At 44.5% G+C, this 230,686-nt stretch carries 191 protein-coding genes and 1 pseudogene; 119 read left to right on the top strand and 73 right to left on the bottom strand.

The genetic code is table 11. The features are described 5' to 3' along the window. Positions 1–109: 109 nt before the first annotated feature. The 3 genes and pseudogenes from GZK95_RS19635 to GZK95_RS22320 all read left to right on the top strand — a co-directional run. Positions 110–544, top strand: a complete 435-nt coding sequence (locus GZK95_RS19635; RefSeq protein ID WP_075715582.1) for a hypothetical protein — start codon at positions 110–112, stop codon at positions 542–544. Between the two features lie 170 nt (positions 545–714). Further along, positions 715–1,140: a DUF2059 domain-containing protein gene (locus GZK95_RS19630; RefSeq protein ID WP_075715583.1), complete on the top strand. Its 426-nt coding sequence runs from the start codon at positions 715–717 to the stop codon at positions 1,138–1,140. Between the two features lie 35 nt (positions 1,141–1,175). After that, positions 1,176–1,536, top strand: a pseudogene (locus tag GZK95_RS22320) (IS66 family transposase); the annotation flags it as partial. Positions 1,537–1,672: 136 nt separating this feature from the next. Here GZK95_RS22320 and uhpC read toward each other — a convergent pair. The 4 genes from uhpC to uhpT form a co-directional block, all read right to left on the bottom strand. After that, on the bottom strand, positions 1,673–3,013 hold the full coding sequence (uhpC, locus tag GZK95_RS19620; RefSeq protein WP_075715585.1) for an MFS transporter family glucose-6-phosphate receptor UhpC: 1,341 nt from the start codon (positions 3,011–3,013) through the stop codon (positions 1,673–1,675). Positions 3,014–3,018: 5 nt separating this feature from the next. Beyond that, on the bottom strand, positions 3,019–4,518 hold the full coding sequence (gene uhpB, locus GZK95_RS19615) for a signal transduction histidine-protein kinase/phosphatase UhpB (RefSeq protein ID WP_075715586.1): 1,500 nt from the start codon (positions 4,516–4,518) through the stop codon (positions 3,019–3,021). Beyond that, the gene (gene uhpA / locus GZK95_RS19610) at positions 4,518–5,126 is read right to left on the bottom strand and encodes a transcriptional regulator UhpA (protein ID WP_075648847.1); all 609 of its coding nucleotides are present in this window, start codon (positions 5,124–5,126) and stop codon (positions 4,518–4,520) included. The genes uhpB and uhpA overlap by 1 nt, the downstream gene beginning before the upstream one ends. A gap of 184 nt (positions 5,127–5,310) precedes the next feature. Then, the gene (uhpT, locus tag GZK95_RS19605) at positions 5,311–6,708 is read right to left on the bottom strand and encodes a hexose-6-phosphate:phosphate antiporter (RefSeq protein ID WP_075710366.1); all 1,398 of its coding nucleotides are present in this window, start codon (positions 6,706–6,708) and stop codon (positions 5,311–5,313) included. 555 nt (positions 6,709–7,263) lie between these two features. On the opposite strand from uhpT, the gene GZK95_RS19600 reads away from it, so the two are divergent. From GZK95_RS19600 to GZK95_RS19590, 3 genes are all read left to right on the top strand, one after another. Then, complete coding sequence (locus tag GZK95_RS19600) at positions 7,264–8,895, top strand: methyl-accepting chemotaxis protein (protein WP_075715587.1); 1,632 nt, start codon at positions 7,264–7,266, stop codon at positions 8,893–8,895. A 71-nt stretch (positions 8,896–8,966) separates the two neighbouring features. After that, positions 8,967–9,458, top strand: coding sequence for a DUF523 domain-containing protein (locus GZK95_RS19595; protein ID WP_075715588.1), 492 nt, complete (start codon positions 8,967–8,969; stop codon positions 9,456–9,458). 224 nt (positions 9,459–9,682) lie between these two features. Then, positions 9,683–10,888 (top strand): MIX and LysM peptidoglycan-binding domain-containing protein, encoded by a 1,206-nt coding sequence (locus tag GZK95_RS19590; protein ID WP_161987237.1) that lies wholly within the window; start codon positions 9,683–9,685, stop codon positions 10,886–10,888. 57 nt (positions 10,889–10,945) lie between these two features. Here GZK95_RS19590 and GZK95_RS19585 read toward each other — a convergent pair whose 3' ends face one another. After that, on the bottom strand, positions 10,946–11,167 hold the full coding sequence (locus tag GZK95_RS19585) for a hypothetical protein (protein WP_075710358.1): 222 nt from the start codon (positions 11,165–11,167) through the stop codon (positions 10,946–10,948). Between the two features lie 523 nt (positions 11,168–11,690). Here GZK95_RS19585 and GZK95_RS19580 point away from each other — a divergent pair. From GZK95_RS19580 to GZK95_RS19560, 5 genes are all read left to right on the top strand, one after another. Continuing rightward, positions 11,691–12,899 (top strand): NupC/NupG family nucleoside CNT transporter, encoded by a 1,209-nt coding sequence (locus GZK95_RS19580; protein WP_075715590.1) that lies wholly within the window; start codon positions 11,691–11,693, stop codon positions 12,897–12,899. Positions 12,900–13,088: 189 nt separating this feature from the next. Continuing rightward, complete coding sequence (pepT, locus tag GZK95_RS19575) at positions 13,089–14,318, top strand: peptidase T (protein ID WP_075715591.1); 1,230 nt, start codon at positions 13,089–13,091, stop codon at positions 14,316–14,318. A gap of 52 nt (positions 14,319–14,370) precedes the next feature. Continuing rightward, on the top strand, positions 14,371–14,838 hold the full coding sequence (locus tag GZK95_RS19570) for a DM13 domain-containing protein (protein ID WP_075710352.1): 468 nt from the start codon (positions 14,371–14,373) through the stop codon (positions 14,836–14,838). 52 nt (positions 14,839–14,890) lie between these two features. After that, a complete protein-coding gene (locus GZK95_RS19565; protein WP_075715592.1) occupies positions 14,891–15,739 on the top strand; it encodes a mechanosensitive ion channel family protein in 849 nt (282 codons plus the stop codon). A gap of 286 nt (positions 15,740–16,025) precedes the next feature. After that, positions 16,026–18,062, top strand: a complete 2,037-nt coding sequence (locus tag GZK95_RS19560; protein WP_075715603.1) for an EAL domain-containing protein — start codon at positions 16,026–16,028, stop codon at positions 18,060–18,062. A gap of 84 nt (positions 18,063–18,146) precedes the next feature. On the opposite strand, the gene arsB is transcribed toward GZK95_RS19560, so the two are convergent. Beyond that, complete coding sequence (gene arsB / locus GZK95_RS19555; RefSeq protein ID WP_075710348.1) at positions 18,147–19,214, bottom strand: ACR3 family arsenite efflux transporter; 1,068 nt, start codon at positions 19,212–19,214, stop codon at positions 18,147–18,149. An 84-nt stretch (positions 19,215–19,298) separates the two neighbouring features. Then, positions 19,299–19,637: an ArsR/SmtB family transcription factor gene (locus GZK95_RS19550; protein ID WP_075710346.1), complete on the bottom strand. Its 339-nt coding sequence runs from the start codon at positions 19,635–19,637 to the stop codon at positions 19,299–19,301. A gap of 255 nt (positions 19,638–19,892) precedes the next feature. On the opposite strand from GZK95_RS19550, the gene GZK95_RS19545 reads away from it, so the two are divergent. Next, positions 19,893–20,534 carry a CatB-related O-acetyltransferase gene (locus GZK95_RS19545; RefSeq protein ID WP_075715593.1) on the top strand — a complete coding sequence of 214 codons (642 nt, stop codon included), beginning with the start codon at positions 19,893–19,895 and terminating at the stop codon, positions 20,532–20,534. 51 nt (positions 20,535–20,585) lie between these two features. Here GZK95_RS19545 and GZK95_RS19540 read toward each other — a convergent pair whose 3' ends face one another. Both GZK95_RS19540 and GZK95_RS19535 read right to left on the bottom strand, forming a co-directional pair. Further along, entirely contained in the window at positions 20,586–21,206 is a 621-nt protein-coding gene (locus GZK95_RS19540) for an esterase/lipase family protein (protein WP_075710340.1), read from the bottom strand. A gap of 232 nt (positions 21,207–21,438) precedes the next feature. After that, positions 21,439–23,130: an L-lactate permease gene (locus tag GZK95_RS19535; protein ID WP_075715594.1), complete on the bottom strand. Its 1,692-nt coding sequence runs from the start codon at positions 23,128–23,130 to the stop codon at positions 21,439–21,441. Positions 23,131–23,291: 161 nt separating this feature from the next. Here GZK95_RS19535 and GZK95_RS19530 point away from each other — a divergent pair, with 161 nt between their 5' ends. Next, entirely contained in the window at positions 23,292–24,191 is a 900-nt protein-coding gene (locus tag GZK95_RS19530; RefSeq protein ID WP_075715595.1) for a LysR family transcriptional regulator, read from the top strand. Positions 24,192–24,236: 45 nt separating this feature from the next. On the opposite strand, the gene GZK95_RS19525 is transcribed toward GZK95_RS19530, so the two are convergent. Together GZK95_RS19525 and GZK95_RS19520 are read right to left on the bottom strand one after the other, a co-directional pair. After that, positions 24,237–25,862 carry an ABC transporter ATP-binding protein gene (locus GZK95_RS19525; protein ID WP_075715596.1) on the bottom strand — a complete coding sequence of 542 codons (1,626 nt, stop codon included), beginning with the start codon at positions 25,860–25,862 and terminating at the stop codon, positions 24,237–24,239. A gap of 12 nt (positions 25,863–25,874) precedes the next feature. Next, positions 25,875–26,369: a hypothetical protein gene (locus GZK95_RS19520; RefSeq protein WP_075715597.1), complete on the bottom strand. Its 495-nt coding sequence runs from the start codon at positions 26,367–26,369 to the stop codon at positions 25,875–25,877. 290 nt (positions 26,370–26,659) lie between these two features. On the opposite strand from GZK95_RS19520, the gene GZK95_RS19515 reads away from it, so the two are divergent. Beyond that, positions 26,660–29,020, top strand: a complete 2,361-nt coding sequence (locus GZK95_RS19515) for a Lon protease family protein (RefSeq protein ID WP_075715598.1) — start codon at positions 26,660–26,662, stop codon at positions 29,018–29,020. An 82-nt stretch (positions 29,021–29,102) separates the two neighbouring features. On the opposite strand, the gene GZK95_RS19510 is transcribed toward GZK95_RS19515, so the two are convergent. Beyond that, positions 29,103–30,095 (bottom strand): 2-hydroxyacid dehydrogenase, encoded by a 993-nt coding sequence (locus GZK95_RS19510; RefSeq protein WP_075715599.1) that lies wholly within the window; start codon positions 30,093–30,095, stop codon positions 29,103–29,105. A gap of 209 nt (positions 30,096–30,304) precedes the next feature. On the opposite strand from GZK95_RS19510, the gene GZK95_RS19505 reads away from it, so the two are divergent. The 5 genes from GZK95_RS19505 (at position 30,305) to GZK95_RS19485 (ending at position 36,529) form a co-directional block, all read left to right on the top strand. Then, entirely contained in the window at positions 30,305–30,823 is a 519-nt protein-coding gene (locus GZK95_RS19505; RefSeq protein WP_075710326.1) for an NUDIX hydrolase, read from the top strand. Positions 30,824–30,983: 160 nt separating this feature from the next. Next, entirely contained in the window at positions 30,984–32,801 is a 1,818-nt protein-coding gene (locus tag GZK95_RS19500) for an extracellular solute-binding protein (protein ID WP_075715600.1), read from the top strand. A 10-nt stretch (positions 32,802–32,811) separates the two neighbouring features. Then, positions 32,812–33,900, top strand: a complete 1,089-nt coding sequence (locus tag GZK95_RS19495) for a microcin C ABC transporter permease YejB (RefSeq protein ID WP_151148825.1) — start codon at positions 32,812–32,814, stop codon at positions 33,898–33,900. Continuing rightward, complete coding sequence (locus GZK95_RS19490; RefSeq protein WP_075710319.1) at positions 33,900–34,940, top strand: ABC transporter permease; 1,041 nt, start codon at positions 33,900–33,902, stop codon at positions 34,938–34,940. Before GZK95_RS19495 ends, GZK95_RS19490 begins: the two co-directional genes overlap by 1 nt. 2 nt (positions 34,941–34,942) lie before the next feature. Continuing rightward, positions 34,943–36,529, top strand: a complete 1,587-nt coding sequence (locus GZK95_RS19485) for an ABC transporter ATP-binding protein (protein ID WP_075715602.1) — start codon at positions 34,943–34,945, stop codon at positions 36,527–36,529. Position 36,530: 1 nt separating this feature from the next. Here GZK95_RS19485 and GZK95_RS19480 read toward each other — a convergent pair whose 3' ends face one another. Next, on the bottom strand, positions 36,531–38,309 hold the full coding sequence (locus tag GZK95_RS19480; protein WP_083626284.1) for an EAL domain-containing protein: 1,779 nt from the start codon (positions 38,307–38,309) through the stop codon (positions 36,531–36,533). Between the two features lie 287 nt (positions 38,310–38,596). Here GZK95_RS19480 and GZK95_RS19475 point away from each other — a divergent pair, with 287 nt between their 5' ends. The 5 genes from GZK95_RS19475 to vctC all read left to right on the top strand — a co-directional run bounded on the left by GZK95_RS19475 (position 38,597) and on the right by vctC (position 42,910). Then, positions 38,597–39,082: an RNA-binding S4 domain-containing protein gene (locus GZK95_RS19475; RefSeq protein ID WP_075715249.1), complete on the top strand. Its 486-nt coding sequence runs from the start codon at positions 38,597–38,599 to the stop codon at positions 39,080–39,082. Between the two features lie 215 nt (positions 39,083–39,297). Then, the gene (locus tag GZK95_RS19470; RefSeq protein WP_075715251.1) at positions 39,298–40,203 is read left to right on the top strand and encodes a siderophore ABC transporter substrate-binding protein; all 906 of its coding nucleotides are present in this window, start codon (positions 39,298–39,300) and stop codon (positions 40,201–40,203) included. A 68-nt stretch (positions 40,204–40,271) separates the two neighbouring features. Further along, positions 40,272–41,207 (top strand): iron chelate uptake ABC transporter permease subunit VctD, encoded by a 936-nt coding sequence (vctD, locus tag GZK95_RS19465; RefSeq protein WP_075710309.1) that lies wholly within the window; start codon positions 40,272–40,274, stop codon positions 41,205–41,207. Beyond that, positions 41,197–42,147 (top strand): iron chelate uptake ABC transporter permease subunit VctG, encoded by a 951-nt coding sequence (gene vctG, locus GZK95_RS19460; protein ID WP_075715253.1) that lies wholly within the window; start codon positions 41,197–41,199, stop codon positions 42,145–42,147. Before vctD ends, vctG begins: the two co-directional genes overlap by 11 nt. Positions 42,148–42,154: 7 nt before the next feature. Then, entirely contained in the window at positions 42,155–42,910 is a 756-nt protein-coding gene (vctC, locus tag GZK95_RS19455) for an iron chelate ABC transporter ATP-binding protein VctC (protein WP_075710305.1), read from the top strand. A gap of 48 nt (positions 42,911–42,958) precedes the next feature. On the opposite strand, the gene cueR is transcribed toward vctC, so the two are convergent. Beyond that, positions 42,959–43,345, bottom strand: coding sequence for a Cu(I)-responsive transcriptional regulator (cueR, locus tag GZK95_RS19450; RefSeq protein WP_075710303.1), 387 nt, complete (start codon positions 43,343–43,345; stop codon positions 42,959–42,961). 455 nt (positions 43,346–43,800) lie between these two features. On the opposite strand from cueR, the gene GZK95_RS19445 reads away from it, so the two are divergent. Beyond that, entirely contained in the window at positions 43,801–44,994 is a 1,194-nt protein-coding gene (locus tag GZK95_RS19445; protein ID WP_075710301.1) for an acetate/propionate family kinase, read from the top strand. Between the two features lie 129 nt (positions 44,995–45,123). Here GZK95_RS19445 and GZK95_RS19440 read toward each other — a convergent pair whose 3' ends face one another. Continuing rightward, entirely contained in the window at positions 45,124–46,233 is a 1,110-nt protein-coding gene (locus GZK95_RS19440) for a diguanylate cyclase (RefSeq protein ID WP_075715254.1), read from the bottom strand. A gap of 551 nt (positions 46,234–46,784) precedes the next feature. Here GZK95_RS19440 and ectA point away from each other — a divergent pair. The 6 genes from ectA (at position 46,785) to GZK95_RS19410 (ending at position 53,448) form a co-directional block, all read left to right on the top strand. Further along, entirely contained in the window at positions 46,785–47,318 is a 534-nt protein-coding gene (ectA, locus tag GZK95_RS19435; protein ID WP_075715255.1) for a diaminobutyrate acetyltransferase, read from the top strand. A 35-nt stretch (positions 47,319–47,353) separates the two neighbouring features. Beyond that, positions 47,354–48,622: a diaminobutyrate--2-oxoglutarate transaminase gene (ectB, locus tag GZK95_RS19430; RefSeq protein ID WP_075710293.1), complete on the top strand. Its 1,269-nt coding sequence runs from the start codon at positions 47,354–47,356 to the stop codon at positions 48,620–48,622. Between the two features lie 13 nt (positions 48,623–48,635). Continuing rightward, positions 48,636–49,022 (top strand): ectoine synthase, encoded by a 387-nt coding sequence (locus GZK95_RS19425; RefSeq protein ID WP_075710291.1) that lies wholly within the window; start codon positions 48,636–48,638, stop codon positions 49,020–49,022. A gap of 93 nt (positions 49,023–49,115) precedes the next feature. Continuing rightward, on the top strand, positions 49,116–50,537 hold the full coding sequence (locus GZK95_RS19420; RefSeq protein ID WP_075715256.1) for an aspartate kinase: 1,422 nt from the start codon (positions 49,116–49,118) through the stop codon (positions 50,535–50,537). 279 nt (positions 50,538–50,816) lie between these two features. Continuing rightward, positions 50,817–52,349: a putative basic amino acid antiporter YfcC gene (yfcC, locus tag GZK95_RS19415; protein ID WP_075710287.1), complete on the top strand. Its 1,533-nt coding sequence runs from the start codon at positions 50,817–50,819 to the stop codon at positions 52,347–52,349. Between the two features lie 103 nt (positions 52,350–52,452). Continuing rightward, positions 52,453–53,448 (top strand): succinylglutamate desuccinylase/aspartoacylase family protein, encoded by a 996-nt coding sequence (locus GZK95_RS19410; protein ID WP_075710285.1) that lies wholly within the window; start codon positions 52,453–52,455, stop codon positions 53,446–53,448. 71 nt (positions 53,449–53,519) lie between these two features. Here GZK95_RS19410 and GZK95_RS19405 read toward each other — a convergent pair whose 3' ends face one another. Together GZK95_RS19405 and GZK95_RS19400 are read right to left on the bottom strand one after the other, a co-directional pair. Continuing rightward, a complete protein-coding gene (locus tag GZK95_RS19405) occupies positions 53,520–54,299 on the bottom strand; it encodes a slipin family protein (RefSeq protein WP_075715257.1) in 780 nt (259 codons plus the stop codon). A 9-nt stretch (positions 54,300–54,308) separates the two neighbouring features. Then, positions 54,309–55,673 (bottom strand): NfeD family protein, encoded by a 1,365-nt coding sequence (locus GZK95_RS19400; RefSeq protein WP_075715258.1) that lies wholly within the window; start codon positions 55,671–55,673, stop codon positions 54,309–54,311. 489 nt (positions 55,674–56,162) lie between these two features. On the opposite strand from GZK95_RS19400, the gene GZK95_RS19395 reads away from it, so the two are divergent. The 3 genes from GZK95_RS19395 to GZK95_RS19385 all read left to right on the top strand — a co-directional run bounded on the left by GZK95_RS19395 (position 56,163) and on the right by GZK95_RS19385 (position 58,333). Beyond that, a complete protein-coding gene (locus GZK95_RS19395; protein WP_075715259.1) occupies positions 56,163–56,681 on the top strand; it encodes a GNAT family N-acetyltransferase in 519 nt (172 codons plus the stop codon). A gap of 18 nt (positions 56,682–56,699) precedes the next feature. After that, positions 56,700–57,149 carry a GNAT family N-acetyltransferase gene (locus tag GZK95_RS19390; protein ID WP_075715260.1) on the top strand — a complete coding sequence of 150 codons (450 nt, stop codon included), beginning with the start codon at positions 56,700–56,702 and terminating at the stop codon, positions 57,147–57,149. Between the two features lie 176 nt (positions 57,150–57,325). Then, positions 57,326–58,333, top strand: a complete 1,008-nt coding sequence (locus tag GZK95_RS19385) for a tetratricopeptide repeat protein (protein ID WP_075715261.1) — start codon at positions 57,326–57,328, stop codon at positions 58,331–58,333. A 29-nt stretch (positions 58,334–58,362) separates the two neighbouring features. Here the strand turns inward: GZK95_RS19385 and GZK95_RS22500 are convergent, their stop codons facing one another. The 3 genes from GZK95_RS22500 to GZK95_RS19370 are packed head-to-tail and all read right to left on the bottom strand — an operon-like array spanning position 58,363 to position 60,865. Beyond that, complete coding sequence (locus tag GZK95_RS22500; RefSeq protein WP_075715262.1) at positions 58,363–58,467, bottom strand: DUF2474 family protein; 105 nt, start codon at positions 58,465–58,467, stop codon at positions 58,363–58,365. Then, the gene (cydB, locus tag GZK95_RS19375) at positions 58,467–59,465 is read right to left on the bottom strand and encodes a cytochrome d ubiquinol oxidase subunit II (RefSeq protein ID WP_075715263.1); all 999 of its coding nucleotides are present in this window, start codon (positions 59,463–59,465) and stop codon (positions 58,467–58,469) included. Before cydB ends, GZK95_RS22500 begins: the two co-directional genes overlap by 1 nt. 11 nt (positions 59,466–59,476) lie before the next feature. Next, positions 59,477–60,865 (bottom strand): cytochrome ubiquinol oxidase subunit I, encoded by a 1,389-nt coding sequence (locus GZK95_RS19370; protein WP_075715264.1) that lies wholly within the window; start codon positions 60,863–60,865, stop codon positions 59,477–59,479. Between the two features lie 144 nt (positions 60,866–61,009). Here GZK95_RS19370 and GZK95_RS19365 point away from each other — a divergent pair, with 144 nt between their 5' ends. Then, positions 61,010–62,251, top strand: coding sequence for an NADH:ubiquinone reductase (Na(+)-transporting) subunit B (locus GZK95_RS19365; RefSeq protein WP_151148823.1), 1,242 nt, complete (start codon positions 61,010–61,012; stop codon positions 62,249–62,251). Continuing rightward, positions 62,169–62,402, top strand: a complete 234-nt coding sequence (locus GZK95_RS19360) for a DUF2256 domain-containing protein (protein WP_404817648.1) — start codon at positions 62,169–62,171, stop codon at positions 62,400–62,402. Before GZK95_RS19365 ends, GZK95_RS19360 begins: the two co-directional genes overlap by 83 nt. Here the strand turns inward: GZK95_RS19360 and GZK95_RS19355 are convergent. Then, positions 62,389–63,093, bottom strand: coding sequence for an SDR family oxidoreductase (locus tag GZK95_RS19355; RefSeq protein ID WP_075715266.1), 705 nt, complete (start codon positions 63,091–63,093; stop codon positions 62,389–62,391). The genes GZK95_RS19360 and GZK95_RS19355 overlap by 14 nt on opposite strands. A 555-nt stretch (positions 63,094–63,648) precedes the next feature. On the opposite strand from GZK95_RS19355, the gene GZK95_RS19350 reads away from it, so the two are divergent. Together GZK95_RS19350 and GZK95_RS19345 are read left to right on the top strand one after the other, a co-directional pair. Continuing rightward, the gene (locus GZK95_RS19350) at positions 63,649–64,647 is read left to right on the top strand and encodes a DUF2860 family protein (protein WP_075715272.1); all 999 of its coding nucleotides are present in this window, start codon (positions 63,649–63,651) and stop codon (positions 64,645–64,647) included. A gap of 94 nt (positions 64,648–64,741) precedes the next feature. Beyond that, on the top strand, positions 64,742–65,776 hold the full coding sequence (locus GZK95_RS19345) for a helix-turn-helix domain-containing protein (RefSeq protein WP_075710259.1): 1,035 nt from the start codon (positions 64,742–64,744) through the stop codon (positions 65,774–65,776). Between the two features lie 111 nt (positions 65,777–65,887). Here the strand turns inward: GZK95_RS19345 and GZK95_RS19340 are convergent, their stop codons facing one another. Continuing rightward, the gene (locus tag GZK95_RS19340; RefSeq protein ID WP_075715267.1) at positions 65,888–66,211 is read right to left on the bottom strand and encodes a hypothetical protein; all 324 of its coding nucleotides are present in this window, start codon (positions 66,209–66,211) and stop codon (positions 65,888–65,890) included. A gap of 21 nt (positions 66,212–66,232) precedes the next feature. Further along, positions 66,233–66,901: an NAD(P)H-dependent oxidoreductase gene (locus tag GZK95_RS19335; RefSeq protein ID WP_075715268.1), complete on the bottom strand. Its 669-nt coding sequence runs from the start codon at positions 66,899–66,901 to the stop codon at positions 66,233–66,235. 122 nt (positions 66,902–67,023) lie between these two features. Here GZK95_RS19335 and GZK95_RS19330 point away from each other — a divergent pair, with 122 nt between their 5' ends. After that, on the top strand, positions 67,024–67,929 hold the full coding sequence (locus GZK95_RS19330) for a LysR family transcriptional regulator (protein ID WP_075715269.1): 906 nt from the start codon (positions 67,024–67,026) through the stop codon (positions 67,927–67,929). 166 nt (positions 67,930–68,095) lie between these two features. Here GZK95_RS19330 and katG read toward each other — a convergent pair whose 3' ends face one another. After that, positions 68,096–70,276: a catalase/peroxidase HPI gene (katG, locus tag GZK95_RS19325; protein WP_075715270.1), complete on the bottom strand. Its 2,181-nt coding sequence runs from the start codon at positions 70,274–70,276 to the stop codon at positions 68,096–68,098. 391 nt (positions 70,277–70,667) lie between these two features. Here katG and GZK95_RS19320 point away from each other — a divergent pair, with 391 nt between their 5' ends. The 16 genes from GZK95_RS19320 (at position 70,668) to GZK95_RS19245 (ending at position 99,597) form a co-directional block, all read left to right on the top strand. Next, on the top strand, positions 70,668–85,448 hold the full coding sequence (locus GZK95_RS19320) for a retention module-containing protein (protein ID WP_075715271.1): 14,781 nt from the start codon (positions 70,668–70,670) through the stop codon (positions 85,446–85,448). A gap of 529 nt (positions 85,449–85,977) precedes the next feature. Next, positions 85,978–86,196 carry a Flp family type IVb pilin gene (locus GZK95_RS19315; protein ID WP_075710247.1) on the top strand — a complete coding sequence of 73 codons (219 nt, stop codon included), beginning with the start codon at positions 85,978–85,980 and terminating at the stop codon, positions 86,194–86,196. Between the two features lie 4 nt (positions 86,197–86,200). Next, entirely contained in the window at positions 86,201–86,638 is a 438-nt protein-coding gene (locus GZK95_RS19310; protein WP_075710245.1) for a prepilin peptidase, read from the top strand. Positions 86,639–86,647: 9 nt separating this feature from the next. Next, a complete protein-coding gene (gene cpaB, locus GZK95_RS19305; RefSeq protein ID WP_075713610.1) occupies positions 86,648–87,448 on the top strand; it encodes a Flp pilus assembly protein CpaB in 801 nt (266 codons plus the stop codon). Between the two features lie 19 nt (positions 87,449–87,467). Beyond that, entirely contained in the window at positions 87,468–88,799 is a 1,332-nt protein-coding gene (locus GZK95_RS19300) for a type II and III secretion system protein family protein (RefSeq protein WP_075713613.1), read from the top strand. Then, positions 88,796–89,287: a hypothetical protein gene (locus tag GZK95_RS19295; RefSeq protein ID WP_075713615.1), complete on the top strand. Its 492-nt coding sequence runs from the start codon at positions 88,796–88,798 to the stop codon at positions 89,285–89,287. The genes GZK95_RS19300 and GZK95_RS19295 overlap by 4 nt, the downstream gene beginning before the upstream one ends. Positions 89,288–89,307: 20 nt before the next feature. Next, positions 89,308–90,534 carry an AAA family ATPase gene (locus GZK95_RS19290; protein WP_075710236.1) on the top strand — a complete coding sequence of 409 codons (1,227 nt, stop codon included), beginning with the start codon at positions 89,308–89,310 and terminating at the stop codon, positions 90,532–90,534. 14 nt (positions 90,535–90,548) lie between these two features. Then, positions 90,549–91,835, top strand: a complete 1,287-nt coding sequence (locus GZK95_RS19285; protein ID WP_075713617.1) for a CpaF family protein — start codon at positions 90,549–90,551, stop codon at positions 91,833–91,835. A gap of 2 nt (positions 91,836–91,837) precedes the next feature. Beyond that, positions 91,838–92,761, top strand: a complete 924-nt coding sequence (locus tag GZK95_RS19280) for a type II secretion system F family protein (protein ID WP_075713619.1) — start codon at positions 91,838–91,840, stop codon at positions 92,759–92,761. After that, entirely contained in the window at positions 92,758–93,633 is an 876-nt protein-coding gene (locus GZK95_RS19275; protein ID WP_161987236.1) for a type II secretion system F family protein, read from the top strand. The genes GZK95_RS19280 and GZK95_RS19275 overlap by 4 nt, the downstream gene beginning before the upstream one ends. Next, positions 93,630–95,087, top strand: a complete 1,458-nt coding sequence (locus GZK95_RS19270) for a tetratricopeptide repeat protein (RefSeq protein WP_151148821.1) — start codon at positions 93,630–93,632, stop codon at positions 95,085–95,087. The genes GZK95_RS19275 and GZK95_RS19270 overlap by 4 nt, the downstream gene beginning before the upstream one ends. After that, the gene (locus GZK95_RS19265; RefSeq protein WP_318630697.1) at positions 95,084–95,614 is read left to right on the top strand and encodes a TadE/TadG family type IV pilus assembly protein; all 531 of its coding nucleotides are present in this window, start codon (positions 95,084–95,086) and stop codon (positions 95,612–95,614) included. The genes GZK95_RS19270 and GZK95_RS19265 overlap by 4 nt, the downstream gene beginning before the upstream one ends. After that, a complete protein-coding gene (gene tadF / locus GZK95_RS19260; protein ID WP_075710224.1) occupies positions 95,589–96,149 on the top strand; it encodes a tight adherence pilus pseudopilin TadF in 561 nt (186 codons plus the stop codon). Before GZK95_RS19265 ends, tadF begins: the two co-directional genes overlap by 26 nt. A gap of 2 nt (positions 96,150–96,151) precedes the next feature. Then, entirely contained in the window at positions 96,152–97,528 is a 1,377-nt protein-coding gene (locus GZK95_RS19255) for a TadE/TadG family type IV pilus assembly protein (protein ID WP_075710222.1), read from the top strand. Positions 97,529–97,542: 14 nt separating this feature from the next. Continuing rightward, positions 97,543–98,160 carry an OmpA family protein gene (locus tag GZK95_RS19250; protein ID WP_075710220.1) on the top strand — a complete coding sequence of 206 codons (618 nt, stop codon included), beginning with the start codon at positions 97,543–97,545 and terminating at the stop codon, positions 98,158–98,160. Between the two features lie 153 nt (positions 98,161–98,313). Then, a complete protein-coding gene (locus GZK95_RS19245) occupies positions 98,314–99,597 on the top strand; it encodes a DEAD/DEAH box helicase (protein ID WP_075715774.1) in 1,284 nt (427 codons plus the stop codon). An 80-nt stretch (positions 99,598–99,677) separates the two neighbouring features. On the opposite strand, the gene GZK95_RS19240 is transcribed toward GZK95_RS19245, so the two are convergent. Beyond that, positions 99,678–100,199, bottom strand: coding sequence for a DUF2058 domain-containing protein (locus GZK95_RS19240; RefSeq protein ID WP_075715775.1), 522 nt, complete (start codon positions 100,197–100,199; stop codon positions 99,678–99,680). A gap of 86 nt (positions 100,200–100,285) precedes the next feature. Then, the gene (locus GZK95_RS19235) at positions 100,286–101,125 is read right to left on the bottom strand and encodes a GGDEF domain-containing protein (RefSeq protein WP_075710214.1); all 840 of its coding nucleotides are present in this window, start codon (positions 101,123–101,125) and stop codon (positions 100,286–100,288) included. Positions 101,126–101,470: 345 nt separating this feature from the next. On the opposite strand from GZK95_RS19235, the gene GZK95_RS19230 reads away from it, so the two are divergent. The 6 genes from GZK95_RS19230 to GZK95_RS19205 all read left to right on the top strand — a co-directional run bounded on the left by GZK95_RS19230 (position 101,471) and on the right by GZK95_RS19205 (position 106,808). Continuing rightward, complete coding sequence (locus GZK95_RS19230; RefSeq protein WP_075715776.1) at positions 101,471–101,713, top strand: hypothetical protein; 243 nt, start codon at positions 101,471–101,473, stop codon at positions 101,711–101,713. Between the two features lie 169 nt (positions 101,714–101,882). Then, a complete protein-coding gene (locus GZK95_RS19225; protein ID WP_075715777.1) occupies positions 101,883–102,146 on the top strand; it encodes a hypothetical protein in 264 nt (87 codons plus the stop codon). A gap of 295 nt (positions 102,147–102,441) precedes the next feature. After that, positions 102,442–103,356, top strand: coding sequence for a cation transporter (locus GZK95_RS19220; protein WP_075715778.1), 915 nt, complete (start codon positions 102,442–102,444; stop codon positions 103,354–103,356). A 152-nt stretch (positions 103,357–103,508) separates the two neighbouring features. Beyond that, positions 103,509–104,201: a hypothetical protein gene (locus tag GZK95_RS19215; protein ID WP_075715779.1), complete on the top strand. Its 693-nt coding sequence runs from the start codon at positions 103,509–103,511 to the stop codon at positions 104,199–104,201. Between the two features lie 497 nt (positions 104,202–104,698). Continuing rightward, on the top strand, positions 104,699–105,961 hold the full coding sequence (gene agp, locus GZK95_RS19210) for a bifunctional glucose-1-phosphatase/inositol phosphatase (protein WP_075715780.1): 1,263 nt from the start codon (positions 104,699–104,701) through the stop codon (positions 105,959–105,961). 190 nt (positions 105,962–106,151) lie between these two features. Beyond that, positions 106,152–106,808 carry a response regulator transcription factor gene (locus GZK95_RS19205; protein WP_075715781.1) on the top strand — a complete coding sequence of 219 codons (657 nt, stop codon included), beginning with the start codon at positions 106,152–106,154 and terminating at the stop codon, positions 106,806–106,808. Between the two features lie 105 nt (positions 106,809–106,913). Here the strand turns inward: GZK95_RS19205 and GZK95_RS19200 are convergent, their stop codons facing one another. From GZK95_RS19200 to exaC, 3 genes are all read right to left on the bottom strand, one after another. Beyond that, positions 106,914–109,481 (bottom strand): hybrid sensor histidine kinase/response regulator, encoded by a 2,568-nt coding sequence (locus GZK95_RS19200; RefSeq protein WP_075715782.1) that lies wholly within the window; start codon positions 109,479–109,481, stop codon positions 106,914–106,916. After that, a complete protein-coding gene (nosP, locus tag GZK95_RS19195) occupies positions 109,474–110,619 on the bottom strand; it encodes a nitric oxide-sensing protein NosP (protein WP_075715783.1) in 1,146 nt (381 codons plus the stop codon). The genes GZK95_RS19200 and nosP overlap by 8 nt, the downstream gene beginning before the upstream one ends. Before the next feature lie 268 nt (positions 110,620–110,887). Then, positions 110,888–112,408, bottom strand: a complete 1,521-nt coding sequence (gene exaC / locus GZK95_RS19190; protein ID WP_075715784.1) for an acetaldehyde dehydrogenase ExaC — start codon at positions 112,406–112,408, stop codon at positions 110,888–110,890. Positions 112,409–112,763: 355 nt separating this feature from the next. Between exaC and GZK95_RS19185 the strand changes: the two genes are divergently transcribed. After that, positions 112,764–113,798: an acyltransferase family protein gene (locus GZK95_RS19185; protein WP_075715785.1), complete on the top strand. Its 1,035-nt coding sequence runs from the start codon at positions 112,764–112,766 to the stop codon at positions 113,796–113,798. Positions 113,799–113,871: 73 nt separating this feature from the next. On the opposite strand, the gene GZK95_RS19180 is transcribed toward GZK95_RS19185, so the two are convergent. Continuing rightward, entirely contained in the window at positions 113,872–114,264 is a 393-nt protein-coding gene (locus GZK95_RS19180; protein ID WP_075715786.1) for a VOC family protein, read from the bottom strand. A 372-nt stretch (positions 114,265–114,636) separates the two neighbouring features. On the opposite strand from GZK95_RS19180, the gene GZK95_RS19175 reads away from it, so the two are divergent. The 7 genes from GZK95_RS19175 (at position 114,637) to citC (ending at position 121,374) form a co-directional block, all read left to right on the top strand. Continuing rightward, complete coding sequence (locus GZK95_RS19175) at positions 114,637–115,419, top strand: PilZ domain-containing protein (protein ID WP_075715787.1); 783 nt, start codon at positions 114,637–114,639, stop codon at positions 115,417–115,419. A 110-nt stretch (positions 115,420–115,529) separates the two neighbouring features. Beyond that, positions 115,530–116,120 (top strand): hypothetical protein, encoded by a 591-nt coding sequence (locus tag GZK95_RS19170; protein WP_161987235.1) that lies wholly within the window; start codon positions 115,530–115,532, stop codon positions 116,118–116,120. 156 nt (positions 116,121–116,276) lie between these two features. Continuing rightward, positions 116,277–116,654 (top strand): hypothetical protein, encoded by a 378-nt coding sequence (locus tag GZK95_RS19165; protein WP_075710161.1) that lies wholly within the window; start codon positions 116,277–116,279, stop codon positions 116,652–116,654. A 341-nt stretch (positions 116,655–116,995) separates the two neighbouring features. After that, positions 116,996–117,985, top strand: a complete 990-nt coding sequence (locus GZK95_RS19160; protein WP_075710159.1) for a Bug family tripartite tricarboxylate transporter substrate binding protein — start codon at positions 116,996–116,998, stop codon at positions 117,983–117,985. Positions 117,986–118,072: 87 nt separating this feature from the next. Beyond that, positions 118,073–118,567, top strand: a complete 495-nt coding sequence (locus tag GZK95_RS19155) for a tripartite tricarboxylate transporter TctB family protein (protein WP_075710157.1) — start codon at positions 118,073–118,075, stop codon at positions 118,565–118,567. Positions 118,568–118,576: 9 nt separating this feature from the next. After that, on the top strand, positions 118,577–120,088 hold the full coding sequence (locus GZK95_RS19150; protein ID WP_075715789.1) for a tripartite tricarboxylate transporter permease: 1,512 nt from the start codon (positions 118,577–118,579) through the stop codon (positions 120,086–120,088). Positions 120,089–120,285: 197 nt separating this feature from the next. Then, a complete protein-coding gene (citC, locus tag GZK95_RS19145) occupies positions 120,286–121,374 on the top strand; it encodes a [citrate (pro-3S)-lyase] ligase (RefSeq protein ID WP_075715790.1) in 1,089 nt (362 codons plus the stop codon). A 66-nt stretch (positions 121,375–121,440) separates the two neighbouring features. On the opposite strand, the gene GZK95_RS19140 is transcribed toward citC, so the two are convergent. After that, positions 121,441–121,932: a citrate lyase holo-[acyl-carrier protein] synthase gene (locus GZK95_RS19140; protein ID WP_075715791.1), complete on the bottom strand. Its 492-nt coding sequence runs from the start codon at positions 121,930–121,932 to the stop codon at positions 121,441–121,443. Positions 121,933–122,265: 333 nt separating this feature from the next. Between GZK95_RS19140 and GZK95_RS19135 the strand changes: the two genes are divergently transcribed. The 11 genes from GZK95_RS19135 to GZK95_RS19085 all read left to right on the top strand — a co-directional run bounded on the left by GZK95_RS19135 (position 122,266) and on the right by GZK95_RS19085 (position 133,232). Next, positions 122,266–122,514 carry an OadG family protein gene (locus GZK95_RS19135; protein WP_075715792.1) on the top strand — a complete coding sequence of 83 codons (249 nt, stop codon included), beginning with the start codon at positions 122,266–122,268 and terminating at the stop codon, positions 122,512–122,514. A gap of 13 nt (positions 122,515–122,527) precedes the next feature. Continuing rightward, on the top strand, positions 122,528–124,315 hold the full coding sequence (oadA, locus tag GZK95_RS19130) for a sodium-extruding oxaloacetate decarboxylase subunit alpha (protein WP_075715793.1): 1,788 nt from the start codon (positions 122,528–122,530) through the stop codon (positions 124,313–124,315). A gap of 9 nt (positions 124,316–124,324) precedes the next feature. Further along, entirely contained in the window at positions 124,325–125,629 is a 1,305-nt protein-coding gene (locus GZK95_RS19125; RefSeq protein WP_151148820.1) for a sodium ion-translocating decarboxylase subunit beta, read from the top strand. Positions 125,630–125,731: 102 nt separating this feature from the next. After that, a complete protein-coding gene (locus GZK95_RS19120; protein WP_075713891.1) occupies positions 125,732–127,378 on the top strand; it encodes an ATP-binding protein in 1,647 nt (548 codons plus the stop codon). Beyond that, positions 127,362–128,051, top strand: a complete 690-nt coding sequence (locus tag GZK95_RS19115) for a response regulator (protein WP_171972093.1) — start codon at positions 127,362–127,364, stop codon at positions 128,049–128,051. Before GZK95_RS19120 ends, GZK95_RS19115 begins: the two co-directional genes overlap by 17 nt. Before the next feature lie 228 nt (positions 128,052–128,279). Further along, complete coding sequence (gene citD / locus GZK95_RS19110) at positions 128,280–128,582, top strand: citrate lyase acyl carrier protein (RefSeq protein ID WP_075710139.1); 303 nt, start codon at positions 128,280–128,282, stop codon at positions 128,580–128,582. Further along, positions 128,579–129,457, top strand: coding sequence for a citrate (pro-3S)-lyase subunit beta (gene citE / locus GZK95_RS19105; protein WP_225623958.1), 879 nt, complete (start codon positions 128,579–128,581; stop codon positions 129,455–129,457). Before citD ends, citE begins: the two co-directional genes overlap by 4 nt. Positions 129,458–129,466: 9 nt before the next feature. Beyond that, the gene (gene citF, locus GZK95_RS19100) at positions 129,467–130,975 is read left to right on the top strand and encodes a citrate lyase subunit alpha (RefSeq protein ID WP_075710135.1); all 1,509 of its coding nucleotides are present in this window, start codon (positions 129,467–129,469) and stop codon (positions 130,973–130,975) included. 3 nt (positions 130,976–130,978) lie between these two features. After that, the gene (gene citX, locus GZK95_RS19095; protein WP_075714016.1) at positions 130,979–131,509 is read left to right on the top strand and encodes a citrate lyase holo-[acyl-carrier protein] synthase; all 531 of its coding nucleotides are present in this window, start codon (positions 130,979–130,981) and stop codon (positions 131,507–131,509) included. Continuing rightward, positions 131,487–132,437 (top strand): triphosphoribosyl-dephospho-CoA synthase CitG, encoded by a 951-nt coding sequence (gene citG, locus GZK95_RS19090; protein ID WP_075710131.1) that lies wholly within the window; start codon positions 131,487–131,489, stop codon positions 132,435–132,437. The genes citX and citG overlap by 23 nt, the downstream gene beginning before the upstream one ends. A 21-nt stretch (positions 132,438–132,458) precedes the next feature. Then, entirely contained in the window at positions 132,459–133,232 is a 774-nt protein-coding gene (locus tag GZK95_RS19085) for a DUF5718 family protein (protein ID WP_075714018.1), read from the top strand. A gap of 85 nt (positions 133,233–133,317) precedes the next feature. On the opposite strand, the gene GZK95_RS19080 is transcribed toward GZK95_RS19085, so the two are convergent. The 5 genes from GZK95_RS19080 to GZK95_RS19060 form a co-directional block, all read right to left on the bottom strand. Further along, positions 133,318–133,593, bottom strand: a complete 276-nt coding sequence (locus GZK95_RS19080; protein ID WP_075710127.1) for a hypothetical protein — start codon at positions 133,591–133,593, stop codon at positions 133,318–133,320. A 233-nt stretch (positions 133,594–133,826) separates the two neighbouring features. Further along, the gene (locus GZK95_RS19075) at positions 133,827–134,162 is read right to left on the bottom strand and encodes a zinc ribbon domain-containing protein YjdM (RefSeq protein ID WP_075714020.1); all 336 of its coding nucleotides are present in this window, start codon (positions 134,160–134,162) and stop codon (positions 133,827–133,829) included. A gap of 115 nt (positions 134,163–134,277) precedes the next feature. Continuing rightward, entirely contained in the window at positions 134,278–135,330 is a 1,053-nt protein-coding gene (locus tag GZK95_RS19070) for a sulfate ABC transporter permease (RefSeq protein ID WP_075713750.1), read from the bottom strand. 1 nt (position 135,331) lies between these two features. Further along, on the bottom strand, positions 135,332–135,811 hold the full coding sequence (locus GZK95_RS19065) for a hypothetical protein (protein ID WP_075710121.1): 480 nt from the start codon (positions 135,809–135,811) through the stop codon (positions 135,332–135,334). 17 nt (positions 135,812–135,828) lie between these two features. Continuing rightward, positions 135,829–138,915 (bottom strand): response regulator, encoded by a 3,087-nt coding sequence (locus GZK95_RS19060; protein WP_075713748.1) that lies wholly within the window; start codon positions 138,913–138,915, stop codon positions 135,829–135,831. A gap of 312 nt (positions 138,916–139,227) precedes the next feature. On the opposite strand from GZK95_RS19060, the gene GZK95_RS19055 reads away from it, so the two are divergent. Next, complete coding sequence (locus GZK95_RS19055; protein ID WP_075710117.1) at positions 139,228–139,467, top strand: YdcH family protein; 240 nt, start codon at positions 139,228–139,230, stop codon at positions 139,465–139,467. A 51-nt stretch (positions 139,468–139,518) separates the two neighbouring features. Here GZK95_RS19055 and tkt read toward each other — a convergent pair whose 3' ends face one another. Beyond that, entirely contained in the window at positions 139,519–141,510 is a 1,992-nt protein-coding gene (gene tkt / locus GZK95_RS19050; RefSeq protein WP_151148819.1) for a transketolase, read from the bottom strand. Between the two features lie 78 nt (positions 141,511–141,588). Further along, positions 141,589–142,539 (bottom strand): transaldolase, encoded by a 951-nt coding sequence (tal, locus tag GZK95_RS19045; RefSeq protein WP_075707051.1) that lies wholly within the window; start codon positions 142,537–142,539, stop codon positions 141,589–141,591. Between the two features lie 503 nt (positions 142,540–143,042). Here tal and GZK95_RS19040 point away from each other — a divergent pair. Further along, a complete protein-coding gene (locus tag GZK95_RS19040; protein ID WP_075707053.1) occupies positions 143,043–144,035 on the top strand; it encodes a sugar-binding transcriptional regulator in 993 nt (330 codons plus the stop codon). 4 nt (positions 144,036–144,039) lie between these two features. Here GZK95_RS19040 and GZK95_RS19035 read toward each other — a convergent pair whose 3' ends face one another. From GZK95_RS19035 to moeA, 4 genes are all read right to left on the bottom strand, one after another. Then, complete coding sequence (locus GZK95_RS19035; protein ID WP_075715672.1) at positions 144,040–144,867, bottom strand: sulfurtransferase; 828 nt, start codon at positions 144,865–144,867, stop codon at positions 144,040–144,042. A gap of 68 nt (positions 144,868–144,935) precedes the next feature. Further along, on the bottom strand, positions 144,936–145,262 hold the full coding sequence (locus tag GZK95_RS22315) for a hypothetical protein (RefSeq protein ID WP_225623957.1): 327 nt from the start codon (positions 145,260–145,262) through the stop codon (positions 144,936–144,938). A gap of 33 nt (positions 145,263–145,295) precedes the next feature. Further along, on the bottom strand, positions 145,296–146,045 hold the full coding sequence (gene moeB, locus GZK95_RS19025; RefSeq protein ID WP_075715673.1) for a molybdopterin-synthase adenylyltransferase MoeB: 750 nt from the start codon (positions 146,043–146,045) through the stop codon (positions 145,296–145,298). 8 nt (positions 146,046–146,053) lie between these two features. Further along, positions 146,054–147,289 carry a molybdopterin molybdotransferase MoeA gene (moeA, locus tag GZK95_RS19020; RefSeq protein WP_075715674.1) on the bottom strand — a complete coding sequence of 412 codons (1,236 nt, stop codon included), beginning with the start codon at positions 147,287–147,289 and terminating at the stop codon, positions 146,054–146,056. 181 nt (positions 147,290–147,470) lie between these two features. Between moeA and folE the strand changes: the two genes are divergently transcribed. Then, on the top strand, positions 147,471–148,124 hold the full coding sequence (folE, locus tag GZK95_RS19015) for a GTP cyclohydrolase I FolE (protein WP_075707061.1): 654 nt from the start codon (positions 147,471–147,473) through the stop codon (positions 148,122–148,124). A 213-nt stretch (positions 148,125–148,337) separates the two neighbouring features. Beyond that, the gene (dbpA, locus tag GZK95_RS19010; RefSeq protein ID WP_075715675.1) at positions 148,338–149,714 is read left to right on the top strand and encodes an ATP-dependent RNA helicase DbpA; all 1,377 of its coding nucleotides are present in this window, start codon (positions 148,338–148,340) and stop codon (positions 149,712–149,714) included. A gap of 76 nt (positions 149,715–149,790) precedes the next feature. Here dbpA and dld read toward each other — a convergent pair whose 3' ends face one another. Together dld and GZK95_RS19000 are read right to left on the bottom strand one after the other, a co-directional pair. Beyond that, positions 149,791–151,497, bottom strand: coding sequence for a D-lactate dehydrogenase (dld, locus tag GZK95_RS19005; RefSeq protein WP_075707065.1), 1,707 nt, complete (start codon positions 151,495–151,497; stop codon positions 149,791–149,793). A 317-nt stretch (positions 151,498–151,814) separates the two neighbouring features. Then, positions 151,815–152,939 (bottom strand): fatty acid desaturase, encoded by a 1,125-nt coding sequence (locus tag GZK95_RS19000; protein ID WP_075715676.1) that lies wholly within the window; start codon positions 152,937–152,939, stop codon positions 151,815–151,817. A gap of 177 nt (positions 152,940–153,116) precedes the next feature. Here GZK95_RS19000 and GZK95_RS18995 point away from each other — a divergent pair, with 177 nt between their 5' ends. The 4 genes from GZK95_RS18995 to GZK95_RS18980 all read left to right on the top strand — a co-directional run bounded on the left by GZK95_RS18995 (position 153,117) and on the right by GZK95_RS18980 (position 158,613). After that, the gene (locus GZK95_RS18995; protein WP_075715677.1) at positions 153,117–153,671 is read left to right on the top strand and encodes a GNAT family N-acetyltransferase; all 555 of its coding nucleotides are present in this window, start codon (positions 153,117–153,119) and stop codon (positions 153,669–153,671) included. Between the two features lie 109 nt (positions 153,672–153,780). Next, positions 153,781–154,905, top strand: a complete 1,125-nt coding sequence (locus GZK95_RS18990; protein WP_075707071.1) for an efflux RND transporter periplasmic adaptor subunit — start codon at positions 153,781–153,783, stop codon at positions 154,903–154,905. Between the two features lie 10 nt (positions 154,906–154,915). Beyond that, the gene (locus GZK95_RS18985) at positions 154,916–158,068 is read left to right on the top strand and encodes an efflux RND transporter permease subunit (RefSeq protein ID WP_075715678.1); all 3,153 of its coding nucleotides are present in this window, start codon (positions 154,916–154,918) and stop codon (positions 158,066–158,068) included. 182 nt (positions 158,069–158,250) lie between these two features. Continuing rightward, positions 158,251–158,613 (top strand): HopJ type III effector protein, encoded by a 363-nt coding sequence (locus GZK95_RS18980; RefSeq protein ID WP_075715679.1) that lies wholly within the window; start codon positions 158,251–158,253, stop codon positions 158,611–158,613. A gap of 54 nt (positions 158,614–158,667) precedes the next feature. Here the strand turns inward: GZK95_RS18980 and emrD are convergent, their stop codons facing one another. The 3 genes from emrD to GZK95_RS18965 form a co-directional block, all read right to left on the bottom strand. Then, complete coding sequence (emrD, locus tag GZK95_RS18975; RefSeq protein WP_075715680.1) at positions 158,668–159,873, bottom strand: multidrug efflux MFS transporter EmrD; 1,206 nt, start codon at positions 159,871–159,873, stop codon at positions 158,668–158,670. A gap of 184 nt (positions 159,874–160,057) precedes the next feature. Beyond that, entirely contained in the window at positions 160,058–160,366 is a 309-nt protein-coding gene (locus GZK95_RS18970; protein WP_075715681.1) for a cysteine-rich CWC family protein, read from the bottom strand. 81 nt (positions 160,367–160,447) lie between these two features. Continuing rightward, the gene (locus GZK95_RS18965) at positions 160,448–160,924 is read right to left on the bottom strand and encodes a MarR family winged helix-turn-helix transcriptional regulator (RefSeq protein ID WP_075710956.1); all 477 of its coding nucleotides are present in this window, start codon (positions 160,922–160,924) and stop codon (positions 160,448–160,450) included. A 332-nt stretch (positions 160,925–161,256) separates the two neighbouring features. Between GZK95_RS18965 and GZK95_RS18960 the strand changes: the two genes are divergently transcribed. Then, entirely contained in the window at positions 161,257–162,834 is a 1,578-nt protein-coding gene (locus GZK95_RS18960) for a BCCT family transporter (protein WP_161987234.1), read from the top strand. A 47-nt stretch (positions 162,835–162,881) separates the two neighbouring features. Here the strand turns inward: GZK95_RS18960 and GZK95_RS18955 are convergent, their stop codons facing one another. Continuing rightward, positions 162,882–164,768, bottom strand: coding sequence for a putative nucleotidyltransferase substrate binding domain-containing protein (locus GZK95_RS18955; RefSeq protein WP_075715683.1), 1,887 nt, complete (start codon positions 164,766–164,768; stop codon positions 162,882–162,884). Between the two features lie 103 nt (positions 164,769–164,871). Next, positions 164,872–166,068 carry an aromatic amino acid transport family protein gene (locus GZK95_RS18950; protein WP_075715684.1) on the bottom strand — a complete coding sequence of 399 codons (1,197 nt, stop codon included), beginning with the start codon at positions 166,066–166,068 and terminating at the stop codon, positions 164,872–164,874. A 532-nt stretch (positions 166,069–166,600) separates the two neighbouring features. Between GZK95_RS18950 and GZK95_RS18945 the strand changes: the two genes are divergently transcribed. Both GZK95_RS18945 and GZK95_RS18940 read left to right on the top strand, forming a co-directional pair. Further along, the gene (locus GZK95_RS18945) at positions 166,601–167,203 is read left to right on the top strand and encodes an acyl carrier protein phosphodiesterase (RefSeq protein WP_075715685.1); all 603 of its coding nucleotides are present in this window, start codon (positions 166,601–166,603) and stop codon (positions 167,201–167,203) included. 52 nt (positions 167,204–167,255) lie between these two features. After that, complete coding sequence (locus GZK95_RS18940) at positions 167,256–168,515, top strand: DEAD/DEAH box helicase (protein ID WP_075715686.1); 1,260 nt, start codon at positions 167,256–167,258, stop codon at positions 168,513–168,515. 53 nt (positions 168,516–168,568) lie between these two features. Here GZK95_RS18940 and GZK95_RS18935 read toward each other — a convergent pair whose 3' ends face one another. Next, positions 168,569–169,276, bottom strand: coding sequence for a TetR/AcrR family transcriptional regulator (locus tag GZK95_RS18935; RefSeq protein ID WP_075710944.1), 708 nt, complete (start codon positions 169,274–169,276; stop codon positions 168,569–168,571). Positions 169,277–169,427: 151 nt separating this feature from the next. Here GZK95_RS18935 and GZK95_RS18930 point away from each other — a divergent pair, with 151 nt between their 5' ends. The 10 genes from GZK95_RS18930 to GZK95_RS18885 all read left to right on the top strand — a co-directional run bounded on the left by GZK95_RS18930 (position 169,428) and on the right by GZK95_RS18885 (position 184,570). After that, the gene (locus GZK95_RS18930) at positions 169,428–170,504 is read left to right on the top strand and encodes an efflux RND transporter periplasmic adaptor subunit (protein ID WP_075715687.1); all 1,077 of its coding nucleotides are present in this window, start codon (positions 169,428–169,430) and stop codon (positions 170,502–170,504) included. A 1-nt stretch (position 170,505) separates the two neighbouring features. Beyond that, positions 170,506–171,561: an efflux RND transporter periplasmic adaptor subunit gene (locus GZK95_RS18925; protein WP_075715688.1), complete on the top strand. Its 1,056-nt coding sequence runs from the start codon at positions 170,506–170,508 to the stop codon at positions 171,559–171,561. Then, on the top strand, positions 171,558–174,617 hold the full coding sequence (locus tag GZK95_RS18920) for an efflux RND transporter permease subunit (RefSeq protein WP_075715689.1): 3,060 nt from the start codon (positions 171,558–171,560) through the stop codon (positions 174,615–174,617). Before GZK95_RS18925 ends, GZK95_RS18920 begins: the two co-directional genes overlap by 4 nt. A 645-nt stretch (positions 174,618–175,262) precedes the next feature. Beyond that, positions 175,263–176,003, top strand: a complete 741-nt coding sequence (locus GZK95_RS18915) for an SDR family oxidoreductase (RefSeq protein ID WP_075710936.1) — start codon at positions 175,263–175,265, stop codon at positions 176,001–176,003. A 10-nt stretch (positions 176,004–176,013) separates the two neighbouring features. After that, positions 176,014–177,228: an acetyl-CoA C-acetyltransferase gene (locus GZK95_RS18910; RefSeq protein ID WP_075715062.1), complete on the top strand. Its 1,215-nt coding sequence runs from the start codon at positions 176,014–176,016 to the stop codon at positions 177,226–177,228. Positions 177,229–177,253: 25 nt separating this feature from the next. After that, on the top strand, positions 177,254–177,601 hold the full coding sequence (locus GZK95_RS18905) for a phasin family protein (RefSeq protein ID WP_075710932.1): 348 nt from the start codon (positions 177,254–177,256) through the stop codon (positions 177,599–177,601). A 59-nt stretch (positions 177,602–177,660) separates the two neighbouring features. Next, entirely contained in the window at positions 177,661–179,451 is a 1,791-nt protein-coding gene (phaC, locus tag GZK95_RS18900) for a class I poly(R)-hydroxyalkanoic acid synthase (RefSeq protein ID WP_075715064.1), read from the top strand. A 273-nt stretch (positions 179,452–179,724) separates the two neighbouring features. Then, on the top strand, positions 179,725–180,237 hold the full coding sequence (locus GZK95_RS18895; RefSeq protein WP_075715066.1) for a lipocalin family protein: 513 nt from the start codon (positions 179,725–179,727) through the stop codon (positions 180,235–180,237). Between the two features lie 299 nt (positions 180,238–180,536). Further along, positions 180,537–181,598, top strand: coding sequence for a S41 family peptidase (locus tag GZK95_RS18890; RefSeq protein ID WP_161987233.1), 1,062 nt, complete (start codon positions 180,537–180,539; stop codon positions 181,596–181,598). A gap of 461 nt (positions 181,599–182,059) precedes the next feature. Then, positions 182,060–184,570, top strand: coding sequence for a sensor domain-containing phosphodiesterase (locus GZK95_RS18885; protein WP_075715068.1), 2,511 nt, complete (start codon positions 182,060–182,062; stop codon positions 184,568–184,570). Between the two features lie 47 nt (positions 184,571–184,617). Here the strand turns inward: GZK95_RS18885 and GZK95_RS18880 are convergent, their stop codons facing one another. Continuing rightward, positions 184,618–186,321 carry an FAD-dependent oxidoreductase gene (locus GZK95_RS18880; protein WP_075715070.1) on the bottom strand — a complete coding sequence of 568 codons (1,704 nt, stop codon included), beginning with the start codon at positions 186,319–186,321 and terminating at the stop codon, positions 184,618–184,620. A 193-nt stretch (positions 186,322–186,514) separates the two neighbouring features. Between GZK95_RS18880 and GZK95_RS18875 the strand changes: the two genes are divergently transcribed. From GZK95_RS18875 to GZK95_RS18865, 3 genes are read left to right on the top strand one after another with little or no spacing between them, the layout of a single operon-like run. After that, a complete protein-coding gene (locus GZK95_RS18875) occupies positions 186,515–186,823 on the top strand; it encodes an ArsR/SmtB family transcription factor (protein WP_075715073.1) in 309 nt (102 codons plus the stop codon). Between the two features lie 10 nt (positions 186,824–186,833). Beyond that, positions 186,834–187,253 carry a YeeE/YedE family protein gene (locus tag GZK95_RS18870; RefSeq protein WP_075715076.1) on the top strand — a complete coding sequence of 140 codons (420 nt, stop codon included), beginning with the start codon at positions 186,834–186,836 and terminating at the stop codon, positions 187,251–187,253. A gap of 10 nt (positions 187,254–187,263) precedes the next feature. After that, complete coding sequence (locus tag GZK95_RS18865) at positions 187,264–187,683, top strand: YeeE/YedE family protein (protein ID WP_075715078.1); 420 nt, start codon at positions 187,264–187,266, stop codon at positions 187,681–187,683. Between the two features lie 39 nt (positions 187,684–187,722). Here the strand turns inward: GZK95_RS18865 and GZK95_RS18860 are convergent, their stop codons facing one another. Further along, entirely contained in the window at positions 187,723–188,613 is an 891-nt protein-coding gene (locus GZK95_RS18860; RefSeq protein WP_171972106.1) for an endonuclease/exonuclease/phosphatase family protein, read from the bottom strand. 304 nt (positions 188,614–188,917) lie between these two features. On the opposite strand from GZK95_RS18860, the gene nrdD reads away from it, so the two are divergent. The 5 genes from nrdD (at position 188,918) to GZK95_RS18835 (ending at position 194,369) form a co-directional block, all read left to right on the top strand. After that, positions 188,918–191,038 carry an anaerobic ribonucleoside-triphosphate reductase gene (nrdD, locus tag GZK95_RS18855; protein WP_075710912.1) on the top strand — a complete coding sequence of 707 codons (2,121 nt, stop codon included), beginning with the start codon at positions 188,918–188,920 and terminating at the stop codon, positions 191,036–191,038. 64 nt (positions 191,039–191,102) lie between these two features. Then, positions 191,103–191,570 (top strand): anaerobic ribonucleoside-triphosphate reductase-activating protein, encoded by a 468-nt coding sequence (gene nrdG / locus GZK95_RS18850; RefSeq protein WP_075715082.1) that lies wholly within the window; start codon positions 191,103–191,105, stop codon positions 191,568–191,570. Between the two features lie 135 nt (positions 191,571–191,705). Further along, positions 191,706–192,308, top strand: a complete 603-nt coding sequence (locus tag GZK95_RS18845; RefSeq protein ID WP_151148818.1) for a GNAT family protein — start codon at positions 191,706–191,708, stop codon at positions 192,306–192,308. A gap of 182 nt (positions 192,309–192,490) precedes the next feature. Beyond that, positions 192,491–193,672, top strand: coding sequence for an amino acid aminotransferase (locus GZK95_RS18840; protein WP_075715086.1), 1,182 nt, complete (start codon positions 192,491–192,493; stop codon positions 193,670–193,672). A gap of 52 nt (positions 193,673–193,724) precedes the next feature. Then, positions 193,725–194,369 (top strand): ATP-dependent zinc protease family protein, encoded by a 645-nt coding sequence (locus GZK95_RS18835; RefSeq protein ID WP_075710904.1) that lies wholly within the window; start codon positions 193,725–193,727, stop codon positions 194,367–194,369. A gap of 46 nt (positions 194,370–194,415) precedes the next feature. Here the strand turns inward: GZK95_RS18835 and GZK95_RS18830 are convergent, their stop codons facing one another. After that, positions 194,416–194,889: an FKBP-type peptidyl-prolyl cis-trans isomerase gene (locus GZK95_RS18830; RefSeq protein WP_075715088.1), complete on the bottom strand. Its 474-nt coding sequence runs from the start codon at positions 194,887–194,889 to the stop codon at positions 194,416–194,418. A gap of 17 nt (positions 194,890–194,906) precedes the next feature. Beyond that, on the bottom strand, positions 194,907–195,524 hold the full coding sequence (locus GZK95_RS18825; protein WP_075710900.1) for a thiol:disulfide interchange protein DsbA/DsbL: 618 nt from the start codon (positions 195,522–195,524) through the stop codon (positions 194,907–194,909). Between the two features lie 220 nt (positions 195,525–195,744). Between GZK95_RS18825 and GZK95_RS18820 the strand changes: the two genes are divergently transcribed. Both GZK95_RS18820 and glpK read left to right on the top strand, forming a co-directional pair. Beyond that, a complete protein-coding gene (locus GZK95_RS18820) occupies positions 195,745–196,365 on the top strand; it encodes an OmpA family protein (protein ID WP_075715090.1) in 621 nt (206 codons plus the stop codon). A gap of 132 nt (positions 196,366–196,497) precedes the next feature. Further along, a complete protein-coding gene (glpK, locus tag GZK95_RS18815) occupies positions 196,498–198,000 on the top strand; it encodes a glycerol kinase GlpK (protein WP_139315064.1) in 1,503 nt (500 codons plus the stop codon). Between the two features lie 52 nt (positions 198,001–198,052). Here the strand turns inward: glpK and elbB are convergent, their stop codons facing one another. The 4 genes from elbB to GZK95_RS18800 form a co-directional block, all read right to left on the bottom strand. After that, on the bottom strand, positions 198,053–198,703 hold the full coding sequence (elbB, locus tag GZK95_RS18810) for an isoprenoid biosynthesis glyoxalase ElbB (protein ID WP_075715094.1): 651 nt from the start codon (positions 198,701–198,703) through the stop codon (positions 198,053–198,055). 89 nt (positions 198,704–198,792) lie between these two features. After that, positions 198,793–198,951 carry a hypothetical protein gene (locus GZK95_RS22150; RefSeq protein WP_170296243.1) on the bottom strand — a complete coding sequence of 53 codons (159 nt, stop codon included), beginning with the start codon at positions 198,949–198,951 and terminating at the stop codon, positions 198,793–198,795. 154 nt (positions 198,952–199,105) lie between these two features. Further along, positions 199,106–199,357, bottom strand: coding sequence for a YgjV family protein (locus GZK95_RS18805; RefSeq protein ID WP_075710892.1), 252 nt, complete (start codon positions 199,355–199,357; stop codon positions 199,106–199,108). A gap of 274 nt (positions 199,358–199,631) precedes the next feature. Then, entirely contained in the window at positions 199,632–199,952 is a 321-nt protein-coding gene (locus GZK95_RS18800; RefSeq protein WP_075710890.1) for a DUF496 family protein, read from the bottom strand. A gap of 189 nt (positions 199,953–200,141) precedes the next feature. Between GZK95_RS18800 and GZK95_RS18795 the strand changes: the two genes are divergently transcribed. The 5 genes from GZK95_RS18795 to luxQ all read left to right on the top strand — a co-directional run bounded on the left by GZK95_RS18795 (position 200,142) and on the right by luxQ (position 205,130). Further along, positions 200,142–200,336 carry a hypothetical protein gene (locus tag GZK95_RS18795; protein WP_075710888.1) on the top strand — a complete coding sequence of 65 codons (195 nt, stop codon included), beginning with the start codon at positions 200,142–200,144 and terminating at the stop codon, positions 200,334–200,336. A gap of 29 nt (positions 200,337–200,365) precedes the next feature. Continuing rightward, entirely contained in the window at positions 200,366–201,022 is a 657-nt protein-coding gene (locus tag GZK95_RS18790; RefSeq protein ID WP_075715096.1) for a YceH family protein, read from the top strand. Beyond that, positions 201,009–201,332, top strand: a complete 324-nt coding sequence (locus GZK95_RS18785; protein WP_075715098.1) for a GIY-YIG nuclease family protein — start codon at positions 201,009–201,011, stop codon at positions 201,330–201,332. Before GZK95_RS18790 ends, GZK95_RS18785 begins: the two co-directional genes overlap by 14 nt. A gap of 109 nt (positions 201,333–201,441) precedes the next feature. Continuing rightward, complete coding sequence (locus tag GZK95_RS18780; RefSeq protein WP_075715240.1) at positions 201,442–202,548, top strand: autoinducer 2-binding periplasmic protein LuxP; 1,107 nt, start codon at positions 201,442–201,444, stop codon at positions 202,546–202,548. Then, entirely contained in the window at positions 202,548–205,130 is a 2,583-nt protein-coding gene (gene luxQ, locus GZK95_RS18775; protein ID WP_075715100.1) for a quorum-sensing autoinducer 2 sensor kinase/phosphatase LuxQ, read from the top strand. The genes GZK95_RS18780 and luxQ overlap by 1 nt, the downstream gene beginning before the upstream one ends. Here the strand turns inward: luxQ and GZK95_RS18770 are convergent. The 4 genes from GZK95_RS18770 to yccS all read right to left on the bottom strand — a co-directional run bounded on the left by GZK95_RS18770 (position 205,095) and on the right by yccS (position 209,935). Beyond that, positions 205,095–205,754 (bottom strand): PilZ domain-containing protein, encoded by a 660-nt coding sequence (locus GZK95_RS18770; RefSeq protein WP_075710880.1) that lies wholly within the window; start codon positions 205,752–205,754, stop codon positions 205,095–205,097. The two genes, luxQ and GZK95_RS18770, sit on opposite strands and share 36 nt — an antisense overlap. 100 nt (positions 205,755–205,854) lie before the next feature. Next, a complete protein-coding gene (gene glpD, locus GZK95_RS18765; RefSeq protein WP_075715102.1) occupies positions 205,855–207,342 on the bottom strand; it encodes a glycerol-3-phosphate dehydrogenase in 1,488 nt (495 codons plus the stop codon). A 91-nt stretch (positions 207,343–207,433) separates the two neighbouring features. Continuing rightward, positions 207,434–207,649, bottom strand: a complete 216-nt coding sequence (locus GZK95_RS18760) for a hypothetical protein (RefSeq protein ID WP_075710876.1) — start codon at positions 207,647–207,649, stop codon at positions 207,434–207,436. 117 nt (positions 207,650–207,766) lie between these two features. Beyond that, positions 207,767–209,935 carry a YccS family putative transporter gene (yccS, locus tag GZK95_RS18755; protein ID WP_075715104.1) on the bottom strand — a complete coding sequence of 723 codons (2,169 nt, stop codon included), beginning with the start codon at positions 209,933–209,935 and terminating at the stop codon, positions 207,767–207,769. A gap of 254 nt (positions 209,936–210,189) precedes the next feature. On the opposite strand from yccS, the gene helD reads away from it, so the two are divergent. Continuing rightward, entirely contained in the window at positions 210,190–212,256 is a 2,067-nt protein-coding gene (helD, locus tag GZK95_RS18750) for a DNA helicase IV (protein ID WP_075715107.1), read from the top strand. A gap of 53 nt (positions 212,257–212,309) precedes the next feature. Here the strand turns inward: helD and GZK95_RS18745 are convergent, their stop codons facing one another. Together GZK95_RS18745 and torT are read right to left on the bottom strand one after the other, a co-directional pair. After that, positions 212,310–212,765 carry a methylglyoxal synthase gene (locus tag GZK95_RS18745; protein ID WP_075710870.1) on the bottom strand — a complete coding sequence of 152 codons (456 nt, stop codon included), beginning with the start codon at positions 212,763–212,765 and terminating at the stop codon, positions 212,310–212,312. Between the two features lie 9 nt (positions 212,766–212,774). Further along, entirely contained in the window at positions 212,775–213,779 is a 1,005-nt protein-coding gene (torT, locus tag GZK95_RS18740; protein WP_075715109.1) for a TMAO reductase system periplasmic protein TorT, read from the bottom strand. A gap of 80 nt (positions 213,780–213,859) precedes the next feature. On the opposite strand from torT, the gene torS reads away from it, so the two are divergent. Then, on the top strand, positions 213,860–216,745 hold the full coding sequence (torS, locus tag GZK95_RS18735) for a TMAO reductase system sensor histidine kinase/response regulator TorS (protein WP_075715111.1): 2,886 nt from the start codon (positions 213,860–213,862) through the stop codon (positions 216,743–216,745). A gap of 24 nt (positions 216,746–216,769) precedes the next feature. Here the strand turns inward: torS and GZK95_RS18730 are convergent, their stop codons facing one another. The 6 genes from GZK95_RS18730 to fruB form a co-directional block, all read right to left on the bottom strand. After that, positions 216,770–217,399 carry a lysoplasmalogenase gene (locus GZK95_RS18730; protein WP_075710864.1) on the bottom strand — a complete coding sequence of 210 codons (630 nt, stop codon included), beginning with the start codon at positions 217,397–217,399 and terminating at the stop codon, positions 216,770–216,772. 301 nt (positions 217,400–217,700) lie between these two features. Further along, positions 217,701–218,849 carry an iron-containing alcohol dehydrogenase gene (locus GZK95_RS18725; RefSeq protein WP_075715242.1) on the bottom strand — a complete coding sequence of 383 codons (1,149 nt, stop codon included), beginning with the start codon at positions 218,847–218,849 and terminating at the stop codon, positions 217,701–217,703. 345 nt (positions 218,850–219,194) lie between these two features. Then, positions 219,195–220,412 carry a glucose-1-phosphate adenylyltransferase gene (glgC, locus tag GZK95_RS18720; protein ID WP_075715113.1) on the bottom strand — a complete coding sequence of 406 codons (1,218 nt, stop codon included), beginning with the start codon at positions 220,410–220,412 and terminating at the stop codon, positions 219,195–219,197. 345 nt (positions 220,413–220,757) lie between these two features. Next, on the bottom strand, positions 220,758–222,482 hold the full coding sequence (fruA, locus tag GZK95_RS18715; RefSeq protein ID WP_075715115.1) for a PTS fructose transporter subunit IIBC: 1,725 nt from the start codon (positions 222,480–222,482) through the stop codon (positions 220,758–220,760). A gap of 32 nt (positions 222,483–222,514) precedes the next feature. After that, entirely contained in the window at positions 222,515–223,465 is a 951-nt protein-coding gene (pfkB, locus tag GZK95_RS18710) for a 1-phosphofructokinase (RefSeq protein WP_075715117.1), read from the bottom strand. A 2-nt stretch (positions 223,466–223,467) separates the two neighbouring features. After that, a complete protein-coding gene (fruB, locus tag GZK95_RS18705; RefSeq protein ID WP_075715119.1) occupies positions 223,468–224,604 on the bottom strand; it encodes a fused PTS fructose transporter subunit IIA/HPr protein in 1,137 nt (378 codons plus the stop codon). A 224-nt stretch (positions 224,605–224,828) separates the two neighbouring features. Between fruB and cra the strand changes: the two genes are divergently transcribed. Further along, on the top strand, positions 224,829–225,806 hold the full coding sequence (gene cra, locus GZK95_RS18700; RefSeq protein ID WP_075715121.1) for a catabolite repressor/activator: 978 nt from the start codon (positions 224,829–224,831) through the stop codon (positions 225,804–225,806). Positions 225,807–225,870: 64 nt separating this feature from the next. On the opposite strand, the gene GZK95_RS18695 is transcribed toward cra, so the two are convergent. The 3 genes from GZK95_RS18695 to GZK95_RS18685 form a co-directional block, all read right to left on the bottom strand. After that, positions 225,871–227,751, bottom strand: coding sequence for a methyl-accepting chemotaxis protein (locus tag GZK95_RS18695; RefSeq protein WP_075710852.1), 1,881 nt, complete (start codon positions 227,749–227,751; stop codon positions 225,871–225,873). Positions 227,752–228,073: 322 nt separating this feature from the next. Next, positions 228,074–229,954, bottom strand: coding sequence for a methyl-accepting chemotaxis protein (locus GZK95_RS18690; protein ID WP_075715123.1), 1,881 nt, complete (start codon positions 229,952–229,954; stop codon positions 228,074–228,076). A gap of 177 nt (positions 229,955–230,131) precedes the next feature. Then, entirely contained in the window at positions 230,132–230,650 is a 519-nt protein-coding gene (locus tag GZK95_RS18685; RefSeq protein ID WP_075710848.1) for a hypothetical protein, read from the bottom strand. Positions 230,651–230,686 lie beyond the last annotated feature (36 nt).

Here is a 230,686-nt window from a genome sequence, read left to right as displayed (position 1 = left end):
AAATATAAGCAAAATTGAGACAGAACGTTATATTCAATATATGCGCATTGGACAAAATAACACTTGGGTATAAAGTATCTTTTTAATTAGTATTTATTCAGGTTATAAAATGAAACGTTTCACTTTTACTGGGTTATTAGTTTTATCGCTATCTGGCTGTAACGATAGCCAAACGACAGCAATTGAAACTTATTTAGCAACTACTGACGAAATGTTAAACCATGGTTGGACGATTAGTCGAATCGTGACACCGAAAAAGAACTCCGGTACCAAAGGACTTAGTGCTGTTTTCCAGATGGGTAAACAAGACCAGTCTACCTTGAACTTACGTTACACTCTGGTGAAACGCAGTGGCAACTACTACCCAGAAAGGGACAAAATGGAAGCCAGTTATGCTGAGTGGATGAGTGAGTTATGTCCAGATGAGTCAACAAAAGCAGGCAAAGAGTTCTGGGCGAAGTACACTTCAGAATCTTTGTACCTATCTTTTGAGACCGAGGATCTCCCTGCTGGTTTTGCGCAAGTCACCTGTAAAAAAGGGTAACCGTTCACCCATTTCTTACGACTGAGCAGACCGATTGTTTCCCGCTGATTATATACCATCTTTAACCCAATGATTGGCGATCAGTAACTATGCGAGAGCTACTCGGTATTAAGCTATCTACTTCAGCAGATGGTGATGTAAATTTTTCTTACACATGTTAAGGAGGGCAAGTGAAAGTTGGTCTTTTATGTTTTTGCTTGCTATTGGCTTCTTTACCTTTGCAAGCAGAGGAGAGAAGCAAGATGGAAAATGAGATTTCTCAAATTCTGGGCTTTGAGCAAACAGTGGCGCACTACTTTGTGGAATACAAAAAACAGCTTTTCAAACTATATCCCAAATTGACAGAGGAGTATGTCGAATCAAATTATGGCTCAGTTTTTAAGTATGGTAAAAAGAGATATATGAATGCATATATAAAAGGCTTGTCAGTTTATACTGATGAAGAACTCAAGCAACTTATTGAGTTCTATAAGTCTGATAAGGGAAAGTGGATCGTCAAGAAGAATTTAGAATCAAATATCATTGTTCTTGATGATTTAGCACTTGCTTCTGACGATTTTAATAAGGTGTTTATCGAGAAACTTGAATCCAAGTAAGGAAAGATAGCGACAACAGCTTTATTCCCTTAGACGTTGATGAACGCTACCACTGGTTGATTACCTCATCCATACTTGAGTCGAGTCCACTAGGGAGAGTCATCAAGTATGTTGCTAGTCAATGGCTTAAATTCATCCGCTACCTTGATGATGGCCACTTATCTATCGATAACAATCTCGCTGACCATGCAATAAAACCGCTAGTTATTTTCAGGAAAACTGGCTTTTCGCCAATACTCAAATGGTGCTGACGCCAGCGCAATTCTTTACGGCGGTATAGAGGCCGTAGTGGCGGATGATCTTATCCTCTACGACTATATGGGAAAATCGATACAGGAGTTGGCAAAGCCTGAACCAGATGTCGGCTCACTCCTCCCATGGGACTTCAAACATTAGTTACTACGGTCCGTCGGGTACATCCTGTATACCGCTAACGCAATCAATTCTCCAGTTTTAAGCCCGGTGTGCGTGACCGTGATTAACCCGATTTTATATTTGGTCTTGCCGTGAAGTTGCATCTCCAATGAGAGGTCTACAACCTAAGCTTGGGAGCGAGCGGTTTTCTCGTAGGCTGAGCCTGCAAGAATGGTAATAACAGCAAGCCAATAACGGCTGCGCATACCGAGATAGTGATGAAAAATCCAGTCCAACCGTACTCTTCAAGAATCAATGCTAATGGGTAGCCAGAAAGTGCGGCACCCATGTAGGCGAAAAGACCAACAAAGCCAGTGGCAGCGCCTGCGGAATCTTTGTGGGAACACTCCGCAGCAGCCATGCCAATCAACATTTGTGGGCCAAATACGAAGAAGCCAACAGAGAACAACCCCGCAGCTTGGAACGCAAAATTGGTTAACGGCATCAACCACAGAGCAGCGACAGACAAGAAAATGCCAGTTGCGAATAAGAGGTTCATTGGACCTCGGTTACCACCGAATAATTTGTCTGAGCCCCAACCAGCTACGAGAGAGCCAACAAAACCACCGATTTCAAACATCGACAGTGCCGCGTTGGCATTGATTAGGCTGTAGTGGTGTTGTTCTGTTAGGTACAAGTTACCCCAGTCATTGATTGCTGTACGCACGATGTAAACCAGTACGTAGCTAAATGCGAGCAACCATATAAACTTGTTGTTGAACACGTATTGCTTGAGGATTTCTTTGTAGCTCAGTCCTTGTCCATGGTTCTCTTGGGCAAGTTCCAATGCATCGTTACGCCATTGACCAACAGTCGGCAGACCTTGAGTTGTTGGTTTATCTCGTAAGCGCCAACAAACTACAACACCAAGAATCACGCCGATAATGCCAGGCACAATAAAGCCTTCACGCCAGCTGTAATGGATGGTAAGAAAACCAACAAGTAGCGGGATCAAAGCACCACCAACGTTATGGGCTGTGTTCCAAATAGCCCACAAGAAGCCACGCTCTGAGCGTGAATACCAAGTGGTAAGCAGCTTAGAGCAAGAAGGCCAACCCCAGCCTTGAAACCAAGCGTTCATTACCCATAGTGCGGCGAGTGCAATTAAAGAGCTAGAGAAGCCAAACGCGATATTGATCAACCCCGTCGTGATTAAGCCGACACCCATGAAAAAGCGAGGATTAGAACGGTCAGAAATGGTGCCTGAAATAAACTTTGATAAACCGTAGGTGATGTAGAAAAGCGTACCAATCATACCGATATCTGCTTTATCTAAACCGAGATCGGCAATCATCGCTGGTGCAGCATAGTTGAATGTTTTGCGGGTAAAGTAAAAGCCCGCATAGCCCAGATACATACCTAACATGATATGCAGACGCCAATATCGATAGCGTTCATCCACTTGCTCTTTGCTAAGGGGAGCTTGGTTGTAGCTCGGAGACTGAAATAATCCAAACATGCTCGTTATACCTTAGGTAATGTGATGGCGATTTGAGTGCCTTCCACGTGATCGCTCAAAGAGTAGATATACATTTTTCCACCAAGCGCTTGCACGCGTTCTTGCATGCCGCGCACGCCCATGCCTGTCATGCAGTCTTCGGTTTTAAAACCAATGCCATTGTCAGCGATGTTTAATGAAATGTTCTCTTCAATAGACAGCTCGATAACGATAGACGTCGCATTTGCGTACTTGGCAGCGTTGTTTAACGCTTCTTGGCACAGGCGGAATAGGGTGACTTTTAATGTGTCGCCCAGAGACTCATAGTCACCTTGCCAATCAATGACAACGTGGGTGCCATGATTGTCGAACTCCATTTCACGTGTTAACTGGTGAACGGATTCTTTCAAATCCAAATCATCGAGCATTTTCGGGCGTAGTTTGCTCAGCAAGTGTTTAGTGGTGTCGTAAACATTGAGCGACAAATGTTCGATCATATCGGCGCAGCGCGTGTTCATTTCTGCATTATCTACACGCTTAATGATGCTCGCTTGAGTACGAATTGCTGTGATGTTTTGACCAATCTCATCGTGAAGCTCTCTTGCTACGTCACGACGTACCGACTCCTCCGCTTGAATAAGCTGGCGAGACAAGGTTTGGTTTCTGGATAACTCGCCCCGAAGTTTTTGGTTGAGATCTTTTTGTTTTTGCACCGCTAAACCAAGCATAATGCCTGTTAAAGTTTGTGCCGAAAGGGACAACAGAAGGTCAGTGATCTCTAGGTTTGATACACCGCTCCGCGCAGCAATTAGGGCGATACTGTTTAACATGGTCGCAAGCAGTGCGCCTTGCCAACCGTAGCGCAGCGCAAGCACTATGATTGGGATTGCCATACAGAAAGGCGCAAATCGAGCGAGTTCATCCGGCAAGCTGGTTTGAACCAAAATGCTCGCAACCAATAGCAAACTATAAAGCAGGATATGACGAACTTTGAATTGGACTTCATTCGCTAACAAGTTCGAGGTCAGTGGCGACCAAGGGCTTTGGAAGAGATAATTCCAAAGTAGGTAGCACATTGGCAGAACCAACAATCCGCCAGCAATGCTTGCCAGCCATACCATGTAGACAGATTGAACATGATAGCCAACCGCAAGCACGTTAATGCAAGACGTGACGAGCAATACGACAGCCATAACCACCAAGCGTTGGTTTTGATCGCCTTTGTAATAGCGTTTAGCAAAGTAAACCACTGGAATACTTAATACGCTAGCAACTAACACCATCAACCATTGTGGTTGTTCTAGAAGCAGAGCGAGTGCAACGGTCAATCCCCACTCGGCAAGATAAATTGTTGTCCAATACTTTGTGCGCGTGTGCAGTGTTAACCCCAAACGCAATGCGAAGGGGAACAGCAAGATCGCGAGCTCCGCATCGTTAACAAAGTAATAAGCGATCACCCACAGACAGAACCACGAGCATCCAGTCGTGAATAAGCCGCAAATAGAGGTGATGGTGTTGCTACGCATTAAAACGACTCTTGCGTAAACAGTTTGGCAAGTTCAACGTTGTTTTTTACGCCAAGCTTATCCATTGCGTTTGCACGATGAACGTGAACCGTTTTATGGCTTAGGCCAAGCTCAGCAGCAATGGATTTCACATCTAAACCGCGAGTCAGCAATTGGCATACTTCATTTTCGCGACGAGTGAGGTGAGTCAGCATGGTGGTTTTATCACTTGGCGTCGCTAATTTCAAAGCGATATCCGGCGTTAGGTAACAACCTCCAGATGCACTGGTTTTAACCGCTTGAATCAACTCATCTGGACTACAACGTTTACTCAAATAACCTTTCGCCCCCAGTTTGAGTGATTTTTCAACCATCGCTGGTGAGTCATGCACACTGAGCATGACACAAGCAATACCTGAAGGAATATCGGAGAGTAGGGTAAGCCCACTTTCGTCTGCCATCGAGATATCTAAGATCACCACATCAGGCTTGCACGCAGGTAATCCTACTCGAGCTTCTGCTACCGAGCTAAATTCACCTACAACATTCATGTCTGTTTCTAGGCTCAGCAGTTGAGCAAATCCAGAACGAACAATGACATGGTCATCAACAAGCGCTACGTTAATCATCTTAAATACCAAACTTCAGCAATACACAAACGAAAATGAGCTCAATACCAATTGGCGCGTAATAGGAGACAATCCTTTGGCACCTTTTGATATAGAGAGCTCAATAAGAACCGACAATGATACTAAATTGACCGAGTTAATTTAATGATCTCGCGCGCTTTGACTGGCAAAGCGCGCGAGTTGGTTAAGCTTGGTTTTCTGTAAGTTCAAGCTTCTTCTTGTTTTGACGAATCTTTTTCTCTTCCGCGATAGCAACGAAAGCAAGCAAAACAATACAAACCATGGCGGAGGTATCTAGGGCTGCGAACGTGCCTTTCCAACCAGTTAGGCCGAAGATTGGCGTACCGTCTGCAATCATACCTAGACCCAGCTTGGCGAAGCTGTCACCAATTAGGTAAGCGAATGTGCCTTTTACACCATCAGCCACACTGATTGCTTTTTTAGGAACAAAGCCAACTGCGGCAACACCGATAAGAAGTTGAGGACCAAACACTAGGAAGCCAAGAACAAATAGCGACGCTAGGTACATGAATTCGCTTGTTGCGTGTTGGTAGAACTCAAGTGATACGATGATCAAGCCCAAAGAAACACAAGCCACTAGCGCACGGCGACCGTTGGCAAGGTCAGACAGGTAACCCCACATCAGCGTGCCGACTAGCGCGCCAACTTCGAACAGGGTAAAGCCAGAGATTGCTGCTTCTTTTGATAGCCCCAGTTCTTGGTAAGCGTAAACCGTTGACCATTGGTCGATACCGATACGCACGATGTAGAGGAAGATGTTTGCGAAGCAAAGTAGCCAGATCACTTTGTTTTTTAGAACGTATTCAACAAAGATCTCTTTCTTAGTCATTTGATTTTCTTCAGCCGCTTCATCTTCTTCGCTAACTGGTTCATCAAATAGTTCTTCTACTTTACCTAGACCGTATGCTTCTGGAGAGTCACTACCAAAACGCATACCGATAAAACCGACGATGATCGCGATGATAGAAGGGAATACGAACATGCCGATAACGTGACCGTCAAACAGGTAGTTGGCACCGAATAGAGCCACACCTGCAGCACCTGCACCACCTACGTTGTGCGACATGTTCCAAAGGCCTAGGTAAGAACCACGCTTGTTACGCGGTGTCCACTTGGTGATGGTTGAGTAACTAGAAGGGCCACCAGTACTCTGGAAGAAGCCACTTAATCCGTAGAATGCCACCATCAAGAATAAACTTGCGCTGCCGCCACCCATACTGAAGCTGAAACCAAGCATTGCCAGACCAGAAAGGATAAGCATGAAAGGAAGGAATTGCTTGGTGTTCTTACCATCGGCGTAGTAGGAAACTACGGTTTTACCGATACCGTAAGTAATCGAGAAACCCAGACCGATCAAACCTAGGTCTGTCATCGACAAGCCGTAAGTTGAGATCATGTCGTTTTGCGCGACGTTGAAGTTTTTACGAATTAGGTACATGGTCAAATAGCCAATAAATACCACTAGGTAAGATTGGATAAATGGTTTGAACCACATTTTTCTACGCACTTCGACAGGAAGGTCGAGGGTAGGCTTCCGGACTTGTTCAAGGAATTTTAACATCGTGAACTCTCTTGTATTAGTGTGGTGCACTTGCGTGCTCGCTTTCTTTTATCTGCCGGCGATGTTAGAGAGTCCTCTTTTAAACCACATGAGAGGAGGGCTTAGTTCAATTAGGGCGAATTCCTAGAAAACTACGAATGCACGAGAAAGCGTGAAAATCATCACATTCTTTGGGAGGTGCCTGGCAGCGAAGAGCATATTTTTGAATCGAGTTCCGTTAAGTGGGGAAAGTAATGTGTGAGTGTAGCGGTGATGCTAGCATATTCGATTCGAATTTGAGCTGATAGCTCGCATCTATGCTCTGGATTTTTTTCTTACTAATTCCCATTAGTAAACTGCTAAAATATCGAGCAAAAACCACCATATGACTTGCCCAAATATGGGTGTTAAATCGACGCAATTGATTAATAAATCTCGAGTTGAGTCAGATATGACTCAACTATAAAAATCAATGTGAAAAAGACGAATAGGCAGTCACACTCCGTCTCTGTATATCAATGATCAACAAGGTTACGCTAGTCACTCGTCGTTTCCGTGATGTAATAAGGTCTATTGATGATCCAGTTATCTATTTCTAAAAAGATGCTGCTACCAATGATGGTAATTCTTACCAGTGTGGTGGCGAGTTCCGCCGTTTCATATTCACAAAGTAGCAAACAAGCTTATCTTAATGCTCAGTTAAACAGTGTTGTGCAGCCCTCAATTGATAGTTTGCAAGACGCATATCGAGATCTATACCAAGTTATGGTTGCCGCTAATGGTGTCGCCCAAGCGAAAACCCAAGTAGAAGTTAAGTATCATCAAGATGAGTTTGCCGACAATGCGTATAAAGCTGAGCCAAGAATGGCAAAGCTTGGAACCCTATTTGAACACAACATATTACCCGCTCCACAGCGTGCAGACCTGAATACCCTTTTAAGTGCTACTCGTTCATGGATTACTTTGTATGAACCAATGATTGAGCAACCAGACATGGCCGCTCGTTATTATGAAAGCAATGCTGCGGAGTTCAGCCGACAGTTTAAGGTGATTCGTAAACAGCTAAAAACGCTGAGTAATTCAATTGATGTGCAACAGTTGGTACTTAAGCAGCAAGTCGAGGAATCAATTGCGACGAATGAGCGCGTTGTGATTGTTTCAATGATAGTGACGCTACTGACCGTTTTAATCACTATTTGGACAACAATGAGGTTTGTGGTGCGCCCGATCAATCGCATTGAAACCGCCATGGCAGACATTGCGCAAGGTGAGGGGGACTTATCACGAAGATTAGAAGTGGTGAGCCGTGATGAACTGGGTTCGTTAGCTAATTCGTTCAATGCATTTGTTGCCAAAATTCAGCAAACAGTGACGCATGTTATGGGATCTTCTGACAAAGTGAAAAACGTGGCGAATGGTTTAAAACAAGCCACTGCCAGTACGACCGAGTTTAGCAAATCTCAGCATAGAGAAAGTGAGGTGGTCGCAACCGCCGTGAACGAAATGCAAGCAACAAGTCATAATGTTAGCCAACATGCGAATGAGGCAGCTCAGTTCAGCCATCAAGCCAGTAGTGAAACAGATACCGTTCACCTAACGATAGCACAAGCGCTTGAATCAATAGACGAGCTGTCTGTACAAATTAGCCAGGCGAGTGAGGTGGTTAACTTGTTGGATGCAGATGTGAGTAATATCGCTTCTGTACTGGATGTTATCCGTGATATTGCGGATCAGACCAACTTGTTGGCTTTAAATGCGGCAATTGAAGCGGCACGTGCAGGTGAGCAAGGTAGAGGCTTTGCTGTCGTAGCTGACGAAGTGCGCTCTTTAGCGGGGCGAACTCAGCAAAGTACGGGTGAAATCCAGACTATGATAGAACGGCTACAAGCAGGAGCGAAAAGTGCAGTGGGTGCGATGCAATCGAGCCAAACCAGTAGTCAAAAAACAATTACTATCGCGAACTCGGCCTCTCAATCGCTAGATGTCATTCGCGATTCCATAGAGAAAATCAACCAAATGAACACTGAGATCGCGGCGGCTGCAACGCAGCAATCGGCAGTGAGTGAAGAAATTAATCAAAACATTCAGCAGATCGCGTCAAATAGTAGTGAAATGGTGCAAATGCTGAATCATGCCGATGAACTGTGCGGACAGCTAGGTGCCGAAAGTGATGAACTCAACAGACAGGTTGACGAGTTCAAAGTGTAAAAGTAAAAAGGTCACGGTTGTGACCTTTTTTAGTTTTGTGCTGGGTGTTTTCGCATATAAAGGAGTGTGGTGTGGAAAAAGTTTTGGTGAGTTCGTGCTTGGTTGGAAATAAAGTGCGGTACAACGCGAGTTGCTTGTCGATTCCTGAGTTTGATTTGAACTGGCTTCAGTCAACATTTGATTTGGTGGTTTTTTGTCCCGAAGTTTCGGCAGGTCTACCTACTCCGAGAGCTCCTGCTGAAATTATCGCAGGAAAAGGGGAAGACGTACTTAGAGGATCCTCGAAAGTTTTAGGAAATGATGGCGTGAATGTGACGACACAATTTGTTGTCGGCGCGAAGAATGCGTTAGATCTCTGTCAGCGACAGCAAATCAAGTATGCGGTCTTCGCTGAGGGCAGTCCCTCATGTGGTAGTTCCAATATTTATGATGGAACATTTAGTGGAACCAAGGTTAAAGGGGCAGGGGTGACAACTGCATTATTAGAGAGTAAGGGCATCAAGGTGTTTAGTCAGCATACCGTAGACCAACTACGAAGTATGTTAGACATGTCCTTAAGCTAAAACGAGGTATTGCAGTAAGGGGAGTTTCAATAATTGGTAATGACTTCACGTCTCCTTAATGCCTTACTACTCGTATCTAAGCTGAGTTTTCAAACGAGTTCCTTGGCTATCCAACTGAAATCTGTCCAATAAGTAATACCTATGCCATTTATTGCACTAACCTGTGTCTTCTTGATAGCGGCTTGGGTAAAATGCGCCGTGATGATTTCTCAGGGAGTGAGTTTGTGGTGTATACGGTAGTCAAGCGAGTTGGATTGACGAAGCAGAAGTTGGCGAAAGCAAGAGCCTCATTAGACAACAGTAATCCGGTTAAACCCATACCGGTGAAGTCTCGCCCAGATCTCCGATTTGAATACACTTATGAAATTGCCTGCTCTGATGAGTCATTTAGGCAAAGTGTCGGCTGTCATTTCGAGTTAGCCAAAACCGAGCAAGAGGCTTTGATTGGTGACTGGCAGGTGCAGCGTTCGGCAAATGGCACTCAATACACGGTTTTTAGTGCCGTAGATGAGCCGAAAAAGATAGTCGCAAAAGTTGCAATGAGAGTCATGGGAATTAGCTTGCCGCAGAGTGTGAAGTTACATCCGATTGGTGCGGGCATTGTGAATGAAGCATTTATACCCGTAACGCCATCAGTCCAGCTTGGTGAGCGGCTTGGTCTGCCTACGGAAGGGTATTATTATCATTTTTTCAATGGGCGCTTGATTCAAGAGTACAAACTACTTGGCGATGGAAAATGGCTTTTCTATGCTACGCGTTCCACTCATGAGCAACTCAATGATGAGCAAGGCTGCAATCGCCATCAGAGCGCGATTCTAGTGTACTGGAAAATTGGTGGCGTTGAGGCGAAAGGGCAACACTTAGTCTATCTAAAACAGCAGATTACTCGCAAAGAACTCGACTCACTAAATGATGAGTGGTTAGCAAAACATGGCGTTTTACTCGAGGTTAAAGAGTTACTGAATGCGTCAAAGCAAACCGAGTCCAAGTTAGCCAATCGGCAAGTTGTTCAACAAGTAGTTGAGAAAAAATCATCGAAGGTTCATACGGTTATTGCTGATATAAATACGCATCAACGCGAATCTTGGCCTGAAATTGCTCAGCAATATGGTTTGTCTGCCAAGCAGTTATTAGATTTGAATCCTCGTTATCACTCGAACCCAATGGGGCTAAAAGTCGGAGATAGGTTGACGGTTCAGTTGCCAACGCCGAACCAGACCGTTGGCGCTGTTTTGTGTGAAGCGCCGTTGCAAAAGCCTAGCAAATACAACCAAGCCAGCCATGCCTTTTATGCTTGTGGTGGTACTTTCCAAGGGACATCCATTAAACCGATCACCAGCCGTGGTGTGTTGAATAGTGAACTTACGGTGGTCAACCTTTCCCATGCATCCCCACTCGATATTGACGATTTCCATACCAAGTATCGGTGAGAGAAAGGTGCTTGGGGATGGCGTGAAATTAGCCATGCCTCGATAATTTGAATCGGCTTAAACGTACTCGTCTATATGGTGCATCTTACGGACGACATTTTCGCCTTGAAAGGTTTTCACTACCACGCCATCTTCGTTGCGAATCTGAATTTGGTTGTGTTGATTAAGAGATGCGTTTAAGTGATTGCCCTGAGTTTTTAAGCTCTGATCAATAAACTTAGTGGCCGCTTTTAAGTTGTGCTGAATATGAGGTTGGTAAATGGCATTGTCGAGTCGCATAAGCTCACCATTATTGTTTAAGTTCCCCTTAATTTGTGCTGATTAATTTATCACCACTACATGTGTGCGTCTAGCATGATGTTTGACCATCAGGTGACGAGAAACATATTTTTGATAAAAAAAGACCCCGCGATTAAGCGGGGGGAAGAAGGTTGTTGTACTTATTTGGTGCCAAACTGACGTATGTTGTTAGTGCGAGGAAAGTTTTTACTTGTTTAAGCGTAGAAACAAAGTCTATTGCCAGCGAACTTTTCTTGCCGTTTTTTGGTGTTAATTTCGCGGAACGTGATCCTTATTCAATAATTTGCACAAATGGCGACAAAACCAACAAACGATTGCGTGATTAAAATGTGTTCGCTTGAACGATTGCGTAAAAATATGTGATGAATCTCGCAATCTAATCGCTATACTTGCCGCCCGGTTATGGGCAAAAACCCTACCAATACAAGCCGTCACATGGACGAGTGAATGACCCCAAGGACAGGACCAGCTGTTAATTCAATGCTTGTAAAGGTGATCTTTAGTGAATGTGATTTTTGGTTTAATCGGTGTCATCGTCCTTATTGGATGCGCAGTACTGTTGTCGGAAAGCCGTAAGGCAATCAATTGGAAAACAGTATCGCGAGCGATGCTATTGCAGGTTGGCTTCGCCGCCTTAGTTCTTTATTTCCCTTGGGGACAAGTTGCGCTAGCCAGTATGAGCGGTGGTGTTGCAAGTCTTCTTTCTTTTGCCGATGAAGGCATCAAGTTCTTGTTTGGCGACCTTGCCAATACGGGTTTCATTTTCGCTGTCCGCGTCCTTCCTATTATTATCTTTTTCAGTGCGGTCATTTCAGCGCTTTACTATTTAGGTATCATGCAACGCGTTATCGAGTTTATCGGTGGCGGTATTCAAAAGTTCTTAGGCACAAGCAAAGCAGAGTCACTGGTTGCAACGGGCAATATCTTCCTATCTCAAGGTGAATCACCATTGCTTGTTCGCCCTTTCCTGTCTCGTATGACACGTTCAGAACTATTTGCGGTTATGGCTGGTGGTATGGCATCGGTAGCAGGTAGTGTGCTAGGTGGCTATGCTGGTCTGGGTGTAGAGCTGAAATACCTAATTGCAGCGAGTTTTATGGCGGCGCCAGGCAGCTTGATGATGGCAAAGATCATTGTTCCTGAACGTGACACGCCAGTTGATCAAACAGACATCGAAATGGATAAAGCTCAAGACTCGAACGTTATTGATGCTTTGGCGAGCGGTGCGATGAATGGCATGAAAGTGGCTGTCGCGGTTGGTACAATGCTGATCGCGTTTGTATCTGTCATTGCGATGGTTAACACTGGTCTGGAAAATATCGGTGAACTGGTCGGCTTTAGTGGTATTACCTTACAAGGTGTGTTTGGTTACTTATTTGCGCCGTTAGCGTGGGTGGTTGGTATTCCATCTAACGAAGTCTTGATGGCAGGTTCATACATCGGTCAAAAAGTGGTGATGAATGAGTTTGTTGCCTTTATTGATTTTGTTGAGCACAAGCAACTGCTTTCTGAACACTCCCAAGTGATTGTGACGTTTGCGCTATGTGGCTTTGCGAATATCGGTTCGATTGCGATTCAGCTTGGTTCTATTGGTGTTATCGCGCCTGAGCGTCGTTCTGAAGTGGCAAACTTAGGTTTAAAAGCGGTTGCAGCTGGTACGCTAGCGAACCTAATGAGTGCTTGTTTAGCGGGTATTTTCATTTTGTTGTAAAAGCTAAAAAGATTGCATTATTAAAGCGCCATTTTATATGGCGCTTTTTTTGTATATATCACATTAAGGTCAAAAATCAACAAAACCAACTGATTAAATTAGAAAACTATTGTTTAAATCATTGCATTGAGGAATTGTCGCAATAATATTGACTGTATTCTACCCAAGTGACCTTGAGATGTTTTGATTATGGATAATTTGGTTAATCGTTTCCTTCGTTACGTAACGTTTGATACGCAATCTAACCCCGCAAATGCGCTTTGCCCAAGTAGTAAAGGGCAGTTTACTTTCGCTTATCAGTTGCAAAAAGAGCTGACAGAACTCGGTTTGAGTGATGTGACTCTGGATGACAACGGCTATTTAATGGCTCGTTTGCCAAGCAACGTAGATTACTCAGTCCCAGCCATTGGTTTTATTGCGCATATGGATACCGCACCTGATGCGTCTGGCGCGAACGTTAAGCCGCAACTGATTGAGAATTATCAGGGTGGCGATATTGCCCTAGGCCTTGGCGATGAGGTGCTGTCTCCGGTGCAATATCCGGATCTTAACCAGTTACACGGACACAATATCATCACCACTGACGGCACGACGTTACTGGGCGCAGATAACAAAGCCGGCATTGCTGAGATTATGACTGCCATGGCGACCTTACTTGCTAACCCAGAGATTCCTCACGGTGATATTTGCATCGGCTTCACGCCGGATGAAGAGATTGGACGTGGTGCTAATCTGTTTAACGTCGAAAAGTTTGGCGCACAGTGGGCTTACACGATAGACGGTGGTCCGGTTGGGGAGTTGGAATACGAAAACTTTAACGCCTCTAATGCTGACGTCATTTTCTACGGCACAAACGTACACCCAGGTACCGCCAAAGATAAGATGGTTAACTCTATGAACATCGCTGCGCGTTTCCAAACGATGATGCCAGCAGATGAAACCCCTGAGTGCACTGAAGGCTACCAAGGCTTCTATCATCTTAAGTCTGCGGAAATGTCGGTAGCTCGCAGTGAGCTTGGTTATATCATTCGTGATTTTGACCGTGACGGATTAGCTCAGCGCAAAGCGTGTATGCAAAGCATTACTGATCAGTTAAATTCAGAACTTGAGCGCGGACGTGTTGAACTGAAAATGACCGACAGCTACTTCAATATGAAGGAGATGGTAGAGCCGCATCCACATATTATTGAATTGGCGAAGCAAGCGATGATTGAGTGTGATGTGGAGCCGATGATCAAGCCTATCCGTGGTGGTACTGATGGTGCGAGGTTGTCATTTATGGGGCTACCATGTCCAAACATCTTTACTGGTGGCTATAACTTCCATGGTATTCATGAGTTCATTACTGTCGAAGGAATGAACCATGCTGTTAACGTTATTGTGAAGTTGTCAGAAAAAACAGCATTAGAATACCGTTAGTCTGTTTATTGCTCTACGATTTAGGTAAGTGCCTCAAATCTAGGAGCTTCTTATGCGAATCTTATTGTTACTAGGTTCTCATCTTATATTTGCCGTAATGGGTTTTGCGTTAGGTATTTACGCATTACCCATTTTGACACAGCCTACATCCCCAGCGGTCGAAGAGATTCAAGATATCTCTGCGCATGCACTGTTTAACGCGACGTTTGAGCGTGACAGACAAGACAGTGACTTTCTACATTGGGGGGAGGGGACGGTGTCAATTAGCGATACGCAAATTGTTTTTATGGGCGAACTCGCGCCCGGTCCCGACTACAAACTGTATCTTTCTCCGTTATTTATCGAAACAGAAGCGGCATTTAACCAATACAAAGACACCATGATTCAGATCGGTGATGTGAAAACGTTTGACCGTTTTAGTTTGAATTTACCGCCAGAGGTTAATGTTTCTGAGTACAACACGGTGATAGTATGGTGCGAGAGTTTTGGGGAGTTTATTACCTCAGCACGTTATAACTAAATAAGCATTGAATGAGTGAATGCACAAATTAAACCGTATACAGGAGTAACACGTGGAGAAAGTAAAAGTAGTAATCGATTTTCTTCTCACGCATAAATTAGTCTTTTCCGTTCTGATCATAGCCCTTATCTCTTTAATACGGCGCTTTACGCTGTCGAAAATTCGCGGGGATGTAGCGTTTGTCTCTGAGGAGCAGCGCAATTGGATGTCTCGCACCAAGAATGGTTCCTTTACCATTATGGTTATTCTGCTGTTTATTCTTTGGCAGTCAGAGATCAATGAGTTTGCCTTGTCTCTCACCGCGATTGCAGTCGCAGTGGTGGTCGCGAGTAAAGAGATCATTCTCTGTTTCACCGGTTCTATTCAACGTGCCAGTTCGCGTTCATTTCGTATTGGCGACTGGATAGAAGTTGGCAAACTGTGCGGCGAAGTGATAGAGCACAATATGATGGCAACGGTGATCCAAGAAATAGACCTGTATCATGGTCAATATCATTTCACCGGTAAGACAGCGACGCTGCCTAACAGTATGTTCTTTACCTATCCAGTTAAGAACCTCAATTTTATGAAGCGCTTTGTCTATCACGACTTTTCCATTGTGGTGAGAGATTTTGTCAACTTGTATCCAATGTTGCCTGAGTTGACCTTGAAAATTGATGAACACTGCCTCGGTTTTATCGAAGTTGCCCGTCGTTATAACTCGATCATTGAGCGCCATGCTGGTGTCGATCTACCCGGCTCAGAGCCACATATTCATATCAATAGCACTCCAACGGGGGAGCAAAATATTCACGTGATGATTTTCTGCCCAACAGATCAAGCAAACCATATCGAGCAACTCATCCGTGAAGATTTTATGCAACTCTATGAGCTACGTTTCCCTCGCAAAATAGATGAGTAAAAACAGAGATTTAATTGATGTGTATCGCACTATTTATAATCACTGCTAATTAATCGTGAAGATTAAAAATCCCAATGGAAGTTTGATTCCATTGGGAGTACTTTGCGCCTGCTTGCTTATATATCACACGATGTTCTATGAAATAAGTGGATAACCAATAATTAGTCAGTTTGGCGCTGTTGATAGATCAACCACCCTTAATCGAGGGCGACATAACAAGGAAAGAATGAAGCGGCATTTCTATTTGCATGGCTTGCATAACGCAAATAATCAGAAAGAGCCCGAAATGAACGTTAAAACACTGTATCGTTTTATTGAACGTACATCTGAGAACCATTACATCAATGGCTTGTGTAATGTGTTCCTAATGCTGTTACCAATCAGCCTTATCTCAGCATTTTGTATGCTGCTGGGTAATGGGCTATCGGTTATTGGTCAGTCATATCTCGCAAACAAAATCCTGTTCTCCAGCACGCTGATTTGGAAACTCTTTCCAATTCTGCTGGTGGTCTATTACTCGCAGTTTTTGGCGACACTGCACAAGACTTCGCGAACCAACGTTATTACACCATCCCTGCTTATTTACGTGATTCTTGGTCACGAGTGGGGGATGTTGCACCCAGGTACGATTATCCCAACTAACTATCCGCTTGCGATCATCATCCCTTTGTTAGTCAGCAAGACAACACAAGTGCTAGAGCGCAAAAAGCTGTTTATGGAGAGTGAGTTACCCAACGTCGTTGATCAGACGATAAACTTAGTGGGTGCGTGTATCTTTATGGTGGTTCTTTATGCGGGAGCTGGCTTTCTATTTAAAGGTTGGATTCAATCATTCGCTGACTTTGCTCGTTTAGTGCCAAGCTTAGATGAGTACTCGCTGAGTGACGCTCTGCTATACGAACTGGCTCGAAACCTATTCTGGGCGATTGGCGTTAATGGGCACATTATCTTTTCGCCGCTCAAAAGTGAGCTGTATGAGTTCACGGTACAAAGTTTTGATTTGTACCACAACTTTGGTACACAACTGCCGATTCTCACCAGCAACTTCTATGACGTGTATGCGGGAATTGGGGGGGCAGGCAATACACTGAGCTTAGTGCTTTGCATGCTGTTTTTTACCCAAAATAAAGGCTACCGAACACTGGCTATCGCGACGTTGATTCTTAGTATTTTTAACATTAATGAGCCGATACTGTTTGGTTTACCAATCATCTTTAACCCAGTTTTGGTGATCCCATTTTTGATCACACCACTTGCCAGTTTGACTGTGGCCTATATTGCCACTTCGTTAGGATGGGTCGCGCCTGTTTCGACATTTATCAGTTGGATGACGCCAGCGTTTTTCAGTGGCTATCTAGCTACAGGCCATGATCTTGCAGCATCAGTTTTGCAATTGGTAATTATCTTGATGGGTATCGTTATCTATCTGCCGTTCTTTAAACAAATGGATAAAGTGGCAGGGTCAAATGCGATTTTCACCAAAGGGCTATCTGACAACTTGTTTAACTATCGAGATCTGGGCAATAGTCGTTCGGTTATGGGTGTATTGCCACAAATGAGTGCAAACTTGGCGGCGCAGCGCCAAATTAGCAAGTTGCAGAAAACTGGCGAGTTTGTTCTGTTTTATCAACCGCAATACGATATGAGCAAAGAGTGTGTGAACTCGTTGGAGGTGTTAATTCGACATAAAGGTTATGATGGGAAAATTACGCCACCGTGGTTTTTGCCTTCTTTTGCCAAGCTAGGATTGACCTCAGAGCTGGATCTTTGGGTTGTCAAGCAAGCACTGGATGAAGTGGCACCATTGGCGATTAATCCCGATTTCAAAGTGTCGATTAATATTTCACCAGATACATTTTTGATCGATAATTTTGCCAGTATCGTGGTGAATTTGATTCAAAAGAGTAACTTGTCGTTTAACCAGGTTGAGTTTGAAATTACCGAAGACTTATTGATCCAAGATGAAAAGCGCACTTGGGCGGTGCTGCAAGAACTACGACATAGAGGCATTCGGATTGCCTTAGATGATTTCGGTGCGGGTTACTCATCGATTGGTTATCTGAGTAAGTACGAGTTTGATAAGGTGAAAATAGACCGCTCACTTGTGCTTAATCTTAAGCAGAAAAATGGCAAAGAAATGTTTAGCCTAACCAGTCAATTGGTCAGAACAACAGGGGCAGAAATTGTTGTTGAAGGCGTGGAGACGCAAGAAGAAGTCGATTTCATGCAGCAGCAGGGCATCAATCTTATCCAAGGCTTTTACTTTTATAAGCCAATGCCTTTCCATGAAGTGCAGAGCGCAGCAATGTTCTGCCAATCATAGATCTAACGTAAAAAGAAAGAGGGCAGTTTGCCCTCTTGCTTCGTTTGAACGCTATATTGCTAATTTGTACAACTCAGGGCGAGCTTACGCATTAACCCATTTTGGATAACGCTGTTTGAGTCTCAACGCGACGTTAACCAGCGCAATCAGCACCGGAACTTCAATCAGTGGCCCGATTACTCCTGCAAATGCTTGATCCGAGTTCAAGCCGAATACCGCGATAGAGACGGCAATCGCAAGTTCAAAGTTATTACCCGTCGCGGTAAATGCTATCGACGCATTTTTGTCATACTCGATACCCATGTACTTACCAACATAAAAGCTCGTAAAGAACATGACGACAAAGTAGATAGTCAGTGGTATTGCTACTCGGACCACATCCATTGGCAGCTCTAGGATCATTTCACCCTTAAGACTAAACATAAGAACGATAGTGGCAAGCAATGCGACTAATGTAATTGGTGAAATCGCCGGAATAAATTGCTCGTTATACCAAGTCTCACCTTTTGCTTTTACCAATAATTTTCGGCTTAGAAAACCTGCTAGAAATGGAATTCCTAAGTAAATAAGTACGCTTTCGGCAATATCGAGCATAGAAATATCAACCGCAAATCCTTGGTAACCGAACAATGGCGGTAATACCGTGATAAACAGCCATGCCATAAAGCTATAGGTAACGATTTGAAATGCACTGTTGATTGCGACAAGAGCAGCACCATACTCTTTGTTTCCGCCGCCGATATCGTTCCACACGAGAACCATAGCAATACAACGAGCAAGGCCAATCAGAATAATACCCACCATATAACCAGGGTGGTCGCCCAAAAAGGTGAGTGCGAGAACGAACATTAAAATCGGACCTACAATCCAGTTCATAAACAGCGATAGTTTTATGGCTTGTTTATCCTGCTTAACTTTACCTAATAGGCTGTAGTCAACTTTGGCTAATGGTGGATACATCATCAAAATTAAGCCGATTGCTAATGGAACGTTGGTTGAACCCACTGACATCGCTTCATTCCATTGAGCAATTTCTGGGAAAAGGGCGCCAAGCGCGACTCCGACCGCCATCGCAATAAAAATCCACAGCGTTAAATAGCGATCAAGAAAGCCCATCTTGGGTCTTTTAATTGGCTGAGTTGTAGTATTCATAGTTTCTCTTCGTTAATCGTCGAATGACGATATAATTAAGCAAAAAATTTTGAGGGGAGTTCTCTCCCCTGAACTATCGATAGACTAACCTGTGATCTGTTCAAACATGCTAATAAATTGCTTGGCTGCTTGAGGCGCAATGCGATAACAAGTTTTTGGTGGATTAGGCTCCGCGGTAATGAATCCAGCCGCTTTTAAAATGCGCAGATGCTCAGACACCGTTGATTGGGCTAAACCCAATTGAGAAACCAGATCGCCATTTAAACAGCCACCCATACTTTCCAACACGAGCAATGTTTTGAGAATACGCACTCTGGCTGGGTGTGCCAACGCTTTTGCCTGAGCGGCAAATTGTTGCTCCAGTTCGAGTTCTGCTGGTGTTGCCTCTAAAACCGTTGAGTTTAGCGTACTACATTGGGTCATAAATCAAGAGATAGTTAATCGTCGAATAACGATATGATAGAGGTGAGAGAGTTATGGATCAAGCTCTATTTTCAATCGTTCCTTGTTGCTCAAGCGTTTCCTCTTTATTTACTAGGGTTGTGTTATGATCGTGAAGATAAATTGGAGACTACTATGCGATCTATCCCTTTGTTAAAACAGCCTCGAATCCACTGACGAACCATCGATAACGATTAGGTTTACAGTTTGATTTTCTACAATAGTAAGAGGTCCAAAATGCCAAAAAAGCATTGGTCAAAATTTCAGTTGCTGCATGAAGTGGTCAGCAATCCGAATATCATTATCAAAGGTTCGCACAGTTATTACAGCGATTGTTGGGACAACGGTTTTGAACAATCAGTCGTTAGGTATCTGCATGGTGATGAAGTTAGTCGCCAGTGGGAACCGCGCTGGGAAATCGATAAGCTCTATATAGGCGACTACGTTTGCATTGGCGCCGAGGCGGTTATCTTAATGGGCGGTAATCATACCCATCGAGTCGATTGGTTTTGCTTGTATCCGTTTATGGATTACATCGAAGAAGCGTATCAAGGCAAAGGGGATACCTATATTGGTGACGGTGCGTGGGTCGGTATGCGTGCGATGATCATGCCGGGTGTTTCAATAGACGAAGGGGCTGTGATTGCGGCGAACAGTGTCGTTACCAAGGATGTTGAACCCTATAGTATCGTTGCTGGCTCACCAGCGAAAGTTGTGCGATACCGCTTTGACTCAGTAACTATCGAACAGTTACTAGCATTGAAGATTTATCAATGGCCGGAAGAGAAGTTTGAGAGCTTAAAACGTCACTTATGCACTTCAGACATAACGGCGCTAAGAGAAGCTATCGCCGCCTATGAGCAAGGTTTAAAGTCATAGCCGCGATATAGTAACTAGCTGCCGTTAGCTGACGGCAGTTAGTCATCCACGTTAAGCGGCTTCAAAGCAATTGTGTTGGATAAAATAGTCAATTTGTTTTGGAACAAAGGAGTTATAAATCAGACTGGTATGGGAACTGGGCGTGCAGATATGATCGGCCATGCCATCAATCTTCGTTTCATCAACCGTGACCGTACCATCTGAGAGGATGCGACTATCCATCATGAGTAATGCGCGCGCACCAACGGGGAGGGTGCCCGCAATACAACCTAACTTCTGTGGGAATTGCCACTGATCATCATGAAGATTGAGTCCGTGCTGTGGTGAGTTACCCAGCATCCTATCAATACCAAGTTGCTGCATACGGGCAACAATTGAAGCCCCTTTAATTGGACTACCAATGGCGATGACATGACTGATGGTCTCGGTACTTGGTTTTCTTTCAGCTAGATAGGCTTTAATAATCAACCCTCCAAGGCTGTGGCCAACTAAGATGTTTGGCTGCTCCGCGCTTAGAACTTGATCGATCTTTTTAAATACTCGAGATTTATCGATAGCAACGGTGTTGTAGGTAATCACTTGTGTGTCATAACCGAATTTGCGCAGCTTATGGCTTAGTGGCTGCATTACTAAACCATGCATATATAGACCGTGCAAAATAATGATTTTCATCGCTACCTCAAATACATCAGTACGTTACAAATAAAGAGTACAACGACAGAGGAAGAGGAATCAACCACAGTTGAAGGGAGGCGTGGTTAAGTTCAACAGAGTGAGTATTTGGCGCTGATGCTCGTGAGGGAACAACCATATAGGGGTTGGTTGTCGTCTTGTCGGACAGTGTGAGCACCAGTGCCAAATTTGGGGGAGTGGGGTTGTGTTATAAGAGCCAACCCCAAGAAGATTATTTCATCAAGACATCGGTAAATTGGAAGCCATAAATCAGGATAAGGCCGATAATTCCCGTCATGACTAGGTAGTAGAATGTCGGGATGACGGTTTTACGCAGTGTTGCACCTTCGCGTCCCAATAAGCCAACGGTTGCCGAAGCCGCGACCACATTGTGAATAGCAATCATATTACCTGCCGCAGCGCCTACCGCTTGTAGAGCAACGACGACAACACTTGATATGGTCAAGGTCTGCGCCACTTCAAACTGGAATTGGCTGAACATCATGTTGGAAACCGTGTTTGATCCTGCGATAAACGCGCCGAGTGCCCCAACGGTTGCACTGAGTGCTGGGAATGCGGTTCCCACAATACCAGCAGCAAAGTTAGCAGTAGTGACGGGCATACTCGCCAAGTCGGCACCGTTAACACCAGAGTTGATAAAGATACGTACCATTGGGATAGTAAACAGCAACACAAAACCTGCACCGATCAGGGTTTTACTCGATTCTGTAAATGCCGCACCGAGCGGTTTGATACTTTTGGCTTGCAGTAAAACTGCGACTAATGCAACGAACACCAAGATACCACCCGGTAGGTAAAGAGGTTGAATCGCGGTACTCACCCCAGTTTCACCGAGGATATTACCAAACGAAATGCTCACGCTGGTTAGCATAGCCTTAAACTCAGTACTAACACGGCTTGCCACGAGTACGACAGCCAGCAATACGTATGGTAACCATGCAAGTACCAGGCTCATTGGTTTCGATTGATCATCTTTGAGGTCAATTTTTAGCGACCCCAACCATTCAGCTGGCCATTTATCTTCCGATTCAAAGTCCCATTTGGTTTTTGGTACCAAAAATCCTTTTTTGGCGGCAGAGACGACAATCGCTAAGCCACAAAGACCACCGATCAAAGATGGGAACTCTGCACCAAGGAACACGCCAGTTAGTGCATATGGCACGGTGAACGCGACGCCTGCAAACAAAGCAAACGGCAGGATATCGAGTCCTTCGCGCCAGCTCTTGTTCTTACCAAAGAAGCGCGTAAGCATCATCGCCATCAGCACAGGGATCAGTGTGCCAACAATAGCGTGGATAATGGCGACGCTAGATGTGATCTGCTGTAGATAAACAGACCATGACGAACCATTCTCAATCAGGACGTTGCCAATCCCGTGCGTGTCGAGACCTTTGTTGACACCCACAATGATAGGAGTGCCTACTGCACCAAATGATACCGGTGTTGATTGGATCATCATCCCCATCAATACCGCAGCTAGAGCTGGAAAACCAATGGCAACAAGTAGAGGTGCGGCAATCGCGGCCGGCGTGCCAAAACCAGAAGCGCCCTCAATAAATGAACCAAAGCACCAAGCAATAATGATTGCTTGTACGCGACGGTCTTCTGAGATGTCTGTGAAGCCATTACGGATGGTGGTGATCGCTCCGGTGTGTTTGAGAGTGTTAAGTAAGAAGATGGCGCCAAACACAATCCAGAGGACGGAGACAGTAATACCTAAGCCTTGAAAGATAGATGCAAACACGCGGGTCGGTGACATATCCCAGAACACCAAAGCGATAATGACGGTTAATCCAAAGGCGATAGGCATCGCACGTTTTGCTGGCCAATTAAGACCAACCAGTAGTATCGCAGCCACCACGATTGGTGAAAATGCGACTAGGGCAAGTAGGGTTTCATTCATGAGGTACTTCCTTTCTCGGGCCGAATGATTAAATGCTGACGATTAATTTTGTAGTTAGATTTATTGTGATTTGACTGTTAATCGAGTGTGAATATTACGCTTTATTTTTTGTTGATATAGGGAGATAATGAAAATAATTAGTTCCAAAAATGGTGTAATAGATGCGTGCTGATGATTTGATTTTGTTTTCTCAGGTGTTTGAATTGGGGAGCTTTAGCAAAGCTGCAGAACAAAATAACCTTACAAATTCGGTAGTTAGCAAGAGAATTGCACGGCTTGAAGAGCAAGCTGGTGTTCAATTGCTATATCGGACCACGCGCAAGTTAACCTTGACTGAAGCTGGGCGAGCGTTGTTACAAGGTGCTAAAAATGTGAAGCAAGCCACGCAAGAAGCGGCTGACTCGGTATCCGGCTTTGGTGAGAAAGTCAGCGGTCATATCAAAATGTCAGTGCCAACGATCTCCGGCGATTTGTTGCTAGCTGACGCTGTGGCGGAGTTTTGCAATATTCACCTCGGTTTGACGGTTGACATGTCGCTCGACAATCGCTTTGTTGATTTAGTTGATGGTGGCTATGATTTGGTTATCCGCACCGGCTATCTAGAAGACTCAAGCCTTATTGCGCGCCATATGCTGGACTCGCAATGGGTTGTGTGTGCTTCTCCTGCGTATATCAGTAAGTTTGGACGACCACAGACCCCTAACGATCTGCTTAACCACAATTGCCTGCAATATGCTTATCAAACGACAGGTGCGAGTGAATGGGAGTTTAAAGGTGCAAAGCGCAACACGATTTTGCGAGTCTCAGGAAACTTCTCCACTGATAACGCGACGGCATTGCGTAAAGCCGCGTTAGGAGGGCATGGTATCGCTTATGTACCACGCTGTCTGGTGTATCATGATTTAAATGGCGGAGAGCTGGTGGATCTTTTCCCCGAGCAGGTGGGTAAGAGGTTAGGAATATATGCTGTTTATCCCTTTACGCGTCAGCCTCCTAAAAAGGTTAAGCTGTTAATTGAGCATATTAAAGAGCGCTACCTACAAATAGCCCACTATTTCTAGTGGGCAGGTTATAAATAAGTTTTGGTTTTGTGCTGGGCTTTAAGCTTAAGCGACTAAGTTTTCGTTTTCTTCAATATCAAACGATGCGCTGATAAGCTTTTTGGTGTACTCGTGTTGAGGATGGTTAAATATCTCCTCAGCACTGCCTTGCTCCATAACTTCACCTTTCTGCATTACAAGTACTCGATCAGATAAGGCTTTCACCACACTCAGATCATGGCTGATAAACAAGAAGCCAATATTGTGTTTGAGCTGTATCTCTTTAAGTAGATCAATCACGGTCAGTTGTACTGATCGGTCAAGTGCCGAAGTCGGTTCATCAAGTAGAATAAAAGAGGGCTCTAAGATTAAGGCGCGCGCAATCGCAATCCGTTGTCTTTGCCCACCAGAAAACTCATGGGGATAGCGATTGATTGCACTCGGATCTAAGCGGACTTCTTCCAAGGCTTTCTTCGCTCGCATGAGTCGTTCTGATTTGCTCATTTGCGGTTGATGCACGGTGAGACCTTCGGTAATGATCTCGCCAACGGTCATACGTGGTGAAAGTGAGCCGTAAGGGTCTTGAAACACCATTTGAATGTCTTTTTTTAGCGCGTGACGTTGTTTGCTGCTGAGATTTCTAAAGTTCTGTCCGCGATAAGTAATCGAGCCTTCGCTTGGTAGCAAGCCGATGATGGCGCGACCAAGAGTCGATTTTCCTGAACCAGACTCACCCACAATACCCAAGGTTTCACCTTGTTTAAGCTGCAGTGAGATCCCTTTCACTGCTTCAAAGTAGACGCTTTTACTCGCGATAAAATGTGGTTTAACCAAAAACTTAACCCGAATATCTTCCACTGCTAGCAGTTGATCAGCGTTTGCATCAACCGCTTGTTTACTGCCTTTAGGTATGGAGTTAATCAGCATCTGGGTATAGCTGTGTTTGGGAGCGGCGAAAATTTGTTGGCAGTCACCACTTTCAACCACTTCGCCTTTGCACATCACAATCACTCGATCTGCAAGGTGTTTGACGACCCCAAGGTCATGGGTAATAAACAAAATAGCCATTCCCATTTTGGCTTGAATCTCCTTGATCAGATTCAGTACCTCAGCTTGGACAGTGACATCAAGTGCAGTGGTGGGTTCGTCAGCAATCAATATTTCAGGTTCATTGATTAACGCCATGGCAATCATAATTCTCTGCAACTGACCGCCGGAAAATTCGTGAGGATATTTTTTGTATGCGGTGTTTGGGTCTGGTAAGTGAACCAGTTCAAACAGCTCGAGCACTCGGAGTTTTGCGCGATACGCGGTGATCTTATGGTGACATTTTATCGCTTCTGCAACTTGTTCACCCACACGCATATAGGGGTTGAGAGAAGTCATTGGCTCTTGAAAGATCATGCCAATTCGATTGCCACGAATTTTACGCATTCGTTTCTCATCAAGCTGAGTTAACTCATGGCCTTCAAAGTTGATTTTAGCGTTAGGGTCGACAATGGCATTGGCAGGGAGCAAACGCATCACAGCGTTGGTGGACACGGACTTCCCGCTGCCAGACTCACCAACAATGGCTAATGTTTCGCCTTTATAAAGTTCAAAATTAACATCTTGTACAGCATCGACTATACCGTCATTGGTGGTAAAGCTGACCGAGAGTTGCGAAACAGTAAGAAGGGGAGATTGTGACATTGTACTTCCTTATCAATTCATCACATGAGTTCGAGTAAGTGTTTGTTGCGAACATTTGAGGGTGTCGAAGTAGTGTTGAGCTTTCTGCAATAGCTCAAACTCGAACATCCAGCTCGCATTGCGCTGTGACGAGCAAAATGCACCAATGTGTCTGAGCAAATCGTCACTGGCTTTGGTGATTAGGTGTTCGGTTGCGCGAACCAAGTCATTTTGTTCAATCGAAAGGAACTGCAGCAGAGCATGGGCGTGATTCAAGCAATCAAATGCCGCTTGGTATTGGCCCATTTTGTTGAGGATCTGTGATTGAGAAACCGCCGCGTCACGATAACCGGTGACTAAGCAAACAAACTGACAGGGTTTAGTCGCCGAATTATTCGCTGACTCTTGAATATGGGTCGGCATGTTTGAAAGTACCAGATCATAGAGGTATTGCGCTTCTGGCCAGTGCCCTTGCTCCAATAACTGCTCTGCTTTTAAGTAGTGGTTCCAGCATTGCTTTAGATCCATCTCTGAGATTTCCTCGATAACAACAAATGATACATTTAAAGTGAACTGACAGTATTTAAATGCAAACGCATATCAATTGCAAATAATTATCATTAATGCGCATTGCGGTTATTATTTGAGCTGTTGAACCCGATTACAGCCTAAGTCACTAAAACGTAAATAAAATTAAACTAGACTTGTTATATCTAAGTAACGTCTCGTGGTTTTATTATTGATGTTTATCATCGTTGAGTCGTTCATACGTAGACATTATTTGGATATCGTTCAGGCGCAGCATTAAGGGAATATAGATGGCGATTGAAAAGCTATTAGCAAGTCAACTGTACCACGCTACAGAGCTGGATCAGCTTCCTAGCAAATCAACCAAAGATTTACCGCCAATTGATGAAATTGTTGGACAAGAACGCGCGCAGAAGGCGGTTGAGTTTGCCATGTCAATCAAAGAGAAGGGCTACAACATCTACGCAATTGGGCAAAATGGTTTAGGCAAACGCACCATGATCTTGCGTTACTTAAACCGCCATAAGAGTGATGTGTCAGAGCTTTATGATTGGTGTTATGTCTCCGATTTCTCAAATAACCGCACCCCAAAAGTACTAAAACTGCCTTGCGGTGTGGGTAAAACATTCAAGCATGACATTGAAAAAATGATCGCCAAGCTAGTCGTTGCGATGCCGCTGGCGTTTGATAATGAGTTGTATATTACTCGCGCAGAGAAGCTCAAAGCGCAACTGGCTCAAAAGCAAGCAATCGAACTGGAGTCGATCAGTAAAGAAGCCAAAGAGAAGCAGATCAGCTTGACGATCACCACTCAAGGTGACTATCAATTCGTTGCAATGGATGGAGAAGAGTTGCATACAGAAGAGAGTTTTGACCAGCTCTCAGTAAAAGAGCAAGAGCGCTTTAGTTCGACGATCGATGATCTAGAAGTGAAACTTCGCACCATGGTTAGGGAGCTCACGGAGTGGGAAGAGACGTTTAGTGAGAAGATAAAGAAACTCAATGATGACGTCACCTTAGATGTGATTGCTCACTTTATCAAACAGCTAAAAGAGGATTACTCTCAATATCCAGAGATTAAGCATTATCTGTCTGAATTGAAGAAAGATATTGTCGAGAATGCCGATATTTTCTTAGAGCAAGGCAATGAACAAGCAGAAATTGCTGCGGCTTCTTTAGATAAAAAACTACCGCGTCGATACAAGGTCAACATTTTGGTCAATCGTAACGGCTGCGAATTCCCAGTGATTGTTGAAGAAAACCCCAACTATCATAGCTTGTTTGGCTACATTGAAACGGCTACTTATAAAGGTACGGTGTTTACCGACTTCTCACTGATTCGCGCAGGTAGTTTACATAAAGCCAATGGCGGTGTGTTGCTAATGGATGCACAAAAAGTGCTTGAGCAACCATACGTCTGGGATGGATTAAAGCGCGCTCTGCGCTCTCGGCAGTTGAGCTTCACCTCATTAGAAAAAGAGTTAACCCTGACAGGCGCAGTATCACTCGACCCTGAGCCGATTCCATTGGATGTTAAGATCATCTTGTTTGGTGACTATCGTACATACCAGTTACTTCAACACTATGATCCAGAGTTTAGCGAGTTATTCCGTGTAACCGCGGACTTTGAAGATGAAATGAAGCGCACACCGGACTCGGAAATGCACTATGCACGGTTTATTTCTAGTGTGGTGCATGACAACAATATGCTCCATTGTGACCGAAAGGCGATCGCCCGTATTGTTGAGCACAGTTCGCGTCTGGCTGGTGATCAGAACAAGCTCTCACTCCACTCTGCCAACATTGCGAATTTACTGCGTGAGTCCAACTACGTTGCGAAGCAAGCCAACGCAAATATGATTCGCTCTAGCCATGTTGAAGAGGCATTGTCGAATCAAGAGCTTCGTGTTAGCCGTTTGAAAGACGCAGTGATGGAAGGCTTTATCAATGGTACAACCTTGATTCACACCCAAGGAAGCGCGATTGGGCAAGTCAATGCGCTATCGGTGCTGAGTACCAGTGAGTATATGTTTGGCGCACCAAACCGTATTACCGCCACAACCTGTTACGGTGACGGTGATGTCATTGACATTGAACGCAGTGTTGATTTGGGCGGCAGCATTCACTCAAAAGGCGTTATGATACTGACAGCGTACCTGTCTTCGGTATTTGGCAAAACCGCCAAAGTACCATTAACCACCACAATTACCTTTGAGCAGTCGTATGGTGGTGTGGATGGAGATAGCGCCAGTATGGCGGAGTTCTGTGCGGTGGTCTCGGCATTTTCTAAGCAGCCCAATCGACAAGATATCGCGATTACCGGTTCGATGAACCAGTTTGGTGAATCGCAACCTATTGGGGGCGTGAACGAAAAAATAGAAGGCTTTTTTGATGTGTGTGGCATCAAAGGTCGCTCTAACCAACAAGGGGTGATCATCCCACGTTCAAACATGCATAACTTGATGTTACGACCTGATATTGTCAAAGCGGTTGAGCGTGGTGAATTTAATATATGGGCGATCGACCATGTGACTGAAGCGATAGAGATCTTTACTGGCAAACCGGCCGGAACACCAAGCGATGAAGGTAGTTATCCGATCGATACAATTTACGGAATAGCCCAAGCCAAGTTAAATGCTCTGCGTAAATAATTAAGAAAGGCTCTGATTTCAGAGCCTTTTTCTTTGGTACTTCTCGTTTAAGTAAGCGCAGTGATTGCTAAATTACGCTGGCTTAAATCACTTCATTACCACTCACTTGGTTCTGACTAAATGCTTTGATATTGCTTAACGTTGTTTGGGCAATATTCGCCAATGCATCACTGGTTAAAAATGCTTGGTGTCCAGTGAACAGTACGTTGTGACAGGCTGACAACCGACGGAATACGTCATCAACGACGATGTCATTAGATTTGTCTTGGAAGAAGAGATCTTTTTCATTGTCGTAGACGTCTAGGCCCAATGAGCCGATTCGCCCTTGCTTCAAGGCTTCGATTGCCGCTGCAGAATCGAGCAGTTCACCTCGAGATGTATTAATGATCATCACACCATCTTTCATTTTATCGAACGCTTCTTGATTCAGCAGGTGATAGTTCTCTGGTGTCATCGGGCAGTGTAGCGTGATGATATCACTTGATTTCAGTAACGTGTCCTTATCGCAGTAAGTGACACCTAACTCAATCGCTTGGGGATTTTCATATGGGTCGAAACACAAAATATTCATACCAAGCCCATTTAGAATTCGCATGGTCGCAAGGCCAATTTTACCACTACCGAAAACCCCAACGGTTTTGCCGTGAAAGTTAAAACCGACCAAACCTTCAAGGGAAAAGTTAGCATCTCGGGTACGTTGATAAGCTTTATGAAAACGGCGGTTTAAACACATCATCATACCCACAGTATGTTCAGCGACGGCTTCTGGTGAATAAGCAGGTACTCGCACAACTTGAAGTCCCAGTTGCTTCGCTGCGGCAAGGTCAACCCGGTCATAACCGGCACAACGCATCGCAATGAGCTTAACGCCATTTTCTGCCAGTTCTTTAAGCACTGGCGCGGATAAGTCATCATTGACGAAGGCGCATACGACTTCACAACCTTGTGCCATACGTGCAGTTTTTTGCTTAAGGCGAAAATCATGGAAATGGAGATTAAAGCCAAACTCACGATTGATATCGCTAAATGACTTTTCGTCATAGGACTTACTACTAAACATGGCTACATTGAGCATAAATTACCTCATATCCAATTAGATTCAGGGCCAAGGCTCGAGTTATTAGAGGGCATGATATTCCAAGCCGTCTGGGCATATACCAATCATTAATAGCGCGTTTCGCTAGTGAAATAAACCATGAAATTTGTGTGTGCGAAAATCACGTTTTAGTTATAAACCTTGCTATGTTAGCATCCTGCATCTGAATTATTTCTTGTAGTAGTGCAATGCGACATCTAAAAACAACGATTCATCCTGATATAGAGCATTTAGACGATAAAACAGTATTTCAACGTAAAGCAGCCCGTGCGATAGTCGTTGATGGGGAAGATATTCTTCTACTTTACACAGAACGTTACCATGATTACACCATCCCTGGTGGCGGTATCGATGAAGGTGAAGATGTGATCGCCGGTTTGGTGCGTGAACTTCAAGAAGAGACGGGTGCGCAAAATATCCATAGCATCAAACCGTTCGGGATTTTTGAAGAGTTTCGTCCTTGGTACAAGGACGATGCGGATGTGATGCATATGACATCGTATTGCTACACCTGCAAGATTGACCGTCAGTTAGGTCAAACGGCTTACGAAGATTATGAAATAAAGAATGGTATGAAGCCGGTCTGGTTAAATATTCATGAAGCAATTGCGCACAATGAAAAGACGATGGCAGAGAGCCCGAAGAAAGGAATGAGCATTGAGCGCGAGACGTTTCTGCTTCAACTTGTCGCCAAAGAAATGCTGTAATGCAAAGCTGCTTGGTCATAGTGGAGTGTTGATAGACTCTCTATGACCTTGGATAGGCTACAAAGAGTAACAAAATAGGTAAGTATGATTTAGGTTGGAATAGAAATTTCAGTATATACTTACTCAAGTAATTGAATTATAAAACGCTAAGGGAGTAGCCATGGGGAAGTTTCAACGCCTAGTAATAGGAAGCGTACTGACGCTTGTTAGTTCAACAGCCTTTGCCGCTGTAATTGAAAGCACCTCTCTCGTCGGTTTCGGCACCGCAAAATATCCTGATAATTTCACCCATTTTGATTACGTTAATCCTCAAGCTCCGAAGTTCGGTAAAATCACTTACGGCGTGGTAGGGACATACGATAATTTTAATCGTTTTGCTTCCCGAGGCGTGGCAGCGCGTGGTACCGGAGAGTTGTACGATACGCTGATGTTTAGCCCAAGCGATGAAATCGACGCGTATTACCCATTGATCGCAGAAAAAGTTCGCTATTCTGATGACTATACTTGGCTAGAAATTGATATTAATCCTAACGCACGTTTTCATGATGGAGTGCCGATTACTGCCCATGATGTCGCATTTACCTTTGATAAATTTATGTCGGAAGGGGTGCCTCAGTACCGTGTGTACTATGAAGATATCAAGTCAGTAACTGCCAAGAGCGATTTAGTTGTACGTATCGAAATGGCAAAACCAAATCGCGAAAAGCTGTTCAGTTTCGCCCAGTCGACCCGAGTTTTACCCAAACACTTCTGGCAAGATAAAAACTTCTCTGAGCCATTATCCCAGCCTCCGGTCGGAAGCTCAGCCTATAAAATTTCTGACTTTAAGTCGGGGCAAAGTGTCACCTACTCACTGATTGAAGATTACTGGGCGAAAGATTTGCCCGTCAACGTGGGGCGTTACAACTTCCAGCAGGTTCAGTACGACTATTATCGCGATGACACCGTAATGCTTGAAGCATTTAAAGCTGGTGAGTTTGATTTTCGTTTAGAAACCTCGGCGAAGTTTTGGGCGAATTCATACACAGGTCAGAACTTTGATAAAGGCTTTATCGTTAAGCAAGAAATTCCGCATCATAAGCCAGAGAGCACGGCCGCTTTTGTGTTTAACACTCAGCGAGAGGTGTTCAAAGATGCCAAAGTACGTGAAGCACTCAATTACGCAATGGATTTTGAATGGATGAATGCCAATATGTTTTATGGGCAGTATTCACGTACGCGTAGTTTCTTCCAAAATACCGATTATGAGGCGGCAGGCTTACCCTCCGAGCAAGAGCTTGAGATTTTAAATGCTTATAAAGATCAGATCCCCGCGCGAGTATTTACTCAAGAATATCAGCCGCCAGTGACCGATGGTTCTGGAAGGATTCGCAGCCAAATGCGAATTGCTTTTAAGTTACTTAAAGAAGCGGGCTGGGAGCTAAGAAACAAAGTGATGACGAATGTTCAAACGGGTGAGCCGTTGACGTTTGAGTTTCTTTTGTACAGCCCGACGACAGAGCGGATTGCGATTCCGATGCAGAAGAACTTAAAGCGGATGGGAATTGACATGAAGATTCGCTCGATTGATACGACCCAGTTTATTAAACGACTGCGTGATCGCGATTTCGATATGGTGTCTTGGCCATTTTCTGCGAACCCATACCCAAGTCCTAACTTGTTGATTGCGTGGAACTCCAAATATATTGATTCCTCTTACAACACTGCAGGCGTTGAATCGCCAGTAGTCGATGCCCTCACTGAGCAAATTCTTCAAGCTCAACAAGAGCCGGAAAAATTGCTGGCGTTAGGGCGAGCGTTAGATCGCGTGTTGCAGTGGAATTTCTACATTATCCCTCAATGGCATATCAGTACCTATCGTGTCGCGATGTGGGATAAGTTTGAACGTCCGGATGTGATGCCCAAGTATGATTTAGGGATTGATACTTGGTGGATCTCACAAGATAAGAGCAAATTACTGCCAGAAAAACGCCGTTAAAGAGGGATAAATGGCTGCTTATATATTTCGTCGCTTGTTGTTGGTGATCCCCACTTTGTGGGCAATTATCACCATCAATTTCTTCATTATTCAAATTGCCCCGGGTGGTCCGGTGGAACAGGCTATTGCACAAATAGAGGGGCAATCGTCTGGGATTATGGAACGTTTTGCTGGTGGCGGTAGCGAAGTTGACCTTGATCTTTCTGATCAAGCATCAGCGACGGGCTATAAAGGGTCACGAGGTCTTGACCCCGAAGTGGTTGAAGAGATTAAAAAGCAGTTTGGTTTTGATAAACCATTACATCAACGTTACTTTGATATGCTTAAGAACTACGTCACCTTTAATTTTGGCGAGAGCCTTTTTAAAGGGGGGAATGTGATTGACTTGATCGTTGAGCGTTTGCCAGTTTCTATTTCTCTAGGGCTATGGAGTACGCTCATTATTTATCTGATCTCCATTCCTCTTGGCATTATGAAGGCGATTCATCACGGCTCTCGATTTGATATTTGGTCAAGTGCGCTAGTGATTGTTGGCTATGCCATTCCCGGTTTCTTATTTGCCATTATCCTGATTATTTTGTTTGCCAGTGGCAATTACTTTAGTTGGTTTCCTTTGCGAGGGTTGGTTTCAAGTAATTTTGATCAAATGACTTGGTATCAACAGATTTTGGACTACTTTTGGCACTTAGCTTTGCCTATTTTTGCCATGGTGATTGGCGGTTTTGCGACGTTAAGTATGTTAACCAAAAACTCCTTTCTCGATGAAATCAATAAACAATATGTGGTGACAGCGAGAGCCAAAGGCTTAGATGAGCGCAGCATTTTGTACCGTCATGTCTTTCGTAATGCGATGCTGATAATTATTGCCGGTTTCCCGAGTGCGTTTATCAGTATTTTCTTTACCGGATCAATGTTAATTGAGGTGATGTTCTCGTTAGAAGGGATTGGTTTACTTGGTTTTGAATCGACCATTCAGCGTGACTACCCCGTAGTGTTTAGTTCACTCTATATTATGACGTTACTTGGGCTTGTTCTCAGTATTATCTCTGATTTAACCTATACTTGGGTTGACCCTCGTATTGATTTTGAGGCGCGCTGATGGCTAACAAAACAAAGATGCGTAACCCACTTAATCAAGCCCGTTGGAACCGTTTTCGAGCAAATAAGCGTGGTCTAATCTCGCTTTGGGTGTTCAGTATTCTTTTTATTCTCAGTTTGTTTGCTGAGTTTATCGCCAATGATAAACCTTTGTTGGTTCACTATGACCAGCAATGGTATGTACCTATCTTTAATCAATATGCCGAGACAGAGTTTGGCGGTGAGTTTGAAACAGAAGCCGATTACACCGACCCTTACGTGATAGAACTGATTGAAGAGCAGGGCAGTATTGTATGGCCACTGATTCGCTTTAGCTACGACACCATCAATTACAATGTTGTGAGCTCTGTGCCATCCGCACCCGACGCGGTGAACTGGTTGGGCACCGATGATAAAGGGCGCGATGTCATGGCGCGTATCATCTATGGGTTTCGTATTTCGGTGCTGTTTGGTTTTGTGCTGACAATTGTTTCGAGCGTTATCGGAGTTATTGTCGGCGCGACTCAAGGTTATTATGGTGGATGGCTTGACCTGTTCGGGCAGCGCTTTATAGAAGTCTGGTCGGGTATGCCGACACTCTTCCTACTGATTATTTTATCAAGCTTCGTCGAGCCAAACTTTTGGTGGCTGCTCGGCATCATGGTGCTGTTTAGTTGGATGAGTTTAGTGGGGATTGTGCGAGCAGAGTTTTTACGGTGCCGTAACTTTGATTATGTGCGTGCCGCGCAAGCGATGGGGGTTAGTGATAACCGGATTATGCTACGCCATATGTTACCTAACGCGATGGTTGCCTCTTTGACTATGATGCCGTTTATCCTCTCTGGATCCGTGACCACTCTAACGTCGTTGGATTTTCTTGGTTTTGGCTTACCAGCCGGATCTCCGTCTCTTGGGGAACTGCTCGCTCAAGGTAAAGCTAATTTGCAAGCACCTTGGCTGGGTATCTCTGCCTTTGCTGTATTGTCTGTGATGCTCACTCTGCTCGTGTTTATTGGCGAAGCGGTTCGTGATGCATTCGATCCGCATCAACAGGGAAGATAATCATGACTGAGAAAATTTTAACGATTGATTCGCTGTCGGTGGGGTTTGGTCGAGCAACTCAAGTAGAGCAAGTGACCTATGGTGTGTCACTGTCAATCCAGCGTGGTGAGACACTGGCGCTTGTCGGTGAGAGTGGCTCTGGTAAGTCAGTTACGGCGAACTCTATCTTAAAGCTCTTACCCAAAGGCTCTTCACATTACTTAGGCGGAAAAATCGAATTTGATGGGATTGATATTCTCTCATGCTCAGAGCGCCAGTTACGCGGTATTCGTGGCGCTCGTATCGGCATGATCTTCCAAGAGCCGATGGTCTCTCTCAACCCGCTTCATCGAATTGGCAAGCAGTTGGTTGAAATTGTCGGCATCCATCGCGGTATTCGCCAAGGCAAAGCTAAAGCGCTTGCTATTGAATGGTTAGGCAAAGTAGGCATTCGCCAACCAGAAGCCAAGATAGACGCGTATCCTCACGAGTTATCTGGTGGTGAGAGGCAGAGAGTGATGATTGCGATGGCGCTTATCAATGAACCGGAACTGCTAATTGCGGATGAGCCAACCACAGCATTGGATGTGTCTGTTCAAGCACAAATACTCGATTTGTTGAAATCCCTGCAACAAGAGTTAGGCATGGCAATGCTGTTCATCACTCATGATCTGAGTATTGTTCGCCGCATTGCAGACCGCGTTGCGGTAATGTGCGAAGGGGAACTGCTCGAAGTCGGAGAGTGCCAACAAATATTCACTCAGCCATCTCATCCTTACACTAAGCAACTGATTGATTCTGATCCAAAAGGCTTACCTGTCGAAGTAGAGTCAACCGCACCATCCTTGCTCACTGTAGAGCAGTTGAGAGTGTGGTTCCCAATTACTGGTGGCTTATTCAAACGGGTGGTTTCCCATGTGAAAGCAGTGACTGATATGGGCTTTGAACTAAAGCGTGGGCACTCTATTGGTTTGGTTGGTGAGAGTGGTTCAGGCAAATCGACGACAGGGATGGCCATTTTGCGTTTGGTCACCTCGGACGGCTCTATTCGTTATCAAGGTAATGAGTTGCAAGGCCTCGATCGCAAAGCAATGCTGCCGTATCGCAGTAAAATGCAGGTGGTTTTTCAGGACCCATTCTCAGCACTTAACCCGCGAATGTCGGTTGCACAAGTGATTGGAGAGGGTTTGCATGTTCATACAGATATGAGTGAGCAAGCGATAGATGACGTTATTGTTCAAGCGATGAAAGAAGTGGACTTAGATCCGCAAACCCGTTTTCGTTATCCGAATGAGTTCTCAGGCGGTCAACGGCAGCGCATTGCGATAGCGCGGGCGCTCGTGCTCAAACCAGAATTTATCTTACTTGATGAACCAACGTCATCGCTGGATAGAACGGTACAAGCACAAATTCTTGAGTTGCTTAAATCACTGCAGGCTAAGTACGGTTTAACCTATTTGTTTATTCGTCACGATCTTCATGTGGTGAAGTCATTATGTCACTACACTATCGTGATGCGTAATGGCGAAATTGTCGAGCAAGGAGAAACTCAACAGCTGTTTAGCCAGCCGCAAGCGTCTTACACTCAAGAGCTGGTGGCGTTATCTTAGGCTAGACCTGAGTTGTGAAGCATGCGCTGGCAATCGATAAAGGTTTACCGAACCAGTAGCCTTGCAAATAGTTGACGCCAATCTCAGTGAAACGGTGCTGCATGTTGGCGCACTCAACGCCCTCGATAACGACATCGACATGGTACGATTGACACAACTGGGTAATAAACTTGAGATATTCCAATGTCGCAGGGTTTTCTAACGCACGCCACGCCATGGCTTTGTCGACTTTGATTTGCTTAAGTGGTAAATCAAAGAAACTGTTTAGCGAACTGTAGCCTGAACCAAAGTCATCTAACGAGAGGCAAAAACCCAGTTCGTTGAGACGGTAAAGTTGCGAAACGGCACTCTTATTACCATCTAGAATCACGGTTTCAGTTAACTCTAGAATAATTTGCTGTGGCGCTATTTGATACTTATCTGCGATGGATATTGCTTGTTCAGGAAACTGACTATTCAGCAATTGCAACACAGATACGTTGATGTTGATGCGTATCTTGCGATTATGTAGCTCTTCATATCGCTGAACAAAGCGACAAGCCTGATCGAATACAAAATAGCCAAGATCGACAATTAGGCCTTTCTTTTCTGCAATAGGGATAAATTCATCGGGAAAAATCTGACCAAGGTGCTCATCTTTCCAGCGAACCAAGGTTTCAAAGCTGGTAATTTGTAGAGCTTGAGCATCAACAATAGGCTGAAACTTTACCGATAGCTTGTCATTCTTAATCGCCCATGAGAGCTCTCGTTCAATATAAAAATGACGATTCACTTTTTGTTGCGTTTTCTCATGGTAGATCGCCAACTTACTTTGCTGTTTCAAACGCGCAAATTGACAAGTGCGAGACGCAACTTTGATGATCTCTTCACTGGGTTGGTTTGGATAGAAGTTGGGATAGATACCGACACTAATATCATTACCCCAGAGAGACCCACTGGCGACAATTGATTCTTTATAAGTTTGCAGTATGCGTCGCCCAAGTACCTCTAGATGTTGCGCGCTGTATGAGCCTTCAACCAGTATGACAAAATCATCTGAGCGGATTCGATAGATATCGATAAAATGATCAGGCAGCGCCTGCAGAGCCTCGAGCAAATGTGCCATCAGATCTTTTAAGGTTTGCGTGCCATAGAGTGAAAGATAATTGCGAATATCTTCAAGATGGACGTAAATCAATGAGTAATTCTGCTTACTGTTGTCACTGATTTCTTCAATATCAATCGCCAACTTTTGTGCATTGGATAAGCCCGAGGCATTATCTTGGTACGCCGCTTTGTGCAAATGACTTTCCATTTGCTTGGTTGTTGAGATGTCGCGGTGATAGCCAATCATAAATCGTCGGCCATCTATGTGCTTGGTGATACCTTTGGCCTCGATCCAAACGTAGTTTCCCAGGTTATCCATGACACGATATTGTACACTGACAAGTTCATCTTCGACGAATTGATGCTGAGCCATGCGCTCGGTGATGTTTTTACGATCACATGGATGCACTTTAGCTAACCAACGTGCTAAGTCGATTTTGCCCGTATTAATGCCATAGTTTTGATAGAAAGAGGGATTGTAGAAGAAAACCTCTCGGTTCATCGTCATGTAGAACAAACCGTCTTTAAGTACACTAAATAGATATTTAAAGTGGCTATTCATCAGTATATCGAGCTGAAGACCGGAAAGCGGCTGTGCTGCGTTCAGAGCAGAACTGTCATGATAGGGCACCGGCAGAATATCGTTTATATCGTACTGACGTTGTGGGTGGCGATTGGTACTACATTTAGACATTTAAAAAACCAATACTATAGCTTTAGTTAGGATCTATCTGCGATTAGGCATTAACTTACAATACATAAGTGTCTAGTTTTACATCAATTAAGCGAGATATGCTATCTAATTATGTTTAAAACACGCCATCTATTTGCTAAATGAATAAATAAGTTATTTTATTAATTATTTGTCTGTTAATTATTAATATATATCACTTTATTATCTTCAAGGTTTTCTCAGCGTAAACTGCTTGAGTGAAACGCAAATCCAAGGCAGACTCGACGTTTTCAATTTGAGGTGAGATCATGTCGGACTACAACCAATCTCAAGAATGGGATGATCAAGGTGAAGAGATAGAAATAGAAGCGATCGGTATTGATGTCTCTTCACAACCAATCGAGCTCTATAAAGTATTTAAGATTGCCAACTTAGTTGGTGGTGGTGGTGAAGCTAAACACCTAATTGCCGAAGGCTATGTTGCGGTTAACGGTGAGCTTGAAACGCGCAAAAGACGCAAAATGTACGATGGCGATTTTTTTGAGTTCAACCAAGAGTATTACGTTGTCGTCTGTGATGCTCCAGTGACTGAGTCTGAAGTGGTAGAACGCCAACCAGAGCCGAAACCGGCGAAAAAGGCACAGCAAAAGCCAGCCGCTAAAAAGAACAAATCGACCAGTAAAGCAAATAAGTCGGCGAAATCCAAAAAAGCCGCTAAAGGCGCCGATTCAGTGGCAGACAAACAACCGAAGAAAAAGAATGAAAATGGTCGTGGTAGCATCGACTTCTTTTAGTTCATCAGGGTTAACCTAACGATCTGTTCCAAGCACCGATGACCCACATCGGTGTTTTTTTATGCTCAGTTTGTCCTCGAGCGCGCAACCATTCTGTGCCACTTTCTTATCTCTATTCTCAATTTCTGTTTACGAATGTAAAAAACGTAAATGCGAGATGACTTCAATTTAAATCTAAATGATAATGCATTGCATTAGTAATTGTGGAGTCAGGTATGAAAGCATCGGTTTTGGCATTGATGACGGGGTTAGCAGCATTTTCTGTACAGGCAGAAATGATTGAAATCAAACATCAGCAGGGAACAACAAAAGTAGAAACAAACCCAGAAAGAGTCGTGGTGATTGGTTTAGGCGCCTTAGACGCTGCCGTTACTTTGGGGGTTGAACCTGTCGCTGTATCGACAGTTAGCATGTTTCCAGATTACCTAGCTCAGTACCGAGACTATAAGTTTGTTTCTGCAGGCAGCTTATCTGAGCCTGACTTTGAAACGATCTACATGCAAAAGCCTGACTTGATTATTGTTGGTTCACGCGCGGCCAAACAATATGGCGAGTTGTCGAAAATTGCCCCAACCATCGTATTTGCCGCAGATGATAAAAAAGGCTACTGGCAAAGTACGCAGCAGCAGTGGCGCAATCTAGGTCAAGTGTTCGAAAAACAAGAGTTGGTTGAGCATAAAATCGCCCAGCTGGACACCGAGTTTAAAGCGATTCGCGATTACAACCAAAACCACAATGTGGATGCTCTAACGGTGATGAGCTCGGGTGGCAATATTACTGCGTTTGGCCCTGATTCTCGTTTCTCATCAATCTATCAAGATTTCGGTTTCCAACAGACGGCAAAAAACATTAAAGCGAAGACTCATGGTGATTTAGTTTCGTATGAGTTTATCCGCGAAGTAAACCCACAGACCTTGCTGATTATTGATAAAGACCGTTTGACGAACAAAGGTAAGAGTACTGTAGAACGAGATTTTGAAAATGATTTAGTCAAAGCGACTAAAGCTTATCAGAACAATCAAATGGCTTACTTAGATATTAGTGCTTGGTACTTAGCCATTTCAGGAATTCAAGCAACAGAACAGATGATCAGTGATGTTAAGTCATCAATGGCGCAATAAAGAATAAGTTCGGTTTTTTTGCCCAAGCAACGAACGTTGTTTGGGCTTTTTGACGTTAGAGGCATGTTTTGAAGAAGTTACTCCCAATACTGATTTTACTCAGTATCGGCTCGCTATTTGTTGGTGTAAGCGATTTAAGCCTAGCAGCGCTAATCGCAGGTGACGCGAACAGTTGGCACTTAATGTTTACCAGTCGTATACCGAGGCTGATTGCTGTGCTTCTTGCGGGGGCAGGCTTAAGCATCGCCGGTTTGATTATGCAGCAGATCAGTCAAAACCGATTTGCCGCACCTTCGACTTCGGGCACCATTGAATGCGCGATGCTCGGTTATATTCTGAGTTTAGTTCTCTTCGGAGCGCAGCAAATTTGGCTGATTTTCTTAATATCCGTATTGGGAACCTTGTTGTTCGTCCAGTTTATCAATCGTATTCAATTTAAAAACGCCATCTTTGTTCCTTTGATCGGCATTATTTTTGGCAATGTGGTCGACTCGTTAGCGACGTTTATTGCCTATAAGTATGACGCGCTACAAAACCTTTCTGGCTGGACGGTTGCTAATTTCGCCAACTTATTACAGGGTGACTATGAGTTGCTCTACATCGCCATTCCGATTGCCATTTTTAGCTATCTGTATGCCACTCGTATTTCTGCGGTTGGGCTTGGCAAAGACTTCGCGACAAACTTGGGGCTTAACTATCAACAAGTGATCGTAATTGGCGTGATGCTCGTGTCTATTATGGCAGCTAGTGTTGTAATGATTGTTGGGCAACTGCCTTTCCTTGGCCTTATCGTTCCAAACCTTGTCAGTCAATTTTTTGGAGATAACTTACGCCGGAATATTCCGTTAACCGCGGTACTTGGTGCGTTAATCGTACTTTGCTGCGATTTAGCTGGGCGTGTGATTATCTTCCCGTATGAAATACCTATTTCGATGATTATTAGTATCTTAGGTGGCAGTGTGTTTGTGTTCTTTATTCTGCGAGGGCAAAAGAATGCAGGATAGAACCAAATTAATGCTGCTAGGCGTAGTTGCGAGCGTATTCGCCGCACTCTTTATTGGCGTAGGCTTGAACGCAGATAACTATCAGTACTTTCTTTCTCGCCGCGTGCCTAAGGTGATGGCGATGATTTTGGCTGGTGTGGCAATCGGGCAGTCTGCGCTTGCATTCCAAACCATCACCAATAACCGAATTCTCACCCCAAGCATTATGGGATTTGACGCGCTGTATATGTTCACTCAGACAATTGTGGTTGTCGCATTTGGTGGACTAAGTAGTTACGTCTTGAACGACTACCTGAATTTCTCTCTTTCGGTTGTCGTGATGTTGGCATTTTCGATGCTACTGTTTAGTTTTTATTTTAAGAGCAATACGCCGAACTTAATGGTGCTATTGCTGTTGGGTGTCATTTTAGGTCAGCTATTTGGCAGTATTTCGTCGTTTTTGACCATGGTGATGGACCCGAACGACTTTGCCGCGTTACAGCAAAGTATGTTTGCTAGCTTCAACAATATAAAGGTTGAGTTGGTTTACCTGTGTGCGCCGTTACTTATTTTGATTAGCGCATGCCTGTTTAAGCTAAATCGTATATTGGATGTCTTTTGGCTCGACAAAGATAATGCGACCAGCCTTGGCATTGATGTAAAGAAAGTCACCATGCAAGTGTTAGTGCTCTCTGCTTGTTTAATTGCCATTTCAACCGCCTTAGTCGGCCCTATCATGTTCTTCGGCCTTTTAGTGACAAACTTAGCTAGAGAAATGCTGCGCAGTTATCAGCATCGAGTCTTGCTACTCGGGGTTTCGCTTATTTCAGTGGCCTCTCTATTGGCGGGGCAATGGGTGGTTGAGAATGTGTTTGGCTTTTCGACCACGCTGAGTGTGGTGATTAATTTTATCGGCGGCATCTATTTCTTATCCATGCTGCTTAGAAACAAAATCGTTTAGGATCAATATGATAAAACTAGAGAAATTGACCAAGCTTTTTGGTCAAACTGCTGTGGTAAAACAAGCGAGTGCCGAGTTTGAAAAAGGCAAGGTGACTTCAATTATTGGTCCAAATGGCGCTGGAAAAAGTACGCTGCTGTCGATGGCAAGTCGTTTAGTGAGCAAAGACGAGGGGCAAGTCTATATTGACTGTAAAGAAATTGCAGAGTGGGATACTAAAGAGTTAGCAAAGCGACTGGCAGTGTTGCGTCAAGCAAACTCGATCACGATGCGTTTTACCGTGAGAGAAATGATTGCGTTTGGTCGTTTCCCATACAGCCAAGGTAAGCTTACATCCTCGGATCAAGATGTGATCAATCAGGCAATTGAGTACCTAGATCTGGTGGCAATTCAGGACAAATACTTAGATGAGTTGAGTGGGGGGCAGCGTCAGTTGGCGTTTATTGCCATGGTAATTGCTCAGGACACGGATTATGTATTCCTTGATGAGCCACTAAACAACCTCGATATTAAACATTCACTTCAGATCATGCGAAACGTAGGGCGTTTAGCGCGGGAGATGAACAAAGCCGTTGTGGTGGTGATTCACGATATCAACTTTGCGGCGTGCTATTCCGACAAAATTATCGCACTCAAGAAAGGTAAAGTTGTCGCGCAAGGGGATGTTGCAAGTGTCATCCAAGCAGACGTGTTAGAAAGTATTTATGAAACGCCATTCAATATTATTGAAATGGATGGCAAGCGAATGTGTACTTACTACTAACCTCTGAGACAAAGCCTTCCTTGACGAAGGCTTTATTTTTGTCTGCTGCTACTTGGTGAGATCTTCAATAATCGGACATTGGCTATTAGAGTCGCCAGGACAGGCATGAATCCATTGCTTAAGCTGACGTTCAATTTCTTGTAGTTGCTTGATCTTGATTTCAACCTCATGCAATTTTTCTTGTGCTTTCGCCTTCACTTCGCTGCTTTTACGTTCTGGATTGTGGGCGAGTTGGACGAATTCTTTACATTCTGCCAACGAGAAACCTGCGTTCTTAGCGCGTGATACAAGATTGAGTTCTTGGAGGTGCTGCGTCGAATACTCTCGATAGCCTGAAGCGCTTCGATGAGGAGGGGTAATAATCCCTTTATCTTCGTAGAGACGAATCGACTTGCTAGAAAGACCTGTCAGTGTCGCAATTTCACCAATGTTCATTTGTTCATTCTCACTATAAACCTATCGATATCTTAACCATCTGAGCCAAATTTGCCTATGTTTGAAAGAGGATTGGGTCAGAAACATTAAAATTTTTTAGAATATGGCATCTAAGTTGGAGATTTTTGCTATCAATTGCGTTATGTAACGCGTTGAAAAGACTTCAACAACAACACATATTTTGTGCAACGCTTTATGTTTCGCGGGCTGCAGAGTAACATCTAGAGGGATAAAGAAAAGAGAAACGAATCTTCATTATCTTGATAGAGTTACCATTTTGATTAATTTCCCGCCATGAAAAAAATCGAATATTGCTTTAGATCAACAAACAAACGTTTCTCTTGGTCTAAAAATTAAAACAAAGTTGAAAGATTCAAAAAAAATTTGAATAATTAAACTCAATACACAATGGAGCGAAAGCTTCGATAATAAGTATGAAACAGGATACGTACCACATGTCTAATTCGTTTGTATTGGTGATTAACTCAGGTAGTTCTTCATTAAAATTTGCTGTAATCGATTCGCAAACTGGCGACGCGATTGTTAGCGGTTTAGGTGAGTGCTTTGGATTGCCGGAAGCAGTCATAAGCTGGAAGTACAATGGTGAGAAAACCGAAGAGGCAATCTCTGCTCCCGACAATCATCACCAACATGCGATTAACCGCATTGTGGACCTAATTGAATCTCTAGGATTCACTTCGGATTTGGTTGCTGTGGGTCACCGCATCGTACACGGCGGCGAGAAGTTCACTTCTACCGTTCGCATCGACGATAAAGTACTAACTGAAATCGAGAGCCTTTCTGATCTAGCACCGCTCCACAACCCTGCAGGCGCGAAAGGTATTAAAGCAGCTATGGTAGCTTTCCCAAGCCTACCTCAGTTTGCTGTTTTCGACACAGCATTCCACCAATCAATGCCTAAGAAGGCGTTTACTGGTGCAATCTCTAATGAGCTTTACACTGACTATGGCATCCGTCGTTACGGTTTCCACGGTACTAGCCACTACTTTGTAAGCCGTGAAGCTGCGAAGATGCTTAACAAACCAGTAGAAGAAGCAAGCTTCATTTCTGTTCACCTTGGCAACGGCGCATCAGTATGTGCAATTGAAAACGGTGAGTCAGTGGATACCTCTATGGGCTTTACTCCGCTTTCTGGTCTAATGATGGGCACACGTTGTGGTGACTTAGACCCAGGCATCATTGAGTTCTTGTTGAAGAAAGGCTGGAGCCAAGAGCAAGTGTTTGACGCACTTAACAAGAAATCTGGTTTCCTAGGTGTATCTGGTCTAACTTCTGACGCTCGCGGCGTACTAGAGGCAATGGAAAATGGCCATGAAGGCGCAAAACTTGCGTTTGAAGTGTTTACTTACCGTGTTGCGAAATACATTGGTTCTTACCTAATCCCACTAAGCAAGCTGGATGCAGTTATCTTTACTGGTGGTATCGGTGAGAACGCACTTCCAATTCGTCGCGAAATCTTGAAGAACCTTAAACTTCTAGGTTTTGTTGAAGATGAAAAGGGCAACGAAGACGCACGCTTCGGCAATGCTGGTGTAATTGGTAAATCAGAAATGCTTAATGCAATTGCTGTTGTTATTCCAACAAACGAAGAGTTCGTTATTGCTCAGCAGTCAGTAGAACTGCTATAAAAATCTACTCATTTTTGGGAAATAAGTCGAAGCCCTTTCCGTATGGAAAGGGCTTTTCTTTTATTACCAAACTAAAAAAGCCCGATGTTAATCGGGCTGAGCTTTGTATATCTGCGGCTGTAAGGCGTTTTAAGCGCATTGCTCCTTAGAGTATGACTCAATGATCGCTTGATCTTTTCCTTGGCTCTTAGCGCGATACAGAGCTCTATCTGCCGTTTGAATAAGTTCGATATAGTTGCTCCCTTCAATTGAAGAGACAATGACCCCGCCAATACTGACTGTTAGCATATTTTCCAACTGACTATGAGGGTGGGAAATCTTAAGCGTACGGATGTCGCGCAAGATTTCTTCAGCGATTTGAGTCAGTTTTTCTTTGCTTATTCCGACAAACGCGAGCGTAAACTCTTCACCGCCATAGCGTGCAAAAATAAAATTACTCTCAGTGACAGTTTGTTGTAAATGCCTAGCGACAGATTGCAAACATTGGTCACCTTCCAAATGTCCGAGTTTATCGTTGATTGACTTAAAATTGTCGATATCAAGCATAAGAATAGAGAGCGATAAGTGGCGACTTATCTCATCTTTATATATGTCATCGAGATATCTCTTTAGGGCGCGCCTATTTGCAATCTGTGTTAATGGGTCGATGAATACCAGTTGCTCTAACTTAGAGGTCAAATATTTTAACTCGCGATTCTTAATCTCTAGTTCATTGTTTGCAGCGATAAGCTGACCTTGATATTTACGCCTAACAATACTTTGGGAAACAATAAACCCAAGCATCTTGAGTATATTAACTTGGGAGGGTTTGAGTGGTAGTGAAGTGAGTAAGTTATCACATGCAATCCAACCAATAGCTTCATTGCCATCCCAAAGCGTTACGTATCCATTCCAACCCATGCCAACGTTGGCAAAATTGTGTAATAAAGAGGTGTGGTGTTGAAAACTGATAAAGGTACGTTCCTGAATCATTTTGGACGCGAAAACATGTTCTTCGATGGTGGATGTAAACCAACTTTCATCCACAACATTACCTTCTATATCTGTACCGTAGGTACCTTGGACGCTGTCGGGACCTGTGATCAGAAATATAGCGATTCGGTCTATATTTAAATTCTTGATCGACTGTTCTACAGCAATTCGATACATGTCTGAGTTTGATTTTGCTCGTCCTAACAAATAAGAGATTTCATGTAAAACATCTATCTCTTTGTTATAACGAGTATGACGCGTACTCATAAGAGCCAACCTAAATTAACAAAATTATTATTTTATAAAATTAATCAGCTACGTTAGGGATAATATAGCGCTAATAGGTTAGAGGAAATTGGTATTATTGCGACATGCTTTGCTAATATATTAGTTAAAAATGTGCTTTGGTTCACTGTTATCTAGAATTAATAATTAGTTTTATCATCAAAGCTGGAATCATTGTTTTTGCTATTGTTGATGTAAACGATTGCTGTTTGTTTTATAAATCGGACTTAATGAATTCAATATGTGGAAATCGTCATTGACGCGAGAATCGAGAAGTTAAAAATGTAAATCGCTAACGAATTTTACCTTTCACAACCACTTGCCCGGTAAGTTTGACGTTAACTTACCAACCTTTTAGCTCGTTATTACTCAGTAATATCCAATTTATGTTAGAACTCTAATGAATGTTGCGTAAGATTATGAGATCTTTGTCACATAAAGTGTGGTTATCTAAGCAATGGGTTGATCTTTGTCGCTGATAAATGCTCATAATAAGATGAATTTTGATTAGAGCTCTAAGGAAAGTTTCTAACATGATTACATCAGAACCTTATTTGGCTGCAGAGGATGGTGCGACCAAATTAAGTGGAAAGTGGCTTTTTCGTCAGCCCAAAATTACCGACGGTGACGATATTTTTAGTTTGATTGCGGCTTGTCCGCCACTGGATATCAACTCCTCTTACTGCAACTTTCTCCAAGCGACTCATTTTAGTTCGACCTGTATCCTCGTTGAACAAAATGGTCAAGTCGCCGGTTTTATTTCTGCTTATACCAAGCCAACCGAAGAGGATGTCCTGTTTGTGTGGCAAGTCGCCGTTGCTCCTGACTTTCGTGGTCATGGACTGGCTCTCAAGATGCTCAAAACTTTGTTAAAAAGAGATAGCCTGCAACATATATCTGCGATTGAAACAACGATTACCAAAGCGAACCATGCGTCGTGGGCTCTTTTCAAGAGATTCGATGCGCAGCAAGGTGGGTTTGGTAAGACTAGCATCTTTTTGGAGCAAGACGCTCATTTCAACGGTAAGCACGATACTGAATACCTTTATCGTATTCCCACCAAGTGATTCCCCCAAATTTATAGGATAGACACGGTCTTAATATGGACATTTTTAACAAGCAAGAATCAAAAGTTCGTTCGTACTCGAATAGTTTTCCCGTGGTTTTCAAAAAAGCTCAAGGTTGTTGGCTAGAAACCGATCAAGGTGAGCGTTACTTAGACTTCCTTGCTGGTGCAGGCTCATTGAACTATGGGCACAACAACGCTCAACTCAAGCAAGCGCTAATTGATTACATCGCAGCAGATGGGATTACTCATGGTCTCGATATGCACTCCGAAGCAAAAGCACACTTTTTGCAGGTGTTGCAACGGGTTATTTTGGAACCAAGAAATCTCAATTACAAAGTGCAGTTTACGGGACCGACTGGAACAAATGCCGTCGAAGCTGCGCTTAAGTTAGCGAAGAAAGTGAAAGGGCGCAGTAGTGTTGTCGCCTTTACCAATGGATTTCATGGTTGTACATCTGGCGCTTTAGCGGCGACTGGGAACAAACATCACCGCCAAGGCGCTCCCGAAGGCAGCCTTTCTGGAATTACTCGTATTCCTTATGAAGGTTATGCTGGTGTTGATGGCCTCGGGCTGTTTGAAACCATGCTCAATGATAACTCTGCAGGCTTTGATAAACCTGCGGCAGTATTGCTTGAAACCGTTCAAGGTGAAGGCGGATTGAATGTTGCTTCAAATCAATGGCTTCAACGGTTGAGCAAAATCTGCAAAGCCAACGACATTTTGATGATTGTCGATGATATTCAGGCTGGATGTGGTCGAACTGGAACATTTTTCAGTTTCGAACCTGCCGGCATTCAACCAGATATCGTAACGCTGTCTAAGTCAATCGGTGGTTATGGTTTGCCTATGGCTGTGGTTCTGTTGAAACCTGAACTTGATGTTTGGAAGCCCGGTGAACACAACGGTACGTTCCGTGGCAACAACCATGCTTTTGTTACGGCAGCGGCAGCGCTTGAGTTGTATTGGTCAACGGATGCGCTTGAAACACATATTGCTAATTGCTCAGCACGAGTAAGTCAGAAAATTGAACAGCAGGTGAAGCGTTACCCTGAGCTCTTTGTTGGGCTAAAAGGTCGCGGAATGATGATAGGTATTGAATGTCAAAATGGCGCGATCGCGAGTGATATCAGTCGTGTGTGTTTTGAAAAAGGCATGGTCATCGAAACGGCGGGTCCCAATGACGAAGTCGTGAAGTTTTTCTGCCCATTGACCATCACCGAAGCAGAATTGGATCAAGGCTTGTCGATTTTTGCCCAAGCCGTCGAAGCGACCGCTGAAAAACTTTTTAAGAAAGCATCATAAACAAGGAATTATCATGATAGTTAGAACGCTAGAGGAATGTCGTAATAGCGAGCGCCGCGTGACTGCACAGACTTGGGAAAGTGTCCGCATGCTTTTAAAAGACGACAATATGGGTTTCTCATTCCATATTACGACGATTTTTGAAAACACGGAGACACACATTCATTATCAGAATCACTTAGAGTCTGTCTACTGCATGAGTGGTGAAGGTGAGATTGAAGTGGTCGGTGGTGAAACTTATCCCATTAAACCGGGTACGCTATATATTCTCGATAAACACGATGAACATTATTTACGTGCTTATAAAGACGCGCCGATGGTAATGGCGTGTGTATTTAATCCGCCGATTACTGGGGCAGAAGTACACGATGAAAACGGGGTCTATCCGCTAGTTGATTAAAACGTTGTCTCATCAATCTTGATTATCATCATTGGGGCGAATAAGCCCCTTTGTTTATTTAACTCAGCCTCACTAATCGACTAAGGACAGTCCATGAACTATACCGTAGAAAAAATCGGCGGTACCTCTATGTCTGCATTTGATGCAGTCCTAGACAACATTATTCTTCGACCCTCTCAACCATATAATCGCGTATTTGTTGTATCGGCTTATGGCGGGATGACCGACGTTTTGCTCGAGAATAAGAAAAACAATCACCCCGGCGTTTATCAACTTATTGCCAAACGTGATGACACGTGGGGTGAAGCACTTGCACAAGTCGAGCGACAAATGCTGTTGGTTAACGAGAACATTTTTGCTGACCCTATGAGTCGCATGAGGGCGGATAAGTATATTCGCACTCGTATTGCTGAAGCGAAGAACTGTATCAGTAACATCTTAGATACTTGTCGTTACGGTCAGTTTTCTTTGCGCCATTATTTACCCCAGATCCGTGAGTTCTTATCTTCAATAGGTGAAGTGCACAGTGCTTATAATACGGCGTTAAAACTTAAAACTCTGGGGATAAACGCCAAGTTTGTTGACCTTTCAGGTTGGGATTGCCAGCAGCCTTTAACACTCGATGAAACGATTGAACAGGCTTTTGAAAGCATTGACGTGACCAAAGAGCTGCCCATTGTGACAGGTTACGCCTATACCAAAGATGGCCTGATGAAAACATATGATCGTGGCTACAGTGAAATGACCTTTAGTCGAATTGCCTCGATCACGCAGGCTGACCTTGCCATCATCCATAAAGAGTATCACCTCAGTTCTGCTGACCCTCGTATTGTTGGAACCAATGATGTTCTACCAATTGGGCGCACTAACTATGACGTGGCGGATCAATTGGCGAGTTTAGGTATGGAAGCCATTCACCCTAATGCTGCTGCAGGGCTGAGAAAAAGCGGTATTCAGTTGCAGATTAAGAATACCTTCGAACCTGAGCATGAAGGAACATTGATCTCATCAGATTACAGCCCCGAAACAGATAAGATCGAAATCATCGCTGGTAAAGAAAAGGTGTTCGCTTTGCATCTCTTTGATCAAGCCATGGTGGGGCAGGTGGATAATGTCAGCTACGACTTAATGCAGATTATCGCTGAAACTCGGGTTAGCTTGATTGGTAAAGAGATGAACGCGAATTCGATAACCTATTATTTGGGTGGAAGCGAAGAGGTTCTTAAGCGAGTTCTATATCGTGCTGAAAAACGCTATCCAAGCGCATCAATCACAGGGCGCATGGTAGCTCTTATCTCAGTGATTGGCTCGCAAATTGATACAAACAGGACACTGACGAAAGGTATTTTGTCTCTAGTTGAAAATGGTGTGACGCCCATCGCTGTTCATTCCTCAATGCGAAATGTGAATGTACAGTTTGTGGTTAGGGACGGAGAGTATCAGACGTCAATACAAGCTTTACATCAAACGTTTTGCTTACCCAAGAAAGCAAAAGCTACGTTAGTTGCTTCATAACCTTTTAGTGGTGCCAAGTCACTTATTGAGAGTGGCTTGGTACTTGCGAATTTACCCGTAATGATGAGGGAAAACAGAGAAAAAACAGGCGTAACAAAAATGTTACTTCTATTATTCGTCTGTCAGTAAAATTAACTAATATAAAACGAATGCTGAACAATTAATAATGTCAATATGTAGCAATAGTGAATTTATAGTCCATTATTGACTAAAATATTGACTTTTTATTCTATAATTTGCGATATTCCACGTTCTTTAAATTCAAGCGTGAAAAAGGTTATGTCTCACACTCATGCACAGCCATCGGATTCGGCTGTAACGAAGAAATCTTGGCAAATGCCAGATACCCTTATTTTAATCTTCTTTGTTGGTATCTTTGCTGCGATTCTTACTTACTTAATCCCTGCAGGTTCTTTTGATAGCCAGCAGGTGACATACATGGTCGATGGTGCTGAAAAGACACGAACAGTTATTGACCCTAACTCTTTTGCTTACGCGACAGATGAGAAAGGCGAACTGGTTTACAATACGGTAAGTCTATTTGCATCTGGCGGCGGCATTGGTCTAATGAACTTCCCATTTGAAGGCCTGACATCGGGTTCTAAATGGGGCAGTGCCATTGGCGTGATCATGTTCATGCTCGTCATTGGTGGTGCATTTGGTGTGGTGATGCGCACTGGCACGATCGACAATGGTATTTTACGTCTAATCGATAAAACCAAAGGCAACGAATCACTCTTTATCCCTGTCCTGTTTTTGCTGTTCTCACTCGGTGGTGCAGTATTTGGTATGGGTGAAGAAGCGGTTGCATTTGCGATTATTATCGCGCCTCTGATGGTGCGTCTTGGTTACGATGGCATTACGACCGTTATGGTAACTTATATCGCAACCCAAATCGGTTTCGCCACGTCATGGATGAACCCGTTCTCAGTCGCGATTGCACAAGGTATTGCTGGTGTGCCAGTTCTTTCTGGTATGACTGTTCGCATGGTACTTTGGGCTATCTTCACTATTGTGGGTATCGCATTCACTATGGCGTATGCTGCGCGCATCAAGGCCAACCCAAAACTCTCTTACAGCCGTCGCACAGATGCTTACTTCCATCAGCAAGAGGTGTCTCAGACTGATTCTCGTTGGGGACTGGGTGATACACTGGTGATCCTAACAGTAACAGCGGCAACGGCATGGGTTGTATGGGGCGTGGTAATGCATGCTTGGTACATTCCTGAAATCGCCTCGCAGTTCTTTACTATGGGCTTCGTGGTTGCGATCATCGGTTCGATCTTCCGTCTTAATGGTATGACACTGAATGAAGCAGCGGCTGCGTTTAAAGAAGGGGCGAGTATTATGCTTGCACCTGCGCTTTTGGTCGGTTGTGCCAAAGGTGTATTGTTGTTGCTAGGCGGTGGTTCTTCAGAAGAACCAAGTGTACTGAACTCTATCCTAAACAGTGCGGGTGGGATGCTAAGTGGTTTGCCAGCGGTGGCATCAGCTTGGTTGATGTATGTGTTCCAGTCTGTGTTCAACTTCTTTGTTACGTCAGGTTCAGGTCAAGCTGCCTTGACCATGCCTTTGCTATCACCGTTATCGGATATCGCAGGTGTAACACGTCAGGTTGCGGTACTTGCTTTCCAACTTGGCGATGGCTTTACTAACGTAATCGTACCAACATCTGCGCCTCTAATGGCAACACTAGGTGTTTGTCGTATCGACTGGGGTGATTGGGCGAAGTTCTGTTGGCGCTTTATGGTGCTATTGTTCGTTATGGCAAGTATTGCGGTTATCGCAGCTCAATTACTTGGCTTCTCGTAACAAGCCTTAGTTTCGAAGATGGCGAGAGTAAAATCTCGCCATTTTTTATTGGTGGTTTCCCATAATGGGATTGATCAAATAATGTTTTGGAGAGTCCCTATCCATGGCGACACAATATTTAGATGATGTGATTCAAGGTCATCGTGTAATTCAATCTTTAGAGGTTGCTGAGCTAACGGCAGGTGAACATAAATTTATGTTCCGTGTTGCCACCGATGCGCTTTCACAATGGCAGCATCTACCTGTTATGGTATTTAAAGGTGAGAAACCGGGTAAGCGTATTATGATCACCGCGGGGGTGCATGGTGACGAGTACAACGGTGTTCTTGCTGCGCAGAAAGTTGCGCGAGAGCTAGTCGGTAAAGATCTTGCGGGTACCGTTACTATCGTACCTATGATTAACCTTACTGGTATGCTCAATCATAGCCGTGACTTTTTCTCGGCAGACCCTGATGCTTCTCCTTGCAACTTAAACCGTTTTTTCCCAGGGGATGCAAACGGGAATGAAGCGAATCGCTACATTCACAACCTTTGGCACAATCTTCTGCAGCCAAATGCGGATTTTGCTATCGATCTGCATACTCAGACAAGCGGTACGATATATCCGTTATATGTGTTTGCTGATTTTCGCTTGGAGCAAGCGTTAGAGATGGCACGTTTGGTGAATCCAGATGTCATTCTTAATGATCCCGGTGATGCTGGCGTGTTAGAGACGGTGTGGAACACCAGTGGTATCCCAAGTATTACCATTGAAGTAGGGATGGGACGCTACACAGAGTTGGCGCTGATCGATCGCACCGTTAACGGTATCTTCAATATACTTAAACGCCATGAGTTACTAGAAGGTGATGTTGAAGCGGTTGTACCATGCCTAGAGGGGCAGGAGATCACAAGTATTCGTGCGCAAGTAGGAGGTTTCGTGATCCCGCAAGTCAACATGATGGATACCGTCGAGCAAGATCAGTTGGTCGCGATCCAATATGACAACTTTGGTGATGAGCTAACGCGTTACTATGCGCCAACGGCTGGCACGGTACTGAGCCATAATATTGAATCAATTCGCGCGCCAGGTTCTCTAGTTGTGCGTTTGATAAAGTAGCCGCTTGCTTTACGGCACTACAACTCGGCTTCTAAAAATTAAAGGTCTAAGTGCAACTTAGACCTTTGTTGTTACTTATCTGCTGAACTGGTCTCTTTGACCGATTTTGTCAGCGTTGATAAGGTTTCGACTAAGTTCATTGGGATTGGGAAGACGATTGTTGAGGTCTTATCATTTGCGATTTCGGTTAAGGTCTGCATATAACGAAGTTGCAATGCGTTGGGCGCCTCATTGAGCATTTCTGCGGCTTCTTTTAGCTTACTTGAGGCTTCTAGTTCACCAGTTGCATGGATAACTTTGGCACGGCGGTTTCTCTCTGCTTCAGCTTGTCTTGCTAAAGCTCGAACCATACTGTCATTGAGATCAACATGTTTCACTTCCACGGTGGCGATTTTGATACCCCAATCGTCGGTTTGTTGATCCAATATGGCTTGTAGATCTTTGTTTAGCCGTTCTCGTTCTGAGAGCAGTTCATCCAACTCATGTTGCCCGAGTACAGAGCGCAGCGTGGTTTGCGCTAATTGACTGGTGGCATCGCTATAACTTTCGATATTGTTGATTGCCATTTGTGGGTCAACCACGCGAAAGTAGACCACGGCATTCACACGAACCGAGACGTTATCGCGAGTGATCAAGTCTTGAGTTGGAACATCGAGTACAACAGTACGTAAGTCAACTCGAACCATCTGTTGAATAAATGGGATCAGAATGATTAATCCCGGTCCTTTTACTTCTTGAAATCGGCCCAAGAAGAACACTACGCCACGTTCATACTCGCGTAGCACTTTGAATATTTGGGTTGCGAGTGCGAAGAGTAAAACCAACACAACCGCTGTGGTATAGAGCATCATAAGCGCCTCCTAGTTTTTAGCGCGTTGTCGCTTGACCGTTAAAGTTAATCCTTCAATTTGTGTCACTTCGACCTTATCTCCAGCTTCTAAATATTCACTGTCGTCACTAAGTGCATGCCAAAGTGCGCCGTTTAATTGCACACGCCCTTTTCCAGCGACAAAGTTGTCGGTGACCGTCGCGACTTGTCCTGCCATCGTCTCTACGCCGGTGGTGACCCCTTTTTTACGAATTCGGAGCAGTAACGTGACCGTAAGAACGATGATTATCGCGGAAACAGCAGCAACGCCGAAAATGAGCGGCAGGGCGACTTGGAAACCGGGAATGTCATTGTCCATAAGGAAGATGGAACCTAGTACAAAGGCGGTAACTCCGCCCAGCCCCAAGACACCAAAGCTGGGGCTAAAGCCTTCCGCCACCATTAACGCGATGCCAAGCAGCAGTAAACCAAGGCCTGCATAATTTACCGGCATCATTTGCAATGCATACATCGCGAGTAGCAAACAGATTCCCCCTAATACCCCAGGCAAACCAATCCCTGGGTTATAGAATTCGAGTAACAAGCCATATATGCCTATCAGCATTAAAATGTAAGCCACATTCGGGTTAGTGATGACCGCCAGCATCTCAGCGCGCCAATCGGGGATTCTTGTTTCAAAGGTTGGGCTTTCAAACTGAAGTGTTACTTCTAAGTTGTTAACATTGACGGTTCTGCCATTTGCTTGGTTAACCAACTCTTGCGGTGAGGCGGCGATAAAATCAATCACATTGAGCGCGAGTGCTTCTTCTGAATCTAAGCTGGCAGCTTCGCTTACCGATTTTTCCGCCCATTCGGCGTTTCGACCATGAAGCTTGGCTAAGCCTTTGATGTAGGCTTTAGCATCATTGATGATTTTTTTCTCCATCGCAGTCTTGGCTGGTACCTGCTCTGGGGCACTGGTTTCTTGGTTAGATGAAGGGGGACTATCCGCTTTATCATCGTTAGGTTGGCTTGGGCTCATTCCTCCGATTTGTACCGGCGTTGATGCACCCAAGTTGGTGGCTTTGGCCATTGAGGCAATATGGCTGGCTAGCAATATATATGTCCCCGCACTGGCCGCCCTTGCTCCCGATGGACCAACCCAAGTTGCAATTGGAACATTGGAAGTGGTGATTGCACTGATGATGTCACGCATTGCGCTATCTAAACCGCCTGGAGTGTCCATTTCTAGAATGATTAAGCTGACATGGGATGTTTGCGCAAGCTCGATTTCTCTGTTGAGATAGTCGCTGTTAGCCGGACCAATTGCGCCCTTAATCGGGATAATCCATACGGTTTGAGCGCTTAGAATGCTCGAGTAAAGCAGTGCTAAACACAGAATGAATAGTTTCTTCATACCGCCTCCTTGTGGGAGCATCTCGACAAGTTACATAAGGTTTTACGCAACAAAGAGAGCTCAAGGCTACTTTTCTAAGTATATACTCTCTGCGTGGTTGGGATTAATCGCGCAGTGTCGACGGTGAAAGATGGTAAGTAAGACGAGTTACGACAACAAAAATATGTTCAAAGTCGATGGTTAGAGTTAATCTTGCTTAAACTCTAATTGCTTGGATTGGTTTAATGTTTATTGTTCAACGTTTGATAAAACTGGCGGTGATCACTGCTGTATTTCTGACTATTTACGATCTTATCCAGTTTGGAGAGGTGACTTGGATCTACCGTCTATTTGGCATCGCTTAGCCTCTCTTCTTAGCGCTTGATGTCACCTTGTTGCAACATATTACTTTCAAGCGCACATAATCTCCTCCCAACTATGGCGCAGTACATAAAGTGACGGTATTGTATGGTTAACATTTTATTAACCTATTAATGCGGTGGCGGATATATGTTGTTGGTTTCTCCAAATATGCAGTTTGAGCAGGCCTTTCAACGTTTCTACTTGGACTATGTAAGCAACGAACCATTAAACGGTGAGTACTACGCCCCAAGCTTAAAGAATTTCTCGCTCTATGTAGCACGTTTACACGATGAGTCTCAGGGGATTAACTTGAGATTCGGTTATGTTCCGTGTAGCCACTTTTGGTTCATTGATGAGATGGGTGAGGTAGTCGGGGTCATTCGGATTCGCCACAATATCAAGCCAGAGTTTTTGGCATTAGAAGCGGGACACATTGGCTACGATATTCGACCATCAAAGCGTGGTGAGGGATATGGTAAGCAGATGTTGTCGCTTGCTCTACCCAAAGCACGTCAGTTGGGATTACGTGATCTGTTGATTACTGCCAATCACGATAATATTGCCTCTCGCCGAGTCATTGAGGCTAATGGCGGGCAGTTTGAAAACTGCATATATGGGGATGTTTCACAGGAGTCCATTGCTCGTTATTGGATTCAACTCTCATAGATCATAAATGGAATGGATATGAACTTAGTCATAGGATGTGACTCACTATTAATTCAACAAGCGAACGCTATTTTCCAAGCAACGTGCATTGACCAGCAAGAATTACACACCAAAGATGAGTGTAATGATAAGCTCAGCTCAAGCGTATATGGGATTGTTTATCTGGGGACTGTTCCGGTAGGTGCTGCACGTCTAATCCTATCTTCGGGTAGCGGACAGTTGACGCAACTGGCTATTTTACCCTCTTATCGCAATGCATCATTAGCAACCACTTTGTTTAATGCGCTGTTGCGTTATGCGCACAAAAAACATATTAACGATGTTACGGTACATACCCATCGCGCTCAGTCAGAGTTTTTCCAAAAACTGGGTTTTGATTTAGCCAAACAAGGTAAACAGCAAGGTCATCACGCTTGTGTTGAGTTACGTTTCGTCTTGCAGAAAACCGTCAAGCAACATGCGGCTTAACTTGAGGTTAAATGCTGTAGTTGAGTTTCGAATGAGTATCGTATTATTACTCGGCGCCGAAGGCGTACGCATAAGAATGTTCATGGCGATCACAAAGCGTGAAGTGAACAAAGGATGCACGATACCGCCTTTGCTATAGTCGCCGCTGAAATAACGTTACTCATGGAAAGGTTTGAATGATAAAGCAAAGTTGTACTTTCTTAACTTCATTGTCACTACTTTTGTCGGCCAATGCGATGGCTTACGATCTTAGCGAAGAATATTTTGAAGGCGAAGAGCTCGCTCTACTCAAAGAGGCGGAAACATCGAATGACCCACAAGTGTTGATGCAAGCCGCCAATCTACTGATTGAAGATTCAATGCTGCAGGAAAATACCGATCGCGGTTATCAATACATGACCCAACTCGCTGAAAGCGGCGATGAAAGCGCAATGGTGATCTTGGCTGACAAGTTCTACAGTGATGAAGAGTATAAACAAGCATTAGCTTGGTATCACAAAGCAGAAAGCGGCAATGATCCCTATGTGCTCTACAGCTTAGGGGTAATGTACTTTGATGGTGAAGGAACGGTTGTTGACTATCAAAAAGCAAACGACTACTACCTCGCTGCCGCTAACGCTGGTGATTCTGACGCTATGTATCAACTTGCTTTTTCATACAATGATGGCAAGGGCGTCAAACAAGATTACACCAAGGCCGCGTACTGGTTTGAGCAGGCCGCTAACCGAGGTGATGTAAGCGCGATGTACAACTTAGGCATCTCCTACCTTAATGGCGAGGGGGTTGAAAAAAGTTGCCCGAAAGCGATGACGCTATTCACTCAAGCTATTGAGCAAGATGAACATGCGCTCTCATATGCCAAAATGGGTGATATCTATTCTTATACTGAGTACAAGAAACCGTGCGGATTCAAAACCACAGACTACAAAAAAGCACTTGAATATTACACTGCTGGAGCGATGCAAGGTAACGCTTATAGCCAATATTCAGTAGGTTATGCCTACCGTAATGGTCATGGAACCTGGAGTGATTTTGTTCAAGCGTTAGCTTGGTTTGAAGTTGCACAAGAGTATGGCGCGCCTAACGCAACAAAAGGTATCGCGGAGGTTAAGCCACAAATGTCCAAGCAAGATATTGCAGCGGCAGAAGAACTGAAATCCTCTCTGTTGGATGAAATCTGGTAACCGCGTAACAGATGAGCAGTAGACTGTAGTTAGGTCAATATCCAGCGAATAAGCAGGCTAAAAAGGGCTAGCCCTAAAACAGAGGCTAGCCAAATCCCCACAAACCAACTGAGTTGAACTTTGCGATTCGCCATCAGTGATATCCCTCACCGTGTTTGAGTTTGCCGCGAAATACCCAGTAGGAATAGGCGGTGTAGGCGATTATTAGGGGCAGCAATACTACCGCTCCTGCGAGTAGAAACTTTAAGCTACTGTCGGGAGCAGCCGCTTGGTGATAAGTTAGCGCAAATGGCACCAAGTAGGGGAAGGTGCTGACACCGAAACCGATGGCGGCAAGGACAAAAATTCCGCTGCTGTAGAGATAAGCCGCAATCGCTTTGTGGTCGATCAGGTTGGCGAATAAACGCCAGACACAAAAAGCCGCCAGTGTTGGAATGACAAAATAAAGCAACGAGGCTGGAAAACTAAACCAACGCGTAGCGATAAGGTCGTTAGAAAGCGGCAGCCAAATACTCACAACAGTCACGCACGCAACTAAGGCTAACGCCCAGCGTTTAGCGATGGTGTAGTAGCGGTTCATAAGATCCTTTGGCATTTTGATGATTAGCCAACAGGCACCAAGTAACACGTAAGCGCACAGGGTTGCCAACGCGCAGAACAGGCTAAATGGTGTCAACCAATCAAACCATCCTCCCGCATAAGCGCGTCCATCAACTTCAATGCCTTGTAGCAGAGTGCCTAACATCATGCCTTGCATCAGTGTCGCCAAAAGTGACCCTAAGAAGAAGGCGCTGTCCCAAAGAAATTTCCCTCGCACGGTTCGGAAACGATACTCAAACGACACGCCCCGTAAAATCAACCCAAGTAGCATGAGAATGAGGGGAGCATAGAGTGCCGGCATTACAACCGCGTAGGCGAGAGGGAATACCGCAAACAACCCTCCACCGCCAAGAACCAGCCAAGTTTCATTGCCGTCCCATACCGGAGCAATGCTGTTCATCATTAAATCTCTTTCACTATCGCTATGGGCGCTAGGAAAGAGGATACCGATGCCAAGATCAAAGCCGTCGAGAACCACATAGATAAGTACAGCAAGACCGATCAGGGCGTACCAAATAAGTGCGTAATCCATTTTTGTCTCCTCTAACTTAAGTGGTTGGAATGTGAAACGGGAGATGTCTGCGTCCCGTCAGGCAGCCGGCTATCAAGCGCTTGTTCATAGCGTGTGGGCGATTTTTTCATTAGCCGGAGCAGATAGAAGAAACCCGCGCCAAAGACGATAAAGTAGACGACAACAAATGCTGTTAAAGAGACGCTAATCGCTGCGGCATCGATGGGTGACGCCGACTGCGCTGTGGTTAGAAGTCCATACACCGTATAAGGTTGGCGTCCTACTTCTGTGGTAATCCATCCAGCTAATACAGCAACAAAACCTGCTGGGCCAAATACAACACACAAGCGGTGGAACCAAGATGCCTGATAGAGTGTTTTTCGCTTGCGCAAGACTAGACTAGTGAGACCAAGGGCAAGCATTCCAAACCCAATTGCAACCATAACGCGAAAACTCCAGAAAACGATTGCAACTGGTGGGTGTTTATCCTCGGGGAAAGCATCGAGCCCTTTGACCTCTCCATCAAAAGAGTGAGTGAGGATCAGGCTGCCCAGTTTGGGAATTTCGACTTTGTAGTCAACAGACTTGGTTTGATCGTTCGGGATGCCGAATAGGATGAGCGGAGCACCTTGATGTGTTTGGTAGTGTCCTTCCATCGCCGCAACTTTTGCCGGCTGGTGCTCAAGCGTATTTAGACCGTGCATGTCTCCGGCGACGATCTGGATTGGGGTCACAATAGCAGCCAGCCACATTGCCATGGAGAACATAGTGCGGGCGAGAGGGTTTTGCGGCGATTTAAGTAAGTGATATGCGCCTACCGCAGCAACAACAAATGCCGTCGTTAAATAAGCAGCAAGTAACATGTGCACCAGGCGATAGGGAAACGATGGGTTAAACACCACTGCCCACCAGTCTAACGGAACAAACTGTCCAGCTTCGTTGTAGCCAAACCCAGCAGGCGTTTGCATCCAACTGTTGACCGACAAGATCCAAAAAGCAGAGAGGAAAGTACCAAAGGCGACGATACATGTTGCAGCGAAGTGAAGCTTCTTGCCAACTCTGTCCATGCCAAAGAGCATCACACCAAGAAACCCTGCTTCTAAGAAGAAAGCAGTAAAGACTTCATAGCCCATTAGCGGACCCAATATTGGGCCTGTTTTGTCAGCAAAGACACTCCAGTTTGTGCCAAATTGATAACTCAGCACAATGCCGCTAACCACGCCCATACCAAAACTGATGGCAAATATCTTTAGCCAGTACTTGTAAAGCTGCAGATATTTCGCATTGTTGGTTTTTAACCAAAGCCCCTCAAGTACAGCCAAGAAACTAGCAAGCCCAATAGTAAAAGCGGGAAAGATGATGTGAAACGACACAGTGAAAGCAAACTGGAATCGAGCGAGATCGAGCGCGAGCGTATCCATAAAGACCTCCAATACTGGATGAGCTATTACATACGAGGTCAGAGTGAAAATGTTCAAAAATGTATCAGAGTGTTAGTGCCCTTTTCGTGTTTGGTTTTCGTATGCAGATAAGTATTTTGTAGAAAACGCAGAAAGGAGAGTCCAATGAGTTTCCGAGATAGGCTCGATTCAATCGCTCCCATATTTGAACCGGGCGGCAAGTATGAGAAGTTTTATCCTCTCTACGAAGCGGCCGCCACAATTTTCTATACACCAGGAACCGTGAATAAAGGGATGACTCATGTCCGTGATAGCGTTGACCTCAAGCGCATCATGATTATGGTGTGGTTTGCTACGTTTCCAGCAATGTTTTGGGGCATGTATAACATCGGCAACCAATCTGTTGCGGCTTTACTGGCGACCTATAGTGGGGCTGAGTTGCAGCAAGTCATCGATGCGAGTTGGCGCGTTACATTGTTTTTTGGTAGTGAGCAAGCGCTTGCGACCAGCTCTTGGCTTGGGAAAATGGCCTTAGGTGCTAGTTATTTCTTGCCTATCTATGCGACCGTGTTTGTTGTTGGTGGTTTTTGGGAAGTGCTGTTTGCGATAATTCGCAAACATGAAGTCAATGAAGGGTTTTTCGTGAGTTCAGTGCTGTTTGCATTGATTCTTCCGCCGACGATTCCTCTGTGGCAAGCGGCGTTAGGTATTACATTTGGCATCGTGGTTGCGAAAGAAATTTTCGGCGGAACTGGACGTAATTTCCTCAATCCGGCTTTGGCCGGACGTGCTTTTCTGTACTTTGCCTATCCGGCCAATATGTCTGGCGGCTTAGTATGGGTCGCCGCTGACGGTTACTCGGGAGCAACACCCTTGAGCCAATGGTACGAGAGTGGGTTGTCTGGTTTAGTCAACACGACCACGGGTGAGGCATTAGCGTGGAGCGACGCATTTCTTGGTAATTTGCCGGGCTCGATGGGTGAAGGTTCAACGCTATTTATTATGCTCACGGGTTTGATGCTAATTGGTATGCGAATCGCGTCTTGGCGGATCGTCGCTGGGGTCATTGTGGGGCTTGCGGCGACTTCGACGCTGCTCAATCTCGTCGGTTCTGAGACTAACCCGATGTTCTCTATGCCGTTCTACTGGCACTTTGTGCTGGGTGGTGTGGCATTTGGTGCGTTCTTTATGGCGACCGATCCTGTGTCGGCTGCGTTTACTAACAAGGGGAAATGGGCTTACGGGATCTTGATCGGTGTAATGACGATAGGCATTCGAGTTTTGAACCCGGCGTATCCAGAAGGCATTATGTTGGCGATTTTGTTTGCTAACTTGTTTGCTCCTCTGTTTGATTTTATGGTCAAAGAGGGCAACATCAAGCGTAGGAAGAGACGCATTGTCAGTTAAGAACAAGCGTGACCTGCCCAGTAAGCTCTGCTTTGTATGTGGGCGACCATTTAGCTGGCGAAAGAAATGGCAACGATGCTGGCAGGACGTAAAATACTGCTCCAAACGTTGCCGTTCTCTTCGCTCAATATCATCCCTTACCAAGCAATGACCGAACCGTCGTAAGCGAGGAAGATGCCACTATCTTCGGGTGTTGACTGCTCAATCAACTTGATAAAGCAATCAGCAACATACTCGGGGGAGAACAATTTTCCTGCAGCGACATTAGCTTGAAAAGGAGCGGATAATTGGGTATCCGTCGTGCCTGGGTGTAACGCTAACACACAGGCTTGAGGTAGCAGGCGACGCCACTCAATGCTGATGCCTTTTATTAGCATGTTGAGGGCTGCTTTGGAGCTTCGATAACTATACCAACCCCCTAGTTTATTGTCAGAAATACTCCCGACACGAGCAGAAACGACGGCTAATTTCGCGAATAAACTGGGTTTTAAATTTGCGCCAAAGTGTTTAGCAATTAAAAGTGTGGGTAGGGCATTGGTTTCTATGCTTGTTAAGAACCAATCCCGGTCAATCGACTTAAGGTTTTTCTCAGGCTGATGGGATGAGTCGTGTAAAACACCCACACAGTTGATTACCCAATCTAAGCTGCCAACAGTGGCACTCAGGGAGAGCAGTTGCGCTTCATTTGTGATATCGAGAGCTTGCCACTCTAATTGCGGATGCCGATACGCAGGGCAATGGGCATGATAGGTTGCAACAACGTGGTTGTCACCTTGAGTTAATAACTGCTTAATAATGGCTAAACCAATGCCGCCACTACCTCCAAAGATGAGTATCTTCATGTTTTACCTCGCTAGCGCTTATCTCGAGTAACCTCAAGGGCTCGGTTTAGCGAGAATAACTTGTTTGAAGACTAGGTAACGAATTGAAGGTTTAGTGGTTCTAAACCAAAAATCGTTAACGGTGTCAACGAACCAAGTAAACTCACCACAGTGACAAGGCGCTGAATCCTGAATCTTGAAGTCAATTGATTATATAAGCGATTTACGAAGTTATACCGCGAATAGCTCAAACATAAAGAATCAATAGGGTAAGGCTCCATTTCGCCACGGCTTTAATTCAATGTAAGTTGGCGTGTTAAGTATATAGGTTGGCGTTATTAGTCGAGTATCATCAATATAGATTGGATACATTCTTGCTATCGAATCTATATAGGAAGATAAAGCACCAGTTTTGCTCGCAGAGTCTACTAAAATCTGGTGGCTGTCATCGTTATGAGTACATCGAATTATTGTGTCCAACCCCTGCCATTAACACTATTAGTATTGAATATTTCTAAAGCAGCCGCGCATAGAGAGACAGCTCGGTTTCACTTTGCTTATGTTGATATGCGTTGGATGAAAGCTGTGTTATGTATTGCTATTGTTGCATGCATCTTTGCCTCTAGTTCCCATGCAGCACTCGCTCCAGAGCACGGTCTAAGTGGTAATGTTACGTTTTTATCAGGGATGACATCAAACTCGAGCAATCTCAATGTGAAACAAGATAGTACGCAAGCGGCTGAGGCCCTCGCATCAAAGGGTGGTGACGAAGTGAGCGTCACGGCTGGGCTGCTGGGCTCACTGAAATATACTTTTGGTGATTCACTTGATAAGCAGTTGTTCATGGGGACTTCCCGTGAAGATATCGTGACTGGCTCACTTGCATTTGAGTTGGGTTATCGCCAGCAATTGGCTGGTGGAACAATTGTTGATGTTGCTGTGTTGCCGACTTTAATTTCCGGTGAAGTGTGGGATGACCCCTATGCAGTAGAACGATCAAGAGACAAAACGGATCTTTCGGGCAACGTTTATCGCTTGCAATTCACCAATATTGTAGGTTCCAAGTTTGATATTGATATGGCAGCGGGTGAATCAAATGTTGATGAGGAACGCACCGGAACGAAAGGGCTCGATTTGACTCAGCAACAGAGAGAGTTATTAACCCGCAAGCGTAAATACTATTATTTTAAAACCGCTTATCGTCATGTAATGCCTCAGCAACAAGCGATATTGATGCCATCAGTGAATGTTTTTGCCTCAGATGCTGAGGGCGATGCGCTTTCTTTCATCAGCTTGGGTGGGGAGGTGAGCTATGCTCGCAGAATTAACCAACATGGTTTTGTGCTAACCGCGAGCGCGGCATGGCGAGACTATGAAGCAGAGAACCCTATTTTTGCTCAAACTCGTCGAGATAAAGATTTTGGGCTATTCCTCGCTTATGAATATGCCAATATTTGGGGCTATGAAGATTGGTCGCTGATGTCATTTGTTGGTGCGCAAAGTAATCGTTCAAATATCGATTTCTATCAGTCAGAGCAGTACATCATCTCAGTGGGTTTAGATTATAAGTTTTAAACTTGGTGTGGATTACAACTTGGAGCGCAACGAAATGCGCTTTAAGGCCGTCTTGGTTACACTATCAGCAAAGCTTAAATTTTAATGGTTAGTAATGAAGACAACGGAGTTTAGTACTCAATTACCGATATTTTGGTTTAAAACATTTGATGCGGCACTTAAGCAAAAGTTTGCAGAGAGTAGTCAATTTTGGGGCGGTGATGAACAGTACCAAGCGTTATGCTTTGCTCAATCGGTCTCTGCTTATCAGCTTGAACATGCGATTACTCAGGTATATCAGTCACACGGAGATGATCTGTTTGAGTGTTTTAGCCTCACCGCAGACTATTTTGATGAAATTGAACTGGGAGCACCCGTTCTGACGATGTTAACCGCTCCGACACTAGTTCGTTTCTGTGAACTGCTTTGTCGTTACTCTATTCATATTCACCCACTGTTAAAATTGATTTGCCGAGAAACCAAACACGGAGAGTTGGAGCTTTGGGTTGTTACCCATGAGTTTGTCGATGAAATAACCTTAGTCAGTCACTTAAGCCTCGGACTCTATCTGAGTATAATCCTCAAGATGATACGTCGTTACCTTAAAGCGCCAACCTTGCGCTTGCCGATCCATATAAACCGCATCACCATTGATAACGATGTAACTCCCCTGATTGAGCAAATCTTTAATGTTGAAGTTCGTAAAGGCTATCCAGCGCGTTATTTTTTGTTTAACAAACAGTTAGTAGATAAAGTTCATCGTAACTTTGACCCGGAGTTACACGATCGGCTCATAGCATTAGCCGAGCAGCAAACTTACCATTTAGCTGAAAACAGTATTCTGTATAAAGTGAACAGGGTTCTGCAAAATACAACAGTGAACCTGATTAGCTTGGAAAGTGTTGCCGCCGGGCTAAACATGAGCCCACGCACCTTAAACCGACGTTTGCAACATGAAGGAGTGAGTTTTCGCCGTTTGTTCGATAAATACCGTCTCGAACTAAGTCTCAACATGCTCAATCAAGAAAACCTAAGTGTGACTTATATTGCCCACGAACTCGGCTTCTCTGATTCCAGTGCCTTCAGTCGCGCATTTAAACGCTGGACAGGGGAATCGCCCAAACAAAAAATCGCCAGAGTTAATCTATAACTTCCGCTTAGATCTAATGTACCAGTACCAAGTTAAGTACATTAGCTATCGATAAGTTATGAGTAAACAACGTGTTATATAACGAGCCAACTCGAGGGTTATTTAGGCTTACTAAATACACAACATGCTACGAATGCTGTGATAGCTCTGTTCCAGATCAGAGATACTACCTGACGCTAGAACATCTAATGGCTTACGCTGGGTGAAAAATACCGTGCGGCTAGGATGAGACATAAAGTATTGTCTCTTTCTCTCATCTGGAAACAGTAACTGCAAACACTCATCAATTGATTCTATAATGTGCTGACGCTGTTTAAGGTGATCAGGGTGTTTGTCGCACGCATTTCCCCTGTTAGGCAAAATGGCATCGATTTGTGCTTGTGTTGCCCCCCAGCTTTTCAATGTTTGGACCAGTTGATTTTTTTCAGGTCTCATTTTTCCACTCACTCTGATCAATCAGTATTGGCCGATAGTCACAATCGATTCTGAGAAAATACCTCTTAGACGCTCTGCATACGCCTCTAACTCATCGATAAGCTCTTCCTCAGTTTTTCTAGCCGGTCCATAAGTGGCTTGGGGGGCTAAGACTGAAAAACCGTTGAACTCAAGAATACCTCGGTGAATTGGGCGCAGAATACCGTTCAAATCACCATTCCAGCCATCTTTTACATACGCTTCTTCAGGGCCTCCCATTGTGACACTAAGCATTGCTTTTTTACCCTTGTAAACGCCATCTTGATAAAAACGTCCACCCCCATAAGTTCTACCCATCGCAAACACACGATCAACCCAACCCTTTAGCATTGCCGGCATGCCGAACCACCAGAGTGGAAACTGAAAAATGACCAAATCACACCATTCAAGTTTTTGGATCTCAGCTTCGATCTCAGGTGCAAAGCCATTCTGCTCTGTGGCATGCATCTCTTCTAATTGTTGCTTGAAAAAGTCTGCATCACTGGTGGTGGTAAAATTATGTCTGCCTGAGACTGGATCAAACTTCATTTGGTGTAAGTTAGAGGTTTTGACTTGATGTCCCTCAGCTTCAAGGACTTCAACGGCTTTGTTGAACATTGCTCCGTTAAAACTTTTTGGTTCAGGATGCCAGTAAACGACAAGTACGTTCATATTGTTTTCTCCATATTGGCATTAAATGCCGTCAGATTGTCTTTGCGATATGACTCAGTATTGAACAAATTCTTGTTAACCTGTAGCTTATATTTGGTTACTTTTAAGATGAGTAAAAGTTTATGAAATCACTTCCAAGCCAGTTACCGATTTTTATTCAAGTCGCTAAATATGGCAGTTTTGCTAAAGCGGCTCGTGCGTTGGGCATATCTGCCCCAGCGGTGAGTAAAGCAATCACAAAACTGGAACATGAGTGGCAGGTGAAGCTATTTTTCCGCTCATCACATTCATTAAGTTTAACTCAGACAGGTCAGCAACTTTTTGATGAGCTGATGCCTGCAATGAGTGCCATTCAAAACACAATAGAGCAGATATCTGATACGTCCTCTAAAGTGGGGGGCACTGTAAAGGTGAATCTTCCTGCTAGTTCAATTGGTCGGGAGCATATCTTGCCGTTAATTTTGGAGTTTAATGAGCGCTATCCTCAAATAAGTTGTGATCTCCACTTTGACGATAGAAATGTCGATTTAGTTGAACACGGTTTTGATCTTGGTATTGGCACTGCGATCAATCAGGATTCACGTCTTATTGCCCGTCCGCTAACAAAGCAGAACATTGGTATCTATGCCGCTCCAAGCTACTTGAGTCGATATGGGACACCCCAGTCGCCAGAAGAGCTGAGCCAACACCGCTGTATTCCAGTTCGCTCGTTGACCACGGGGCGATTTCATCATTGGCGACTTAAACTCGGCAGTGTCGCGACACTGTATGAGCCACAAGGACAGTTGATGGTGAATAATTTTGCTGCTGCAAAGCAAGCAGCTGTAGCAGGTGCGGGCATTGTGATGCTGGGTAGTTGGATGTTTAAACAAGAAGTGGAACGCGAGGCAATCAAGCCGATATTACAGCAATATTGGGGAGAACCAGTCACGATTTGGGTTTATTACGCCTCAAGAGATTATTTGCCGACCCGGGTGCGTTTGCTTATTGATTATTTGGTGGAGAACATCGCTAGGGTTGCGATCTAACCGCTAATTACGGGTAAGTTTTACTTTAGAAATCCACTTGTGCTGAGATAAATCCGCCCAATAACGCTTGGCATAGTTCAATAGGTTTGAGCTGCTTGTGATGCAAAGAAATTAAGCCCCCGGCTTTTGACGAGGGCTTAAAGGGTTTATCGCCAAGTTTGTTGACCTACAAATCAAATCGGTCAGCATTCATCACTTTAACCCACGCTGCGACAAAGTCCGCAATGAACTTATCTTGGTTATCATCTTGGGCGTAAAGTTCTGCATAGGCGCGCAGCACAGAGTTAGAGCCGAAGACCAGATCAACGCGTGATGCGATCCACTTGGTAGTGCCTGATGCACGCTCACGTATTTCATACAAGCCATTATCAGCGGGGTGCCATGTGTAGTTCATGTCAGTCAAGTTGACGAAGAAGTCTTGGCTTAGTGCTCCCACTCGGTCGGTCAATACGCCTGTTTGGCTACCACCATAGTTTGTACCCAGTACGCGCATGCCACCGATCAGCACGGTCATTTCAGCGGCGGTAAGTTGCATCAATTGACTGCGTTCTAATAGGAGTTCTTCTGCGGTGACTGCGTAGTCATCTTTAAGCCAGTTTCTAAAGCCATCATGGATCGGTTCTAGTACATCAAATGAGGCTACATCTGTCATTTCTTCAGTTGCATCGCCTCGGCCTTGGGAAAATGGTACCGTGATACTCATTCCAGCGTTCGATGCCGCTTTTTCAATTCCGACACTACCCCCAAGCACGATTAAGTCAGCAAGACTAATTGGAGAGCTTAGATTGGTTTTAATTGCTTCGAGTTCATTTAGGACGCGGGCAAGTCTCTCAGGTTCATTACCTTGCCAATCTTTTTGTGGTGCTAAGCGGATACGAGCGCCATTAGCACCACCACGTCTATCTGAGCCTCGATAGGTACGAGCACTGTCCCACGCCGTTGCGACTAAGTCACTGATTGAGAGGCTGCTGTTGAGAATTGCCAGTTTTAGACTGTCGATGTTTTCATCGCTGAGATGATAACTGACACTCGGTACTGGGTCTTGCCAAATCAAATCTTCTGCTGGCACATCCGAACCTAAGTAACGGCTTTTCGGACCTAGATCACGATGGGTGAGTTTAAACCATGCACGAGCAAAGACATCGGCAAAATATTCTGGGTCATCACGAAAGCGTTCGGCTATTTTGCGATATTCAGGATCAAATTTAAGCGCCATATCTGCATCGGTCATCATGGGCTTACATTTAATGCTCGGGTCTTCAACATCCACTGGCATATCTTCTTCACGGATATTGACGGGTTCCCACTGTGCCGCACCAGCAGGGCTTTTGGTTACCCACCAATCGTATTTAAACAGTAACTCGAAATAGCCATTATCCCATTGGGTTGGATTGGTGGTCCATGCCCCTTCAATGCCACTGGTGACGGTATTACGACCAACACCACGTGAGGTTTTGTTTAGCCAACCCAATCCTTGATCTTCGATTTCAGCCCCTTCTGGTTCAGGCCCTAACACCGAGGCATCACCGTTACCGTGTGCTTTACCTACGGTATGACCACCTGCTGTTAAGGCGACTGTCTCTTCATCATTCATTGCCATACGTGCAAAGGTGACACGCATATCGTGAGCGGTTTTAATTGGATCGGGTTTGCCATCAACCCCTTCTGGATTGACATAGATCAGGCCCATCATCACTGCTGCCAATGGGTTTTCTAAATCTCGCTCTCCCGAATAACGATTGTTTTCGCCACCACTAGGTTGTAACCACTCTTTCTCCGCTCCCCAGTAGATGTCTTTCTCAGGATGCCAGATATCTTCGCGTCCACCCGCGAAACCAAAGGTTTTAAAGCCCATCGACTCATATGCCATGTTGCCGGCGAGGATCATTAAATCCGCCCATGAAATCTTATTGCCATATTTTTTCTTGATCGGCCAAAGTAATCGTCGGGCTTTATCGAGATTGCCATTGTCTGGCCAGCTATTAAGCGGAGCAAATCGCTGATTGCCGCGACTGGCACCGCCACGTCCGTCGGCAATACGATATGTCCCAGCGGAGTGCCAAGCCATGCGGATCATCAAGCCACCATAGTGCCCCCAGTCGGCAGGCCACCATTCTTGGCTGTTCGTCATAAAGGTTTTGAGATCTTTTTTTAGCTCTTCTAGGTCGAGAGAGTTAAACGCCTTAGCATAATTGAAGTTAGCCCCCATCGGGTCGGTTTTAACGTCATGTTGATGCAGAATGTCTAAGTTAAGAGTTTTCGGCCACCAATTAAACTCAGCGGCTTGTTGATTGGTGTTGGCTCCATGCATAACAGGGCACTTACCTTGGTTCGATTGATTACTCATTGCTTGCTCCCTATTCTGGGTTATCCAACCAAGTTTAGTTAGCTCGAAACGTTTTCGCGCGACTGCCAGAAAAAACAATCTGCTTTTTGAGCACTTCGAGAGGCTAAGCCTCTTGTTACCCTATGATTTTTAATGAGATTTAAATTGCAGCTGATTGGGTGGGCTTACCTTAAAGGGTCATGCTTTAGCATTGGTTAGTATTACGGCTTTAGTTTATTTTGCGGTTTATTTTCTTAGATGATGTAACTCGCTGTTTGTATGCGGGTATTTGTCAATGGCTAGCTTATTGATATATGCAATAACTTTTAGGCAACAAGTTAATATTTTTCCTATGCTTACAGGTAGAGATATGAATAAAAAATAAACCAAAGTTAGCTTAGGGATGAAGATTATGAATGAGCGAACACTTTCTGCGTCGGCTGTGATCAAAGAGGTAACAGGGAATCCGATAGTAGTTAGGCCTGGTGAGCCTGCAGTTTTGGCGACGCAAGGAAGCTTACTAAAAGCAAACGACTTGCTGTTCACGCCAGCGGGTAGTGAGTTGGTTTTGGCCGTCAATAATGAGTTATTTTTGGTTGAAGAAAACTGTATTGGTTGCATCAATATTGCAGCTAATGATGCACTTGGTGTTGCGGTGGCTCTAGTAGACGGCGGGCTAACAGTGAGTGAGCAAGAAGGAGCAACAGAGCTTGATGTTGCTGGTATTCAAGAAGCTATTTTAGCCGGTGAAGATCCAACGCAAACTTTAGAAGCTGCTGCAGCGGGAGAGACACCTGCTGGCTCGGCGTTGGGGACATCCAGTACCGTTGTCATGAGCCTCGCGCAAACTATTGCCGCGACGTTATTTGAAACCAATGCGATCAGCAATGAGCGCGAAGAATTTGATTATGACGGCGGTAACTCAATAGTTGTGGCGGAAGGTGGTTTGCTTATTAACACCACTATTACTGAAGGCAACCTTTTTGACGGCACTTACCCCCAACAGACGGTGACTCAAGCCAGTATTGCTGCCGGAACTTTTGCCCTTGACCCTGCAACATTTGTCCCTGTTACAGGGAGTTTGACCTCGCTGTTAAGTGAGTTAAATGCAGAGGTGACCTCTTCTGGAGAACCCGTCGAGTTCACTTATGACTCTACTCTTAATGCGATTATAGGCACACAAAACGGAGAAGCCGTTCTCACGATAGATATTGATGCCACCCCAAGCGGTAAGAATATCAATTTAACGTTGACGACTACCCTAGAGAAGCCAATTGATCATAACAATGAATTGGGTACTCAAGGTTTGGTTCGCTTCACAGACAATTTATTGCAAGTCAACCTCACTATCACGGGCGCAGACATCAAGAACAATCCTCTCAAACAGCCATTATCGATCACGGTCGGTGTGGTGGATGGCGATGATCAAACTGCTATCGAGGTGAGTGAAAGCTACACCGAAGAAACAACCTTAAGTGCACAAGATCCCTTTGAGACTTCTGGTACCGTATTTGAACTGGGGGCAGACAAACTTAAGTCGATTAGTTTTGATCCGGAAGCCACGGACTTGTTTGCGGGTATTCTCTCTGACAATCGAGAGACAGAAGCCATTCTATCTGCTGATGGTATGACGCTGGCCTTGGTGATTAAAAACAACCCCAATGAAGTCGTATTAGAAGTGAGCCTTTCTGATGATGGTACTTTTACTATCAAGCAAAACCTTCCGCTTGAGCAAACGAACAATCAAGACCGATTAGATTTTGCTATTCCAGTGACGTCCATTGATTACGATGGTGACGTTGTCACTAATGTTGTTAACTACGCAGTCGTTGATGGTGCATCACCATGGGTCGAGTTACCCGCATCGACAACTCCTGTGATGGAAAGTCAATTGGATAGTGGAGCTAAGGTGGCTTCAACCGGAACTCTGGGGTATGTGGGAAGTGATGCATTACAACATTTTGAAATTGATGTAGACGCATTCAATAGCCAATACAATGCTATCTTATCGAGTGGCGATTCGGCGGTAAGTTTAGTCGATACGACCATTGACCCGAGCGCAACGGCACGTTCCTATGCCGGACAAGATGAAAATGGTGCAACAGTCTTTACCATTACCTTGCAAGCCAACGGAAGCTATGAGTTTGTGCTAGTCAAGCCGCTTGATCACCAAGCCCCAACCGACTCAATGAGTGCGGACAATAATCGCTATGATTTAGATTTTCCCATTTATGCGGTTGATACAGATGGTGATAAGTCCGATGCAGATACACAACGACAAGGTGAGCAAGCGAGTATCCTGACTGTCTCTGTCATTGATGATGTATCAACGCTAAAAGATGCCATTTTGTTCTCCGATATTGTCGAGCCAAATGTTGGTACGGCAGGAGAGAAAACGACAGCGCAGAATATTTTTACTGATAAGAGTCAAGATGGCGATCAAGTCACGCACTTTACCCATGGTGGTAATGAATATAAGTTGGATGATTATCAGCCAGATAACGATGGTGTCTATGCAATAAGTCTAGACCCAGTTGGCGATGATAGCAGTGTTGGTACAGTCTATATCACCCGTGAAGGTGATATCTCATTTCGACCCAACTCAGATATTCTCCACAACGCGATAACGTCAACCAATGATATTTTAAGCACAACACTTGAGGTGTTTACTCAAGACGGTGACGGTGACATTGATTCTGTGGATGTGACGCTAGAGATTAAAGATGGCGATAATATCCAGTTTAGCGGCGATCTTACGCTTAGCTTTGATGAAACTCAGGGTGCACAAGTTTTCACTCATGATGGTAATGGGCAGCCATTGGATATTGGAATCCAAGTCGGGAGTGATCATGTTGCCAGTGTGAAGTTTGTGACTGATGAAAACGCGACGTCTGTTCTAAACACGATTACTGTCGATCAAGCGCCCACATACGTTCATGTTATTGATGATGGGCAGAGCGTTGTTGTCTCACTGAGCAGTGATCCGACAGAGACAAGTAGCTATGTGCTGCAAGCTACCCTCGATCAAGATGCACAAGGTACACGTGTTGGAACGTATCATGTGACTCAACACCAAGCGTTTGACCAAACTGCTGATGAGCTAACGGTTAAGTTTCCATTTGTTGCTCAAGATACTGATGGCGATACCACCGCTGATAGCATAGATGTCACCGTCTTTGATGGCGCGGACATCAGAGTAGGTAAACCTAACTCCAATCTTTCATTGAAAGAAACGTTGTCGCTTGATGGTTCACCGGAGAATGCGATTTCTAAACACTCAACGGTTAAATTTATCCAAGGTTCAGATGAGATAGATACGGTTGAGTGGTTAGTCTCTGATGCTGCCAAAGCAGAGCTTGCGTCGATCACGACACAAGGAAAACCAACTACATATGATGTTACCGGAGATCTGATCCGTGTTTTTACCACCGATGAGCATGATGCGGAGTTGGATGTTCTGACTTTTAAACTCGATAGCGATAAAAGTGGCGGTTACACAGTCACGCAGTATCTGCCTGTCGACAATGATCTGACTGAGAACAAAGACCTGTTCGAGCTGTCGATTATTGCCACGGACACCGACGGCGATCCCACCGTTGCCAATATCGACATCACCTTGAGAGATGGGGCAAACACAAAACTATCGACCAGTTCTCTGACGTACAAAGAGAAAGAATCGCAGTTTGGTGAAGCGAAAAGTGGCAGCGTCAAATTGAGAGAAGGTTCGGATGGTGTCTATGAAGTGACAGTGACATTAGACAATGAAGCCGAAGTGATGACGTGGACGAGCCAAGGTCAACCACTGGATTTGATTAAGTCAGGCAATGACTACACCCTAGTGTATGAAAATGCACCCAATACCAATGTGCTGGAGTTTATCTTTGATAAGAGTACAGGAGGGTATCAAGTTATTCAGCACCACCCGATAGACCAAGATGCCACTAATCTAAGCAAGTTGGCATTTACCGTTACTGCCCGCTCTAGTGACGACAATGATGTGCAAACCTCAATTGATGTGACCATAAAAGATGGAGTGGAGACATCAATACGCAACAGTTCGATTTCATACACAGAAAAGCAGCAAGGCGCAGAGCCTGATACCACCTATGGTTTCAAAACCGGGAGTGTCAATATTAAAGCGGGTGTTGACGGTGTGCAGAGGGTCGAGGTTGATATTGATGATGCCAATGAACTTTCCGCGTGGACGAGTCAGGGAAAAGAACTTGAACTCGTAACCGAAACCAATGGGAATGACTTTGCCTTGGTGTACAAAGATGATCCCAGTTCGGTAGTGTTGGAATTTAACTTTGACGATGAAACGGGAGACTATTCGGTAGAGCAACTGTTGCCGATAGACCAAACGGCCGGTGAGAAAAGTGTCATAAACCTGAGTGTCAATGCTCATTCGAGTGACGACCAAGTTACCAGTGCATCTATTGCTATCACCATCAAGGATGGAGCGGAAACATCCCTCAAAAATCGCACAGTGACTTTGGTAGAAAAAGACGACAATGAGAACCAATTTGTTAAAGCTGAAGTGAATGGTGATGTCGCGCTAAAACCGGGTGTGGATGGCGTGTCTGCGATAGTGCTGACGTTGAGCCAAACACAAGTTGATGCAATTAACACTACATGGACGAGTCAAGGGAAAGATATTGTCGTTGTTGAAGACCCAATCAACAACAGCTACCTCCTCGTTTACAAGGATGATCCGGATACTCAAGTACTTAACGTTTCTTTGGACGAAGATGGCAACTATAAGGTCGAGCAACTATTGCCGATTGATCAGGTTGGCAGCACCAGCAGTTTGGTTTTCGCTGTAACAGCCTCATCGACCGATGACGCCCAGATAACTAAAACACTCACGGTCAATATCAAAGACGGTGTTGATACTAAGCTGAAAAACGACACGGTGACGTTAAAAGAATCGGTCGACGACAGCGGTGAGTTTGCCACTAAGTCGGTGAGTGGGGACGTGCATCTAAATCCGGGCCCCGATGGCGCAGAATCAAGGATTGAACTTGCTAATCCGTTGGACGTCGCGACATGGCAGAGCAATGGTCAAAACACTCAGTTAGTGGTTTCAGATAACACTATCACACTGTTAGACAGCAATGATGCTAAAGTACTAGAGCTTATTTATTACCCTGAGGATGTGGGAGGCAAAGCGGCGGGTACCTACGATGTTGTTCAATATGCCGCAATTGATCAGTTAACCAATAATCTCTCCACGCTTAAAGTGAATGTAATCGCAACATCCACTGATGATGCACCGATCACCAAGCAAATCAAAGTTAATATAAAAGATGGCGTCACACCATCGATTGATGTCAATGACAGTGCGAAATTAGATGAAACATCGGACATGTCTGAACTGACACCTGCCACACGAACCTTCGCGCAATTGCTCGATATTTCCAGCGGTACTGATGCTGTCAAATCGGTTTACTTTGAGTTAGCCAATAACAGCCCGTTTGAACTTGCAGATCTCACCAGCGAGGGGCGTGAACTAGAAGTGAGAAGTGAAGATGGTTCATATTCGTTGTTTATCAAAGGCAGTGAAACTGAAGTACTTAACATTAGTCTGGAGCCACAAACTGGTGATGTGACCATCAGTCAATATCAACCATTGGATAACCCTGTTAATGATCGCATTGATTTGAAAGTTAAAGCGACAGTGACGGATACCGACGGTGATTCTGCGAGCAATCGCTTTAATGTCACGTTGGTGGATGGACAAGGTCCGCACATTAAGCCTATCACGACACTTGATGTATTCGAGAAAGGGATTGATGAGGTGGGGGATGGGTCTGAATCAAACTCTACCTTAATCGAATTTTCTGCCAGCTCTGACAACATTGAAAGTATCGAGTTAAAAGCGACGGGTATTATAGTCACTGACCAAAATGATGCACCGGTTACATTGACTGCCGATAACCAAACAGTACAGTTTGAGCAAACAGATGACGGCTTAATTGGTTACATTGGCAGTGGAGCCAGTAAAGAGACCGTATTGGAAGTGACTGTTAACTCAGACTACACCGATAATGATTTTGGTCAGGTTGAGTTTACCTTGCTTAAAAATGTCGACCACCCAAATGCAGGGACAGACTCGCTTAAGCTGCAATTACCTGTTGTGGCATCCGACTTTGATGGCGATACGAGCCAAAACGGCGTAAATCAACCTTATGTGACGGTGAACCTCATTGATGATGTGTCTACTTTAAAACCGACACTTGTGTTTGATGATGTCACAGAGCCGACGTTAGGTACTCAAGGTACGACGACTGCAACACAAAATATTTTCAGTGATGTGAGTAAAGATGGCGACCAAGTGACGCACTTTGTCTATGAGAATAAAACTTATCAACTTGATGACTATACGCCGAATAACTTAGGTGTTTATGCCATTGCTCTTGATGACACACTAAGTGCCAATGGTATCGGCACAGTGTATATCACTAGAGACGGGGATATTGCCTTCAAACCCAATTCGGATATTCAGCACAGCTCTCTTACCACAACTAATGATGTGTTAACTGCCAAGCTTGAAGTCTTTACTAAAGATGGTGATAACGATGTTGATTCGGCTGAGGTGAGCATCAAAATCAAAGATGGGGCTGATATTGGGTTTAACGGCGCGCTTGATGTGTCATGGATAGAAGTAAACGCTATCAAAACCATTACTACTGATAGTGACGGAGAAACCCTTAACGTTGGCTTAACCCGCGGGAGTGACCCTTTAGCCAGTCTATTGTTTGTCGCAGATAACGACGCGAGTTCTGTGCTGAACAATATTACGGTTGATGGTTCCGCAACCTACGTGCACATACTTAACGGTGGTGATAGTGTGGTTGTTTCCAGCAGTGAAACACAACCTCTTGATGTGGCTCAGTATATTCTGCAAGCGACCTTAGGCAAAGATGCTCAAGGCAAACCAAATGGTGATTACAGCATTACCCAATATAAACCTTTTGACCAAGCAGAGTTGCCGACTGATTCCGCAGAAATTTTACTGCCTTTGGTGGCAACCGACCGAGATGGTGACCCAACCGCACAAGTAATAAAGTTAAGTGTCAAAGACGGTCAAGATATCACTGTTTCTAATACTCAATCCTCGGTACGGCTGAATGAGACGCTAACACTTGATGGCAGTGAAGGTAATGCCATCAGTCAACACGATAGCGTCAGTTTTGTTGCTGGAGTGGATGGTATTGACAGCGTTAAATGGTTGGACAATGCCGCGCTAGATACACTGTTAGATGATATTACCTCCCAAGGTCAGCAGACGAAACACTCGGTTTCTGATGGGACGATAAGAGTCTATTTAGAAAATGGTGGTCAGCAGCAAGATGTCATTAAGTTTGAGCTCGATAGCGGTGTAAGTGGCGGTTACACAGTGACACAATATCTGCCGATTGATAATGCCAATGATGCAACCACTAATCTTGACCAACTTGACCTCGCGATTGTCGCAACGGATAAAGATGGTGATGAGACGATTGCCAATATTAAAGTTGAGCTTAAAGATGGTGTTGAAACATCAATTCAAGATAGTCGCCAAGAATTAACAGAAACGCTAGACAGTGATGGTAACTTTGCCAGTTCAACCGTTAGTGGTGATACGCAGTTAAAGCCAGGTTCAGATGGAGCTACAACCAGTATCAAGCTGGCAAATTATGACGAAGTACATGGCACGGTAGCAAATCAGTTCAAAGGTTGGAGCAGCAATGGTAACGATATATCGGTTACGCAGACAGATACGACGATTACGCTGAGCGACGCTGAAACTGGAGAAAAAGTACTCGAGTTGACTTACTATCCAATCGATATTGGTCAACTCGGTGAGCCAGATTACAAACCCGCTGGCACTTATGATGTCACTCAGTTTAGAGCGATAGATCAACCTGAAGGCAATGTTAGTCAGTTGCAAGTATTGGTCACCAGTAGCTCTACCGATGATCAAGATAAAACGGCGGATATAAATATCGATATTATCGATGGTACAACGCCTACTATTATCACTAATAATGATGCTGCTTTGACCGAAACTGTCAACATGACGTCAAATACCCCAGCGAATGATGCATTTAGCCAAATGTTAACAATCAACAGTGGAACTGACGCGGTTGATAGTGTGATCTTCGACCTTGCTGAAACCAGTGTTTATCAACTGGTTAATTTGACCAGCAGTGGACAAGAGTTGGTGGTGCAAAGCCAAGATGCTTCTTACTCTTTATTTATCAAAGACAGCAATATTGAAGTGCTGAATATCTCGATAAATAAAGCCACGGGTGATGTACTGGTTGAGCAGTATCAACCGCTAGATAATCCATTAAGTAATGATATTGTTTTGACTCTTGATGCAACGGTGACTGATACCGATGGTGATAGTGCATCGACTCGCTTTAACTTGACGCTGACCGACGGCGCTGACCCACGTATTGATCAAATCGGTAATATTGTGGTGAATGAGTATGGGATAGGTATCTCGAACAAGAGTGAATTTGGTAGTGCGAAGATCCAGCTTGAGCCGAGTTCGGACAATATTAAGCAGTTTACCGTGGATACAACGGCTATCACTGTTGCAGACAAAGACGGCAATCCGATTAGCCCATTAACCGCAGGCAATCAGCCGGTGCAATATGAGCAGATAAACGGTGGTTATCGAGGGTTTGTTCAAGATGGCAACAAGAAGCTCACTGTTTTCGAAGTGAAAATCAACTCCGACTACACCTCTGATGATTTTGGCAAAGTCGATTTTAAACTCGTGAGAGGTATTGACCACCCTGATTCTGGTAATGACTCGTTGTTTGTCTCTATGCCAGTGATTGCGGCTGATTTTGATGGTGATAGTAGTCCAGCTCAGCAACTCAAGGTGGAGATCGTTGACTCTTTCTCAAATGCTAAGAATGTCACGATCAATCTTGTTGAAGGTAATTCGACGTCTAGCAACGGTATAACCGTGGTGAACTATAAACAAGCTGACCGTCTGGATAATCTTGAAATTGAAGTGCCCGCAGCAAACCAAGGTAAGTTTGCTTTCGGTGATATTAACAATCCATCCAATAAGTTTGATCTCGATACGCTTGGTACCAACCAAGGCATGGCGGTGTTGGCAAAGAACTCTCAGGGCGAGTGGGCGCAGGTGGGGGTGCTGACACTCATTACTAAAGGGAGCAATGTTCGAGTTAAATTTACCGCCGACGATAGCGTGGATCACGCAAATGGTCCTCTAAGTACCACCTTTACCATGACCGCGATTGATAATGATGGTGATCGCGATAGTTCTAACTTGTCACTAACGATTAAAGATAAGGTTTCAGAACTGAATATCGCAGATATTTCTGGTGATGAAGATACGGATATAGCGGTATCGCTAGAGGTGGATCTGCACGATGCCGACGGAGAGCAGATTCAGTCCCTTAACCTCGGAGATCCTCAAGGGGGCAGTTTCTGGTATCGAGATCCACTCAATGGCGGTGCGCTGACTGAAGTAACGGGTCTGCTAGCAGCAGATAAGCTTCAGGTGTCAGGAAGTGATGTGCTTTCTATTGACAATATTCTTTACCGACCCGATCCGCACTTCTCGACCGATTCTCAAGGCTTTGAGGTCAATGCGACGGTTAAAGTTGAGCGAGCCGGTCATCCTGTTGAGACGCACACTGGTAAAATTGGCATTGTGGTTGATGGTGTGGCTGACAAACCGACAATAACAAGTAAATTTAGCTTATTAGAAGAAGGTCAAGAAGACTCGTTGATTAAGCTTAATTTTGAGTTTGAAACGGTAGACCAAACCGACGCGAGTGCGGAAAGCATCGTTTATGAGCTCAAGTTCAACAGCGCAAACACTGGTGATTCACACCAATTAGCCCAAGCCAACGGTACGCTGCTCGTTGCCGATGATAATGGTATTTATCATTTAACCAGTGACCAAATTGACAATGTTTATCTCGCAGCCAAAGGTGACTTCAGCGGGTCTGTGCTGGTTGATGTTAAAGCGATTTCACACGAACCGTTTACCTCTAGTACCAACTCTACCGACAAAACCATCACTGTTGATGTGACGCCTGTGGTTGACCCTATTTCATTCCAAGTTGAACGTGTGCGGGTGAATGAAGATAGTGAATTTAAGCTAAAGAATCATGTATTAGTCAATGAGCTGGAAGATAGTGATGGCTCTGAATCTCGTTATGTCTATTTAAAAGACTTACCTGACGGCACAGTGGTAACCCATATTAATCACGAAGGGGATAGGGCGATCATTATGGGGGGAGTCGCGTTTTCTCTTGATGATGCCAATATACCCAGTGCATTGAAACTGAATTTAGTCGATCCAGTCGGGGACTCAGTTGAAGACGATGTCGATCTTATTATTGATTACGCTTTGATTGAGTCAGGCGTTGCAGGTATTGTCCCGCCAAAAGACAGTAACGTTGATTTTGTGTTTGATGTTGAAGTCAAAGTCGTCGATAGCGCTAGTTATGCTAACAATACCCACGAGCAAGTTAGTCAGTCGATGGGTGAGAAAACGATTAATGTCGATATTAAAGGCATCGCGGATGCACCAATGATGGAGGCGGACAGTAACGCAACGTGGCAGGTGCTTAAAGATAGCGAAGGCGCAATTACTGGCGTTAAGACTGCTACACCAATTGATGAGAATGGGAGCATTTTACTAGATTTCGGTGTTTTAAGTGGTGAAACGCAGTACAACAATGCAGGACCTGATGGCTCCGAGACGGTCTCAGTTGTGCTTTATGCAGCTTCGGGCAACCTGGCTGATTACAAGATAGAAGATAGCGATGGGAATGAAATCAGCCTAACGTATGCAGGGATGAAGAATGGTCATCCTCAGTATGAGGCTGATATCACTCAAGGGGATATCAAGATCACGCCGAAGTCGAACAACACGGAAGATGTTCACTTAAAAGCGAAGATCATAGTGACAGAGAATGATGGTAATGAACTGGTTACAGAAAAAGATATCATCATTGAAGTGATTCCCGAGATAACAGGATTCACTAACGGTTTTGTTGTCGATAGTGACGATGGCAACAATACGCCTTTAGAAGACCAAAGCAATAATGTTAAGTGGTATCCGGGTAAGTTGACTGACCGCGAAGAAGGTGGGGACCATGAGTTTGTCAGTAAACTGGTGATCTCGGGCAACGCGGCGGAGAGTAATGCAAAACTCGAAGATATCGAACTTTCAATAAAAACCCACCAAGCGATTGATAAGGTGCTGGTAAACGGTATAGAGGCGATAGCATCGAATGATAAGTTTACCTTTGACGCGACCGATGAGGTGACAATTGTTGCCGCTGATGGGGAGGCATTAACCGCAGGTAACGTGAAGATCTCCGCGTTGGTTACCCCGATCGATTCCAGTGCGGACTTTGTATTAAACAGCACCGTCTACGTCAGTGAAGTGGACGTGGACTCAACAGATATCCATGGTGCAGCAATAATCGAGACCGAGTCTTATTCCGGCAAACTTAATGTCGACATACGGCCGGTTGTTGAAACAGATGGCTCGCTCAACATTATCGATGGTGATGAAAATACGATAAGTGCAAGTCAAACGAATGATAAAGGCTCAGTAAGCTTCACTATCAATAGAGAGGCGCAAAGTGGCCTGTTTGTCGGCGACGCGAATAACTCTGACTACTCAATCAACTTTATTGATTTGGATGCTGATTCAGCAGGCGAGAGCAATCAAGATGAACGAGTGACTCAAGTGGTTATTGAGTTTGCAGGTGCGAGTCAAAGTGTGTTGGATCAACTTTATGTTCAAGGAGCAATCAATAACGGTGATGGCACATGGACGGTGACCAATGAAGATTCATTTATCGTCTTTGCACCAAACGGAGTTTCCGAAACGGTCACGGTTAATGTTCATGCTTTGGTTGTCGACAAAGGTGAAGATAACGAAGACTCAATAAATGAAGCGGAAGTGAGTGCGGCGGTTAAAAAAACACAATCTTTCCAAGTGACGTTTGACGACCCAGATCCCATCGCAGTGGCTGATGGTGAAGCGGCATCGGCCAGCATTGATAACAGTGTTGCGATTACTGGTTTTGAAGATCAAACAATTCAATTAGACAGTGCGTTACGCGGCAAGCTGACGTTTAGCGAGCTAGCCAACTTAGATGACAATGGTACAAACGATCAAATTACGATTGTTTTTGATGTATCAAATCTACCTGAAATCGCAAAGGTGACGTCAGGAACCGGAGAGCGGAACTTCGTTAACGGAAAGTTCGCCTTTACGATTGATGCGAATGACATTAATCAGGATGGGAGTTTAAAAGAAGGCGCGTTGGGTAATGCGGCGATTACATTAATTAAAGATTTTGCTGGTGACTTTATCATTCCTGTTTCGATTGTGGTCACCGATATGGTAAGCGGTGATGAGAATATTGTTACCGAGCAAGTGAAGTTTGATATCACGCCTGTTGTCGATGGTGTGACCAAAGGAAGTGGCGTAGTCGTTCAGACTGTCGGGGACGATGACTTTTCAAATGGTGAAGATGCACCGGGCATTATTCAAGCTAACACTGCTTATGAAGATAGCCAAATAGTGCTCGACCTAAATCAGTTTACGTTCAAGGACGAAGATACCGAACTATCCCAAGGGGTAGAATCATTTGCCACCATAAACGTGAGTTCCAGTGTTGGTAGCGTGTCATATGCGAACAATATAGCGGGCGTCACAGTTAATCAGGATGGTACTTTAGACATCACGGCTTCATTACTGCCTCAGGGAACCTCAGTCGAGAGCGTTCTGGCTGAGGTGATGTTTACCCCCACCAAGGATTTCTCCGGTGATGTTACTGTCACCCTCGATGGTACTATTATTGATAAGACCGACAATGTTGGTTCGACCACAGCAAACTTCAAGCAAACCTTTAGTGTTGATGTGGTTTCAGTTGTGGATGGTGTGACGTTAGACTCACTGGGCGACAAGGTGATCAATGGCAACGAAGATAGTCCAATGTCTCTATCTGTATTGGACTTTACACTCGATGATACCGATGGTTCAGAGGAGTTTGTTTCGTTTAAACTTATTGATGTGCCGGAAGACTTCTTAGTGGAATCTACCAGCCCTGACTTCTCGGTTAGCAACAATGGCGGTGGCGTGTGGAGCATTAAGATAGTAAGTGCTGTTAATGAAAGCGTCGATTTAAGTGACATCCAAATCATTCCGCCAGAAAATTTCAGTGGTGTCGCTAATATTGGTTATGTTGTCTTTACCCAAGAAGAAGTCGACCAACAACCAAGTGAGCAGCAGGGAAGGATTACGCTCAATGTCGCTGCGCAAGCAGATGCGATCGATACACGAATTGATACTGATGCTACTGGTCAAGAGCACAATGGTGAAGGTACTGGGCTGGTCGATATTAAGATTGATGCTCGCGTGGTTGATAATACCGATTCGATCAGTTCAGGTGCGCACCATACGGAGAATAATCCTGAAACTGTCTATATAAAAGTGGAAAACATTCCTGATGGTGTATCGGTGGTGTTACCAGAATATACGCAAGGGTTGGACTTGAGCAGCGGAGACTATATCGCTTATCAAGAGCTAGACAACGGGGTGTATACAGGCAATTGGATTGTCGAAACCAACCTACAACAAGTTGAAATGATTCAACTTGATCTGACAGGAACAGATTACAATAGTGACGCGTGGCGTGGAGACAATCCGCAAATTGTTGTTAAAGTCAGCGCCAATGATAATGGTGCTATTGAGACGGTTTCAGGCACAGCGATTCAACTAGCCATTACGCCTGAGAATGATAAGCCAGTTGTTGTGGCTCAGTCATCGTATGTAACCAATGAGGATGTGCCTCTTTCAATAACGAGTATTCAGATATCGGATGCCGATATTCTTGATAATCCTAATACGAATATAACGGTCACCATTGGCAACACGACGGGTACGCTGGCGTTTGGTTCACAGTCATTACAGTTTGCCAGCAGCAACAACATCGTCATTTCAAATGATTCTGATGGCAATCTGGTTCTTGATGGAACCATTGAAGCTATTAATCAATTGTTAGCAGGTACAGAAGTCAGCAGCGATAAGGGTTTGTTGTTTTCTGCTGATGAAAACAGTCATCTAGATGCCCAGTTGAGCATTAACGTGACAGATAATGGCAACAATGGCGATGTTAATGGAGATGGTGTTGTCGATGTTAACGACGCCTTAACCAGCGATGAAATCAAAGTGGATATTATCGTTAACCCAGTTAGCGATAAACCAACATTGGATGCAGAGCGCAATCGTTATTTTGTTGCGACCAATGACGCACAGTTGGCAGTGATTCCTTTGTTAGGCTTGATTCCTGCACTAGCAGTGGCAAGTGAAAGCTTATCAGTGCAGTTTGATGGTGTACCATTTGGGACAGTGATAAAAGTTGGCGGGGTGAGCGCGACACTCAATAGTGATGGTGTCTATGAGGCCGAAGTACCTCAAGGCGGTGATACTGACATTGTGATAGAGGTGCCTGCGGGTATCTCACTTTCTGATACCAATATCGAAATCAAGGCAGTGTCGACTGATGGCACGGCTGAGCCGGCGTGGTCTGACCCTGTGACCATAAACATTACCACGGGCTCAACTCAGTCAATCATAGGTAGCGGCGGTGATGATTACCTAATCAACATCTTAGACAACGATGAAATAAGCCTTGTGGGGGATTCGGGTGATGACATACTGCTCGGGGGGGAGGGTAACGATACTCTCCAAGGCGGCTTAGGGGATGATGTGCTTATTGCCGGGGCGGGAGATGATCAGCTTCAAGGAGGCTTGGGTAACGATATACTAACAGGTGGATCTGGACACGATGTGTTTATTTGGACCACTGCAGACATTGACTCTAGCAATCCGCATATTGATAAAATAACAGATTTCAATGCGGACAAATCGGTAGGTGCAGATAAAGATGTTATTGATCTATCGGAAATCTTTACCAGTGAAGATTCGATGGAGAGTATCCTCGGGCGAATCACCGCAGAAAAAGAGGGTGATAAGATCAATATCGAAATCTTCAATGAAGAAGGGGGAGAACCTGTTCAAACTATCGTATTGGAAAACCAAGCGGGTTACACCCTTGATGGAGGTAGCAGCAACCTAATGGATGATTTGATTCGTAATGAGTTTATTAAACTCACTCATCAGGAGTAGACATCCGTCTCCTCTGATTTGGAAAGAGCCCCTCTGGGGCTCTTTTTTTATCTCTAAAAACTGGCCAAAATTTAGATATATCAATTTGCTATATACATGATTTTGTTAGTTCTTTTTAATATTTATATAGAGCAGGTAATTTTTGGAATCAATGAAATAAATCCCATTTACGAGTCACATTCTTATTTGTTGGTTTTTCTTGTGAAAAATCATGATGTAACAAAGTATTATCCTTGCATTTTAATATGAAGTCACTCCTTTAATTAATTTTAATGTCAGCGTACCACCAATGAATGATTTCTTTATAGCAATACATGTTTCATTCGTAACATTTCTCAAATTGACATTAATCGCAAATAACTTTGGTTTCGATATAAAATTATGTGTCAAATTTAAGATAGAGTGATGCGGATACCAATATTTGTGCTTTAAATAATGATTTTGACTTAGATTGAGCTTGGATTAATATCTTCTCAGCGCAAGGGATGAATTAAATTTGCGCTGATATTTTTAATAATTGGAGTTAATCATGTTTAATAATTTATGCATAAAGGCAAAGATTGCCGCAGAGAATTTTATTCAAGATCAGAAAGGTGTAACGGCAATTGAATATGCCATTATTGGTGTGGCAGTTTCTGCTTTGGTATTAGCCGTGTTTGTAACAGATACAGCCGGACTTAAAGCAGCTCTTACTGGGGCTATCAGCAAAATGGCTGCAAATATTACCAGCGCGAACACAGTGCCGTAGAAAAGTGAGCAGTCTTGTACAAGGATGGCTAATTCTTGCCATCCTTTCTGCTGTGGTATCGTTTTGTGATTTAAAAAGCAGGACGATACCAAATAGTTTGGCAGTTGCGATACTCATTGTGTCGATAACTTTTAGTAACGTTGATTTTGACTTTAATTGGATAGTTAAGGCATTTTTAATCTCATTTTTTTTCTTAGCCTTGTATGCAATAAATATTTGGGGTGGGGGAGATGCGAAAATTGCAATTGTATTTTTACCTGCCATTTCAGAATCATTCTTAATACTCTATTTATTAGTAATAGGTATTGTTGGTGGAGTTGTTGCATTTTGCTATTTAATTTTTGCATATTTAAGTGAGAAAGAGAATAAATATCAAATAGGATTGCCATACTGTGTGCCCATTTGTATTTCAGGAGTTACTTTTGCACTTGCTTCGCTATGAGGAAACGAAATGCGCTCAAAGATTATTTTGTTGGTAGCCGTTATTGCTATCGCTGGTGGACTATTTGGTGTTTTTTTCTCCAATACTGAACCGTCGGTTGCAGACGCGCCTCAAGAGGTTGCCGAAGAAAAAGCCGTTTATTATAAGTCTTTTGTATTGGCAAAAGAGCGTGTATCTAAAGGGCAGGTCATCCATAACAGTGATTTTAAAATCGTTAAACTTTCTGAAAGTGAAGCAAACGCGGTCGGATTAGATGATGATGGAGTGTTTGAGTATGCCCCTGGTTCGATTTATATGCACGATATGCAACAAGGGCAAACAGTCTACTTTAGAGATATTGTTCAGCCCTCGGATAGTGAGTACGTCAATCTAATCATTGATAAAAATCATGTGCCATTTCCGATAAAGGTCTCACCAACATCGATTGTAGGAGGGGTGATCAATCCAGGTTCAAATGTCGATATTCTCGCCCTGACTGGTGATGGTAAAGCAGATAATGAGTTTGGCGCAACGAGAAAAGAAAACATCTCAATCAGCCCTGTATTAGTTAATGTCAAAGTGCTTAAAGTAGAAGTAAAGCAAGTCGAATCGCCTTACAGCAATAATATGCTTGATGAGAGCTATTTGATTCTGGAACTCAATCGTAAGCAAGTCGCTATTTTGACCATTGCTCAGACAATTTCGACCATCGAAGTGCACAAATCTGTTGGCAACTATCCACTGACGGAGTTGCAGGCCAATGCAGGAGATGTACTACCAGATTTCAAGGCAATCAAGGAACTGAGAGCCAATAAAGTCGCAGTTAAATAATCGCTAGAGGTTAGGTGATATGCTTCATTTTTTATCCAAGGTATTCAAGATAGTGGGACTTGCCTGCTTGGCGTATAACGCAGTGGCAAGCGAACTGATGTTTTTAAAAGAGGGTGAAGCAAAACCTGTTATCACCAAAGCTGATGTTGATACAGTATTTATTTCTGATCCAGAGGTGGCGGACTATCAAGTGATCGACCGCCAAAAAATCGTGGTGTTCGGCAAAAAGATGGGTACCACAACTTTGATGTTGTTTGATGAAAATGCCAAAACATTAGTGAATAAGCAATTGGTTATCAATCAGAGTTTTACTGAAATCACCCAGCAAGTTCAGCTGCATTATCCCCATGCAAAAGTCTCAATTAGTAATGTGGGCGAACAAGTCGTTTTAACCGGTTCTGTCGCCAGTGAAGCGGAGAAAGATGGCATCAATGATCTTGTCGGGGAGCTACTGTCTAAAGAAGTCGAGAAAATTAATTACACCTGGGTTAAAGAACTAGCGGAAGATGAAATCATCGATTTTATGACCAAGCGAGAATATAAAGGGATCATCAACCAACTTGAAGTACAAACCACTAAACAGGTCAATGTGAAAATCTCGATTGCCGAAGTATCGCAAACGTTTATGGAAAGTCTGGGTATTCAGTACGGTACGGGCTCGGGAGGCGCCGGGGTTTTCGTCAATCCAATTCTAGATTTTAGTGCCGATGACATTCTAACCGGTATTACAGCATTGGGTGACGATACTGTTGGTCAAGTGTTAGCCGAACCTAACCTCTCGGTTATTTCTGGTGAAAGTGCCTCGTTTCTTGTGGGGGGCGAGATTCCGGTTGTGACGATTGTCGATGGTGGAACTAATGTAATGTTTAAAGAGTTCGGTATCCGTTTAGAGTTAGTCGCCAAGGTACTTCGAGACAACAAGATTAAGTTGTCGTTACAGCCAGAAGTGAGCTCCCTTGATACTCAATATGCCAATGAGCGATACAGTTTACCCGCTTTGAAAACACGTCGTGCGAAAACAACCATTGAATTGGCTAACGGGCAGAGTTTTGTGCTTGGTGGTTTACTGAGTTCAGAGGACGTTGAAACTCTGCGCAAAATCCCACTAATTGGTGATGTGCCGATTTTAGGTGCCCTGTTTAGAAACACCGAAACAGAAAGAAACAAAACTGAGTTGGTGATTGTCGCAACGGTTAATCTGGTGAAACCTGTTTCTCCTCATATGATACAACTTCCTTCGATCGAACGAACTTCAAACCTTTCACGACTTTTCCAGATAAAAGAGCCCAAAAACTCAGTGGTCACTCAGCGAGCAAATGACATTTTGGCGACAGGAGGCTTTAAGAAATGAGTAAGCAAATCGGATTTTTGAGCCTAGTGATCAGGCTCGTTGCATGTACACCGATGAGCTATGAGAATCAAAGTGTTCATGTTGATGTGCATCCAACCAAGTATCAGTTATCGCTAGTTGTTGACCAGCAACATTCGGCAAAAATGACACGTGAATGGGATGAGTTTTATCAGTTGCATAAAACCGAACTACTAAATCGGGACGTACAGCTTAGCTACTCCTCGACACAAGGAAAAAAAATAGCCAAAGAGTGGCGCGAACAGCTACTCAACGATGGTGCGATTGCACAAAATATCGTCTTGGAATCGACTGATAAGTTGGGTGAGTTTGATCTAAAAATAGAGCTAGTAAAATATAAAGTTGTCACCCCCATCTGTGAGCCGCAATCGATTCGATATTACGCCAAAGCCCCTGTTGGTTGCTCTGCAAACAGCAACCTTTGGCAATCCATGACTTATCCAGATGATGCTCTGTTGTTGAACAAATAATAGGGATAGTGAGGTATAAGATGTTGGATATTTTAGAGTCTCTCAACAAAATTGAGCGCAAGAAAAGAGAGATAGTTCGCTTCTCTTGTGTGGCATTTACCCAAAGCACGCAGTGTCGAGAACTGATTGAAGAAGCATTTCGTTTTGAAGGGATACCACAGCCGAGTTTTGTTGCCAATCGTGATGAAAATATTAAGTCACACGTTCGTGAATCAGAGGTTGAAATTGCACTGGTTGAGTTGACAAAATCCGTTGATGTCACTGCTGATATGCACCGAATCAGCCACCTGCTACCCAATGATGCATCCGTGATTGTTATTGGTCAGGAAGACGCCATCTCGACGATCCGCAATCTCAAGCAGATGGGATTTTACTATCTATTCTGGCCAGCCAACAAACTTGAAATGGTCGACTTCATCAAAAATGTCTACCGCAATCGCGAACAGGAAAATGGTTTAGGTAAAAACCGCGATGCTAAGAAAATCGCTATTTGGGGGTGCAGTGGTGGTGTAGGTACTTCGTTGCTTGCCGCAGAGTTGGCGAACAACCTTGCGCGTAAACACAACTCGAAATGCCTTCTGGTTGATCATGACTATTATGCCGGCAACATCGATATTATTCTTAAGTTAGAAGGGTTCGAAAAACGGCTCGTCAATATTTCTACGATAGAGTCAGACATTGATGCAACGTACGCGAGCAGCATGACCAAAAAAGTGACGGACTTACTCTCAGTTCTCTCCTTAACCTCAGAAGAGCACTCTAGCTTTGAGCTCAAAGAGTACACGCGAGTACTGGAGAATCTACTTGGAGGGCAGAATAACTTCATTGTCTCCGATTTATCCAAAGTGGGCCAAACGGATGTGGATTATAAGTATCTTATTGAGACAGTCGATACCGTCGTGCTTGTGTTTACCCCGGCAATTTCAAGTGTTCGTCAACTGAAAAAACTCTCTGAGCACCTAAGCTCTCAGGCGCCAGACTTGCGTCAAATCATGGTGTTAAACCATGTCCAGCCAACCAAAGCGACGGTATTGAGTAGGAAAGATGTGGTTGATTTTCTGCGCCGTGAGATTGATATCGAAATTCCGTTCGATGCGGGGATTCTAAAGCACATTATTAATGGCGGCTACCTTACAGATTCTCGCCTTGCGGTCGCGAAACCACTGGCGTTACTGACGGCTTCTATTTTAGGCGAAAGCGTACTCGAGCCAAAGAAGACCTTGGCAAATTGGTTTTCTCGTAGATAGAAGGGGAGTCGACTGTGGCAAAAAACCAATCGCGAAGCGTTTACATCGAGTTACGTCAACAAATCTATGATGCATTAGAAGCCGACGTAGTTAACAAGTTAAGCCGAGAGCAGTTGACCGATCAAGTAACAACGGCTGTTGAAGTGCTAATTAAGCGCAACGACTACTCTGTTGCGACAGTAGTGCGGCGCGAGTACGTAAAAAGTATTATCGATGAACTGCTAGGACTTGGACCATTGCAGCCACTAATGGACGATGAGTCTATTACCGATATTATGATCAATGGCTACGAAAATGTGTTTATTGAACGTAATGGTCTGGTAGAAAAGTCGTCGATAACTTTTATTGATGAAAAGCAGCTACAACAAATCGCAAAACGCATCGCTTCGCGTGTCGGGCGTCGTGTCGATGAATCATCGCCTACTTGTGATGCCCGCTTGGAAGACGGTAGTCGTGTCAATATTGTCATTCCGCCAATTGCTATTGATGGCACATCAGTTTCTATTCGTAAGTTTAAAAAACAGAGTATAGATTTTGAAAAATTAGTCGAGTTTGGCGCGATGAGTCCCGAAATGGCGAAGGTGTTGATGATCGCAGCGAGGTGTCGACTCAACATTCTTATTTCTGGAGGAACAGGATCGGGCAAAACCACCATGTTGAATGCCTTATCTCAATTTGCCTCAGACAGTGAACGAATCGTGACAATTGAAGATGCTGCCGAATTGAGACTCTTGCAACCCCACGTTGTGCGGTTAGAAACGAGAACATCAGGTATCGAAGGTACAGGCGCGATCACCCAGCGAGATTTGGTGATTAACTCGCTTCGTATGCGACCAGACCGAATCATCGTAGGTGAGTGTCGTGGTGGTGAAGCATTCGAAATGCTACAAGCAATGAACACTGGTCATGATGGGTCTATGTCGACGTTACATGCTAATACACCAAGGGATGCACTATCTCGGGTTGAAGCGATGGTGATGATGGCAAACAGTAACCTTCCTTTGGAAGCGATTCGTCGCACGATTGTCAGCGCCATTGATATCGTGATCCAGATTAGTCGATTGCATGACGGGTCGAGAAAAGTGATGAGCATCTCTGAAGTGTGCGGTCTTGAAGGTAATAACGTGGTGATGGAAGAGCTGTTTCGATTTGAAGCGACATCCGTCAGTGGCGAGGAGCGTAAGGTGATCGGCAATTTTTCTTCTGCCGGCTTGATGAAACGTTCGGTTCTGGTTGAGAAAGCGCGTTTCTTTGGCTTAGAAGGTAACCTCAATGCGATTTTTGGTATTAGAGGAGAGTGACCATGGCATGGATTAGCTTGTTTGTTGGCGGTTTGCTCTTGCTTTACCTTGCGCGAAATGAGGACAAACAGAGCGCATTAAAGTTACTGACGAAAACCGATAAGACTGCGGCGAAGGGGGCAAATCAACAATTAGGGAGTGCGATTAACTTAACTGTATTAAGCAGAGAAAACCTAACACAGAAAGTGAAACGGATAGTGAAAAAAGTCTTTCGTCAGTTGGGTAGTGCCGCGCTAGCAAAGTTTATTGTTGTGGTTATTGCGCTTGGTTTGTTATCGATTTACATCGATATGACGTTTGTGCGAGGAAATCCATGGGTTGTGCTGATTGTGGTTGAGGTTGTAGGTTTCGTTGCCCTCTACAATTGGCTGCAAAATCGAGAGAGAAGGCAGTTCGAAGAGGCGTTTCCTGACGCCCTAAATATGTTAACTAGTGCGGTTAGTTCTGGCGAGAGTCTTATGCATGCCATTATGTATGTCGGTAAGACTTTGGATACGGAAGTAGGAAAAGAGTTTAAGCTGATGGGGGAACGATTACAGATGGGTGAAACGCCAGAGTCTGTATTTCGTAAAGCATGTAAACGTTTTCCATACCCCACCTTTCATTTTTTTGTGATCACCGTTAATGCTAACTTACAGCGTGGTGGACAGTTGAAAGAGGTGATTACACGGCTCAACCGTTTAATGTTTGATGCGAGAACCGTTGAGAAAAAAAAGTACTCATTAACGTCTGAAGCGCGTACCTCAGCGAAAATAGTAGCCGCTATTCCGTTTCTATTTTTGTGGATGTTGCAATATCTCAGCCCTGAAAATTATGAGTATGTCATGTTTAATCCAGATGGGCGTGTAATTTTATATTACGTACTAATCAGTGAGTTTATCGGTATTGCGATTGTTAGAAAGTTAATGAAAGGAGTGGAAATATGATTAATCAATCATTGCTATTTGCGCTTCCTTTGACCATGTTTGGTGTGATTCTATTATTGGTATATATCAATGGAAGGAAGAAAGAGCAGTTTATTAAGAACTATTTACAAAAAAAAAAAAATCTAATCAGCCTAAAAAAGAGTCTGCTGGAGCTATTAGACACTATTGTCCCTTCCTCAATCGTTATGAATGAGGGGGAAATTCAAGAAAAATTAATTAATGCTGGTTATTATACCTTTCGTTACCCACATTTATATATGCCGATCAAATACATTATAGTGATATTGGGCTTGATTATTATCTCTATTGCTAACTATAACACAATGGAGTTGATGATGTTGGTTTCGGTATTGGCAATTTGGGTGGTGATATCACTTATTGTACCAGATGCTATTTTAGATTCGAGAATAAAATATTATCGCTCACGTGTCAGTCGACAGCTGCCTTTTGTGATTGATCTACTCGCAGTGTGTGTACAAACCGGGATGACAATAGAAGCGTCATTGAGCTATCTAGCTAAGGAAATAAGACATTTTGAACCCAAGATTTCATTGCTGTTAGAGCGAATGAATGACAGGGCAAATGTCGTTGGCTTAGAAAAAGCATTGGACGAAGTTTATGACCATGTTCCAACCACAGAGATGCGTAGTTTTGTGATGACTTTAAAACAGAGCCTACAGTACGGGTCATCGATATATTCAACCTTGACCACACTGTCTGCTGATATTCGACAAGTAACCATGCTGACAGTTGAAGAAAGGATAGGGAAACTCGCGGCAAAAATGTCTGTGCCGTTAATACTGTTTATTATGATGCCAATCGTAATTTTAATTGCCGCACCAGGCGTAATGCGAATGATGGGTAGTTTATGATGAAGTATATCGTGTTATTTTTGATTGTGTTTGTTCAGGGATGCCAAGCGACGGGAAATACAAAGTCGGCTTACAATGAAGAGCTTAATGTTGAAAAGCAAGAAAAGGTTTTTCTCGCAACAAATAATAATGAGAAGTTAATTGAGTTTTATAAGCAGCAATTAAGAAATGCAGATAGTGAAGAATATCGTGTAAAACTAGCCAATGTCTATTTGGATAGTCTGGATGCTGAATCATCATTATTTGTAATCAGCCCATTATTAGAAGGAAATAAAGGCTCATTTGCGAGCTATTTAGTCGCCGCTAAGGCCAGTATGGAATTAGGTAATAGTTCGCAAGCCGAAACCTTGCTAAAAAAAGCGCAAGCAATAGATTCCTCGAGTGGTGAAGTCTATAACTTACTCGGCATTATCAACGTTGAGAAGGGTAACTTCGAGCAAGCTCGGGAAATGTTTGAAATGGCAAGATCTCGCTTCTACGACGACGTCAAAGTAAAAAACAACTTAGCGCTCCTTGATGTGTTTGAAGGAAAGCAAAAACAAGCATTAAGTCGATTATCTTCACTAACGGAAGAGCAGCGCTCTGATGAGCAAATCAAGTCGAATTTACTAGTCATTATGGCAAAAAATGGCCAGCGAGAGTTCGTCTTGGACGCTCTGGACTCGTCACTATCGGAAATTCACAAGAATAAAATCTACCTAGCTTTGCGCGATAGCGAGAGTTTTGTACCGCACCATCGTACTCAGCAAGACTTGCCACAGGACACTCTAATTGAGCCGACAAGTTTGCAGACTGAACCTAAGTTATTTGATACCGAGTTAGTACAGGCAGAGCAAACTACGAACAGTACCATTGCTGATAGCTTGGTTAAACAAGATGTGGAGCCTGCTGAAGAGGCAACAGATAACCTTGAAACCGATGAATTAGTTGCGTTATCAACAGAAGTGAACCGACAGAACGTAGAGCAGTCAAGTGATAGCAACGCGTCAGATGCAACAACATCAGAGGTGCCTGATTCCGATTTAATGGTGAGCAATAGCGAGAGTGATGAGAGCTTACTGGTGATTACAGTAAAAGAAAGCGGTGTTGCACAGTCGCAAAATAAAATTGCTCACTCATTAGAAGAAGGCGAGGAGCAGTTAGAGCTCGCGGCAGAAGTTTCTGATGATGCGGCAATTACCGTCGGGCAAGAACCTGACCAAGTGGGGGGACAAGCAACGCTCGTTGAAGAAATGCAGTTGGAGCAAAACGAGGTTGAGACTCAAGATGCGCCATTACAAACCGATGTACAGGCAGATAGGCTAAGTGATGAGTTGGCGCAACAAGCGACGCCAGTAGATCCAATATCCCCCGCTAACGATGTACTTACTGTCGACGATTCGCAGACAAGTGACAATGAGCTTGATTTGGATGTTCAAGCAGAGGTTAGCCCTGAATCATCTGGAGAGGCATGATGTTGAAACGTCGCAATAAAGGCGTGGTGAGTATTGAGTTTGCCATGGGGTTTATGATGTTTTGGTGGTTGTGCATGGCGCTCGTTGAAGTGAGCTATATGTCCTATGTTTCGGCGGTGACGGATCTGGCGGTTAGTGAAGCCTCTCGAGCCTCTCGCCTTGAGGATCAAGTATCGAAAGATTGCGTGGGTAGTCAGTGCTTTAACAGTTACTCGGCGCGCTTTAAGCAGGCTCTGTATGATAATCAATCATTGTGGGCCAAGCTTATTGATCACGATAAGTTTGAGTTTTCTGTGCAGTACCTAAAATCACAAACTGAGTTGGAAAATCTCAAAGATGACTATTGCCCGCTTGGCGCAGGTGAAAAAGAGAGTGAGTGCGGCAAATATACCGATAGTGCAATCGCCGTGTATCGCGTTAACTATGCTTACCAGCCAATGTTTAACTACTTTATCAATAGCAGTCAGTTATTTACTAGAGAGGCAATCGTAGTACAGGAGTATGAGCGTGATCAGTTTAACTTCTAAACAGCGCGGTACTTTTAGCATTGAAATGGCGATCGTTGGCGTATTCTTTAGTCTACTGTTTGTGTTTAGTGGCGACGTCATCATCAAGCTTACGCACAAGGGAAAACTTGACCGTTTGTCATACTCGCTAGTGAACATCGTAAAAGAGCGCACGCAGCTTTACAGCAAGTCTTATCGCTTAACCGATGCCAATGTGAATACGGCGATAAAAATTGCTAAGGCTTCGTTTAAACGTACAACAAATCAATTTGATGCTACGTCGTTTGGCTACGTGGTTGAATCAGTGACGTTTGATCAAGCACATAAGCCCATATATGACGTATTTCGTTCGCAAAATTCTCCAACGCTTGGTATCCGCTGTAATGTAGCTAAGACGCTCAACAACATGACTCATCTATCCAAAATTACGACTTGGGGGCGTCCCTCTAGCCTCTATCGCGTGACGCTGTGTTATGAGACAGACAACTGGATTGGCGATCTTCTAGGAGAGAGCTTTACTCGAGTACAGTCTGATGCACTAATGATAGGGAGGTAATGATGAGTCAAAGTATACGCAAGCAAAGAGGTCACGCGATGATCTTGTTTGCAATGTTTGTCCCTCTGCTATTTGGTGTATTCAACTTGGGCAGTGAAGGAGCCCGTGCTCTGCAGCAAAAAGCGCGTATGAATGATGCATTAGAAGTGGCGGTATTAGCGATTTCAGCATACGACGATGACAATGAGGCTGATAAAGGCAAACCAGAAGACTTTGGTAGCGCAGTTAATCGACAAATTGTCGCAGATTTTGTTTCGGTCTACTTTCCAAATGAAAAAATCAAAGGTCCCCAAGACCTGACGAATCTGAAAATTCGTAAAAAACAGTGCGAACAGATTGCCGAGTGTAGTGCAGGCAACAAGCGCTTCTCGCAGTATGAAGTCACTGCCGCAATAGAGTATGAGACTTGGTTTGTTGGCAACGAAAGCGTTGCCGGCTTTGATAAGAAGCTCAATTTGGCGGGGCAGGGTACTTCGCGCAAGTTTCAGACCAACGCTATTGATGTCATGCTTGTTGCCGATTTCTCTGGCTCGATGGATGATGGCTGGAAGGGCGGAAACAAAAAAAAGTATCAAGACTTAGTGGATATTATTGGTGATGTGGCGAAGAAATTAGATGACTTTAATTCGTTGGCTATCCCCGATGAAATCAACACCTTAGGAGTTGTTCCCTTCAATCACTATGTCCACCGCAAAGCTGACCCAAGCCAATGCAATGCCAGCAACACCATCATTAACGGTATCGGTAATGTGGAACATGTTCGTTTTAATAAAAACAACACGGTTAACTATGTAAGCACGATATTTGATGTGACGGCCAAAAGCTACCTGTTAGATAGCGTCTGTGCTGTGGATGAAACGTCGTCAAAAGGCGCAAACTTTTACAATATCGCGTTGACCGACAAGATGATCAGTAAGGCGTCAGGTGAACCGTCGTTAGTCAAATTGATTGCGTCGTTTAAGCCCAAAGGTGGCACCGCATCCTATTTGGGGCTTATTGATGCGTACAAGTTGCTGCTTAGGGGTAAGAATAAAAAACGGCTTTTGATTCTATTATCAGACGGACAAGATTCGCCAAATCACTCACCTGTTGGTGAAACAGGACCAAAGTATGCAGATGAAGGGCAAAGTGGATATTGGCAGATCGGACAAAATTTGATTATCAATCATCAACTTTGTGAAGTGATCAAAGGTGGGCTCTCGTCCGGCAATATCGATACAACTCTCTACTTAATAGGGTTTGACTACAAAGAGGGTGAAACCAACAAAGCGTTAGACCGTTGTGTGGGAAGTGAAAATATCCTTTATGCGCAAAACAAAAAACAGATTACCGATAAGTTGTTTTCTTTGATAACGGAAGAAATCGGCCACTTAAAATAAGACAAGGATGAAATATGAATCAGCAAATCAACAATACATGCATCGTGTGTGCGCTATCTTTGTTGGCGTCAGCGAGTGGTTGGGCAAATGACGATTTAGTGAGTGTTTGTGGCAAGTCTGACTTTAGTGTCAAAAAGCAAGTGACCGTTCAACAGTCAAAGCGAGTTTCGGTCCTGCAAGGCGGGATGTTGCGTATCGAAGGTGAAGGTACTTTAGCGACAGAAGAGCTGATTAAGTCTGAACTTAACAATATCGGTATCAACAAAGATTGCGCAGAGTATTTTGTTTCGCAAGGGGATCAAACCGATATGAGCGGGCGGATCTACTTTAAGTTTGACAGTGCAAGGTTAACGCCCGCGTCAATAACCGTGTTGGACGCGATGTTAGAGACGATACGTGATACGGAGAACAATATCCTTTTGGAAGGTCACACCGACTCTTACGGCAGTGATGCCTATAACTTTACTCTGGGTATGAAACGTGCCCTTACCGTGCAAGGTTTTCTTGTAGACAATCAAGTTGATAGCTCGAAAATCGAAGCGGTAAGTTATGGGGAGAAGCAACCGATAGCAAGCAATGCTAACTCTGCAGGACGACAACAAAATCGACGTGTTGAGATAAAAGGTATGTAAATGTATTGATGGTAGAGGAGTGGGACTGCTTGGGGTTAAGCAACAAATAAATAAAATTTGTCCCATCCTATCGTCACTTGCTCTATAATACGCGGTCAAGTTTTTGGTCATGCGGGTACATCGCATGGTACGGTCGTTTGTTAGGAACAAGTAATGTCATTTGCATCACAAAATTTTTCACCAGAAGTCGTTAAGGCATTAGTAGAATGTGGTTACGAGAAGTTAACCCCAATTCAGCAAAAAGCGATTCCCTTGGCTCGTCGTGGTCATGACATTCTCGCGAATGCACAAACGGGTACTGGTAAAACAGCGGCGTTCGCATTGCCGATTATTCAGAACATTCTTGATAAGCCAAAAAGCGCCAATCGTCATCAGACTCGAGCAGTCATTTTGGCGCCAACACGTGAGTTGGCCGCTCAGATAGCGCAAAACATTCAAGACTATACCAAATATACAGATCTGCGAACGGTTGCCGTTTATGGTGGCGCGAAGATGTCATCGCAAGAAAAAACACTGCAAAGTGGTGTTGATATCTTGGTTGCGACACCAGGACGCTTGATTGAGCACCTAGAGTTGAACAATGTTTCTTTAGCCAACTTAGAGTTTTTGGTTTTTGATGAAGCGGATCGAATGCTCGACATGGGCTTTATTTCAGCTATTGAGAAGATCATGTCTGGTGTGACAAGCAAACCACAAACGATGCTTTTCTCTGCAACATTTTCGACCCAGATGAACACTTTAGCGGCGAAAATACTTCGTCAACCCAAGCGTATCGCCATCTCGCGTGAAAACGTCACTGCCGAAACGGTAGCACATGTTGTTTATCCGGTAGAGCAAGAGCGCAAACGTGAGCTACTCTCAGAACTCATTGGGCGTAAAAACTGGCAGCAAGTTTTGGTGTTCGTTAACTATAAAGAAACCGCAAATGAGTTGCTTAAAGAGCTGAAACTTGACGGCATCAAAGCCGTACTGTGCCATGGTGATAAAGCGCAAAGCGCTCGCCGTCGTGCCCTTGATGAGTTCAAGCAAGGTAAAGCGCGTGTGATGATTGCAACTGATGTTGCCGCTCGAGGTTTGGATATTCAAAACCTACCACATGTGGTCAACTTTGATATGCCGTTTTTAGCTGAAGATTATGTACATCGTATCGGTCGTACAGGACGTGCAGGGCAGAAAGGCCATGCGGTATCGTTCGTTAACCGCGATGAGGAACTGACACTTCAACAAGTTGAGTCATTGATTGGTCAGCGTATCTATCGTAAAGAGTTAGAAGGGTATGAACCTAAAAACCGTGCCGCGCTGCTAGAGAAAATGCACTCGAAGCCGGCATTTAAAAACCGCCGTTCTCGTATGAACAACCCAAGTGATGCAAGTCAAGGTGAAGCGGAGCGTCGCAGCCGCCTTTACCGTATGATTCGCGCGAAGAACAAGGGCTAGTCTCGATAGTCAACTAATAGTAAAAAAGGGCGTTCTCTAATACTGAGGACGCCCTTTTTCATTTTTCTGTATCGGTGTGATTACCACATCAAATCGTCGGGAACGACAAAGTCTGCATATGGGTCGTCTTCGTCAATGGTATCCGCTTGTTTTTCTTTTTGGTCGATAATGGCTTCTGCATCGCGTTGAGCGATTTTGTTGGCTACAGCGCTTGGGATTACCACGTAACTTTCTTCTGAGCGGGCAATCGCTAAAATTCCTTTGCTTAGTTGATCTCGAACTAATTGCTCAACATAAAGCGATTTCACTAAAGTGCCGTCAGTAAAGTTGTATTTGATGTCACCATCGCCCAGGTCGAGTTTGTTCATCTCAATTAGTTGCTTGATTTGTGCCTGTACTTCTTTGGTCTGGCGTTGCTCATTTTGTTGAGCGCTAAGCTCTTTGTCTCGCTCTTGTTGCAGACGTTTGTTTTCTTCTACGGCTGCTTTCACCTCACGCGCTTGAACACGAGATTTTTTTGAGCCCTTTTTTGCTTTCTTAAGCTTCTTTTCGTTAACAAGTCCAGCTTTTAACATCTGTTCTTGGAGCGTTAGTTTCGCCATGATCTTCTCTAGCTATTAGTAATGCTGTTATTCTACCTGACTCTGACAGGGGAAATAAAGTTATCAATTAACGCTATCACATCAGGTTATGAAAACGTGTTGATTTCAAAATCGTAGGGCGAACTACTGGCTTTGAACATTTTCATTTCGTACAAATCTTCATCAGCTTCTTTGATCGCTTGGTCAAAGTAATTGTGACTGCATGCAGCAGTGCCATAGCTAAACTCAATAGACTCAACTTCACACGCTTTGGTGAATCGTTCGATAAAGTTTTCAGCGTGGTTTATATCGACAATGGCGATAAACTCATCGCCCCCAACTCGAAATGCGTAGCCAATTTCATCGCAGCAACGAATTAAACGTCGACCAAAAACGGTCAAAACTTGATCGCCAACATTATGACCTTTGGAGTCGTTAATCTGTTTGAACTTATCAAGGTCAAGATAGAACAGTTGGTAATGCCCGTGAGGAACAAGGCTTAGCGCTGACCTAGTGTAGCATTTAGTCAGATTGTCCAATAACGCGAGTTTGTTCACTTTACTTAAGTGTTTATATAGACCAAAGATGACACAGCCATATGCCACAAGTAATAAGCCTTCATCGAGTAAGGCATCAGCGAAGGGGAAGCGATGGCTAATGACTAAGTCGATGTAAACAATCTCGGTAATCGCATCATAGAACCCATTGAGGATTCCGATCCAAATACCCACTCGTACCACTTTGGAATTGATTACTTTTTCACTCAACGAAGCAATGATCACAACGCTGTACAGGCGAGTGACTTCAAGTATGTAATCGTAGATTGATTCCAGTTCCACTTGGAAAACGAATACGGGCACAAAAAACATTAAAGGTACGATGGAAAGCTTTAAAGCGTTTTGCACCAACATATGGGTGATTTGATTGTTATTAAAAAGCGCTCTCATAGAAATACTGCAATCATGTAGTCACATGAGGATATTACCATAAATGCAACTAGTTGAATTTAAAATATACGGTTTGTCAGGGTTTGAAAGTGTATTTGTGTTAGATACAGCAAAAATAGGTTTTATTCTTGTTCAATTATGAAACCAAACACGGTCAATATCGGGAAGTGACGCAACTTTTCAACGGTGTTGTTCTCCTGACCAAAGATCTTAGTCTGCTTTACGTTTCAGTGATTCACCTCAGGGACAGGAGGGAACGGATAGGCGCTTGGAGTAATACTGTTGTCATTTTTACGCTCTATTCTAGCGAGAATTTGATTAGCAGAGCCAAGTTAAGTGATTAATATGACTAAAAATACCCATCCAAAAGACCAAAAAATTATTCGACTACTTCAGCAAAATGGCTTGATCAAAAATGAGGCGAGGCAAAGGCTCAAGCAAGAGGTGTACAGTTTGGACCGTAATGAGATACAGAAAATACAGCGTTACTCTAAGCATTTTGGCCTGAATGCGAAGCAGAAAATGATTAATGAGATACTCGACATTCGTCGAGACACAATGCTCGGAAAGCTTTCAGCCTCATTTTAGTCATATTGGAAACTACCGTTTAAGAATACACTCCAAGAACAGAATTAATCGCAAAAACACCGATTTATCGTTGATATTATGTGCAGATGGGTGCGTTTGTCGAACTTTTACTAGCAGAAGGGGTTGCTTAGGAATACAATCATTTCTTTAAAATTGCAGTATTGATTCCATGAATAGAGCAAATGTTGCAGGGGCAATTGTAGCCCTAACTGGTTTTGCGGCGTTTCTATTTCTGTTTGCGTCTGGCTCTAATGTCCCTGTTATAAAACTGCCTAGTGAGGCACTGCACGGGCTCGCATTTACCTTTGCGTGGGGGTTCGGTGTCCCAGACTATCTCGCCTATACGCTATCTATTGTTTTGATGATCGCTGTGTTCTTCAGTTTTTTCCGTATTGGTAAATGGGTAACCCAGTTGCTGTTTAAACTGGATTAAACCACCTCACGCCTAAAATCTTGCATCGTACGATGACATATGAGTTTAGTTCGACTGAACTCGGGTATTGCCTTGTTCCGCCATTCCTATTTTTGAGCTCATGTACCACTCACAATTATATTGAAGAAAACTTCGCCAATTTGTAAATCATTTTGAGTATGGATTGGCGTGTGTATAGTGAAGTGATAGGATTTGCTGGTTAGAATAAGCTTCTGATATTGATGGTCAAAATAACCAGTCATGATGCTTGTTCAAAAAGCAGGAAGTATCAAATTGCGTAGTGAGGGAGACGTTGGTGAAAGAGCAAATCGTGAAGATCGAGAGCCAAGCATTAAAACTTGGAATTTTTGCCAACTTGATTATGGCGTTTTCTGGGTGGGGGGCATATTACCTTTCGGGTTCTGAGGCGTTAATGCTGGATGGGAATATCTCTTTTATCCTGTTTATTACCGCCATCGTAGCGCTGAAAATTACCCAAATAAAATCACTAAAAACCGAAAACTATCCGTTTGGTCTTTATGTCACTGAAGCGCTCTACAGTTTGACCAAAGGGCTACTCTTACTTGGCGTTGTTATCTCTGCCATCGTTACCAATGGCTCAAAAATTCTTAGCTATCTCAATGGCGATGAGTTAGCAACGTTGCAAACAGGTATTATTGTTTACTATGCAATTGCAATGGTCGCTATTTGCTGGGGACTGTCAGCTTTTTACTATTTTCAAAATAAGAAAATTAACAACAATAGTTCGATGCTGATCGTCGATCAAAAATCATCATTTATTGATGGAATACTGTCAGCATCGACAGGTGCGGTGTTGATCGTTATTGGCAGTATTGAAGCGGGTAGTAGTTATGACTTTCTGCTCTATATTGGTGATGCGATCTTGGTGTTTATCCTTGCTTTACTGATGATTCGTCAACCGCTATCAATAATCAGTGACTCATTTGTTGAGTTGGCTGGAGGCAAGTTGCAAAACCGTGAGCAGCACCAAGAGATACTCACTATTGTGTCTCAGTATCTTGACCCTCTAGGTTATAAATCGGAGCCTAAAGTATCCAAAACGGGCTCTAGCTACCTAGTTGTTATCGAGTTTCCAATTGAGGCTTTACAGCAACTAGAACATCAGCAATGGCGACAAGGAAAGCTTGATTTAACTAATCAACTCGCGAGTAAGTACCCTCATATTGATGTTGAAATGGTGGTGCGCTAACTCAAGTTGCAAAAACTTGGGCCCACACTTTGAACCCAATTTATAAAAAAATAGCCGACGTATTACATTTGGCGTTACTGGCTCACAGTTTACATATGTTGCTTCTGTCACACTAAGGCGTTGTAGGTAAGAAAGGGATGGAGAACTTACAGATGACGATCAACTTATTTAGTGAGCATTTAAAGCACGCCAAGGCTATTTATCGCGATGCTACTCAATTCGATGAATTTAAGCAGACTTGTCTATTCTTACATAGCCTTGTGCATGTCTCTGGAGTGGGGCAGTTAGCGCAAAAGTCCTATGAAGATGAACTCTGGCAAGGCTTGACCACGCACGACGCCAAAACGGCGGTCAACGAGAAAGGTCGTACCGTGGTTTATGGCATGTTGCATGCGAGTAGAATAGAAGATATTACGGTCAATTTACTCGTGGCTGAGCAACCCCAAATCCTTGATGAGCAGTGGCTAGCTCGTATTGGCTCGCCAATCTCAGACACAGGGAATCAACTTACCCAGCGAGAGCTTCTCTCTTTCAGTCAGATGATCGATGTCGATGCACTTAGAGCGTATCGTCAAACAGTCGGCTTTAACACTCAGAAAATATTGTCTGAGCTAGAGTTTGCAGATCTTCAACGTCGTTTTTCGTCTGATATCCTCCAAGGCGTGTTTCAGTCTCATGCGGTGGCGCAACATCCAGATTCAGAATGGTTGGTCGAGTTCTGGGGCAAGAAGAATGTGGCAGGGATTATTTTTATGCCGGTCACAAGACATAATCTACTTCATATCAACGAGTCAAAAAGAGCCAAGGCAAAAGCGCCGAAGTGCGTGGCCACAAACCACGCTTAAGTGAAGAGAAAGAAAGTTTTGATAGCGGGGTGAGCATTTAGTCCACCGCGTCTTTGTTGTCGGCGCTATCTGGGATCCAAGTTCGCGATAGATATCAGAGATGTAAATGCGTTGTTTTGCTAACTCAACAATCATTTTTGTGACATCACGCACTTAGTGGTTTGAAATAGTGACTGCTTCGAAACATTGAAAGGCACTTTCACTTTTTCTCGTCAATCTTCATCACAATGAAAGGGAGACTGGCTACATAGAAATATTTTGGGTTTCACATTGCGTGAACTGAAAGGTTTTTTCGCCAGTTAGGAGCATCTGGTTAAGCGTGATCTAGGTATAATTTTTTCTGTTTGCTGAGTGATTGAATAATAAGCCAATAAGGCACGCTACATCGCATAAAATTTGAAACTCAATGTAACCTCAATCAGTTTAAACAAGCGTTGATGTTTTATAACAGGCGGGAGTAGTGAGTTATTTAATTATCCAGCAGATGGGAACACACTATGAAATACAACAAAGTCGCGCTTGGCACCTTGCTCGCTCTCTGTTCAACGGCCGTACTTGCACAAAGTGCTGGTAATAGTAATCCAGCGCCTAAAGGATACACCTTGGAACAGGTGGTGTTGGTAAGCCGCCACGGTTTACGAGCACCACTTGCAACTGGTGATAGTACACTGGGTAAATCGAGCGCTTATGCGTTTCCTGCTTGGGAAACTAAAGGCAGCTGGTTAACCCCAAAAGGACAAGTGCTTGAAGCGTATTTTGGTCATTACATAAAAGACTGGCTAGTGCAAAATGGTCTTTTTGAGAAAAACGTATGTCCAAAAGCTGAACAAGTGACGGTTTACACCAATAGTAAACAACGCACTATCGCAACTGGTGAGTTCTTTGCCGCTGGCGCTTTCCCTGGATGTAATCTTCCTGTCGAGAATCGCGAAGCAATCGATACGATGGATTACACATTTAGTCCTGTGATTCGAGACGGCTCAGAAGCATTTAAGAAAGCGGGCTTAAAAGCAATGGAAGAAGAAGCAAGTTCTACAGGCATTGCAGGGATGAATAAAGAGCTTAAGCCTGCTTATGATTTGCTAAATAAAATCGTTGATTACAAAGACTCGCCTGCTTGTAAAGAGACCGGAATCTGTGATATCTCAAAAATCCCTACAACTTTATCTTTTAACAAAGACAAAGAGCCTGGGATTAATGGTCCACTGCGCTTAGGTACGATTATCTCTGATGCATTTATACTGCAATACTATGATGGTTACCCAATGGAAGATGTGGCTTGGGGTAAAATTAAGAATAACAAAGAGTGGTTAGAACTTGCTCAAATTAAAGACAAATACGGTGAAGTATTATTTGGCGCGCCTCTAGTAGCCAAGCATGTAGCTAAGCCGCTATTAGACTATGTCGACAAAACAATGAAAACAGGCAGTGAAGAAGAACTTACTGTGTTGGTGGGGCACGATTCTAACGTCGTTTCGCTACTTTCTGCGTTAAACGTTAAACCTTATGTATTACCTGATACCTTTGAAAATACGCCAATTGGCGGCAAGATTGCTATTGAACGTTGGCAAAGTCCAAAAGGCCAAGAGCTAGTGAGATTAGAGTATATTTATCAAACCAGCGACCAAATTCGCAATCTGGTACCGTTAAATCTAAAAACACCAGCTCAGCATGTCACTTTAGAAATGGCTGATTGCCCAACCGATAAGCATGGCTTCTGCTCATTTGAGACGTTCAAAGAAAAACTAGCGAAATTCTAGTCCAGTGTTCAGTAAGGGAGAGTCAATAAGTGGCTCTCTTTTTGTCCAAGAGTCACCGAAGTGAGTTTGTTAATTATTTGTGATCTATAAAGGGTGTTTTACGACTAATGGATGAGGTAGGTTAGCTTGCCACCGTATCTCAATCAGTTAAGCTGATTAATAGCTCAACTAATCGAGAGGCTCTATCGTTATGTACAAGGTCTTGATCGCAGACGATCACCCGTTATTTCGAGATGCCATTACTCATATTTTGGCTGAAAAATTCCCTGATTGCGCCACGCAAGAGACGGAAGATATTGCCACGACACTAGCCGTTGCAAAACAGCATCCAGACTTAGATTTAATCATGCTTGATCTGAACATGCCGGGAATGTCGGGGTTAAATGGGTTACTTGACCTTATCAGTGAATGCCCGACCACACCAGTTGTGGTGGTTTCAGCGGAGAACAATAAACAGATCATACTCCAAACTATGGCCTATGGCGCTGTAGGCTTTATTTCAAAGTCTTCATCTAAAGATGAGATTTCTGATGCGATCTCTATGGTTTTAGAGGGCAATGTATATCTACCTGCCGATATTCTGCGCGCTCAGTCAACGTCGACAAGTAAGCATGACTCACCAATTTTACCAGAGATGCTTTCTTCCCTCACTCGTCGCCAACTGATGGTGCTTAAATGTATGACCAAAGGGGAAGCGAACAAGCAAATTGCCTATAATCTTAATGTTTCTGAAACCACCGTTAAGTCTCATGTTTCTTCTATTCTTAAAAAGCTTGGTGTTACCAATCGCGTTCAAGCGGTATTGGGCTGTAGCGGTATTGATTTTAACCAATACCTTAAAAGGTAGCCGTTCAAACTTGCGGATTTTTACTCCAATGACGTCACTATGCAGAGCTCAGAACACTGTCACTGGTTTGCGCATAGGGAAAACTGCGACGTGAAATTCTTCTCTCTACTTTAGCAAGAAGAAAATTGAGGTTTTTAGTTTCATTGGTTTGACGGGTTTGTTGAGCAGCAATATGCCATGAGTTTTGACTTGAGCTTTGAGTTCATCGCTGTAATTGGCGGTGATCATTAATGTTGGTAATGGCTTCTCTCTAAGTTGGTTGACTTCTACAGCTACGTCCAGACCATTTTCATCATTGTCCAAGTGGTAGTCGACAATCAAAAGATCCACTATGTCCGAACCGAGGTTCACTTGAGAGCGTAGCTGTTCAAAACTGGCAGCAGTCGTCACCTCGCACTGCCATTTGCCCAGTAACTGCTTCATGGCCTCACAGATACTTGCATCATTATCAACCAGCCAAATCTTACGACCGGTTAAGTCTGTGCTAGCGAGAGCATGATTGATATGAGTGTGCTCTTTTTTCCCAGACTCGGGCGCTCCAATCGGCACGGTGACAGAGAACACTGAGCCTTTTCCTTCTACTGAGTCTACTTCGATAGGGTGCTGGAGTACCGTGGATAGTTTATCGACTATTGCCAAGCCCAACCCTAAGCCATTACGAAATGCTTTTTGTGATGTACTAAGGCGTTTGAACTCTTTGAAAATCTCACTTAGTTGGTCCTGCGCGATACCGGAACCGTTATCCCACACTTGAATAGTGATGTGGTCTGCTTTTCTTCTGCAACCAAGTAGCACTTTACCGTTGTCGGTATATCGAAAGGCATTAGAAAGAAAGTTGCGTAAGATACGGGCGAGGAGAACGCTGTCAGAGTGGACGATGGCATTTACGGGAACATGTTTTAAGGCTACGTTGAATTGCGCGGATTGATGTTGATACTCGTTGACCAGATTGATGAGTAGCTCACCGAGGTTGAAGTGATGTTTATCCGCTTTGACGACACCAGCATCAAGCTTAGAAATATCGACTAGAGTGCTGATTAAGTTTTCTAAGTCGTCGAGTGAGTTTGAAATGGAACCGACTAACTTTTCGTCAGCTTGTTGAGGTATTTGGCTGCTTAGCGTGCTGGTAAACAGTTGTGCTGCATTGAGTGGCTGCAACAAATCATGGCTCACTGCGGCAAGAAACTTAGATTTAGAGGCATTGGCCTGTTCAGCCTCACGTTTGGCAGCGGTTAGGTTGAGTTGTACGCGTCGACGTTCCTCAACTTCGTTTTGCAATACATGATTGAGCTTTTGTAATTGGGCGGTACGCTCATTGACTCTGACTTCAAGAGAATCATGCGCCTTTTGTAACGCTATAGCACTTTTGATTCGTGTCGTGATGTCTCGTACTAATACAAAGAAACCGAGTACCGAACCATTAGCATCTCTATTTGGGACGTAAGATTTGTGCAAATAAGCGGGTTGACCAAGGTGATTACTTTCTTCAACTTCGAAGCTGACACTCTCTCCTTGCAGGGCCCGAGTGACATAAGGCTGCAGTTGTTCAAACTGACTATTCACACGCTGATTAACTAAGTCGACACCGTAGCGCTCACCGCTCTCTCTACCATACCAATCCTGATATACTTTGTTGGTAAACTGAAACGTCAAATCGGCCCCAACATACGCAATCATCGCGGGAACATTATCGGTGATCAGACGCAATCGACTTTCGCTTTCTCGTAATGATTCAGCGTATTGATGAGCGGCAGTGATATCTGTGTAGGTATTAATCGTTTTGCCATTGCTCAGGCGATGGCTGCGCATTTCAACGACGGTACCATTAGTGAGTTTCTGCACCTTATGTGCATCGTTGCGAGTTGAGTCTGTCAACGACAAGTCTAACTCTGTTGAAGCCGTTAGGTTTTGCAAGAATGGGTTTGAGCGCAGCATTTGTGGTGAAAGCTTGCTCATCTCAATAAACCGCTGGTTCCAAACCTCAACTTGGTTGTGACTACTAATCATAATCACGCCCTGAGATAGGTTGTCGACCAAGTTTTGTAGTAACTTCGATTTTTGTGCCATCGCTTGTTCATAGCGAGCACTTTCTGCCATTTTTAGTGCGGTAATGTCGGTGTAGAGCATTACCCAGCCCCCTTCGCGAGTTCGGCGTTCACTGAGTTGGAACCATCGATTGTCTGATAGTTTGTAGACTGGGTTTTGATTCGCATTACCTGGGTAGGCTTGCGAGATGATCCCGCGGGTTTTGGCGAGAGCCTTAAAATCGTTGAGGTTGGTCCCTTGCTCCGTTTTTAACCCTACTTTTTTCCAGTAATTTAGAAAATGGCTGTTCTGTAGAATAATGCGACCGTCGCTATCGAGTAGGACAAACGCATCTGAAATACTCTCTATTGCATCAATAAAACGTTGTTTAAAGATGTTGGCTTGTTCGTTGGCTTGTTTTAGCGCGCGATTACTGCGTTCAAGTTCCGCGAGCGTTTCATTCAGGATCCGCGTCTTGTCTTGCACTTGCTGGGCTAACTGCACTGAATGTTCAAAAGTGGCGTACGGTTGATTACCCAAGCTGCCACTCTCTTCGATACGTTGCATCAGTACTCGGTTGATCTTTTTGAGTTTTTCATTTTGCTGTCTTAATTGAGCTAACTCTTGCTGTAACTCCTTATTAGTCATAGAGTTCACCGGAGATGTAGACACCTGTAAAGGTTTGGTTTAGGTGCATGCCGCTAATATGTTCGCCATAGGTGTTAAAACCAAAAATGCGATGCTGTTGTTGCAAGTTCGCCATCGCAGGAGTGAGTTTTTTTTGCTCTATCTCTAATCTGCGCAATACGCAGTCGCAAGCCAAAACGGTTTCAGCGTACGAGAGCTTTTGCTGCAAAACCTCTAGTTGTGCAGCTAGCGTGTTTATAATGTCACTCATCTCGACTGCGCTGAGAACAATGCCCGTATCAACGGCGCAGTAAAAGGACAGACTAAGATCGTCATTCACTTTCTGAATCGCGCGAGCATAATAGTTGCTGCCGATTTTTACCGCTAAAGGGTAAAGAGAGAAAACCTCAGGGCTTAGGCTTGAGACTTGTATACCGAGAACTCGGGCGTATTCATTGGCGGCAGGTTCAGAGTTCAGTTCGTAAACGGTTCGAGAGAGCGGATCGGCGGCAGTGACCACCATTTTTTCCATACAGCTATCGATGTGGTGACTGTTAAATACCTCAAACATACAGCGTGAGTTGAACATGATCACGACCGCAGCGTTGTGTACAAAACTCCCTTGATGATACACATGCGTGTTGGCGAGATTGATGTCATCGCCAGCAGAGCCGCCAAAGTGGGGGATGCCATTCGCGGCAGAATTTAACGTGTTTAAAAACTCTTCTTCACGCGTAGAGAGGCCATCAATTAACGTCATCAAAAACGGGGCGTAGCGGGCATGATGGTCACTTTGAGTATGGCAATTTTCTAATAGTTGGTTGATTATGCGTTGCGCTTGAATGAGATCGAACTGATCGATGGATTTCACTGTTGTACTGCTAACAGCGAAGTATTCAGGGTTAAACCAGATCGCGACGAGCGAATGTTGTTGGTAACCATTTTGTGTCACTTCTCCCGCAGTTGTGCATCCAGCGAGTTCGACGTGAGTGAAGCGCTGCTCCATTGCGTTAGCCAGTTGCTCGAGCGGATACACTGCTGAGCAGTAGAACAACACAAAGCCTTCTGTGGGAGCGCCAAGTTGTTGATGTATATCTTGACTTGCTTGAACCGGGTCGAGTATTACACTCACTGCCTGCTTGGTTTTCGTTTTAGCCATACCTATTCCTGTGGATACCGTTTTCGATTCTCGAGGTGGTACAAGAACTTATCCATAAACTGAGATGTTAAAATAGCGTTAAATTAACTATTTTGCATATATTGAAGGAGATTTTGCTAACTGAAATGATGAAAGTATGTAGTCATTGGCGATTGAGACTGTGGGTTTGCATCAGTTTGCTGAAACAGTATTGAGGTTTTTAAGTAAAAAGATATGGCTAGGGAGAAGTGCCGTCGAGCGACTTGAGCCGCTCGACGAAAAGATACCGTTAGAAAAAGCCGAGTGGGCTAGTGCTATAACTAACGAGTAGGTTCTTAGTTTGCTGATAGTGATCGAGCATCATTTTATGGGTTTCACGACCGATACCTGATTTTTTATAGCCTCCAAATGCGGCGTGCGCAGGGTATAGATGGTAGCAGTTTGTCCAGATACGGCCCGCTTGGATACCTCTGCCCATCCGGTAAGCGCGATTGGTGTCACGAGTCCATACGCCAGCACCCAAACCGTAGGCGGAGTCATTAGCGATAGCCAGTGCTTCAGCTTCGTCTTTAAAGGTCGTGACAGCGATTACGGGACCAAAAATTTCTTCTTGGAAGATACGCATAGAGTTATCACCTTGCAGGATCGTTGGCTGAATATAGAAACCATTATTGAGTGCATCACCTAGCGTCTCTTGATCTCCGCCAGTCAGCACTGTTGCCCCCTCGTTTTTCCCAATATCGAGGTAGCTCATGATTTTATCAAACTGTTCTTGGGAAGCCTGAGCCCCAACCATTGTGGAGGTATCGAGTGGATTGCCACGCACAATCTGTTTGGTTTTTTCCAGCACTTTTTGCATAAACTGGTCGAAGATATCTTCTTGAATGAGCGCTCGGGATGGACAAGTACACACTTCGCCTTGGTTAAAGAAACCCAGTACAAAGCCTTCCGCACACTTGTCTAAATACTCATCTTCATGTTGGACAACGTCGTTAAAATAAATATTGGGTGATTTACCACCGAGTTCAACGGTTGACGGAATGAGGTTTTCAGCGGCACATTTCAAAATATGGTGCCCGACAGATGTGGAACCAGTGAATGCGAGTTTGCCAATGCGCGTGCTAGTTGCGAGCGCTTCACCTGCTTCTTGCCCCAAACCATTAACTACGTTTAAAACACCTGCCGGTAATAGATCTTCAATCAACTCAATCAGTAGTAATATACTGGCTGGTGTTTGCTCTGCGGGTTTTAATACAATGCAGTTGCCAGCCGCAAGGGCTGGTGCAATTTTCCAAGCCGCCATAAGTAACGGGAAGTTCCAAGGTATAATTTGTCCAACAACACCAATAGGTTCATGGAAGTGGTAAGCCACCGTGCCATTATCAATCTCTGATACGCTTCCTTCTTGAGCTCGTATGCATCCAGCAAAGTAGCGAAAATGATCCGAACTTAGAGGAATATCTGCAGCGAGAGTTTCGCGAACGGGTTTGCCGTTCTCCCAAGTTTCTGCCACTGCCAATGCTTCTAAATTGGCATCAATACGATCGGCGATCTTCAATAAGATATTTGATCGTTCTTGCACAGAAGTTGCTCCCCAAGACTCTTTTGCCGCATGCGCGGCGTCAATCGCGAGGTCGATATCTTGTGAACATGAGCGTGGAATACGGCAAAACTCTTCACCAGTTACCGGTGACGAGTTATTAAAATACTCGCCCTTTACAGGTGGCACCCATTCGCCGCCAATAAAATTTTCATACTGAGATTTAAAAGATACGACAGAGCCGTCGCTACCAGGGTATGCGTAAATCATAGTTCACCTCGAAGTCAGACATAGTAGAGTGCTGCTCTTTCCATGGTCTGGTTAGTCACTGTTTTGGTAAGACCAAAACCCTTGTTAACTTCATCATAGTGTTAACCTGCTGGTGGGAGATATGCTTCCTTAGCTGCAAAAAGTTCCTACTTTAGGAGGAAAAACGGTGGATTTAGTCGCCTTTGAACCATGTCAGGCAAATGGTCTTCGTGGTGCGTATTTAACCGATAAACTGACATCTCGTGTTGGGTTGTCTTATTTTTGATAAATCAATTTATTGGTGCTGGCTGAGTTAAATATTCCAAACACTTTGCTTTAGTATGGGCCTAATAGTATTTAGTTATATTGAGGTTGTATGAGTAAGCACAGGTTACTAGAGCTGGATGCGTTAAGAGGGGTGGCGGCTTTTTGCGTGGTACTTTATCACTACATTTATCGTTATGACGAGATTTACTCTCATCCTGAGATGAGTGTCGCTTGGATTCAGGTTGCAGAGTTTGGCGTACAGCTGTTCTTTATGATCAGTGGTTTCGTTATTTTTTGGACTCTGAATCGAACGCAAAGACCGTTAGACTTTATCGTGTCACGGTTTTCTCGACTCTATCCAGTATATTGGGCGGCGCTGTTTGTCACTTTTGCTGTCGTCTCTCTGTTTGGTTTACCTGGCAGGGAAGTGGCATTGACCGAAGCCATCATGAATGTGCTGATGTTTCACGAGTATCTTTTGGTTCCCCATGTTGATGGCGTCTACTGGACGCTGACCGTCGAACTGACGTTCTATTTTTGGATGTTTACCCTGTATTTGACATCACGATTGGATAGCGTTGAGAGTTACAGTTTGGTGATCATTTTCTTCTCAGTGCTTCATTCTTTGGGCGTGCTCGATATTCCTGCGCCGATCTACAAGATACTTTTGATGCGAGATCTGCCAATGTTTCTCGCTGGTATCTGTTTTTATCGCTTGATGAGTGATGGTGGTGACAAGCGAAGAATCATGTTGACTCTTTGTCTCACGTTGCTTTCATCATTAGCGATCTATTCGTGGCGAGAGTTTTGCATTTTTGCTGGCTTCTATGCGGTGTTTTTCCTCGCCACAAGCAATAGATTGCCGATATTGAGTGTGCGACCATTAGTGGCGCTTGGTGCCATTTCATATTCCTTATATCTTGTTCATCAAAACATCGGTTATGTCATCATCAACTATACCTATCAATTGGGCATAAATCCGATTCTGGGTATCATCGCGGCGGTTCTTGTGTCGATTGCCATTGCGAGTGTATTAACTAAGTATGTAGAGAAACCGTCACTTGCACGGATTAGAAGCGCTTATCGGCAGAGTGAACAGATGCAGAAGATGGCAAGAAAGCTATCTTTCTCGTTTGGGCGCTAATTGTGGATTAGCACACAGCAAGGATGGAAGGGAAGCGAGCTTTAGCTCGCTTCTTTGCATTGGTGAAAGGGAGTTACTTGCCTACGTAGCTTGCAAGCCACCACAAGTTACCCCAGCTGTCCGCGATACATGCGGTATGTTCGAACGCACTGTTGTCACTCGGTTGATGTTTAACAGTTACACCATACTTGGATGCTTGAGCAATAACCGCTTCGACGTTTTCAACATAAATCAACAAAGATGTTTGTGTTTTGTCTTGTGCTTGTTGAGATTGATGTACGGAGAGAATTGCGTTTTCAATGCGCACATTGGCGTGAACAAGTGACCCTTGCGAGTCTTTTTGCTCACTGACGATTTGACCTTGGAACGTTGATGTTAAGAACAGGGTGAATGCTGCGATATCATCAACAACAATATAGTTGGAGACGATTGGCGTATTAGGTGGCAAGTAATCTTTGCTAATCATGGTGCTATCTCTCGAATAGACAAGGTTCTTGTTAGGTAAACCAAGAACATTTCCAATAAAAGGGCTTACAAATACAAAAGGTGATTTAAGAACGTTTGTCCGTTGAGTTTTCACTTTAAACTCCCAGAAAATATAGCCGTTAGAGGTGAGTTTGTATTGACGAAAATCAAGCTTTAAATCCGCGTAAGAAAAATCTGACTGCGCTTTTCTCGCTGGTTGATAAAAGCAAAATTATGTGAGGTTGGTGCCATAAAAAGATGCAGAGTATCCTTAGTTATCTCTTGATGATAAGCGTCGCGATGCATCATTGATAAGCAGTTTGGCTTGCATAAAAAACTATAACTACAACGATAAAAATAGGATGCCGCTATTATGATAAAAGCTGCACAAATCAACGTCTCGACTAAAATGCATAACGCAGAAGCTCTTCCGATGATCGAGCATGGCAGTGAAGTTATGCTCACGATTACTACGCCTGTCGGTGCCACATTCTCTTGTCGCACCAAGTTTCTTGCTAAACATTCTAATCACCGTATTTTGCTTGAACTTCCAGAGGTCAATCGCATCCAGTTCCAAGTCTACTTCCAAGAAGGTTTTTGGCTGCACTTGCATGTGGTATCGACTCAAGGTGAAGGATATGCGATTCAGTTTCGTTCACAAATTGAAAGCGTGTTAAAACAACCAGTGCCTATGATGGTGGTGACGATACCGCAGATGATGGATGTCTCCACATTGCGAAAAGAGCTTCGATTTGACGTCAAACTGAGTGCGACATTGTGTATCGATGATAAGCTCGTTGCTTGTCAGGTGAAGAATATTTCGAAAAGTGGCTGCCAGTTTGTGTTGTCATCCCTAGGACTGGATATTGAGTCTGGAAAGAAAGTGTCTTTGCAAGTGAGAACCAATAGTCAGAGGAATTACTCTCTTCCTTTATTGTCTGGGTATGTTCGCAATAAGCAAACCGTTGGTACGCATACCGCTTATGGTGTCGAGTTTGCTCTAGAAGACGCACATAATGTACGTTCACTGTTATCTAACTTGGTTGACCGCTATAAGCATGCATTGCTTGGATACAGTAAAAAGGAGTGGTCAGGAGTCGAGCATCATGCTCAAGTTACCGCGATGGATGTCGATGCACAGCATTCTCAGTTATAAAGAAATGCGCTATCAATGGTTAGAATGGTTCCCCGATGACGGTTAAGCATGTATTCTTATCGGGAGTACGGTAGACACTGCGCTACCGAGGAATATGTGTAGTTGGAGTAATGATGTTTGAACCACTAGAGGACATAGAAGAGCCGATTAAGATTGGCATTTCCGCGCCTCAAAAGTCTACTTTGTTAGATGTTGATTATTTTATCCCTTTCAGCGAGTTAAGCGATGAAGTTCTGTCAACACTCAAGCTAGATTTGTTGTTCGTGGTTGGTGCATCACCTCTCCAAACCGCGTTGGTTAAGCATTGGAGCCAAGACCTTGGGTGTATTGCCGCTTGTGTTGAAACTATCGACAAACAAGCTAGTTGCGCTGAAAGCGTGATTGCGAACATTAAACAGAAGTTCGAGACGGGCGAATTTCCCAACAATGTGGATGTGGCTGATATTCGTTACCTCGCTGACGATGACAACCAGTTGCTGGCGTTTAACAACAAAGAGAAGCTGGCGCAGTTCTTAAGCGATGAAAGCTGTCCCCATGTTGATAGCGTTTTTTACCTGATGCATGGCGATTTTACTGCGGAACGCTTTGGTGAAGAACATAAGCAAGTCGCACGATATATTTCTGAAAACGCCACCATGTTTTATAGCTATCTAGCAGGCGGGCTTGGCGACTGCACGGCTCTTGTTGCTGTTAGACGATAGTGCTCTCTTTACTTATCTAGGACGTTGAACACAAACGCGATTAGTTTGCGTTGTGTTCTCGTCAAATAGTGTGCTTCAAAGCACACTTTCGCCTCTACTCGCACCGCAGATATATTTGCTACTGTAGTCAGACAATATGCTTACGGAGAGGGTGTTATGAATATATGGATATTGAGCGCGGGCTTACTTGGTGTATTTACGTCGTTAGTACATTTGTTTGCTGGTCAAATCGATCCAATCAGACCATTTTTAAAGTCAGATCTTGATGACGTCCCAAAAGCAACACTGCTAGCGTGTTGGCACCTCGTTTCCGTCACTTTACTTGTAACGGCATTAATGCTCACCTATGTGGGATGGTACGGTCTCAATGCATACTATTTTCCCACTCAGCTGCTGGGTATCTTGTACATTCTATTCTCCATGGTATTTGTGGTAGTGGGGTGGTACTTCTTCGGCAGCAGAGTGTTCGTCAGATTGCCGCAATGGATATTGCTTCTACCGATAGGTCTGCTTGCAGGGTATGGTGCACTATAGTCCTTTCACTTTCGCTAAATATTCCTCTGGAATAAATTCATTTAATTTTTATTAAGCGAATGATTGTGAGCGAAATAGATAAATTTAATTTGAACCAGATCTTGAAAATAGAGTGTAAAAGTCGAGTTTTTACACTTATCTAGCCTGTAACTTGTTGTTTTTAATTCTCTTTTTAAAATAAATTTATTAACGCCATAATCGGCATTAAACATCTGGTTTATAAGGTAATAAATCACACATCGAAGCTCTACTTCAAATCATAATATTCCTAACAACCTCAGTAACTATTCACTTATTTGAGGTTTGAAAGCTAAATAAAATAATGACTATAGGAATATAGAATGAATATGAAACTAAAGAGTTTGATGATTGGAGCAGCGATGACCTCTGTAGCTGCATTACCATTGAGCAGTGTGGCAGCGCAAGACTATCCACCAAAAACACTTTCTTTTGTTGCTCCTTCTGGTGCTGGTGGTGGTTGGGATCTCACCATCAGAACCGTCGCTAAGACTCTTAAAGATACAGGCTTAGTAGAAGCAAACATGCCAATCACTAACCGTCCTGGCGGCGGTGGCGCTGTGAACCTAGCCTATATGCAAACACAAAAAGGCAGTGACAAGCTCATTACGGTTTACTCACCGCCGATTCTACTTACGAACCTTACAGGTGCAAGTAAGTACAGCTACCAAGACACCACTCCACTTGCACGCCTAATTACAGACTACGGAGCGTTTGTTGTTTCAAAAGATTCGAAATACAGCTCGATCAATGAAGTAATGGAAGCTTTAAAGAAAGATCCTAAATCTGTCAAAGTTGGTGGTACTTCAGCTGCAGGTAGTATGGACCACATTCAGTTCTTGATGATCGCTAAAGCGGCGGGCGTTCCTAACATCAATCAGATTGACTACATCTCGTTTCAAGACGGTGGTGCAGTGGCTCAGGTATTGGGCGGACACGTTGACCTCATTTCAACCGGTCTTGGCGATGTTGTTCAGCTAGTTGAAAGTGGCAACTTACGTGCTCTTGCTCAGACAGCGGACAAGCGAATCGGTGAAGGTAAAGTTGCAGAAATCCCAACCGTAAAAGAGCAAGGTATTGATGCAACGTTTGAAAACTGGCGTGGCCTGTTTGGACCAAAAGACATGCCAGATTACGCAGTCAAATACTGGAACAAAACACTGAAAGAAATGGTGGAAACACCTGAGTGGGCGGAAGCGCGTAAGCGTAATGGCTGGGATGCTGCCTACCAAACAGGTGAGGAGTTCAATCAGTTCTTAGCGAAGACAAACGAGGAGTATAAGCAAATCCTCGCAGAGATCTTCAAGAAGTAATTATACGGAGTAGTACCTAGAGCACGTTCCAGTGCTCTAGGCGTCAGCTCGACATTCCATATTTCTCGGTTCTGTAAGGATTTCAACATGGAAAACAAAAAAGTTCGTCCAAACTGGGATGCGTTTACCGGCATATTTAGCATCGGTTTTGGTTTAATTTATGGTGGTATGACATATGCGATGCCTAGGGCTGCATTTGGTAATCCATTAGACCCAGTTTATTTCCCAATGGGAGTAGCAGTACTGTCGATTATTGTCGGCGGCATTCTGCTGGCAAAAAGTAATATTAAAGCTTCTATCCAAGCTTGGGTTGATTTGATCAATGAAGACGAAATCAAAAAGTTCGACCGTAAGCGTATCTTCTATACCTGTCTAGTCTCCATTGGTTACGCCTTGGTTTTTGACCCTCTAGGCTATGTGATCAGTACGTTTATGTTCCTGTTTGCAATGTTAAGCATTACGAGTGGGCTTTCAGAGTGGAAGAAGAGCGCGGCCATCGCATTGGCATTTTCCGTCACGGTTTTCTTCATTTTCAACACACTATTGGCAATTAGCCTTCCACCACTTCCATTTATGGGGTAAGAGGTCATTATGAGTGAAATTTTTGCTAACTTAATTAACGGGTTTGGCGTTGCATTCCAGCCATACCATCTATTGCTCGTGACCGTTGGTGGTGTTCTGGGTACTGTGGTGGGTATGTTACCCGGCCTTGGCCCTGCTACCGGGGTTGCAGTATTACTACCAATGACATTTGCGATGGGGCCGACAGCAGCACTGATCACTATGACGGGTGTTTATATCGGTGCAATGTTTGGTGGCTCACGTAGCTCGATTCTAATCAACACCCCAGGGGATGGAGCCGCACTGGCTGCAACCTTTGATGGCTACCCTATGGCGCAGAAAGGACGAGCTGAGTCGGCATTGGCAATCTCGGCTATCGCATCACTAATCGGTGGTATGATTGCTGCAGTGCTGATGACTTTACTCGCTGAGCCTGTTGCAGGTTTTGCGCTTAAGTTTGGTCCTGCGGAATACTTCCTATTGATGGTTGCTGCGCTATCGATGACTGCATCGATGTCTAAAGGCAATATGCTCAAAGGCTTCTTATCGATGGTGATTGGCTTAGCTATTGCGACCATTGGTATTGATGCTCAAACAGGTACAGAACGTTTTACTTTTGGCAACTTACACCTACAAACTGGTGTCGATTTCCTAGTTGTTATCATCGGTATCTATGCAATGGGTGAAGTGTTTAAGAGCTTTAGCTCTTTAAGCAAAGGCACCAAAAAAGCGCAGACTAAGTTCAAACGAATTTGGATTGAAGGTGATGACTGGAAACGTTCAAAATGGCCTATCTTGCGTAGTGCTCCTGTCGGCTTCCTAGTGGGATCACTGCCAGGTGCTGGTGGTACGATGGCGTCTCTGATGTGTTACAACAACGAGAAGCAGCTATCTAAAAACAGTGAAGAGTTCGGCCATGGTGCAATTGAAGGACTAGCTGCGCCTGAATCAGCTAACAATGCTGCCTCGATTGGTGCAATGATCCCTATGTTATCACTGGGTGTTCCAGGTTCTGGTACGACTGCGGTAATGATGGGTGCACTACTGATGTTGGGTATTCAGCCAGGTCCATTGTTGTTTGTTCAACACGCAGATGTTGCATGGGGTCTAATTGCAAGTATGTTTGTTGCTAACATCATTCTTGCGGTCGTTAACATTCCTCTTGCGGGTGTGCTGGTACGCGTATTGGCAATTCCACCTAAGGTGTTGTACCCAATCGTTCTTGGTCTAGCATTCATTGGTTGTTACGCAATCAGCAACTCAGTTATTGAGTTCTACATCCTAGTTATCCTTGGTGTGGCTGGCGTGGTAATGAAGCGTGCGAATATTCCAACTGCACCAATGATCCTTGCTGTTATCGTAGGCGGTACGATGGAACAATCATTCCGTCAGGCGTTTAGAATCTCTAACCAAGACCTAACGATTTTTGCTAGCTCAACGGTATCCCAAGCTCTGATCGCAATTACGGTACTGTCGATTGCACTACCAGTTATCAGCATGATTCGTAGCAAGCGCAAAGCGCAACTTGAACAGCCTGCTTAATTAAGTAGCTTCAATCCTTTAAGCCAACTGATTCACGTCAGTTGGCTTTTTGCGTTGGCTAATTTATAGAATGTGGGGATTAAAATAATTAACGCCATTTAAATATTTTATCCACCTAATGCGTTTTGATTAGAATCATTATTTACGCTAGGTGGGAATAGGATAATAGTGTGGTGAATTACTAATGAGATAAGCCAGTGCTGACGTCATATTATTTTGAAAAAGTACGTAGACAAAATATTCGTAAATTTGAGCCAGTGAAGGCATTTCTCACCCGTATGGGCTTGGGCATTGATGCTGACGTAGAGTTTTTCGTTGTTGCCTTTTCGAACGGGCAGGTGGTCGCTACCGGAGGTTTGGCGGGGAACACGTTGAAGTCGATCGCTGTCGATGAGAGTTTACAAGGCAAAGGTGTTTCGACCAGTTTAATTAGCGAGTTGGTCAAGTCTGCCTATGATTTAGGTCGTTTCAATTTATTTATTTATACCAAACCAGAAAACTACAAGTTATTTAAAGAAGCAGGCTTTCATTTGCTTGCCTCGGTTAAAAATCGAGTGGTTTTACTGGAAAACAGTAAATCACGCCTCAATGACTATTGCGCGCGTTTAAGACGGCTAAAGCAGTTTGGTCAACGTGTTGGTAGTATTGTAATGAATGCCAATCCTTTCACTTTTGGGCATCGCCATTTAGTTGAGAAAGCCGCTTCAGAGTGTGATTGGGTACACTTGTTTGTGGTTAAAGAAGATCGTTCATTCTTCTCCTATCAAGATAGGTTGTTGATGATTCAACAAGGTTTGAAGGACCTGAAAAATGTGATTATTCACGAGGGTTCGGATTACATTATCTCTCGAGCAACCTTTCCAAGTTATTTCTTGAAAGATGAAGGGGTGATTAATTACTGCCATACTGCGATGGATCTACAAATATTCCGCACACACATTGCGCCTGCTTTGGGGATTACACATCGTTACGTGGGGACAGAGCCACTGTGCAAAGTGACGAACTTCTATAACCAACAAATGCAGCAATGGCTCACCACACCCACATTAGAAAGTGATCCGATTACTCTTATTGAGATTCCTCGTATGGAGTGCGATAAAGAACCCGTCTCTGCATCTTTAGTGCGAAACCTGTTGTTTGATAATCAATGGAACATGATAGAGAAGTTAGTGCCGAGGACGACATATCTACATTTGAAAAGACTGTTTGATGTAGAAACCTCCCCTTATCAAGTTAAGCGCCGTGCGATGTCGGTAACAGAAAGGCAGCAAGCACAGCCAGCATGAAAGTTACCTAATGATTCTTAAAGGTAGGAGCGCTAGTTAAACTAGCGCTTTTTTTAATCAGAGAGGCTAATCGCCCATCGCCATCAGTTTCACAACCGCCTGTTCGACCTCCGTTACGGTATGGCGCTTAGTCGCAATGCACGTTTGCATCGGCTCTGAGCAAATAATACAACGTCTTGGTTGCATGTAAGCGGAACGACGTGACAATGTTTCCCCTTGCTCTGATGTGACGTCAAAATTAAACAGCGCCCCCCAAGGGTGATCCCTTTCAAGTTGCATCATCAGTTTTTTAAGCAAAGTGATTGAATGAAATTGAACAGAAAACATGGCTTGGTGACTCGCATTGGGGAAAAGCTTTTTGTCGGCAATTTGAATATTGCTTTCGTTTAACTTCTGTTCAAAAGCGTTGAGTGCTGACTCAAAAAGAGATTGGGCAAATCCTTTGTGGTTGAGTTCATTCGGTAGGTTAAGTTTTAACGTCACAATCGGTAGTCGATAGTGGCTTAGGAATTTCTCACGCTGTGCATGGTATTGTTCATGTGGGCTGACCGAGTCCAATATCTCTTCCTCTCTGTTGAATGGCTGAAGCTTTAACTTAAAAAGAGTGTTTACGTATGAAATTGAACCGAGCGGTATTTTTACTTGAGCGCAGAGTTTTAAATGGTCTAAATGGCGCAAATGTATGGAGGCGTAGTGACCTCGCAGCATGATTAAAATGCACTTATTTCGGACAAAACTTAGCCGCGAAAGGTCAACGTCCTTTAACTAGGGAATAAAAGTTTTTAACACCATTTATGCGCATTAAGTGGGGCAATTACGATGATACTCCTCACGATGTCCTAGACGAGCGCCCACTAGAATGGCTCTACTCTAAAAATATGGGTATTTCCAATGAGCCAACAACCAATCATTTATGAAGGCTTTACACTCATGGCGCTTGGCATGAGTTTCGTCTTCTTTTTTCTCTGCTTAATGGTGGTAGCGATCAACCTGCTTGCAAAAGCAGCGGCTCTCGTTGTCCCAAAGCCAATAGAAAGCTCGGCAGTACCGGAGCGCTCCTCCTCATCTGACGACACTACCATTGCAGCGATCACTGCTGCTATTCATCACCACAATAAGCTCAAAACAAATAGTGTTTAATTAGGAGAAGCAAATGTCTGAAGTAGTAAAGCCACTTGGCATCACTGACGTTGTATTGCGTGACGCACACCAATCTCTATTCGCTACTCGTCTGCGTTTAGACGATATGTTGCCAATTGCCGCAGAACTTGACCAAATCGGGTACTGGTCACTTGAAAGTTGGGGCGGTGCCACGTTTGACTCATGCATACGCTTCTTAGGTGAAGATCCATGGCTTCGCTTACGCGAACTAAAAAAAGCAATGCCAAATACCAAGCAACAAATGCTATTCCGTGGCCAGAATATTTTGGGTTACCGCCACTATGCCGATGATGTGGTCGACAAGTTTGTCGAACGTGCCGTGGCCAATGGTATGGATGTATTTCGAGTGTTTGACGCTTTGAATGACCCGCGTAACTTACAACGCGCGATTGAAGCAGTGAAAAAGCAAGGCGCCCATGCGCAAGGTACGATTTGCTATACTACTAGCCCTGTACACACCATGCAATCTTGGGTCGATGTTGCCGAGCAGTTGGTTGAAATGGGTGTCGATTCAATTGCAATTAAGGATATGGCGGGAGTCATGACACCTTATGAAGCGGGTGAACTTGTTTCGACTTTGAAAAAGCAGCTCGATGTCGAATTGCATCTTCATTGCCATTCAACTGCTGGTTTGGCAGATATGACCTTACTAAAAGCGATTGAAGCGGGTGTTGATCGCGTTGATACGGCAATTTCATCCATGAGTGGGACCTACGGTCACCCTGCGACAGAGTCGATCGTCGCTGCGCTTAAGGGCACAGAGCGTGATACAGGTTTAGACATCGGTAAGCTTGAGAGTATCGCGGCTTACTTCCGTGAAGTTCGCAAGAAATATGCGGATTTTGAAGGGCAACTTAAGGGTATTGATTCGCGTATTTTGGTCGCTCAGGTTCCCGGCGGAATGCTGACCAATATGGAGAGCCAACTTAAGCAACAAAATGCGATGGACAAGCTTGACCAAGTGCTTGAGGAAATTCCAAAAGTCCGTGAAGACTTGGGATACATCCCGTTGGTGACACCAACCTCGCAAATCGTGGGTACACAGGCGGTGATCAATGTGATGATGGGTGAACGCTACAAAACCATCAGTAAAGAAACCGCGGGTGTATTAAAAGGTGAGTATGGCCAAACGCCTGCGCCAGTTAACAGCGAACTTCAAACTCGTGTGCTGGAAGGAGAGTCGGCTATTACCTGTCGACCAGCCGACCTGATTGAGCCTGAAATTGAGTCTCTCACGCTAGAAGTACAGGAGAAAGCGAAGCAAAACGATATTTCTCTGAGCGAAGAGATCATTGATGACGTGCTCACCGTTGCACTATTTGAACAAGTTGGTTGGAAGTTCTTGGAGAACCGCCACAACCCAGACGCATTTGAACCAGTGCCGAGCGAAAAAGTACAAGCGAAAGCGTCACCAAATACCGGGACAGAGAGCGGCGTTTATACAGTAAACGTGAACAATCAAGCCTATATCGTAAAAGTGAATGAAGGGGCGGATCCTGAAGTCCTTGCTGCCGCGCCTCAAACCGCAGCGGCACCCGCGGCAAGACCAGTTGCTTCATCAGGAAACGCGGAGCCAATGCCAGCACCACTTGCAGGTAACATTTGGAAAGTGAATGTCAAACCTGGTGATGAAGTGAAAAAAGATCAGGTGTTATTGATTCTTGAAGCGATGAAAATGGAAACTGAAGTTCGCGCTCAACGTGATGGTATTGTTGATGATGTATCTGTCTCTGAAGGGGATGCGGTGCAAGTTGGCGACCAACTACTAAGCCTTGCGTAAGGTGGTGGTATGGAAAGCGTATTAGCATTAATTAACGACTTTGGGTTCCTTCATCTGCAATTCGGTCAGGCGATCATGATCGTTATCGGGCTTATTTTGCTCTACTTGGCGATCGTTAAAAAGTTCGAGCCATTATTGTTAGTTCCAATCGGGCTTGGTGGCATCTTGGCGAACTTGCCTGATGCAAACTTAGCGATCAATGCTGTAGAAGCTGCGATGTACAGTGGTAAGCAAGATGTACTACAAGCGTTTGGTTCTATCTTAGGGACTACCGATTTTGGACTGGAGAATCTCAAGCATGCCTATGAAATGGCGACGCCAACAGAAAAGATGCAGCTGCATTTGCTGGCAGAGCAATATAATTTCAGTGACGGTATGCTGTATACATTCTACAGTGTTGCGATTGCTTCTGGCGTCGGCCCGTTAGTGATTTTTATGGGGGTAGGTGCGATGACCGATTTTGGTCCATTGCTCGCTAACCCGAAAACACTCTTATTGGGTGCAGCTGCTCAGTTTGGTATTTTTGCAACCGTATTGGGAGCATTAGGGCTAAGTCAACTGGGTATCATGGACTTTAGCGTTGCTCAAGCCGCTGCGATTGGCATCATTGGTGGTGCTGATGGTCCAACCGCAATCTATGTATCAAGCATGTTGGCTCCGGAGTTACTGGGTGCCATCGCTGTTGCTGCATACTCATATATGGCATTGGTTCCAATGATCCAGCCGCCTATTATGAAAGCGCTAACATCAGACGCAGAACGTCAGATCTCAATGACGCAGCTACGCAATGTGAGTAAGGTTGAGAAGATCTGCTTCCCGCTGATGTTATTGATCTTAATTGCGATGTTATTGCCATCCGCAACGCCACTATTGGGTATGTTCTGCTTCGGCAACTTAATGCGTGAGTGTGGCGTGGTAGAACGATTGAGTGATACGGCACAAAACGCACTGATCAACATCGTGACGATATTCCTTGGTCTATCGGTTGGCTCGAAGCTGATGGCAGATAAGTTTTTACAACCTCAGACTCTTGGCATTTTAGCGTTAGGTATCGTTGCTTTCTGTGTTGGTACGGCGATGGGTATTGTCATGGCGAAGTTGATGAACATAGTTTGCAAAGAAAAGGTTAATCCATTGATTGGTTCGGCTGGGGTTTCTGCTGTACCGATGGCCGCTAGGGTATCAAACAAAGTGGGTCTGGAAGCGAACAGTGGTAACTTCTTATTAATGCATGCTATGGGACCAAACGTAGCGGGCGTAATAGGTTCTGCCGTCGCTGCTGGTGTAATGATCAAGTATGTGATCGGTAGCTAATAAAATTATAAAAAGGAAGATCTTGCTATCTTCCTTTTTATTAATATCTGTTACAAAATATCTATAATGATATTTTTTGTGGTTTAGATAAAAGGATTTAATATGAAGTCGACTGCTGTGAAGCTACTTCATAAATATAACGGTGGTCTATCATTTAGCAGAAGAGTTTTTATGTTAATTTTTGGGCTAATGTTCATTCAATTAACATTTGTAACAACTAATTTTCATAGAACTTTACTGGATACTTTAGAAGACCAAGTCGGAACAAGAGCATTAATTCAAGCCCAAGAAATTGCGAGCGATCCAGAATTAATTCAAGAAGTTAGAATCAAGAATATTGCCGCTATTGAACGAGTTACAGATAGATTACACAAAATATCTGATGCAAGTTTTATTGTAATTGGCGATGAAGTCGGTGTGCGGCTTTCTCACCCTGATAAAGATAAAATCGGATTACCCATGCAGGGGGGAGATAATGCTGGAGCTTTACAGCGCGGTGAGTCTTATGTCTCCATTCGTGAAGGAAGCCTGGGTTATGGTGTCAGAGGAAAAACACCAATTATTGATTTTGATGGCAACACGATAGGGGTTGTTTCGGTAGGGTACCTGCTTAATCGTTTCGATCAGTGGGTTGTTTTATACTTTAAACCGCTTGTCTATGAACTGCTGGTGACACTCATTCTCACCTTGATTGGCGCGTGGTTGTTTTCCAAACACATCAAGAAAAAAATGAATGGAATGGAGCCGTCCGAAATTGCACTAGCTCTACATTTACAAGAGTCGATCTTAAGCTCTGTTTATGAAGGTGTTATCGCGATAGATAAGCAAGGAAAAACCCTTGCAGTTAACCGCAGTGCTGTTCAAATATTAGGCATAGACCAACATTTTGACTCGCTAAAAAACAATTCAGTCCTTGAGTTTATAACCAACTATCAGTTTTTCTTTAAAACCCCTTATGAAGATAACTTAAAGGACGAAATAATCATTCTCAACGGCAAGACTGTCATTGCAAGTAGAGTTGCTATTTATGATGATGAAAATTTAATTGGTTGGGTGATTAGTTTTCGTGCGAAAAATGATATTAATTCGCTTACAGCAGAACTGACGCAAATTAAGCAGTACACAGAAAATTTGCGTGTTATGCGCCATGAGCATGCAAATAAATTATCAACTATTAGTGGTTTGATTGAAATAGGGGAATATAAATCAGCACTTGAAATTATCAATAGCGAAAATAATAAAAAGCAACAATTAATTGACTTTATTACCTCTCGAATATTGCTTAAAAAAGTAGCAGGCATACTGCTTGGTAAATATTCCAGAGCGAGAGAGTTGGGTATTGATCTTCAATTTGACCCAACCTGCCAGTTAATGCAGGTTAACGCGCCAATTGAATCGATCGACCTATCAGCAATCATAGGGAACTTGATTGATAATGCGTTCGAAGCGACGCTAAAAAACCCGGAAAGCAATAAGGTAGTCACAGTACTTATTACCGATGCCGGTGATGACTTAGTCATTGAAATTTCAGACAACGGTTGTGGAATTTCGGATGAAATTGCGAGCACTATCTTTAGCCGAGGGGTGACAAGTAAAGGCGATAATGAAGGCCATGGGATTGGTTTGTACTTGATTCAACGGTACGTGACGAATGCTGGTGGCGTGATTTTAGTCGACGATGCTGAACCAAAGGGGACAACATTCTCAATATTCATTCCAAATAAGGCACAGAATCATGAACTTAATTGATGTACTAATTGTTGAAGACGAAGTGGGAATCGCTGAGTTACACGCACAGTTTTTTCGTCAAACCGTGAGGTTTAATCCAGTTGGGATTGCTTCAGATTTAGCGATGGCACGTACGATGATTCGTATTCATAAACCCAAACTGATTATTCTCGACAACTACCTACCTGATGGTCGAGGTGTGGATCTGTTGCGTGAGATTATCGCAGACAAAAAATCGACTCAACCAGACGTGATCCTTGTGACAGCGTCTAGTGAGATGGACACAGTAAAAGAAGCGCTTCAGTGCGGCTGTTTTGATTACCTTCTAAAGCCAATCTCTTATGAACGCCTGCAAGAAACGCTAAATCGTTATTTAAAATACAACTGTGCCATCAAAGCGTTTGACAACATCAGCCAGAGGCATGTTGACGATTTGTTCAACATGCAAGCGCGTGATAAAAGTTCAAGTCGATTACCCAAGGGTATTGGAGAACTCACGTTAGATAAAATTAAACAAGTATTCAATGAGAACTTAGGCATTAAGTTTACCGCGGAAACGCTAGGTGGTGCGGTAGGGATCAGCAAGACAACGGCTCGCCGTTACTTAGAGTACTGTTCTGCTAGTGGTTTTTTATCGGTTGAGAATGAACATGGGCGGGTAGGGCGACCTGAGCGCGTCTATGTTCGAAACTAATATCCCCCTTAGTTAACCTTTTAGCCCTTGCTTTCTAGTGAGGGCTTTTTTGTTTTCGTCGATAGAAATTAAGTTCATTTAAAACATAAATTGACTTTACCCTACTGCGAAATATGAGCGCAGTCCAGCAACCCGTCCTTCAGTTCTAAGACAATGTTTATCAAGCAAAAGTGGTTTACCACTTGATGTAAAGATTACTCTAATTAAAACGTACCCTAAGGACCCATTATGGAAATATTTCAGCGCTCATACGCTGGCACCTTGGAGTCTAGCGACTTGCTAGTCGAAGTGGTTCCAGCGCCCGAGGGCTCTATTGAAATAGAGATCACTAGTTCGGTTGAGAAGCAGTTTGAGCCTGCGATACGTCAGACCGTTATGTCTACATTAGACGAGCTTGGTGTCGGATCAGTGCGTTTATCAGTCAATGATAAAGGTGCACTGGATTGTGTTATTCGTGCGCGTGTACAAGCCGCTGTTATGCGAGCGGCTAAGGGCGCAGATTGTCATCAGATCGTATGGGGGGCGATATGAGCCAAAAACTAAGACGCAGTATGCTGTTTGTGCCAGGTTCCAATGCGGCAATGTTGAGCACCTCATTTATCTATGATGCAGATGCCATCATGTTTGATTTAGAAGATTCGGTCTCTGTACGTGAAAAAGATACTGCGCGAATGTTGGTTTACAACGCGCTACAGCATCCATTCTACGACAATATCGAAACGGTTGTGCGCGTGAACTCGTTAGAGACTGAATACGGACGAGCAGACGTGATGGCGATGGTCAAAGCGGGAGTCAATGTTATCCGTTTAGCCAAAACCGACACCTTACAAGATGTAGTCGATATGGAAATGATGATCGAGCATGCGGAAATGGAGTTTGGCCGCGAATTAGGCAGCACCAAAATGCTAGCGGCAATTGAGTCTGCAATGGGGATCAACAACGCGGTTGCGATCGCAAATGGTTCTTCGCGCTTAATCGGTATAGCACTCGGCGCTGAAGATTACGTGCGCGATTTGCGTACGCAACGTTCGCCGGAAGGAATTGAACTGCTGTTCGCGCGTTGCTCTATCCTTCAAGCTGCTCGTGCAGCAGGCATTATGGCATTCGATACCGTCTACTCAGACTCGGCGAATGAAGAGGGCTTTTTACAAGAAGCACAGTTGATTCATGGTTTGGGTTTTGATGGTAAGTCTTTGATTAACCCTCGACAGATTGAACTCCTCCACAACGTATTTGCCCCTTCCCAAGCGGATGTTGATCACGCGATCGCGGTGATTGAAGCGGCAGAAGAAGGGGAACGACAGGGCACGGGTGTGGTTTCACTCAACGGGAAAATGGTTGATGGCCCAATTATTGAGCGTGCGCGATTGACTCTCGAGCGTGCGAAGTCAGGTATTAAACGTTAAGGCAGTGGTATGAAAAACATAAATCTTGAACTTCTCACTCGGTACAACATTCAACCTTACTCAGGACCTTATGGTTTGGCACCTCAACTGAGCATGGGCGCTGAAAGAAAGATGCGTAAGGTATGTCAGTCCATCGAAGAAGCGATTAATAACAGCGGTTTGCAAGATGGGATGACCATTTCATTTCACCACTCTTTTCGCGGGGGCGATAAGGTAGTAAACCTTGTGATGCAAGTAATTGCCGATATGGGTTTTAAAGGGCTGACATTGGCATCTAGCTCACTTTCTGATGTTCATGCTCCGTTGGTGGAACACATCAAAAATGGCGTGGTTAGGAAAATCTATACCTCGGGTATGCGTGGCGAGTTAGCAGAAGAAATCTCTCGCGGACTGATGGAAGAGCCTGTCCATATCCACTCCCATGGAGGCCGCGTACATTTGGTCGAAAGTGGCGAAGTGAGCATCGACGTTGCCTTCCTTGGTGTTTCCACCAGTGATGAGTTTGGCAATGCCAATGCGGTGAGTGGTAAAGCGAAATGCGGTTCTCTTGGCTATGCACAAATAGATGCGCAATATGCTAACTACACGGTGTTACTGACCGAAGAGCTCGTGGCCTTCCCTAATCAACCCGCTTCAATAGCACAAGACAATGTTGATGCGATTGTGAAAGTAGAGAGTGTGGGGGACGCATCCAAAATTGGTGGCGGAGCGACCAGAATGACCAGCAATCCGCGAGAGTTATTAATCGCCCGTAAAGCGGCAGAGGTGATTGAGAACTCAGGGTATTTTTATGATGGCTTCTCAATGCAAACAGGCTCTGGTGGTGCGTCCTTGGCGGTTACCCGCTTTTTGGAAGAAAAGATGATTGCCAATGATATTACCGCCAGTTTTGCGCTTGGTGGCATCACATCTACCATGGTGGACTTGCACGAAAAAGGGTTGATTAAAACCTTATTGGATGTGCAATCATTTGACGCGAGTGCCGCTGAGTCTATGGCGAGAAACTCTGCTCATATAGAAATCTCCGCCAACCAATATGCGAATCCTGCATCAAAAGGCGCGGCAGTAGAAAAGCTCGATGTGGTGATTCTAAGCGCGCTGGAAATTGATACGGACTTCAACGTAAACGTGATTACCGGCTCCGATGGGGTAATTCGCGGAGCATCTGGCGGACACAGTGATACCGCAGCTTCAGCGAACCTAACTATTATCGTAGCTCCGTTAGTGCGCGGACGTATCCCAACGGTGGTTGATTCTGTTTTGAACATCGTAACAGCAGGAACACAAATTGATGTGTTGGTGACAGATCACGGAATCGCGGTTAACCCGAATCGAGAGGACGTTATTCTTCGTCTGCAAAAAGCCGGCGTGCCATTGTTGACGATTGAAGAGTTGCAGCAACGAGCGGTGTTACTGACAGGTGAGCCTCGCGAGATCCAATACCATGACAAGGTTGTCGGGTTTGTTCGCTATCGAGATGGATCCGTTATCGACGTGATCCGCCAAGTTAAGGAGTAGGCCGTGTATCAAGGTCCTGTCGTCACACTTGAGCAAGTTCTCGAATGCCGTGAAAGCAGAGCCTACAAGCAAAGAGAGTGGGTCAAAGCCCACTCTCTGCCGCTGGTAAGCTTTACGATAAATATGATGGGAGCAATTAAGAAGAACCAAATTAGCGCGATTGCATTCAGTGCGGGCGTTGATGCCATCTGTGCATCGCTTGCACAAAACGAAATCAAAATTTGTTATCAAGAGCGGTGCGATGCAGATACTGGGTATGAGTTTCTCGCCGCGGTTGAAGAACCGGATATCTTCAGAGTTAAACGGATAATGGTTGATATTGAAGAGGCTCATCCATTGGGACGGTTATTTGATATAGACATTATTCCGGTTGACCTCACTCCTATATCTCGCCAACAAGCCGGCCATGCTCCAAGACGCTGTCTACTTTGCCAAAGTGAAGCCAAGGTGTGCGCACGCTCTCGGGTGCACAGTCAATCAGAACTGATTCAACATATGATGGAGCTTGTGTATGACTACCAATCAAGCAATTAAATATCTGTTAGATGATTGCTGTATCTACTATCCCTTAGAAAAAGGTCAATCAGGCTTAAACATTACTGAGTTAGCGGGCAACCTTGCCTATCATGCAATGATGTTAGAAGCACACCTGACACCCAAGCCGGGATTGGTGGACTGCCAATCTGTCGGTGCTCATCGTGATATGGACATCCACACCTTTATTGCTAGCAGTGAAGCATTGCGTCCATATATGAAGGCGTTCGTTATCGCGGGGCTAAGGGCTGCACACTTGCCGTCGGAACAGTTACTTGACTGCTTGCGCCCCATCGGAATAGAAGCTGAAAAGGCAATGTTTACCGCCACCTCTAACGTGAACACACATAAAGGAATGATTTTTACTTTAGGTTTGATCTGTGGCGCAGTGGGATGGTTATACCAAAACCAACTCAGTTACGATGCACATGCCGTTCGGGCGGTGATCAAAAGCAGTTGCGCTCATTTGGTTGAAAGTGAGCTTAAGCCGCAAGTGAGCAATAGAGCGCCAACAGCGGGAGAACGTATCTTTCAGCAGTATGGACTCACTGGAATTCGAGGCGAAGCGGCTGCTGGCTATCCAACAATTTATGACCACGCTTTGCCAGCTTATCGACTCGCAATCGAACAAGGTGAATCCGAAGAGAAAGCGATGAGTTTGGCACTCTTTACTCTGATGGCGAATAACAGCGATACCAACGTCATTAATCGCGCCGGTATAACGGGGTTAGAGTTGGTTCAATCTCAAGCGCGCCAGTTTCTTGCGACGCAACACTCCACTCATAGTGCGTTTGAGAAACATATTGTGGTGTTAGATGCCTTGTTTGTTAGCCACAACATTAGTCCAGGCGGGAGTGCAGATTTACTTGCCGCGACATGGTTACTTACCCAACTTGATACATGTTCAAAAGTACTGATCAACAAATAATCATACCTTGTAAGGAGAGTTATGCTCTGTATTGGAATTATCGGCAATTTTTCTGGGCATCTTAATGCAGCGGAAAATGTCGCCGAAAGTGATATGCCAAATGGCATCTTTGTTATCAACTGTGAAGAGGAGCAAACATTAACGTCTGGAGCACAGCTTAATTATCCGTTAAGTGGCGAAATGGTCGACATAGAGCCAGAGTTTGTACTCCGTTGCAAGGTAACCTACGAAGAAGGCAAAGTGAGTTCTCTGATGGCAACGCAGATGTCTATCGGCAATGATATGACGATTCGCCAGCTAGAGGGCAGCGATAAGATCTCACAAAGAAAGTCTTGGGGTTGTCAGTCAAAAGGTATCAACCAGCATTGGTGGAGCGTGTCTCGTTTATCTCCTATCAACTATGATGAAAACATTAAACTGATTTCGTACATTGAGCGAGATGGTCAACTTCACCTTGCCACCCCAGAGGTGAGTTGTACTGAGCTAAAAGTCTTTTACTGTTACCTGATGGCTTGGATGGTCGAAAGAATTAACACTCAACATGATGAGGGGATGTATCAAGCTATTTTGCCGCAGATTGCCAAGTTAGGCTACCCGCAGGAACTCGTGTTGTATACGGGGGCGCCCAACTATACCCAGTGGGGAGAAGATAACTTTGTCCAGAAAGGAGACGTGATTCATATTGCTGCCTACAGTGCTGTAGAGTTTTCACAACATGCGATAGAAGATATGTTTGCGAATAACCAACTTAAGAACAATGAGTCGGTACTTTCGCTCAGCCAAAAAGTGGTTTAGCACTGGCTCAAAAACCAAAATAAAAAAGAGCAATGACAAGGTGGGTGTCATTGCTCGGGTCCAACAAAATCCCTACCAATCTTATTTACAAGCTTAGCTCTGTCGGAACAATTTGGGCGCAATCATCAATTTCTAGTTGGCTAACAAAACTATTACTGTGATCTTTGCAAAGTGGCACAACATAAAGTGTGCGAGAAGACATTTTGGGTTGTGTGACTAATACACCATGTTGTTGCTGCTTGGTGCAGTTCTGCTCGGCGCAGTAGCAGTAAGGCTTATCGGTGAAGTGCTTCCAGTAACTTAGCCAGTTCTGTTTTGATTCCTCAGTTAAATTCTGATTAAACGCATTAGTGACGATCATGTTGCTACCTTCTTGACTTGCTTGAGCTTTATACTAAGCCGATTCAAAGATAGCCACTTAGACTTGAGCCCCACTAATGCGTGGCGTTAATGGTCAAAACGTGATTAATGGAACTTAAGCGCGAGGTTAGAGAAAGTAGACAACGTCATGTGCGTTGAGAGTGGCGAAGTGATTATCTTTGTTAATGCCCGCGCAAAAGACAGCCAGTATTCACGATACTGGCCAACAGAAGATTAAGCTTTTTTAACGAACTGGGCGGTGACCATCATTTCACCAGCACCGTCGACTTTACAATCGAGTTGATGATCTTTGCCTTCGACAATGCGTCGAATAACGGCTTTGGTGCCAATCTTCAACACCAATGAACTGCCTTTCACTTTCAGATCCTTGGCTAGGGTAACTTTATCGCCTTCTTGAAGCAGTGTGCCATTGGCATCTTTGATATTCAGAGACTCTTCTTCATGGAGCTCATTAGGGTTCCACTCGTGAGCGCATTCTGGGCAAATCAGATTATTCTGATCTTGATAGACGAACTCAGATTGGCATTGTGGGCATGGAGGAAAGGACATAGTGTTATCTTATTAAAATGAATTTAGACACATATTTTATGTTCTTTATGCCCCCATTCTCAAGTGACTCAGGCTCATAAGCTGCGTGGCTGCACTAACAGAGCCTGAGCGCGCTCTAGAAAACGAAGTTCAACATAACTGTAAATAGGTTGGCATCTTGCTCGTTAGGGGTAGCAATGAACTCGCCAGTTTGCTGGTCATTGGCATAGAATTGCTGCCATTCTAGGTTTAAAGAGACGTTATAGTGGATGTCATAGCGTGTGCCAACTCTCACGCTTTGACCATTTAAACCGTCATCGTTGTTGAGCTGTTGAGCAAAGGAAATATAAGGAGTCCACTGTTCAATGCGATTGGACGCGAGTAGGTACCAAGAGTAATTTCGATCATTTTTTTGTGCTTCTGCCGAGAGTGTTAACGAATTGAACTCATACTCAGTTCCGAGTGAGAACAGCTCGATGGTGTTGTCTTTCTCTTCTTCGACAAACCGATTGAACAGCGTGACTTTTTGATCATATTTCGACTTTAAATAGGAAAAATTCCAACGATAGTTGTCACTTGAAAAGGTGACATTAAGGCCCAGCAATTGATCTGTCTCGAGTTCTAATAGGGTGTCATCATTCAGTTCTATCTGCCTTGAGTCCTCAAGCCCTGCAAAAGGAGTCAACGAGAGTGTGTATTGATCGCCGAAATCATGACTATAGGTGACGCTTGCACCTTCATAGAAAGTAATCCCGAGTATGCTGTTATATACCTCTTCAGGCGGGCGTGCTGGGGTATAGGCTTGTCCCACATAGTAATACTCTGAGTACAGAAATAATGGGTTTCTCAATCGACCGATTTTAAAATTCCAATGGTCGTTGTTGTAGGCAAGATAAGCCCATTCAAGTTCAGGATCACTCCATTTATCTTGCGGTCTTTTTACGAGTTGCGCAGAGGCTTTAAACCCTTCATAAAATAGATCAAGCTGTAGGCCAAAGGTGGTGTCACAATCAAAACAGCTAGTGTCTGAGATTTCTCGATTGATCAATAGTGGTGTCGGATTGTCACTCTTTGCCCATGACGTAGAGCCAAAACCGCTCAGCGCTATGTTGTCACCAACATCAACATTGGCCAATGACAAAGGCGAAATGACAAGTGCGCTGATCAGCAAGGGATGTTGTCGATTCATATTAGTTATCCTCACTGATAATAAACAAAACATTGGCGTTACTAGGGAGTGCTTCTATTGGGGCATAGCCAATACGGTTTGGTTTCTCCTCCATCCATTCAATTAGGCTCTGAATTTCAGATTGCGCGATCTCTTTCGGTGGACGAGCTTTACCGGAGAATGAGAGCGCAGCCCAATGGGCATTCATCTGAGCGGTGTTTTTACCAAGCAAATAACGATAGAACTGCTCTCGCTCGATACTGTCGGCGGGCCAATCAGATAATTCAAATCGTTGTCCGTTAAGTGATTTGGATTTTCCACGATAGAGTTTACGCGCTTTAAGAATCGACATTTTTTCAAACGAGTTATTTAAAGTAAAAATGGCGTACTGGTCGGCTGCGAGGGCATGACTCGGTAGTGACATACACAAGGCCGCTAAAATCAGCAGCGTTGACCACACTTCGCTAAATTGTCGGCAATGTATTTGCTTTAACAGGTCCATGTTGGGTTATCCTAGCGCTAAACGATACTTTCGATTTTGTCGATGAGATTTTTCTTACGCACGGGCTTGGCTAAATATGCGTCCATGCCTGAGTCAAAACAACGTTGTATATCATCATCAATCACACTGGCAGTGAGAGCGATAATTGGGGTCTTGCCTAACCCTTGTTTTTGCTCTAAACGGCGAATTTCACGTGTCGCCTCAAAGCCATCTTTTACTGGCATCATGCAGTCCATCAAAATCACCTGATAATCGTGATGATGTCGATACATATCCACAGCAACCTGACCGTTTTCTGCTATCTCATATTGATAACCCGCTTTCTCTAAGATCAGTGATGCGACTTTTTGATTGACGGTATTGTCCTCGACCAACAGAACTTTGCCCATCGAATGTGCCACTTGAACTTCACTCTTAGGCGCTTCTTGTTGGATACTCTGAGTTGGCCCATCGGGAAGGCGTGGCTCCACTTTGGTGTGTTGGCAAAGTTTTGTAATGAGTTGATCGGCTTTAAAGGGCTTAGCGAGATAATCGTTCATGCCCACGTGGTAACACTCTTTGATATCTTCATCGAGTACACTGGCAGTGAGTGCAATGATCGGTACTTGTTTCGACTGCGTTTTTTCAAACTCTCGAATCTGTTTGGTTGCCTCGAATCCATCTAAGATTGGCATCATACAATCCATGAGAATCAGGCTGTAGTTATCGGGGTTGGAGGTATACATCTGCACGGCTTCAGCGCCGTCATGAGCAACCTCAAAATCCACACCTGCATTCGAAAGGTGTAAGCCCGCAATCTTCCTGTTGACCGCATTGTCTTCAACGACCAGCACCCGTTTATCAGCGACGTTTTCCTCAACGATCTCAAATTGGCCGCTGACAACATCGATACTGCGTGAAGAGAGCGCTTTCAATAACCTTTGGCCTAATAGTGGGTAGGTAACGATAGATTGAATATCTGACGAAAACTCAACTGGACGGCTTAAGAAGGGGCGTACCACGCACAGGTGGCGCTGTTTAGCCAATAGGCTGAGTTCTCTTGAATGAGTGACAACATCACACATCGCGGACTCTAAGAATAGGGCGGAGTGAGGTTCGCTTGTCGTTGCGGTTAAGTAGGTATCCAGCGAAGCGAACTCACCGACAATCAGATGATTGAAAAAGTCGAGCTCTTGTTTGACATAAGCTCTTTGCTCAGCATTATCACCAATAATGCAAATATGCTCAGGTTGCTTCTGTCGCAAAGGATATCGCTCTTGCTCAATGCCCATCTGGAGGGTGAAGAAAAAGCGACTGCCGAGGTTTTTGGTCGATTCGAGCTGGATCTGACCGCCCATCATCTCAACCAATTGAGTGCTGATGGCTAAGCCTAGTCCTGTCCCGCCAAATTGTCGCGTAGTTGATTCATCTTCCTGCGCAAACGGCTTAAAAATTTGTTGCTGTTTTTCCGCATCAATACCAACGCCCGTATCTGAAACGGAAAACTCAAGGCTGACTTGGTCATTTAGCGTTCCTTTATTGCTCACTGCCAGTTCAACATAACCCGAGTGAGTAAACTTGACGGCGTTGGACATAAAGTTCATGAGTGTTTGGCGTAAGCGATGATCGTCAACCAATACTTTGTGAGGCGTGTCTGAACTGATGGTCACTTTGAGCTCCAGACCTTTCTCTTTTACTTTTGGAGCGATGATGGCGGCAACATCGTATATCACCTCTCTAATAGAGGTCGAATGATTGCTGATCAGTAACATACCTGACTCAATTTTCGAGAAATCAAGAATGTCATTGATCAAGCTGAGTAACAGTTGTGATGAGGTTTCAATCGTATCGACATAGTCTCTTTGGGAAGCGGACAGTTCGGTTTCAGACAACACTTCCGAGATGCCTATTACGCCGTTTAAAGGGGTGCGAATTTCATGAGACATATTGGCTAAGAAACTACTTTTTGCCCGATTGGCTCGCACAGCGGCATCTTTCGCTTTTTCTGCGTCCTCTTTGGCAATGGTTAAGCGTTCATTCGCCAATTTTCGTTCTATGGTGATTCGTTCTACTTCATGAGCAAAGCGGCCAAGTTCGTCGTTGCTGTGAACGGTGGTAGTTAATTGATCGATCTGTTGGTTATCACTCGATTTCAAATAATCTAATACTAGGTTTAGGTTTTGGGTAATGTGCCTCGTTAAACGGAAAGCGATGAAAATGACAAGTATTGTCAGCAGCGAGACTAAGCTGATATAACTGATGCGCTTTAACTGAGCTTGTTGAATGGATTGATCGATGCTGTTGACGATTTGGAACTCGATAGTGTTACCGACATCGTTGAGTAACGCTAGGCGAGCGTTCATCGCAGTGATGCCTTGCTCTACTTGCTGGCTAGTTAGCCCTGCGAGTGATGAGAGCGAAGCTAAATCTGCGCGAAACGATTGGCTATGTTGAAAAGCAGAGTTACTGAATGCTTGCATCATTAGCTTAACCTGTTCTTCGTTAGCGTTTAAATTGACGAATCGTTCAATAAAAAGTTGCTGCCTTTCCGCTAATGTTTGTAGTTGCTCTCGAATATCTTGGTTGTACTCAGCGCGTTGCTGAAAAGAACGTAGCAGTAAGTTGCTCAACTGGTTTTCTTCGTTGGCCCAAAACACCATCCACTCAAGTTGCAATAGGGCATTGATATTGTTGCGCACGTTGGCAGGCACATTGCCGAACTCGTTTTTCTCTAAACTCAGTAATATTTGGTGATACAGTTCAGCTTGCCACTCTAGGTTATCAAGCTTGTCCTCGATGCTTAGTGCTTTGTTTAACTCTTGTTTAGTGGATAGCAGGCTCTGGACTGAATCGCGGATATCTGAGGTGAGTTCGTCACTGTAGATTTTTGGGATCAACTGGTTAAGAGATGAAGAGGAAAGAGCACTGTCACTAGGTGAATAAACCCCCGACACACCGCGCAAGAAAGTGGTGATGTTGGTTGCTTTGATCAGGGACTGCGTACTTTGATTGATCGTCGAGATTTGCACAACGGCAAGATAAATCAAAAGTAAGATGGGAAGCAGTACTAGACCATACAACTTATATTTGAGTGATATGTTTTGCCATGAACTCCATTTGCTCATCACTGTTTTTATCCAAATTATGCCAACTAATATGAAAAGTGTAGAACAGCAGCGTGTTTAATCTAGTGTAACAAAGTGATCTCAATATGATTTTGTCGTTTCAGGGTAAGCAAAAAAGGCAAAAGTGCGATTGGTGGCTAATAAGTCACCATATTGAGTTGCTAGGATGACCAGTGTGCAGTGGATATTAGCCTCTCGGATGGCGGTGGAGGTCTGCAGCGAGTGGTTTTTCCAACTACACTTATAATCGATGCCGACTTAAGTGAGTCGACAGATTCTTGCAGAGAATACGTTTGGACGTAAGGAGTCGTTATGTTAGGAGAAAATCATTCCCTGTTACATGAATTTCCTGAACATGGAGAGGTTATTCATAAACTTACCGAGAGTGATGTGTCGTTTGCGAATGATGTAAAACAGTACAACACAATAGATAAAGAAATTAGAGTGCTTGAGTTACGAGGTTCACCCATTGATGATGGGGAAATGAACAAGCTAAAACATAGTCGAGCCGTACTAAAAGACTCATTATACCAACGTATGACGCTTAAATAGTTTACACAAAAAAACACCCGCCAATTGGCGGGTGTCTTTATCTTGCTGATATTATGCAGTGAGTTTGTTAGCGGTGTTCACGACATTTTCAACCGTGAAACCAAACATCTCGAACAGTTGATCTGCTGGTGCAGATTCACCGAATGACGTCATACCAATAATACGACCATCAAAACCAACATACTTGTACCAGAAATCTGCAATACCCGCTTCAATCGCGATACGTGCAGTCACATCTGATGGTAATACCGATTCACGGTAAGCTGCATCTTGCTTATCAAAGGCATCCGTTGATGGCATTGATACCACACGTACTGCTTTACCTGCTGCTGTTAGCTCTTCAGCCGCTTTTACTGCTAGCTCAACTTCAGAGCCAGTTGCAATAAGGATAAGCTCAGGTTTGCCAGCACAATCTTTTAGGATGTAAGCACCTTTTGCGATGTCTGCCACTTGCTCTGCTGAACGTGGTTGTTGCGCAAGGTTTTGACGCGAGAAGATCAGCGCTGATGGGCCATCTTTACGCTCGATTGCCAGTTTCCAAGCTACTGCAGATTCAACTTGGTCACATGGACGCCATGTGCTCATGTTTGGTGTTAGACGCAGTGATGCCATTTGCTCAACAGGTTGGTGAGTCGGGCCATCTTCGCCAAGACCGATTGAGTCGTGCGTGTACACTTGGATGTTTTGCACTTTCATCAGTGCAGCCATGCGCATTGCGTTACGTGCGTATTCCATAAACATCAGGAAGGTCGCGCCGTAAGGAACAAAACCGCCGTGTAGCGCGATACCGTTCATGATTGCGGTCATACCAAATTCACGTACGCCGTAGTGAATGTAGTTACCCGCGAAGTCATTTGCCTCTAGCGATTTAGAACCAGACCACATCGTTAGGTTAGAAGGCGCTAAGTCAGCAGAGCCACCCATAAATTCTGGTAGCATTGCACCAAATGCTTCTAGTGCATTTTGTGAAGCTTTACGTGATGCGATGTTGGCAGGATTTGCTTGAAGATCAGCAATGATTTGGCTGGCTTTCTCTTCCCACTCTGCCGGAAGTTCACCATTTACGCGGCGTTTAAATTCCACTGCCAACTCAGGGTATTCTGCTTCATAAGCTGCAAACTTCTTGTCCCACGCTGCTTCCTGAGCTGCGCCTGTCTCTTTCGCTGACCATTCTGCGTAGATTTCCTGCGGAATTTCAAAAGGACTGTGCTCCCAACCCAGTTGTTTACGTGTTGCTGCAATTTCTTCAGCACCTAGTGGCGCACCGTGACAATCGTGTGAGCCTGATTTGTTTGGAGAACCAAAACCGATGATAGTTTTGGTACAGATAAGAGTTGGGCGTGGATCGGCTTTTGCCGCTTCAATCGCTGCATTAATAGCTTCTGAGTCGTGACCGTCGACAGCTGGAATAACATGCCAACCGTATGCTTCAAAACGCTTAGGTGTGTCGTCAGAGAACCAACCTTCCACGTGACCATCGATAGAGATACCGTTGTCATCCCAGAATGCGATTAGCTTACCAAGACCTAATGTACCCGCCAGTGAACATGCCTCATGCGAGATACCTTCCATTAGACAGCCATCGCCCATAAACACGTAAGTGAAGTGGTCAACGATGTCATGGCCTTCTTTGTTGAACTGCGCTGCCAGCGCTTTTTCAGCCAATGCCATACCAACAGCATTAGTGATACCTTGACCTAGCGGACCTGTAGTCGTTTCGATACCTGGCGCATAACCATATTCTGGGTGACCTGGTGTTTTTGAGTGCAGTTGACGGAAGTTCTTTAGATCGTCAATCGATAGCTCATAACCACTTAGGTGCAGCAATGAGTAAATCAGCATTGAACCGTGACCGTTAGACAGTACGAAACGGTCGCGATCTGCCCACTCTGGGTTTGCTGGGTTGTGGTTTAGGTGTGAACGCCAAAGAACTTCAGCGATATCAGCCATACCCATAGGTGCGCCTGGGTGACCAGAGTTAGCTTGTTGAACACCATCCATGCTAAGTGCACGGATTGCATTGGCAAGATGTTTACGATCCATAGTAATTACCGAATATAGTTTGTGTCTAAGTGATGTAGAAGAGGGAACGAATTTGTTCCCTCTTTTAAATAGGTTGGATTACAGCTTAGCTGCGATCATTTCTTCAAGTTTGCCTTGGTCTACCGCAAAGTTACGGATACCTTCCGCAAGTTTTTCAACTGCCATTGCGTCTTGGTTATGATCCCATAGGAACTCTGCGTGCGTCATTGGCGCAGGGCGCTCTTTAGCACCGTTTGAATCGATGAGTTTCTCAACAACTTCACCTTCTGCAGCTTCTAGCTCTGCAAGTAGGGCAGGTGCAATAGTTAGGCGGTCACAACCTGCAAGCTCAAGAATTTCGCCAATATTACGGAAACTTGCGCCCATCACTACTGTTTTGTATCCGTATTCTTTGTAGTAGTTGTAGATGCTAGTGACTGATAGTACGCCTGGGTCTTCTTGAGCTTCGAAATCACGACCTTCTTTCGCCTTGTACCAGTCCATAATACGACCAACAAATGGCGAAATCAGGAATACGCCCGCTTCAGCACAAGCACGCGCTTGAGCGAATGAGAACAGTAGAGTTAGGTTACAGTTGATGCCTTCTTTTTCAAGAATCTCAGCCGCGCGAATGCCTTCCCAAGTTGAAGCCAGTTTGATCAAGATACGGTCGTTTGAGATACCAGCATCGTTGTACATTTTGATCAATTGGCGAGCTTTTGCGACTGAACCTTCCATATCGTATGACAAGCGAGCGTCAACTTCAGTAGAGATTCGGCCAGGAATCGTAGTAAGGATTTCTTTACCAATATTAACCGCAAGCATGTCACATGCATCTTGCACTTGTTGTTCTTTGTCTGAGCTTTGCGCTTTTGCGTACTCAATCGCTTGGTCGATAAGTGGCGCATACTCTTCAATTTGAGCCGCTTTTAGGATTAGAGAAGGGTTAGTGGTGGCATCTTCAGGCTGGTATTTTTTGATGGCATCAATTTCACCAGTGTCTGCTACTACAGTAGTCAGTTTACGAAGTTGCTCTAATTTATTGCTCATAATCGATCATCCTATTTCTTTATTAATGCCGGCTAGGGTTAGGCACTAACATTTGCAAGCGAGTTAAAGAATAGTTCATGGTCAAAAACAAACCACCACTACTCATTAACAGAAATCTTTATGTCGCCAGAACATTTGTACTGAGCATATGTTCTAACGATGAGTAAATGATGTAGTCATATTTATCCTAATGGGCGATAAAGTCAATCTGATCGTGTTGATTTAGGTGAGCTGAATCAAGATTATTTTTACGCTCTTGAGGGTCGAGAAAAACTAAACGTTTGCTTTGGTGGGTAAAGGGCTAGGCTGTTTTGTTGTTCATCACAAAGCTGCGTGAGAAAATGTCATTGTCGTGAACAAATGTTGCCTTAAGGATGAGGTGTGACATATGCTATGACGATGAGCGGATGTTCAATTGTTGCTAAATCTAACGTAGCGATACCCAAGTTGACTTAATAGTAGCGAGCCAATTTGGGTATACCTGTTTTTGAGTAATAAGAAATATGGCTAACAACAATCAAGATAGTTCTTTAGACAGTACAGATTTACTGACCGAAATTTCAGTTGCTTATTATCAAGATGGTGCAACGCAAGAGGAGATATCGAAAAAATTCTCGATCTCACGGGCGAAAGTTGGACGCTTGTTAAAGCAGGCACGAGATGAGGGCATCGTTGAGATTACGGTAAAGTATCACCCGGTGTTTAGTGCCAAAATTGAGCAGCGTTTAATAGAGCGCTTTGGCGTAAAGCGTGCATTGGTCGCATTAGATCAGCCTAGTGAAGAGCAACAGCGCTTACAAGTTGCAGGTTTGGTCTCCAAGTATCTAGCCAGTACATTGCAAAATGGTACGGTTGTGACGATAGGGCAAGGTAGAAATGTGTCCGCGGTGGCTCACCATATCGGCGTGATACCACATAAAGACGTTAAGTTTGTGTGTGGAATCGGTGGTATACATCCTCGCGGAGGTATGTTTAATGCCGACCATATCTGTCGACAGTTTGCCAAGAGTTATGGTGGCAGTTCTGAAACGCTTTATGCGCCAGCATACGCAGAAAACCTGGAACAGAAACTGGCATTTATGCAAAACGCCACTGTGAAACAGACTCTTGATTTAGCGCGTAAAGCTGATGTCGCCTTGGTGGGCATTGGTGATATGAGTGAAAACAGTTACATGGTTGACTTGGGTTGGTTTACTGCCGACGAAGTTGTGCAGTCGCGTATGCTACAAGGTATTGTGGGTGATTTTGCTGGATATGACTTCTTTGATATACACGGAAAGTCGGCCAAAACGGTGATGAGTGACCGAGTGATTGGTCTAGGGATTGATGAGTTTAAATCCATTGCAGAGGTTATCGCCATTGCAGCTGAAAACAGCAAGCCGCTCGCGCTGTTGGGCGCGTTGAGAACGGGGGCAATTGATGTGATTGCAACCAGCGTAAGCAACGCGCTGACGGTGCTAAATTTAGACGAGCAAATCTCGGAAAGTAAACAGTAATGGTTTACGCGATAGGCAGATCGACCCGTTGTCCCCACTCAGTCCAAGACCCGTCATAGACGGCAAGGTTTCGATAGCCACAAAGATAGGCGGCCAGCAACACTATTGCGGCGGTGACTCCTGAGCCACAGCTGAAGATATACTGTGACTGCCTATCATTTAAAATGGCATCAATGATAGGTTGTAACTGTTCGATCGGTTTAAGTTCGTAACCTTTGATAAGTTGAGCGAAAGGTAGACAAGCTGAGTTGGGGATATGACCACTTCTTACTCCCTCTCTCGGTTCAGCGACTTCACCGTTAAACCGAGCCAAGGAACGAGCATCTACCGTTAAACTATGCTTGTCCTCTATTGCAGCCAGCACTTGATGGGCCGTGAGGAAATAGTTTGGGTCAAGATCGCCACTGAAGTTACCAATGGTACTTGGTTTAGCATAGTCTAGAGTTGTCGCAAATCCCGCCTCTTTCCAAGCTGGCAAACCGCCATTAAGAACTGCGATACGTTGATGTCCCATTGCTCTGAACATCCACCAAGCACGTGGTGCAGCAAGTGTACCGCTGTTGTCATACACAACAATCAATGAATCATTATTAAGACCAAGCTCTTGCGCCAACTGGTTAAAGCGTTCTTGGCTTGGCATCATATGGGGAAGGGGCGAGTTTGGATCGCAAAATACAGTGTCGTAGTCGAAGCGCAGTGCATTAGGGATTTTGTTTACTTTATCTTTTTCGCCTTCCGATGGAATTTGAAACTCTATACTCGCGTCAAGAATAACCACGTCTTGTTGCTGTTGTAGTTGGTGTAATTGTTCGGCGGTAATAAGAGGTGACATAAGGAATCCTTCTTGGTTACGGGGCGCTAATTGACGTTGCGCAGTATTGAACACTTTGGCTGACGTCTTTACAAGTCATCATGTGCGACTACGGGATAACAAGTTTGGAAACGATAGTTGGTCTGTTGCTGGATCAGAGTGGTTTCGACCTCAAGTAAGACTATTGACCCTTTTGGGCAGTCAGTTTGCGCGGGAGAGGTGACCAGCAAAGCCTGATTATCTTGCGTGACAACGTTAAGGTAACGTCGATGACCATCAAGCGATTGGGTCAAGGTTTGTGAGACAACTCTTGCTTCGACAGTATGCGGGGACTCGTTTGGTTTGAGTAATAGTAAGCCAGCGAGTAGTGAACAGGCAATGGCAAAAGCGATAAGAAAAATTTTCGGGTTGTTCATACCTTTCCTCTTAACTTACCGCTTGTTATTGCACTAACTACATACAGTGCAGTTTGGCATTTTCATCAATCCCATATCACGCCACGACATGCTCATGGCATCTAGGATCAATATCTTACCTTGCTTGGGGGTGCCATAGTTAGCGATAACTTTGATCGCTTCCATGGCTTGCATTGCACCAATAATACCGACGACAGGCGCCATAACACCGGCTTCGACACAACTCAATGCGCCACCACCAAAGAGGCTACTTAGGCACTGGTAGCAAGGGGCGTTGTCGTCTTGGTAGGTAAAAACACTGATTTGACCTTCCATACGAATTGCCGCACCAGAAACCAACGGTGTTTTGCTCTGATAGCACAAGCGATTCAGTTGATTGCGAGTCTCGACATTGTCCGATGCGTCCAATACCAAAGTGTGTTGCTCAATCAGGTTAAGCAACTCGATATCATCTAGACGTTTATCAATCGTTTCAACCTGAAGAAACGGGTTGAGTTGCCGTAATGACTCAGCAGCCGAGATGACTTTCTTCTTACCGATATCGGCATCGTGGTGAAGCACTTGGCGTTGCAGGTTTGATAACTCGACAATATCGTCGTCGATAAGTGTCAGCTTGCCGATGCCCGCTGTTGCAAGATACTGGCTCGATGCACACCCAAGTCCGCCGGCACCGAGAATTAGAATCGATGCTTGTTTAAGTGCTTCTTGTCCTTCGAAATCAAATTGCTTGAGTACAATTTGGCGATTGTACCTCAGCATTTCTTGATCAGATAAGATATCCACTTTTACTCCTAGTATAACGTCGAGTTAAACAGTTGGATCTGGACAGTTTCACCGACTTCGACACGACCACGCTCGCGCTCAAGTACCACGAAACAGTTAGCAAGACTCATTGAGCGAAACGCCCCTGAACTTTGGTTGCCAGTGGTTTCTACCACAAACTGACCATCTTCAAGCGAGTAGATACCACGTTGGTAATCGGTGCGTCCCGGTGCTTTTTTAAAGGCAGTTTTGGTCGTCGCAGGAATGGAGATTGGTGCTTTCCATTCAGTGTGACCTGCTAATTTTGCCAGCATCGGTTGCACTAAGACGTACATAGTCAGCACTGCCGAAACAGGGTTACCAGGCAGGCCGCAGAACCAAGCTGTTGAAAGCTTGCCGAATGCAAATGGCTTACCCGGTTTAATGGCAAGTTTCCAAAAACCAATTTCGCCCAGTTCTTCAAGGATATCTTTGGTATAGTCGGCTTCACCTACGCTGACACCACCAGAGGTGACCACAACATCGGCTAGGGTTTGGGCTTTCTCAAACGTCTCTTTCAATGTTTGTGGACAGTCAGGAATAATACCCAAATCGACGGGCTCACAACCAAAGTTCTCGATCAACGGCTTAATACCATAACGGTTGCTGTCGTAGATTTGACCATCAGCCAGCGGCTCACCCAACGGCTTAAGCTCGTCTCCAGTAGAAAAGAAAGCCACTTTTGGTTTACGAACCACAACCACATGACTTACGCCAAGCGAAGCAATCATTGGAATATCGCGAGGGGATAGGCGCGAGCCTTTCGCCAAAACAATATCGCCTTGTTTGATGTCATCGCCTGTTGGTCGAATATTACTTTGTGGTTTTACGTCATCTTGTAAAAACAGAATGCCATCTTCAGTCACTTGAGTGTTTTCTTGCATAATCACCGCGTCACACCCTTGAGGGATCTTTGCGCCAGTCATAATGCGTACACATGTACCTTCGCCCCATTCACCTTCAAATGGTTGTCCCGCGAATGATTTACCAGCTAACGGCAAAGTCGTCGACTTAGACAAATCGGCGATTCGTACCGCGTAGCCATCCATTGCGGAGTTGTCAAAAGGAGGCACAAAAATCGGTGAGAGAATATCTTCGGCTAAAACGTAACCTAGTGCCTCAGCAAGCGGCAATTGTAGGGTGGTTTGAATCGGTTTAATGCGCGATAGCATTTTATCCATCGCTTCTTCAATTGGCATCAAGCCCGGAGCGTCACAGCAACCCATGTTTGAATCCTAATGTCTTTCTAATTTTTGCCAACTTTAGCATACTTTCTCGCACACAATAAGCGGACAGTTCCGTTGAATCGCCCGCAAAGCAAAGCCCGCGCGGAAAATAGGGGTGTAATTGTTTAAAAATCCGAGTATCCTTGTCCCCCATCCGCGAAGGGTAGAATGAGGAAGTGGAATGTCAGGTCTTAGCGAATCGGCGAAGTTAGTAAAAGATGCGCTTGAAAGTCGTGGGCTCGAGACACCAATGGTGCCTAGTGAGTTCACTCGTGAAGAGAAAAAGGAAAAAATTCAACATCATATGAGAGAGATTTTGTCTCTACTTGATCTTGATTTAACTGACGATAGCCTAGAAGAAACACCACATCGAATTGCCAAGATGTATGTTGACGAAATCTTCTCAGGTTTGGATTATCAAAACTTCCCTAAGATTACAGTTATTGAAAACAAAATGAATGTAAGCGAGATGGTTCGAGTAAAAGATATTACTCTTACTAGCACTTGTGAACATCATTTAGTGACTATTGATGGTAAGGCTGCAGTCGCGTATATTCCGCGCGGAAAGATTATCGGATTATCGAAGATCAACCGAATTGTGCGTTTTTTCTCCCAGCGTCCTCAAGTTCAAGAACGCTTAACGCAACAAATTTTGGTCGCTTTGCAAACACTGCTTGAGTCAGAAGATGTCGCGGTGACAATTGATGCGACACACTACTGTGTTAAATCACGCGGAGTGATGGATGCCACGAGTGAAACTACCACGACGGCGCTGGGCGGTATTTTTAAATCCATACCCGCGACGCGTGCAGAGTTTCTGCATGGATTACGATAACCGCTAGGTTGCGATACCAACTATAATCAGTATCTGGTCATTTTAGTTGTACAACTTTGTGCCCACTTATCTATCCTGATTGGTATCAACAAGATTACGGAAAACCGCTTTGTATGAGGCGGTTTTTTTATTTAGCCATTTTTTAGCTTGTCGCTTCTAACACCTCGCCGGTTGATTAGAAGGGATGTAGCGCAATATCGACGAGAAGAGACTGTGACAGATTCATTTAAAACACTGCCACTTAGAAAGGAACTGCTGACCACGTTAGATACACTGGGTTATACGCAAATGACGCCAATTCAAGCGCAGAGCTTACCAGCACTATTGGCAGGTAAAGATGTGATTGGACAAGGTAAAACTGGCTCAGGTAAAACGGCGACATTTTCGCTCGCGTTGCTGAGCAATCTAAATGTGAAGCGTTTTCGCGTGCAGTCATTGGTGCTGTGTCCAACTCGTGAGCTCGCTGACCAAGTTGCAAAAGAGATCCGTACTCTTGCGCGTGGTATCCACAATATTAAAGTACTAACACTTTGTGGTGGCATGCCAATGGGACCACAAATTGGTTCACTTGAACATGGCGCTCATATTCTCGTTGGTACACCTGGACGAATTTTGGACCATCTAAGTAAAGGGCGCATTAGCCTAGATGAGCTAAATACGTTGGTATTGGATGAAGCTGACCGCATGCTTGAAATGGGCTTTCAAGAGGCTCTCGATGCGGTGATTGAACAAGCACCAAAACAACGTCAAACACTCCTGTTTAGTGCAACGTTTCCAAAGCAGATTGAAGCCATTGCAAGTCGTATTACTAGCGCACCTCTTATGGTTAAAGTGGAGTCAACCCATCAGACTTCAACTATTGAGCAGTTGTTTTACAAGTTGGAAACCACTCAAGAGCGTGATGATGCGTTAGAAGCATTGCTATTAACCCATCGACCTCAGTCTTCTGTGGTGTTCTGTAATACCAAGAAAGAAGTGATGAACGTAACGGATGAGTTGTCTCATCGTGGTTTTAGCGTGGTTGAACTGCATGGTGATATGGAACAGCGTGAGCGTGATCAAGCGCTAACCATGTTTGCCAACAAGAGTATCTCAATTCTCGTGGCAACGGATGTCGCCGCACGCGGTCTTGACGTTGAAAACCTCGATGCGGTATTCAACTTTGAGCTTTCTCGAGATCCAGAGGTTCACGTGCATCGTATCGGTCGAACCGGGCGCGCGGGTGCGAAAGGCCATGCCTTTAGCTTCTATGGTGAGAAAGATGGTTACCGAGTGGCTCTGATTGAAGAATACATGGATATCGAGGTTCAGCCTGTTGCTGCGCCAAGCAAACCAAATAGCGAACCGTTTTACGCTGAGATGACAACAATTCAAATCTTAGGTGGCAAAAAAATGAAGGTTCGTGCGGGAGATATTCTGGGAGCACTCACCAAGCAAGCGGGCATCGACGGCAAGCGCATTGGTAAGATCAATATTATGGCGATGGTGTCGTATGTAGCGGTCGAAAACAGTGTGGCGAAAATTGCGTTGAAACAGCTGCAAAATGGCAAGATGAAAGGCAAAGCATTTAAAGCTCGTATTATGAAGTAATAGAGCACAGCGAGCGATATAAAAGCCCAAGCGAAAACATGCTTGGGCTTTTTTGTCTCTGCAGTTTGGCTGACGCCTAACCACAGCAACTGCAGTTACGTTTGTACTTGGTCATTTTGCCAATGCCCGGGTTAAAGGTATTAGTGGGATCCAGTGAGTGATAGAACTCTTGCAACTGTTTTTCAGCCTCGTATAGATGTCCAACATTATGCTCTGCTGGGTATTTTGCGCCTTTGTCAGTTAGCAGTTGTAGCATCAATGACTTCATTTTCTTGGTATCGACACCTTTTTTGAAAATATAGTCTTGATGGAATACATGGCACATAAAATGACCGTAATAGAGCGCCATCACCATATCTTTTGTGACTTCTTCTGGCAGTTGCTCAACCCAATCAATATCGTTGCGGCGCAAGGCGATATCCAGCGCGAGAATCTCCTCGACCTCTTTAGAGTGAACCGCTTCGTAGCGGATCGCGGCCCCTGCTGCAGCGAAGCGATGCAGGAGTGCCTTTTTCCCTTCGTCGGCACTGCAAACAAAAAACTCACAATCAGGTTGTTTTGACCAAATATTTTCAAGATATTGCTTAGCTTCATCAATGCCACCATCGCTCATTTTTAAGATCAGGTGGTGTTCATATTTGTCGCGGAAATCGAGCATTCGTTTAGGTAAGTGTTGAGGAAACAGTTTGCTTAACCAGTAAAGCGTGATGTCTGGTAAGTCTTTGGATATAAACGGAATGCGTTTAAGTAGGCTCTCTACTTTTGCTTTGAGTGCAAAGAACTTAGGTAGATTGTCGGTACCAAGGTGATGGATAGAAAGAAACACATCTTTGCCATACTCTTCTGCTAAGTTGAAAATATCGCGATGCATGTATTCGCCCATTTCGGGAAGGTTTTCAAACTGGCTTAACATGTCACGACGTAGCATTGTCAGCTTTGCAGGATCATTACAACCGATATAGAACAGTTGCTCTTTTTCTGGAACCGGATAAGTATCCACTCGAACCGCAAAGACGGCCAATTTACCAGCACAACCACTTGCTTCAAACAGGCGGCGTGAATCTGCGTTAAAGCGTGATGGCGTTTCAGCATCGACGTCTCGAACACGCTCATCATATTCACGATCGGAAGCCATCGCTGTCGTATGTTGAACCTGTTGAGGGGTGAAGTTACCTTGTTCAACATTGGTCAGAATTTCTTCTGGCGTATCGCCTAAGCCATCGATACCAAGGTGATTGACTAACTCAAGTTTGCCCTCTTTAGTGACTTGACCAAACAGCGCGAGCTCTGTGTATGCAGGGCCGCGTTTAACCAATGCCCCACCTGAGTTGTTGGCAATGCCGCCAACCACAGTTGCACCGATAGAAGAGGAGCCAATGACGGAGTGAGGCGCTCGATTAACGGTTTTAAGAGATTTTTCTAATTGATGAAGACTGACGCCAGGTAAGCTGACAATCTGTTTGCCGCCATCGACTAAGTGCAGGGTTTTGATGCGAGTGATATTGATGATGACCACTTCTCGATCATAGTCATCCCCACTAGGTGCAGAGCCCTCGGTAAGACCTGTTTTAGCCGCTTGCATAATGATGATGCAGTTTGCTGCCACTGCCGCCTCAAGTAAGCGCCACTGCTCAACTAAGGATGTAGGGAAGAGTACTGCTAAAGCTTTGCCTTTACCGGAGCGAAAACCCGAACGGTAATACTCGGTTTTGTTTTCTTGAGTTAAGACATTCTCTTTACCAATGATTTGCTCAAATTGAGCAATTAATGCTTGGGTATTCATAGGCTTCCTGCTTGGCTTACGATTTAGTCGCTGGCTTAATAGTTTGAATTCACAGTTTAATAACAAACAGGATTAGAGGCTAGATAGATGGGCACGGTCAGTCGAGAATACAGCAGGATAAAGTCGAGGATATTTAAAAATAATGTGAAGTTTCAATTAGATAATTATTTGTTATTTTGTCATTTTTTCCAAAAATGTACTTCACTATTTCCAAAAGAAACATTATCCAATGCATTTAATAAGCGGAAATACTAAATTTCAATGTGATTTTAATCACGAAAGGGAGCAACGTATGCTCCCTTCGTGGTACGACTCTATTAGCAATGAGTTAGAGCGAGCTGCCAACTTTTTTGCTGGGCCTTAAACTCCGCTTTCATTTCTCGGTAACGAATCAACAATAGCGAACGCTCATATTTTTCGACTAAGTTGCTGCGCTTCTGCTCAACGATTTGCTTTTTCAACGCATAAAAATCATTGAGTTTGTTCATTAACATATCGAATTCTTGCTGCAAGGTTACCTTAAGTTTCAGTTTTTCTGGATGTTGATCAAGACGCGCCATTGCGCGCTTTAACGCTTGTTTGGCTTTGGCTTGCTCTATTTTAAGGCTAGGTGTAATGCGAAGCTTGTCAGCCAACCCTAGCCACTGGAACGTTTTGATTAACCATTTGGTGGGATCGTATTGCCACCAATAAATCCCATTACGATAGTCGTTTTCGAATATATGATGATAGTTATGGTAACCCTCACCGAAGGTGAAGAAGGCTAAAATACCGTTATCACGAGCAGTATTTTTGTCCGTATAGGGCTGTCGCCCCCAAATATGGGCCAAAGAGTTGATAAAGAAAGTCGTATGATGACTCAGTACCAATCTCAGCGCGCCAACCACAAGTAACATTCCAACAATATCACCATAGATAACGCCAAGTAGGAGAGGGATCCCGAGGTTTGTGGCAAGCGCCAGTAATAGGTAGTGCTTGTGTTGCCACATCACAATGGCATCTTTTTGTAAGTCACGGCAGTTGCTGTAATCACTATACGTGTCGTTGTTGTAGTTTCTCAACATCCAGCCAATATGAGAGAACCAAAATCCCCGTTTGGCAGAATAGGGATCTTTATCATTGTTATCGACATGCTTGTGATGAACGCGGTGATCAGAACTCCAATGGAGCGCGCTGTTTTGCAGAGCAAAAGCACCGCCAATAGCAAACACGGCTCTCAATGCTGGATGAGCTTGATAGGTTTTGTGCGACCAAAGACGATGGTAACCGGTGGTAATTGATAGGTTGCAGAATGAGAATGTGATTACCAGCCAAATCCAGTGCTCGGCACCAAGCCCGTACTCGTATCCATACCAAGGTGTGACGATCGTCGCGAGAACGAAGCTAATAAGAAAAAGCAGAACATTTAGCCAGATCAGAGGCGGTTTATTGCGGCTACGCATTTAAATATCCTTTTAGCGAACAACTGTGCGCTAGAATATCAGCGTACAGTTGTAAGTCAAACTAGAGATATTGCAAATTGTGAATGTGGATATATTTAGAATGTTTTGCTTTTTTTTTGTTAATGAATAGTATGGATAAAGGAATGAGTGCATACAGGAAGTAAAAAGGAATTGGCAATGGAAATAAAAGTAGCTGAATATAAAGACTACGAAAGAATAGCGCACTTGCACGCACAGAGTTGGAAGACTTATTACCAAGGTATACTCGGTGAACGCTATCTAACGGAAGAAGTCATCGATGACCGATTAGTGATCTGGCAAACGCGTTTAATCAACCCGCCATTTAACCAGCATGTTTTGATTGCCGAAGAAAACGGTGAGCTCTGCGGCTTTATTTGTGCCTTTGGTAACCATGACTTTGAAAAAGGAACGATTATTGATGCTCTGCATGTTAACTCGGATAATCGAGGTGGGGGCGTAGGTAAGGCGTTGATTCTTGAGATGGCTAAGTGGATAGAGCAGTTTTTTGCAGACAGTGGTGTCTATCTTGAGGTGATGGCAGATAATGCTCAAGCAATCGGGTTCTATGAACGTATTGGCGGAACAAACGCGCTGGCAAGGTTGTGGGATGCACCGTGTGGTAACCAAGTTAAAGAGCTGGTCTACACTTGGCAATCACCCAAGCAGTTATTGGATAAAATTACGACAAAACAAGAATCTGCAATTTATTAGACATCGAAATAGATTGAAACAAATTAACCTTGGTTCTTGATAAAACTCGGACATAAAACGTAGTACCGTTAGTTAAGTTTATGTTATTGGCTTATCTAGCGGTATTTTCATGAAAAAGAACCTTATTGCAACGGCGCTTGTCAGTGCGCTGTTTATATCCGGGTGTGGTGATAGCACGCCAAAGCAAACTCAAGCACAAGCGCCGTTGGTTGTCGCGGAGCCGGTAGTTTCAACCTCTCACCAGCAAGGCAAATCCTATATTGGGCGTGTCGAAGCTGTCGAAGATACAAATATTATCGCTCAGGTGTCGGGTTACCTGCAGCATCGTCATTTTGAAGAAGGGCAGATGGTCGAAAAAGGCCAACTGCTGTTCACCATCGAGCCTTCATCTTTCGAAGCACAGCTGGCCGCGGCAAATGCGAACTTAGCTCAAGCAAATGCGGCACTAAAAAAAGCCCAGTTGGACTTTAATCGAGGTAAGAACTTGTTGCCCAAAGGGAGTATCTCCCAATCAGAGTTTGATAATTTGACCGCGACTCTACTGGGCGCTGAAGCGCAAAAGGAATCCGCGAAGGCGCAGTTAAACCTTGCTCAAGTTAACCTCTCTTACACGGAAATTCGCGCGCCATTTTCAGGCCGAATCAGTTCAAGTGAAGTTAGTACTGGTGATTTAGTTTCGCCTCAGTCAGGTATTTTAACCACTTTAGTCAGCCTTGATCCTATCCATACCAGCTTTAGTATCAGTGAACGTGAACGCTTAGAGTTAGGCATGGATAGATATAAAGGCGATGGTGGAGAGGATAGCCAAGCAGCTGAGGTACAACTGATTTTAGAAAACGGCCAGCCGTTTGAGCATCTGGGCGCCTTGGACTATCTAGGTAACCGTATCGACCTCGACACGGGGACCATTGCTATGCGCGCCGTGGTGCCAAACCCAGATTATCGATTGTTACCTGGCCAGCATATTCGTGTTGAGCTGCGAGAAGTAACGCCAAGAGAGGTGTTGTTGGTGCCTCGTCGAGCGGTGCAGACAGACTTAGAAGGGCATTTTGTCATGGTGGTTGCCGAGGGCAATATTGCTGAACGACGCAACGTTGAACTGGGCAAGCAACTTGACGAAGGGGTGATTGTCCACCAAGGTCTCACCGACTCTGATAGTGTGATTACCCAAGGCCTTCAACGCGTTCGCAACGGCGTGCCGGTTCGATTCGATGCGCCAAAACAAGCAAACTAACGGAGGCTGAATGTTAAGTCGATTCTTTATTCAGCGTCCTAAGTTTGCGCTGGTTATTTCAATCATTTTGACTCTGGCGGGCTTGATCTCTTTGGCGATCTTGCCCGTTGCCGAGTATCCCAAAATTAGCCCTCCTTCAGTCAGTGTGAATGCCTACTATACTGGCGCGAGCGCTGAGGTGGTGGAGGAAGCCATCGCCGACCCGTTAGAAGCCGCGGTGAATGGCGTGGAAAACATGATCTATATGTCTTCCAAGAGCGCCAACGATGGTTCATACAGTCTCAACGTGACCTTTGATGTAGGTACTGACCCAGACATGGCGCAGGTTAACGTACAAAACCGCGTGTCTCAAATTGAGTCCAAGCTGCCTCAAGAAGTTCGTATGGTCGGTATTACGGTGAAAAAGCGTTCACCTGACTTACTAATGGTACTCAACTTCTATTCGCCAGATGGTAAATACGATGACCAATTTCTGATTAACTACATCAATTTAAACGTCAAAGACCAGTTGGCTCGAGTAAAAGGCATCAGCGAAGTTAATGTTATCGGTGGCGGTGAATACGCAATGCGTGTTTGGCTTGATCCTGAAAAAATGGCGAGCCTTAAGTTAACCACCACCGACATATATTCAGCACTGGCAGAGCAAAACGTGCAAGTGGCTGCGGGACGTGTGGGCGCTGCGCCATACAATGATGTTCAGGAAGTGCAATTTAACCTCGTAACCAAGGGACGTTTAGAATCTGTTGGCGAGTTTGAAAATGTTGTATTACGAGCGAACAGCGACGGTTCAACCGTCTACCTAAAAGATGTCGCACGGGTTGAGTTAGGCAAGAAGTTCTACGATGGTAGCGGTCTGTTCCGTGGGCAAGACGCTTCCATTGTCGCACTGTCGCTGCAATCAGATGCGAACGCGCTTGAGAGTGGTCAAGCGGTTATGGAACTGCTTGACAAGTTGAGTGTCAATTTCCCAGAAGGAATGAGTTACGAGACCAGTTACGACACCACGGTGTTTGTTGCTGAGTCGATCAAAGGGGTAGTGAAAACGCTGATTGAGGCTATTTTGCTGGTAATTGCCGTGACCTATATGTTCTTAGGTAGTGCTCGCGCGACTTTGATCCCGGTAGTTGCCATTCCGGTTTCGTTAATTGGTACCTTTGCCGTCATGCAGATGACCGGTTTTACTATCAATACGGTGACCCTATTTGGATTGATTCTTGCGATTGGTATCGTGGTTGATGATGCGATACTCGTAATCGAAAACGTCGATACCACGATGGCAAAAGACCCAACAATGTCGCCACGTAAAGCAACACTGATAGCGATGAAAGAGGTTACGGGGCCAATCGTTACCTCAACACTGGTGCTATTGGCTGTGTTCTTACCTGTGGCAATGCTGCCGGGTATCACAGGTATTATGTACCGTCAGTTTGCGTTGACCATCTGTATTTCAGTAGTGATCTCTTCGATTAACGCACTAACCTTGTCACCAGCACTTTGTGCTTTGGTACTCAAACAAGGTGGTGGCAATACCGCACGTTGGTTCCAAACCTTCAACCGTGGACTAGAAGCGGTGACCAATCGTTACGGTCAAGTGGCAGGGTTCTTAGTTAAGAAAACCGTACTGCTTGCTGGTTTCTTTGTGGTTGCAGTTGCGGCAGTAACCATCTTTTCGAAAACCACCTCGACAGCATTCGTTCCTCAAGAGGACAAAGGCATCTTGTTGGTGAACGTGCAATTGCCTGATTCTGCATCGTTATCTCGCACCGAAGCGGTAACGGAAGAACTGATTGCAATGGTTGAGCAAGAACCGGGTGTGGATGGGGTCACGGTGGCAAATGGTTTCGCCTTTATGACCGGGGCAGCAGCATCAAATGGCGCGTCGTTGTTTATTAAGTTACACGATTGGGAAACGCGAAACGGTTTAGATGGCGATCACTCCGCTGACGCTATCGCTCAACGGATCAATGGTCGAGCTGCAATGCAACTGCCACAAGCCGTCGTATTTGCAATGGGACCACCAGCTGTACCGGGAATGGGGGCGGCGTCTGGTTTCGAGTTTGTACTGGAAGATGCGTTGGGTCGCAGTCGCACTGATTTAGCCATAGTGATGAACCAAGTGATCGAGGAAGCGATTAAGCAACCTGAGATTGGTTTTGCTTTCTCAACATTCCGCGCCAATGTACCGCACTACTATGTGGATATTGACCGCGAAAAAGCTCAGCAGTTGGGCATCCCACTATCAAGCATCTTTCAAACGTTACAAGGTAACTTGGGTTCGCTGTACGTGAATGATTTTACTATGTTTGGTAAGAACTTCCGCGTCACCATGCAAGCTGATTCAGAGCATCGCAGTAGTATGGATGATTTAAAGCGTTTCCATTTGCGTTCTGCGAGCGGAAAGATGGTTCCATTGAGTACACTGGTGAGCTATGAGCAGATCTTTGAGCCTGACGTTGCCTGGCGTTACAACATGTATCGAAGTGCTGTAATCCAAGGGCAACCAGCTCCGGGCTACTCTAGTGGTGACGCGATTGCAGCGATGGAGCGTGTTGCGGCTGAAATGCTTCCTCAAGGCTACCAATATGAATGGACGGGTATGGCCTACCAAGAGGTGTTGGCGGGTAACCAAGCAATCTACGCCTTCGCCTTAGCCCTGACATTTATTTATCTGTTTATGGTGGCACAGTATGAAAGCTGGAGTATTCCTCTCGCAATCATCTTAGTTGTGCCTGTTGCGACATTAGGTTCTTTCCTCGCGTTGAATCTTGCTGGTATTCCACTGAACCTCTACGCACAGATAGGATTAGTGTTGCTCATAGCATTAGCGGCAAAGAATGCGATACTAATTGTTGAATTTGCCAAAGTAGAACGTGAGGAAAAGGATTCGCCTATCGATGAAGCTGCGGTACACGGTGGTAAACTTCGTTTCCGAGCAGTAAACATGACTTCTTGGTCGTTTATTCTTGGTATGTTCCCGTTGGTTTTCGCCTCTGGCGCAGGTCATATCAGCCAAAACTCATTGGGTATATCGTTGATTGGCGGCTTACTCTGTGTGTTGCTCGCTGGTACGTTCTTAATCCCAGGTTTCTTCGCTGTGGTTCAGCGTCAGCGTGAGAAGATTCATGGTGGAAACACTAAGCTAGTCGACATCGATGATGAGTAGCCTTTAACTAAATCAAGCGCCGAGTGATGACTCGGCGTTTTTTTGTGTTTTACAGTGTAAAAATGGGTGAAATGAGTCGCCGAATCGGAGTAAAAACGGACTCTAGCCATATAGAGACTGGAGCGGCAGTTTAGATTTGAGTAAACTATCACTCAAACTCCTGATCAAAGTATAGTAATCATATGGAATTGAAGTCCTTTCTACAGCAACTGCAAACGAATCCAACCTCTGTTGAGTTCGCTCAATCAATCGCCGTGATCGAAGCAAATTACTCATTTACTCCAACCGCATTTAGCAATGGAACAATGAGAAATCCGCAGGGTGAAAACAATGGGTCTTGCAAAATTTTGGCATTTGCATTGCAGCATCAATTAAGTGAAGAGCAAACTTTGGCGATGTTTGGGGAATTCTATCGCGTCGATGTGTTGGGCAATCCTGATGGTCATGACCATCAAAACATCCGTAACTTTATTGCACATGGTTGGCAAGGTGTGAAGTTTGAAGGTAAGGCGCTAGAGGGTATTGAGGTACTTGATAAAGCCTAGCCGAGTAATTGTGTTATACAGAGCGTAAAAAAAGGAGCCATTGGCTCCTTTTTGCTAGATAGTGGCTGGGGCTTCCGCCGGATTATCTGGGCATTTGTTTACTTTCACTAAGCCATAGACGGCAATAAGTGACATCACCAACATGAAGATCCCCAGTGGAAGTTGGTTAGGTGCAGGGATGAATGATGCAATCAGAGTGGCAAATCCTGCGCCTAAGTTTTGCATTCCTCCCAACACTGCACCACCGGTGCCCGCATGATGAGGTATTGGTGAGATCGCCCCAGTTGTTGCTGATGGGTAAATGATCCCCGTGCCCAAAAAGTAAAGAGCGGGACCAATCACCAACGTGACAGCAGATGTTTCTCCCATCATCCCAGGGATTAAGATCACTATAGAGCCAGCTATTATTGCGACTAATCCAAAGTTTAAGATTCCGTTTGTTGTGTAGCGTGACGCTAATGCGCCTGAAATCGCTGAGCCAATCAAGTAACCAGGAATAGGTAAGATAAACAAGATACTTACCGTAGTGGCTGGTAGTTGAAGTACGCCACCTAATAATACGCCGGCTGCAGCTTCAAAAATGGCTAGACCAGAGAATGTCGCGACTAAGCAAATCAAGTAGCCTTGGAAGCGTTTGTTAGACAAAACAAACTTGTAGCTTTGGCTCACTTTCTCATGGCGACGGTTCTCTTTCGGCAAAGTTTCTTTAAAGCTGGTCATCATTGTAATCACAACCGCTAAGCCGAATAGGGCCAAGAATAGATAACTTGAACGCCAACCGAAGTTCTCCGACAGTACGCCACCAAGCACAGGCGCAAGCAGTGGAGAAAACACGATACTCATGCTGATATAGCTGTTCACTTTGTGTAACTCAGGCCCTGAGTAGCAGTCTCGACCTAGAGTGCGCGACATCGCGCCACCACAACCTATGCCCAGACCTTGGATAAAGCTACCGATAAGGAACACGCTATAACTCTGAGCAAACAGCGCGATGAGCGTGCCGAAGACATAAAGGCCTAAACCAAAAATGATAATCGGTTTTCGACCTAAACGATCAGAAATTGGGCCATAGACAAACTGCGATAGTCCGTAGGGAATCAAATAACAAGCCATTACCGCTTGTAGGCTACCTGGGTTTACGGCAAATTCAGCCGCCATCTGACCAATGGACGGAATGTACATTGTTTGCGTCATTTGGCCAACAGCAGCCAATATTGCAATAGTAAATGTAAGTTTAATCAGCTTTGAGTAAGCAGACATAGAGAGCAACCAAAATTAAAAGACGAACAACCCCATCAAGGCTTAACCGAGCTCATATCAATATAATGGGGACACAATACTGTTTATTATATTAGTGAGTTCGTTGTTAACAGGCAATCGGATTTGGTTGGAACAATCAAGAGAAATTTCTATTTTATGGATTAGAAAATCTAATCTGATATTTTTATTCTATATCCAATAAAGACAAGCACTTACGGCAAAGGCATTTGTCAAATTTCGGGGTGTTAGACAAATCACGTTTTTCTATATCAAAGCACCAGCAATGGCTTTTACCCGCGCTGATATCACAAAAACTCGCCGCTCCGCAGGAGGGGCATGCGTGAGTAGAGTTTATCCCTCTGATTTGGTTGATTTTGTTACTTTGATGCTCTGGAGTCAGTTTGCGCCATTGTGAAATTTCATTAATTGTACGCAAACAACCTGAGCAGATACCGGCTTGGTTCTTACACGTAGCAATACAGGGAGTTTTCAAAATGATCTCCAATAGATGGAAGTTTTTGGTTAGAAGCTCACTCCCACAAGCTGTGAGAGTGAGTGGCTAAGAAGGGCGGGATCAGTCGGCTTTAGTGATGCTGCCAAGCTCTAGAACTGGTGCTACGTCGATATCTTCGGCGTTCATCATCGCAGATAAACGTTGCACTGAAGATAGCAGTAAGGTTTGTTCCCACTCATCTAAGCGTTGAAACTTATTAATAAAACTTTGTTGCAGCGGCATTGGTGCTTGAGCTAATCGTTCTCTTCCTTGCTCAGTCAGCACGGCGTGAACTTTGCGTTTATCGGTTTCACTACGTCTTCGTTCAATCAAACCGTTTTTTTGCAGTCGATCAAGGATGATGGTGGCCGTTGCTTGACTCATGTTGGTGTGGTTAGACAACTGCTTAATTGTCACTTCCCCTAGTTCTCTAATCGAGCGCATCAAAATCAGTTGAGGTGCAGTTAAGCCTGACTCTTTACTGAGTTTTTTCGAGTGTAGATCAATTGCTCTGATGATTTGTCTTAATGAGACCAGAACTTCTTCGTGCTTTTCCAAGATAGACCTTTAAAACGTAGCCGATTTTTCAAGAACATAACCTAAATTTCTGATGAATAGAAGTGTAAATAAACAAAATTTACAGCGGCTATAATAATTAGACTACAAATTAAAAAGTTTGCTTTTGCCATAAGGGTTGGCGGCGATTCGCTACTCGTTTTAATGAATAAATCCGGCTTTACAGGCAATTCTGATGAATAAGTTTGCGTAAATTGGCATTTTTCACTACAAAGCGTACAATGTTTAGTAATTATCAAAGATCTAAATCACGTTTTAAATCATTTATAGCTCTAAATGATAAAGAAGAATAAGCGAGTTAACAGAGAGATTCTATGACTAAAGGAATTGATAAATACAGTTTTGATAGTACTGATTACACGATAGGGCAGGACAATATTCAGAAGTGGGGCTTTGATGTTCATAACCCTGTTTTTGGTATTAGTGCCGGTTTTATCGCGTTGTTTTTGATTGGTGCGCTAGTACTTGATGCGCATACTGCTAAGTCCGTGTTGGATGGGATAAAGTGGCAAATCATCGGCAGCTTTGACTGGTTGTTCATCTGGTCGGGTAACCTATTTGTTGTGTTTTGCCTTGTTTTGGTTTTGAGTCCATTGGGCAAAATTCGCTTGGGCGGTGATACGGCGAAAGCGGATTACTCATTTATATCCTGGCTATCGATGCTATTTGCTGCCGGTATGGGTATTGGATTGATGTTCTGGAGTGTGGCAGAACCCGTTGCCTATTACACCGGTTGGTACGAAACGCCATTGGGTGTCGAAGCTAACACGCCAGAGGCGGCGCGCCTCGCGATGGGCGCCACCATGTACCATTGGGGTTTACACCCTTGGGCTATCTACGGCGTGGTCGCACTTTCACTTGCCTTCTTTGCTTACAATAAGGGGTTGCCACTATCGATTCGTTCAATCTTTTACCCTTTGTTAGGTGATAGAGCATGGGGTTGGGCAGGGCATATCGTTGATATACTTGCGGTACTTGCTACCTTGTTTGGACTAGCAACTTCTCTAGGTTTAGGTGCACAACAAGCCGCGAGTGGGATTCATCATGTATTTGGCTTCGATGCCGGACTGGGATTACAAATAGTTGTGATAACGGTCGTTACTTTGCTTGCTGTCGTGTCGGTTGTACGCGGTATTGATGGCGGGGTTAAGGTGATCAGTAACATCAACATGATCGTGGCATTCTTACTACTCTTGTTGGTGGCATTGATTGGTTGGGCAGTTGCATTGGGCAATATTCCTACTACATTAATGGCGTATTTAGAAAACTTGATTCCCCTAAGTAATCCTCACGGACGAACGGATGAAGCTTGGTTCCAAGGTTGGACGGTATTCTACTGGGCGTGGTGGATTTCATGGTCACCATTTGTTGGTATGTTTATCGCGCGAGTATCGAAAGGACGCACTGTACGTGAATTTATTACGGCAGTACTGATTGTCCCAACCAGCGTGACTTTGATTTGGATGTCAGTGTTTGGCGGCTTGGCTATTGATCAGGTCGTGAACAGTGCAGGTCAGTTGGGAAGTAAAGGTTTAACTGATGTGTCGCTAGCGATGTTCGAAATGTTCGATGTGCTGCCGATGGGTAACTTGCTGTCAATTATTGCGGTGGTACTCGTATTGGTATTCTTTATCACCTCTTCAGACTCAGGCTCTCTGGTTATCGATAGCATTACGGCTGGTGGTAAAGTCGATGCGCCAGTATTGCAACGCGTTTTCTGGGCATTTATGGAAGGTGCAATCGCGGTAGCACTGCTTTGGATCGGTGGCACAGAAGCCATTCAAGCGCTTCAGGCAGGCGCCATTTCAACAGCATTGCCATTTACGATAGTGTTGCTGCTGATGTGTGTCAGCTTGATTATGGGGATGCGTACTGAAAAGACCAGTCGCTAATACCCACCAAAGAGAAAGGGATGCATTGGCATCCCTTTTTTTGTGCGTTAAAACTTGGAGTTGGCGTGGTAGCGGAATTTAAGAAAGTTCTGCGAATTACTCAATACTTGGAACGCATCCTTTAGATTGCGTCGTTCGAACTCAGATAGATTCTCCGGCTCAATGTTATTGTCCGGCTCCATTTCGTTCTCAACGTCATAGGCTTGATGTCGTATTCGAACCATCGAGATGAATTCCAGTGCATCACGCAGCGCGTGCGCTTTACCTTTGGGTAAAATTCCCGCTTCGTGTATGTCATCAAGCCTTTCAAATGAGTTCTGTGCTCGAGAGCCGACTGCGAGAGCATGAACCCGCACTAAATCGGCCAGTGGTGCCGTACCACGACGTTTGAGGTTGATAGAGTTTTTATGTTGACCATCCTTTTCAACCACAAAATCTTTAAAAAATCCAAGCGGGGGCGTTCGGTTCAACGCATTGCGAGCTAAACAAGCTAAGAAGCGGTTGTTCTTGCGCGCTCGTCTGACGATAAAGCCATTGAGTTGTTCTGCCCATTTTAATCGCCCATAGACGCCATCAAGATCAAAGAATATTGAGGCATTAAGTAACGCTTTTGGATTTGGGTTGTCAATCCAGTCGGCAAAGCACTCCTCCCATTCGGTACGTGTCATTCGCCACTCAGAGTTGGTTGCCATGATATCGCCGGTGCAGTAGGTATACCCGCAGCGCGCAAGCCCGTCGCATACTTGTTGCGCCAATTCCGAGAAGTACTCATTGTGCAGTTCTGCTTGATAACTGTTGTCGAGAATGATGGCATTGTCTTGGTCAGTCACGAGGAGTTGTTCATCGCGCCCCATCGAACCTAATGCTAAAAAGCAGTAAGGAATGGGGGGCGGACCGAGTTGCTCCTCAGCAAGTTCAATAATTCGTTGCTTGAAGCTTCGTCCAATCACGGACATTGCACTTCCGACCATATGAGAGTTCGCATCTTCATTGACCATGCGGACGAAACAGTCTTTGACTTGCTCAGACAATGCCGCAAGGTCATCAACCGACTGTTGTTGGAAAATACTGCTGACCAGCAACAATGAGTTTTGCGATTCGTAACGAACAATATCGGTGGTTTCAATAATACCGATTGGATGCCCATCTTTAAGTACCGGAAGGTGGTGAACGTTGTAGCGAAGCATGGTCAACATCGCTTCAAATACATACGCATTGTGATCAAGCGAGATGAGCTCATGGGTCATCACATCAGCAACCGAGTGAGAGGCATCTAAACCTGTAGCGAGTACGCGGGTGCAGAGGTCTCTATCGGTTATGATGCCAACCAGACCAGAGCTATCTTCGTCACCGTTTTGTTGAATGTCAGCGTCGATAACTAACAGAGCGGAAACATTTTCTTCAGCCATCTTTTGTGCGGCGTTCTGAATGGTGTCGGAACTGTAGGTAAACAGTGCGTCTCCAGATAATAACGTGCGAACTTTTGATGTTGTTAGATCATTCTCTTCATGGGTGGCGTTGACCGCTTGGCGAAGTCGCGTATTGTGTTCTACTTCCACAAAGTCGGCAAAAGACTCTTGCGATTCATAAAGTTCTAAGAAAATTGACTCAGGAATGCAATATAGCAAAGTGTCGCGAACCGCAACGGCAGGGAAGCGGACTTTATTGTTGGTTAACAAGCCCATTTGCCCAAACAAGCCACCGCTGTCTAAGCGATTATAGAGCTCGCCTTTACGCCGATAGACTTCGACCACGCCACTGCGAACCATAAATAGATCATGTATCTGGTCGCCAAACTTATTGATCGAAGATCCTTCGCGATAGTAGGCGACTTCGATGCTTTGCGCGATGCGATCAAGAACGTCTTCATCGAGTTCATCAAAAGGGGGGTGTTGGACGAGAAAGGACTTAACTTCTAACTGCTCTGCTTCCATGAAGAATACCATCGTAACTAGCGTATCTTTAAATGTTATACCACTTCACGGACGAAAACGAAAAAAGGCTTGGTATTTACCAAGCCTTTTAAATGCATCAGGGTTAACCTAGAGCAGGAAGTACACCCGCGGTAATAAGGCATTGTGCGGTGACAATCAGGATACCGGCAATACCACAAAGCATAATCCCTAACTTACCCCCTTTCACCTGATAGCCGGCATCTTGATATATAAGACGCGCTTTAAGCACCATAGTGACCGGTAAGAAAATCGCCAGAATTGCGAGCGCAATGGCTGCGTAGCCCAACGCAGTGATAAAGCCTTGTGGGTAGAACAAGGCAAAACCCATTGGTGGGAAAAAGGTGACTAAACCTGTCACCACTCGAGAAGATTGCTTTTTCGCCATTGAATCACCCAAAAACTCAAACAAACCAAGGCTCACACCGAGGAAAGAGGTGAGTAGTGCCAAATCAGCAAAAACACCGATAGCTTGGGCAATACTTGATTGGTGTACTTTACTCGACAACTGACCAATTAAAGCCGTTAGACCTTGATTGCTTAACATTTCCGATTGGCTAACCACACCGAGCGTGACGAGCTGCCAGAACACGTAGATGATTAATGGGATTGCTGAACCTACCATGATCGCTTTGCGTAAAGAGGCCGTGTCACCATCTAGGTATCGAACAATGGCAGGGATACTGCCGTGGAAACCAAAAGAGGTGAAAATAACTGGAATGGCAGCGACAATCAGTCCTTGTTCAATAGGCATACTGAGTAAGTAAGACTGCGTCACGTTAGGCGCAAGGAAAAGTAACACGCTTGCCATCGCAATTAGCTTTAAGGTAAATAAAACGCGGTTGACCTTGTCGACCGTGGCAGTACCTATGATCACCGTCATAGCAACAATAGCAGTAAACAGCACCGTGCCAGCAGAGTGGGTCAGTTCAAGCCCAGTCCATTGCTCAATTCTTTGACCAAACTGGGCTCCGCCGCCAGCAATATATGCGGCACACAATGAATAAAACAAAAATAGCATGGCAAAGCTGGCTAACCACTTACCGCGTTTTCCGAGAATTTGCATCGCAAGCGTGTGCAAAGTGGCGTGGCTGTCTGCGTGTTGATGAAGTTCGATCATCATTAGCGCGGTATAGGCCATCAAAGCCCATAAAAACACCATAATAACCAGCGAAGTGGAGAAGCCAATACCCGCTGATGCCAATGGCAACGCCAACATACCAGCTCCAATAGTAGTACCTGCAATAATCAAAGTACTACCCATTACCTTTGATTTACTCATTTTGTATATTATTCTTTACAGTAGTTTGTTGTGAATGCGCAAAATTGTCTGTTTTTTACGCTCAATCCAGACCGATAGGCTAGGAGGTGCTCAGTTTGTAATATTGAAAACTAAATTACAAGTAAAATGTACGCTAAAGTTTCCGTATGTGTATTGTTATATTTACAGTGGCGTGCTGTTCTTGTTTGCAAACGTTTGCTAGAGGTGTCGGTCATAATCACGGCATTTGGTGCTTTTGCCTTTAAAAAAAATGTCATATAAAGTGGGTAAAAAGGAGATACCACTAGTTCACTGGTGGCGTAAATAATGATTTAAGGAGGTCCTTATGTGTGACCAGTCGTTAAATGACGAAAGCTTAGAGTTGCTCGATGCGTTAGAGATCGGCATTAATCTATCGGAGTATCAAACCAATGCTGAAGAGAGCATTGACGAAGCATAACTCCCAACCTCGATAGTCCCTAAAACAGATAGCCAGTGCAATCGCGCTGGCTTTGTGCTTTTATTAGGGGAGTTTGTTACCGCGTAGGTTTCTATGAACTTCCTTGCCCACCTTCACATTGCCGATAAGTGCCACTCGAGTTTTCTTGGAAACCTACTTGGTGACTTCGTTAAAGGCGACCCTGATAAGCTATATCCACTCAATATTGCCCGTGGAATCCGACTACATCGCTTTGTCGACAGTTTCACTGATGCACATCCAGTAATGCGTGATGCCAAGTCTCTGTTTCCTGCAAAGCAGCGGCGTTTTGCTGGGATTGCGCTTGATGTGATGTGGGATCATTTCTTAGCCACTAAATGGTCTCAGTATCATAATCAAGCGCTGAGAGACTTTTGCCAGTACGCTGAGCGAGACATCGCGACAGAGCAAGCGTTAGAGGTGGTGAGTGTGCCTCAACGCTACAAGTTAATGACAACACGAATGTGGCAAGGGCGATGGTTAGAGTCATACCGAGAGTTGGACAATATAGAGTTTGCCTTAAGTCGTATGTCTCAACGGTCAGAAAGAATGCAGCCGCTCGCGGATTGCTTTACGCCTATGGCGACCAATTATCAGCAATTGGCGGTTATGTTTGACGATTTTTATCCGAATCTACTCAATGTGAGTCGGGATTTTTATGTTAACTCTGGTAACTAACAGTGGCTTAAGTATAGAATCCACACCGTTCAAAGATTAGGTAACAATTAATATGTCACAAGCATTTGCAGATCTTGGCTTGGCTACTGAGCTAGTTGAGACATTAACACAACTGGGTTTTACAACCCCAACCGAGATTCAGCAACAAGCGATCCCTTACGTGCTAGACGGTAGAGACGTACTCGCTGGTGCTCAAACTGGTACAGGTAAAACGGCTGCGTTTGGTTTACCGATTATTCAAACCTTGCTTGAGCAAGGTGGTGAGCGTGATGCGCAGCGCAATGATGTCCGCGCACTTGTTCTGGTACCAACTCGAGAACTTGCCCAACAAGTATTTGATAACCTGACTGCCTACGCCCAGTCTACATCGTTAAAGATTGTGACTGCCTACGGTGGAACAAGTATGGGTGTCCAAGTTAAAAACCTTGCTGGCGGTTGTGATATTTTAATCGCGACACCTGGGCGTTTGCTTGACCATATGTTCTGTAAAAATGTCTCTTTACAAAACACTCAGACGTTGGTTTTAGACGAAGCAGACCGTATGTTGGATATGGGCTTCTGGCCTGATCTTAAACGTATTTTGTCAAAGATGAACCGTGAGCATCAGACGCTATTCTTTTCAGCGACTTTCGATAAGAAGATTAAAGACATTGCTTACCGAATGATGAACGATCCCGAAGAGGTGCAAGTTGCCGCGGAAAATAGTACTGCGGATACGGTTGAACAAATGGTTTTCCCGGTTGATAAGAAGCGCAAAGCTGAGCTTTTGGCTTACCTGATTGGTTCACGCAACTGGCAACAAGTTTTGGTATTTACCAAAACCAAGCAGGGTAGTGATGCTCTTGCGGCTGAACTGAAATTAGATGGCATTAAAGCGGCATCAATCAACGGTGACAAGAGCCAAGGAGCGCGTCAGAAGGCGCTTGATGATTTTAAAGCAGGCAAAATACGTGCATTGATTGCGACGGATGTTGCGGCACGTGGCTTAGACATTAATCAACTCGAGCAAGTTGTGAACTTCGACATGCCTTTCAAAGCGGAAGATTATGTGCATCGTATTGGACGGACTGGACGTGCAGGTAAAGCTGGCTTAGCCATTTCCCTAATGAGCCGTGATGAAGAATATTTGTTAGAAGCTATCGAGCGTTTGTTAGATCAACGATTGCCGCAGCAATGGTTGGAAGGCTATGAACCAAGTCTGATTGAGGAAGTGGTTGATGACAGAGCACCAAAACGTAAAAGTCGTTCTTCGGATAAAAGAAGAATGAAAGCCAAAATGAAAATTCATGCGAATCGAGGCAAACGTCGATAATTCTCAAAGAAAAAGCCAGCTGAAAAGCTGGCTTTTTTCTCGAAGACTCATTTTTACAGAGCGCATTCTTTGGCGTATACAAGTTCAGAAATTGATTTTGGATTCAAAACTTTGTCCGGATCAACTTGCAGTCGATGCGCCATGATTTTATTGAACATTTGCCAGTGATTTAGCAGGCACTGTTCAATATCGTCAGTTTCTTCAGACCAAGTTTGCAGCATAAACGGTGTCAAACTTGCAGCACCGTGTGCGTACATAATCATTTGCCACTTTATTTCCCAAACATTGATCGGTGTTTGTGGGTGCTCTTGGTTATATTCATCGGCGATGGCATCAACAACCGCTTGAATCTTACCCGACTTATCTACGAAGTAATCCAGCAAAGCATCTTCTTGTCGCACGGCATCGGCAATCAGTTGAATTGGCTGCTTGCTAACCAACATATGTGCTAATAGGCGCACGGCAAAAATATACATCTTCTCATTGGCGGGTAGCTTGTGCGGCATGTTTTCAATGATGGTATGAATGTAGCCAATCATAAACTCTTGTAAACAATCGCTGATTGCGTACCAAATCTTCTCTTTACTGCCAAAATGATGACGGATCAAACTATGGGAGACACCAGCTCGCTCGCTAATTTGTCGCAATGACACTCGTTCGTAACCAAGTTCGCAAAACATGTTTGCAGCGACTCTCAATATATCTGCTTTGGTTTTGACTGCGTCCTGTGCGCTTCTACGCCCTTGTTTTCTTTCGATCATCTGAAATACCAACCCTAAATTACGCCCTACTTTTACCAGAAAATAGTCCAACTTTCATCATTATATATATTGTACAAGTGGAAAATATAGTTGATCTCTCAATGTAAATACTTATACTGCACGAATGTATAATAAAATGTGTAGACAAGACATGCCCAAAAGGACATTTATATCGACCCATTTCATTCGCTGCTTCAGTATTGCCGCGTTTGGCCTGTTTGTTGTTGGCTGTACTCCCGCAAACTCGGAAGAGCCACGCAATGTGGTACAGCCAGTCAAGTTGTTAGAAATACCTGATATCGACGTGCCAAAGCTTGATTCATTTATTGCTGAGATAGACGCGACCGACCGAGCGACACTTTCGTTTCAAGTCGCGGGTGAAATCGCGCAAATAAAAGTAAAAATGGGTGAGCAAGTGACAGCGGGAGCGCTGCTAGCAGAACTGGATCCTACTGACTATCAACTTGCGTTAGATGCTAAGCAGGCTGAGTATGAGTTGGCGTCTACTGCGTTCCAACGCGCTTTAGCGCTGTATAAACAGAAACTGATTAGTGCGGATGTGTTCGATCAGCGAGAAGCTGATTTTAAAGCCACTAGTGCCGCTTTAGCTCAAGCCAAGACAAACCTCGCCTATACCAAAATTACCGCACCATTTGATGGAGTGGTGTCTTGGTCTTGGGTAAAAGAACATCAGGTTGTTGCCAATAATCAACCCGTACTCAATCTGATCAATAACGATGTAATGGATGTAGTGTTTAGTGTGCCAGTAAGCTACGTCGAAAGGTACGGATTACAACATATTGCGAGTTCTGATCTTGGCGTTGTTATGGATATTCATCGCTCCGTGATCATTCCTGCGCAGTTCAAAGAAATCTCCACTCAACCAGACCTAGACATCAACAGTTTTCGAGCGACCGCGACCATTGTACGTCCCACGGAGCTCAATCTCTTTTCAGGTATGACGGCACAGGTTCAATTACCTAACCCGACTACAGGTCTGGGATACAAGATGGCAGATACAGCGTGGATCAGTCGCACTGACCACTCAGGGAAGCTGTTTCGATTTATACCAGAGTCAAAAACCATTGAATCTGTGGAGGTTGTTCTTAACGATGAGGGGCTTATTGTCGAAGGTCTAAGCGGCGGTGATCTAATTGTTGAAGCGGGTGTCGCACAGTTGGCTCACGGTCAACAAGTTAAAGCGTGGCAGAAAGAGGCAGGGATTTAGCATGAATTTATTTAAAACTTCTCTGTTGCTGATCACCACTGGCGTTTTGGCTGGTTGCCAAGTCGAGACTGTTCATCGCGAAAAGCCGAGTTTGGTTGTTGATATGATTCAAGTTAGCGAGCCAATTTCATCGCAATTCCGAGTGTTTAATGGGGTTGTCGAACCTGCCGATGTTACACCACTTGCGTTTAGAGTGGATGGTGAGTTGAGTGCTGTGTTTGTCAAAGAGGGTGACAAAGTTAAGCAAGGGCAAACTCTCGCAGCGGTCGATGACAATCGTTACCAGCAGCAATTAAACAATGCTCAAGCTCGATTCGATCTTGCTCAACGCCAACTTGATCGTGGCAAGGACTTACTGACACGCAAAATGATATCTGATGCGGAATATGACGAGTTAACGGCGACCTTCAAACTGGCGCAAGCAAATCGTCTGACAGCATTAACGCAATTGAAATACACGCGGCTTAAAGCGCCGTTTGACGGCGTTGTTTCCGCTGTCGGCAAAAAGAACCATGAGAGTGTTGCTCTGGGTGAAAGCGTGTTGAGTTTATATCGGGAAAGTCGACTTCAGGTGAAAATCAACGTTTCAGACAGTGTACTTGCCATGATGACTCCAAGTGCACGTGCCCGCAATTATCACCCAGAAGTTGCTTTTGCTGGGAGCGAGCAGCGCTATTCGATGCGTTACTTAGAACATACTAGCGAGTTGCACCCACAGACTCAGTCTTATGAGTTTTGGTTAGAGCGGGCTCAAGTCACACCAACGATTTTACCTGGTACTAGTGCGTCAGTGTTCGTTGATATGGCAGCAGCTGGGATGAATGTTCAACAAGGTTACCTTGTACCAATGACGGCGATAGATAGTGGTACCGCCAAGTCTGAATTTTATGTCTGGAAGTCGGTGGATAACACCGCCCAACGACATCGGATAATCGTGGATCAAATTGTCGGTTCAGGAGCAATTGTCTCGTCAGGAGTGAAACAAGGGGATGTCATTATCAACTCAAACATTCGTAAATTACGTCCGGGTATCAATCTTAAAGGAGTACAACTGTGAACATTGCTGAGTACTCGATTAAAAATAAGGTCATCAGTTGGCTGTTTTTGGTTATTCTCGCTGTTGGTGGGTTGATATCGTTTATGGAACTGGGACGTTTAGAAGATCCCGCCTTTACGATTAAAGAAGCGATGATTATTTCAACCTACCCAGGGGCGAACTCTCAAGAGGTGGAAGAGGAACTTACATACCCACTTGAGCAAGAAATCCGCAAGCTACCTTATATCGATAAGGTCACCTCAACGTCTTCTAATGGCATGTCACAGATTAAAGTGGCAATGGAGATGACTTATGGTCCTGATGAGTTACCTCAGATTTGGGATGAAATGCGTCGTAAAATCAATGACCTAAAACCGAGTTTACCAAGCGGAGTGACCTCTGTTCAGGTTATGGATGATTTTGGGGATGTTTACGGAATCATGCTGATGTTAACGGGGGATGGGTACGACTATATCGAGTTAAAGCGTTATGCTGACTATTTGCGTCGTGATCTGGAACTGGTGGATGGCGTAGGGAAGGTCTCAATTGCAGGAGCTCAACAAGAACAACTGTTTGTTGAAGTCTCGTTGGAGCAATTGGCGGCGTTTAACCTAGATATGTCGACGGTAGTGAATCTGTTAAGTCGACAAAACAGTGTTCAATCTGCTGGTGAGGTGATGGTAAATGGAGAGAGCCTAACAATTCGCCCGAGCGGTACTATGACCAGTGAGCAGCAACTGGAAGATCTTATTATTCATGGTAGAGACACAGGGAATCTGATTCGCCTAAAAGATGTCGCAAAGGTGACAAGGGGAGTGCAAGAAAAGCCCACAAACGTGCTGACATTTAACGGTGAGCCTGCGATAAACCTCGCGATTTCATTTTCATCCGGCGTCAATGTAGTCGATGTAGGTAAAGCTATTGAAGCAAAAATTGATCAACTTGAGTCAATCAAACCTGCGGGAATTAGCCTCAACTATTTCTACAATCAATCAATGGAAGTCGATAAGTCGGTCTTTGATTTCGTAATTAGCTTGGCGGAAGCGGTCGCAATCGTCATTGTGGTACTGCTGTTCACTATGGGCGCGCGTAGCGGCATTATTATTGGCTTGGTTCTACTGCTCACCGTATTTGGGACCTTTATTTTGATGAACCAGTTTGAGATAGAGTTACATCGAATCTCACTTGGGGCATTGATCATCGCACTGGGTATGCTGGTGGATAACGCGATTGTTGTCGTGGAAGGAATACTCGTTGGAATGAAACGAGGGCAGTCTAAGTTACTCGCGGCAAAGAACATCGTTAAGCAAACGCAATGGCCGCTGTTAGGTGCGACCATTATCGCGATCACCGCTTTTGCGCCTATTGGTTTATCCTCTGATGCCACGGGCGAGTTTATGGGGTCGCTGTTCTGGGTGTTGTGTTTCTCGTTGTTCTTGAGTTGGGTGACCGCAATTACGCTAACTCCGTTCCTTGCTGACCTACTGTTTAAGGAGCAGTTAACACAAACGACAGAGAATCAAGACGACCCTTACAAAGGGATGTTGTTTACGATTTTTGGTGCTGCATTAACTTATGCACTGCGTTTTCGTTGGCTGACGGTAGCGACCATGCTTGCTCTTTTGGTTTCAGCAATCGCTGGCTTTACTATGGTGAAACAATCGTTCTTCCCACCATCAAATACACCGATGTTCTATGTCGATGTATGGATGCCTGAGGGCACCGATATTCGAAGAACGGTGCAACAAGTACAACAAGTCGAGCGCTACATTCGTGAACAAGATAATGTCGAGTTTGTGACCTCATCTACAGGACAAGGTTTGCAACGCTTTGCCCTTACTTATCAACCAGAAAAGAGCTATGAAGCCTATGCTCAGTTGCAGGTACGAACTATCGATAGACAATCAATGTTTGAGGTATTGCGTCTGTTAGATAAAGAACTGCCACTTCGGTTTAACAAGCCTTCATTTCAGTTCAAGTTGATGGAGTTTGGTCCGTCTCCGGCGTCCAAAATTGAAGTTCGTATCACGGGGGCGGATCCGCAAGTGTTGCGTTCACTCGCGATACAAGTCGAGGATATTCTGCTTGATGACCCAGGAGCGCGCAACGTGCGCCATGACTGGCGCGAGAGAACCAAAGAAATAGTGCCTGTCTTTAACGAATCTAAAGCACGACGTTTGGGCATCTCAAAACAAGATCTTTCTGAAACTTTGCAAATGGCATTTGGTGGCTCAAACATAGGTGTACTTAGAGATGGGACGCATCGACTGCCGATTGTTGCACGCTTGCCTGAGCAAGAAAGAGTTGATTTTGAATCTTTGGCGAATGCTAAGTTATGGAGCCCAACGCTACAGATATATGTTCCAATTGAACAGGTGATTGATGGGGTTACTTTAGAGTGGCAAGAGCCATTGATTCAACGCCGTGATAGAAAACGCACACTTACGGTGCTCGCTGACCACGATGTGTTGGGGGATGAAACTGCGGACGCATTGTTTAAACGTATTAAGCCGCGAGTTGAATCTTTAGAGTTACCTCAAGGTTATGCGATTACATGGGGTGGCGAGTATGAATCCTCAAAAGATGCTCAAGATGCACTATTTGGGTCCTTGCCAATGGGTTATTTGCTCATGTTCATCATTACCATGTTGCTATTTAACTCTGTGCGTAAGCCATTGGTGATATGGATGACTGTGCCCCTATCTATTATCGGCGTCTCTATTGGACTTTTGTCTACAAACATGCCGTTTAGCTTTACAGCCTTCCTTGGTCTACTAAGCTTAAGTGGAATGATCTTGAAAAACGGCATTGTTTTACTTGACCAAATTAACCTTGAGTTAAGTTGCGGGAAAGAGAAATATCAAGCGGTCTATGACAGTGCTATATCGAGAGTTAGACCCGTCAGTATGGCGGCTATTACCACCATATTAGGGATGTTACCTCTCGTATCTGATGCATTTTTTGGCTCAATGGCGATCACAATAATGGCAGGCCTCGGCTTTGCTACTATTCTGACACTGATTGTAGTGCCAGTGTTGTTTGCCATTGTATATCGAATCAAACCATCCACTGCCTAAAGGATTTATCCGATTCGAATTTGCCAACCCAGCCCAGCGCTGGGTTTTTTTATGTGTCTCGATTTCCACGTCGTTTTCCTTGAGCTCTAGTCAATGACAACGCTCTGAATCCTGCATCTTGAAGTCATCTAGGTATAAATAACAATTCTATTTTTAAAACACATAATTGAGGATTATTAGTGACGTATTGAGTGACTAAATAATTGTTTAAAACAGGGGTTGTTTATATTTGCTGCGATAATTCATGCTGTCGATTAATAATAAAATTATCAAGTGTCATGATAAGTGCTTGATAGAAAGTGAAATGAACAAGGAAATGATGAAATAAAGCTGCGAAATAAAAAGTCATTATTTATCATTGGCTTGCACTGCTGGTCTTAGCAGTTTTAATTTAAATATTTATTTTAATTCAATGGGTTACTCAGATTTAACATTGATATAACATTTCAGCCTAATGAGATCTTGCTCAACTTTGGATACATTTTTTGGAAAATTATTTGAAGTGTCACAATTGCCGATTAGTTTTAAATATAAAGGAAGTCGAAATATATCGGCACTAACAAATATTAATAATTTACGCATATTCTTCATATGCGTGATTACTTCACATTTGTAATTAACTTGCTGTTAGACATGGAGTCTTAAATGGAAAAGATCGCTTTGATCACAGGGTCAAAAGGCGGGATTGGATCTGCAATTACCTCTCAGTTAGTGAAAGATGGTTACAGAGTTATCGCCACTCACTCAACCGGCAAACGAGAGTGTGCGCAAAAATGGTTTGAAGTAAATAAATTTACTTCTGACCAAGTGCGTTTATTCGAGCTTGATGTCACTGATACACAACAATGTGCTGAACGACTGAGGCAGTTGCTAGAAGACGAAGGAACCGTGGATGTGGTTATCAATAATGCGGGAATCACCAAAGATGGCGTATTCAAAAAAATGACCGCCCAATCTTGGAAAGATGTGATTGATACCAACCTAAACAGTGTGTTTAACGTAACTCAACCTCTTTTCGCGCCAATGTGCGAGAAAGGCGGTGGGCGAGTCATCAATATTTCGTCAGTTAACGGGATTAAAGGTCAATTTGGGCAGACTAACTACAGTGCTGCTAAGGCGGGCATGATCGGTTTTACCAAAGCGCTAGCCGCAGAAGGTGCACGAAGTGGTGTGACGGTAAACGCTGTGGCTCCAGGTTATACCATGACTCCGATGGTAGAGATGATGAAGCCGGAAACTCTGGATTTTATCAAAGGGCAAATTCCGATGGGGCGCCTCGCCGCGTCCGATGAAATTGCAAAAGCAGTCAGTTTTTTAATTAGTGATGCAGGCGCATACATTACAGGCGAAACCTTGTCTGTGAATGGCGGCTTGCACATGCAATAAGGGGTTGGCTGTGGAAAAAGTATATGTAGTTTCGGCAAAACGAACTCCCATTGGCGCGTTTGGTGGTTCATTAAAAAATATCAGCGCGGGTGATTTAGCGGCGGTAGCGATCAAAGCGGCGTTAGAAGAGGCAAACGTTGCAGCAGGCTTAGTGGATGAAGTGATCGTTGGTAACGTAATTGGAGCAGGGCAAGGGATGAGTGTTGGACGTCAAGCCGCCATTTATGCCGGTATTCCCGATACAACACCAGCCTACTCACTGAATATGGTATGTGGTAGTGGCATGAAAACCGTCATGGATGCGGTGAGTCATATTCGCTCTGGAGATGGAGAGATTATCGTTGCGGCGGGTGTTGAAGTGATGTCGCAAATTCCTTTTATTGTACCGAGCCAGATTCGTGATGGGCACAAGATGGGCAACATGTCACTGACAGACTTGTTGATCAATGATGGTTTGACTGACGTGTTTAATCAATATCACATGGGCGTGACAGCAGAGAATGTGGTGAAAGAAGTGGGCTTGACTCGTGAGCAACAAGACCATTATGCGTTGGAAAGCCAGCAAAAAGCAGTGGCGGCGATAGAGGCCGGCAAGTTTGTCGCGGAAATTGCGCCTGTTGAGGTAAAGCAGCGTCGAGAAATCGTGACGTTTGATACCGATGAGTATCCCAAAGCTAACGCAACCCTTGAAGGTTTACGAAAACTGCGTCCCGCCTTTGATAAGGAGGGCAGCGTAACGGCTGGCAATGCATCAGGCATCAACGATGGTGCCAGTGCGATTATTCTTGCTAGCGAGTCGGCGGTGGAGAAACACGGTTTGCGTCCTATCGCGGAGGTCGTCAGCCATGCACAAGCCGGCATCGACCCAAGCATTATGGGCTTAGGCCCGGTGCCAGCGGTAACTAAAGCCTTGTCTAAAGCAGAGATTACGGCTCACGATATTGATGTCTATGAGCTTAACGAGGCGTTTGCGGGGCAAGCGCTGGGCGTTATCCATCAGTTGGCAGACCAACATGGGCTATCCGTTACTGAGATCTTAGACAAAGCAAACAAGAACGGTGGAGCGATAGCATTAGGTCATCCGCTGGGGGCGTCAGGCAATCGAATTCTCGTTACCTTAATACATGAACTTAATCGAAGTAGCGGCCAGTACGGCGTTGCCTCTCTATGTGTGGGCGGGGGCATGGGCACCGCTGTTATCGTTAAATCTGTCGAATGGAATTAATTCAAGAAAACTAGGAGTTAGCAAAATGTATACTGATTTTTTTAAAAACTTTAGCGATCAAACTGAAAAACAACTTGAGCCGTACATCAAGTTCAATAAGTTGGTGACAAAAAACGTTGAAGTTGTCACTGAACTGCAACTAAACGCCATGCGCACATACAGTGAGATGGGTTTGACACAAATGAAAGCGGCAAGTGAAATCAAAGACGCGCCATCACTCGCGACGTTTAACTCTCAGCAACTTACGGTACTTTCTAAGCTGTCTCAGCAGATGATGGATGACAGCAATAAGCTGCAAAGTATCGCCAAAGAATTCAAAGAGGATGTAGAGAAGCTTACATCGGAAAACCTTAAGACAGTGAATCCCGCATAGACACTGACTAAGCTTGCCGCCTTTCTTAGGCGGCTTTTTTCCGATCTAAGGAGTCTCACATGTTTCAACACTTCTTTTCGGATTACCTTGTTAAGCTCCAAGAAACCAATCAAAAGTGGTGGGAGGATCTAGAGCTCAACAGGGCATCCGTAAATACCCCGTTTAATAAGGCAATGCAAGAAGTCAACTTTGAAGATACGGCATTGTTGTTTGAAAAAGCGGCAAATCAACCGACAGCGCTAATGGAAGTCCAAGCTCAGTGGTGGAAGCAGCAGCTAGATATTTGGCAAAACGTGGTGTTGGCTGGCAATACAGATTGTATTGTAGAAGCTGAAAAGGGAGATAAACGGTTTAGTAACGATAGCTGGCGTAACGAGTTGGTGTTCAATTTTATCAAGCAATCCTATTTGCTGTTTGGTAAAACCTACCTCGATACTATCAACAGTATTGAAGGCATTGATGATAAGACAAAGGAGCGGTTGGCCTTTTTCTCTCGACAAGCCATCAATGCGCTTTCACCGAGTAATTTTATCGCGACTAACCCTGAGCTTCTAAAGCTTACCATCGAACGAAATGGCGAAAACTTGCTGGCTGGTCTGGATCAACTGAAAAGTGATCTGGATGCGAGCTCTGATATCCTCAAAGTTCGCATGACAAACAATAACGCATTTCGTGTTGGTGAAGATATTGCGAACACACCGGGTGATGTCGTGTATCAAAATGAGTTGTTTGAACTGATCCAGTACCGACCGCTCACCGAAAAGGTGCATAAAACGCCGTTATTAATTGTGCCTCCATTCGTGAACAAGTATTACATACTCGATTTACGTGAGAAGAACTCAATGGTTCGTTGGCTACTTAATCAGGGACACTGTGTGTTTATGATTTCGTGGCGAAACCCTGGCGTTGAGCTGCGAAGCGTCGACTTTGGTGACTATGTGACTGAAGGGGTGGTAAAAGCGGTCTCTGCGATTGAGGAGATTACGGGGCAGCCGCAGATCAATGCAGCAGGTTACTGCATCGGCGGGACTGTACTGGCATCTACAGTGGCCTACTATGCCGCGAAGCGGATGAAAAAACGTATTAAGAGTGCCACCTTCTTTACCACTTTGCTGGACTTCTCTCAACCGGGTGAGGTTGGGGCGTATATTAATGAACCGATCATCAATGCCATTGAAGTTCAAAACAACCTAAAAGGGTTTATGGATGGGCGCTCGCTCAGCGTTACCTTCAGTTTACTGAGAGAGAACAGCCTCTACTGGAACTACTACGTTGATAACTATCTCAAAGGGCAAAGCCCGGTAGACTTCGACCTCCTTTATTGGAATAGTGACAGTACCAACGTCACTGCACCCACCCACAACTTTATGTTGCGTCAGCTCTATCTTGAGAACAAGCTAGTTCAAGATAAAGGCGTGAAAATTGGTGGTGTATGGATTGATTTGGATAAGATCAAAATCCCAAGTTATTTCATTTCTACTAAAGAAGACCATATTGCGCTTTGGCAAGGTACTTATCGAGGAGCGCTCAAGGTTGGTGGTAACAAAACCTTTGTTCTCGGTGAGTCCGGTCATATTGCGGGTATCGTCAATCATCCTGATAAAAGCAAGTATGGCTTTTGGGTCAATGAAAGTTTAGAAGATACCGCTGATGAGTGGCTTGGTTCAGCAAGCCATCATGAGGGTTCATGGTGGGGTCATTGGAACCAGTGGCTAGTTGGAGCAACGCCTGATGAGTTAATCGAGCCATTTGCGCAAGGCAGTGAAAACTATCCAGTGCTAGGCAGTGCGCCGGGAACGTATGTTAAGCAGGTGCTTCCTGTCGAGCCAAAAGAGACCAGCGAAGCTTGACGGTATGATTAATTAATAGGGTAGTAAGATGATTAGAGGAGCGCTGCTCCTCTTTTTTTATCTGCACTTTTAGAGTTGCGGTTAAATTAGTGATAACTAGATCTCAAATATGCTTCAAACTTGGCAAATTAAGCGAAGAAGAAATCAACTTAGCCCTTAAAGTGTGGAGTACGTATTGTGCATCATTTGTAAAAACGCATCAGTGTGCGTTGTTATTGTTAATTGTCTTGATTGTTGCATAGTTCGGTTCGCGAATGTATTTAGGGAGAGTTTATGAAATTCGTGGTTGTACTGTTAGGTATGTTGTCGTTGTCTGGATGTTTAGGTATGCCTGAGAGGGTGAAACCCGTCGACAATTTTGAGCTTAGCCGCTACGAGGGGAAGTGGTACGAGATCGCTCGACTCGACCATTCGTTTGAAGAGGGATTAGAGCGCGTTACCGCAGAGTACTTACCGCTTGAAAAATCAGGCGTTGCCGTGATTAATCGTGGTTACGATCCTGTAGAAAAAGCGTGGCAACAAGCGGATGGCAAGGCGTTTTTTGTCAATCGTGATGACATTGGCCACTTGCAAGTCTCATTTTTTGGGCCCTTTTACAGCTCTTATGTTGTGTTTGGTTTAGACAAGGAAGACTACCAGTATGCGTTTGTTTCCGGCCCCACGCTGGATTACCTTTGGTTGTTAGCTAGAACCCCGCAAGTGCCTCAATCCGTTATTGATCAATTTATTGAAGATGCACAATCTCGTGGGTTTGATACCGACAATTTGATTTTCGTAAAACATTAATCACGTAATTCGTTAGGCAAACGGTCCTTGTCACCTGATTTGATACCTAAAGACCGTTTTGTTCAAGACCGTAGTGGTTGTAGGTTGCCTTGATTGTTTCTCTGTCAGTCATGCTCTTTTGCTTGCAATTATTCTCGTCGCTTCAAGCGTTTGCCATGTGTAATGGTAATGAAAGAAAAGTGTAATATTTTGTCAATAATGCAATGGGTTGCATTGGCGTGTCTTAATTACGTGTTATTATTCCGTTCACTCATAGTAAAACTACTTATTCATCACTGCAGTTGATGCTTTATGGGGAGATGATGTTTAAAGTTTGTCCATTGTTGTTGTCTTTTTTAACGCTCTATTCGAGTTACTCCTTAGCCCAAACGGCTTCTTGTGACTATGCATTGCAAACACTCTCTAATACGGTAGAAGAGAACTATGCAGGCTTTGCAGATAAAGACCGTTCACATATAGAGTTGGTTAGAAGCCAAGTCGATGAACAGATAGTTGGGGTATCAACGCGGCAATGTGTTAAGTATCTAGATATTTGGCTCGATGCATTTGCAGACCCGATAATGCATATTGAGTTGACCCACGATAGCCAAACGTTGCCTCCGGATGTAAGTGCCGAGCAGGCAAAAGCTCCTCAGTTTGATTGGTTGTCAGATGATGTGGCATTGCTGCGTCTGCCATCCTTCGATTACCAGCACCATCGCTACCTGCGACAGCTAATCTCCCAGCACTATCAGCGTTTACAAAATACCGAAGGGTTAATTATTGATCTGCGTGGCAACGACGGCAGTAGCTTTGTCGCTATGTTCGCCGTACTTGAGCTGATAGGTACACACGAATACCATTCCATGTGGCACGTTCTCGCATCAGAGGACAATACCCGATACTATCAGCAGCTTGTAGAAAGTGATCTCAAAGAGCAAAGTCCAGCGGTTTATAACCTGTTTATCGCTTTGCTTGAGGATATGACAAAGTATCCCAATACTTGGATAGAGTTTTCATGGCCCCAGGTGGCATCTGACAATCAGTTAACTCATCTTCAGCGCGTGTTTGTAGTGCAAGATGAGAGGGTAGGGTCAAGTGCGGAAGAGTTCATTTTAGCCACTAAGGGCAGCCCTAAAGTAGTGACTTACGGGCATAGAACTCAAGGAACGTTAGACTACGGCGTGCCGGTTCCTCACCACGTAACGGATCTTTATACCGTGCATATTCCTTCACAAAAACGCATTTGGTATCAGCAGGAATCGATTGTATACAAAGGACTGGCACCGGAGGTGTTGATGGACTTGTCTACCGGACGTGTGATTCGTCAACTACATCAGGATATGCTTGAACAACTTGAGATGAAACGTTCGATGAATTGATTTGGCTTGTAGACAAGGAAACGCACTCTTCGGAGTAAGACTGCTGCGGGACTTTTCTGGCAAATAGATAACCATTTCACGTTGTAATTTTCCTTGTACTCGAATCAGTAACAATGCTCTGAGATTCTAAATCTAGAGCTAATTTGACTATAGATACACGGCAGACTGTAAACTGATTCGCGACTTACTGAGCAAATATAGAGCAGTCGATATTTCTATATATCGATTTGATCCATGTCCCCGCAGCTTGTAGATAAGGAAACAAACTCTACCACTGGGTGAGAAAATCTAGCAAAAAATTGATATAGATAACTGAATTGACGTAATAAAATTGTGGTAATTTTGTTATTCAGGTTATCATGTTGTAATTGGAGTCGATTTGATATGGGTTTCCCAGACCAATAGATTCAACGTCAATAGCACTAAAGTTTTAACTAGATTGATATAGGGGTAGATTCACAATGGAAGTACTTGTTAATGAGGTCATTCGTGCACATGACGAAGACGATCTTTATTGGCGCTGCTTGAAGGAAATCTACACTCAATATCAACCTTCACATTGTGTTGTCGCTGAGTTTGATGTTGCTCAGAATCAGGCCATCACTTTGGTTTATTTGATTGATGGCAAACGCGCAAAGAACATTCGTTATAGCTTGGTCGGAACACCTTGTGACAATGTTAGAAATGATCGGAACATTTGTCGTTATAATTCTGATGTTCAGCAACAGTTCCCTGATGATTTTGCCCTACAAGAACTGGGTATAGAGAGCTATTATGGCGTGCCGTTGTTGAACCAAGAAGGATGCATTGTTGGTGTGCTCGCGTTACTCTATTCCACACCTTTAGAACAACGTACGTTTGATGATGTTTGGCTGCGCACTGCGGGTTTACTGATTGGCAAAACCATAGTCCAGCAGCGACTGACCCGAGAAAAAAACCAGCTGCTGGCGCAATTTGAGCGTTCTGAACATATTACACAATCATGCTCTTGGAATTGGGATGTCACCTCAAACCAGTTTACTTACTCAAACAACTTAAAATCGATGTTTGCTGTTGCTGCGAGTTGCCAGCTCAGTTTCGATACTTTCTTTTCAAATTTCATTTTCCGTTCTCCTCGACGTTATGCCCAATTTCTTTCTGGTGCAATTACACCCAGTTCAATCAGCAAAGTGGTGATTGACAAAGAGCATACCAAGTGTGGCTTGGTATTAGAGTTGACCTTCTACAAGTCATACAGCGAGAAGGGCGAACTGAAATCTATTGAAGGCAATATAAAAAATATCACTGACTTTTCTCAGTTGGAGAATAATCATCTGATTGCGACCAAGGTCATTGAGCTTTCCAGCAATGGGGTCATTGTTACCGATGAGGATAACCGAATCCGACACATGAATGCCAAAGCTGAGCAAATCACTGGATTTAGCCAGGGGGAAGTCTATGGGAAATCACCCAGTATTTTCCGCTCCGGTATGCATGACAAAAAGTTTTATAGTGCGATGTGGCATCAAATAGGGCGAACTGGACATTGGTCGGGAGAAGTATGGAACAAGGCGAAAACAGGCGCGATCTATCCGGAGTCATTGTCTATTTCTGCGGTGAAAGATAACAACGGTATCGTTAAGAATTACATCGGTATTTTTGATGATATCAGCGACCGGAAGCTGATGGAAAGTGAGTTGCTAAAATACAAGAATAAGCAAGATTTTACTGGCTTGCAGACCAGAACTAAGTTTATGCAGTACTTTGATCAGCACAAAGATCTGATTGTGGTGTTACTTGATATTCATCGTTTTTCGGCAATCAACAACCTTTATGGTGAGAGTTTCGGCAATAAAGTGCTGCGCTATGTCGGTTTGCAGCTCTATCGGAATTTCCGCGGTGGGGCGGTGAGTGTTTGTCGTTATGCAGCGGATCAGTTTGCTCTCGCATGGCATATTGACAACCTCGACGACATCGAGACTTTGATTGATGAGATCCGTACTCGAGTTGAAAAACCGTTTTACATCGATGGCCGCTTGATGAAGTTACATATAAACATGGGATACGCAATGCCAGAAGATATGGCCAACAGTACCCATTTAATGGCAAAAGCTTATTACGCTCTCGATACGGCTAAGTCGCAACCCCATCCAAGTACAGTACGTTATTCGATCTTTTTGGAGAAGAATATCGGAAGAAAAGAGACTCTTGGCATTAAGCTAAAGCAAGCGATTGATGAGGCGCGCCTGCATGTTGAATATCAACCTATTTATGATTTGGTGCAGAACAAAGTCGTCAAGTTTGAAGCACTCGCACGATGGACTGAAGGTGACGAAGTCATTTCCCCATTTGAGTTTATTCCTATTGCTGAGGAGTTTGGTTATATCAGTCAACTGGGCGATCTGATTTTGAGTCAAGTGTGTCGGGATCTCACTCACCTCAAACGGCTGGGATATCAAGATGTGAAGATTTCAGTCAATCGTTCGATAGACGAGTTGACCGATGAAAGCATCGAGAGTTGTTCAATATTAGAAATTTTACACAGCTTTGGACTCAGTACATCCGATATTATTATCGAGATCACGGAGTCTGTACCGTTGGAGGATAAGCCAGAAGTTCAAGAACTGCTGCACTCATTGCGTCATAAAGGATTACAACTAGCACTTGATGATTTTGGTACAGGTTTCGCTTCGTTCTCCAACTTGATGAAGAATAGCGTTGATATTCTGAAAATCGATCGTTCATTTATTCGTAATATTGAAAGCGACAAAACCAATGCTGTTTTGGTGCAGTCCGTCAATATGTTAGCAACGCAACTGGGGTTGGATGTGATTGCGGAAGGGGTGGAAACTCAAGAACAACTGAACTTGCTAAGCGAGATGGGCTGTCGATATATCCAAGGTTACTTTATCAGTAAACCGGTATTACTTGAGCAAGCTAAAGGTTTTCTCACCGACGAATATACAATGTCAGGGTTGGCATCGATAGTTTAAGAGGAGTACTGAGCGTACTCCTCATTTCTAGTTCTTGGTGGTGTTTGTTACGCTTTGGCGTACAGATAGGTTCTTAAGCCTCCAATGAGGTTTTTGGCTTTGAACCCATTGTTGACGAGCTGTCGATACGCTACGTTGCCGCGTAAACCAACCTGACAGTAGATTACGATCTCTTTGTCTTTTGGTAGTTCATCGATACGCTGACGAAGTTGATCAACCGAAATGTTGACGTCATTCGCCAGATGATTGCCATTTTCTCGTTCTGCTGGATTGCGGACATCGAGTAGCAGTTGATCATCTGTCAGGTTATCAATCTCATCAAAATGAATCGCTGTTGCGTCACCTTTAACCATGTTATTGGCAACAAAAGCAGCTTGGTTGATCACATCTTTCGCTGAGCCATACGGTGGCGCATAAGTCAGTTCGAGGTGCTGAAGTTGCTCAACGGTCATCCCCGCGCGTTGAGCGACAGCCATCACATCGATTCGTTTATCGACGCCGTCTTTGCCCACCGCTTGTGCTCCGAGAATTTTGCCTGTTAGCGGATCAAACAACATTTTAAACGAAACCGTTTCTGCGCCAGGGTAGTAGCTAGCATGGCTTGCAGTATGCACATAGACTTTTTCATACGTGATGTTGTCACGTTTTAGCTGCTTCTCGTTTTTCCCTGTAGATGCCACCGCTAAGTCAAAGATTTTACAGATCGCAGTACCTTGTGTTCCCTGATAGCTTTCATTGCGCCCAAGCATATTGTCTGCCGCCATGCGTCCTTGGCGGTTGGCCGGACCTGCTAATGGAACGAGAGTCTGAGCGCCAGTGACAAAATCCTGTTCTTCTACCGCATCTCCGACAGCATAAATCGATGGGTCGCTGGTTTGCATGTGCTCATTAGTATAGATTCCACCAAGCGCACCAATTTGCAGGCCCGCTTGCTCTGCTAAGGTTGTTTCTGGGCGAACACCGATCGCCATAATGAGAATGTCGGTCTTAAGTTGACTGCTGTCACTCAACGTTAAGATAAGGTGACCATTTAAGTGTTGATGCTCAGAACTTTCGCCAGCATCTTGATTGGCAATACTGGATTGAGGGATGTACTCAACGCTACTCAGTGCCGTACCGAGACGTAAATCCACACCATGATTACGAATCTCTTCATGGGCGAAACCTGCCATTTCACGGTCAACTGGTGTCATCACTTGATCGGATAGTTCAAGAAGGGTGGTCTTGATCCCTAACTGGTGAAACGCTTCCATCATTTCAAGACCAATGAAACCGCCACCGACAACCGTTGCGTGTTCGACGTTGTTCATCTTGATGGTTTGAATGATTTTATCCATATCTGGAATATTACGTAGGGAATGCGTCAGCGGGTTGTCTACGCCTGGAATTGGTGGAACAACAGGTGCAGCACCTGGGCTCAATAACAAGAAGTCATACTCTTGTTGATAGTCGCTGCCATCCAACAAATTCTTAACCGTGACAGTTTTTTGGTGGCGGTTAATCGCAACAACTTCATTCATAACCCTTACATCGACATTAAAACGAGCTAGGAAACTTTCCGGTGTTTGCAGCAGCAGTTGACTGCGTTCTTGAATGTCACCACCAATATGATAGGGCAATCCGCAGTTAGCAAATGAGACAAAAGGGCCTCGTTCAAACATGATGATTTCAGCATCCTCACTGAGACGACGCGCTCGAGCGGCGGCAGATGCACCACCTGCCACACCACCGATGATCACTATCTTGGTCATTTCTTGCTCCTAATTCATAACGGTTGGCTGTTCACACAGTCCAATTGCATCAATGTTGTTCACTAACTGCTACTATAATAACCAAAATTAGAAATGTCTAATGTATATTTTTCTAATTACATAAAATCTAAATTAGCATTGACTAATTTAATGGCTGGGATATGATGAGTGCAAAAGTTGAGCAGGATAGATTATGAACACCCAACCATTTGACCTCGATGAGATGAGAAATAGCGCAGCCCAAGCCGCTGAAATGCTCAAAGTCATGGCGCATCCCGAAAGATTGATGGTGATTTGCCAACTGATCCAAGGTGAGGTCGGTGTTGGCGTATTGCAAGCTAACTCAGCCCTGAGCCAATCGGCGTTGTCCCAGCATCTAACTGTGCTGCGAAAACACAACATCATTAAAGCGCGCAAATCATCACAACAGGTTTTCTATTCGTTGGCAGATTCGCGAGTGGAAGTTCTGGTGGAATCATTACATACCGTGTTCTGTCGCTAAAGGAGTGATTATGTTTGAACTGATACCTTGGAGTTCGTTGATTGGAGGCATTTTGCTGGGGTGTTCTGCAACCCTATTACTGTTGGTAAACGGTAAAATTGCTGGAATTAGCGGCATAGTAAACGGTCTTTTCTCCCATGAAAAAGGTGACGTTCTTTGGCGTTTAGTCTTTGTCGTCAGTATGGTCATTGGCGGTGCGCTTGCTGTGACTTTAGGTGAGATTGTGATTCCTAATACAGCGACTATTTCAGTTGGCAGTTTTGCTCTTGGCGGTTTGCTGGTGGGTGTTGGAACTCGTTTGGGCAATGGTTGTACAAGCGGGCATGGTATTTGTGGTATTGGACGACTATCCAAGCGTTCTATCGTCGCAACGCTAACTTTTATGTTTGTTGCCGCTGTCACTGTATTTGTTCGTCTTCATACCGTATAGGAGTAGTTCAATGAAACTATTAGTTGCTGCAATAAGTGGATTACTGTTTGGTATCGGTATGGCAGTCTCAGGAATGATAGATCCCGCGAAAGTGATCGGATTTTTAGACGTAGCGGGGCAGTGGGATCCGAGTTTAGCGTTTGTGATGGGGGGTGCCTTGATGGTGTTTATGCCCGCATACCTGTTTTTGATTAAGCCTCGCGGTCACGCTTTGCTTGGTGAGAAGTACTGCTTACCCACAAATACTAATATTGATAAGCGTTTGCTAGGTGGCGCTGCGATATTTGGGCTTGGTTGGGGAGTGGCAGGTGTGTGTCCTGGTCCAGCGATTGCCAGTGCCAGTTATGGCAATATCGGGATTATCATCTTTATTGCCTCAATGGTTCTAGGTTCAACACTGACCAAAATAATCGCCAGCAAATCATCCTAGCTCCATTATCCGCATTGCACTCGCGATGTGCTTGCTTGACTACTGACCAAGTTCAAATGTGGCAGTGATAGGGCAATGATCACTGAGTTGATAGTCGAGGACATCTTGGGTTTGATAAAGGTTTTGTGCGATTGAGCTCACCTTGATATCTTGACTGATAATCATATGATCTATCACCGAACGGAACTGGTGCGTTCGGTTGGGGTGATTTCGGCTGCGTACTTTGCACTTAGCTGCCACATTTTTACTCGCTAAAACAGCATCGCTGTCCTCGCTAATATCTCGCCACAGCCAATCTCCGTTATACGAAAGATTGTGGTTGAAATCCCCACTAATAATATAACGTTCACCGTTTTCTTCGCGTGTTTTGATCCATTGGTTAAGAGCTTTGCCCTGAGCTTTGAGTGTCTTACATGCGCTTTTTGATTCAAAACGTCCCGTGCAACGCGCTTTTAAATGAACACTTAATAAGTGGATAGGTTGAGAATGCTCAGGTTGAACGATCAAATAACTGGCGAAGCGAAGCCTGTCGCGATGAGATGTTGGTTGTAAAGAAAAGTCCGCAACATCTTTTACTGCGATGTCGTGTCTTATCGCAAAGCCTGTGTACTGATTAAGATTATCAAACTGTAAGTGGGCATACTCGGGCTGTGACCGATCCGAAAGGTAGACCCGATATTGATCACCGATAATGCGAGTTAAGGCATTTGAGTCACCAACTTCTTGGAACGCGAGTATCGGTGTTTCAAGAGTTTGGAAATAGAGTGCCATTTTGTAAAAATCAGCGTTACTGCGTAACGAAGGCGCAAAACGCTTGTTTCCCTCAGAAACAAACCACTCCATGTTCCATGTCGAAAGTTTGAGCGATTCAGTAGCTTGTGTTGGTAAAGCAGTTAATACCACAACATATAGAAAAATGAGAGGCTTCATGGGCAAAATTTTCCGCTCTTTTTGTTTCGTCACTGATAACCCTTTATCGCGCAAGCCTTCATAAAAAATCAAGTTTAAAAGCGAAAAAATTGCAATTTTCATTGTTTTCTTTGTATCTGAGAGCCATGCCAATAAGATCGTTTCCTTATTGTACTGTAACCGAGTTTTGTTGATCTCGATCAATACTTTTGAAGTGTGCTTTGGAGTCTAATACGCCACAACATCTAGTGTCAGTCTAATAATTAATTGCCCTATATAGTGTGTTTGTGGATAAGTCTGTGAGTATGCTGGGTAAGGAGAAAAGGTGAAACCAATCGTAATCAAACGTGACGGCTCAAGAGCTCCGTTTAGCAGGGATCGTATACAAGCAGCAGTGGAAGCAGCAGCAGAGAGCGTGAATAACGAAATTGCTATCTATGCACTAAATGTGGCGTTAGCAGTTGAGCTGCAACTTAAAGATCACGATGAAGTTCACATCAACGAAATCCAAACGCTGGTTGAAAATGAACTCATGCAAGGCCCATACAAATCACTGGCTCGTTCATACATTGAATATCGCCATGATCGTGATATGGCTCGTGAGAAGCAAAGCGCTTTGACTCGTGAAATCGAAGGCTTGATCGAAGAGAGTAATGTTGACCTTATCAATGAAAATGCCAACAAAGATGGTAAGGTAATTCCAACTCAGCGTGACTTGCTTGCAGGTATCGTGGCTAAACACTATGCGAAAACCCACATTTTGCCACGCGATATCGTTCAAGCGCATGAAGAAGGTGATTTACACTATCACGATCTCGATTACGCGCCGTTCTTCCCGATGTTTAACTGCATGCTTATTGATTTGAAAGGCATGCTAACGCATGGCTTTAAAATGGGTAACGCAGAAATTGATACGCCAAAGTCAATTTCAACCGCTACGGCAGTGACTGCTCAAATCATTGCACAGGTGGCGAGCCATATTTACGGTGGTACCACCATCAACCGCATTGATGAAGTACTAGAACCCTATGTACAAGCCAGTTATGAGAAACACTTGGCTATCGCCAAAGAGTGGGATATCCACAATCCTGAAGGATTTGCGATTTCTCGTACTGAAAAAGAGTGTTACGACGCATTCCAGTCCCTGGAATATGAAGTAAACACACTGCACACTGCGAACGGTCAAACACCATTTGTAACTTTTGGTTTTGGCTTAGGTACAAGCTGGGCATCTCGTCTTATCCAGCAGTCGATCTTAAAGAACCGTATTGCAGGTTTAGGTAAAAATCGTAAAACAGCGGTTTTCCCTAAACTGGTGTTTGCTATCAAAGACGGCTTGAACCACAAAGAACAAGATCCGAACTACGATATTAAGAAACTAGCTTTAGAATGTGCTTCTAAGCGTATGTACCCAGATATCTTAAACTACGACAAAGTGGTTGAAGTAACGGGATCATTTAAAACGCCAATGGGTTGCCGTAGTTTCTTGAACACTTACGAAGAAAACGGTGAGCTTGTTCACGAGGGTCGTAATAACCTTGGTGTAGTAAGCTTGAACTTGCCGCGCATTGCGATTCGAGCGAATGGTGATGAAGAAGCATTCTTCAAGATCTTAGATGAAAAGCTTTCTGTTGCGCGTCGCGCTCTAGAGACACGTATTTCGCGCCTTGAAAACGTAAAAGCACGTGTTGCTCCTATTCTTTATATGGAAGGAGCATGTGGTGTGCGTCTTAAAGCGGACGACTCGATTTCCGATATCTTTAAACATGGCCGCGCATCTATCTCGCTGGGCTACATTGGCATCCATGAAATGGTGAATGCTCTGTATGGCACTGATGAGCACGTATACGATGCACAAGAGCTACGTGAAAAAGCAATCAACATCGTTAAATACTTGAAGAAACATGTTGATCAATGGACGGAAGAAACTGGATACGGTTTCAGCTTATACGGTACTCCGAGTGAAAACCTATGTAGCCGTTTCTGTCGCATCGACACTAAAGAGTTTGGTGTGATTGAAGGAGTGACTGATAAAGGTTACTACACCAACAGTTTCCACTTGGATGTTGAGAAAAAAGTAAATCCATACGACAAGATCGATTTTGAGATGCCTTACCCACACATCTCGAGTGGCGGTTTTATCTGTTACGGTGAGTTCCCTAACATGCAACGTAACGTTGAAGCTTTAGAGAACGTTTGGGATTACAGCTATACTCGAGTTCCTTATTACGGAACCAACACGCCGATCGATGAGTGTTATGAATGCGGTTACACCGGTGAGTTTGACTGTACGAGCAAAGGCTTCACTTGCCCTAGCTGCGGCAACCATGACTCAAGCAAAGTTTCAGTAACGCGCCGTGTGTGTGGTTACTTAGGTAGCCCTGATGCTCGTCCGTTTAACTTCGGTAAACAAGAAGAAGTTAAGCGCCGCGTTAAACATCTATAATCCATTTAATGGAATTAATGCCAGTTCATGCAGATTCTGCTGAGCTGGCGTTTGTATTAAAGCTATGAATTACCATCAATATTATCCAATCGATGTGGTCAACGGGCCGGGTACCAGAGTCACTTTGTTCGTGTCTGGTTGTGTGCATCAGTGTCGCGGTTGCTATAACCAAAGTACATGGCGGCTCGATGGCGGTCATCCATTTACTCAGCAACTTGAAGATCAAATTATCGCTGACTTAAATGATCAGCGTATCAAACGTCGAGGCTTGTCATTATCGGGTGGCGATCCGTTACATCCAGCCAATGTCGCGGATGTATTGCGCATCGTAAAACGCGTTCGTAACGAGTGTCCGGGCAAAGATATTTGGTTGTGGTCTGGTTACACGTTGGCTGAGCTTTCCGCTGAACAACAGCAAGTGGTAGACTTAATCGATGTGCTGATTGACGGTAAGTTTGAACAAGACAAACGCGACTTAAACTTGGAGTGGCGGGGCAGTTCAAACCAAGTAATTCATTACTTCAAACTTTAAGTTAAGGCAGCGTACGCTGCCTTTTTCATATCTAAAAGCCAAGATCTTTGGTGGTTGGTCGCGCTTTGTGAGTGCGCAGAGAATGTTTGATTCAGTTTTCGATATACTGGCGGCAATCCATGACAAGGAGTGAGCATGATGTTGAAAACCCTCTCTTTTGAACAGCACAACTTTATGCCAAGTGTTGAGCGAGCATTGGTTGACGACCCGCTTTATGTGCTTCTCAGTGACTCAGAGCTTCAACGCCAAAAGCTAATCAACATATTCTCATCACGCATTCTTAACTCCAGCGACGGTGTGCTCAGTGGATTCTATATCGGGGATAATCTCGATGCGGCTGTTATTTGGAATGATCTGCGTAGCGAAGGCTACTACTCACGGCTCAAGGCAATCAAGTTACAGTTTAGGATGTTAACCAGTGGCAGCATTGGACGCATAGGTCAGTTGCAAAAGCCTCTGCAACAGATGGAAGCGAATATCACCAAATTAAAATCGGGTTGTGATAGCTATCTTGAGCTTTTGTTCGTCAAAAAGTCTATGCGGGGAATGGGTTTGTCTTCAGCGTTGGTTTATCCCCAATTGCAGTGTTTTGACCAGCAGCAACGCGTATGTGGCTTGGACACGTTTAACCCAGCTAACATTCCTATTTATCAAAAATTTGGCTTTGAATTAGTAAGCCAAGTTGAGTTTGGTTCTGGTGTTGCGAATTACCAAATGATGCGTCACCCAAACTTGTGATTAAACAATTGCTCACCCGAACTATGTTCTAACAGAAAAATTCCACTATTTCGTGGTTTAATTGTCGATATTTATTGAGACTAGTGTTAATTTGAGGTTACTTAGGTATAAAGGGCTATTTCGATTTTTGCGAAAAGCTTAGCATTATTAATATCAATGAATTTCAAAGGGTTGTGACTTTCATGTTTTCTCATCTTCCAGAACCAACGCTAGATCCGATACTGTCTCTGTCCGTCGCGTACAGGAATGACTCGCGTGCAGAAAAAGTCGATTTAGGTATTGGTGTTTATAAAAATAGCAAGGGTGAAACCCCGATTATGCAAGCGATCGAGCTTGCGCAAAAAAACGTGATTGCCACGCAAAAGACGAAATCTTATGTTGGTCTCGCTGGGTGTGAAGAGTTCAACCAATCGATGGTTGATTTAGTGTTAGGGGCGTCACCAGTACTTGACCGTGTGTCGGTTATTCAAACGCCAGGCGCAAGCGGTGCTTTGCGTATGCTCGGTGATTTGATGAAAATCGCTCAGCCAAACACCACTGTTTGGTTGTCAAATCCTAGCTACGTGAACCACCAGCCTGTTATGGAAGCGGCTGGTCTGAAGGTTAAACACTACCGTTATTTTTGTCCAAAAACCAAACAGGTGGATTCGCAACAAATGTTGGCAGATTTGTCTCAAGCAGGCAAAGATGATGTCGTGTTATTGCACGGGTGTTGTCACAATCCAACAGGTGCGGATATTGACTTCGCAACTTGGCAGCAGGTGACGAGTCTTGCGGAGAAAAACGGTTTCACGCCATTTGTCGATCTTGCCTACCAAGGATTTGGTGATGGCCTCGAAGAGGATGCCGCGGGTCTTCGTTATATGGCCGAAAGGGTTGAGGAAATGATGATCACGACATCATGTTCGAAGAACTTCGGGCTGTATCGTGAGCGCACTGGCGCGGCAATCGTACTAGGGAAATCAGCACGAGATGCCGCCAACGCAAGAGGCAAGCTGCTGACCATGGCGAGAGCAACATACACTATGCCGCCTGATCATGGTGCAGCATTGGTCAAAACAGTGCTTCAAGATGCTGAACTAAAGTCTATCTGGCGGGAAGAACTTGATGCGATGCAAAAGCGCTTAGTCTCATTGCGCACCGCGTTATGTCATGAGTTTAGAACAACACATGGTCGTTCTGACTTTGATTTTATCCAAGCACACAAAGGGATGTTTACTGTGCTAGGCTTTACACCGGAACAAATGATTCGATTGCGTGAAGAGTTCGCTATTTATGGCGTCGGCGATGGTCGCATTAACATTGCGGGCCTAACGGAGAATGATATTTCATACGTGGCTGACGCAATTCTAAAAGTCTCATAAAAATAAAGGCTCTTCAGAGCCTTTTTTATACAATGTCAACGTGGGGGATTGAATGGAAAAACTTTGGAAAACGACTTTTCTACTTGTTTTATCAACAACGATAACAGCATGTGCAACGCAAAGTGGCACATCACAACAACCAGTACAACCTGAGAAACCAGTCATTGAACAGCCGGAGCAAAAGCCGGACGTAACTCCTGACGTTAAACCTGAGCCTGAAACGAAACCTGCGGAGAAGCCTGAGCCGCCAAAGGTGGAGAGCAAGAAAACCTCTGATGGCCGATTGATTCTTGGTGAAAAAGAATGGGTCTACATTCCTGGCTTAGAGGAGTCATTTAGGGCGAGAGTCGATACTGGCGCAACCACCTCTTCCATCAGTGCGGTGGAGATCGTACCGTTTGAGCGCGATGGAAAAGATTGGGTCAAGTTCAAAATGGAACATGATGGTGTGCGCAGCAAAGAGATTGCGTTACCCGTTGAGCGCTGGGTGAAGATTAAGCAATCTAGTGCGGAAGGTTCTCATCGCCGTGCTGTGGTATATGCTTGGATCGAAATTGGCGACCACAAAGAAAAAACAGAGTTTACTCTGGCAGATCGCACCCATTTATCTTTCCCTGTATTGCTAGGACGAAGCTTTTTCCGTGATGTCGCGGTGGTTGATGTCAGCAGAAAGTACGTACAAGATAAACATAAATAAGTTAAAAAAATACCGCTCACTTGAGCGGTATTTTTTCTTCATCTTGTTATTGAATATCCAATAACTCAACATCAAATATTAAAGTGGCAGAAGGTGGAATTGGTCCCGCGCCCTTAGTGCCGTAAGCCAATGTGCTTGGAATAAACAGGCGGAACTTATCGCCCACTGTCATGTATGTTAAACCTTCTTGCCAGCCGGCAATCACTTGACCTAAACCAAAGGTAATCGGCTCACCGCGATCTACTGAGCTGTCAAACACTGTCCCATCAATCAAAGTACCATGGTAGTGCACCTTCACTTTGTTGCTTTTAGTTGGATGCTCAGTACCTTCGCCTTTGGCTAACACCACGTACTGTAGACCACTCTCGGTGGTTACAACCCCTTCTTTTTGACCATTTTCAGTCAAAAATGCTTGTCCTGCCTGAAAGTTGGCTTCAGCCGCTTTACCATTGTTCCAAGTACGGTAAATCATAAAACCGGCTAAAATGAGGACAACGAGAGGGATGATAAATTTATTCATGAATCCTTTCCATTAAGTTATTGTTTAATAAGATAGTTAATTGTATCAGCAATTTGCTCAATGCTTTCGTGACCTGAAGTAATAATTTCGTACTTACCATTCACGATAAATGTAGGGACACCATTAATCTCGCCTTTAGTGGTGATATCGTCAGCAATTTGCATCGCTTGGAACAACTGATTTTGCTGCTCTTCGTTAATGTCATACGGCGACACGAGTCCACGGCTTTGGAACGCATTGTCGATTTGACCTTTCTTTTGCGCCATGGTCGCACCATCACCCATTTGCACTGCTGAGAACAGATCTAACATCATTTGGTGATCAGGTTTTTTACCTAGTTGCATTTCAGCGCTGTAATAAATCATCGCTCCAATCTGCGCACCTTCATTGAAGGTAACGTGAACTTTACCCACGCTTTGGTTGATCAATTTTTCCAGCTTAGGTAGTTGTGATTCCATCTGTTTGCAGTGTCCACAGTTAAGTGAAAACACTTCTGTTACTTGTGGTAAGCGATAAACAGAGAGGTTAGTTGGTAGTGCTTTGTATTGTTTACCTTCTACAGGCGTCGAGTTTTCAGAACAGCCTACAAGTAGTGTCGACATGCCAAGCAAAAGTATAGCGATCATCTTTTTCATAATTTTTATCTCTTTAAGAACGCGTTTAGCGAGTCAAAATTGGCACCGAGTTTACCTGCTAGCTAGCGTGAAACAAATGGTTATTTGATGCCGATTAGTAAATATTCTAGTTGGATTGATAAAAAAATAACCAGTTAATTGTAATTTGGCCATTGATGCTAAAGGTTTGCGCAACATGAACGATATAGACAGAGTAAGCGCATGAAAAAATGGTGATGAAATGAAACTTTGGACCGTGAGCATGAGTGTTATCACTCTTGTTTTATCTGGCTGTGGCACTTTACCCACAGATGTGTGGACTGGCGATATGTTAGAAGTCGCACCGCAAAATGAATCTGGGTTGATGCATCCGGAATGGGGGACACCAACGATTGTGCCTCGTTCCAATGTTCAAGGTCCTTATGGTGAAAAAAACCTTTATCATCCTCATTCGCTAGAAGCCTTTCTTGCTAAGCATAACTTGCAATATGAAGTGCTGCCTGGTGGTTATAAGATGATTCGTTTGACAGACACTATTAAGTTTCACACTGGTTCTGCGCAGGTTTCAAATCAGTCGGCGTATTGGCTAAATGCGATTGGTCGCTATATTTCATCGCAACCGGGTATTGATGTGGTGATTGACGGCCATGCTGATAGCAGCGGCTCATCAAAGTTTAATGACTCGCTTTCAGTTCGACGAGCCAATGCCGTTAAGCAGCAACTTGTAAGAGCGAATGTGAACCAACGAGCGATTTTCACGCGCGGCTATGGTGAAAGTGCACCAGCCTGCACCAATGCGACTGCTAGTGGGAAATCATGCAATCGTCGCGCCGAACTGCGTTTTATTCTAGCGACAGACTAGAAACGGCTTAACATCCCATCAATTTCAACTCTATTGCTTTCGACCCATGACGAGAATAGCGACGTATTCGCTATTCTCGTTGTCATATATGCTTATAATTAATGACAAGAACAACTAACAGGAATCTTTGTGTTGCAATCCAAGAAGTATATCGTCGCTCTAGATCAAGGTACAACGAGTTCAAGAGCTATTGTATTCGACCAAAGCGCCAATATCGTCAGCATCTCCCAGCGAGAGTTTAGTCAGATCTATCCTAAAGCGGGTTGGGTAGAGCATAACCCTCTGGAAATATACGCCACTCAGAGTGCGACCTTAACCGAAGCTATCGCTACAGCTGAAATTAGCCCTGATGAAATCGCCGCTATCGGGATCACTAACCAGCGTGAAACCACCGTCGTTTGGAACAAGCGGACCGGTAAACCTATCTATAATGCCATTGTGTGGCAATGTCGTCGTACGACGGAAATTTGCGATCAAATGACGGCGGAAGGCCTAGAACCTCTGATCAAAGAGAAGACGGGTTTGGTTCTCGACCCTTATTTTTCTGCAAGTAAAATACAGTGGATTCTCGACAATGTTGCCAACGCAAGAGAGCAAGCCCAAAAAGGGGAACTGCTGTTTGGTACGGTCGACACTTGGTTAATGTGGAAAATGACTCAAGGACAAGTGCATGCCACTGACTATACCAATGCCTCGCGGACGATGCTGTTTAACATCAACACTAAGCAATGGGATGATGAGTTATTAGAAATCTTCGATATTCCGGCGACAATGATGCCGGAAGTGAAACCTTCCTCAACGTTTTATGGCAACGCGCTGATTGGTGGCTCGAAAGTACCAATCTGTGGGGTAGCCGGTGACCAACAAGCTGCCTTATTTGGGCAAAAATGTACCGCACCGGGTGAAGCAAAGAACACTTATGGCACTGGTTGCTTTTTGCTGATGAACACTGGCGAGAACAAAGTGGACTCGACTCATGGTCTGCTCACAACGTTAGCGTGCAATGCGCAAGGAGACCCCGTCTATGCGCTGGAAGGCTCAGTCTTCATGGGAGGCGCTTCAATCCAGTGGTTAAGGGATGAAATGCACTTGCTTAGTGATGCCAAGGAATCAGAAAAGATGGCGAAGCAAGTGGATAGTTCGAATGGTGTCTATGTTGTTCCTGCATTCACCGGGCTTGGTGCACCATACTGGGATGCACATGCTCGAGGTACTATTGTAGGACTCACGCGCGGAGTGAGCTCTAATCACATTGTTCGTGCGACATTAGAGAGCATTGCTTATCAATCTAAAGATGTATTGGATGCGATGTTAGCCGATGCCAATGTGACTTTAGCCAGTCTAAAGGTCGATGGTGGGGCAGTTTCTAATGACTTTTTGATGCAGTTCCAAGCTGATTTGCTGCAAACAGAGGTTCATCGTCCTCAAGCGCGTGAAACCACCGCAATGGGTGCAGCGTACCTAGCGGGCATCGCGACCGGATTCTGGCAAAGTTTAGATGATATTAAGAGCCAATCGAAGAGTGATGATAACTTCGTGCCTAGTCAGGATATCGACAAGCAGTTGCGTCGTTATAAAGGCTGGAAACGTGCAGTTCGGTGCGCACAAGTATGGGCATCAATGGATGAGGAGTAACGAGTTTTCACGTTACTTGAAAAAACAGCGCCAATATGGCGCTGTTTATCATTTAGGCTTTTGCGACCAGTTGAGCAACCAGTTTATTAATTCCGCTCGCCGCTTCGCTTATTGATTGCGCGAGCATGTAAGCTGGCGTAGAAAAGACATTGTGTCGCTCGTCATATACGACTTGATCAACCTGACAACGGACGTGCTCGCCGCCGGCAGCATTAAATGCAGATTCCGTGTCAGCATCTTGTCCAATCGTACCTTTTACGCCGCCGTCATAGATAAAGGGTATTAAGGCTGGTGCAATACAGACGTATCCAGCAGGCTTACCTAGCTCGGCAAAACGCTTACATACCGTAGTAACATTGGGATTGATGCTGCAATTCGCCCCTTTAAAAGCAAAATCAGATAGATTTTTTGCCACACCGAAGCCTCCGGGTAACAGCAACGCATCATACTCTTCAGCATTGAGTTGGGTGATATCTTGGATATTGCCTCGGGCAATGCGCGCTGATTCAACCAACACGTTGCGAGTCTGATCCATTTCTTCCCCTGTAATATGATTCAGTACGTGGTGCTGAGGAATATCAGGAGCGAAGCAGTGCCATGAGGCGCCATTTTGCTCAAGAGCAAGTAAGCAGAGTACCGCTTCGTGAATTTCTGCACCATCAAATACGCCTGAACCACTTAAGATAACCGCCACTTTCTTCATCAAAGAACTCCTTGTTTTCCATGTTGGAACGCGTTGACTAACAACCAGTTCCTGCGAGCATGTGATTGAGATAGGGGGTAGTTAAGCACTTAATCTTGTTCAGTGATAGTGTCAGGATCGCACTCTGAGTGTTTATCGTTGTCACTGGGCTCTTGGTCAAGGTTGTCTGGGCAGTATTCTTCTTGATGGCGGTAGTACTTAACTAAAAAAGGCGTCAGCATGACGCTGCTAGGGAAAAAACGTTTCATAGTCGGCACCTCAACAATCCAAGCATGGCGATAATTCCTTCGCGTAGAATAGCAAGGGGAGTTAATGAAAGTCTTATTTTTCTAGGAGTTATGAGTGATTGGTCGGTAATGCTATCACAAAAAGCAAAACCCCAGCAGCGCTGGGGTTTCAATGTTAAGCGGCGGAGCTTACTTTAGCGGTTTTTTTTTCCTGTTGCATCTTTGCAAGGAAATAGATATTTACACAGGCGATAAAGCCATTTGTTAAAACCACAGGCCATGAGTCAATCATTAGACCGTACGCGGTAAATAGTGCACAACCGATAAAGTTCAGTACGCGCAACTTGACGATGTCTTTCATCGTCAAAGAAATAGCGACCATGATCGACGCCGCGTAACCCAAGATTTCAACCATATTAATATCCATTCATTGACCCTCTAAAAATTGTCGACTCACGTCGATGACCATCTTCTCGTCTTGAGATTGTTGAGGATTGTCCGTGCCTCGAAAGGTCTTGTTGTTTATCTGTATGAAAATATAGCAGGGGAATTTCTGTGATGAAAGCCCCAAAATTGGGAAGGTTGAAGGTTAGCGATTACGCAAACGTTTAGGTTAAATTGACGCATTAATTGTTCGGTCATTGTAAATAAAAAGCCCGCGCTAATTTGCACGGGCTTTAAATTTTCTAAGCAACACTAGGCTATTTCTTTGCGCCTTTTTGTACTTGCTTGTCTTCTTCGGTTAGTTCACGAATACGACGGCTGATATCGCGGCGCTCTTTCGAAATCTCAGCGCTCTTGATGATGTGGTCATCAACGCGGTCTTCGTAGTCAGCTTTCATGTTTTTGATAATGCCTACGATTTCATCGTGTGTCATGTTTGGCTTGATGTAATCAAGCAGGTTCTCAAGTAGATCCACACGCTTGCGGTTATCACGAACTTTCTTCTCGTTATCAATTAACTCACGCTTTAGCTTATTCTTGCGACGAGCTTGAGATACGATTTCAAATACACCACTCATAGGTTCCTTTCCTAGTCTTAACATAAACTAACAATGATTAAATCATAACAGAGCTAGTGTTTACAGTACTAAGATCAATCATTACGGTACCTTGTCGCTTTTCTGTCCAAATCGTCATGTAAGTGATTGAGCCAAAGAAGGGAACGATATATGATTTTGTCAGAGCAATCGTAATTTGAAGTTTCACTCATGCGCCATTCAGACATCATTATCCCTAAACAAAATAAACCGTCTATTTCTCCCCGTTGTCGTAAGCTGGTGAAGGCTTACAAGTTTGAACGTACTCAACAAGAAATTACTGAAGTCGAGCTAAATAGGGCTAAAATTGTCATGATCGATGAGCATGGCAACATGAAGCGAATTCCGATCCTAGCCGAGCACTAAGCGAATAAAAAATACATAAGGAAGTTCCTATGAACATTGAGCTAACTCCAATTGAAGCAAGGGTTATTGGTTGTCTAATTGAAAAAGAAGTGACCACGCCAGATTATTACCCATTGACACTCAATAGTTTGACCTCGGCATGCAACCAAAAAAGTAACCGTGAGCCAGTCATGAACCTCTCAGAGAGTGACGTTCAAGACGCGGTTGATAATCTTATTTCACGTCGATTAGTGAGTGATGAAAGTAGTTTCAACAGCCGCGCGAGTAAGTTTCAGCATCGTTTTTGCAATACGGAGTTTGGCGACCTTAAATTGACCGCACAAGAAAAGGCGATTACCTGCTGCTTACTTCTTCGTGGTGCACAAACACCAGGCGAACTACGTACTCGCACTAATCGCTTGGCTGATTTCTCAGATGTTAGGGAAGTGGAAGCCGTGTTGGAAACCATGAGCGACCATGCGAGCGGTAAGCTAGTGGTTAAACTGCCGCGTGAGGCAGGTAAGCGCGAGTCTCGCTATCAACATCTGTTTAGTGGTGAGGTTGATTTAGAAGCCTACCAAAATGCGGCTGTAACGACACCAACTCAGACTGTCAAGTTAGAACAGTTGGAAGAAGAAGTGTTGGCATTAAGAGAAGAGTTGCAACAGCTAAAAGCGCTTGTTGAACAAATCAATGAGCGAGTCTAACACGACAGTTTGGAGCGTATACTTGGTGAGAATGCGCTCCAATGCACTCTACTGCGGTATCTCTACTGACGTTCAGCGCCGTTTTGAACAACATGTCAGTGGTAAAGGCGCAAAAGCACTAAAAGGAAAAGGCCCCTTAGTGCTCGAATGGCATAGCGAACTGAGCGACTGCCGAAGTCTGGCCTCTAAAGTTGAATACGCCTTAAAGCAGCAAACTAAGTCAGTCAAAGAAGCGTTGATATTAGGCGAACTTGCTCTAAGTGATGTTATTCGCTCCGATTTATATGCGGAAATATACAGCTTATCGTAAAAGTGTATTATCCTTAAGGGAGGCGTTGAACACTTAATCTAAAAATACCTAATCTATGTCGAAAGCCCATCTCAAAAAACAACTAAAACAAAAACAATCGAGATCATTTATGCACAACTCAGCTTTGCTACCATTCCTTTTTCTATCTGCTTCTCTTTCAGCTCCCGTTTTGGCACAAAATGCCCAGATACTAAATGGATACTGGCAGTACAACGAGTATCTCGATGCTAACCCCGCGCAAAAGAAACTGACACAGCAGTTGTCAAATGCGGTGCGAGAAAGACCTATTCCTTTGAAAGCGAGACAGGGAAAACCGATCTCCATTTCTGTTGTTTACCCGGGGCAGCAAATCTCGGACTATTGGGTAAGGAACATCAAGGCGTTTGAAGCTCGTATGGATGAGCTCAACATCCGCTATGAACTCAATCAAGTGTTTACTCGACCTAACTTAGATTCCAGACAACAAAGTCTGTCGCTACTAGAAGCGGTGCAAAACAACGCCGATTACTTAATTTTCACCCTTGATACCACACGCCATCGGAAGTTTATCGAACACGTGATGAGCTCAACCGATACCAAGTTGATCTTGCAAAATATCACCACGCCAGTTCGTGCATGGTCGCAACAACAACCGTTTATGTACGTTGGCTTTGACCATATGCTCGGTACTCAGGCGATTGAACAATACTACAAAGCGAAAATGGCGAAAGGGAGTAAATACTCAGTCCTCTATTTCTCTGAAGGGTATATTAGCGACGCTCGCGGAGATACCTTTATCGAAAGTATGACGCATCATGATAGCTATCAGCTAGCGTCATCATTTTACACTGAAGCGACACGTGAATCTGGTTACAGCGCAACCATAGGTGCGGTAGAGAAAGACCCTGATCTCGACTTTATTTATGCGTGCTCAACCGATGTCGCATTGGGCGCGGTAGAAGCATTGAGCGAGCTTAAGCGCAGCGATATCGCCATTAATGGTTGGGGTGGCGGCACCGCGGAGCTGGATGCGATAGAGCGTGGGGATCTGGATGTCACAGTGATGCGCATGAATGATGACACCGGCGTAGCGATGGCGGAGGCGATTAAGTGGGATCTTGAAGATAAAATCGTGCCGACCGTATATTCGGGCGATTTTGAGCTGGTGACTTCTGGTGATTCAACACAGAAGATCGAACGTCTCAAGCGACGCGCATTTAGGTACTCAGACCAATAATGAAGTTTTGGAAACGTCGAAGCAAGAAACACCGTCTCGCGACGACACTTACGCATTCACTTATCTTAACCATCGGTGTGCTTGCGATTATTGTATTGCTGCAAAATTTTCAAGTTAACCGACAGGTGGTCGAGCAGGAAGTTGCACGTTCAAAGCAGCAAACTTCGAGTCTAATTCAAGAAATTTTCAATTTCCGTCTTAAGTCTGTTGAGATTCAACAAGACAGCTATAGCCGCAGTCAATCAATGGTCGATGCGCTGCGTGCTGACAGCGGTGGAGATATTGACCGATTTTTTGATGGTGTTGACCAAATTGACCCAGATATTTCGCCTGACTTTCGGTTTATTGCAAAGCATGGCAAGATTTTCTGGAACAATGAAAACCATCGCTTCTATGGTATCGATGATTCGGAGCTCAATCAGATCAGTCAAGATTTGATCACCGGTAATCATTGGTACATCGCACAAGCCCCATCATCAATGGGCACGCGCTATCTATTGATTCGTCGTACTTCAATGATCGCATTGGATAACGGTGAAGTTGTCGGTGATTTCTATGTTGGCATCGTTCTAAACAACAACTTTTCATTGATGAAAGGTCTGCTTGATGGCAGCAATGTTGATGAGTTGGCATTAGCGGTCGGTAGCGAAATTATTGCCTCGAGTATGCGCGGGAATACCTATCAGATAGAGTGGCTCAAACAGTATTCACCAAGCTTGAACAGTGAGGAGTTTATGATCTCGAAAATCGATGTCGAGATTGACGGGGTAGCGACGTTTTTATCGGTTTATACCATCCAAAATAACTCACATATCGCTTTATTGATGCGCGGGCACTATCTATGGCTTGGTGGCGCAGCAGTGATCATTCTTCTGATCGCGATTTATAGCCGTTATTGGTTAGGACGTCGTGTCTCCGATGAGCTACGAAACCTCATGCTTTATACCGAGCAGAGCACTGAAACTCACCATGTTGAGCCGTTTAAAGGCTCAACCATTGCAGAGTTCAACAAAATTGGTCAGTCATTTCAGCGCTCATTCAAACGCTTACGTGAGCAAGAGAAACAGTTTGCCGATCTGTTTAATTTCTCTTTGTCGCCAATTGTATTGTGGGATACCAAGGGGAATTTACTGCGCATGAACCCAGCCGCAGAGCGCTGTTTCCGCTGCAATGAAAATGGCACTGATCTCTATCCAATAATGCAAGACTCGTTGCTTCCTCAAGTTCGAATGAGCGCCCAAGGTGTTTCATTGACTGGGGTAAATATGGCGATCGGCGCAAAAACGTACCGTTGGAACTTCTCGCCGATTGTGTTGGACAACATCACAAGAAATATTATTGCTCAAGGGCAGGATGTCACGAGCTTTGTTGAAGCTGAGCGTCAAAGTCAAACGGCACGAGAAGAAGCCGAGGAGTTAGCACGCGCTCGTGCAGATTTCTTGGCGAAGATGAGTCATGAACTGCGCACACCGCTAAATGGCATCATAGGTATGTCCCAGCTATTACGTGGACACCTTGTGGCTGAGCAAGATATTGAGCATGTGGATGTATTAATTAATAGTGGCGAGCATTTGCTGGCAGTACTAAATGACATTCTCGATTTTTCTAAGATAGAACAGGGTAAGTTTCATATTCAACATGCCGAGTTCAGGGTCAAAGAGTTGGTCACAACGGTGGAGAAGATCTATCGTCCGCTTTGTATCGAGAAAGGCGTGCAACTGATTGTGAACAGTAATATTGAAGATGATCAAACGGTCTTTAGCGACAAAGTTCGACTGAATCAAATTTTGTTTAACTTGGCGAGCAATGCGACCAAGTTTACTCATCAAGGGCATGTCTCTATTGATATTGAGTTACAACCAAGACAGCTAAACTACGCGCTAAAAATCGTCGTTGAAGATACTGGGATCGGTATTGACCGCAAGCGTATTCAACATATATTTGACCCATTTGTGCAAGCGGATATGAGCACGGCGCGCGAATATGGCGGCAGCGGATTAGGATTGGCGATCGTCTATAGCTTAGTGGAGTTGTTTGATGGCTCGATAGAAGTGGATAGCGAAGTAGGGATAGGCACAAGGTTTGTCGTTAACTTAATGGTCGATAAAGTCATTGAATCTAACTTAGCACTCAACCAACAACAGATGATTACTCCGGAAACGATGTTTGATCGCACCGTTGAGGTTCTGTTGGTTGAAGATAATCAGACCAATGCATTCATTGCCAAAGCGTTTTGCCACAAATATGGGATGAAAGTAACTTGGGTGCCGGATGGACACAACGCCATTGAACAGTTGAGAGTCAACCGTCATTTCGACTTGATTTTGATGGACAATCAACTGCCTAACCTTGGCGGAATAGAAACCACCCAATTAATACGTGATGAGCTGAAATTGTCTATTCCGATTTATGCCTGCACCGCAGATGGTATGCAGGATACGAAGCAATCTTTTATTGCTGCAGGCGCAGACTATGTGATAGTTAAGCCTCTTAAAGAACTGACGTTAAACCGAGCTTTTCAGCATTATCGACAACACTTTTTTGCTTTAGACGGGCGTGGCAACAAAACTTCTTTCGAGTAGTTCGTGTTTGAGGTCCGCACTCATTTCGAGGGTTTGATCGAACTTCACTCCATAGCGGTGACCAAGGGTTTGCTTCTCTATGCTGACGATAGTGAATGTAATGCCAGACGGCCAATAACGGCTGAACTCTGACTCAATCGATATTTGCGTGTTCTTTTCAAACGGATTTTCTCCCTTGAGGAAAAAAGCGCAGCCATTGACGGAGAAGTCTTGCATCACCGCTTCATAAGTGACGGTGTTGGCAAGTACAGTGATCGGCTCATCGACAGGGTAGCGTTCATGAGAACGGATTGGTTTTGAAGCGAAGTGCTTCGGCATTCGCAAGAACATCAAACCTGCTGGCATGGTCACTGTCCCCAATATCGAGGACTTAAAAGCGATAATATGCCCAAGCTTAGATTGAGTGATACCACGAATCACAACTTGGGCATTGGCGACTTGGCGCATAACGAGCGCCTCTTGGACCTTTTTGGGAAACTCAACCACCAAGTAGCGATTGAGTTTGCAGCCAATATAGTCAGCGGTAAAAGCGTATGTGTCTTGGGGCCCAAATTCTATTTTGACCGATAACTTCAAACTGGGCGTTAAAAACGGAATGAGAAACTCTACACTTTCTTGCGGCATATCGACATAACAACTATTGAGATGACTTCCTACTATACGTTGGAATCGCTGGCTTGAAATCCAAACTTTTGAGCAATGGTAAAAACTGAGATCACTGTCCCTAACTGAGGCTTTGTTCGATCAGCTTTTGCTCTTGCGGAGTTAATTGATAACAGAGTTTGCTGCGTCGATAGAGAATATCCTCACCAGTCAATGCCCACTCCTGTTGCTGTAAGTAATCTAACTCACATTGATACACTTCAGCCGCAATAGGGGCCTCGTCAGCACGCAGATGTTCAAGCACTCGCCAGCTTTCTACGCCATAAGCGTGAATTAAACGGGAAAGACAGGTTTGGCTTAAAAATGGATACTGCTCACTGAGTTGGTGATGGAGTTGCTGGCTATCCAAGCCATTCGCTTCGGTAAAGACCTGATTGGCGCTGATACTCGGCTGGAGTGAGCCAAAGTATGGTGCAAGTTGGTCAATCGCGCGTTGAGCGAGTTTACGATACGTAGTGAGCTTCCCGCCATAGACAGTGAGGATAGGCAGCGTATGCTGACAGGAAAGCACCAACTCATAATCTCTACTCTGTTGCTGCGCAGGAACATTGGGATCACCAAACAAAGGTCGTACACCACTGAAGCTATCAATGATATCGCTCTGCGTTAGCTGGGCAGTAAAATGTTGATTGCAAACATCGAGCAAATAGTCAATTTCATCTTGAGACGCTTTCGCTTTGTAAGGGTCGCCTTGGTATGGGATATCGGTGGTGCCAATCATTGAGAAGCGGTCAAGGTAGGGGATGACAAACACCACGCGCTTGTCACTATTTTGCAGAATGTACGCTTCATCACCTTGATAGAGTTGATTCACAATCAGATGCGAGCCTTTAATCAGTTGCATTTTGTGCGCGCTTTTCTCGCCACTTCGCTGTTCTAGAAAGTCTGATGCCCATGGCCCAGTGGCATTGACAACGGCGCGAGCATAGCGCGTTACTTGCGTATTGGTACGTTGATCATGTAATTCAACCTTCCATATCGCGTCCTGACGGCTTACGTTCAAGACTTCGCAATAATTTCGCACTTCAGCACCATCGAAGCACGCCTGTTTAATATTGCTAATGACGAGGCGAGCGTCATCAACCCAGCAATCAGAATACTCAAAAGCGGTGGTGAGTTGTGGTTTAAGACCATCTGAGGTTTTGAGTTGGATGGTTTTGCTTGGTTGCAGGACACTTCGACGGGCAAGATGATCGTAGAGAAATAATCCCGCTTTAATTAGCCATTTGGGTCGTAGTGCGGCGTGATGAGGCAGTCGAAAGCGCATCGGCTTGACTAGATGGGCGGCTTTATTTAACAGCACTTCTCGCTCGGCAAGTGCTTCTTTGACTAAGCGGAATTCATATTGCTCAAGATAGCGTAGACCGCCATGAATAAGTTTTGAGCTGGCTGATGAGGTTGCCACTGCAAAGTCTTTGGCTTCATAAAGCCCAACCGATAGACCACGGCTCGCAGCTTCACAAGCTATACCTGCACCATTAATTCCACCGCCGATGACGATAACATCGAACGGTTTTGCTGACTGAGGAAAACTAGGGTTACGCGCCATCAACTGATCAACTCGCCAATAATTAGAGTTATCAGTAGTATAGCTTAGTCGCCGAGTTCAATGTGTGAACACGGAGGAATGTTAGGATAATTTACGATTGGAACAATCGGCTGATAAATGCACTTTCTTCATCACTTAACGTAGCAGCAGGACGGCTATCCAGTTTTGCATCTATAGCGCTACGTAGCTCAGAAAGCTGTTTTTGGCTTAACTCACTGAGTTGTGACTTCAGCATATCAAGTCGAGCGACACCTTGCGGTCGCATCGAAGGATAATGGGTGTAATTTGGTGCGTAGTGGTAATTCATAAAGCCTCCCGTCGTCTAGTCACTTTAGAATAGGAAAAGAGGCAATTATTTTGTCCGCGAAATGTCAGAGGAAGGCGAGAAGTCGGTGAAACCGACTTCCCGTGCACCAAATTGCACTTATTTTTTGCTGCTGGACGTTGTAATACGAGCCACACACTTACTAGCAAGCGAGTGAAGCTCTGGCAGCATTCGATAGATTAGGTATAACTGTTGAAGAACAAAACGTGCTGATGAGTCATCCTCATCACGCCATTCCGCCAGACGGGCTTCAATTGCCGGGTCGTCAATTTCTGAAGTATCGCATTCAACACAGCGGTCATTTAATTGGTTATATAACATCTCTAAATGACGGTGAATGATGCGGTGTGACTGCAATACCAACTGGTGGGTAGAGTCATTATCGATAACTTGTCGATGAGCCCCCATTGCCGAAATGTAACTCAACAAAGCGTGATTAAGTGTCAACAAGCGAAAACTTTCGTCGACGGCGGAGTGATATTTACCTGGTTCTACCAACATTGCACTGATAGCAGAAGATAAGCTGGCATCTTGATTGTGAGCACTGCGGCGAGCGATGCGATACGCTAAGCTGTCATGTTTGCCAATTCGATATTGTCCAATAATTTGCGCCAAGTAATCTTTGTTCGCTTGTATGGCTTCCGCCATCACTTTATGAAGTCGTTTGGATTGCCAATCAGGAAAGACAAAGGTGACCGCCGCAACGGCTAAAGCACAGCCAACCAGTGTGTCCCCTAGACGGGGTAAAACAACCGCAAAACCTTCACCCAACTGGTTAAAACAGAACAGCACCAATAAGGTAATAAAGCCAGTTGCATAACCATAGTTGGCGATTCTAAAGGCGAAAAACGCCACGCCAGATAACACAATAACCAGCAACTGAACTTCTGTAGAACTGATGAGCGCAAGCAGTGGTGCCCCTACCAATAAACCAGCAAAGGTTCCAGCAATACGAGCAACTAGCTTCTGCTTGGTGGCGCTATAGTTTGGTTGACAGACAAATAGTGTCGTCAGCAATATCCAATAACCGCGCTCAATATCAAACAACTGAATAATTCCGTAACCAAGAGTTAACGCCAGAGACATACGTACCGCATGGCGGAACAACATTGAGTCGGTATGAAGGTTTGCTTTTATACGTCGCCACATGACTTTTGGTGTGTGGGCGTTGGTATCGTCAAGCACTCCTTCTTCGGGGCGATTGGCATCTGGGTTATTGATGTTGCTTAACTGTTTATCCACCGTGGCTAAGTTATTAAACAAGTAATTAAGTTGCAGAAGTAATAGACGCCATTTAGGGTTGTTCTGCTCTTGAAGAAACACAATCGCAGATTGCAGTTCGTCGAGTGCCATTATTGAATCGTCGTACTGGTAGTTGTTCCCAAGGCGAATCGCATTGGCGATTTCTCGACACGCTTTGCTCTGAACTTCTAAAAGATGTTTAAAGCGGAATAACACATCTGAACGACCAAAATGCTCGGCTAGTTCTTGATAGCGATAATGACTTGAACTAACACGTTCATGGATATCCTGTGCCATAAAATAAATGTTTAAAAAGCGGTCACTAGCACCATCAATGTGACCGCGTTTAGAGCGGCTAAGCAAAGTGGATTTACACTGATTTAGAGCCGAGACTGTCGCCGCGTTTAGGTTAGCCTCACGAATTCGATAGGGCTGCGGATTGAGGTCAACAACTGGGTAAAACAGTTCACTTTTGGCATCTAAATAGTTAGCGAGCGCCACGAACACATTGGACAGACCTTGTTGTACGGGTTGCATTGGCCAAAACATGTGCCAAATCATCGACATGGTGTAGTACCACACCGCTCCGGTTAGTAGCAATAAAGGTTGGAACCACAAGTTAGTGCTTTCATGTGCACCAAGCATGGTATAAATCGCAATTAGCAGTGAGCCAAATGCGATGCTGGCATAACGCGGCCCAATAGAGCCAAGCATAATAAAGCCAAATGCGGAGAGAAATAACCCAATCGCAAACAGTATTGGTTGATTAAACAGCAGTTCAATCGAGAAAGAAGCCACCGCAAAACAGATCAACGTTAATGTGACGGACTTAATTCTGCCGGTAAAACTGTCGTCACTTTCTGCGAGTGCCGCAGCCATTACACCGAGGATCAGTGGAATGATTAATGAGTCGAGTTGGTAGTACCATGTGGGAATCACAACACCGAGCAGGGTGGTGAGGATCAGCAAGCTGTAATTAAAGGTTTTGTTGGTCCAGTAATTACGTAATTGACTTAGAAAGTGCACAAAGTATCCAACATAAATTTTATCCTGATTGTTATAGTATCAAACAATCTTGGCTAAGCCTCTGAGCAAGTTAAATATATCTAACCGACTGCTCGTAATTTATACTTTTGTAGGCGTTTCGATGCCGATATTTATAGCAGGTCGCATAAACTTTGCTCGTCAAAAGAGGCTAGAGTGAGATTTTACAAAACACTTTTTAAATCAATTTGCTGATGCGGTATGATGAGGGCAATGGAATCCATAGGCTTAATACCATGCAGCTAACAGCGAATAAGACTGCAAAGTTCTTTGTTCAAAACGAATACCACATTGTGTCTCTCGATAATGATTATCTCGTACTCGGCTCAGATAACTATGAGGAGCGAATTCCCTTCAATATTTGGAACGGTCGAGTTGAAATAAAACGGGGAATTGTTTGGGGGGCACTGCAGTTTTTTGCCCATCCTGAAAACGACACTCAGCAGTCGTGGTTAGTTCAGGGACTACCATGGGATAAATGCCGTCAGTTCGCGCGTTATGCGATCAAACATTATCAGAATTGGCACACCAAGCAGTGTCATCAACTTGTCGAACGTTTGCCTCAATGGGAAGAGCGCATTTATGCACTTGAACGGGCGCAGCACTTTGTGCCTCATTCCGAGCTTGAGGCTTGGCTTGGTACCGCACATCAAGATTTCGAGCAAATGTCGATGACCCTAAGCGAAGCTGAGCAGAGAATGCCAAAACGCATGGCAAAGGTATCCCCTTGGATCGAACAAGCACAGCAGAAACTACGTAAACGCAATGATGATTGGATCATCAACGAGATCGATAACTGGGAAGTACTGTTTTCGCAAATTGAATCTTCGCCTCTAAACTTAAGCCAAAAACAGGCTGTGTTGCTCAACGATAACAATAATCTGGTGTTGGCAGGGGCTGGTTCTGGGAAAACCAGCGTGCTAACCGCTCGGGTAGCCTACTTGTTACAAAGCCATATGGCGAAAGCAGACCAAATACTAATGCTGGCGTTTGGTCGTGATGCGGCGGATGAAATGAAGCAACGTTTACTCAACAAGGTAGGGCCGTCGACTGAGCAAGTCCGAGTAAACACTTTTCATCAACTCGGCTTATATATTTTGCGCCAAGTAGAAGGTGAGCAAGTCAAGTTATCGCCTATCGCCCTTGATGATAAGTTGCGTCAGGCTTGGTGCATGGATTGGTTGAAGCGTCATTGGATGACACCAACGAGTTTTAAACGTTGGCAGAAGCATTTATCTAAATGGCCCATTGCGTATATTGCTGGTGATGATGAGTTGGGTAGCCATGTCGAAAACCCTAAACTGATCGCTTGGCTGGAGACGCAAGTAATGCAGCTTTCAGCGATGGGGTGTGGGAAAAAAGAGCTGCAAGAGCAGATTGTTGACCATGATGAATACAGTCGACTCAACAGTGAGCTTGGTTTGGTTTGGCCGTGTTATCAAGCGTGGCAGACGATGCTCAAGGAGCAAGGGGAAATCGACTTTAACACCATGATAAGCCGCGCTCATCAATATGTGGTGAAAGGCAAATTTACAGCGCCTTGGAAATTTATCATGATCGACGAATATCAAGATATTTCCCCTCAACGTCTCGCGTTGATAGAAGCATTGTGTGCCAACAATCGAAACCAAGATTGTGTGCTTTTTGCAGTAGGCGATGATTGGCAATCTATCTACCAGTTTGCGGGATCTGATGTTGATTTGACTACGGGCTTTTCAGAACGATTCCCTAACTCGACGTTGCATTATCTTGATACTACTTACCGTTTCAACAACCAGTTGGGGATGGTGGCAAATCAGTTTGTGCAACAAAACCCGAATCAACTCGCCAAAGAGCTTAAGAGCCACAAAGAGCACAAAGCCAAAGCAGTCGCATTGATACCAATGGGGAACATTGAAAAGATATTGGACCAACTTGACCGTAAATCTAAAAGTAAAGCTCGCGTGTTGCTGCTTGGGCGTAATCATTATCATAAACCAGAGCTATTTAACGAATGGCAGAAACAATTTAAGCAGCTGGAACTTGAGTTTATGACTTGTCACGCCAGTAAAGGCCGAGAAGCAGACTATGTTGTGATCCTTAACGTCGATGAAGGCCAGTTCCCTGCGCGTGTTAAAACGTTGCACTTAGATGGGGTATTGACCCAATCAAACGACGATTTTCCATACGCAGAGGAGAGACGACTGTTTTACGTTGCCTTGACCCGAGCGAAAAAGAAAGTTTGGGTTGCCTACAACGGCAGCGGCTCGAGTTTTGTCAAAGAATTGCTTGAAGGAGACTATCCGGTCCAGCACAGCAGTTAATAAAAAACCGAAGGACTTCCTTCGGTTTTTTTATGTTTGAACCTAAATTAGCTTTAAGTACGCTCAGAAAGGTAGGCTTGGTAATCTGGAATCTCGATGTCGACTTGCTGCTCAATCAGCTCAGACTCAAAGATAAACTTCGCTGTCGCGCGGTTAGTGGCGACAGGAATATTCCAAACGCTGGCAATACGAAGCAACGCTTTAACATCCGGGTCATGTGGTACGGCGTTAAGTGGATCCCAGAAGAAAATTAGCACATCGATTTCCCCCTCAGAGATCAGCGCACCGAGTTGTTGATCACCACCCATTGGACCACTAATTAAAGATTTGATCGCCAGACCAGTCTCTTTACTTAACATGTTGCCCGTGGTGCCAGTCGCGTAAAGGAAATGCTTTTGTAGTTTATCTTTGTTCTCTTTTACCCAGCGCAATAGTTCTGGTTTGCAGTTGTCGTGGGCAACGAGAGCAACATGTTTGTTTGCTGGCATAGTACGGGTAGTTTTTTGCATCTAATAATCCTAATTATGAACGTAAAACGTAGGGCGGTACTCTGACGGTGACAGAGACTCAGCAACCACTTTAGGGTTGAGTTTGTTCGGTGTCAAAGCCTCAATAATCGGTGCTTCAAATTTTTCATAGGGTGTCCCATTCAAGTAATGGATGGCCTGCTGAACAGAGAGTCGACCCTGCTGAACCATTTTGTCGGTCGGCGCGAACTCAACTCGGTTTCGCAGTAGGCCACGATAGACTCCGTGGCTGAGATAGGTTGAAACCAGACCAATTTGCCCGGTTTTACCCGCAGAGCGAAGTTCACTAATGGCGGCTTCAATCGCGACTGCGCTACCAACGATGTAGTCTATGTTATGGGTTTCAATGGACTTCTGTACTAGATTACGCTGTAACTCTTTGTCATTGTCGGCCCAATAAGTATCAACGACTCGGATATCACTACCTTGAATTGCAGACAGTAGACCTTGAATCACGGGTTTGGTCCCACCGCTGGCTTGTGGTCCAGGAAGTAAGGCAATGTTGGTTATCCCTGATCCCTTAGGGTGCTTTTGCTTGAGGTATTGGCCGGTATAGTAGCCCATCCAGTACCAATCGACGCCCACTTCACCCTTAAGTACCGCTGAGTTTTCCTTATTTACCTCCAAATGGTTGACGGTGGCAAAAACAGGAATTCCAGCCGATGCTTTGGCCAGTGAGGAATAGAACATATCAGGGGCAACAGTCCCAAGAATAATTGCGTCTGCATCCCATTTGATACAGAGGTCGAGTTGCTCTTTCTGTTTGTCTTGATTTGGATAACCGCCAGCCTCGAGGACGCGTAGCTCCACACCCTGTTTTCGCGCTTCATCCACCATACCGTAATTGACCGATAACCAATAAGAGTCTTTAAGGTGAGGGTACAAAGCACACAGGCGCAACGGTTCTTTCGCAACAGCGTTGCCAGTCAAGAATATGCTGAGTAGGAAACTAACGATGATTTTAAGGCGGATATTACCCGCTAAAGGAAGTGACATGACGCTTTTCGTTGGATTAAATAGGCTAAACATTGCAGAATATAGCGCATTATCTAAGAGTTAAGAAGTGATCAATTTGCATGTTACTCGCTAAAGCCAGTATTGGGCGTAAGCTTCTGTTTGCTTTTCTTGCGATGGCATTATTAGTACTAATGTCTTCGTTTATCGGTGTGTTTGGTTTCTCATCGGTGGCTAAAACTGAACGTAACGTGGTTAACTCCGCGATTCCATCAATGATTGAAGCTCGACAAGTCGCGGAACTCAGTTCGCGAATTATTTCTTCCGTACAAACTTTGTCGAACTCAAAAACAGAGCATCAAAGACAGCAATCTGGCAAAGTACTGTTCGATCAATTGAGCGCCTTACTTACCCATATTAAGCAGTTAGGCTCGGATTCATTTGATTCTAAGCTTCTCTCAACGCTTGAGTCTGATGTACAAAAAATTATCGATACGCTTGGCAAACTGGGTATTGGCGTCGAAAGAAAGTTATTTCTTGAAAAGGACATAGCTAGCCGTACCGAAGAGATGCGCAATTTAGCAATGGAATTGGAACAGTTAACGCGTACGCAAGTTTCTAATACCAGCACGATTGCAGTGGCGAACGTTACCCATATCTATGATTTGTTGGCTAACAAGAAAATTGATAAGGCCTATCAAGCCTTAGATGCTTTGGTTGAGGTTGACTTAGATTTATCTGAGCGTTTGCATGAACTGCACTTACTTGCCTTTCAGCTTCTAAACCAGATTGAAGAAATTCGCACGATCAGTGATTCATCACGCCTCAACGATATTCGCAAACAGTTCAATCATAATCTATTGATCATGAAACGCCGTGTACAAGCGGTCGAAGACCCAACGCGTTCGGTGCAGATGTCGGACTTGCTGACTAAGTTAGAGCAACGTGAGGTTGTGTTTGGTATCGTCCTTTCACGCCATAAAAACGAACAAGAATCACAAACCCTGATGCAGGATACATTGACGCAGTTTACCGCGCTCAATACGACCATCAATAAGTTGGTGGATGACTCAAACCAAGCCACCACAAAAGCGGTTGAAGAGTTAAAAACGACGCTGAATTATGCTCAACTTACCCTGACAATCTTGACGGTTCTTGGTCTGGTTATTGTGGTGCTTATTGTTTGGAAGGTGGTATACGTCTCAGTACTTAAGCGCCTTGCAGAATATTCATCAGCATTGCTCTCCATTGCTCAAGGGCAACTTAAAGTGGATATTACGGTTAAAGGTAATGATGAGTTGGCGCATATGGGGCAAGCGATTATTACCGCGCGCAATACCGCACAAGCACTGAAAGTGGTTGCTGAAAGTGAAATAGAAGCGAAACGTCAGCTTGAAGAACACAAAGAACGCCTCGAAGAGCTGGTCACGGAACGTACCGTGCAGCTGCAAGATGCGAACAAGCGCCTAAACAGCGAAGTATTAAATCACGCTAAAGCGCGCCAAGAAGCAGAGCAAGCCAGCCGCGCTAAGTCGGCTTTTCTTGCCACCATGAGCCATGAAATTCGAACGCCGATGAACGGTGTGTTAGGTACTGCAAGGTTGTTAAAGGATGAAGGGCTCAACTCACAGCAAGCCTACTACGTCGATATCATCAACCGCAGTGGTAAAACGTTACTAGCGATCTTAAATGACGTCTTAGACTACTCCAAAATCGAAGCTGGGCATTTGGAGATTCGCCCAATCGACTTCAACTTGCACTATATGGTTGATGACGTAAATCAGTTAATGCAGGGGCGCGCCAAAGAGAAGGATCTTGAGCTAAGTTGTTTAATTGAAAGTGATATCAAGCCGTTTTGGCTTGGTGATGTGACACGGATAAGCCAAGTATTAACCAACTTAGTGGGTAACGCGATCAAGTTTACCGATAGCGGTTATGTCGATATTTATGTCTCACTTGAAGAGGACAATTATGTCACGTTTGAGGTGTCCGATTCAGGAATTGGGATCTCAGAGAAGGAGATGGAGACCTTGTTTGACGCCTTTACCCAAGCTGAAGGTGGTTTAAGTACTAAAGGCGGTACGGGTCTAGGTTTGGCGATCAGTAAACGCATTGTTGAGGCGATGGGTGGCGCGTTAGGCGTAGAGTCTGAAGTGGGGCACGGTAGTCGTTTTTGGTTCACCCTTCCACTTGAAGAAGGCAAAGAAGTGGTGAAGAAAGAGTCAACCGTACACAACTCTGTGCAAGCCAAAGTGCTTTTGGTGGAAGACAATCCAGTCAACTGTGTGGTCGCGGAAGGCTTCTTGTCCAGTATGGGACATCAGGTTGTGATTGCCGAGGATGGCGCAACTGCAGAAACGCTCTTTAATCAGCAACGTTTTGATATTGCACTACTTGATATCAACTTACCCGATTGTGATGGTCGAGATTTACTGGTGAAGTTGCATCAGATCCAAGACGCATTGGACCTTGATACAAGTGAGAAAACCCCATTTATTGCCGTATCGGCTCATGTATTTAGTGAAGAAGTGGAAAGTTATATATCGGCGGGTTTTGACGGTTATCTTGCCAAACCGCTAGATAAAGATGCGCTTTGCCAACTGATTCAAAACCGATTAGAAGGAAAAACCTTGTTACTTGAACAGGTGGTAAAAGAAAAGCAACCAATGAAATTAGACAGCATCATTAACCCTCAAGTCATTCAAGATGATATGAAAGTGCTAGGTAAAGAGAAAATGCACCATATTGCTGAGCTCTTTATTCAAGGCAGTGGTGAAATTTTACGTTTGCTAGCGGATGCCAGTCGGGAAAATAACGCGACCGAAGTAAAGCAGTTGGCACATAAACTAAAAGGCTCAGCGGGCAGTATGGGGCTGCTGGCGCTCTATCAGGTTTGCCAGTCAATTGAGGCAGCAACCGCGCCTAACGATTCATATATTGCTCTGCGCGATGAGCTAGAAAGCAAAGTTGAACAATCCATTGCGGCGATCAAGCAACTACTTGGTTGATAGAGATATCTTACTTTTTGCGGACTACGCTGCCCATATTACCGACAAAGCAAATAGGGACTGGGCGGTGTAGTAGGTAAACATCACGACATGCCTTGAAAACGCAGAGCTTGAACGAAAACGGTCGATGGCGAGTACTAGGTCGGACATAATAAAAATATAGGCGGCAATCATTGCCATGCTTGTCAACGGTGTTGTGACGTTGAACCAAGCCAAGGTGGCATTGCAGGCCATAAACAAAATACCGACAAAATAGGAGCCGACAAACCATTTGTCTTTACCCATATTTGGCAATAGCAGCAAAAAGACAATCACACCCACACTGGCAAACATAATCGGTAGCCAAAGCGGCTCAAAGCTATTGATTCGTGTCAAAAAGGCATAACCGTAAGAGACCTGCGCGACTAAAAAGCAAATGAGACCCTGACGAAATTTATCGGTTGGTAACATCAAGAAAATATCACCCATGACCGAAATGGCTAAGCCAAGTGCAATATAGCGCGTGTAGTCTGGATAGACGGTTGAAGGGGAGTTGACCACTAAGATAGTCAACAGTGCCGCAGGGATTGGCTTTGTTAGGTAGAACAACCAGCGTGGCCCACGGCTAATCGAGCAAATATGTGCCAAACACAAACAAATAATCACTAGCCACATATCATTTACTCGCCACCTTAAGATAGATTTTCACTCGAACACGCGAGCTAACCATAGAGATCTTATCTGATTTTCTAATATTATGCTGTTTTTTTTCGAGCTTCTGACAAACTGAGTGCTTTGGTCTGACATTGGAAAGCACAGATGGGAGTGCATGATGGGTAGTGACGGTGTCACCTTGTGCGAAGAAAGTGAGGCTTATACTGTCGATTGTGATTAGTAAAGGTAAGGGGGCAGTCGCTCAGGAGAGTCGACGATCTAGCACCGCCGACTCCTGTTACAAACGTGGTTGGCTAAGCGATTAGGCTATTGCTTGTTCAAGAATTGCTCGGCTCTCTTTTAGAGTGATCGCTTGGTTTTCACCCAACTTAATCATGCCGTGTTTTTCTAGCTGTTCAATAACATTGTCTACCGCATGTTGCTTATCACCATTGTGCTCGGTCAATTGTGTCGCGACACCGAGTTGATGGTAGAAAGCCTCAAGCGCAACGATGGTGCGGTTGGCAAGATCCTCACCAGCATCAAGTTTAAAGACTTCGGTTCCCAGTTTTTCAAGTTTGGCCCGTTTGTGCTCAATTTGATTGCGAAGTAACGAAGGTTGCACGATGGCTAGTGAGCGCGCATGGTCAACGTGCCATAGTGCGGTAAGTTCGTGACCAATCATATGGGTCGCCCAATCGTGAGGTACGCCAGAGCCAATTAAACCATTGAGCGCTTGGTTTGCTGTCCACATCAGGTTTTCTCGCCAAACATCACTGTCACGCTGATCAAACTGTTCCGCTAATTGTTTGAGGTTGCGCAGTAAAACTTCGGCGTAGCCATCTTGCACCATATGACCGTGGTTGAAAGTTAAGTACTGTTCACAAACATGTACCCAAGCATCAACGAGTCCGTTGACCAACTGACGATCTGGCAGCGTTTTCATGACGTCTGGATCCATAACAGCGAAAGCAGGCTGTACATACGGAGATAGAAACGCCAACTTGTCTTGGGTCTCTGACTTAGTGATTACCGCGCCGGAGTTTGATTCTGAACCGGTTGCAGGAAGAGTAAGAATTGCCCCAAGTGGTGTTGCTGATGAAACTTGGTGCTGACCAGTAAGAATATCCCAACCATCGCCGTCATAATGGGCAGCTGCCGCGATGTATTTACTGCCATCAATAACTGACCCACCGCCCACAGCAAGAATAAAGTCAATATGATCGCATTTAACGATTTCAACTGCCTTGTCTAATGTTTCTTTGGTCGGGTTAGGTTCGACCCCAGAGAACTCTTGCCATTGATGATCGCTCAACGCTGCTGCCACTTGGTCATAAACACCGTTATGCTTGATGGAACCGCCGCCGTACACAACAAGCACGCGGCTGTTGGTCGGTATTGTCTGGCTAATGGCAGAAATTTGTCCTTGACCAAATAGAATCTGGGTGGTGTTTTGATATGAAAATTTCATCGACATTCTTGCTTCCTCTTCGATTGAGAATCCGAACTTATTGTAGTACTGCGACAGCAACAGCGATCACTTTATTGAGATGGGGATAATGTACGGGCAATACAATGCTCAAGGCGACAGTTTGCAGAAAAATGTCTGTAAAGATATTTCGCAAGATAAACAAAGCGGGGTAAATATCGCAGCAGATAAAACGGGAAAAGAGCGCTTACAAATTTACCGTTTTTCTTTTTATTTGTTTAGGTAATACTAACAGTCCCTATAGGAGATCTAGTCAATCTCTTAAAACACCCTCCAATTTGAGAGGGTGTTTGTCTTTTGGCATCACGCAAATCAATATCATGCGGCTTAATCAAATCGGTAGCTTTCAGGGACGACTACGGTACCGTTTGGTGAAAGATGAAAACGCTTGGCATCTTCGTGCTTGTCGTAGCCGATTCGCGTGTTTGCGGGCACCACAACGTGCTTATCGATAATGCAGTTTCTAATCTGGCAGCCTTCACCAATCTCAACGTGGTTGAACAAAATACTGTCGACGACGGTCGCACCATCGTTAATTACCACTGATGGGGAAATGATTGATCTCTGCACAGAGCCACCTGCATTTACCACACCATCTGAGATGATCGAGTTGATAAATATCCCTTCATTCCCAGTTGCAGATGAAACGGTGCGAGCGGGTGGGTATTGCGGCTCATAAGTTCGAATTGCCCAATCTCTTTGATAAAGGTTCATTGGAGGGACAGCTTCGAGAAGATCCATATTGGCTTGATAGTATGAATCAATCGTGCCGACGTCACGCCAGTAACAGTCTTTAGCAACGCGCCCGAGTTCACCGCAAAAACGATAAGCAAACACATCTCGTGTCTCTATCAGTTTAGGAATAATATCTTTGCCAAAATCGTGACTAGAGTTTGTTGTCGCTGCGTCTGCTTGCAAACACTCTTTTAGTACGTCGGCATCAAATACGTAGATTCCCATCGAAGCAAGACTATGATCGGGTTTACTTGGTATGCTGGGCGGGTCGATGGGCTTCTCGATAAAGTGTACGATTTCGCCGCTTTCGTCGGTGTCGACAATACCAAACTGGTGGGCTTCGCTATGGGGCACTTCCATACACGCAATAGTCAGTTTTGCCCCTGTGCGTTTGTGCTCTTTTACCATGGCGGCATAATCCATGCGATAGATATGGTCACCGGACAACACAACCACGTACTTAGCGCAACTGCGATCAATCAGCCATAGATTGTGATATATCGCATCGGCTGTACCTTCATACCATTTTCCGCCACCTCGCATTTGTGGAGGAACAACGGAAATAAACTCGCCCAGTTCTGGATTAAACAGTGACCACCCGTCGCGCAGGTGCTTTTGCAAGGAGTGGGACTTATATTGGGTGAGGACTAAAATTTGTCTTAATCCTGAGTGAAGGCAGTTCGTTAAGGTGAAATCAATAATGCGATATTTTCCCCCAAAAGGTACGGCAGGTTTTGCTCGGTCGTCAGTTAGGGGGCTTAGGCGTGACCCCATCCCTCCGGCGAGTATCACAGTCAATGTGTCTTGCATAGTTTTTCCTTAGTGCGCCAGCATATCTAGACGTTGTGTCTAGGAAAGGTTAGTACAAGAAATGAGCCAAGTTGTAATCTACTGTTTTGCTTAGAATATTAAATCCATAGTGTCGCGAAATGGCTCTAAAACGTGCAAACGAAAAGTGTTGCGCACCAAAATGGTGAGCAATGTCAGTCGTCATCTCTAGTCAGCAACACAGAGATGATAGTGATTAATATAGCGGTATTTGGGCAATATATAGTCGAGTTGTTGCACATTTGTGATAGGACTAATTGGTGCATCTACACAATAAAAAAGCGCCTCGGTGAGGCGCTAAGCGGGGGAAAGGAGCATCAGTTCAATTTAGGCTGTTGCTTCTACTTTGTTCTCTTTGTTTTTAAGAAAGGCGTAGCTGAAGCCGGTGAGTGCGGTACCTGCTGCAATTGCAACAAGATACATCATCACTGGCGTGATGGCATTTGGAATCAAGAGTACAAACAGGCCACCGTGAGGAGCCATGAGTTTTGCACCAAATAGCATCGATAGGGCACCGGTTAGTGCACCACCAGCCATGCATGATGGAATGACACGCATCGGATCTTTCGCCGCGAATGGAATCGCGCCTTCAGAAATAAAGCACAAACCAAGAACAAAAGAGGCTTTACCAGCTTCACGCTCACCTGATTCGAACTTCTCTTTCGCAAGGAATGTAGCCAGTCCCATGCCGAGTGCTGGAACCATGCCCGCAGCCATGATTGCTGCCATTGGTGCGTACGTTTGAGAAGCAAGTAGACCGACACCAAATGTGTACGCAGCCTTGTTTACCGGACCACCTAAGTCAAAGCACATCATTGCACCCAGAATCACCCCTAACAGAACCGCGTTAGCCGAACCCATATTATTGAGGAACTCTGTCATCGCAGCCATGATGCCAGAGACAGGGCCGCCAACGATATAGATCATCACTAAACCGGTGAACAAACTGGCAACAAAAGGAATGATCAAGATAGGTTTAAGTGCTTCCATTGATTGAGGAAGTTGAACCTTGTCGGCAATAAACTTAGCGGCATAACCAGCAATAAAACCGGCAGCAATGCCACCCAAGAAACCCGCTCCGGTTGAGCTAGCAAGCATGCCGCCAATAAGACCAGGCGCTAAGCCAGGACGATCTGCGATTGAAAATGCAATAAAGCCAGCTAAAACGGGGATCATTAAAGCAAAGGCGGAGCCGCCACCAATTGTCATCAGTGCTGCCGCTAACGTGCCTTCCTCTTTAAATGCTTCAATGCCGAAGACAAACGATAGTGCGATGATTAGACCTCCTGCGACCACGACAGGTAACATGTGCGACACACCAGTCATTAGATGCTTGTAGACACCTTTCTTCTCTTCGCTTGAGTTTACCGCTTCTGATTTGCCAGAGTGTTGGTAGACAGTTGCTTGTGCAAACGCTTTGTCCATCTCATCTGCGGTTTTCTTCAGCGCTGGTCCCGTTTTGGTACGATAAAGTTTTTTGCCGTTAAAGCGCTCTAATGGTACTTCGATATCCGCTGCAATAATGACTAAGTCGGCGTCAGCAATTTCTTGTTCAGTGAGTTGGTTTTTGGCGCCTACTGAACCGCGCGTTTCAACCTTAATCTGATGTCCGCGACGCTTGCCTTCCTCTTCCAATGCTTCTGCCGCCATGAACGTGTGCGCCACGCCAGTTGGGCAAGCCGTAATTGCGACGATCTTCTTCGCTTGTTCAGTGATCTCTGCCGTTGGTAGCGAGCTGGTGGTTAGCGTTTGTGCGTCGTTAGCACCTTGCTCTAGAACGCTCTGCGCATCATGAATAACTTGATCGATTGAGACGCGGGCGACTTTCTTTCCAACAAAGCGAGAATCATCAACAGCTCGATTCGCAGCGATTAAAACAAAATCACTTTGCTCGATCTGCTCACTTGATACAGGTGCTGAAGGGGCAATTTCTGATTGGCATTCAATATGGGCTGTCCAACCTAAAGATTGGGCTGCTTTTTCAAGCAATCCGGCTGCGATGATGCTGTTAGCAACACCACTAGGACAGGCGGTAATAATAGTTACGTTCATAACATCGACCTTTTGTTATTCGAGTATTTTTGCTACTTGCTTAGTGACGAAATTGGAGAAATTTCAATGTGTTGTTTTAATAAATCGAGTTGGTTGGCATCCTTAACACCTACGCCCACTTGACTCACTGCCATGGCAGAGAGCGCAGTGGCGAACTTAAGGATTTCAACTTTGTCCATATTCTTCATATGTCCCCAGCACATGCCGGCGACCAGCGTATCACCAGCACCAACCGTGCTGACCACGTCAACTTTAGGCGGCTTAGCACACAACCATTGGTTGTCTTGAAGCCACATCACGCCTTCGGCGCCTCGAGAGACGACCACGTTTGTAATCCCGGTTTTCGCAATTTGCTCTGCAACCTGCACAATCTCTTCAGTTGACTCGATTTGTTGGCCAACTAAATCAGACAGTTCTTCGTCGTTCGGCTTAATCAGCCATGGCAGGGCACTTAGTCCAGCTTTTAAGGCGGCGCGGCTAGAATCGAACAGCACGTTTTTGCCACGGCTCTGCAACATATCGACCCACTTAGCACATTGCTCAGGGGTAATGCCTAGTGGTAAGCTCCCAGCGAAAACGAAGTATTGGTGATCTTCACAAAGTTCATCTAAGGCTTGTTCAAAAGCTTGAATCGCTTGGGTGTTAACCTGGACTCCAGGGAAGTTAATGTCACTGACGGTACCGTCCTGTTCAACGAGCTTAACGTTGATGCGTGTGGCTCCTGGGACGCGAATAAAACGATCATTGGCGTTGATTTGCTCAAACAATTGGCAAAACAGCTCCTGATTATCCGCGCCAAGAAAGCCTGTCACACTCACTTCTGCTCCGAGATCAGAAAGAACCTTGGCAACATTGACGCCTTTTCCGGCGGCGTGGAAGTTACTGCGATTAACGAGACTTACGCTACCTTGGTTTAACTTGTCGAGAGAGCCTGTTAGGTCAAGGGCAGGGTTGAGGGTGATGGTCACCACTTTATTGTTCATAATTAAGCCTCACCTAAACCCGATTCGATCGCTTTACCGATTGCCGCTAGCGCTTCTTCTGCATCGCGACCATTCGCTGAAAACTCAAGTTGATGACCATGCTTTACACCCAGTCCAATCACTTTCATCAAGCTTTTTGCGTTTACAGATGGGCTTTCACTCTCTAGATTGCGCACAGAAATAGTACTTTCAAACTTCTTAGCGCAGGCGACGAGCATTGCACCAGGTCGAGCATGGAGACCGTGAGCGTTACGAATTTTAAATACAGCGGTGTTGCCGGATGATAATGGCTCTTCGAGTGGCTTCGGGCGATTCGAGAAGAGCTCAATGAGTTCAATGGCGGATTTATCGAGTAACGAATCAATTTTGTTTTGTGCGACTAATTCGGTAATGGTCTCTAGTTGTTGGCGATGAGCGCCGTTGCAGCCAGAGAACGCCAGCAGCGCATGAACTGATTGATCGTTATAGCTACAATGATTGGCGGTGCTCACAAACGCCATACCCGTTTTATTTACGCCTTTATTTGAGCTCACCAGCCATACGCCATCACCAAGGTGAGTCGGAGACTTAGCCACAATATCTGCGACAAACTCAGTGCCAACACTGCCTGAATTCTTCAGTAGGCCCGCCGCGACTGCCGCCATTTGAATCATATCGCTGGCAGGAAAATCGAGTTGGATATGGCTAGCATCAAAATCAATGTTGAACTGTGTTTCTCCATTGAGCAGTGCAATGATTTGGTCTGCGTTTTGTGCTTGCTTTAGTGCAAGCTCAACACCTTCGTCACCAAGCACTTTAGTGAGTTGCTTTAAGATGCCAAGGTGCTCATCACTTTTGGCGGCGATGCCAATAGCAAGATACACGGTATTGCCGTCGCCCCAATCAACCCCATGTGGGAAGTGTGCAATGGTGACACCGGTTTGCTTAACAAGGTTTCTGGTATCCGTTGTGCCGTGAGGAATAGCGATACCGTTACCAAGATAGGTAGAGTTTTGCGCCTCACGAGCTTGCATACCCGATAAATAGCTTTCCTCAACCAGTCCTTTGTTGGCTAGTTGCCCTGCGAGGAATTCAATAGCTGATTGCTTGTTTTCATGCACTTGATTGAGCGTGATATCTTGAGTTGAAAGCTTAAGCATAAGCGCCTCATAGTTGATTATTTTCAGCTGAAACGATTCAGCAGTCCGTTAAAAAAATTCAGCAAACGTGATTAACATCGGTCGAATTTGCGATTGCGGCGACAAATTACATGTTTGCTGAATCCTTTCAGCTTTAATGCTGTATCGATTCAGCTTATAATGCAAATAAGTTAGCGATCGGTTTTTATAAACTTTGATCTAATCCACATAAACTTGGATCTTCTATGACCTTAGACGAAATAGCCAAATTGGCGGGTGTCTCCAAAACGACGGCGAGCTATGTGATCAATGGCAAAGCTCAGCAGTACCGTATTAGCCAGAAAACACAGCAGAAAGTTATGGCTGTTGTTGAGTTGCATAACTATCGTCCAGATGTTGCAGCGAGTTCACTGCGCGTGGGCAGTAGTCGGTCTTTTGGTCTTATTATTCCTGATCTTGAAAACACCAGTTATGCACGCTTGGCAAAATTGCTGGAGCAGAATTCGCGCAAAGCGGGCTACCAAATATTAATTGCATGTTCTGATGATGAGCCAGAAACCGAACGTGCTGTCGTCGAAGCTTTGGTGAGTCGTAAAGTCGACGCGCTATTTGTTGCCAGTTGTATCCCAAACGCGAATGAGTTCTACCTGAAACTACAGCAAAGAGGGATTCCCATTGTCGCTATAGACCGACCATTAGATGATGAACATTTTAGCTGTGTCTTGAGCGAAGACTTTGATGGCGCTTATGAGCTAGCAGAGTCGATTGTGAGTGATGAAGTCTCGACTATCGGTATTATTGGCGCACTGCCTGAGCTGACGATATCCCATGTGCGCGAGCAGGGCATCCGAGCCGTGGCTGCTGAGAAGAATCTCGATGTGATGGTGGGTTATGGAAGTCACTTTAATCGTGACGAAGGCAAACGGATTTTTAGTCAATGGCTTGAGCAAGACACTTTGCCTCAAGCTATCGTTACCACATCGTACACCTTACTTGAAGGGGTGCTTGATGAGTTACTGATACATCCCAACATAGCGGCAAAAATAAAGTTGGCGACCTTTGGAGACAATAGGCTGTTGGACTTTCTGCCGTTTAAAGTGAACTCGTTGCCTCAGCAGTTTGAAATCATTGCAGATAGTGCACTGGCATTAGCATTAAACGCTGCAGCAAAACGCTATGAGGCCGGGGTTGAACTGGTTCCAAGGCAATTGGTGACGCGTTGATTTTTCTCCACTAAAAAGCCCCGCGATAATAGCGGGGCTTTGTTTTTGTGGGCTCAAATATTAATTAGTATTTGAATAGATTGACTTGTTGATCCAAATGCACAGCGATTTGGCGTAAATCTTCTGACAGTGAACGAGAGCTATGCGCTTCTTGACTTAAGTGAGTAGAGATATCGCTAACTTGTTGAATATTTTTGCTCACTTCTTCTGTCACGGTACGCTGCTCAGACGAGGCATTAGAGATATGTGACGCCATTTCAGAAATTTGCTGGATTGAAATGGTGATCTTCTCTAGTGCTTCAGTTGCGTCGTTGGCATCTTCAACACTTGATGCTGCTAGGTCGCGGCTACGAGTCATCGACTCAACGGCTTCCAAGCTGTTTCTCTGCAGGCTCTCAATCATTTCACGAATTTCAACCGTAGAGCTGTGCGTACGTTGTGAAAGGACACGAACTTCATCAGCAACAACCGCAAAGCCACGGCCTTGGTCGCCTGCACGAGCAGCTTCAATTGCCGCGTTAAGGGCGAGTAGGTTAGTTTGCTCAGCGATATCGCTAATCGTTGACGTGATGGTATTGATGTCTTGAGCGTTACGTTCTAGTTGACCGATCACTTTTGCTGCGTTTTCTAGCTGTGAAGCCAATGTGGTGATCGAATCTTGGTTACGGCGGATGACACGTTTACCTTGATCACAATGGTCTGTTGAACTGAATGCAGAATCTGCGGTTTGCTTAGCGTTACTTGCCACTTCTTCTGCTGCTGCAGACATTTCGTGAACTGCCGTCGCAATTTGTGACACTTCGTTTAACTGCGTTGCCAGAGAATCACTCAGTTCAATTGCCAACTTGGTGCTCACCTCAGACTGATTGCCAAGATTGTTTGAAGAGTTGGAGATATCTTGAACAATTTCTTGCAGTTTCGCGATGAAGGCGTTGACTTGGCTAGCTAGGATACCGATCTCATCCTTTGTGTTTACCTCAATGCGCTTAGTGAGGTCACCGTTACCTTCTGCTAAGTCTTTCATTGAGTCACTAAGGTTGTTTAAAGGCGCTAGCGCGCGTTTAACGATCACAAACGCAATAACACCAATAAGCAATACTTGCGCTAGACCCATCATAATGGATTGTCCAAGTAACTCTTCTTGTGATTTAAATGCATGAGCTTTGTCGATAACAATAGTGTAGTACCAGTCAGTGTTAGGTACGGCCATCGAGGTAATTAATACATCGGTGTTAGAAATGTTTGTTTCAACCAGTTCCTGACTTTGTGCCAGTTTGGTAATTTGTGCCGCTGTCAAATCTGGCGAGATATTTTCAATCTCTTTTAGAGTAAGTTGCTTGTCTTTGTGAGCAACGATTTTACCTTTGCTGTTGGTAATAAACGCTTCTACACCCTCAACTTTAAGATCCACGACATCTTTAACTAGGTTGTCAATTTCGACGTCAGCACCGAGCACACCACCAATATTTCCCTCTTTAAATGGAAGAGCGATGGTCATAATTAAGCGATTAGATTGAACATCGAAATAAGGTTCTGTGATGTTAACGCCGTTCACACGCATGGTGTCTTTATACCAGTCGCGTTCACGAGGGTCGTAACCCTCAGGTGTTCCAAGGTCGATGCCAAGAATAAACTGTGCGTCGTTTAGTCCAGCATAAGCGACTCGGAAGTCTCCTGCTTTAGAGGCGGTCGCTAAATATGCTTTAGCTTGGTCAGGTTCAATAAAAGCGTCAGAAGTGGAACGAACAACATTGATTTTCGCTTTTATCCATTGATCCATGCTATTAACGCTGCCGTTAAGCAGGGTGGTAGCATATTGATTAATAGAGCGGGTCGTTTCAGCAAATATTTGCGAACCGGTTATATAAGTTTGTGCGGTTGTCATAACGAGAATGGCGAGCACAAACGCAATGGTAAGTTTATTTTTTATTGATAGCGCGGACATATGTATTTTCCAATACGAGACAGGGAATCGAATCGAGAATACCAGAGCGCAGAAATACAAATGTAGGTGATAATTTTATATGTATGATCTTAATCTCACTATTCATTTACATTTATTTTTTACAGTGTGTAAACCATTTTAAGTTTACATGTGACCATTTTAATCGTTCAGCTTTATAAAATTAAACAAAATTATATTGCTCGTTAACCTAGATGTAATATGTATGCAAAGTTAATGAGAAAGCGGCGTGCAGAAACGTGATATTGTTTACTTAATCAATAAAAAAAGCCTCTGTAAACAGAGGCTTTAAAGTGTAAAGATTTTAGTACTTAAACAAATTTACTTGTTGATTGAGCTTCATCGCAATTTGTCGTAAATCCTGAGACAAAGAGCGGGAGTTTTGCGCTTCTCCAGAAAGTAATGAAGAAATATCATTGGCTTGTTGGATATTTTTACTCACTTCTTCTGTGACAGTTCTCTGTTCAGAGGCCGCTGCGGAAATCTGCGAAGCCATTTCAGAAATCTCCTGAATTGAGTGAGTAATCTTGTCTAACGCTTCAGTTGCGCTATTCGCATCTTCAACGCTTGAGCCTGCAAGATCACGACTCTGTGTCATTGAACTTACCGCTTCCAGACTGTTCTTTTGCAAGCTTTCGATCATTTGGCGTATTTCAAGTGTTGAGCTGTGAGTACGTTGCGAAAGAACACGCACCTCATCAGCCACGACGGCAAAACCACGCCCTTGTTCGCCAGCTCGCGCCGCTTCGATTGCTGCATTGAGTGCGAGTAGGTTGGTCTGTTCCGCGATGTCACTGATGGTGGAGATGATTGTATTAATGTCTTGAGCATTGCGCTCCAGTTGAGTGACCACCGACGCTGCGTTTTCTAACTGACTTGCCAAAGTCGTGATTGAGTTTTGGTTACGCTGAATGACGCGTTTACCTTCTTCGCAGTTTTCTGTTGAGCTCAAAGCGGAGTTGGCGGTCATTTGTGCGTTACTTGCGACTTCTTCAGCGGTGGCTGACATTTCATGCACAGCAGTGGCAATTTGCGATATTTCGTTGAGCTGGGCGGACAGTGAGTCACTGATCTCTGACGCAAGTTTAGTGCTCACCTCTGAACGACTATCTAACTCTCGTGATGAGTCAGAAATATCGTGGACGATTTCTTGCAACTTGCTTATAAAACCATTGACCTCTTTTGCCAATGCGCCGATTTCATCATTAGCTTGTACCTCGATACGCTTAGTTAAATCTCCGTTGCCTTGAGCAAGATCGTGCATCGAGTCAGTAAGATTATTGATTGGCGCGAGTGTCTTTTTAACGATCACAAATGCGATAAAGGCAATGATCAGCACTTGCCCAGCCCCCATCAAAATCGATTGACCAATCATTGCCTGATGAGACGCAAACGCATGCTCTTTATCGATAACAATGGTGTAAAACCAGTCAGTATTTGCGATGGCTTTTGAGGTGATCAGTACCTCGGCATCCGAGATAACCGCATCAACAAGTTGTGTAGATTGAGCAAGCTTGCTGATGACGTCGGCATTTAGATCAGGAGAAATACTCGCGAGCTCATCAAGTGCAAGTGATTGGTTTTGATGTGCGACGATCATGCCTTTACTATTGGAGATAAAGGCAGTGACGCCTTGGTCATCCAGTTGAACGGCACTGTTCACAAGGGCGCCAATTTCGACATCCGCGCCGATCACACCCTTAACTTCGCCTGAGGAAAACGCTTCTGCTATGGTGACAACCAATTTGTTTGACGACGCGTCAAGGTAGGGCTCGGTGACATTAACTGCTCCGCTGTTGATAGTATCGCTATACCAACCGCGGGTGCGTGGATCGAAACCTTCTGGCAGGTCTAGGTTAACGCCCATAATAAACTGACCGTCTGATAGTCCGGCATAAACGATGCGTAAATTACCCGATTTGGTTGCTTGAGCGAGGTAAGACTGAGGTTCCCCTTGATGAGTAAATGCATCTGTTGCTGAGCGAATTACATTGACTTTGGAATTAATCCATTGCTCCATGATATCCACTCGACCGTCGAGTAGCGTGTTACCGTATTGGGTGATTGAACGTTGTGTTTCGGTTTGAATCTTACTGCCAGTTAGGTATGTTTGAACGGTGGTCATAACTAAAATGGCAATGACAAAGGCTAAGATTAGTTTTGTTTTAATTGATAGCACTGACATATACATCCTTCCATTACATCACATAAGTGCATAATCAGAATAACAGACGGTTTGCATATATTGTGCATTAAACGAGTTGGTAAAGTGACTTTGATCACGCTAATTGCAGTGCTAATGTTGTGTTCTTGTAAACTGAAGACGCGTTTTAGTACTGCAATTAGCTTAGAAGTCCGGCTCTTAGAACTGGAAACGGACTGACATTGCCATCTGCGGTCCATAAATACCCGAGTTACGAGTTTCCGCAGAAAGAGAGAGTTGCTGTGTAGAGTGGAAGCGAATGCCCGCGTGGAACACTGAACTTTCATCTAGGCGACCAACGCGAGTCGTTGCTTCAAACTGATCAGTTAGCCACATTCTCAAACCGATATTAAACTCTGCGACTGTCTCGCGATCACGGTTTTCTGAATCTGGGTAGCTAATGCTATGAATTAACGCTTGGCCAAAAACATCAGCGAACTGGTTAATTGGACCATTAAAACCTAAACCACCAGCAAGGTCTGCATCACCTTCAAATTGACTGTCGACACGAGCGATAGCATGCACGTTTTCAAGCAGCATCGCATTGAACTCAACACCAGAAAAGCGCGGGTCCATGGCGGTACGAAACTCTAAAAAGTTGTAGTTAAAATTGTTAGCTAGGGCCGCTGGTGCAAGTAATGTACTCGCTAAAGCCGCTAATAGGACAGGTTTCTTCAAGTTGAATCTCCAACGATCAGCTTCAAATACGCGAAA

Origin of the sequence: Vibrio panuliri (assembly GCF_009938205.1) — a bacterium.
GTDB classification, from domain to species: Bacteria; Pseudomonadota; Gammaproteobacteria; order Enterobacterales; family Vibrionaceae; genus Vibrio; species Vibrio panuliri.
This window is presented reverse-complemented; position numbering and strand designations above follow the sequence as displayed.

What these genes read in the sequence shown, in the direction of transcription:
- GZK95_RS19635 (WP_075715582.1), top strand. Translation starts at nt 110, where the DNA reads ATGAAACGTTTCACTTTTACTGGGTTATTAGTTTTATCGCTATCTGGC.
- uhpC (WP_075715585.1), bottom strand. Translation starts at nt 3,013, where the DNA reads ATGTTTGGATTATTTCAGTCTCCGAGCTACAACCAAGCTCCCCTTAGC.
- uhpB (WP_075715586.1), bottom strand. Translation starts at nt 4,518, where the DNA reads ATGCGTAGCAACACCATCACCTCTATTTGCGGCTTATTCACGACTGGA.
- uhpA (WP_075648847.1), bottom strand. Translation starts at nt 5,126, where the DNA reads ATGATTAACGTAGCGCTTGTTGATGACCATGTCATTGTTCGTTCTGGA.
- uhpT (WP_075710366.1), bottom strand. Translation starts at nt 6,708, where the DNA reads ATGTTAAAATTCCTTGAACAAGTCCGGAAGCCTACCCTCGACCTTCCT.
- GZK95_RS19600 (WP_075715587.1), top strand. Translation starts at nt 7,264, where the DNA reads ATGATCCAGTTATCTATTTCTAAAAAGATGCTGCTACCAATGATGGTA.
- GZK95_RS19585 (WP_075710358.1), bottom strand. Translation starts at nt 11,167, where the DNA reads ATGCGACTCGACAATGCCATTTACCAACCTCATATTCAGCACAACTTA.
- pepT (WP_075715591.1), top strand. Translation starts at nt 13,089, where the DNA reads ATGGATAATTTGGTTAATCGTTTCCTTCGTTACGTAACGTTTGATACG.
- GZK95_RS19570 (WP_075710352.1), top strand. Translation starts at nt 14,371, where the DNA reads ATGCGAATCTTATTGTTACTAGGTTCTCATCTTATATTTGCCGTAATG.
- GZK95_RS19560 (WP_075715603.1), top strand. Translation starts at nt 16,026, where the DNA reads ATGAACGTTAAAACACTGTATCGTTTTATTGAACGTACATCTGAGAAC.
- arsB (WP_075710348.1), bottom strand. Translation starts at nt 19,214, where the DNA reads ATGAATACTACAACTCAGCCAATTAAAAGACCCAAGATGGGCTTTCTT.
- GZK95_RS19550 (WP_075710346.1), bottom strand. Translation starts at nt 19,637, where the DNA reads ATGACCCAATGTAGTACGCTAAACTCAACGGTTTTAGAGGCAACACCA.
- GZK95_RS19545 (WP_075715593.1), top strand. Translation starts at nt 19,893, where the DNA reads ATGCCAAAAAAGCATTGGTCAAAATTTCAGTTGCTGCATGAAGTGGTC.
- GZK95_RS19540 (WP_075710340.1), bottom strand. Translation starts at nt 21,206, where the DNA reads ATGAAAATCATTATTTTGCACGGTCTATATATGCATGGTTTAGTAATG.
- GZK95_RS19535 (WP_075715594.1), bottom strand. Translation starts at nt 23,130, where the DNA reads ATGAATGAAACCCTACTTGCCCTAGTCGCATTTTCACCAATCGTGGTG.
- GZK95_RS19530 (WP_075715595.1), top strand. Translation starts at nt 23,292, where the DNA reads ATGCGTGCTGATGATTTGATTTTGTTTTCTCAGGTGTTTGAATTGGGG.
- GZK95_RS19525 (WP_075715596.1), bottom strand. Translation starts at nt 25,862, where the DNA reads ATGTCACAATCTCCCCTTCTTACTGTTTCGCAACTCTCGGTCAGCTTT.
- GZK95_RS19520 (WP_075715597.1), bottom strand. Translation starts at nt 26,369, where the DNA reads ATGGATCTAAAGCAATGCTGGAACCACTACTTAAAAGCAGAGCAGTTA.
- GZK95_RS19515 (WP_075715598.1), top strand. Translation starts at nt 26,660, where the DNA reads ATGGCGATTGAAAAGCTATTAGCAAGTCAACTGTACCACGCTACAGAG.
- GZK95_RS19510 (WP_075715599.1), bottom strand. Translation starts at nt 30,095, where the DNA reads ATGCTCAATGTAGCCATGTTTAGTAGTAAGTCCTATGACGAAAAGTCA.
- GZK95_RS19505 (WP_075710326.1), top strand. Translation starts at nt 30,305, where the DNA reads ATGCGACATCTAAAAACAACGATTCATCCTGATATAGAGCATTTAGAC.
- GZK95_RS19500 (WP_075715600.1), top strand. Translation starts at nt 30,984, where the DNA reads ATGGGGAAGTTTCAACGCCTAGTAATAGGAAGCGTACTGACGCTTGTT.
- GZK95_RS19495 (WP_151148825.1), top strand. Translation starts at nt 32,812, where the DNA reads ATGGCTGCTTATATATTTCGTCGCTTGTTGTTGGTGATCCCCACTTTG.
- GZK95_RS19490 (WP_075710319.1), top strand. Translation starts at nt 33,900, where the DNA reads ATGGCTAACAAAACAAAGATGCGTAACCCACTTAATCAAGCCCGTTGG.
- GZK95_RS19485 (WP_075715602.1), top strand. Translation starts at nt 34,943, where the DNA reads ATGACTGAGAAAATTTTAACGATTGATTCGCTGTCGGTGGGGTTTGGT.
- GZK95_RS19480 (WP_083626284.1), bottom strand. Translation starts at nt 38,309, where the DNA reads ATGTCTAAATGTAGTACCAATCGCCACCCACAACGTCAGTACGATATA.
- GZK95_RS19475 (WP_075715249.1), top strand. Translation starts at nt 38,597, where the DNA reads ATGTCGGACTACAACCAATCTCAAGAATGGGATGATCAAGGTGAAGAG.
- GZK95_RS19470 (WP_075715251.1), top strand. Translation starts at nt 39,298, where the DNA reads ATGAAAGCATCGGTTTTGGCATTGATGACGGGGTTAGCAGCATTTTCT.
- vctG (WP_075715253.1), top strand. Translation starts at nt 41,197, where the DNA reads ATGCAGGATAGAACCAAATTAATGCTGCTAGGCGTAGTTGCGAGCGTA.
- vctC (WP_075710305.1), top strand. Translation starts at nt 42,155, where the DNA reads ATGATAAAACTAGAGAAATTGACCAAGCTTTTTGGTCAAACTGCTGTG.
- cueR (WP_075710303.1), bottom strand. Translation starts at nt 43,345, where the DNA reads ATGAACATTGGTGAAATTGCGACACTGACAGGTCTTTCTAGCAAGTCG.
- GZK95_RS19445 (WP_075710301.1), top strand. Translation starts at nt 43,801, where the DNA reads ATGTCTAATTCGTTTGTATTGGTGATTAACTCAGGTAGTTCTTCATTA.
- GZK95_RS19440 (WP_075715254.1), bottom strand. Translation starts at nt 46,233, where the DNA reads ATGAGTACGCGTCATACTCGTTATAACAAAGAGATAGATGTTTTACAT.
- ectA (WP_075715255.1), top strand. Translation starts at nt 46,785, where the DNA reads ATGATTACATCAGAACCTTATTTGGCTGCAGAGGATGGTGCGACCAAA.
- ectB (WP_075710293.1), top strand. Translation starts at nt 47,354, where the DNA reads ATGGACATTTTTAACAAGCAAGAATCAAAAGTTCGTTCGTACTCGAAT.
- GZK95_RS19425 (WP_075710291.1), top strand. Translation starts at nt 48,636, where the DNA reads ATGATAGTTAGAACGCTAGAGGAATGTCGTAATAGCGAGCGCCGCGTG.
- GZK95_RS19420 (WP_075715256.1), top strand. Translation starts at nt 49,116, where the DNA reads ATGAACTATACCGTAGAAAAAATCGGCGGTACCTCTATGTCTGCATTT.
- yfcC (WP_075710287.1), top strand. Translation starts at nt 50,817, where the DNA reads ATGTCTCACACTCATGCACAGCCATCGGATTCGGCTGTAACGAAGAAA.
- GZK95_RS19410 (WP_075710285.1), top strand. Translation starts at nt 52,453, where the DNA reads ATGGCGACACAATATTTAGATGATGTGATTCAAGGTCATCGTGTAATT.
- GZK95_RS19405 (WP_075715257.1), bottom strand. Translation starts at nt 54,299, where the DNA reads ATGATGCTCTATACCACAGCGGTTGTGTTGGTTTTACTCTTCGCACTC.
- GZK95_RS19400 (WP_075715258.1), bottom strand. Translation starts at nt 55,673, where the DNA reads ATGAAGAAACTATTCATTCTGTGTTTAGCACTGCTTTACTCGAGCATT.
- GZK95_RS19395 (WP_075715259.1), top strand. Translation starts at nt 56,163, where the DNA reads ATGTTGTTGGTTTCTCCAAATATGCAGTTTGAGCAGGCCTTTCAACGT.
- GZK95_RS19390 (WP_075715260.1), top strand. Translation starts at nt 56,700, where the DNA reads ATGAACTTAGTCATAGGATGTGACTCACTATTAATTCAACAAGCGAAC.
- GZK95_RS19385 (WP_075715261.1), top strand. Translation starts at nt 57,326, where the DNA reads ATGATAAAGCAAAGTTGTACTTTCTTAACTTCATTGTCACTACTTTTG.
- GZK95_RS22500 (WP_075715262.1), bottom strand. Translation starts at nt 58,467, where the DNA reads ATGGCGAATCGCAAAGTTCAACTCAGTTGGTTTGTGGGGATTTGGCTA.
- cydB (WP_075715263.1), bottom strand. Translation starts at nt 59,465, where the DNA reads ATGGATTACGCACTTATTTGGTACGCCCTGATCGGTCTTGCTGTACTT.
- GZK95_RS19370 (WP_075715264.1), bottom strand. Translation starts at nt 60,865, where the DNA reads ATGGATACGCTCGCGCTCGATCTCGCTCGATTCCAGTTTGCTTTCACT.
- GZK95_RS19365 (WP_151148823.1), top strand. Translation starts at nt 61,010, where the DNA reads ATGAGTTTCCGAGATAGGCTCGATTCAATCGCTCCCATATTTGAACCG.
- GZK95_RS19355 (WP_075715266.1), bottom strand. Translation starts at nt 63,093, where the DNA reads ATGAAGATACTCATCTTTGGAGGTAGTGGCGGCATTGGTTTAGCCATT.
- GZK95_RS19350 (WP_075715272.1), top strand. Translation starts at nt 63,649, where the DNA reads ATGAAAGCTGTGTTATGTATTGCTATTGTTGCATGCATCTTTGCCTCT.
- GZK95_RS19345 (WP_075710259.1), top strand. Translation starts at nt 64,742, where the DNA reads ATGAAGACAACGGAGTTTAGTACTCAATTACCGATATTTTGGTTTAAA.
- GZK95_RS19340 (WP_075715267.1), bottom strand. Translation starts at nt 66,211, where the DNA reads ATGAGACCTGAAAAAAATCAACTGGTCCAAACATTGAAAAGCTGGGGG.
- GZK95_RS19335 (WP_075715268.1), bottom strand. Translation starts at nt 66,901, where the DNA reads ATGAACGTACTTGTCGTTTACTGGCATCCTGAACCAAAAAGTTTTAAC.
- GZK95_RS19330 (WP_075715269.1), top strand. Translation starts at nt 67,024, where the DNA reads ATGAAATCACTTCCAAGCCAGTTACCGATTTTTATTCAAGTCGCTAAA.
- katG (WP_075715270.1), bottom strand. Translation starts at nt 70,276, where the DNA reads ATGAGTAATCAATCGAACCAAGGTAAGTGCCCTGTTATGCATGGAGCC.
- GZK95_RS19320 (WP_075715271.1), top strand. Translation starts at nt 70,668, where the DNA reads ATGAATGAGCGAACACTTTCTGCGTCGGCTGTGATCAAAGAGGTAACA.
- GZK95_RS19315 (WP_075710247.1), top strand. Translation starts at nt 85,978, where the DNA reads ATGTTTAATAATTTATGCATAAAGGCAAAGATTGCCGCAGAGAATTTT.
- cpaB (WP_075713610.1), top strand. Translation starts at nt 86,648, where the DNA reads ATGCGCTCAAAGATTATTTTGTTGGTAGCCGTTATTGCTATCGCTGGT.
- GZK95_RS19300 (WP_075713613.1), top strand. Translation starts at nt 87,468, where the DNA reads ATGCTTCATTTTTTATCCAAGGTATTCAAGATAGTGGGACTTGCCTGC.
- GZK95_RS19295 (WP_075713615.1), top strand. Translation starts at nt 88,796, where the DNA reads ATGAGTAAGCAAATCGGATTTTTGAGCCTAGTGATCAGGCTCGTTGCA.
- GZK95_RS19290 (WP_075710236.1), top strand. Translation starts at nt 89,308, where the DNA reads ATGTTGGATATTTTAGAGTCTCTCAACAAAATTGAGCGCAAGAAAAGA.
- GZK95_RS19280 (WP_075713619.1), top strand. Translation starts at nt 91,838, where the DNA reads ATGGCATGGATTAGCTTGTTTGTTGGCGGTTTGCTCTTGCTTTACCTT.
- GZK95_RS19275 (WP_161987236.1), top strand. Translation starts at nt 92,758, where the DNA reads ATGATTAATCAATCATTGCTATTTGCGCTTCCTTTGACCATGTTTGGT.
- GZK95_RS19270 (WP_151148821.1), top strand. Translation starts at nt 93,630, where the DNA reads ATGATGAAGTATATCGTGTTATTTTTGATTGTGTTTGTTCAGGGATGC.
- GZK95_RS19265 (WP_318630697.1), top strand. Translation starts at nt 95,084, where the DNA reads ATGATGTTGAAACGTCGCAATAAAGGCGTGGTGAGTATTGAGTTTGCC.
- tadF (WP_075710224.1), top strand. Translation starts at nt 95,589, where the DNA reads ATGAGCGTGATCAGTTTAACTTCTAAACAGCGCGGTACTTTTAGCATT.
- GZK95_RS19255 (WP_075710222.1), top strand. Translation starts at nt 96,152, where the DNA reads ATGAGTCAAAGTATACGCAAGCAAAGAGGTCACGCGATGATCTTGTTT.
- GZK95_RS19250 (WP_075710220.1), top strand. Translation starts at nt 97,543, where the DNA reads ATGAATCAGCAAATCAACAATACATGCATCGTGTGTGCGCTATCTTTG.
- GZK95_RS19245 (WP_075715774.1), top strand. Translation starts at nt 98,314, where the DNA reads ATGTCATTTGCATCACAAAATTTTTCACCAGAAGTCGTTAAGGCATTA.
- GZK95_RS19240 (WP_075715775.1), bottom strand. Translation starts at nt 100,199, where the DNA reads ATGGCGAAACTAACGCTCCAAGAACAGATGTTAAAAGCTGGACTTGTT.
- GZK95_RS19235 (WP_075710214.1), bottom strand. Translation starts at nt 101,125, where the DNA reads ATGAGAGCGCTTTTTAATAACAATCAAATCACCCATATGTTGGTGCAA.
- GZK95_RS19230 (WP_075715776.1), top strand. Translation starts at nt 101,471, where the DNA reads ATGACTAAAAATACCCATCCAAAAGACCAAAAAATTATTCGACTACTT.
- GZK95_RS19225 (WP_075715777.1), top strand. Translation starts at nt 101,883, where the DNA reads ATGAATAGAGCAAATGTTGCAGGGGCAATTGTAGCCCTAACTGGTTTT.
- GZK95_RS19215 (WP_075715779.1), top strand. Translation starts at nt 103,509, where the DNA reads ATGACGATCAACTTATTTAGTGAGCATTTAAAGCACGCCAAGGCTATT.
- agp (WP_075715780.1), top strand. Translation starts at nt 104,699, where the DNA reads ATGAAATACAACAAAGTCGCGCTTGGCACCTTGCTCGCTCTCTGTTCA.
- GZK95_RS19205 (WP_075715781.1), top strand. Translation starts at nt 106,152, where the DNA reads ATGTACAAGGTCTTGATCGCAGACGATCACCCGTTATTTCGAGATGCC.
- GZK95_RS19200 (WP_075715782.1), bottom strand. Translation starts at nt 109,481, where the DNA reads ATGACTAATAAGGAGTTACAGCAAGAGTTAGCTCAATTAAGACAGCAA.
- nosP (WP_075715783.1), bottom strand. Translation starts at nt 110,619, where the DNA reads ATGGCTAAAACGAAAACCAAGCAGGCAGTGAGTGTAATACTCGACCCG.
- exaC (WP_075715784.1), bottom strand. Translation starts at nt 112,408, where the DNA reads ATGATTTACGCATACCCTGGTAGCGACGGCTCTGTCGTATCTTTTAAA.
- GZK95_RS19185 (WP_075715785.1), top strand. Translation starts at nt 112,764, where the DNA reads ATGAGTAAGCACAGGTTACTAGAGCTGGATGCGTTAAGAGGGGTGGCG.
- GZK95_RS19180 (WP_075715786.1), bottom strand. Translation starts at nt 114,264, where the DNA reads ATGATTAGCAAAGATTACTTGCCACCTAATACGCCAATCGTCTCCAAC.
- GZK95_RS19175 (WP_075715787.1), top strand. Translation starts at nt 114,637, where the DNA reads ATGATAAAAGCTGCACAAATCAACGTCTCGACTAAAATGCATAACGCA.
- GZK95_RS19170 (WP_161987235.1), top strand. Translation starts at nt 115,530, where the DNA reads ATGATGTTTGAACCACTAGAGGACATAGAAGAGCCGATTAAGATTGGC.
- GZK95_RS19165 (WP_075710161.1), top strand. Translation starts at nt 116,277, where the DNA reads ATGAATATATGGATATTGAGCGCGGGCTTACTTGGTGTATTTACGTCG.
- GZK95_RS19160 (WP_075710159.1), top strand. Translation starts at nt 116,996, where the DNA reads ATGAATATGAAACTAAAGAGTTTGATGATTGGAGCAGCGATGACCTCT.
- GZK95_RS19155 (WP_075710157.1), top strand. Translation starts at nt 118,073, where the DNA reads ATGGAAAACAAAAAAGTTCGTCCAAACTGGGATGCGTTTACCGGCATA.
- GZK95_RS19150 (WP_075715789.1), top strand. Translation starts at nt 118,577, where the DNA reads ATGAGTGAAATTTTTGCTAACTTAATTAACGGGTTTGGCGTTGCATTC.
- GZK95_RS19135 (WP_075715792.1), top strand. Translation starts at nt 122,266, where the DNA reads ATGAGCCAACAACCAATCATTTATGAAGGCTTTACACTCATGGCGCTT.
- oadA (WP_075715793.1), top strand. Translation starts at nt 122,528, where the DNA reads ATGTCTGAAGTAGTAAAGCCACTTGGCATCACTGACGTTGTATTGCGT.
- GZK95_RS19125 (WP_151148820.1), top strand. Translation starts at nt 124,325, where the DNA reads ATGGAAAGCGTATTAGCATTAATTAACGACTTTGGGTTCCTTCATCTG.
- GZK95_RS19120 (WP_075713891.1), top strand. Translation starts at nt 125,732, where the DNA reads ATGAAGTCGACTGCTGTGAAGCTACTTCATAAATATAACGGTGGTCTA.
- citD (WP_075710139.1), top strand. Translation starts at nt 128,280, where the DNA reads ATGGAAATATTTCAGCGCTCATACGCTGGCACCTTGGAGTCTAGCGAC.
- citE (WP_225623958.1), top strand. Translation starts at nt 128,579, where the DNA reads ATGAGCCAAAAACTAAGACGCAGTATGCTGTTTGTGCCAGGTTCCAAT.
- citF (WP_075710135.1), top strand. Translation starts at nt 129,467, where the DNA reads ATGAAAAACATAAATCTTGAACTTCTCACTCGGTACAACATTCAACCT.
- citG (WP_075710131.1), top strand. Translation starts at nt 131,487, where the DNA reads ATGACTACCAATCAAGCAATTAAATATCTGTTAGATGATTGCTGTATC.
- GZK95_RS19085 (WP_075714018.1), top strand. Translation starts at nt 132,459, where the DNA reads ATGCTCTGTATTGGAATTATCGGCAATTTTTCTGGGCATCTTAATGCA.
- GZK95_RS19080 (WP_075710127.1), bottom strand. Translation starts at nt 133,593, where the DNA reads ATGATCGTCACTAATGCGTTTAATCAGAATTTAACTGAGGAATCAAAA.
- GZK95_RS19075 (WP_075714020.1), bottom strand. Translation starts at nt 134,162, where the DNA reads ATGTCCTTTCCTCCATGCCCACAATGCCAATCTGAGTTCGTCTATCAA.
- GZK95_RS19070 (WP_075713750.1), bottom strand. Translation starts at nt 135,330, where the DNA reads ATGAATCGACAACATCCCTTGCTGATCAGCGCACTTGTCATTTCGCCT.
- GZK95_RS19065 (WP_075710121.1), bottom strand. Translation starts at nt 135,811, where the DNA reads ATGGACCTGTTAAAGCAAATACATTGCCGACAATTTAGCGAAGTGTGG.
- GZK95_RS19060 (WP_075713748.1), bottom strand. Translation starts at nt 138,915, where the DNA reads ATGAGCAAATGGAGTTCATGGCAAAACATATCACTCAAATATAAGTTG.
- GZK95_RS19055 (WP_075710117.1), top strand. Translation starts at nt 139,228, where the DNA reads ATGTTAGGAGAAAATCATTCCCTGTTACATGAATTTCCTGAACATGGA.
- tkt (WP_151148819.1), bottom strand. Translation starts at nt 141,510, where the DNA reads ATGGATCGTAAACATCTTGCCAATGCAATCCGTGCACTTAGCATGGAT.
- tal (WP_075707051.1), bottom strand. Translation starts at nt 142,539, where the DNA reads ATGAGCAATAAATTAGAGCAACTTCGTAAACTGACTACTGTAGTAGCA.
- GZK95_RS19040 (WP_075707053.1), top strand. Translation starts at nt 143,043, where the DNA reads ATGGCTAACAACAATCAAGATAGTTCTTTAGACAGTACAGATTTACTG.
- GZK95_RS19035 (WP_075715672.1), bottom strand. Translation starts at nt 144,867, where the DNA reads ATGTCACCTCTTATTACCGCCGAACAATTACACCAACTACAACAGCAA.
- GZK95_RS22315 (WP_225623957.1), bottom strand. Translation starts at nt 145,262, where the DNA reads ATGAACAACCCGAAAATTTTTCTTATCGCTTTTGCCATTGCCTGTTCA.
- moeA (WP_075715674.1), bottom strand. Translation starts at nt 147,289, where the DNA reads ATGGGTTGCTGTGACGCTCCGGGCTTGATGCCAATTGAAGAAGCGATG.
- folE (WP_075707061.1), top strand. Translation starts at nt 147,471, where the DNA reads ATGTCAGGTCTTAGCGAATCGGCGAAGTTAGTAAAAGATGCGCTTGAA.
- dld (WP_075707065.1), bottom strand. Translation starts at nt 151,497, where the DNA reads ATGAATACCCAAGCATTAATTGCTCAATTTGAGCAAATCATTGGTAAA.
- GZK95_RS19000 (WP_075715676.1), bottom strand. Translation starts at nt 152,939, where the DNA reads ATGCGTAGCCGCAATAAACCGCCTCTGATCTGGCTAAATGTTCTGCTT.
- GZK95_RS18995 (WP_075715677.1), top strand. Translation starts at nt 153,117, where the DNA reads ATGGAAATAAAAGTAGCTGAATATAAAGACTACGAAAGAATAGCGCAC.
- GZK95_RS18990 (WP_075707071.1), top strand. Translation starts at nt 153,781, where the DNA reads ATGAAAAAGAACCTTATTGCAACGGCGCTTGTCAGTGCGCTGTTTATA.
- GZK95_RS18985 (WP_075715678.1), top strand. Translation starts at nt 154,916, where the DNA reads ATGTTAAGTCGATTCTTTATTCAGCGTCCTAAGTTTGCGCTGGTTATT.
- GZK95_RS18980 (WP_075715679.1), top strand. Translation starts at nt 158,251, where the DNA reads ATGGAATTGAAGTCCTTTCTACAGCAACTGCAAACGAATCCAACCTCT.
- emrD (WP_075715680.1), bottom strand. Translation starts at nt 159,873, where the DNA reads ATGTCTGCTTACTCAAAGCTGATTAAACTTACATTTACTATTGCAATA.
- GZK95_RS18960 (WP_161987234.1), top strand. Translation starts at nt 161,257, where the DNA reads ATGACTAAAGGAATTGATAAATACAGTTTTGATAGTACTGATTACACG.
- GZK95_RS18955 (WP_075715683.1), bottom strand. Translation starts at nt 164,768, where the DNA reads ATGGAAGCAGAGCAGTTAGAAGTTAAGTCCTTTCTCGTCCAACACCCC.
- GZK95_RS18950 (WP_075715684.1), bottom strand. Translation starts at nt 166,068, where the DNA reads ATGAGTAAATCAAAGGTAATGGGTAGTACTTTGATTATTGCAGGTACT.
- GZK95_RS18945 (WP_075715685.1), top strand. Translation starts at nt 166,601, where the DNA reads ATGAACTTCCTTGCCCACCTTCACATTGCCGATAAGTGCCACTCGAGT.
- GZK95_RS18940 (WP_075715686.1), top strand. Translation starts at nt 167,256, where the DNA reads ATGTCACAAGCATTTGCAGATCTTGGCTTGGCTACTGAGCTAGTTGAG.
- GZK95_RS18935 (WP_075710944.1), bottom strand. Translation starts at nt 169,276, where the DNA reads ATGATCGAAAGAAAACAAGGGCGTAGAAGCGCACAGGACGCAGTCAAA.
- GZK95_RS18930 (WP_075715687.1), top strand. Translation starts at nt 169,428, where the DNA reads ATGCCCAAAAGGACATTTATATCGACCCATTTCATTCGCTGCTTCAGT.
- GZK95_RS18925 (WP_075715688.1), top strand. Translation starts at nt 170,506, where the DNA reads ATGAATTTATTTAAAACTTCTCTGTTGCTGATCACCACTGGCGTTTTG.
- GZK95_RS18915 (WP_075710936.1), top strand. Translation starts at nt 175,263, where the DNA reads ATGGAAAAGATCGCTTTGATCACAGGGTCAAAAGGCGGGATTGGATCT.
- GZK95_RS18905 (WP_075710932.1), top strand. Translation starts at nt 177,254, where the DNA reads ATGTATACTGATTTTTTTAAAAACTTTAGCGATCAAACTGAAAAACAA.
- phaC (WP_075715064.1), top strand. Translation starts at nt 177,661, where the DNA reads ATGTTTCAACACTTCTTTTCGGATTACCTTGTTAAGCTCCAAGAAACC.
- GZK95_RS18895 (WP_075715066.1), top strand. Translation starts at nt 179,725, where the DNA reads ATGAAATTCGTGGTTGTACTGTTAGGTATGTTGTCGTTGTCTGGATGT.
- GZK95_RS18890 (WP_161987233.1), top strand. Translation starts at nt 180,537, where the DNA reads ATGATGTTTAAAGTTTGTCCATTGTTGTTGTCTTTTTTAACGCTCTAT.
- GZK95_RS18885 (WP_075715068.1), top strand. Translation starts at nt 182,060, where the DNA reads ATGGAAGTACTTGTTAATGAGGTCATTCGTGCACATGACGAAGACGAT.
- GZK95_RS18880 (WP_075715070.1), bottom strand. Translation starts at nt 186,321, where the DNA reads ATGACCAAGATAGTGATCATCGGTGGTGTGGCAGGTGGTGCATCTGCC.
- GZK95_RS18875 (WP_075715073.1), top strand. Translation starts at nt 186,515, where the DNA reads ATGAACACCCAACCATTTGACCTCGATGAGATGAGAAATAGCGCAGCC.
- GZK95_RS18870 (WP_075715076.1), top strand. Translation starts at nt 186,834, where the DNA reads ATGTTTGAACTGATACCTTGGAGTTCGTTGATTGGAGGCATTTTGCTG.
- GZK95_RS18865 (WP_075715078.1), top strand. Translation starts at nt 187,264, where the DNA reads ATGAAACTATTAGTTGCTGCAATAAGTGGATTACTGTTTGGTATCGGT.
- GZK95_RS18860 (WP_171972106.1), bottom strand. Translation starts at nt 188,613, where the DNA reads ATGAAGCCTCTCATTTTTCTATATGTTGTGGTATTAACTGCTTTACCA.
- nrdG (WP_075715082.1), top strand. Translation starts at nt 191,103, where the DNA reads ATGAATTACCATCAATATTATCCAATCGATGTGGTCAACGGGCCGGGT.
- GZK95_RS18845 (WP_151148818.1), top strand. Translation starts at nt 191,706, where the DNA reads ATGATGTTGAAAACCCTCTCTTTTGAACAGCACAACTTTATGCCAAGT.
- GZK95_RS18840 (WP_075715086.1), top strand. Translation starts at nt 192,491, where the DNA reads ATGTTTTCTCATCTTCCAGAACCAACGCTAGATCCGATACTGTCTCTG.
- GZK95_RS18835 (WP_075710904.1), top strand. Translation starts at nt 193,725, where the DNA reads ATGGAAAAACTTTGGAAAACGACTTTTCTACTTGTTTTATCAACAACG.
- GZK95_RS18830 (WP_075715088.1), bottom strand. Translation starts at nt 194,889, where the DNA reads ATGAATAAATTTATCATCCCTCTCGTTGTCCTCATTTTAGCCGGTTTT.
- GZK95_RS18825 (WP_075710900.1), bottom strand. Translation starts at nt 195,524, where the DNA reads ATGAAAAAGATGATCGCTATACTTTTGCTTGGCATGTCGACACTACTT.
- GZK95_RS18820 (WP_075715090.1), top strand. Translation starts at nt 195,745, where the DNA reads ATGAAACTTTGGACCGTGAGCATGAGTGTTATCACTCTTGTTTTATCT.
- elbB (WP_075715094.1), bottom strand. Translation starts at nt 198,703, where the DNA reads ATGAAGAAAGTGGCGGTTATCTTAAGTGGTTCAGGCGTATTTGATGGT.
- GZK95_RS22150 (WP_170296243.1), bottom strand. Translation starts at nt 198,951, where the DNA reads ATGAAACGTTTTTTCCCTAGCAGCGTCATGCTGACGCCTTTTTTAGTT.
- GZK95_RS18805 (WP_075710892.1), bottom strand. Translation starts at nt 199,357, where the DNA reads ATGGATATTAATATGGTTGAAATCTTGGGTTACGCGGCGTCGATCATG.
- GZK95_RS18800 (WP_075710890.1), bottom strand. Translation starts at nt 199,952, where the DNA reads ATGAGTGGTGTATTTGAAATCGTATCTCAAGCTCGTCGCAAGAATAAG.
- GZK95_RS18795 (WP_075710888.1), top strand. Translation starts at nt 200,142, where the DNA reads ATGCGCCATTCAGACATCATTATCCCTAAACAAAATAAACCGTCTATT.
- GZK95_RS18790 (WP_075715096.1), top strand. Translation starts at nt 200,366, where the DNA reads ATGAACATTGAGCTAACTCCAATTGAAGCAAGGGTTATTGGTTGTCTA.
- GZK95_RS18785 (WP_075715098.1), top strand. Translation starts at nt 201,009, where the DNA reads ATGAGCGAGTCTAACACGACAGTTTGGAGCGTATACTTGGTGAGAATG.
- GZK95_RS18780 (WP_075715240.1), top strand. Translation starts at nt 201,442, where the DNA reads ATGCACAACTCAGCTTTGCTACCATTCCTTTTTCTATCTGCTTCTCTT.
- luxQ (WP_075715100.1), top strand. Translation starts at nt 202,548, where the DNA reads ATGAAGTTTTGGAAACGTCGAAGCAAGAAACACCGTCTCGCGACGACA.
- GZK95_RS18770 (WP_075710880.1), bottom strand. Translation starts at nt 205,754, where the DNA reads ATGCCGCAAGAAAGTGTAGAGTTTCTCATTCCGTTTTTAACGCCCAGT.
- glpD (WP_075715102.1), bottom strand. Translation starts at nt 207,342, where the DNA reads ATGGCGCGTAACCCTAGTTTTCCTCAGTCAGCAAAACCGTTCGATGTT.
- GZK95_RS18760 (WP_075710876.1), bottom strand. Translation starts at nt 207,649, where the DNA reads ATGAATTACCACTACGCACCAAATTACACCCATTATCCTTCGATGCGA.
- helD (WP_075715107.1), top strand. Translation starts at nt 210,190, where the DNA reads ATGCAGCTAACAGCGAATAAGACTGCAAAGTTCTTTGTTCAAAACGAA.
- GZK95_RS18745 (WP_075710870.1), bottom strand. Translation starts at nt 212,765, where the DNA reads ATGCAAAAAACTACCCGTACTATGCCAGCAAACAAACATGTTGCTCTC.
- torT (WP_075715109.1), bottom strand. Translation starts at nt 213,779, where the DNA reads ATGTCACTTCCTTTAGCGGGTAATATCCGCCTTAAAATCATCGTTAGT.
- torS (WP_075715111.1), top strand. Translation starts at nt 213,860, where the DNA reads ATGTTACTCGCTAAAGCCAGTATTGGGCGTAAGCTTCTGTTTGCTTTT.
- GZK95_RS18730 (WP_075710864.1), bottom strand. Translation starts at nt 217,399, where the DNA reads ATGTGGCTAGTGATTATTTGTTTGTGTTTGGCACATATTTGCTCGATT.
- GZK95_RS18725 (WP_075715242.1), bottom strand. Translation starts at nt 218,849, where the DNA reads ATGAAATTTTCATATCAAAACACCACCCAGATTCTATTTGGTCAAGGA.
- glgC (WP_075715113.1), bottom strand. Translation starts at nt 220,412, where the DNA reads ATGCAAGACACATTGACTGTGATACTCGCCGGAGGGATGGGGTCACGC.
- fruA (WP_075715115.1), bottom strand. Translation starts at nt 222,482, where the DNA reads ATGAACGTAACTATTATTACCGCCTGTCCTAGTGGTGTTGCTAACAGC.
- pfkB (WP_075715117.1), bottom strand. Translation starts at nt 223,465, where the DNA reads ATGAACAATAAAGTGGTGACCATCACCCTCAACCCTGCCCTTGACCTA.
- fruB (WP_075715119.1), bottom strand. Translation starts at nt 224,604, where the DNA reads ATGCTTAAGCTTTCAACTCAAGATATCACGCTCAATCAAGTGCATGAA.
- cra (WP_075715121.1), top strand. Translation starts at nt 224,829, where the DNA reads ATGACCTTAGACGAAATAGCCAAATTGGCGGGTGTCTCCAAAACGACG.
- GZK95_RS18695 (WP_075710852.1), bottom strand. Translation starts at nt 227,751, where the DNA reads ATGTCCGCGCTATCAATAAAAAATAAACTTACCATTGCGTTTGTGCTC.
- GZK95_RS18690 (WP_075715123.1), bottom strand. Translation starts at nt 229,954, where the DNA reads ATGTCAGTGCTATCAATTAAAACAAAACTAATCTTAGCCTTTGTCATT.